Below are 230,686 nucleotides of genomic sequence, written 5' to 3'. Positions count from 1 at the left end.
ACTTCGCCCTGGTGGGCTACGAGGGCTTCGCCGAGCACGTCCGGGAGGTCACCGGCGGCCGCGGCGCCGACGTCGTCTACGACTCGGTGGGCAAGGACACCTTCGACGAGTCGCTCCGGGCGCTGCGCCGGCGCGGGATGCTGGTGCTCTTCGGCGGCTCCTCCGGCCAGGTGCCCCCGCTCGACCCGCAGCGGCTCGCCCAGCACGGCTCCCTGTTCCTCACCCGCCCCACCCTCAACGACTACCTGCTCGACGAGAAGGAGCGGAACTGGCGCGCGGGCGAGCTGTTCGACGCGGTGCTCGACGGGTCGCTGACCCTCCGCGTCGCCGAGACGTTCCCGCTCGACCGGGCACGGCAGGCCCACGAGCTGCTCCAGTCCCGCGCCGCCCAGGGCAAGCTGCTGCTGGTCCCGTGAGCGCCGCACCGATGATGCACCGCTTCCTCGGCGCCGACGGCGCGCGGGACCCCTACACCCCGTTCGTGGGGTGCTGCGCGGCCACCGTGGAGCACTACGACCTGGACCTCGACTACGACGTCGAGGACAACGGCCTCGAGGCGCGCGCCACCCTGTCCTGCCGCGCGCTGCACGACACGGACCGGATCGAGCTGGACCTCACCGAGCTCGCCGTGACCGACGTCAGGTTCGGCACCGGCGGACTCGGCGGTCTGCTCGGCGGCCGCCGCGTCCGCGCCGACCACCGCGGGAGCCGCCTCGTGCTGACCCTGCCGCGCGTCGTCGCCGCCGGGGAGGCGTTCACGCTCACCGTGGCCTACGAGGGGTACCCCGAGTCCCTGGACGGGCCCTGGGGCGAGATCGGCTGGGCCGAGCTCGACGACGGCGTGCTCGTCGCCGGGCAGCCCACCGGTTCGTCCACCTGGTTCCCGTGCGTGGACCACCCCTCCCACAAGGCCACCTACCGGGTCGCCGTGCACGCGGACGCCGACTACGAGGTGGTGGTCCACGGCGAGCTGGAGTCCGTGGTGGAGCGCGACGGCGAGCGCCACTGGGTGTACACGTCCCGGGTGCCGCTGCCGCCCTACCTGGCCACCGTGCAGATCGGCCCGTACGAGCGGCACGAGCTCTCGGGCTCGCGCGTCCCCCAGTACCTGGTGTGCTCCAGGAAGCGGCGCAAGAAGGCGGAGAAGACCTTCGCGGAGCAGGGCCGGATGATCGAGGTGTTCAACGACTGGTTCGGCCCCTACCCCTTCCCGAGCTACACCGTGGTGGTCGTCGACGAGTCGCTGGAGGACCCGTTCGAGTGCTACGCGTGCTCCGTGTTCGGCAAGAACCAGCTGGGCACGGACTGGGAGGAGCAGCGGCTCGTGGCGCACGAGCTGGCCCACCAGTGGTTCGGCAACAGCCTGGTCCTCTCCGCGTGGCAGGACATCTGGCTCAACGAGGGGTTCGCGTCCTACGCGGAGTGGATCTGGTCGGAGGCCTCCGGCGACCGGCCGGCCCGCTGGCACGCGGAGAAGGCGCACCGGACCCTGTCCAAGATGCGCCAGGACCTCGTCATCGGCGATCCCGGGCAGGTGCGGCTCTTCGACGACGTGGTGTACGTCCGGGGCGCCCTCACCGTCCACGCGATCCGGGAGACCGTGGGCGAGGACGCCTTCCGCACGCTGCTGCGCGGCTGGGCCACCGCCAACCGGGACGGGTGGGTGAGCACGGCGGGCTTCCGGGAGCACCTGCGGGGCTTCGTGCCCCGGGACCGGTGGGCGGAGGTCGACGGCCTGCTCGACGCGTGGCTGCTCCGCCGGGAGCTGCCCGCCCTGCCCTGACCCGCACCGGCCCCCGGGCACCGACGGGAACGGGCCCCCGCCGGACGCTGTGCGTCCGGCGGGGGCCCGTTGCGCCGCGCGGGCGGCCGGCCGGTCAGTGCTCCCGGCGGTAGAGCCGGCGGGCGAACCAGACCCCGCCCCCGGCCGCGGCGAGACCGGCGAGCAGCAGCAGGGCCGCCTGGACGCGCTGCCACGCGATGGTGCCCGCGGTGACGCCGTCCCCGAACTCGCCCGCCTCGGCGGTCTCGACCACCTGGAGGGTGCCGTCCTCGACGGCGAGCAGCGCGTCGGCCTCCTGGTGGAAGTCGTCCTCGCCGGAGCCCGTCTGCGTGCCGCGGAAGACGATCTCCTCCCCCGCCTCCGGGACGCGCGGGTCGGCGAGGCCCGAGTCGAAGGGCTGCTCGGTGACCGCCTCGTCCGCGGGCAGCACCCCGCGGTAGATGGGGTTCCAGGTCTTGGTCTGCAGATCGTTGGTGAGGTCCTGGTACTGCCCGGAGATCACCCACGACCGGTCCGCGTAGCCGGCCAGCCTGCGGGAGTCGTCCCAGGCGAGGGCCGCGCTCACCGCGAGGACCAGGCCCAGGAGCAGCCCCAGCAGGCCCACGGCCGTCGGCTTCCAGGCGATCGACCGGCGGGCGCGCCCGTCCTGCACGTCCTGCTCGTCGTCGAAGGCGAAGAACGGCTCCTGGCGGTCGGTGGTCTCCTCGGTCATGCTGCGCTCCTGGAACGGGGTCGGGGAAGGGGGGTCGGTCGCGAACGCCGGGGTCGCGGCCGGGGACCCGGTGCCACAGTACCGAAGTCGACGGCGCACTCCCTGGCGTTCGCGAGTGTTACCGCCCGGGCGGGGCGGGGACGACGGACGGACCGCTCCCCGGAGGGGGCGGGCCGTCCGGGCGGGACCGCTCAGCCGCGGAGCACGGCGCCGTGGCGCTCGGCGGCGACGGCGACGGCCGCCTCGCGGGCGGCGGAGGCCTCGTCCGCGGTCAGCGTGCGGTCCGGGGCCCGGAAGCGCAGCGCGAAGGCGACCGACTTCCGGCCCTCCTCGATGCCGGGTCCCTGGTAGACGTCGAAGACGCGGACGTCCTCGAGGAGCTCCCCGGCGCCCTCCTCGAGCGCGGCCCGCAGCTCGGCGGCCGGCACGGAGGCGTCCACCACGAGCGCGACGTCCTGCGTGGCGGCCGGGTAGCCGGAGATCGGGCGCGCCTGGACGACCCCGGACTCGGCCGCGGTGAGCGAGCTGAGGTTCAGCTCCATCGCCACGGTCCGCTCGGGGAGGTCCTGCGCGGCGACGAGCTGCGGGTGCAGCTCGCCCGCGTAGCCCAGCGGGGTGCCGTCGGCGGTGGCGAGCACCGCGGTGCGGCCCGGGTGGAACGCCTGGTGGGTGCCCTGGCGGACGGTCAGCTCGACCCCCAGCACCTCGGCGGCCAGCCGGGCGGTGTCGAGGGCGTCCTGCCAGTCGAACGCGCGCGGCGCGGTCCACGGCCCCTCGGCCGCGTCCTTGCCGGCGAGGACCGCGGCGAGGTGGCGCGGCTGGGCGGGCAGACCGGCCTCGAGCTCCTCGAGCACCGCCGGGTCCGGGCGCGCCCCCAGCGGCGGGATGCTCGCGCTGCCGAGCTGCTCGCCGGGGCGGAAGACACGCCCGACCTCGTAGAGCGCCAGGTCGCGGAAGCCGCGGGAGGTGTTGCGCCGCAGCACCTCGAGCAGGCCCGGGAGCAGGGACACGCGCAGCATCCCCTGGGCCTCGCTGATCGGGTTGGCCAGCTTCACCGACGGCACGGGCACCCCGGGCTCGGGGGCACCCCACAGCTCGTTGTCCGCCTGCGCGACGAACGGGTAGGCGAGCACCTCGGTCAGCCCGGCGGCCGCGAGCGCGTCGGCCACCCGCTTGCGGGCCTGCTGCTCGGCGGTCAGGCCGCGCCCGGGGGGCGCCACGGGCAGCCGCGAGGGGATCGCGTCGTAGCCCACGAGGCGGGCGATCTCCTCGACCAGGTCCTCCTTCTCGACCAGGTCGGGCCGCCACGACGGGGGCACGACGCGCCAGCCGTCGTCGGTGGCCTCGACCTGCGCGCCGAGCTCGGTGAGGGTCGCGACGACCTGCTCCGCCGTGTACTCCACGCCCGTGCGGCGGCTCGGGTGGTCCCAGGGCAGCTCGATGGGCGCGGGGGCGGTGGTGGCGTCCACGTCGGTGACCCCGGGCCCGGCCGTGCCGCCGGCCAGCTCCACGAGCAGCTCCACGGCGCGCTGGGCGGCCACCGGGGCGATCTGCGGGTCCACGCCGCGCTCGAAGCGCTTGGACGCCTCGGAGGGCAGCCGGTGCCGGCGGGTGGTGCGGGCGATCGAGACCTCGTCGAAGCGGGCCGCCTCCACGAGGACGTCGACGGTGGCGTCCGAGACCTCGGTGGCCGCCCCGCCCATGACCCCGGCCAGGCCGATGGGCCCGGACCCGTCGGTGATGAGCAGGTCCTCGGGGTCCAGGGTGCGCCGCTTGCCGTCCAGGGTGGTCAGGGTCTCGCCCGGCGCCGCCCGGCGGACCCCGATGCCGCCGGTCAGCGTCGCGAGGTCGTAGAAGTGCAGCGGCTGGCCGAGCTCGAGCATCACGTAGTTGGAGACGTCCACCGGCAGGGAGATCGAGCGGATCCCCGCCAGGCGCAGCCGCGCCGACATCCACGGGGGTGTGGGGGCGCTCGCGTCGATGCCGGTCACCGTGCGGGCGACGAAGCGGGTGCACCCGGGGTTGCCGTGGATCGGGGCGTCGTCCTCGACGGCCACGGGGAAGCCGTCCGCGGTGGGGGCGGGCACCCGGGGCGCCACGGTCCCGGCCGGGTCGGTGAAGGGCTCGTGCACGGCGTGGCAGTACTCGCGGGCCACGCCGCGGATCGAGAACGCGTAGCCGCGGTCCGGGGTCACGTTGATCTCGGCGGCCTCGTCGTGGAGGCCGAGCAGCTCGAGGGCGTCCGTGCCGAGCTCCGGGTCCAGGCCGAGGGTCGAGAGCACCAGGATGCCGTCGTGGTCCTCGCCGATGCCGAGCTCCCGGACGGAGGCGATCATCCCGGCGGAGGTGTGGCCGTAGGTCCTGCGCGCCGAGATCCTGAAGTCCCCGGGCAGGACGGCGCCGGGCAGGGTCACGACGACCTTATCCCCGACCTCGAAGTTGTGGGCCCCGCAGATCACGCCCTGCACGCCGGAGGGGTCGATGCCCTCGCCGGTCAGGGTCTGCTCCTGGCCCTCGGGGACCACGCGGACGGTGCACCAGTTGACGGTCTTGCCGTTGGAGTGGGTCTCCGGCTCCTTGGACAGCACCTGGCCGACCACGACCGGGCCCTTCAGGTGGTCCGCGGGACGGTGCACGTCCTCCTCCTCGAGGCCCACCGTCACCAGGGCGGCCAGGACGTCCTCGGCGGTCGCGTCCGCCGGGACGGGGGCGTGCTCGCGCAGCCATGACAAAGGAACTCGCATGTCTTAGATCTCCATCCCGAAGTGCTCGCTGAAGCGGACGTCGCCCTCGACCATGTCGCGCATGTCGGGGACGTTGTTGCGGAACATCAGGGTCCGCTCGATGCCCATGCCGAACGCGAAGCCCGAGTACACCTCGGGGTCGATGCCGGCCGCGCGCAGCACGTTCGGGTGGACCATGCCGCAGCCGCCCCACTCGATCCACTGCGGCCCGCCCTTGGCGTTCGGGTGCCACACGTCCAGCTCGGCGGACGGCTCGGTGAAGGGGAAGTAGTTGGGCCGCAGCCGGATCTTCGCCTCCGGGCCGAACATCTGCCGGGCGAAGTGCTCGAGCGTGCCCTTGAGGTCGGCCATCGACAGCCCCTTGTCCACGGCCAGACCCTCGACCTGGTGGAAGACCGGGGTGTGCGTGGCGTCGAGCTCGTCGGTGCGGTAGGTGCGCCCCGGGACGACGACGTAGACCGGCAGCTCGCGGCTGAGCAGCGTGCGCATCTGCACCGGCGAGGTGTGCGTGCGCAGCACGAGGTGCGCCTCGGGCGGGTCCACGAAGAAGGTGTCCTGCAGCTCCCGGGCGGGGTGGTCCGGCTTGAAGTTGAGGGAGTCGAAGTTGTACCACTCGGACTCGACCTCGGGGCCGTCGGCGACCTCCCAGCCCATGGCCACGAACGTCTCGCCGACGCGCTCCATGAGGTTGGTCAGCGGGTGCCGCCCGCCCAGGCGCCGGCGCCGGCCGGCGGCGGTGACGTCCACGGCCTCCTCGACGAGGATCCGGGCGTCCCGCTCCTCCTCCAGCACCGTGGTGCGGGCGGCGACCGCCTGGTTGACGCGGCCGCGGGCCTGGCCGACCAGCTTGCCGGCCGCGGACTTCTGCGACTTGTCCAGGGAGCCGATCTGCCGGTTGGCCAGCGCCAGCGGGGAGCGGTCCCCCGCGTGGGCGAGCCGGACCTCCTTGAGCTCGTCGAGGTCCTGGGCGTTTCCGACGGCGGCCAGGGCCGCCTCCACGGCCGCGGCGACCGCGGCCTCGTCGGTCGGGTCGACCGCGCCGCTCGGGGCGGTCTCGGGTGGCAGTTCAGACATCAGCTGGCGACTTCTTCGGCTCGGGGACGGGGTCGTCCGCGCACGCCGTCCCACGGTCCGTGGGACATGGAGCACGGGAAAGCCCGGATCGGCACGGATCGCGGGCGTGTTCCAGTCTATGGCACGGGCCGCTGGGTCCGCCCACCGCTTCTCCGGCACGTCGACGACCCGGTGGTACCGGAGCGCGGCGCGGTCCGGCGCGGAGGAGTGCCGGCGCTGCCCCGCTGCTTCCGTGCCCGGGTGATCGCAGGCGTGCCGATCGTCGGCCCGGACGGGGTGCGCCGAGCGGAACTAGGCTGGTGCCATGACACCCGAACCGAGCCGGGCGGCGCGCCTGCGGCAGGTGTGGAACATGGCGAACCTGTCCACCCCGCTGGGGCTGCTGGTCGCCGCGGCCTCCCGGACCAAGGTGGTCCGCGGCCCGGAGGGGCTGATCCTGGGCTTCGGCTACCGGCCCCGGCTGCCCCGGGCCGGGGCGTTCACCGTGGGCAACGTGGTCCTGTTCCGCGCCGGGATCGACGACGTCGCGGCCCGCCCCCGGCTCGTGGCCCACGAGTCCCGCCACGCGACCCAGTGGGCGCAGTGGCTGGGCCTGCCCTTCCTGCCGGCCTACCTCCTGGCCGCGGGGTGGTCGGTGCTGCGCTGCGGGCACCCGGCGCACCGCAACCCCTTCGAGATCGGGGCCGGTCTCGCCGACGGCGGCTACGCCCCGGCCCCCCGCCACCACGGCTGACCGGCGCGCCGCCACCTGACCCGCTCCGGCCGGCACGGACCGGGTCAGCCCCGCAGGTGGTCCAGCAGGGCGTGCACGATCGGCAGGTCGGCCGGGATCCAGGGGAGCTCGAGCGCGGCGGCGGGGTCGGCGAGCGGGAGCCACCGCACGGCCAGGTGGTCCTCCCCCAGCACGGGCCGGGGGTCGCCGCCGGCGGCCACGGCCGTCCAGACCCGCATCGCCGCGGTGTCCTTGAGCGGCCAGCCCTGGGCGTGCGGTCCGCGCACCTCCGCGAGCAGCTGGACGTCCACGCCGAGCTCCTCGGCGCACTCCCGCACCAGGGCCTGCTCGCAGCTCTCGTCCGGCTCCTGTTTGCCGCCGGGGAACTCCCACAGGCCCCGCAGGGCCTCGGGGTAGGCCCGCTGCGCGGCGAGGAAGGCCGTGGGACGGCGGGCGTCGTCGAGGAGGGCGGCGCCGACCACCTGGGTGCGGTACGCGGCGGGCAACGGAGCGGTCACGGGCTCAGTGCCCGTCCCCGGCGCCGGGGCGCCGCTGGGCCCGGGCCGAGGCGTAGAGGCACACGGTGGCGGCGGTGCCGACGTTGAGGGACTCCGCCCGGCCGTGCACCGGCACGGCGACGCGGTGGTCGGCCAGCGCCTTCTCCTCCTCCGACAGTCCCCGGGCCTCGTTGCCGAAGAGCCACACGGTGGGACGCGCCAGGTCGTAGGGGGTGTCGACCCCGTCCGCGCCGGCGGCCCGGGCGGCGGAGGCGTCCTGGAGGCGGTCGAGGTCGACGTCCCCGTGGCCGTCGGCGGCCAGCACGCCGCACCCGGCGGCGCGGGCGGCCCCGAGCAGCGCGGGCAGGTCGGCGCCCACGACGACGGGCAGGTGGAAGAGGGAGCCGGCGGTCGAGCGCACGGTCTTGGGGTTGTAGACGTCCACGCTGCCGGCGGTGAGCACCACCGCGTCCGCGCCGGCGGCGTCCGCCGCGCGCAGCACGGTGCCGGCGTTGCCGGGGTCCTGGACCCGGGCCAGCACGGCCACGAGCCGCGGCCGGGCGGCGAGCACGGCCCCGAGGTCCGCGTCGAGGGGGCGGCACACGACGACGACGCCCTGCGGGGTCACCGCGTCGCTCATCGCGGCGAGGACCTCCCGCGTCACGAGGCGCACGAACACGGAGCGGTCCTCGGCCACGCGCTCGAGGAGCGCGGCGATGTCCGGGTGGCGGCCCAGAGCGTCCTCGGTGACGTAGACGGCGTCCACGCACGGGGACTCCGGATGCCGGGCGAGGGCCTCGCGGGCGTTCTGCGGGCCCTCGGCGAGGAACAGCCCGCGCTTGGAACGCGCGGAGCGCCCGGCCAGTCCCGCGACGTCCCTGACCCGATCGGCTCGGGGGTTGGACATCGGCTGGGCGGCCAGGCGCTCCGTGAGGTTCACTGCTCCGACTGTGCTCAGGCGGCGGCTTCGCGCGGCGCGGAGGTGTCCTCCGGCAGGGCGTTCTTCGCGATCTCGACCAGACCGGCGAACGCCTGCTGGTCGTTCACGGCCAGCTCGGCGAGCATCCGGCGGTCGACCTCCACCTCGGCGGCCTTGAGGCCCTGGATGAAGCGGTTGTAGGTCAGGCCGTTGGCGCGGGCCGCGGCGTTGATGCGCTGGATCCACAGCCGGCGGAAGTCGCCCTTGCGCTTCCGGCGGTCGTTGTAGCTGTAGACGAACGAGTGGGTGACCTGCTCCTTCGCCTTGCGGTACAGGCGCGAGCGCTGGCCGCGGTAGCCGGAGGCCTGCTCGAGGATTTCCCGGCGCTTCTTGTGGGCGTTGACCGCCCGCTTCACACGTGCCACGTGTGTACTCCTTCACTTCGGTCCCGGCCGCGCGGCCGGGAGGTCAAATCTGTGCGGGGCGGGGAGTCGGACTCCCCGGGGGATGCGGTGGGGACTACTTGCCCAGCATCTTCTTGATGACCTTGGCGTCGCCGGGGGCCACGATCTGGTCGGAGGCCAGGCGGCGGGTCAGCCGCGAGGACTTGTGCTCCAGGTAGTGGCGGCGGTTGGCCTGCTGGCGCTTCACCTTGCCGGTACCGGTGAGCTTGAAGCGCTTCTTCGCCCCGCTGTGGGTCTTCATCTTCGGCATGTGGCCGCTCTCCTTGCGTTTCTTCCGGTGGTGGCCACCGGAGGGCACGGCGACGTCCGCCGCACCTCCACGGTGCCCCTGGGCGCAACCGGGACCGGCTGCGCGCCGCGGGGCGCTGTCAGTTCTGCTCCGCTCGCGCGGAAGGTCGTGCGCCGCTCAGGCCTGGGGCCCGGGCTTGGCGCCCGGCTTGGGACCGGGCCGGGGAGCCTTCGGCGCCGCGGCCGGGGCCGTGGGCGCCGGGGCCTTCGGGGCCGGCGGCTTCGGGGCGGCCTTCGGCGCCGGGGCCTCGACGACCTCGGGCGCCTCCGCGACCTCGGGCTCCGGGGCCTCGACGGCCTCGGGCGCCTCCGGCTCGGCGACCTCGGGCTCGGGGGCGGCGGCCTGCGCCGTCTCCGGGACCTCGGGGGCCGGTGCCGGCTCCTGGACCTCGGGCTCCGGGGCCGGCTGCTGCACCGGCTCCTCAGCCTGCCCGGCCCGTTCGCGCAGCTCGGCCGGGAACGCGTCCCCGATCGACTGGGTCACGGGCGCCGCGGAGGACGTGTCGATCTTGTCCTTCGCCTTGCGCTCGTTCTCGGCCTTCGCCTCGTCGCGCTGCTTCTGGCGGCGCGCCTCGGCCTTGGCCTCGGCCTTGTTCTTCAGCGGGCCCACGACCATCACCATGTTGCGGCCGTCGACCCGGGGGCTCGACTCGACCGCGCCGACCTCCGCGACGTCGTTCGCGAAGCGCTCGAGCAGGCGGACGCCCATCTCGGGGCGCTGCTGCTCGCGGCCGCGGAACTGGATCATGGCCTTGACCTTGTCGCCGGCCCCGAGGAACCGCTTGGCGTGGCCGACCTTGGTCTCGTAGTCGTGGGTGTCGATCTTGAGCCGGAACCGGACCTCCTTGAGGACCGTGTTCGTCTGGTTCTTGCGTGACTCCCGGGCCTTGACCGCGGCCTCGTACTTGTACTTGCCGAAGTCCATGAGCTTGGCCACCGGCGGCTTGGCGTTGGGCGCCACCTCGACCAGATCGAGATCCGATTCGCGGGCCAGCCTCAGTGCGTCCTCGACGCGGACGATGCCGACCTGCTCGCCTGCGGGTCCGACGAGACGGACTTCGGGGACTCGGATTCTGTCATTGATACGTGGATCGCTAATGCCGTGCTCCTGATGTTCTGCGTGGTCGCCCGGAGGTTTCCGGGGACCTCATGGTTCGGTCCGGTCCGCAACGACAAAAAGCCCCCGCTGCGGTCGGCAAGCGGAGGCTCATCGGTGCGCCACCCGGGAGTGGCGCGCTGCGTGACGGAGCGGACGCGGGAACTCCCGGCCGTGCCGTCGTGCGGACGATGTCGTCGCGGACCCGGCGGCCGTGATCAGGTCGTCCGAGCGGATCGGGGACCGTGGCCGGCGCGGGTGGGAGTCTCCTCCACTTGCACACTGCCGACCAGTCTAGCCCATGGGCCGCCGGTTCGGGAAACGGCGGGCGTGCGCGCTGTCACTCGTCCTCGGTGCTGTGCAGGGCCCGGCGGGCCGAGAGCAGCTCCGTCTCCGGGCGGGCGGCGACGAAGCGCTCGACGTCGTCGAGGACCTCGACGAGGCGGGCGGCGTCGGCCGCGACCACGGCGGTGCCCACCAGGGCCCGGCGGTGGAGCTCCAGGTGGCCGACCTCGGCCGCGGTCACGGGGAACCTGCGGCGCAGCTCCGCGACGAGGGGCCGCACCACGGAGCGCTTGCCCTTGAGGGAGTGCACGTCCCCCAGGAGCACGTCGAACTCGATCCACCCGATCCACACGGCGTCCCCGCCTCCTCCCGGCCGTCCCCCGGCCTCCCCAGCAGGATAGTGCCGGCGGGGCCGGGACGGTCCGGGCGGCGGACAGCGGTGTGGCAGAGTTGGGACATGACTTCCGAGAACACCTTCCGCTTCGACGACGACGCCGCACGGTCCGGCCAGGAGATCCCGCAGGAGACGGTCAGCGCCGTCGACGAGCAGATGCGCGACATCGCGGAGGTCCCCGCCATCGAGGTCATCACGACCGCGGCCGTGCACCTCATGAGCGCCGCCGCCGTGAAGTGCGGTCTCGCCGCCGGCGAGGACGCGGAGGAGCTCAAGGACCTCGACGAGGCGCGCAAGCTCATCACCGCGCTGGCCGGCTTCGTCACCGCCGCGGCCCCGGAGATCGGCTCGCAGCACGCCGCTCCGCTGCGCGACGGCCTGCGCACCCTGCAGCTCGCGTTCCGGGAGGCCTCGCGCTACCCGGACGCCCCCGGCCAGGGACCCGGCGAGCGGTTCACGGGTCCCGTCACCTGAGGACCGTCACCACGCGTGCCGCGGGCTGATCCGGGTTCCCCGGGTCAGCCCGCCGTCGTGAGACGCAGCTGCATCGAGTCCACGTCCTCCGCGAGGGCCGGCTCGACGCTCAGCCGGGCCTGGAAGCGGGCGACGACGTCGTCCAGCTGCGCCCGGTCGAGCCCGGCGCGCAGGGACAGCACCACGGCCAGCTCGGGGCCCGCCCCACCGCCCCGGACGACCGCCCCGTCCGCAGCGCGCACGGCCACCCCGTCGCCGGGGGCCGTCCCCACGCCGAGCAACCCGGGCAGGTCCTCGGCGCAGCGCCGCACGGCCGCCCCGACCGCCGGGCTGCGGTAGGAGGGCGTCCAGGTCCTGCCCTGGGCCAGCGCCCAGAGGGCCGGGCGGCGCACGACGAACGGGAGCTCCGTGCCCGGGTCGAGCACGAGCAGCTGGGTGCCGTCCTTGACCGCGGCCACGGCCGCCCGGCGGACGTCCGTGGCCACCGGCCGCGCCCGGGCGTGCCAGTGCGCGAGCGCCGCGGTGGACGTGAAGACCGGCAGCACCTGCCGGCCGTCCGCCGCCCGCAGGGACACGAGGGCCATGTCGGCCTCCTTGTCGGCCACCAGACCTGCCTCGGTCACGGTCGAGGCCGAGACCTCGGCCACGACGGGCACGAACACCCGGGTCCCGGCCAACGCGGCGACCACCGCGGACTCGTCCCCCCTCCCCGCGCGCAGGTCCTCGAGGGCCTGCAGCACGGCCGGGGCGGCGGCGCCGTCGTCGTCGGGGAAGCGGTGGGTGTGGCTGGTGCCCTCCCCCAGGTCGCGCCCGGCCCAGGCCTGGCCGCCGGTGTCCTCCGTGCCGCCCGCGCCCGCGAGCTGGGCGGCGATGTGCGCCGGCAGGGGCCGCTCGGTCACCGCGCTCCCGGCCGGCCCGCCACGTCGAGGGCCTCCTCGAGGGTGAAGCGGCCCGCGTAGAGGGCCTTGCCCACGATCGCGCCCTCGACGCCGGAGGGCACCAGGGTGCGCAGGGCGGCGAGGTCCTCGAGGGAGGAGATCCCCCCGGAGGCGACCACGGGCTTGTCGGTGCGGGTCGCAACCTCCTGCAGCAGCTCCAGGTTGGGGCCCTTGAGGGTGCCGTCCTTGGTGACGTCGGTGACCACGTAGCGGGCGCAGCCGTGCTCCTCGAGGCGGTCCAGGACCTCCCAGAGGTCCCCGCCCTCCTCGGTCCAGCCGCGGGCGGCGAGCACGGTGCCCCGCACGTCGAGGCCCACCGCGATGACGTCGCCGTGCTCGGCGATGACCTTCTGCGTCCACTCGGGGTTCTCGAGGGCCGCGGTGCCCAGGTTGATCCGCGCGGGGTCCAGGGACAGCGCCCGCTCCAGCGAGGCGTCGTCGCGGATGCCGCCGGACATCTCGACCTTCAGCTCCAGCTCGGCGGCCACGCGGCGGAGGACGTCGATGTTGTCGCCGCGGCCGAAGGCGGCGTCGAGGTCCACGAGATGGATCCACTCGGCGCCGGCCTCCTGCCACGCGAGGGCGGCCTCGAGCGGGTCGCCGTAGCCGGTCTCGGAGCCGGCCTCGCCCTGGACCAGGCGCACGGCCTGGCCGTCCGCGACGTCGACGGCGGGCAGCAGCTGGAGGCGGGGGGTCTCGCTCAGGGACATGGGTTCTCTTCTCTCGGTGCTCGGGTGCGGGTGTGCGGGCGTTCGGGGTGGGCCCGGGGCTCAGCGGCCCTGGAACCAGGCGTACCAGCCGTAGCCGACGAGGGCCGCCGCGACGGCGGCCAGGAGGACGACCGTCCACAGCGGCTTGCGCTGCTGGTGGAACGAGATGGCGCCGCCGGCGACGAACGCCCCGAGCACCATGACGACGACGGCCGCGCTCACGCGGCGCCGTCCTGGCTCTCCAGGGTCGGCCGGCCGGCCAGGGTGTCCCCGCCGAGGGGGTCGCCGGCCTTGAGGTGGTCGAGGCGTCCCGTGCGCGGCAGGGTGCCGAGCCAGTTGCGCAGCAGCTGGATGCCCGCCTCGGAGGACTTCTCGGGGTGGAACTGCGTGGCGCACAGGGCCCCGTTCTCCACAGCGGCGATGAAGCGCCCGCCGTGGTCGGACCAGGTGACCTGCGGCGGCCGCATCTTCTGGATGCTCTGCGGGAAGTCCCACTCCTGCACCCCGTAGGAGTGCACGAAGTAGAAGCGCTGGTCCTCGATGCCCCGGAACAGGACGCTGCCCTCGGGCGGGTCGACCGTGTTCCAGCCCATGTGCGGGACGACGTCGGCCTTCAGCCGTTCGACGACGCCGGGCCACTCGCCCATGCCCTCGGTCTCCCGGCCGTGCTCCACCCCGGAGTCGAAGAGGACCTGCAGGCCCACGCAGATGCCCAGCACGGGCCGTCCGCCGGCGAGGCGGCGGCCGATCAGGCGCAGCGCGTCCACGGAGCGCAGACCGTCCATGACGGCGGCGAACGCGCCGACGCCGGGGACCACGAGGCCGTCGGCGTCGAGCACCGCCTCGGGGTCGGCGCTGAGCACCACGTCCGCGCCGGCGGCCTCGAGGGCGCGCACGGCCGAGCGCACGTTGCCGGCGCCGTAGTCGAGGACCGTGACGGTGGGCCGGGCGGCGCCGTCGGTCGCGGCGGTGCCGTCCGTCGCGGTGGTGCCGTCGGTGCTCACAGGGCCCCCTTCGTGGACGGGATGCCGCGGACCCGGGGATCGGGCTCCACGGCCTGGCGCAGCGCGCGGGCCAGGGCCTTGAACTGGGCCTCGGCGATGTGGTGCGGGTCCCGGCCGGCCAGCAGCGTGACGTGCAGGCAGATCCCGGCGTGGTGGGCCAGGGACTCGAAGACGTGCTGGACCATGGAGCCGGTGAAGTGCCCGCCGATGAGGTGGTACTGCTGGCCCTCCGGCTCGCCGGTGTGCACCGCGTAGGGCCGGCCGGAGATGTCGACCACGGCGTTGGCCAGGGCCTCGTCCAGCGGGACGGTGGCCTCGCCGAACCGGCGGATCCCGGCCTTCTCGCCCAGCGCCTGGCGCAGGGCGTCCCCGAGGACGATCGCGGTGTCCTCGACGGTGTGGTGGACGTCGATGTGGGTGTCCCCGGTCGCCCGGATCCGCATGTCGATCAGGGAGTGCTTCGACAGCGCGGTGAGCATGTGGTCGTAGAAGGGCACCGAGGTGTCGATGTCGTTCTCGCCGGTGCCGTCGAGGTCGATCTCGACGGACACCGTGGACTCGCTCGTGCGCCGCTCCAGGGCGGCGCGGCGGGGCGCACGGGTGCCGGTGGTGGTCTGGTCGCTCATTCGGTGGGAACTCCTCGCGGGCGCGGCACGGCCGTCGGTGGGCCGCGGATGGTCCGGGCCGGGACGCACGGCGGCGCCCCGGGCCCGGTGGTGGTGGTCTGCCTCCATGCTATCCGGGTCGGGAGGACCCGGCCCCGGGGCCCCTCAGCCGCCGGAGACGATCCGCTCCATGCTGGTCAGGAACGCGGTGGTCTCCTCCTCGGTGCCGGCGGTGACGCGCAGGTGGCCGGGGATCCCGACGTCCCGCACGAGCACCCCGTCCTCGAGCAGCTCCCCCCACACGGCCCGGGAGTCCTCCATGCCGCCGAAGAACACGAAGTTGGAGTCCGACTCGGCCGGCTCCAGCCCGATCCGCTTGAGCTCGTCAACGATCCGGTCGCGCTGGACCTTGATGTCCTCCACGTTGGCCAGCAGCGACTCCGAGTGGCGCAGGGCCGCCAGGGCCGTGGCCTGGGTGACGGCGGAGAGGTGGTACGGCATCCGGACCAGGCGCACGGCGTCGGCGACCTCCGGCGCCGCCGCGAAGTAGCCGAGGCGGGCGCCGGCGAGCGCGAACGCCTTGCTCATGGTGCGGGAGACGATCAGCCGGGGCCGGCCCTCGAGCAGCGTGAGCGCGGTGGGGGTGCCGCCGTGGGAGAACTCCGCGTACGCCTCGTCGACCACCACGACGGTGCGGAACTCCTCCCCCGCCTCGTACACGGCGGTGACCACGTCCGAGCCCAGCGCGGTGCCGGTCGGGTTGTTGGGCGAGCAGAGGAAGACCACGTCGGGGCGGTGCCGGCGCACCTGCTCGGCCGCGGACTCCGCGGACAGGCCGAAGTCCGCCGCCCGCTCCCCGGCGACGAAGCCGGTGTGCGTGCCGGAGGCCAGCAGCGGGTACATCGAGTAGGTGGGGACGAAGCTGAGCAGGGTGCGGCCCGGGCCGCCGAAGGCCTGCAGGATCTGCTGCAGGATCTCGTTGGACCCGTTGGCCGCCCACAGGTTCCCGGGCCCGAGCCCGTGGCCGAGGTACGCGGCGAGCTCCTCGCGCAGGGCGGTGAACTCGCGGTCCGGGTACCGGTTGAGGGTCCAGGCCGCCTCGGTGACCTCCCGGACGATCGCCGCGTGCACGTCCGCCGGGACCGGATGAGTGTTCTCGTTGGTGTTGAGCGCCACGGCGACGTCGAGCTGCGGGGCGCCGTACGGCGTCTTGCCGCGCAGGTCGTCGCGGAGCGGGAGGGCGTTGAGTCGGTCCAGGTTCTGCGTCACCCGGACAGTTTAGTGCTCCGCCCGGGGCGTACAGATCGGGGCGTACAGATCGGGGTGTACAGAGCGGGGCGTGCTGATCGGGCGGGCGGCTCAGGCGGCCGGGACCTCGAGGAGCTGGCCGGCCACGAGCACGGAGCTGTCCAGGTCGTTGAGCTCCACGATCTCGTCCATGACCTCCCGCGGGTCCCGGTCCGGATCGGCCGCCACGGCGAGCTCCCACAGGCTCTGCCCGGGGAACACGGTGGTCTGCTCGGTCCCGGAGCCCGGGACGGGTGCGCTCGTGGCCGTGGCCGTCGAGGGGACGAGGAAGATCACGGCGAGCACCACCAGGGCGGCGGAGCCGGCCAGGACGGGCAGCCCCAGGAACACCAGGCGGCCGCGGCGGGTCAGGGTCAGCGGGGTGCGGGACGCGGAGCGGGCGGGACGGGCCCGCCGGAGCGCACGGCCGAGCCCCCGGGCGGATCCTGCGGACTCGCGGCGGCGGGCGACGACGGCGGTGAGGGTGGCACTGGCACTCATGACATGAACTCCTTGACGTTCCCGCACGGAGCGGGCGATCTCGAACACCGGTCCGGTCGACGACCCTCGCGGGCCTCCATTCGATCGAACATACTTTCGAATACCGATGACCCATGTCTAGCACGTGTCTGCGAATGCTGTCGACAGCGGGTCGTACATATGTTTGAACACACACGGCGTGTCGCCTAGGCTGAGGACAGGTCCGGGCCCCCGGCCGGCGCGCGCTGCGGATCCCCTGCGCCTGCCGACCGGGACCCATCGAACCACCCGGGTCCGACATCGGAACCGGGACCGCGCAGACCGGCTGCGGCACCTGCAGCCGGACGGGAAAGGACGACGCTCCCATGGCCCAGCCCCCCACCCCCGAGGAGCCCCGCGCCCAGGGCGCCCGCCCCGGGGCACGCTCGCGCAGCCGCGGGCTCACCGTGCGCCAGCGCACCATCCTCGAGGCCATCCAGCGCTCCATCGCCGAGCACGGCTATCCGCCGTCCATGCGGGAGATCGGGGACCTCGTGGGCCTGGCCTCGCTCTCCAGCGTCACCCACCAGCTCGCCCAGCTCGAGAAGCTGGGCTATCTGCGCCGCGACCCCAAGCGCCCGCGGGCCATGGAGGTGCTCACTCCCCTGCAGCTGCGCGGGACCGCCGGGGCGGAGTCCGCCGAGCCGTCGCAGGAGGCCCCGGCGCCACCGGCGGGCCGGACCGCTCGTCCCGCCGCCGAGAACGCCGTGGCCGAGCTGTCCACCTCGGCGGACGTGACGATGGTCCCCCTGGTGGGCCACATCGCCGCCGGCGGGCCGATCACGGCCGAGCAGTCCGTGGAGGACGTCCTCGCGCTGCCCCGCCAGCTGGTCGGGCACGGCGAGCTGTTCATGCTGCGCGTCAAGGGCGACTCGATGATCGACGCCGCGATCTGCGACGGCGACTGGGTGGTGGTGCGCCGGCAGAGCGCCGCCGACAACGGGGACGTCGTGGCCGCCCTGCTCGACGACGAGGCGACGGTCAAGACCTTCCGCCAGCGGGACGGCCACACCTGGCTGCTGCCGCAGAACACGCGCTACGAGCCGATCCTCGGCGACCACGCCACCGTGATGGGCAAGGTCGTCTCGGTGCTGCGCAGCCTCTGAGCCGCCGCACGCCCCGGCACCCGGGCCCTCCGCCGCCGGTGGGGGGCCCGTTGCCGTCCGGGCCGGCCGCCGTCCGGACACCCTGCTGTCCGCACCCCGTGCGGGCCCGGCGCGGTCCGTGGAGACCCCGGGCGGCAGCCCGGACGTGCTCAGCCCACGGAGAGCCGCTGCAGGGCGCCGAGCACCACCTGGCGGTCCGTGGTGGTCCACAGCGGCGGCAGGGACCCGCGGAGGAAGCCGCCGTAGCGGGCGGTCGCGATCCGGGAGTCCAGGATCGCCACGACGCCCCGGTCCCCGCCCGCGCGGATGAGCCGCCCGGCCCCCTGGGCGAGCCGCACGGCCGCGTGCGTCGCGGACACGGACATGAACCCGTTGCCGCCGGCCCGTTCCGCGGCGCGGCTGCGGGCGCTCGCCAGCGGGTCGTCCGGGCGCGGGAAGGGGATCCGGTCGATCATCACGAGCCGGCACGAGGCCCCCGGGACGTCGACGCCCTGCCACAGGCTCATCGTGCCGAACAGGCTCGTGGCCGGGTCGTCGGTGAACTCCTGGACGAGTCCCGCGAGCGAGGACTCCCCCTGGCACAGGATCGGCAGGTCGGTGCGCCCGCGCAGCGCCTCGGCCGCCTCCTCCGCCGCCCGGCGGGAGGAGAAGAGCCCGAGGGCCCCGCCCCTGGAGGCCTCCAGCAGGGCCAGCATCTCGTCCAGCTGGGCCTCCGTGAGCCGGCGGCCGGGCTTCTCCAGGTGCTTGGCGAGGTAGAGGATGCCCTGCTTCGGGTAGTCGAACGGGCTGCCGACGTCCACGCCCTCCCAGCGCGGGGCGCCCTCGCCCCGCAGGCCGAGGGCGCCGGCGGCGGAGTCGAAGGACGAGCCGACGGACAGGGTGGCGGAGGTGAGGACCACGGTGCGCCCGTCGAAGAGCCCCTCCCGCAGGGTGCCGGCCACGCTGAGCGGGGCCACGTGCAGGGTCGCCGGGTCGGTGTCCTCCGCGGGCACGTAGCCGCGGCCCGGCTCCCAGCCGCCCTGGCGCGAGATCCACAGCACCTCGCGGTGCTCCTCGGCGGCGAGGATCCGCTCGGCCAGGTCGAGGACGTCGCTCACCCGGGAGCGGGCCATCTGCCGGCCGGCGTCCCCGTCCTTCTCCCCGGGACCGGCCTTGGACTCGGTCATCACGGTGCGGGCGGCGTCCCGGATCTGGGCCACGGCCGCCGCCTGGGCGTCCCCGAGGCCGCGGTGCAGCAGCTCGGCGGGAGCGCCCATCAGGGCGGCCTCGAGGTTGGCGGCCCCGGCGGTGAGCGAGTCGGGGCTCGCGGAGGTGTGCTTGCGCGCGGACGCGGCGGCCGAGCGGACCATCGCCGCGGAGAGCTGTCCGGTGACGGCGCCCGTCACCCGGTCCTGGAGCTCGTGGGCCTCGTCGATGACCACGACGTCGTGCTCGGGCAGCACCGTGATGCCCTCGAACGCGTTGATCGCGAGCAGGGCGTGGTTGGTGATGACGATGTCGGCCTCACCGGCCCGCTGCTTGGCGAGCTCCGCGAAGCAGTCCTCGACCAGGGGACAGCTGCGGCCCAGGCACTCCTTCGCCGTGACCGACACCTGGCGCCAGGCGCGGTCGCTGACCCCGGGGAGCACCTCGTCCCGGTCGCCGGTCCCGGTCTCGCGGGCCCACTCGCGCAGGCGCTGGACCTCCTGGCCGAGCCGCCCGGGGTTCTCGGCGGCCTCGGGCTGCGGCGGGCCGGGGTGCGGGGCGGCGTCGGGCAGCGCGAAGAGCGCGCCGGGCTCGTCGTCGGACGGGTAGCCGCCCTCGATCTTGTGCAGGCACGCGTAGTTGCTGCGGCCCTTGAGCAGGGCCACGTCCACGTCCCGCTCGAGCTCGCCCTCGAGGGCGGCCAGCAGGCGCGGCACGTCCCGGCCGACGATCTGCGACTGCAGCGCGAGCGTCGCGGTGGCCACGACCACCGGCTTGTCCGCGCGCTGGGCGTGCTCCACGAGCGGGGCCAGGTACGCGAGGGACTTGCCGGTGCCGGTCCCCGCCTGGACCAGCAGGTGCCGGCCCCGGTCCAGGGCCTCGGCCACCTTGGCGGTCATCAGCCGCTGCCCGTCCCGGACCTGCCCGCCCATCGCGGTCACGGCGGTGTCCAGCAGGGCCAGGGAGTCCTTGGCCCCGGGCAGGGTCTCCGGGCGCACGCCCGAGACGTCGTGCCCGGACTCGTCCACGAATGCGGCGGCCACGCGCTCAGGCGCTCTCGGCGCCGAAGCCGGGAGCGCGCTCGGGGGCGAACTCCGCGAGCTCGGCCGCGAGGTCCTCGCGGACCTTCACGAGCAGGTGGGTGCCCTCGGGCAGGTGCTCGGTGCGCAGGATCTCCGCGTCCCAGTCGTGCAGCCGGCTGACCACGTCCCCGCGCTGGTAGGGCACGAGCAGGTCCAGCACCGTCTCGGGCCGCGGGATGGACTCGCTGATCCGCTGCCGGAGCTCCTCGATGCCCTCCCCGGTGCGGGCCGAGACCACCACCACGTTGCGCTCGCGCTGCTTGATCCGCTCGACCACGAACGGGTCGGCGGCATCCACCTTGTTCAGGGCGATGATCTCGGGGATGTTCTGCGCGTCGATGTCCGTGAAGACCTGGCGCACCGCGCGAATCTGGCCCTCGGGGTCCGGGTGGGAGGCGTCCACCACGTGCAGGATGAGGTCGGAGTCGGCGACCTCCTCCAGGGTGGAGCGGAACGCCTCGACGAGCTGCGTGGGCAGCGAGCGGACGAAGCCGACCGTGTCCGAGAGCGTGTAGCCGATGCCGTCCGGTGTCTGCGCGCGGCGGACCGTGGGGTCCAGGGTGGCGAACAGGGCGTTCTCCACGAGCACGCCCGCGTCCGTGAGCCGGTTCAGCAGCGAGGACTTGCCCGCGTTGGTGTAGCCGGCGATCGCCACCGAGGGCACGGAGTGGCGGCGGCGGTTGAGCCGCTTGGTCTCGCGGGCCGGCTTCATCGCGGCGATCTCGCGCCGCAGCTTGGCCATGCGGGTGCGGATGCGCCGGCGGTCCAGCTCGATCTTGGTCTCACCGGGGCCGCGGGAGCCGATGCCCTCACCGGCGGCGGCGCGACCGCCGGCCTGGCGGGACAGGGACTCGCCCCAGCCGCGCAGGCGCGGGAGCAGGTACTCGAGCTGGGCGAGCTCGACCTGGGCCTTGCCCTCCTTGGACTTGGCGTGCTGGGCGAAGATGTCGAGGATCAGACCCGTGCGGTCGATGACCTTGACCTTCACGACGTCCTCCAGCCCGCGCCGCTGGGAGGGGGCGAGCTCGGAGTCGACGACGACGGTGTCCGCGCCGGTCGCGGCGACGATGTCCCGCAGCTCCTTGGCCTTGCCCGAGCCCAGGTACGTGGCCGGGTCCGGCTTGAGCCGGCGCTGGACGATGCCGTCCAGCACCTCGGAGCCCGCGGTCTCGGCGAGCGCGGCCAGTTCGCGCAGGGAGTTCTCGGCCTCCGCGAGCGTGCCCTCCGTCCACAGTCCGGCCAGCACCACGCGCTCCAGGCGCAGCTGGCGGTACTCGAGCTCGGTGACGTCCTCGAGCTCGGTGGACAGGCCCGCGACGCGGCGCAGGGCGCGGCGCTCCTCGAGGTCCTGCTGGTCGCCGTCGTGGACGGTGTGCCCGTCCTCGGCGTCGGCCAGCTCCCGGGCCCGGCCGGAGAACCGGCCCGGCGCGGTGGAGTCGTCCTCGGGGGCGGTGTCCTGCCCGGCGGCCTGCTCCCGGGCACGGGCCCGGGACAGCACGCGCTCGACGACGTCCTCCAGGTCCTGCCGGCTCAGGCCGTTCTCGGGCTCCGCGGCGTCGCGGGGCTCGGCAGGGGTTTCACGGGGGTGGGTCATGGTTCCTTTCGGACGGGATGCTGATCAGTACATTCTAGTGGCGGTGCCGGACATCCCGGCGTCGGAGCCGGGCGTCCCGGCGGGGTCCGCGCCGGTTCCCGGTGCGTGCGGGGCGGGCGCTGTCGGTAGCATGGGGCGCTATGGCACCGCCTCCCGACTCCCCCGATCCCGTGGCCGGCCCGGCGACCCCCAACCCGGGGACCGAGCACTACTTCTCCGAGGACCCCTCGGTCCCCGAGGTGCGGCGGTCCGTGGCCGTGCGGCTGCGGGGGCGGGAGGTCTCGCTGCAGACCTCCAACGGGGTGTTCAGTCCGCGGGGTCTCGACAAGGGAACGTCCGTGCTGCTGGAAAATGTTCCCGACCCCGCCGGGGCGGAGCTCCTGGACATCGGTTGCGGGTGGGGCCCGATCGCGCTGAGCCTGGCCGGGGCCGCCCCGGGGGCCCGGGTCACGGCCGTGGACGTCAACGAGCGCTCGCTCGGGCTCACCCGGGACAACGCGGCGGCCCTGGGCCTGACCGGCGTGGAGGCGCTGCTGCCGGAGCAGGTGCCCGCGGAGCGGCGCTTCGACACCATCTGGTCCAATCCGCCCATCCGGATCGGCAAGCAGCAGCTGCACGAGCTGCTGCTCCAGTGGCTGCCGCGGCTGGCCGAGGGCGGCACGGCGTGGCTGGTGGTGCAGAAGAACCTCGGGGCGGACTCGCTGCAGAAGTGGCTCGGCACCGCGCTGGGCGCCGCCTTCCGGGTCTCCCGGCACACGACCGACAAGGGGTTCCGGGTCCTGCTCGTCGAACGGCGGGACTGAGCGACCGGCACCGGGCCGGGTCCCACCCCACGAACCGCAGGCCTCAGGCCTCAGGCCTCAGGCCTCAGACGAAGGTGCCGTCGGCCACCAGCACGGCCGGTCCGGCCAGCACCACGTGCTCGGCGCCGTCGGGCGCGGGGACGAACGTCACGGAGACGATCCCGCCGGGCACCTGCACGAGCCACTGGTCGGGGGCCGTGGCGCCGCCCCAGAAGCGGGTCGCGGCCGCCGCGGCGCACGCGCCCGTCCCGCAGGACTGGGTCTCGCCCACGCCGCGCTCGTGCACGCGCATCCGCACCCGGCCCACGCCGTCGTCGTCGCCGTCGGCGGGGACCACGAACTCGACGTTGGTCCCGTCCACGGGCTCCGGGCGCACGACGGGAGCAGTGTGCAGCCCGAGCTGGTCGAGCTTCTCCCCCTCCGCGAGCGCCACGACGGTGTGCGGGTTGCCCATGCCGATCGACAGCGCGGGGCGGGGCACCTTCAGCCCCTCGGCGGTCACGACGGCGTCCGAGCCGCGGGACCGGGCCGCGTCCCCGTCGAGGAAGGTCCACGGCCCCATGTCCACGGCGTAGCCGGAGTCGGTGCGGGCCACGGTCTTCACCCCGGCGCGGGTGCCGATGCGCAGCACGTCCCCCTCGGGGACCGCGGCGAGACCCCGCTGGAGCAGGTAGTGGACGAAGACCCGCACCCCGTTGCCGCACATCTCGGCGACGGAGCCGTCGTTGTTGCGGTAGTCCATGAACCACTCGGCGTCCGGCGCCGCCTCGAGGACGGCCCGCCCCTCGGGGATCGCCTCGGAGCGCACGGCGCGGATCAGCCCGTCCCCCCCGATGCCGCGGTGGCGGTCGCACACCAGGGTCACCAGCTCGGCGTCCAGGGCCAGCTCCGCGTGCGGGTCGGTCAGCAGCACGAAGTCGTTGCCCGTGCCGTGGCCCTTGGCGAAGGCGCGGCCCCGGAGCTCCCCCCAGGGGCCGGCGTCGGCGCCGGGGGCGGTGTCCGGGGCGGGGCGGGTGTCCTCGTGCTGGGCGGTGGGGCTCTGGGCGGAAGTCACCCGGCCATGATACGCGGACCCGGCCGCCGGTCCGCGGCCGGGTCCGCGGTTCAGCCCCCGGCCGCGACCCGTTCGACGACGTCCGCGGCGCGCTCCGCGAGGCCGGGCGCGGACGGGTCCAGCCAGTGCACCCGGGGGTCCGCACGGAACCAGGTCCGCTGGCGGCGGGCGAAGCGGCGGGTGGCCACCACGGTGGCCTCGACCGCCTCCGCCACGGTGGCGCGGCCGTCCACCACGTCCAGGAACTGGCCGTAGCCCAGGGCACGGGAGGCCGTGCGCCCCTCGCGCAGCCCGCGGGCCGCCAGGGCGCGCACCTCGGTCTCCAGGCCGGCCTCGACCATGGCCCCGACCCGGCGGGCGAGCCGGTCGTGCAGCGCGGCACGCTCGAGGTCCAGGCCGATCTGCACCGTGGGCTCCACGTGCTCGCGGCGGGGCATGAAGGACGTGAACGGGCGGCCGGTGAGCTCCCACACCTCCAGGGCGCGCACCAGCCGCCGCTCGTCCTGCAGCCGGGCGGCGGACGCCGGATCCACCTGGCGCAGCCGCTCCCGCAGGGCGCCGGGGCCCCGCGCCGCGAGCTCGTCCTCGATCCGGGCCCGCACCGCGGGGTCGGTGCCGGGCAGCTCGAGCACGTCCAGGGCCGCGCGCACGTAGAGTCCCGAGCCGCCCACCAGGACGGGGACCCGGCCGCGGACGCGGATTTCTGCGAATCGGGTCCGGGCGGCGCGCTGGAAGTCCGCGACCGAGGCCTCCTCGGTGACGTCGAGGACGTCGAGGAGGTGGTGGGGCACACCGCGCCGCTCCTCCGCGGTCGCCTTGGCGGTGCCGATGTCCATCCCGCGGTAGAACTGCATGGAGTCGGCGTTGACGACCTCCCCGCCCAGCCGCAGGGCGAGCTCGACGCCCAGGGCGGTCTTGCCGGTGCCCGTGGGCCCGACGACGGCGACGACCGGCAGCTCCGAGCGGGTCACCGGACGGGGAGGCCCGGCATGCCCAGGCTCACGGGCCCGGGGCCGGCGGCGCCCGGGGCGGCGGGGACCCCGCAGGACTCGGCCTGGCGGCGGTCCCAGGCGTCCCCGGCCCGCGAGCGCCGCAGCGCGTAGTCCTGCGGGGACCGGGGGTCGGCGACGAGGTGGTAGGCGGCGGCGCCGGTGACGACGACCGTCACGAAGTCGCCGGGCCGCGGGACCTCGGCGCCCTCCGGGACGGAGAAGTGGACGAGCCGCTGGTCCCGCGCGCGGCCCGAGAGCCGGTGGGTCTGCTCGGACTTCTTGCCGGCCTCCGCGGTGACGAGCAGCTCGACCTGCCGGCCGACCACCGCCCGGTTCTCCTCCGCGGCGATCCGGTCCTGCAGCGCCACGAGCCGCTCGAAGCGCTCCTGCACCACGGCCTTCGGCACCTGGTCCGCCATCTCCCCCGCGGGGGTGCCGGGCCGGACGGAGTACTGGAACGTGTACGCCGAGGAGAAGCGGGAGGCCGCCACGACGTCGAGGGTGGCCTGGAAGTCCTCCTCGGTCTCCCCCGGGAAGCCCACGATGATGTCCGTGGTGATCGCGGCCTCGGGGATGCGCTCGCGGACCGTGTCCAGGATCCCGAGGAACCGCTTCGAGCGGTAGGAGCGGCGCATCTCCTTGAGGATCCGGTCGGAGCCGGACTGCAGGGGCATGTGCAGCTGCGGCATGACGTTGGGGGTCTCCGCCATGGCGTCGATGACGTCGTCGGTGAAGGCGGCCGGGTGCGGGCTGGTGAAGCGCACGCGCTCCAGGCCCTCGATCTGCCCGCACGCCCGCAGCAGCTTGGCGAACGCCCCGCGGTCCCCGAACTCCACGCCGTAGGAGTTCACGTTCTGCCCCAGGAGCGTGACTTCGACCGCCCCGTCGTCCACGAGGGCCTGCACCTCGGCGAGGACCTCCCCGGGCCGCCGGTCCTTCTCCTTGCCGCGCAGGGACGGGACGATGCAGAACGTGCAGGTGTTGTTGCAGCCCACGGAGATCGAGACCCACCCCGAGTAGGCGCTGTCCCGCTTGGTGGGCAGCGTCGAGGGGAACACCTCGAGGGCGTCGAGGATCTCCAGCTGCGCCTCGGCGTTGTGCCGCGAGCGCTCCAGCAGGGCGGGCAGCGAGCCGATGTTGTGGGTGCCGAAGACGACGTCCACCCACGGCGCCCGCTCGAGGATGGTGTCCTGGTCCTTCTGCGCGAGGCAGCCGCCGACGGCGATCTGCAGGTCCTTGTTGCGCTTCTTGGCGGGCACGAGCTGGCCGAGGTTGCCGTAGAGCTTGTTGTCGGCGTTCTCGCGCACGGCGCACGTGTTGAACACCACGAGGTCCGGCTCGCCGCCGGCGGCGGGGACGTAGCCGGCGGCCTCGAGCAGACCCGTGATCCGCTCGGAGTCGTGGACGTTCATCTGGCACCCGAACGTGCGCACCTCGTAGGAGCGCGGGGCGGGCGCGCCGGAGGACGCGGTCGGGTCCGGGGAAAGGGCTGCGGGGGTCGACATCACCGGACAATTGTACGGGGCGGTCCCGGTCACGGGGTCTCCGGGTGTTCCTCACCCATCTCGTCGTCCTGGACCGCGGCACCGGAGCGCGCCTCGAGCTCCTCCTTCACCACGGCGAAGGCCAGCCCGGGCGGGTAGCCCTTGCGCCCGAGCATCCCGACCAGCCGCCGCACGGCCCTGTCCCGCTCGGCGCGGTCGGTGAGCTCGGCCCCGGCGGGGAGCTTGCGGCGCACCAGCTCGGCGGCGTCCGCCCGCTCGTCCTCGTCGGTGCGCTGCTCGAGCGCCGACTCGGCGATCTCCCCCGTGACGCCGCGGGTGGCCAGCTCCCGCCGGATCGCGGACCGGGAGAGCTTGCGGGAGCCGGCCCGGGAGCGGACGTAGAGCTCCGCGAACTGGGCGTCGTCGACGAGGTCGACCTCCTCGAACCGGTCCAGCACCTCCCGGGCAACGTCCTCGGGGACGTTGCGGTCGGCGAGCTTGTCCTCGAGCTGCTTGCGGCTCTTCGCCGAGGCGGTGAGCTGGCGCAGGACGATCGCCCGGGCCACCTCCCGGGCGTCCGGCTCGGGGTCCTGGGCCGGGGACGACGACGCCGCCGGGCCCTCCGGCCCGCGGTGGCGGGCGGAGGACCGGCGGCGCCGGCGGTCGTACGGGCTCTCGGTCACGGACCCGCTCAGAAGGCCGGGCCGGCGACCTCGGTGGGCAGCCCGGTCACGGGCTGCTCCTCCGCGGTCTCCTCGGCGGTCTCCGGCTCCTCGACGACCCCGAGCTTCACCAGGATCCGGCGCTCGATCTCCTCGGCCAGCTCCGGGTTGTCCTTGAGGAACCGGCGCGAGTTCTCCTTGCCCTGCCCCAGCTGGTCGCCCTCGTAGGTGAACCACGCCCCGGACTTCTTGACGATGCCGTGCTCCACGCCCATGTCGATGAGCCCGCCCTCGGTGGAGATGCCCTCCCCGTAGAGGATGTCGAACTCGGCCTGCTTGAAGGGCGGCGCCATCTTGTTCTTGACAATCTTGGCGCGGGTCCGGTTGCCCACCGGGTTGGCCCCGTCCTTGAGGGTCTCGATGCGGCGCACGTCCACGCGGACCGAGGCGTAGAACTTCAGCGCCTTGCCACCGGTGGTGGTCTCGGGGCTGCCGAAGAACACCCCGATCTTCTCGCGCAGCTGGTTGATGAAGATCGCGGTGGTGTTCGAGTGGGAGAGCCGGCCGGTGATCTTGCGCAGCGCCTGGCTCATCAGGCGGGCCTGCAGACCCACGTGGCTGTCGCCCATCTCGCCCTCGATCTCGGCCTTGGGCACCAGGGCCGCCACCGAGTCGATGACGATGATGTCGATGGATCCGGAGCCGACGAGCATGTCCATGATCTCCAGGGCCTGCTCACCGGTGTCCGGCTGCGAGACCAGCAGGCTGTCGGTGTCCACGCCGAGCTTCTCGGCGTAGGAGGGGTCGAGGGCGTGCTCCGCGTCGATGAAGGCGGCGATCCCGCCGGCCTTCTGGACGTTGGCGACCGCGTGCAGGGCCACGGTCGTCTTGCCGGAGGACTCCGGGCCGTAGATCTCCACGACGCGCCCGCGCGGGAACCCGCCGATGCCCAGCGCGACGTCCATCGCGATGGACCCGGTGGGGATGGTCTCGATCTTGGTCGCCGGACGGTCGCCCAGGCGCATGACCGAGCCCTTGCCGTAGTTCTTGTCGATCTGCGCGAGAACGGTCTCGAGAGCCTTCTCGCGGTCGCTGCCGAACTGCTGGTCGGCGCTCTGCTTGTTGCTGCCCTTGGCTGCCATGGTCCACCTCGTGTTCGGGGGGTTCCGCCGGTGCGGCCGGAACCGTTGCTGCTGGTCTTTTCGTGTTCCACGGTATCGCCGTGGTCGGACACCGTAAGGCTTCGCGCGGGGCCTGGGGAGGAGCGGGAACCACTGTCCCGGGACGGACCGGGCTGTGCAGTCCGCGACCCGCTGCTTCGAATATACCTTCGAAGCAGTCGCGGGTCCACGGGCGCGCCGGGAGCCCGGCGGGTGTCAGTCCCGGGGCGGGCGGTCCACGCCCCACCAGCGGGACTCGGGGACGTCCTGGGCCCGGCAGAGGGCGAACCACACGGTCCGCGGGTCGACGCCGGCCTCGATGGCCTCGGCGGCCGTGCGGTGCTCGAGCTCCCCGAGCACCAGGTCCCGGGCCAGGACCCTGCTGTAGCCCGCGCCGAACTCGTCGGCCATGAGCTGCCAGAAGCTGCTCAGCCTCATCCGCGTCCTCCTTCGTCGTGCTGCCGGCCGGGGGTCGTGCCCGTCCATCCTGCCATCCGGGCGGCGGGGCCGGCACAGGCCGGAGGGCCCGGCGGTCCTGGGACCGACGAGCCCTCCGGGACGTCGTGGGCGGGCGGCGGGCCGCCCGGGCGGATCAGCGGGCGCCGGCCGCGGCGGCCTCGCCGCCGTTGACCCGGCCGAACTCCCGCGAGTACTGCTCGGTGAGGTCGCTGGGCACGGTGTCCGGGACCAGGAGGCCCTCGGCGTAGGCCAGCCGGTCCGCGACCTCGCGCAGCATCTGGGACATCGGGATGTCGAGCGCGGCGCAGATCGACGCGAGCAGCTCGGAGGAGGCCTCCTTCTGTCCGCGCTCCACCTCGCTGAGGTAGCCGAGGGAGACGCGGGCGCTGTGCGAGACCTCTCGGAGGGTGCGTCCCTGGCGCTGGCGGACGCTGCGCAGGACCTCACCGATCTCCTGGCGGAGTACACCCATCTTCATGTCCTTCGTCTCGGTGCTGTCGTCCTCGTCGAGGCCCACGTCCTTCCAACGGACGACGCCATTGACGGACACGGGTTGCTTGGTCATGTGAATCGCTCGTCTCCTCGTGTGTGCGGCAGCTTCACCGCCTGCTGCGGGCGGTGCCTCGGCGCCGGCCGGTCGACATCTTGACTTCGATCGGCTCAACTCGAGCCTGCGATCATTGCTAACCCCGCTGACGGTTCCATTCTTCCCCGCAGGAGGCGGTTTTTCACTGTGAGTTGGCTGGGAGCACCAGGGCCGCCGTGAGCCGCTCGAGGGCGGCGCGCACGGCGGCCGCCCGGATCTCCGCCCGGCCCCCCGCCGCGGCCAGCTCGTGGACGGTGGACCCGCCCGGTCCCGCGACGCCCAGGTAGACCGTGCCCACCGGCTTGCCGTCGTGCGGCTCGGGGCCGGCGGCGCCCGTGGTGGAGACGGCCCAGTCCGTGCCGAGGCGGCGGCGGGCGCCCTCCGCCATGGCGACCGCGACCTCGGGGTCGACGGAGCCCCGCTCGGCGAGCAGCCGGGCCGGCACGCCGAGGACCTCGGTCTTGACCCGGTTGGAGTAGGAGACGACCGCGCCCTCGAAGCAGGCCGAGGCCCCGGGGACGTCGACGACGGCGGCGGCCAGCGCTCCCCCGGTGAGGGACTCCGCGGTCGCGACCGTCAGCGCCCGGCGGACGGCCTCCTCGACGAGCGCCCGGGCGGCCGGCTGCGGCTCCGTCACGCCGCGTTCCGCCCGGCCAGCGCCCGGCGGCGCAGCTGGACCGCCTTGACCACGTAGTCCACGCCGGTCACGACCGTGACCACGAGGGCCGCCCCCATCGCGATCCAGCCCAGCCACGGCCACCACGCGCCCACCAGGGGCACCAGCGGGAGCAGCAGGAGCAGGAGCGCCACGGTCTGCAGGACGGTCTTGAGCTTGCCGCCCTTCGAGGCGGCCATGACGCCGTAGCGGATGACGACGAAGCGCAGGAGCGTGATCCCCCACTCGCGGACGAGGATCACCACGGTCACCCACCACCACAGCTCGCCGAGCATCGAGAGCACCACGAACGCGGCGCCGGTCAGCAGCTTGTCGGCGATGGGGTCGGCGATCTTGCCGAAGCTGGTGATCAGCCCGCGGGCCCGGGCGATGTCGCCGTCGAGCTTGTCCGTGTACATGGCGACCGCGAAGACCGCCAGGGCGGCCCACCGCATGCCCAGGGAGTCCTCCCCCTGGGTGCCTCCCACCCACAGGAACCACACGAAGAAGGGCACCAGCACGATGCGCAGGGCGGTCAGCGCGTTCGGCAGGTTGAGGTTGGACGCCGGGTCCGCGGGGCTCATCTGGTGCTCGCTTCCTGGTGGGTGGGACGGGGTCGGCTCAGCGGCCGGTCAGCTGCCAGGCGTCCTCGGACTCCTCGGGGTCCTCGGCGCCGTCGCCGTGGTCGGTCGCGGTCCGGGCCAGCGAGGCCTCGACCGGGTCCTCGCCGTAGTCGACCGACCCGCCGGCGCCGGCCTGCGGCGCGGGCGGCTCCTCGCCCCGGAGCACGGCGAGGGTCGCGGCGAGGTCGTCGGGCTTGACGAGCACGTCCCGCGCCTTGGACCCCTCGGAGGGCCCGACGACGCCGCGGGACTCCAGCAGGTCCATGAGCCGGCCGGCCTTGGCGAAGCCGACGCGCAGCTTGCGCTGGAGCATGGAGGTGGACCCGAACTGCGTGGTCACCACGAGCTCGGTGGCCTGCAGGAGGACGTCGAGGTCGTCCCCGATGTCCTCGTCGATGGTCTTCTTGGGGGCCTCCTGCACCACGTCCTGGCGGTAGTGCGCCTTCATCTGGCCCTTGACGTGGTCGACGACCTCGTGGATCTCCGACTCGGTGACCCACGCGCCCTGCACGCGCATCGGCTTGGAGGCGCCCATGGGCAGGAACAGGGCGTCGCCCTGGCCGATGAGCTTCTCGGCGCCCGGCTGGTCCAGGACCACGCGGGAGTCGGTGACCGAGGACGTCGCGAACGCCATCCGGGAGGGCACGTTGGCCTTGATCAGACCGGTGACCACGTCCACGGAGGGCCGCTGGGTGGCGAGCACCAGGTGGATGCCGGCGGCACGGGCGAGCTGGGTGATCCGCACGATCGCGTCCTCGACGTCGCGCGGGGCGACCATCATCAGGTCCGCGAGCTCGTCGACGATCACGAGGAGGTACGGGTACGGCCGGATCACGCGCTTCGAGCCGGGCTCGGGCTGGACCTTGCCGTTGCGCACGGCCTTGTTGAAGTCGTCGACGTGCTTGTACCCGTAGTGCGAGAGGTCGTCGTAGCGGGCGTCCATCTCCCGCACGACCCACTGCAGCGCCTCGGCGGCCTTCTTGGGGTTCGTGATGATGGGGGTGATCAGGTGGGGCACGCCCTCGTAGGCGGTCAGCTCGACCCGCTTCGGGTCGACCATGACCATCCGCACCTCGTCCGGGGTGGCGCGCATCAGGAGCGAGACGATCATCGAGTTCACGAAGCTCGACTTGCCCGCGCCGGTGGCGCCGGCGACGAGCAGGTGCGGCATCTTCGCGAGGTTGGCCACCACGTAGCCGCCCTCGACGTCCTTGCCCACGCCCATGACCATGGGGTGCTCCGTCTTGCGGGCGTTGTGCGAGCGCAGGACGTCGCCCAGGGACACGGTCTCGCGGTCGGTGTTCGGGATCTCGATGCCGATCGCGGACCGGCCGGGGATCGGCGAGAGGATGCGCACGTCCGCGGAGGCCACGGCGTAGGCGATGTTCTTGGACAGCGCCGTGACGCGCTCGACCTTGGTGCCGGAGCCCAGCTCGATCTCGTACCGGGTGACGGTGGGCCCGCGGGAGAAGCCGGTGACCACGGCGTCCACGCTGAACTGCTCCAGCACGCTCGTCAGGGAGGCGACCACGGCGTCGTTGGCCTCGGAGCGCTCCTTGGGCGGCGGTCCCTGCACGAGCGCGCCGGCCGCGGGCAGGGAGTAGGCGATGTCGCCCTCGAGCTTGAGCTGCTCCGCGCGGGCGGGGATGGGCGACTCGGGGGTGTGGGTGCGGGCGGTGACGGACGTGGAGCCGGTGGGCTCGGCGGCCACGTCCTCCAGCGCCGGGGAGCCGGAGCCCGCGGCGGTGTCCGCGGCCGGCTCGAGGCCCTGCTCCCGGCGCAGCCGGCGGGCGGCGAGCTGCTCCTGGGTGGGCCGCTTCTGCCCCGGCCGGGGGACGTCGCCCCCCTGCTCCGCGGCGGCGGCCGGCTCGGCGGATCCCGCCGCCCCCGCCGTTCCTGCCGTTCCCGCCGCGGCGGCCCGCTGCCGGGCGGCGCGCGCGGAGTCGACGTCGAAGACGCGGGTGGGCGCCTGGCCGTCGGCGGCCTCCTCGGCGACGACGGCGCGCTCGAAGGCCTCGTCCCCGCGGTAGCCGTCGAGGGCGCGGCGCTCGGCCTCGGCCGCCTTGCGCTCGCGGCGCTTCTCGCGGCGGGTCTTGGCCGCCTCGGCGCGCGCGGCGTGCTCGTCCAGGTAGGAGCGGTCGTGCCGGGCGGCGGACACGTCGGTCGCGGAGACGGGCCCGTCCTGGCCCATGAGCCGCCAGTAGCCCTGCCGCAGTCGCGGCAGGATGAGGTTGACGGGCGTCGCGGTGACCACGAGCACGGACAGGAACAGGGCCGCGACGAAGATCGCGCCGGCGCCGACCGGGGTGATGAGGGCGCTCAGCGGGTCGGCGGCGAGGAATCCCACGTAGCCGCCGGCGCTCCGGAGCGCCTCCTGGCCCTGGCTCGGGGACGGCTGCCCCAGGAGCACGTGCGCGAGGCCGGAGCCGGCGACGACGGCGGCGCCCAGCCCGATCGCGATGCGGTTGTTGGCCGAGGTGTCCTCGGGGTGGCGGAAGCGGCGCAGGGCGAAGCCCACGAGGGGCAGCGGCAGCACCAGGGCCGTCCAGCCGAAGGTCCCCGCGAGGACCTCGTGCACCGCCACGGCGGGGACCGCCAGCCACGGCGCGGACGCGCCGGGCAGGTTCCACCACTCGACGGCCGCGGCGAGCAGGCCCAGCAGCAGCAGGAAGAGGGCGCCGCCGTCGCGCAGCGACTCCGCGGGCACGTCCGTGCGCAGGGTGCCCATGCGGCGCACGGCGCCGCCGACCACGTGGGCGAGGGCCGTCCAGACGCCTCCGACGGCGCGGGCGCACCAGGCCAGGGCGGCGCCCGTGCCGTGCAGCACCCGCGGGGAGCTCGCGGCGGGCGCCGCGGAGCCCCGTCCGGCGGTCGACGGACGGCGGGTGGAGGTGGACCGGCTGGATCCCGACGACCGCGCAGAAGACGTGCTGTTCTTGCCACGCGACGTCGAGGCGCCCTTGCGGGCGGGGGAAGTACGAGTCGCCATGCTCCCAGGGTAGACCACGGCCTCCCCCCGTCAGCGGTGCCGCACGGGGGGAGGGACCGGGGGCTCAGGCCTCGATGACGACCGGGACGATCATGGGCTTGCGGCGCAGCCGGCGGCTGACCCAGGAGCCGATGGTGCGGCGCACCACCTGCTGGAGCTGCTGGGTGGTGTGGTTCTTGCCCGAGTGGTTGATGGCGTCCTCGAGCGCGGCGGTGATCCTCGGCTTGATCTCGTCGAACACCCTGTCGTCCTCGGCCACGCCGCGGGCGTGCACGTCCGGGCCGGTGACGACCTTGCCGGTGTCCCGGTTGACCACGGTGATGACGGAGATGAAGCCCTCCTCGGCCAGCACGAGCCGGTCCTTGAGGTCGGCGTCGGTGATCGTGCCCACGGAGGAGCCGTCCACGTAGACGTAGCCGCACTCGACCTGGCCGGTGATCCGCGCCTCGCCGTCGGCCATGTCCACCACGGTGCCGCCCTCGGCCAGGAGCACGTGGTCGGTGGGCACGCCGGTCTCCTCGGCGAGCTTGCCGTTGGCGATGAGGTGGCGGACCTCGCCGTGCACCGGCATGACGTAGCCGGGCTCCACGATGTTGTAGCAGTACAGCAGCTCGCCCGCGGCGGCGTGCCCGGAGACGTGCACCCTGGCGGTGCCCTTGTGGACCACGGTGGCGCCCAGCCGCATGAGCCCGTTGATGATCCGGAAGACCGAGTTCTCGTTGCCGGGGATGAGGGAGGACGCGAGGATCACGGTGTCGCCCTCGGTGAGCTGGACCTTGTGGTCGCCGTTGGCCATCCGGGACAGCGCGGCCATCGGCTCCCCCTGCGACCCGGTGCACATGATGACCAGCTCCGAGTCCGCGTGCTCGTCGATCCGCTTCTGGTCGATCAGGGTGTTCGGCGGGACCTCCAGGTAGCCCAGCTTCTCGGCGATGGTCATGTTGCGCACCATGGACCGGCCCATGAACGCGACCTTGCGCCCGTGCTCGGCGGCGGCGTCCAGCACCTGCTGCACGCGGTGGACGTGCGACGAGAAGGACGCCACGACCACGCGCTTCGGGGCGCGCCCGATCACGTCCGCGAGGACGGGGCCGATGTGCTTCTCCGTGGGGGTGAACCCGGGGACCTCGGCGTTGGTGGAGTCGGTGAGGAACAGGTCCACGCCCTCCTCCCCCAGCCGGGCGAAGTGGCGCAGGTCGGTGATCCGGCCGTCGAGCGGCAGCTGGTCCATCTTGAAGTCGCCCGTGTGCAGGACGGTGCCGGCCTTCGTGCGCAGGAACACCGCGAGGGCGTCCGGGATCGAGTGGTTGACGGCCACGAACTCGCACTCGAACTCGCCGAGCCGCTCGACCTGCCCCTCCCGCACCGCCATGGTGTAGGGCTTGATCCGGTGCTCCTGGAGCTTCGCCTCGATGAGCGCGAGCGTCAGCCGGGAGCCGATCACGGGGATGTCGGGGCGGCGCTTCAGCAGGTACGGGACGGCGCCGATGTGGTCCTCGTGGCCGTGGGTCAGCACCACGGCCACGACGTCGTCGAGCCGGTCGACGATGTGGTTGAGGTCCGGGAGGATGAGGTCCACGCCCGGCTGGGTCTCCTCAGGGAAGAGCACGCCGCAGTCGACCACGAGCAGCTGCCCGTTGATCTCGAACACCGTCATGTTCCGTCCGACCTCGCCCAGCCCGCCCAGCGGGACGACGCGCAGGACGTCCTTGCCGAGGGCGGGGGGAGCCGCCAGGTCGGTGTGCCACTGGGTCATGGGACCCCTTTCGTCAGTCGATGGTCTCGAGGAGGGTGTCGGCGACGACCGAGCCCCGCAGGTCCGCGCGGATCAGGGCGGCCTCGGCCTCCGTGGGCGGGACGTGCGGGAGCCGCACGGTGTTGTGCGGCAGCCGGCCCTGCCACATGAGGATCGTCTTCGCCGCGACGGCGCCGGGGGCGCGGGTCATCGTGGCGCGGACGACGGGCTCGAGCTCGGCGTTGATCCGCCGGGCCGTGGCGAGGTCCTGGGCACGGACCGCGTCGACGAGCTCGCGGTACCGGGCGGTGGCCACGTGGGTGGTGACGCCGATGAGCCCGGCGGCGCCGATGGCCATCCAGGGCAGGGTCAGGCCGTCGTCGCCCGAGTAGTAGAGCAGGTCGGTCTCGGCCAGCACCCGGGTCGCGGCGACCAGGTCCGCCTTGGCGTCCTTGACGGCCACGATGTTGGGGTGCCCGGCCAGGGAGATGAGGGTCTCGGTCGCGATCGGGATGCCGGCGCGGCCGGGGATGTCGTAGAGCATGATCGGCAGGTCCACGGAGTCCGCGAGGCTGCGGAAGTGGGCCTCGACACCGGCCTGGGAGGGCTTGTTGTAGTAGGGGGTGACGATGAGCAGCCCGTCCATGCCGAGCTTCTCGGCCGCGCGGGAGAGGTAGCGGGAGTGCTCGGTGTCGTTGGAGCCGGTGCCCGCGAGCAGCGGCACGCGGGAGCCGACGGCCTCCTTGACCGCGCGGAACACGGAGAGGTTCTCCTCGTCGGTCATGGTGGAGTACTCCCCCGTGGTGCCGCACACCACGAGGCCGTCGCAGCCGTCGTCGACGAGCTGGACGGCCATGGCCGCGGTGGCGTCCAGGTCCACGGACCCGTCCGCGGCGAAGACGGTGATCATCGCGGTGAGCAGCGTCCCGAACAGGGGCTCGGACCGGGTCGCGGGGAGGTCGGCGGAGGAGGGCGAGGCGTTGGCAGTCATGGGTGCCAGGTTACCGCCTCCGCGGCGGGGGCACCGGCGGGCGGGCGGCGGGGGCTCGCCACCACGGTCAGGCCCGGCCCTCGCCCGGGGGGTCGGGCTCCATGTTGCGGGGGGTGCGCCCGCGGGAGAGGGCCACGGCGTCGCGCATCGCGGAGCGGGCGCGGGTCCGGTCCCCGGCGGCCGCGTAGGCCAGGGAGAGCCGGTACCAGTTGCGCCAGTCGCCCGGGTCCGCCTCGGTCTGCGCCCGGACGGCCCCGAAGCGCTCGTCGGCGGCCTCGCGCACGATGCGCCCGCCGGGGGTGCGCGGGAGGTCGTCGGGCGACAGCCCGCCCTCCTCGTGCAGCGTCCGGCCGAGCTGCTCGGTCCGGACCCCGAACAGGATCTCGCGCACGAGCGCCCACACGCCCACGGCCGGGAGCACCAGCATGGCGACGCCGAAGGCCTTGGCGATCCAGCCGTCCGTGCCCAGCAGCAGCACCGCGCGGTGCAGGCTCAGGCCCAGGTAGACGACGAGCAGCGTCACCATGGCCGCGGCGAGCAGCTTCGCCTTGCTCGTGGACTCCAGGAGCGTGAAGACGCCCGCGAAGACGAGCACGGCGAGGATCCACAGCTTCGAGCCGCCGGGGACGGGCAGCAGCCACAGGGTCAGCAGGGCCGCCGCGAGCAGGCCCCAGATCCAGGCCCGGATGGAGTCCATCGGCGCTACAGCCCCAGGTCGAGGTAGCCCTCGAGCCCGTGCGTGAGCCCGCGGTGGGAGCTCACCTCCCGGACGCCGAGCACCACGCCGGTCATGAAGGAGATTCGGTCGAAGGAGTCGTGCCGGATGGTGAGCTGCTCGCCGACGCCGCCCAGCAGCGTCTCCTGGTGGGCGACGAGCCCGCGCAGGCGCACGGAGTGCACCCGGACGTCCTCCACGAGCGCGCCGCGGGCCCCGCCCGGGTCCTGCTCCGTGGCGTCCGGCGACGGCGCGACCCCCGCGGCCCGCCGTGCCTGCCCGACGAGGGCGGCGGTGCGGGCTGCGGTGCCCGAGGGGGCGTCCACCTTGTCCGGGTGGTGCAGCTCGACGATCTCGACGGACTCGAAGAACCGGGCGGCCTGCGAGGAGAAGCGCATGGCCAGCACCGCGCCGACCGAGAAGTTGGGGGCGACGAGCACGCCCACCCCGGGGTGCTCGGCCAGCAGCGCCTCGAGCCGGTCCAGCCGCTCGGCGTCCCAGCCGGTGGTGCCCACGACGCAGTGCATGCCGTGCTGCACGGCGAAGCGGACGTTGGCCTCCGTGGCGGAGGGGACCGTGAGGTCGACCACGACCTCCGCGCCGGCGGCGACCAGGGCCTGGAGGGAGTCCTCCCGGCCGAGCTCGGCGACGAGCTGGAGGCCCTCGGTGCGGCGCACCGCCTGCACGGCCTCGCTGCCCATCCGCCCGCGCGCGCCGAGCACGGCGACGCGCAGCTCGGCGGGGGCGGACGGCGGGGCGTCGGTGGTCACGGGGGCGGTGCGCTCGGTCATGGCTCCAACTCTAGGTCACGGGACGGGTGGCGCCGCCGCCGGCTCCCGGCGGCGGCGTGCGGTCAGCGGCGGGTGGGCGCCACGATGGTGGTCACGACCGGGCCCTCGGCGAGCCATCCCGCGAGCTCCCGGACCTGCTCCGGGGTCACGGAGCGGACCCGGTCCAGGGACTCGTCGATGTCGAGGAACTCCCCGGACTTCAGCTCCGCGGAGCCCAGCCGGGACATCCGGGACCCGGTGTCCTCGAGGGCGAGCACGGTGCCCCCGCCCAGCTGGCCCACGACCTTGCGCAGCTCGTCCGCCCCGATGCCGTCCCGGGCGAGCGTCTCCAGCTCGCCGGCCATGAGCGCCAGGACCTCGTCGGTGCGCGCGGGCAGGCACCCGGCGTACATCCCGAAGTAGCCGGCGTCCGAGTAGGCGCCCGAGAAGGAGAACGTGCTGTAGGCCAGGCCGCGCTTCTCGCGGATCTCCTGGAACAGGCGGGAGGACATCCCGCCGCCCAGGGCCGCGTTGAGCACGGTCATCGCGAAGCGGCGGTCGTCCCCGGCCACGAGCCCGGGCCGGCCGACGACCACGTTGGTCTGCTCCACGGGCCGCTCCAGGAAGTGCTCGCCCCAGTCCGGCTCCAGGGGCGCGGGGGTGCGCTCGCGCCGCGGGAGGGGGGCCGCCGGGGCGGCCGGGTCCCAGCCCGCGCGCTCGAGGGCCTCGGCGACGAGGGCGACGACGACGTCGTGCTCGAGGCCGCCGGCGGCCGTGACCACGAGGCCCTCGGGCCGGTAGTGGCGGCGGTAGTGCTCGACCACCGCGTCGCGGGGCACCGCGAGGATCTCCTCGGGGGTCCCGCCGATGGGCCGGCCGAGGGGGTGGGCCCCCAGCACCCGCTGGGTGAACTCCTCGAAGGCGACGTCCTCGGGGTCGTCCTTGTCCATCGCGAGCTCCTCGAGGATGACCCCCCGCTCCCGCTCGAGCTCGTCCGGGTCCAGGGCGGCCGACGTCACCATGTCGGTGATGACGTCGATCGACATCGGCAGGTCCTCGGCCAGGACCCGCGCGTAGTAGCACGTGTGCTCCTTGGCCGTGGCGGCGTTGGACTCCCCGCCCACCTCGTCGAACGCCTCCGCGATCTGCAGCGCCGAGCGCCGCTCGGTGCCCTTGAACAGCAGGTGCTCGAGGAAGTGCGTGGAGCCCAGGCGGCCGGGCTGCTCGTCACGGGAGCCCACGCCGACCCAGAAGCCGACCGTCACGGCCCGCTGGGCGGGCATCCGCTCGGTGACCACCCGGGTGCCGCACGGCAGGACCGTGCGACGGACCACGTTGCCGCCGGCGCCCTCGTGGAGGGTGTGGCTGAACCCCGCGGCGGCCGTGGTCAGGGCCGCGGCCGCGGCGGAGGGGGAACTGCGGGGAACCGCCGAGAGGCGGGCGTCCGGGCCGGGGGTGCTCCCCGGGCCGCGGTCGCCCGCCTCCAGCGGCAGATCGACTGCCGTCATCCAGCTGTGCTGCTTTCTGTGCTCGTGCGGTGCTGTGCGCGGGACGGGCCCGGCTCAGGCCTCGGTGGCGTCGTCGTCCTCGGTGGGTACGTTGGGCTCCTCGGCGACCACGGGGGCCAGGGACAGCTTGCCGCGGTCGTCGACCTTCGTGATCTCCACCTGGACCTTCTGGCCCACGCCGAGGACGTCCTCGACGTCGGTGACGCGCTTGCCCTCGTTGAGCTTGCGCAGCTCCGAGATGTGCAGCAGGCCGTCCTTGCCCGGGGTGAGGGAGACGAAGGCGCCGAAGGTCGTGGTCTTGACCACGGTGCCCAGGTAGCGCTCGCCGACCTCCGGGACCTGCGGGTTGGCGATCGCGTTGATCGCCGCGCGGGCCGCCTCGGCCGAGGGGCCGTCGGTGGCGCCGATGTAGACGGTGCCGTCGTCCTCGATCGAGATGTCGGTGCCGGTGTCCTCCTGGATCTGGTTGATCATCTTGCCCTTGGGGCCGATGACCTCGCCGATCTTGGAGACGGGGACGGTCACGGAGATCACGCGCGGGGCGAACTCGCTCATCTCGTCCGGCTGGTCGATGGCCGCGTTCAGCACGCCGAGGATGTGCAGCCGGGCCTCGCGGGCCTGGGTCAGCGCGGCGTCCAGCACCGAGGAGGGGATCCCGTCGAGCTTGGTGTCGAGCTGGATCGCGGTCACGAACTCGGAGGTGCCCGCCACCTTGAAGTCCATGTCGCCCAGCGCGTCCTCGGCGCCCAGGATGTCGGTCAGCGCGGCGTAGCGGGTCTCCCCGTCCACCTCGTCCGAGACCAGGCCCATGGCGATGCCGGCCACCGGCGCGCGCAGGGGCACGCCGGCGTTGAGCAGCGACAGGGTGGAGGCGCAGACGGAGCCCATCGACGTGGAGCCGTTGGAGCCCAGCGCCTCGGAGACCTGCCGGATCGCGTAGGGGAACTCCTCGCGGGAGGGCAGCACCGGGGTGATGGCCCGCTCGGCCAGTGCCCCGTGGCCGATCTCGCGGCGCTTCGGGGAGCCCACGCGGCCGGTCTCGCCGGTGGAGTACGGCGGGAAGTTGTAGTGGTGCACGTAGCGCTTGTGCTTGACGGGGGACAGCGAGTCGATCTGCTGCTCCATCTTGAGCATGTTCAGCGTGGTCACGCCCATGATCTGGGTCTCGCCGCGCTCGAAGATCGCGGAGCCGTGCACGCGGGGCAGGACCTCGACCTCGGCGGTGAGCTGGCGGATGTCCGTCAGGCCGCGGCCGTCGATGCGGACCTGCTCGGTGAGGATGCGCTGGCGCACGGTCTGCTTGGTCAGCGCCTGGTAGGCGCCGTTGACCTCGTCCGTGCGGTCGGCGAAGGGCCCGTCCTCGCCGGCGAGCTCGGCCAGGGTCGCCTGGTGCAGCGCGTCGGTCGCGGTCTCGCGCTCCTGCTTGTCGGCGATCGAGTACACCTCGGCGAGCCGGGTGCCGACGGAGGCCGCGACGGCCTCCTTGACGTCGTCGCCGAAGCCGCCGAAGCGGGGCAGGTCCATGTCGGGCTTGCCGGCGCGGGCCTTGAGGTCGGCCTGGGCGTCGCACAGGGCCTTGATGGCGGGCTTGGCGGCCTCGAGGCCCTGGGCCACGAGCTCCTCGGTGGGGGCCACGGCGCCGTTGTTCTTGATCAGGTTCCAGGAGTTGTCGGTGGCCTCGGCCTCGACCATCATGATCGCGACGTCCTCGGAGCCGTCCTTGCCGGTCACGACGCGGCCGGCCACGGCCATGTCGAACACGGCGTTCTCGAGCTGCGAGTGCTTCGGGAAGGCCACCCACTGGTGCTGGCCGTTCTCGCCGGCCATGAGCGCCACGCGCACGCCGCCCACGGGACCCTGGAAGGGCATCCCGGACAGGGTCGTGGCCATGGACGCGGCGTTGATCGCGACGGTGTTGTAGATCTCGTCCGGGTTCATGGACAGGATCGTGACGACGACCTGCACCTCGTTGCGGATGCCCTTGCCGAAGGCGGGGCGCAGCGGGCGGTCGATGAGCCGGCAGGTGAGGATCGCGTCCGTGGAGGGGCGGCCCTCGCGGCGGAAGAACGAGCCCGGGATGCGCCCGGCCGCGTACATCCGCTCCTCGACGTCGACCGTCAGGGGGAAGAAGTCGAAGCCCTGGCGGGGGGACTTGCCCACCGTGGTGGCGGCGAGCATGGTGGTGTCCTCGTCGATGGAGACGAGGGTGGAGCCGGCGGCCTGCTTGGCGAGGCGGCCGGTCTCGAAGCGCACGACGCGCTTTCCGTAGGAGCCGTTGTCGATGACGGCTTCGGCGTACTGGATCTCGGGACCCTCCAAGGGTCACCTCCGTTTCGTGTCGGCGGGACCGTCCGCGCGTCACCCGGTCTTCGATCGAGATCCACGGAAGGTCCGGGGCCGCGGGGGCCGTCCGGTGTCCGGAGATCACTACCGAGGACCGCGAATGATCGGCGCGGTGGCCCCGTCTGGTGTTCGATGGTGCTGTCTCTGGTGGTGCGGGGTCCGCCCGGCTGCTGTGCCGTGCGGACCCGGTGCTCGGCGGCGTCCTCCCGTTGCCGGGCGGACGCCGCCGGGTGCCGACTAGCGGCGCAGGCCGAGCCGCTCGATAAGCGTGCGGTAGCGCGTGATGTCGGTGTCGCGCAGGTAGGTCAGCATGCGGCGACGGCGACCGACCAGGGCCATCAGGCCGCGGCGGGTGTGGTGGTCGTGCTTGTGCTGCTTCAGGTGCTCCGTCAGATCGGCGATCCGGCGGGTCAGGACCGCGATCTGCACCTCGGGCGAACCGGTGTCGCCCTCGTGGGTGGCGAAGTCCTTGATGATCTCCTGCTTGATGGCGGCGTCGAGTGCCACGTGTAACTCCGTTCGAGTCAGTACCGTGCGGCCCGGACGACGGGCTCGTCGCCGGGTCCCGGGACTCCCCCGGGGGTCCGACAACCACGGACTGCAGTCGGACCGCCGTCCAGTCTAGCGGACCCGGGCGCGCCGCCCCACCCCCGGGCGGCGCGGCGCGCTGCGCTGGGCCTCCCCCGGCCGGTGGGCCAAGATGGGAGGGACACGACGGCGGGGTCCCGGCGCACGGCCCGTCCGGGCCGGCCAGGACCGGGCCGGCAGCACGTGGACGAGCAGGACGAGACGAGCAGGAGCAGCGCGTGAGCAAGGACGAGAAGGACGGGCGGGGCCCGGCGGTCGCCGACCGCACGCACACGATGCGGGACGGCCGGCGCATTCCCGCGATCGGGCTGGGCACCTACCCGATGGACGACGCCGGGGCCGAGGCCGACGTCGCCGAGGCCCTCATGCTGGGCTACCGGATGGTCGACACCGCGGTGAACTACGGCAACGAGACGGGCGTGGGGCGCGCGATCGCGGCGGCCGGCGTGCCGCGCGACGAGCTGTTCCTCACCACCAAGCTGCCGGGCCGGGACCACGGCACGGACTCCGTGCGCCGCTCGCTCGAGGGCTCCCTGCGGCGGCTGGGCACCGACCACGTGGACCTGTACCTCATCCACTGGCCGAACCCGTCGGTCGGCCGGTACGTCGAGACGTGGCGGACGATGCTGGAGCTGCGGCAGGAGGGGCTCGTCCGCTCGGTGGGGGTGTCCAATTTCACGCCCGCCCACATCCGGCGCCTGGTCGAGGAGACCGGCGAGACGCCGGCCGTCAACCAGGTGGAGCTGCACCCGCAGTACCAGCAGGAGCGGCTGCGGGAGTTCCACGCGGAGCACCGCATCATCACCCAGGCCTGGTCCCCGCTGGGCCGCAAGACCGATCTGCTCCAGCACGAGTGGATCGCGCGGATCGCCCGGCGCACCGGCCGCACCCCGGCCCAGGTCGTCCTCCGCTGGCACCTGCAGTCGCACACCGTGCCGATCCCGAAGAGCTCCGACCCCCGGCGCATGGCCGAGAACCTCGACGTCTTCGACTGGGAGCTGGACGAGGAGCAGATGCACCGGCTGCAGATGCTGCACACGGGGATCAGCGGGTCGGGGTTCGACCCGAACGAGCACGAGGAGATGTAGGGGCCCGGCCGGCCGCCGGGGCTCAGGCCTCGGCGGCCAGGATGCCGCGGGTGCGCTCGACGTCGTCGTCCATCTGGGCCACGAGCTTGTCGACGCCCTCGTAGGCGACCATCCCGCGCAACCGGGCGACGAACTCCACGACCACCTCCTGGCCGTAGAGGTCGAAGTCCTCGACCCGCTCCTCGGGGCGGTCGATGACGTGCGCCTCGACCTGCCGGGGCACGTTCTCGAACGTCGGGTTGGACCCCACGGAGATCGCAGTGGGCCAGCGGGTGCCGTGGGCGTCGAGCAGCCACCCGGCGTACACCCCGTCCGCGGGGACGAACCCGGCCGCGTCCGGGGACAGGTTGGCCGTGGGATAGCCGAGCTCCCGCCCGCGGGCGGCCCCGTGCACCACCTCCCCGCGCATCCGGTGGTGGCGCCCGAGCAGCCGGGCGGCCGCGCGCACGTCCCCCGCCTGCAGGCAGGCGCGGATCCACGTGGAGGAGCAGCGCCGCTCCCCCGCCGCGGTCACGGCCGGGGCGTGCTCCGGGTGCTGCTCGTGCAGGGGGTCGAGCAGGTCGTCGACCACGCGGACCTCGAACCCGTGGCGCTGCCCCAGTTCCCGGAGCGTGTCGATGTTGCCCGTGTTGTCCTTGCCCAGGCGGGTGTCCTCGCCCACCACGAGGCAGCGCGCGCCGAGCGGGCCCACCAGGGTGCCCAGCACGAACTGCTCGGTGGACTGGGCCGCGAACTCCAGGCTGTACTCCAGCACGAGGGCGGCGTCCGCGCCGGTTCGCTCGAGGGCGTCCAGCTTGTCCTCGGTGCCCATGATCAGTCCCGGGTGGCTGCCGGGGCGGTGCACCTGCGCGGGGTGCGGGTCGAACGTCACGACCACCGAGGCCCAGCCCAGCTCGCGGGCGGAGTCGACGAGCTGGGACAGCACCCGCTGGTGGCCCCGGTGGACACCGTCGAAATTGCCGATGGTGACGACCGACGGGCCGAAGCCCGGGGGGACGTCAGAGAGATCTCGCCAGCGGAACACGCTTCTCCTCGCAGGAACGGAACAGGCAGGTCAGGGTCGGGGCGGCACGGGCCGGTGCGGGCCGCCGGGCTCCTCCGCGGGGGCGGCGGCCGGGGACGGCGGACCGTCCCACGGGGCCTGCGGGGAGCGGGGGTCCTCCGCGCCGAGGGTCAGGATCCAGGCGTCCACCGAGGCGCCGCGCTGCTCCATGAACCCGTCGATCCGCACCGGGGAGCGGAAGCCGAGCCTCCAGGCGAGCTTGCGGCTGGCCCAGTTGGGGACCTTCGCCATCCAGTAAGCATAGGTGAGGCCCAGGCGCCCGAAGGCGTGCTCGAGCAGCAGCCGGCAGGCGGCCTCGGCGGCGCCGGTGCCGCGGGCGTGGGGGCCGAAGTTGAGCCCGATGTCCGCCGTGGTCCCGCGCAGGGCGTTGAGCCCCACGGTCCCGTGCAGCCGGTCGGTCCGGGCGTCGGCGACCGCCCAGTTGTACTCGCGGCCGGCGCGCCAGGCGGCGGGGACGAACTCCTCGACGTACCAGCGCGCATCAGCCTCCGTGTAGCCCAGGGGCACGGTGGTGAACTCCGCGGCCGCGGGGTCCGCGCAGTTGCGGGCCAGATGCGGGACGTCGCGCTCCTCGAGCCGGCGCAGCACCACGGTGCCGTCGGTGAGGACGGGGACGTCGTAGTCCTCGGCGCCGTCGGGGCGTACGGGCATCGGCGGGGGTCCTTTCGGGAGGCGTGCGGCACGGGGCGCTCCGGCCCGCGACCGAGCCTACCCGGTGCGTGCCGGTGCGCCGCGCGGGAGGGACGGGCGCTCAGGCGGGTGCCCGCCCGCCCCGGGGCCGGGACCGGCGGAGCCAGGCGAGGCCGACCACCGGCAGCACGAGCGGGACGTAGCCGTAGTCCTGCCCGAAGTGGGACCACACGCTCGCCTCGGGGAACAGTTCCGGGACGAGCACCGAGAGCAGGCCCACGCCGAGCACGCCCAGCAGCTCCACGGCCACGGCGGCCGTGGCCAGCCGGTGCCAGCGGGGGCCGGGCCGGGCGAGGGCCACGGTGGCCACCACGTAGACGGCCGCGGCGAACGCGGAGAGCAGGTACGGCAGCGGCGCGGCCTGGAAGTCCGTCGCGATCTGGTAGAGCGAGCGGACACCGGCGGAGAGGGAGAAGACCGCGTAGACCACGACGACCAGCCGGCCGAAGCCCGAGGACTTGCGGTCGCCGCGCGCCGGGGCGGCGCGGGGCCCGAAGCGCCGCTGCAGCCGGGTGGGGCCGTCCTGCGGGCGGTCGTGCGTCATCGGGGCCTCTCCTGCGGGGTCGTGATGGGCCGGGAACCGGTCCGGGGTCCGGGGCTCACTGGTAGTACCAGATGTAGTTCATGCGGTAGACCATGATGGCCACCACGGGCCCCGCGGCCGCGAGCACCCAGTTGGACCAGCTCGAGCGCTCCACGAGGGACCACACGAAGGTTCCGGCCGGGATGAGCAGGGCGGTCAGCAGGTAGCCCCAGTACTCGAGGGCCGATCCGGTGGGCCCGGGCCCCCGCACGTGCATGACGACCGTGCCCACGGCGTAGACGAGCAGGAACGCCTCGAGCAGCAGCACGGAGCCCTGGGTCCAGTCGTCGGGCCGCCGCCCGCGTGCGGCCTGCACGGCGCACACCAGGAAGGAGAGGGCGCCCAGCAGGACCGCGGCCCAGAACCAGCCGTCGTAGCCCCACAGCATCAGCGCTCCTCCCGGGGGGTCCCGGGCGGCACGGGGAACCGCTCCCCGGGCAGGAAGACGAGCACGGGCTTGGCGGTGCGCTCGCCGCGGTGGCCGCGGTCGGACAGCAGGGCCACGAGACGCCCGTCGGGGGCGAAGCCGGCGGTCACGGCGTCCTGGTCCGGCGGGGTCCCGCCGTGGCCAGGGCCGCTGTCGGCGGCGCTGGGACCGATCCGGCGGCCGTGGGCGACGTCCTGGGCCTCGGCCGCGGTCAGCCGGCGGACGGGGAACAGACCGGCGGCGGCCTCCTCCAGGCTCGTCACGGGCAGCGGGCGGCCGGCGGCCACCTCCGCGGCGAGCTCCTCCAGGGTGGACGCGTCCTCGAGGGTCCACGCGCCCACCCGGGTGCGGCGCAGCGCGGTCAGGTGACCGCCCACCCCGAGGTCGGCGCCGAGGTCCCGGGCCAGCGCCCGGACGTAGGTGCCCGAGCTGCAGGTCACGGTGACGTCGACGTCGAGGACCTCCCGTCCGGCGTCGTCGGCGGTGCGCACGAGCCGGTGCACGGCGAACTCGGAGACGGTGACGGGGCGCGCGGCGAGCTCCACGTCCTGCCCGGCGCGGACCTGGGCGTAGGCGCGGCGGCCCTCGACCTTGATCGCGCTGACCTTCGCGGGGACCTGCTGGATGTCCCCGGTGAGCCGGGCGACGCCGGCCGCCACCGCGTCCTCGTCCACCGCCGCCACGGCCCCGGGGGCGGCGACGTCGACGACCTCCCCCTCGGCGTCGTCGGTCACGGTGGTCAGGCCGAGCCGGATCGTCGCGGCGTACGTCTTGTCCCGGCCCACCACCCAGGTCAGGAGGCGGGTGGCCCGGTCGACGCCGAGCACCAGCACGCCCGTGGCCATGGGGTCCAGGGTGCCGGCGTGGCCCACCTTGCGGGTGCCCGCGAGGCGGCGGGCGCGGGCGACGACGTCGTGGCTGGTCCAGCCGGCGGGCTTGTCCACGACCACGAGCCCGGACGGCGTCGGCAGGGACGGGTCCGGACTCGGGACGTCAGGCTTCGTGCGGGTCACTTCCCCGGTGCCCCCGCCTGCTCAGCGGTCCCGGGAGGACTCGTCGTCCTCCTCGGCCGGCTTCCGGTAGGGGTCCTCGCCGGCGGCCCAGCTGGCCCCGGCGGCCTGGGCGGCAACCTCGGCGTCCTTCTCCTTGGCCGCGCGCAGCACCTCCTCGAGGTGGGAGGCGTTGACCGGGATCTCGTCCGGGACGAAGGTCAGGGTGGGCGTCAGGCGGGCCGTGATGTTCCGTCCCACCTCGCTCCGCAGGACGCCCTTGGCGGACTCGAGGGCCGCCCGGGTGTTCTGCTGCTCCTCCGCGGTGCCGAACACCGTGTAGTACAGGGTGGCGTGCTGGAGGTCGTTGGTGACGCGGGCGTCCGTGATGGTCACGAAGCCCAGCCGGGGGTCCTTGACCCGGCGCTCGAGCGCCTGGGCCACGACGACCTTGATCCGGTCGGCGAGTCGGGCGGCGCGTGCTGCGTCAGCCATGGTGGATGCTCCTCGGGTCGGGGCGGTGCGGTGCTCGGCGCGGTGCTGGCGACGAGGCGGGGAACGGTGCTGGAACGGGGGCGGCGGCACGGGCGGGCGCTGGGCCCGCCCGTGCCGCCGCGGGTGTCCCGCGCGCGGGGCGCGGGACTCGGGACGGGTCAGGCGCGCGGCTTCTCGCGCATCTCCCACGTCTCGATGAGGTCGCCCTCGTGGATGTCGTTGAAGGAGCCGAGCCCGATACCGCACTCGTAGCCCTCGCGGACCTCGGTCGCGTCGTCCTTGAACCGGCGCAGCGAGTCGATGGTGAGGTTGTCCGCCACGACGCTGCCGTCCCGGACGAGCCGGGCCTTGGAGTTGCGTCGGATGGTGCCCTTGGTGATGTAGGCACCGGCGATGTTGCCCCACTTGGAGGAGCGGTACACCTCGCGGATCTCGGCGGTGCCGAGCTCCACCTCCTCGTACTCCGGCTTGAGCATGCCCTTGAGCGCGCTCTCGACCTCGTCGATGGCGTTGTAGATCACCGAGTAGAACTTCATCTCGACGCCCTCGCGGTCGGCCAGCTCCGTCACGCGCTCGGCGGGACGGACGTTGAAGCCGATGATGATCGCGTTGTCCACGGTCGCCAGGTTGACGTCGTTCTGGGTGATCGCGCCGACGCCGCGGTGGATGACCCGCAGCTGGACCTCCTCGCCCACGTCGATCTTGAGCAGCGAGTCCTCGAGCGCCTCCACGGCACCGGACACGTCGCCCTTGATGATGAGGTTGAGCGTGTCGATCTTGCCGGCGGCCACGGCCTCGTCGAAGGACTCGAGCGTGATCCGCTTGCGGCGCTTGGCGAGCAGGGCGTTGCGGTCCGCCGCCTGGCGCTTCTCGGCGATCTGGCGTGCGGTGCGCTCCTCCGGGGTGGAGAGGAACGTGTCGCCCGCCCGGGGCACCGAGTCGAGGCCCAGCACCTGCACGGGACGCGAGGGACCCGCCTCCTCGACGGACTGCCCGTTCTCGTCGAACATGGCGCGCACCCGGCCGTACGCGGCACCGGCGACGATCGCGTCGCCGACGTGCAGCGTGCCGGACTGGACGAGCACGGTCGAGACCGCACCGCGGCCCTTGTCCAGGTTCGCCTCGATGGCCACGCCGCGGGCGTCCTTGTTCGGGTTCGCCGAGAGCTCGAGCGCGCCGTCCGCGGTCAGCACGATCGCGTCCAGCAGGTCGTCGATGTTGAGGTTCTGGCGCGCGGAGACGTCGACGAACATGGTGTCGCCGCCGTACTCCTCGGGGACCAGGCCGTACTCGGTGAGCTGGCCGCGGATCTTCTCCGGGTTCGCGTCGGGCTTGTCGATCTTGTTCACCGCGACCACGATCGGCACGCCGGCGGCCTGGGCGTGGTTGAGCGCCTCGACCGTCTGCGGCATGACGCCGTCGTCCGCGGCGACCACGAGCACGGCGATGTCCGTCACCTGGGCACCACGGGCACGCATGGCGGTGAACGCCTCGTGGCCCGGGGTGTCGATGAACGTGATCTGCCGCTCCTGGCCGTCGACCTCGGTGTCGATCTGGTAGGCGCCGATGTGCTGGGTGATGCCACCGGCCTCCCCCTCGATCACCTTCGTGTTGCGGATCGCGTCGAGCAGGCGGGTCTTGCCGTGGTCGACGTGGCCCATGACGGTGACGACCGGCGGGCGCGCCTCCAGGACGTCCTCGCCCTCGGCCGCGGCCTCGGCCTCCAGGTCGATGTCGAAGGACTCGAAGAGCTCGCGCTCCTCGTCCTCCGGGGAGACGACCTGGATCCGGTACCCGAGCTCCGCGCCCAGCAGCTGGAAGGTCTCCTCGTCGAGGGACTGCGTCTGCGTGGCCATCTCGCCGAGGTGGATGAGCACCGTGACGAGGGAGGCCGGGTTCGCGTTGATCTTCTCGGCGAAGTCCGTGAGGGACGCGCCGCGCCGCAGGCGGACGACCGTGGTGCCGTCGCCGTGGGGCACGGAGACGCCGCCGACGGACGGGGCCTTCATCTGCTCGAGCTCCTGGCGCTTCGCCCGCTTCGACTTGCGCTGCTTGCCGCGGGCACCGCCGCGCCCGAAGGCGCCCTGGGTGCCGCCGCGGCCGCCGCGGCCGGGGCCGCCGCCGGGACGGGAGAACCCGCCCCCGCCGCCGCCGGGACCGCCGCGGCGGGGACCTGCGCCGCCGCCGGCCGGCCGGGAGCCGATCGGGGCCACGCCGGTGGTGTGCCCGGGCATCATGTTCGGGCTGGGGCGTGCGCCGCCGGGGCGGGGACCGCCCTGGGGACGCGGGCCGCCCTGGCCCTGCGGACGGGGACCGCCCTGACCCTGGCCCTGCGGGCGGGGACCGCCCTGGCCCTGGCCCTGGGGACGCGGTCCGCCCTGGCGCTCGGGACGGCCCGAGCGCATGCCCTGCTGGGCGGCGAACGGGTTGTTGCCCGGACGCGGACCCGCCGGGCGGGGAGCACCGGGGCGCGGCGCGGCCGAGCCCGGACGGGGCGCGGTGCCACCGGGACGCGGCGCGGCCGAGCCCGGACGGGGCGCTCCGCTGCGGCCCATGCCCTGCTGGCTGGCGAACGGGTTGTTGCCCGGGCGCGGGCCCGGGGCGGGGGTCCTGGCGCCCGGGGCCGCCGGGCGCTGCGGCGCGGACCGCTCCGGGGTCGAGGACGGCTCGGCGGAGCGCTGCTCGGGCGCCTTCTCGGCCGGCCGCTGCTCGGCGGCCTTCTCGGGCGCGCGCTCCGGCGCCTTCTCGGCGGGCTTGGCGGCCGCCGGGCCCGGGGCGGGCGCGGAGGTGCCGGGCCGGGACGAGGCGCCGGGCTTGGACGCGGGCTTGCCGGCGGGCGCCGGGGCCGCCGGGGCGGACTTCTCCGCCCGGCCGGCGAGGGCGGAGCGCAGCTTCTTGGCGACGGGCGGCTCGACGGTCGAGGACGCGCCTCGGACGAACTCACCCAGGGTCTGAAGCGTGGAAATCGCTTCCTTGGACGTTATTCCGAGCTCTTTCGCGAGCTCGTGAACGCGGGGCTTGGCCACTTCTCTCCTGTCTCGGTCCGCACCGAAACAGGCACGAACCACTTATTTTCCGTTGAGGCTCCCGGAGCATCGGCCGTCGAGGACGGCGCGGGGTCGCGGGAGGCCGTTGGCAGAGCACAACGAAGCACTCATCGCTGGGCACTCATCGGTTTTCCATCGGTTCTCTGACTCGCTTTCCAGTTCTTCACCCGCGTACGGACGTGGTCACCGGTCCGGTCGGACCGCGCGGGCTGCCGTCCGGGGACGGCTGTGGTCGGCACTCGTGCGTCCGGTCGCCGGGGCTGCCCCCGTGGACAGCAGGGCGTCCAGTGCGGGGGCGACCGCCTCCGTGTCCACGACCGCCCGGAACGCGCGCCGGAAGGCGCGCCGGCGCAGGGCCGAGTCCAGGCACTCGTGGGAGGGGTGGAGCCAGGCTCCGCGACCGCCGAGGCGGCCGTCCCGGTCGACCACGGCCCGGAGGCCGCTGTCGGTCGGTTCGGTCACCACACGTACGAGCTGGTCAGGGTGTTCGGTGGTCCGGCATCCGATGCACGTGCGACGGGAGTCTGCACTCACTCGCTCGGTACTCCTCGTCTCGCGCCGGGACGTCGGGACGTCCCGTGCGGGCCGGGAGCGGGCGCCGGACAGGGACCACCAACGATCTGACCGCTGTCCAGTCTATCCCGGGGACCGCCCTGGGCCGAAACCGGGGGCGCGCGGGATCCCGGGACCGCCCCGGGGCGGGGGCGCCGGTCCCGCCGCGGCGCGGCTCAGCGGCGCTCGGCGGCCTTCGACTCGGGCACGATGTCGATCTTCCAGCCCGTGAGCTTGGCGGCCAGGCGGGCGTTCTGGCCCTCCTTGCCGATGGCCAGGGACAGCTGGGTGTCGGGGACCACGGCGCGGGACGAGCGGGCCCGCTCGTCGAGCACGCTCACCCGGGTCACCTTGGCCGGGGACAGGGCGTTGGCGATGCAGCGGGCGGGGTCGTCCGACCAGTCGACGATGTCGATCTTCTCGTCGTGCAGCTCGTTCATCACGGCGCGCACGCGGGAGCCCATCTCCCCGATGCAGGCGCCCTTGGCGTTGATCCCGGACTGGGTGGCGCGCACGGCGATCTTGGTGCGGTGGCCGGCCTCGCGGGCGATCGCCATGATCTCCACGGAGCCGTCGGCGATCTCCGGCACCTCCATCTCGAACAGGCGGCGCACCAGGTCCGGGTGGGACCGGGACAGCGTGATGGACGGGCCCTTCATGCCGCGCTTGACCTCCACGACGAAGGCGCGGATGCGCGCGCCGTGCGGGTACTTCTCGCCGGGGGCCTGCTCGTGCGGGGGCAGCACGCCCTCCACGGTGCCGAGGTCGACCTGGACCATGTGGGGGTTGTGCCCCTGCTGGATCTGCCCGGAGACGATCTCTCCCTCCCGGCCCTTGAAGTGGCCCAGGACGGCGTCGTCCTCGACGTCGCGCAGCCGCTGGAGGATGACCTGGCGGGCCGTGGAGGCGGCGATCCGCCCGAAGCCGGCCGGGGTGTCGTCGAACTCCCCGACCGTCTCGCCGTCCTCGTCCAGCTCGGGGGCCCAGATGGTGACGTGGCCGGTCCGGCGCTCGATCTCGGCGCGCGCTCCCGGCAGCGCGCCGGCGGTCTTGTGGTACGCCAGCAGGAGGGCCTGCTCGATGGTGGGGATGAGCAGGTCCACGGGGATGTCGCGCTCACGCTCCAGCAGTCGGAGGGTGCTCATATCGATGTCCATGTCCGGCCTTCCTCACCTGACGGCCCCGGGGACGGCGCAGCGCACCGTCGGGGATGACGGGGCGCCGCCACGGGTCGTGCTCGCGCACTCGTCGTCGCACTCGGTTGTCGTCGCACTGCGGACCGCGGCGCCGGTGGGCGCCGCGGCGTCAACGGCACATCTTACACTCGTGCCGAGTGTGGCCGGGTCCGTCAGTCCGTGAACTCGACCTCCACCCTGGCCCGGCGCACGGCCTCGAAGGCCCAGCGCTCCGGGTCGAGCAGCCGGGCCGGCATCCCCTTCTTCACCTGGTGGCTGCGCTGCAGGACCACGCCGTCCTGGCCGACCTCGAGCAGGCGGGCCGTGAACTTCTCGCCCTCCACCGGGGTGACCCGCACCAGCCGGCCGATCGAGCGGCGCCAGTGCCGCGGGGCCGCGAGCTCCCTCGTGGCCCCCGGGGAGGACACCTCCAGCTCGTAGGTCGAGCCCGGCACGGGGTCCGTGCGGTCGAGGAGCTCGGACACGGCCCGGGAGACCGCGGCGATCCGGTCGATGTCCACGCTGTCGGTGCTGTCCTCCGGCAGGTCCACGAGCACCTGCAGCACGAGCCCGGTGCCGGCGGGCTTCAGGGCGACGTGCTCAAGGACGAGCCCCGACTCCTCCACCGCGGGGCCGATCAGCTCGGCCAGCCGCTGGTCGTCGGGTCCGGGGGTGCTCTGCTCGCTCACGGGGTCTCCTCGTGCTGTCGGGACGTCGGGGTCGGTCCTGGAGATCCTATGATGAACGCGGCCCTCCGCCGTCCCCCGCCGCGTCCCCCAGGAGCCCCCGGTGACCGATCCCCGCACGCCCGTCCCCCGGGTGCTCCCGCTGGTGCTGGGGGTCCTGCTCGCCACCGGGGCGGCCGGGGCGTGGTGGCTGGACTCCGCCCGGCCGGTGCCCCCGGACGAGGTCGCGCGCGCCGAGGCGTGGCGGGGAACCGAGGCGCTGCTCGCGGCGCCCGCCCCGGCGCCCGCCGCCGCGTGGGCGGACGTGCGCGCCGACCTGGCCCGGCAGCTCGAGGCCCTCGGTCCCGCGCCCGACGACCGCACGAGCGCCGCCGCCCGGGCCGGGCGTCCCTCCCCCGCCGGCGGCACCGGCGGCGTCAGCCCCGGGGACGCCGCGGAACCGGGCGCCACGGCGTCCGCCGTGCTGCGGACGACGGCGACGGCCCTCGCCGGGGACGCCCTGGCCGCCGAGGACCCCGCCCTGGCGCGGGTGCTCGCCGCGGCGGCGGTCTCGCGGGCCACGGCGGCCCGGCAGCTCGCGGTCCCGCAGGGCCCGGCGCCGCAGGTCCCGGCTCCGGCCGGCGCCGACCTGTGCGACGCCGCCGGGGACCCGGCCCCCGGCGGGACGACCGCTCCCGGGGCCGTCCTGTGGTCGGCGCTGGACCGCGCCGGCTACGCCTTCGAGGCGCTGGCCGCCCGCACCGGGACGGCCGCGGACGCCGCCGCCCCTGACGTTGCCGCCCCGGCCGGTGCCGTCCCCGCCGAGCTGGCGGCCCGGGCGCGGGCGGACGTCGAGGAGCTCCTGGGGTCCCCGTCCGCCCGGCGGGTGCTCGCGGCGGACCCGGGGCTGCCGGCGGGCGCCTACGTCCTGCCCGAGGACGTGCGGGAGCACCCCGGCCGGGTCGCGGACACGGCGGCGCGGGACGTGCAGGATGCCGCCGCGCACGTGCTGGCCCGCGGGGACGCCGGCGACCGGTGCTGGGCGCTCGTGGCGCTCGAGCGCGCGACCGGGCTGCGCGCCGCGCTCACGGGGGAGGTCGACGCCCTGCCCGGCGTGGTCCGGGACGACCCGCCGCGGTGACCTCCCGCCCGGTGGGGCGGCTCAGGCTCCCCGCAGCACGTCGACGCACAGCTTGAGGATGAGCAGCGCGACCACGGTGAGGAACACCACCCGGATGAAGCGGCTGCCGCGGGCCACCGCGGTGCGCGCCCCGAGGTAGCCGCCCAGCATGTTGGACAGCCCCAGGACGAGACCCAGGCCCCACAGCACCGACCCGTGGCCGAAGAAGAACACGAGCGCGCCCACGTTGGTCGCGAGATTGACGATCTTCGCCTTGGCGCTGGCGGCCAGGAAGCTGTAGCCCAGCAGCGTGATCATGGCGATGACCAGGAACGAGCCGGTGCCCGGGCCCATCACGCCGTCGTAGAAGCCGATGACGGTGCCGATCACCATCGCGGTGCCGTAGTGCCGCGCCCCGCTGTGGCGCAGCTCGGTGAGCTGCCCCACCGTGGGCCGGGCCACGGTGAACAGGAGCACCGCCACCAGCGCGGCGAGGATGATCGGGCGGAACACCGCCTCGGGCAGGGACGCGGCCAGCGCCGCCCCGCCGAAGCTGCCGACCAGCGCGACGCCCGCCATGGGCAGGGCGGTGCGCAGGTCCGGGGACGTGCGCCGGTAGAAGGTCAGCGCGCTCGTCGCGGTGCCGAACACGGAGCCCATCTTGTTGGTGGCCAGGGCCTGGACGGGGCTGATCCCCGGGACCATCAGCACCACGGGCAGCTGCAGCAGGCCACCGCCGCCGACCACGGCGTCGACGAAGCCCGCGGCGAGTCCGGCCGCCACCAGCAGGGCGACGACGCCGGGGTCCATCTGCTCCAGGCCCGAGGCCCCGAGCCAGGCGCCGAGCCCCTGCACGGGATCAGCCGCGCACGGCGGCGGCGACCACGGCGGCGACGCCGTCCCGGGGCACGTCCTCGCTGCTGCCGCTCGCGCGGTCCTTGAGCTCGAGGACGCCGTCCTTGAGGCCGCGGCCGACCACCAGCACGGTGGGCACGCCGAGCAGCTCGGCGTCGCCGAACTTCACGCCCGGGGAGACCTTGGGCCGGTCGTCGAAGAGGACCTCGAGCCCCTCCGCCTCGAGCTCGGCCACGACCTTCTCGGCCTCCTCCAGCACCTCGGGGCCCTTGCCGGTGGCGACCACGTGGACGTCCGCAGGGGCGACCTGGCGCGGCCAGAGCAGCCCCTTGTCGTCGTGGTAGGCCTCGGCGAGGGCGGCCACCGCCCGGGTGACCCCGATCCCGTAGGAGCCCATGGTCACGGTGACGAGCTTGCCGTTGCGGTCGAGCACCTTCAGCCCCAGCGCCTCCGCGTACTTGCGGCCCAGCTGGAAGATGTGGCCCATCTCGATGCCGCGGGCCGCCTCGAGCGGGCCGGAGCCGTCCGGCGCGGGATCGCCGGCCCGGACCTCGGCGCACTCCAGGACGCCGTCCCAGGCGAAGTCGCGCCCGGCCGTGAGGTCGTAGACGTGCTGGCCGGCCACGTTCGCCCCGGTCACCCACCGGGTGCCGCGGACCACGCGCGGGTCCACGAAGAAGGGGATGCCGGTCGAGGACTTCTCGCCGAGCACGGCCTGGTCCGGGGACAGCCCCGGCCCGATGTAGCCCTTGACCAGCAGCGGGCAGGCGCGCAGGTCCTCGTCGCCGGCCTGCTCCACCAGCACCTCGCCGGAGACGTCCAGGGCGGCGCCGATGCCGGCCTCGATGCGCTTGAGGTCCACGGCGCGGTCGCCGGGCAGGCCGACCGCCACGAGCCGCCTGGCGCCGTCGGGCAGGACGACGGCGAGCACCACGTTCTTGAGGGTGTCGCCGGCGGTCCAGGGTCCCTCGGCGCGCGGGTGCAGCTCGTTCGAGCGCTGCACGAGCGTGTCGATCGTGGGGCTGTCCGGGGTCTCGAGCACCCGTGCCTCGGGGGCCCCGGCGGGATCGGTCTCCGCGGGCACCACGGTGGTCACCGCCTCGACGTTGGCCGCGTAGCCGCCGGGCGAGCGCACGAACGTGTCCTCGCCGATGACCGTGGGGTGCAGGAACTCCTCGGAGCGGGAGCCGCCCATGGCCCCGGACTGGGCCGAGACGGCGACCACGGGCAGGCCGAGGCGCTCGAAGATCCGGACGTAGGCCTCGCGGTGCCTGGCGTAGGACTCGTCGAGACCGGCGTCGTCGACGTCGAAGGAGTAGGAGTCCTTCATGACGAACTCGCGCCCGCGCAGGAGACCGGCGCGGGGGCGGGCCTCGTCCCGGTACTTCGCCTGGATCTGGTAGAGGGTGACGGGGAGGTCCTTGTAGGAGGAGTACAGGTCCTTGACGAGCAGCGTGAACATCTCCTCGTGCGTGGGCGCGAGCAGGTAGTCGGCGTCCTTGCGGTCCTTCAGGCGGAAGAGGTTCTCCCCGTACTCCGTCCAGCGGTTCGTGACCTCGTAGGGCTCGCGCGGCAGCAGCGCCGGGAAGTGCACCTCCTGGGCGCCGATCGCATCCATCTCCTCGCGCACCACCTGCTCGACCTTCCCGAGCACCCGCAGGCCCATCGGCAGCCAGGTGTAGATGCCCGGGGCGGCCCGGCGGATGTAGCCGGCGCGGACGAGCAGCTTGTGGCTGTCCACCTCGGCGTCGACCGGGTCTTCGCGGAGGGTTCGCAGGAACAGGGAGGAGAGTCGCAGCGCCACGAGGGCTCCGTTTCTCCCGGGGAGCGCGGCACAGTGCGGCCGGGCCCGGGCGTCGAGAGGGTGGGCGGCGCCGACGGCGCCGCTGATTCCGGTCAAATCTACACCCCCCGCCCGGCCCGGCCGCACCGGGATCGGCGGCCCCGGGCGCTCAGAGCAGGACGGTGGCGAAGGTCCCGACCCGCTCGAAGCCGACCCGCCGGTAGGTGGCGAGGGCCCGGACGTTGTAGTCGTTGACGTAGAGGCTGACCACCGGGGTGCGCCGGCGGGCGAGGCGCACGGCCGCCGCCATGCAGGGCGCCGCCAGCCCCCGGCCGCGGTGCGCCGGGTCCACCCACACGCCCTGCACCTGCGCCACGCCGCGGGCCACCGAGCCGAGGTCGGCCTTGAACACCACGCGGCCCCCGTCGTCGGTCAGCACGAGGCAGCGCCCCGCCTCGACGAGCGCGGAGACCCGGTCCCGGTACCCGCGGTCGCCGCCCGTGTACGGGGAGTACCCGACCTCCTCCTCGAACATGGCGGCGCTCGCCGGGAGCACGGCGGGCAGGTCCTCGGGGCGTGCCACGCGCACGCCGGGGTGCGGGGCGGGCGCCGGGTCCCGGTCGATGGCCAGCAGGGGCTGGACGGGGCGCAGGTCGAAGGGCCGGGGCCACGAGCGCTCCACCCGGGACCACAGCCCGAGGACCAGTTCGGCGGGCCCGAACAGCGAGGCGTGCCGGGACCCGCCCCGCCGCAGGTGCCCGCTGACGAGGTCCAGGCCCGGGGCGTCCAGGGACACGGGCACCACGTTCGTGCCCACCCAGCACGCGCCGGTCAGCTCACCGTCCGGCCCGGCGGTGCCGACCACGGGCGGGATCCGCGAGCCTCTGCTCCCGCGGTACGACTCGACGTGGGCGGCCACGAAGGCGTGGGCGACGGGGTCCGCCTCGAGCAGCCGGTCCAGCTGGGCCGGATCGACCTCCCCCGCCGGCACCAGCCGCGGCGCCGTCCTCCGCTGCGTCCTCACCCGCCCGTCACCGGCCCGTCAGCTGACGCTCACGACGGGGCTGCCCGCCGTGGTCTCCCCGTTCTCGTCCGTCTCCATCTCGGCGGCGATGCGGTTGGCCTCCTCGATCAGCGTCTCCACGATGAGGTCCTCGGGGACGGTCTTCACGACCTCGCCCTTGACGAAGATCTGGCCCTTGCCGTTGCCGGAGGCCACGCCGAGGTCGGCCTCGCGGGCCTCGCCGGGGCCGTTGACGACGCAGCCCATCACGGCCACCCGCAGCGGGACGGTGAGCCCCTCGAGGCCCGCCGTCACCTCGTCCGCGAGCGTGTAGACGTCGACCTGCGCGCGGCCGCAGGAGGGGCAGGAGACGATCTCGAGCTTGCGCGGGCGCAGGCCCAGGGACTGCAGGATCTGGTTGCCGACCTTGACCTCCTCGACCGGCGGCGCCGAGAGGGAGACGCGGATGGTGTCCCCGATGCCCTGGGAGAGCAGGGCGCCGAAGGCCGTGGCGGACTTGATGGTGCCCTGGAAGGCGGGGCCCGCCTCGGTCACGCCGAGGTGCAGGGGCCAGTCGCCGCGCTCGGCGAGCAGCTGGTAGGCCCGGACCATGGTGACGGGGTCGTTGTGCTTGACGGAGATCTTGAAGTCGTGGAAGTCGTGCTCCTCGAACAGGGACGCCTCCCACACGGCGGACTCGACGAGCGCCTCGGGCGTGGCCTTGCCGTACCTGTCCATGATCCGCTGGTCGAGGGAGCCGGCGTTCACGCCGATCCGGATGGACACCCCGGCGGCCTTGGCCTCGCGGGCGATCTGGCCGACCTGGTCGTCGAACTTGCGGATGTTGCCCGGGTTGACGCGCACGGCCGCGCACCCGGCCTCGATGGCCGCGTAGACGTACTTCGGCTGGAAGTGGATGTCGGCGATCACCGGGATCGGGGACTTCATGGCGATGATCGGCAGGGCGTCGGCGTCGTCCTGGGACGGGCACGCCACCCGGACGATGTCGCACCCGGTGGCGTTGAGCTCCGCGATCTGCTGCAGGGTGGCGTTGATGTCCGTGGTGGGGGTGGTCGTCATGGACTGCACGCTCACCGGCGAGTCGGAGCCGACGCCCACGGACCCGACCCGGATCTGCCGGGTCTTCCGGCGCGGGGAGAGGACGGGCTGGGGCGCGGCGGGCATGCCGAGGCTGACCGGGGTCAAGGAGTTCCTCCGAGGAATCGAGGGCAGGAGCTGGAGCGGTGGCGCCGGGGCCCGCTGGCCGGGCCCGTCACCGGTTCCCATTGTGCCCCATGCTCCGGGGCGGCCCCCGGTGCCGGGGTGCGATTCCTCCCACGCCGAACGCCCGCCGGCCCCGGGGGCGCGCCGGCCGGCCCGGGCTCAGAACAGCCGGACCGGTTTGACGATGTCCGCGTAGATCAGCAGCACGGACATCCCGATCATCAGCACGGCCACCGCGTAGGTCACCGGCAGCAGCCGGGCGGGGTCGAAGGGGCCAGGGTCGCGGCGGCCGAGCAGCCGGGCGCTCCCCCGGCGCAGCGCCTCCCACAGCGCCCCGGCGACGTGCCCGCCGTCGAGCGGCAGCAGCGGCAGCAGGTTGAAGACGAACAGGGCCAGGTTGACGGAGCCGACCAGGCCCACGAGGGAGGCGGCCTTGTCCCGCAGCGCGATCTCCTCGTGCGCGGCGATCTCCCCCGAGATCCGGCCGACCCCCACCACGGAGATCGGCCCGTCCGGGTCCCGGGGCGCGTCGGAGAACGCCGCCTCCCCCACCTCGTAGATCCGCTGGGGCAGGTGCAGGACCACCCCGGCGATCTGCTGCAGCCCGTCCAGCACCGCCCCGGGCACCGCGGTCAGCGGCTGCCGGACGGGCTCGCTCGTGGGGCTGATGCCGATGAAACCGACCTCCTCGTAGCGGGGGGCGCCGTCCTCGCCGGTCACGGCGGCGCCGGAGTCGTCCAGCACGGGCCGCGAGGAGAGGATGGGGGTCAGCGCCGCGGACACGGTCCGGCCGTCCCGCTCGACCACCACCGGGATCCGTTCGCCGGCCCGGTCCCGGATCCGGGCGGTGAGCTCGTCCCAGGAGCCGACCGGGGCGCCGTCGACGGCCGTGACGACGTCCCCGGGGCGCAGCCCGGCGGCGTTCGCGGGGGCCTGGGGATCCTCCGGCCGGCACTCGGTCTGCCCGGCGGCCTGGCGCTCCGCGGCCACCACGCACTCGGACACCCACGCGACCGTCGTGGTGGGCGTCGCCGTCCCGAAGCCGGAGAGCAGGACGGCCAGGCACAGGGTCCCGAGCAGGAGGTTCATCACGGGGCCGCCGAGCATGATCACGATCCGCTTCCACACGGGCAGCCGGTAGAACACGCGGTCCTCGTCCCCGGGGAGGAGCTGGTCCGCGGCGCCGCCGCGGGCCTCGGCCGCCATCTGCTGGAACACGCCGGTGCTCGAGGCGCGGGCCGTCGAGCCCACGCGCGCCGGCGGGTACATCCCCACCATGGAGATGTAGCCGCCCAGCGGGACCGCCTTGAGCCCGTACTCCGTCTCGCCGCGCCGGCGGGAGAGCACGGTGCGCCCGAAGCCGACCATGTACTGCGTGACGCGCACGCCGAAGAGCTTGGCCGGCACGAGGTGGCCGATCTCGTGGAGGGCGATGGAGACCGCGATGGCGGCGGCGGCCAGCAGCACGCCCACGAGGAACAGCACGACACCCATCCGTCGGACCTCCCGGGATCGTCGAGGGACCCCGGCGGGCGCCGGGGACGTCGGGGCCGTGCGCTCGGCACGGCGAGGACCAGTCTGCACCACGATCCTGGACGTCGGGCACCGGGCGCACCAGGGCACGACGACGGCCGGTGCCCTCCCGGGAGGGAGGCGCACCGGCCGTCGGTGGGCTGCGGGGCGGGGCGCCTCAACGGCGCAGGATCCGGCGGGCCAGCCGGTTGCCCACCACCTGCACGAGCTGGACCAGGACCACGATGACGGCGACCGCCGCCCACGTGACCTCGTCGTTGAACCGCTGGTAGCCCAGGCGCAGGGCGAAGTCGCCCAGGCCGCCGGCGCCGATGGCCCCGGCCATCGCCGACATGTCCGTGATGCCGATGACCAGGAACGTGTAGCCGAGCACCAGCGGGCCCAGCGCCTCGGGCAGGATCACCGTGGTGATGATCCGGCCGCGGGAGACGCCCATGGAGCGGGCCGCCTCCACGACCCCGGGGTCCACGCTCATGAGGTTCTGCTCGACGATGCGCGCCACCGCGAACATGGCCCCGATGGTCATCGCGAAGATCGCGGCGTTGGGTCCCAGCCGGGTCCCGACGACGCCCTGGGTCACCGGTCCCAGCGCGGCCAGCAGGATGATGAACGGGATCGGCCGGACGAAGTTCACCACGAGGTTGAGGCCCTCGTGCACCGCCCGGTTCTCCAGGATGTTGCCCCGGCGGGTGACATAGAGGCCGACGCCCACGAGCAGACCGAGCAGGCCGGCGAGCAGCAGCGTGACGGCCACCATGTAGAGGGTCTCCCCGAGCGCGGACAGCAGCTCGGGTCCCAGGACGGACCAGTCGTTCACGCGGCCACCTCTCTCAGGGTCGTGATGCGGGACATCTCGTCGACCACGGCCTGCACGGCCGCGTCCGCACCGGTCAGCTCGAAGGTCAGGGACCCGAACGACTGCTCCTGGAGCACGCTGATCCCGCCGTAGGCGATGGTGAAGCGGACCCCGCGGGCGGCGCCGTCCGAGAGCACCCCGCCGATGTCCACGCCGTCGCCGACGTCCACGATCACCAGGCGCCCCCGGTGGGCGCGGCGCAGCCGCTCGACCTCACGGGCGTCGGGCACCGAGTGCAGGACGGAGGAGACGAAGCGGCGGGCGGTCTCGGTGCGGGGCCGGGCGAAGATGTCCACGGTGGAGCCGTGCTCCACGACCTTCCCGTCCTGCATCACGGCCACGCGGTCGGCGATCGCGCGGACCACGTCCATCTCGTGGGTGATGATCACGATCGTGATCCCGAGCTCCCGGTTGACCCGCTGCAGCACCTGCAGCACCTCCTGCGTGGTCTCCGGGTCGAGGGCGCTCGTCGACTCGTCGGCCAGGAGCAGCTTCGGGCTGGTCGCCAGCGCGCGGGCGATGCCCACGCGCTGCTTCTGCCCCCCGGAGAGCTGCTCCGGGTAGTTGCCGGCGCGGGCGGCGAGGCCCACGAACTCGAGCAGCTCGGCCACCCGCGCCCGGCGCTTCTCCTTCGGCCAGCCGGCCCGCTTGAGCGGGTACTCGACGTTGCCGGCGACGGTGCGGGAGGTGAAGAGGTTGAACTGCTGGAAGATCATCCCGATCTCCTGCCGCACGGGCGCCAGCTCGGTCTCGCGCCGGCCGGCCACCTCGAAGCCCTCCACGGTCAGGGAGCCCGAGGACACGGGCTCGAGCCCGTTGATCAGGCGCACGAGGGTGGACTTGCCCGCCCCGGAGTAGCCGATCACGCCGAAGATCTCGCCGCGGCGGACGTCGAGGGTGACGTCGTCGACCGCGAGCACCTCGCGCGCCGCCCGCCCCGAGCCGGTGCGGAAGGTCTTGGAGACGTTGCGGAAGGAGACGAGCACCTCGTCCGGGCGCCCGGGTGCGGGCGGCCCGGCGGGGACCGCCGCGCTCACTGCTCCTGGTCCTTCAGCTCCTGCTGGTAGCGCGCGGTCAGCTCCTGGAGCTCCTCCGGCTCCAGCTGCAGCGGCACGGCGGTGTCCTTGGTCTCCTCCATCTCGGCGTCGAGCACGGCCTGCTCGTGGTAAAGGTCCGCGACCTGCCGGAGGGTCTCGTCGTCGGCGAGCTCCTCCGTGGTGGTGAAGAGGTTGACGTAGGCGCGGGAGCCCTCGGACTCGGGGTCGTCCTGGGCGAGCGCGGACTGCGGGTCGATGTCGGCCCGCGAGAGGAAGTCGTTGTTGATGACCGAGCCGGCCACCGAGTCGAGCGAGAGCACCGTCTGCTCCGCGGAGACCGGCGTGACCCGCACCGTGGAGGCCTCGGTGTCGACGTCGAGCTCGGTGGGGATGAGGGTGTCGCTGCTCAGCTCCACGAGACCTGCGGCCTCGAGCACGAGCAGGGCCCGGGAGAGGTTCACGGCGTCGTTGGGCACCGCGATCTCGTCGCCCTCCTGGAACTGCTCCACGGAGTCGTACTGGTTGGAGTACAGGCCCAGCGGGTAGATCGAGGTCGAGCCGATCGGGGTGATGGAGCCGCCGGCCGCGTTGTTGTAGTCGGCGAGGAACGGGACGTGCTGGAACCAGGTCATCTCCACGTCACCGGACTCGGTGGCGGGGTTCGGCTGGTTGTAGTCGGAGAAGTCGACGTACTCGACGGTGATGCCCTGCTCCTCGGCCACCCGCTGGAGGGCGTCGTGGGTCGGGTCGGTGCCCACCACGCCGATGGTGACCTTGTCGTCGGCCAGCACGCCCTCGCCGGAGGACTCCCCGGCGGAGCCGCCGCAGGCGGTGAGGGCGAGGCCGAGGGTCGTGGCCAGGGCGAGGAAGGGGAGGCGCTGCGATCGCATGTGGTGCCTTTCCGTGGGTCCGGGGTGTCGGAGGTCTCCACCGGGGCCAACGGGTCCGGCGGCCACGGTCGAGGGCGCGCCGGAGGGCGCGTGCGCGGTCGGACCGTACTTGCCGCCGGCCGTCGTCGGCCGGTGCCGGATGGTTCACCTGGGGCACCCCACTACGGGAGAGGGTTGCCGCCCAGCAAGCCAGGGCTGCACGCTGGGACTCGTCATCCGCCCTACAGACTAGCACGTGCGGCGGGGCCGGGCCCGGCCCGGTCAGCGGGCGAGGACCTCGCGGGCCCGCCCGCGGGCCCAGCGCTCGGCCGCCAGCACGGCCTCGAGCTCCAGCGGGCCGACGTCGTCGTGCTCGCCCAGCACCGCCTCGACCGTGTCGACGACGGCGGGGAACCGGATCCGGCCGTCGTGGAAGGCGTGCACCGCCTCCTCGTTGGCCGCGTTGAACACGGCGGGGAAGGTCCCGCCCCGCTCCCCCGCCGCCTTGATGAGCTCGACGGCGGGGAACGCGACCGGGTCGAGGGGCTCGAAGGTCCACTCCGCGGCGCGCGTCCAGTCGCACGGCAGGGCGGCCCCGGGCACCCGGTGCGGCCAGGCCAGGCCGAGGGCGATGGGCAGGCGCATGTCCGGGGGCGAGGCCTGGGCGAGGGTGGAGCCGTCCACGAACTGGACCATGGAGTGCACGACCGACTGGGGGTGGACCACCACGTCGATGCGCTCGAGGGGCACGTCGAAGAGGAGGTGGGCCTCGAGCACCTCGAGCGCCTTGTTCACCATGGTGGCGGAGTTGGTCGTCACCATCAGGCCCATGTCCCACGTCGGGTGGCGCAGCGCGTCCTGGGGCGTGACCTCCTCGAGCTCCGCCCGGGTCCGGCCGCGGAACGGGCCGCCGGAGGCCGTCAGCACGAGCCGGTCCACCTCCCCGGCGGTGCCGCCGCGCAGCGCCTGCGCCAGCGCGGAGTGCTCGGAGTCCACGGGGATGAGGGCGTCCGGGTGCCCGGTGGCCGCTGCGGCGGCCTTGACGAGGGCGCCGCCGGCGATCAGGGACTCCTTGTTCGCCAGGGCGAGCCGGTGCCCGGCCCGCAGCGCGGCCAGCGTGGGCACGAGCCCGATGGAGCCGGTGATCCCGTTGAGCACGAGGTCGGCGTCGGGGTGGGCGGCGGCCGCGGACGCGGCGTCGGGTCCGTGCACGACGTCCGGGCGGTACCCCCCGGCCCCGGCGGACGCGGCCCGGTCCGCGATCAGGGCGGCCAGCCGGGCGGCGTCCTGGCCGGTGCCGCTGGTCGCCACGAGCGCGGCACGGGTCTCGACGGCCTGCTCGGCCAGCAGTTCGAGGTGGCGTGCTCCCGCGGCGAGGGCGACCACGGCGAACGGGTCCGTCCCCTCGAGTCCGCGGGCGGCCCGCACGACGTCGAGCGCCTGGGTGCCGATCGAGCCCGTCGAGCCGAGGACGCTGATCCGGCGGGGGCCGGCGGCGGCCAGGGCGCTCAGCTCGGGCGTCGGGCGGGTGCGGGGCGAGGAGGCGGGGGGCGTCATGGCCCCAGTATCCCCCAGCGGGTCCCCCAGTGCCGTGGCCCCGGGGTGGCCGCGGCGGGGGCGGAACGGACCGAGGCCCCGTCCACCGGGAAGGGTGGACGGGGCCTCGGCGACCGACGGGGTGGGTCAGCGCGTGGCGCGGCCCTTGCGGCCGGTGACGGCCCCGTAGATGAAGAGCACGATGAGGGCTCCCACGACGGCGGTGATGATGGTGCCGATATCGAACGCGGACTCCAGGTCCCCGATGCCGATCAGCGAGCCGAGGAAGCCTCCGACGAGGGCTCCGACGATGCCGAGGACGATGGTGATGATGATGCCACCGCCCTGGCTGCCCGGCATGATGAGCTTGGCGAGGGCGCCGGCGATGAGGCCGAGGATGATCCAGCTGATGATTCCCATGATGGCTCCTTATCCGTCCCGGGAGGGACTTTTATTGTACGCAACCGGCGAGTATCCCAGGAATACCCTGAGGTTGCTTCTGCGCTTCACCCTAGCCGACGGTCAGCCTCCTGTCCGTTTCCGTTAGCCAATCGACGCCCTCCCCCGGACGCGGACCGGCCCGCCGGAAGCCGTGGCTTCGGGCGGGCCGGTGGATCGTCCCAAGTGGGAGCGGGAAAGCCGTCAGTGGGCGACGGGCTTCTCGGCGCCGATGCCTGTGAGGGAGCGCACCTCCATCTCGGACTGCTTGACCGGGTCCTCGAGACGGCGCTCCGTCATGGAACCGATGAAGCCGAGCAGGAAGGAGGCCGGGATCGAGACGATGCCCGGGTTCTGCAGCGGGAACCACGCGAAGTCGGCCGTCGGGATCATCGACGTCTCGGAGCCGGACATGACCGGGGAGAAGATGATGAGGCCCACCGAGATGATCAGACCGCCGTACATGGACCAGACCGCGCCCCGGGTGGTGAAGCGCCGCCAGTACAGGGAGTACAGGATGGTCGGCAGGTTCGCGGAGGCCGCGACCGCGAAGGCGAGCGCCACGAGGAACGCGACGTTCTGGCCCTGGGCGCCGATGCCGCCCGCGATGGAGACGAGGCCGATGACCACCACCGTGGTCTTCGCGACCTTCAGCTCCTTGCGGGGATCGGAGTTCCCCTTCTTGATCACGCTGGTGTAGATGTCGTGGGCGAACGAGGCCGAGGCGGTGATGGCCAGGCCGGCGACGACCGCGAGGATGGTGGCGAACGCCACCGCCGCGATGATGCCCATCAGCAGGGATCCGCCGAGCTCGAAGGCCAGCAGCGGGGCCGCGGAGTTCACGCCGCCGGGAGCCGCCTGGATCCGCTCGGCGCCGATGAGGGCCGCCGCGCCGAAGCCCAGGATGAGGGTGAAGAGGTAGAACAGGCCGATCAGGGCGATCGCCCAGACCACCGAGGTGCGTGCCTCCTTGGCCGTGGGCACCGTGTAGAAGCGCATCAGCACGTGCGGCAGGCCCGCCGCGCCGAAGACGAGGGCCAGGCCCAGGGAGATGAAGTCCAGCTTGCTGGTCTCGGAGGCGCCGTAGCGCAGGCCCGGCTCGAGGATGGCCGGGTTGCCGGAGACGGCGACCGCGTCACCGAGCAGCGAGGAGAAGTTGAAGCCGTAGAGCGCCAGGATCCAGACGGTCATGACCGCCACGCCGGAGACCAGGAGCACCGCCTTAATGATCTGCACGTAGGTGGTGCCCTTCATCCCGCCCACCAGGACGTAAACGATCATGAGCACGCCCACGACCACGATCACGAGCGACTGCCCGGTGCGCGAGCTGATGCCCAGCAGCAGCGACACCAGCGCGCCGGCGCCCGCCATCTGGGCCAGCAGGTAGAACGCGGACACCGCGAGGGTCGAGATCGACGCCGCGACGCGCACGGGGCGCTGGCGCAGGCGGAAGGACAGGACGTCCGCCATCGTGAACTTGCCGGTGTTGCGCAGCAGCTCGGCGATCAGCAGCAGCGCCACGAGCCAGGCCACGAGGAAGCCGATGGAGTACAGGAACCCGTCGTAGCCCTGGAGAGCGATCGCGCCCACGATGCCGAGGAAGGACGCCGCCGAGAGGTAGTCGCCCGCGATGGCCAGGCCGTTCTGGGTGCCGCTGAAGCCGCGGCCGCCGGCGTAGTAGTCGGCCGCCGTGGACGTGGACTTCGACGCCCGGAGCACGACCACCATCGTGACGACGACGAACGCGCCGAAGATGGAGATGTTGATCCAGGGCGTGCCGACCGTCTCGGTGGCGGCGGCCGTCATGGGCGCGAGCGCGGTGTGCAGCTGGTGCATCGGTCAGTTCTCCTGTCCGTGGACGCCGCCGGTGGTGCCGAGGCTGGGCTCGAGACGCTCCCGGATGGCCGTGGCCTTCGGGTCCAGCTTGCGGTTGGCGAAGGACACGTAGGCCCCCGTGATGGCAAAGGTCGTGACGAACTGGAGCAGGCCCAGGACGACGCCGAGGTTGACGTTGCCGATGACCTGGATGGCGAACAGCTGCGGCGCGTACATGGCGAGCACCACGTACAGCAGGTACCAGACCAGGAAGGCGACGGCGAGCGGGAAGACGAAGCCGCGGTGGGTCTTCCGCAGCTCCTGGAACTCTGGCGACCGCTGGGCCGCGGGGAAGTCGACGTCGGCGACGAGGTCGTCGGCGTCGATGGGTGGCTGGGTGGACATGGGCTACCTCCTCATGTGATGTGGCCCACACTAGGCCGTTGTATGCACAGGAGCAAGGCGTGACACCCAAAAGTTGCTTTTCGGGGGTCATGATGAACACGGAACGGCGTTTCTGGACGAGGTCCGGTCCAGCATGTATACACAGAGGCTTCGGGGAGCCTGTTTCAGCGAGAGGCCAGGAGAAGTTGGACGGCGCGGTCCAGGAAGGCGTCCACCTGCTGCTCCTCGTAGCTGCGCTCCCCCTGCGCGGGCGGGAACACGGCCCGGCGCAGCTCGGCCGGCGCGAGGTCCGCGGCGCCCTCCAGCCGGGCGCCCAGGCGCTCGCAGAGGACGTCCACGTGGGCCGCGGAGTAGCCCTGGGCCCGCGGCCGGGAGGGGCGCCGGAAGCGCTGCGTGCGCGGCCGGTCGAGACGGTTCCGGAGCAGCCGGGTCAGGGCGTCGACGTGCTCCTGCCAGGCCTCGGGGCCCCGGTCGCGCAGGCACTGCTCGCGCTCGGCCGCGGCCAGCGCGTCCTCGGCCGCGTCCAGCAGCCCGTCGACGGCCTCCGGCCGGTAACCGCCCCGCGCGTCGGCGAAGACGGCGGCGCGCACCTGAGTGCTCAGCACGGCCCCGGACCGGTGCGCCGGTCCGGGGCCGGGCGGCGCGTCCTGCAGGGCCGCGTGCACGCCGGCCAGGAGCTCGTCCACCTGGACGACGTCGTAGCCGCGCTCGGCCTCGGTGCACCGCGGGATGCGGGCGGTGGCCGGCCGGGCTCCGGGGCGGTCGGGAGGCATGGGCTGAGGGTCCTGGACGCCGGGCTCAGGCGCTCGCGGCGAAGAGCTCGAAGAGCAGGTACCCGGCGGGGACGGCGAAGAGGATGGAGTCGATCCGGTCCATCACGCCCCCGTGGCCGGGCAGGAGGGTGCCCATGTCCTTGATCCCCAGCTCGCGCTTGACCATGGACTCGGAGAAGTCGCCGAGGGTGGCGGCGAGCACGAGCACCGCGGCGAGCACGGCGCCCTCCCACCAGGCGTGGTCGAGCAGCAGCACGGCGCACAGGACGCCGATCAGCACCGAGCCGCCCAGCGACCCGGCGAAGCCCTCCCAGGACTTCTTGGGGCTGATCCGCGGCGCCATGGGGTGGCGGCCCCAGACCACGCCCACGGCGTAGCCGCACGTGTCCGAGCCGACGGCCAGCAGGATGACCGTGAGCACCTTCAGGGGGCCCGCCTCGGTGTGGTAGAGCAGCAGGGCGATGCTCAGCAGGAAGCCCACCCAGACCAGGGCGAACACGGAGCCCATGATGGACAGGATCATGCCGTCCCGGCCCCCCAGGGCCCGCCAGACGATCACGAGCGTCAGCCCCACGATCACGGCCATCATCAGCGCCTCGCCGCCACCGGCGAACGCGGCGACCGGCATCAGCACGCCCGCGGTCACCGCCGGGACGCGCGGGATGACGATGCCTCGGTAGCGCAGGGACCGGCCGACCTCCCAGACGCCGATCCCCGCCGCCGTCCCGGCGAAGAGCGCCAGGACGAGGGGCTGGACGAACAGCCCGACGAGCAGGGTCCCGATGAGCACCACGGCGACGCCCACGGCGGCCGGCAGGTTCCGGCCGGCGCGGGAGGGGGCGGTGTGCCGGCGCCCCGGCGTGCCGGGGGTCGTCGCGGCGCCGGCCCGGACGGGCGCCGGCCGGGCACGCGGGGAGAAGGCCCCCCCGGCGGTTCCCGGGGAAGCCTTCGTCTCCTGGTGCGGTCGCGGCTGGTCCGGCATCAGACCTGCAGCAGCTCCGCTTCCTTGTTCTTGAGCATCTCATCGATCTGGTCGATGTGCTTCTTGGTCGCGGCGTCGAGGTCCTTCTCGGCGCGCTTGCCCTCGTCCTCGCCGATGTCGCCGTCCTTGACGGCCTTCTCGATCTGGTCCTTGGCGTGCCGGCGGATGTTGCGCACGGAGACGCGCGCCTCCTCGGCCTTGTGCCCGACGACCTTGACGTACTCCTTGCGCCGCTCCTGCGTCAGCTCCGGCATGACCACGCGGATGACGTTGCCGTCGTTGGCGGGGTTCGCCCCGATGTCCGAGTTGCGCAGCGCCTTCTCGATGTCGTTGAGGGCGGAGCGGTCGTACGGCGTGATGAGCAGCGTGCGGGCCTCGGGGTTCTGGAAGGAGGCGAGCTGCTGGAGCGGGGTGGGAGTGCCGTAGTACTCGACCAGCAGGCTCGAGAAGAGGGAGGGGTTGGCCCGGCCGGTGCGGATCGCGGCGAAGTCCTCCTTGGCGCCCTCCACGGCTTTGCCCATCTTGGTCTTCGCTTCGGACATGGTCTCTGAGATCACGTAGGGGCTCCTTCGTCGTGTCGCACGGAGTCCTCCGCGCGGGGTCGGTTCGGCCGGTCGCCGCGCGGGAACCACGCCGCCCGGCCGTGCTCGCCCCAGTCTAACCGGGGGCCGCCCGGCGCCGGCTCACGCGGTGACGAGGGTGCCGATCTGCTCCCCGAGGATGGCGCGGGTGACGTTGCCCTCGCCCTCCATGCCGAACACGCGCATCGTCACGTCGTTGTCGCGGCACAGGCTGAAGGCCGTCTGGTCCATGACGCGGATGTCGCGGGCGAGGGCCTCGCCGTAGGTGAGGGTGGACAGCCGCTGGGCGTCCGGGTTCGTGCGGGGGTCCGCGGTGTAGACGCCGTCCACCCCGTTCTTCGCCATGAGGACCTCGTCCGCGTGGACCTCCAGGGCCCGCTGGGCCGCGACGGTGTCGGTGGAGAAGTAGGGCAGCCCGGCGCCGGCGCCGAAGATCACGACGCGGTCCTTCTCCATGTGCCGGATGGCCCGGCGCGGGATGTAGACCTCGGCTACCTGCTCCATCTTGATCGCGGACTGCACCCGGGTGTCGACCCCGCACTGCTCGAGGAAGTCCTGCAGGGCCAGGCAGTTCATGACGGTGCCGAGCATCCCCATGTAGTCCGCACGGGAGCGGTCCATGCCGGCCTGGGAGAGCTCCGCGCCGCGGAAGAAGTTGCCGCCGCCCACCACGATGGCGGTCTCGACCTGGCCCACGGTGGCCGCGATCTGCTCGGCGATGTCGCGGACCACGCGCGTGTCCACCCCGATGGAGCCGCCGCCGAAGACCTCGCCCGAGAGCTTCAGCAGCACCCGGCGGCGGGCGGGGGCGACCCGGGGGTCCCTGCTCAGGCGCAGGGCCTCGTCCTTGATCTCGGAGGCAGAAGTGGTGGGCATGGTTCCTCCCGGCGACGACGGAGCTGCGTGGACCGGCTCGGCCCCGCGAGGGTGCAGCTGGCGCGGGGGGCGGGCCTCCCTCAGCATACAGAACGCGTCCGCCCCCGGGGGCCGGCCTCCGGGGCCTCGAGGGCGTCGTCGCAGGCGGGACCGGGAACGACGACGGAGGCGTCCCTGCCGTGCAGGAACGCCTCCGTCGCGAGCGGGCGCCGGGCGCCCGGGAGAGGACCGGTCAGGCGCCGACGCGGAAGCGGGCGAAGGCCGTGGCGGTCGCACCGGCCTCCTCGAGCACCTTGCCGACGGTCTTCTTGGAGTCCTTGGCGAAGTCCTGGTCCAGCAGGACGACGTCCTTGAAGTAACCCTTGAGGCGGCCGTTGATGATGTTCGGCAGGATCTTCTCCGGCTTGCCCTCGGCGCGGGCCGTCTCCTCGGCGACGCGCTTCTCCGACTCGACGGTCTCGGCGGGCACGTCCTCCTGGGAGAGGAACGTCGGGGACATCGCGGCGATGTGCACGGCGACGTCGTGGGCGACCTGCCCGGCGTCGGCACCGGCCACGGCCAGCAGCACGCCGACCTGCGCCGGGAGGTCCTTGGAGGTCTTGTGCAGGTAGACGGCCACGTTGTTGCCCTCGACGCGGGCGATGCGCCGGACGACGACCTTCTCGCCGAGCAGGGCACCGGTCTCGGTGACGAGCTCGGAGACGGCCTTGCCGTCGACCTGGGCGTCCATGAGGGACTCGAGCGTGGTGGCGTCGGCGGCCACGGCGGCGTCGAGCACCTTGTTGCCGAACTCGACGAACGGGGCGGACTTCGCCACGAAGTCGGTCTCGGAGTTGACCTCGACCATGTACCCGACGGTGCCCTCGACGCGCGCGGCGACGAGGCCCTCGGCCGTGGCCCGGCCCTCGCGCTTGGTGACGCCCTTGAGGCCCTTGACGCGGATGATCTCCTGCGCCTTCTGGAGGTCGCCGTCGGCCTCGTCGAGCGCCTTCTTGACGTCCAGCATGCCGGCGCCGGTGCGCTCACGCAGGGCCTTGATCTCGGTGGCGGTGTAGTTCGCCATGGAAACTCCTCACTCGGTCGGTGGTGCCGGCCGGGGCGGGCACGGGCCCGCCCCGGCCGGCCTCGGGCGGGGACGGTGCCCCGCCGGGGGAAACGGACGGTGGACGGAGACTACTCGGCGGCGGTCTCGGTCTCGGCCGGGGCCTCGGCGGGAGCCTCGGTCTCGGCCGGGGCTTCGGTCGCGGCGGCGGTCTCGGTCTCGGCCGGGGCAGCGGTCTCGGCCGGGGCCTCGGTCGCGGCGGTCTGCTCGGCGGCGTGCTGCTCGAGCAGCTCGCGCTCCCACTCGGCCATCGGCTCGGCGGCCTGGTCGGCGCCGCCGGACTTCTTGTTGTGGCGCTCCATGAGCCCCTCGGCCACGGCGTCGGCGATCACGCGGGTCAGGAGGTTGACGGAGCGGATGGCGTCGTCGTTGCCCGGGATCGGGAAGGCGACCTCGTCGGGGTCACAGTTGGTGTCGAGGATCGCGACGACCGGGATGCCCAGCTTCTGGGCCTCGTCCACCGCGAGGTGCTCCTTCTTGGTGTCCACGATCCAGATCAGGGAGGGGGCCTTGGTCAGGTTGCGGATGCCGCCGAGGGTGCGCTCCAGCTTCTCCTTCTCGCGGCGCAGGAGCAGGAGCTCCTTCTTCGTGTACTGCGAGCCCGCGACGTCGTCGAAGTCGATCTCCTCGAGCTCCTTCATGCGCTCGATGCGCTTGGAGACCGTGGCGAAGTTCGTGAGCATGCCGCCGAGCCAGCGGTGGTTCACGTAGGGCATGCCCACGCGGGTGGCCTGCTCGGCGATGGCCTCCTGGGCCTGCTTCTTGGTGCCGACGAAGAGGATGGTGCCGCCGTGGGCCACGGTGGTCTTGACGGCCTCGTAGGCGCGGTCGATGAAGGACAGCGACTGCTGGAGGTCGATGATGTAGATGCCGTTGCGCTCGGTGAAGATGAAGCGCTTCATCTTCGGGTTCCACCGGCGGGTCTGGTGGCCGAAGTGCACGCCGCTGTCGAGGAGCTGGCGCATGGTAACGACGGACATGTCGTCTCCTGGTCTCTCGTGCGGGAGGGCGTGCGACGACGCCCGGCCCGCGGGTTCGGTTCTCGGCTGCGTCCGGCGGACGAGCCCCTGGTGCAGCGGTGGGCGGACCCTGCGGGTCCGTCTCCCGGCCGCCGTGCCGCACCCCGCCGGGACGGGGAACGCGGACCGGGGCGGCCGGACCGGGACGGGAGGTCCCGGCGGCGCTGCGCGCGAAGTCAGCTGCTCGCCACCGCGCCGTCGGCTCCGGCGTCGGGGCCGGGTCCGGGTGGGCGCGAGGGCGCGCCACGAGGGGCGCCTCAGAGCACACTGCGGGATCGAGTGTACTACAAGGGCCTCGTCCGCCCTGCACCCGGCCGGGGGCTGCCGGAGGGGCCCCGGGACCGTCCACAGCACGGGGCCGGGCGGCCCTCCGCCCGGCCCCGGTGGCGGACAGTCGGGACATGCCCACCGGACCCTCCCCGCTCCTCCGTCTCCTGCACCGGCCCCGTGCCCGGACCGGGCCGGCCGGCGTGGTGGGGCTCGCGATCGTGCTCGTGCTGGGGGTGCTGCTCCCCTCCCCCGGTTCGGCGGCCCAGGGGTGGGCGTGGCCCCTGTCGCCGCGGCCGGCCGTGGTGGGCGAGTGGGTCCCGCCCGCCCAGCGGTGGGCGCGGGGCCACCGGGGCGTGGACCTGGACGCGGGCCCGGGCGCCGCCGTGCGCGCCCCGGCCGCGGGAACGGTGGCCTTCGTGGGGTTCGTGGTGGACCGCCCGGTGCTCACGCTCGACCACGGCGGGGGTCTGCGCTCGAGCTTCGAGCCCGTCGAGTCGTCCCTGGTCCCCGGGGACCGGGTGCACCGCGGCGAGGTCGTGGGCGTGCTGCGCGGCCGGGACCACTGCGGGCCGGGCACCTGTCTGCACTGGGGCGTGCGCCGGGACGGCGACTACGTCAACCCGCTGCAGTTCGTCGGCGCGCTCGAGCCGTCGGTGCTGCTCCCCGTGCCCGAGCGGCTGCGCGCGGCCGCTCAGCCCTCGTCGTCCTGAGCGTCGTCGACGCCCTCCTCGACCTCCTGCTGGACCTGGTCGGCGCCCTCCTCGACCTGGCCGGCGCCCTCCTCGACCTCCTGCTGGACCTGGTCGGCGCCCTCCTCGACCTGACCGGCGCCCTCCTCGACCTCCTGCTGGACCTGGTCGGCACCCTCCTCGACCTCCTGCTGGACCTGGTCAGCGCCCTCCTCTACGTCCTCGGTGGAAGTGTCGCAGCCGGTCAGTGCGGCGAGCGCCAGGGCGGCGACGGACAGGAGGCTCCACGGCGTGCGTCGGCTCATCTCGGCGTCCTCTCGGTGGGTGGTGCGCGGATCAGACCACCAGTGCACCACATCCGCAGGGGACGCGCACCCGGTGGACGGGACGTGCGGACGGAAGCACCCCTCCCACCGGGGGACGCGCGGTGGAAGGGGTGTCGGGTAGGGCCGGTGGGGCTTGAACCCACGACCGAAGGATTATGAGTCCTCTGCTCTGACCAGCTGAGCTACGGCCCCGCGCCGGGACGGGCCCGGCGGCGCAGCACCACGTTACCGCACGAGCGAGGCCAGCCTGGTCCGGATCCGTCGCGGCCCCGCGGCGCGGGCGCGCGCCGGCTCCTGGTGCTCGCGCGCTCCCGGAGCAGGAGTGCGCACGGACTCCGGGTGCTCGCCGCGGTAGAGCCGCAGGAACGTCTCCAGGGTCCGCGGGAAGCTGTGCTGCGCGACCTTGCGGCGGCTCTCCCGGCCCATCCGGGCGCGCTCCTCGCGCGGGGCGCCCAGGACGAGGGCGAGCTTGCGCGCCAGGTCCTGGGCGTCGCCGGGGGCGAAGAGCCAGCCGTTGACGCCGTCCTCGGCCAGGTGCGGCAGGGCCCGTGCGTCGGCCAGGACCACGGGCCGGGACGCCGCCATCGCCTCCAGGGTGACCAGCGACTGGAGCTCGGCCGTGCCCGGCTGACAGAACACGTCGGCCCGCAGGTAGGCCGCGCGCAGGCCCTCGTCCGGGACGTAGCCCAGGAAACGGACCCGGTGGGCGACCCCCAGGGCCCGCGCCAGCTTCTCGAGCGCGGGCCGCTGCTCGCCGTCGCCCACGATCTCCAGGTGGGCGTCGAGCTCGGCGGGCAGCACGGAGATCGCCTCGATGAGCACGTCCACGTTCTTCTCCACCGCGAGCCGGCCGGTGAACAGGACGGTCGGGTGCGCGGCCGGCTGCCGCCGCTCGCCGTCGTGGGCCTCGTAGTCGGCGATCCGGATCCCGTTGGACACGGCGAGCACCGTGTCGGGGAAGCCGTTGCGGCGCATGGCCTCCACCGCGAGCGGGGTCGGTGCGGTCACCACGTCGCAGGCGCCGAACACCCGCACCATGTCCCGCCACGACACCGCGCGGTAGCGGTTCAGCACCCATGCCGGGAACGGCAGGAACGGCTCAAGGTTCTCGGGGACGAAGTGGTTGGTGGCCACGGTGCGGATGCCCCGCCGCCGGGCCTCCCGCACCAGCATCCGGCCGAGGATGTAGTGGCACTGGACGTGCACGACGTCGGGTCGCACCTCGTCCAGCACGCGGCGGATCTCCCCGGCCACCTGCCACGGGAAGCACAGGCGGAAGTACGGGTGGGTGAAGGCCCGGTGGGAGCGGAGCCGGTGCTCGACCACGCCGTCGTCCTCGGCCCGGTACGACGGCCCGGGGTCCGGCCGTGCGCACAGGACGTGCACCCGGTGGCCCTGCTCGTGCAGGCCCCGGGCCAGACGGTGCCCGAACTGCGCGGCCCCGTTGACGTCCGGGGGGTAGGTCTCGGCGCCCAGGAGGACGGTCAGGGGGCGTGCGGCGGAGGCGGTGTGGGCGCTCAAGCGTGTCTTCCCGGTCGGTCGTGTGCGGGGCGGTCGGATGCCGTGGGGCGGTCGGATGCTGCGGGGCGCCGTGCGGCGGAGCCCGAGGGGGGCTGCGCCCGGTCCTGCCGTGCGCGTTCGGCCCGGCGCTCGAGCACCTCCGGGTGGTGCTGCGAGAGCACGGCGACCCCGACTATAGCAACGCCGCCTGCCGCGGCCATCAGCATCCCGACCGGGACGGAGAAGCCCGGCACCGCCTCGCCCAGCACCAGCAGCCCCAGGAGCACGCCCACCATGGGGTCGATCACGGTCAGCCCCGCGATCACGAGGTCCGGCGGACCCGACGCGAAGGCCGTCTGCACGAACCACCCGCCCAGCACGGCGGCGACGACGGCGGTGCCCGCGGCCAGCCAGTTGACGTCGTCCAGGGGCGTCCCGGCGCTGCCCTGGATGCGGATCAGAGTCAGCCGCACGAGCACCGCCACGAATCCGTAGAGGATGCCGGCGCCCACCACGTAGAACGTCCCGCCCAGGCTGCGGCCGAACATCGCCGCGGAGACCCCCAGGACGCAGATCAGCACCACGAGCATGACCACCACGGTGTGCTCGGCCCACCGCGAGATGCCCCGGGCGGGGTCGGTCGCCGCCACGGCGCACGTCACGAAGACCGCCCCGCCCGCGGTGCACAGTCCGATCGCCGTCCAGGTGCGCCGGTTGATCCGCAGCCGGCGGTGCCGTGCGTGCAGCAATGTGGTGATCACCAGGGCCACCACGCCGATCGGCTGGACCACCGTCACGGTGGCGAGTCCCAGGGCGGTGACGTTGAGGCCGGTGCCGAGGCCCAGCAGGGTGAGACCCAGCAGCCAGCGGGGACGGCGCAGCAGGACCGCGATGCTGCGCAGGCGCAGCCGTCCCTTCGCGACGTCCGCCACGGCACTGCCCTGCTGCTGCGTCCCGACGGCCAGGCACACGGCCGAGAGCAGCGCCAGGGCGACCGCCAACCACTGGCTCATGGCATCCACCGATCTGTCGTCACGCCCGGGAGTCTATCGAGCCGGCCCGCCCGTCCGGCCCGGGGCGCGTGGACACCCGGTGAACGCACGGGGAAGGCCCGGAAGCCTGTGGCTTCCGGGCCCTCGACCGGTGCGCTCGTCCACGGGGAACCCATGGACGGCGACGTCACCGGAACAGCTTGCGGAGGAAGACGACGAACGCGCTCCCCGCCACGGCCAGCACCGTGAGCGGCTGCCACCGCTCGCCGAGGCCGGACCCGGCGGACGAGCCAGAGGTCGAGCGGGACTTCGCGCCGCCCTGGGCGAGGAGGCCCTTCACGTCCTTCGGGGTGGTCTTCACGGTGCGGCTGGTGCGGTCCACGAAGCCCTTGGTGGTGGACTGGATGGTCTCGGCACGGCCCTGCACGTCGTCGCGCAGCGTCTTGAGGTGCTCGCGGCGCAGCTTGAGCCGGTGCCGCAGCTGCTCCTCGGTGGGCGCCGGGGGCTTCTGCTGGGCCGGGTCCTGCGCGGCCTCCCGCTTCTCCTGCTCCTTGCGCTCGCGGGCAAGCTGCTCCTCGCGCTGGACGCGGCTCTCGGTGTAGGCGGAGCCCTCCTTGACCACGCCGAGGTCGTACTTGACCCCGAAGAGCGCCTTGCGCGGCACGAGCGGAAGGGCCTTCTTGATGGTGGACACCCCGATGAGCGCCGCGACGGCCAGGATGATCAGGAACAGCACGGCGAGCAGCAGGGCGGCCAGCCAGGCCGGCATGATCTGCGACAGACCCGCGATCGCCGCGCCGACCAGGGCGATCGTGGCGAGCAGCAGGAACACGAGGCCGACGACGACGAAGGCCGCGCCCTTGCCCAGCGTCTTCGCCTTCTCCGTGAGCTCGAGCTTGGCGAGCTGCGCCTCGTCCTTGAGCTGCTTGGGCAGCAGCCTGGCGAAGACCTTGACGACATCGAGGATCGACGCCGATCCGGGATCGGAGTGCTCCGACCCCGCTCCCGACGCTCCGCCCGTGCTGGGGCCTACCGAATGACTCATGCCCGCCTCCGTTGATGATGAGAAAAGTACGTGGACTGAGCACCAAGCTACCATCGGGGACGCCGCCGGCGGGCGCGCACGGGGTCGCGGCTCAGCCTGCCGGGACGTGCGGGAGGGCCCGTCCGGTTCCCCGGACGGGCCCTCCCGTCGGTGCGTCGGAGTCGGGTCCGGTGCTACTTCCTCCCGTCCCGGCCCTTGCCCTTGTCGCCCTTGTCCTTGTCCCAGTGCCGGTCCTCGTCCTGCTCGAAGTACACCCTCACGTACTTCTTCTGGCAGACCTTGTCCGACTTGCCGGTGCGGTCGACCTGGCGGGCGTCCCTGTAGTACTCGCGCCAGTCGCCCCCGTGGCACTTCTCCTTGGCGATGGACGCGGCCTTCTCGAGGCTCTTGTCCTCGTAGCGCTTCGTCTTCCAGTCGCCGCGGTGCTTGTACTTGACGACGACGTCGACCTCGCCGTTCTTGCGCTCGTCCTTCTTGCTGTGCCCCTTGTCGTCGCCCTTGCGATCGTCCTTGCCGTCAGCGAGCGCCGGACCTGCTCCCCCGATCAGCAGTCCCGCCACGGCGACACTCGCTACCAGCTTTTCCAGAGTTTTCACTGTGTTCCCCCTTGGTGAATAAGGTGAGATCAGCTTAATTCGCTTCTGACAAGGCACTCAATAGCAAACGGTGACGTTCCGGACGCGGTACGGTCACGGATCGGAACTACTGTCCGGTTCGCCCGGCGGTCGGCTCCCACCGGTGCCGGGCTCCTCGACGCCCCGGGGGCCGGAGGACGCGACGAGGGACCGGCGCCGCGCGCCCTTCGTGACGGCGCCGAGCGCCCGCTCCAGCGGCCCCTGCCCCATGGTCCGCTGCCACGTCACGGCGAACAGGACCGCCGACACGAGCTGGACGGCGAGCCACAGGTGGGGCCGGTCCTCGTGGACCTCGAACGACAGGACGACCAGGTGCGCGGTGTACAGGGTCAGGGTCATCGAGCCCATCGCCGACAGCGGCAGCAGCCAGGCGCCGACCACGCGGGAGATCAGCAGGAAGGCGCCCAGGACGGCCATGCCCGTGCCGAGGCTGACCGCGATGGCCAGGGGGGTGTTGGTGTGCGGCGCGTCGACGGCGAGCGACCACCAGGTGTCGGTGGGCAGCCAGTCCTCGCCCCAGATCAGGATTTCGTCCAGTTGCCTCGCGTCCCCCGACGAGGAGGCCAGCAGCCGTTCGTAGCCGCCGAGGCCGTGGAGCAGGACGTACGAGGCCGCCTGCGCGCAGACCGACAGACCCAGGCCGACCGCCAGGAGGCGCAGCTGGGTCGCCCTCCTCCGCAGATCGAGCCGGCCGAGCCCCATGCCGGTCAGCAGGTAGGTCAGGTAGGCGAGCGCCGGGTAGGTGCCGGTCAGCAGCAGCTGGGCCGCCGTCGCCCCCGGCTCCGTCAGCAGCTCCCCGAACGCGGGGTTGTCGGCGACGGGCTCGGGCAGTACGTCGCGCAGCGACTGCATGAGCACCGGAGCCACGAGCAGGAAGACCGCCGCCGAGCCGAACAGCGGCTTCGGGCCCGCGCGCAGGAAGGGCACGGCCAGGAGGAAGAACACGCCGTAGTAGATGAGGATGTTGTCCGCCGGCAGGTCGTCGGCCAGCAGGGATCCGATGGCCAGTCCCAGCACCGCGATCAGCACCGCCCGCACCACGAGCGCCACACGGTCCGCGCCCAGCTCCCGGCCACCGTGCGGGCGGGGTCCACCGGTGGACAGGGCGAGTCCCACGCCCGCCAGCAGCGCGAACAGCGCCGCCGAGTCCCCGGAGAAGAGGATCTGCGACCAGGTCGGCTCGCCGGTCTCGTCGTCGGAGGACGGCAGGACGTGAACGGACATGAGACCGATGAGCGCCAGACCGCGGGCCGCGTCGACTCCGGTCAGACGCCTCGACGGCTTCCCCGCGGCGCCCCGCTCCCGGGACGGGGCGGGTCCGCCTGCCCTGGCCGACCAGCGCATGGTGCCCCCTGAGATGCCGAGCCTCGTCCGGAAGCCCGCCGAGGATGCGGTCCGGTGCGTCCAGGATCTCGGCTCGTCCGGGACCGCCCTGGACTCATGATGCGCCCCGGACTTCCGTGCCCGCTAGGAGGAACATAAGGATTCCATAAGACCTGCGCGCGCCTCGGGCCGGGGCGGGCAGTCCGCTCCCCGCCGCTTCCGCCCTGTCGGGCAAAGAGCGGGCATTACTTTTGCCACTGGATGCGGGTCAATGGAAGGGAGCTTGATCCGAGCTCCCGCCGGAAGGACGACCACCATGACCGCCATCCCCCGGGCCCATCCCGCCGAGTCCCTCGTCCGGGCCGGCGTCGTCGGCGCGCTCGCCGCCCGCGGCGTCACCGTCACCTCCGTCGAGATGCTGTTCGACGGCCAGGAGTGGGCCGTGACCGTGTCCCACCACCCGCCCGACATGTCGGAGAGCGACGTGCGGGTGGCGGTCTGGACCGCCGTCCTCAACTACACGGCCGTCTTCGACGTGCCGGCCCCTGCGGAGGGGGTCCGGATCAGCGTCACCGGCTGACGCGCGACGCGCCGGGGCGTCACGGCCATGAGGTTGGCCGCGTCGTGGGTGCGACACCGTCGAGGTGCCCCTGAACGCCACGGACGAGCAGGTCCGGGCCGCAGCCCGCGAGCTCGCCGCCGAGTACGCGCACTGGAGGCATTGGGTAGCACTCCTAGGCGGTCACCGACCGGCCGGGAGTGATACCGGCGGCGAATGCGCTGGAGAAACCATAGGGCTGTCTCAGCATCACCACAGGGCCAGTCCGTACAAATGAATCATGACCCGGGGCTACCGTATCCGGGTCAGACCCCGAGGAGACCCCCGTGGAGCACGAGCCCCCTGTCGAGCACGACGCGGACGCAGAGGTCGCCGCCGCCCTGGAATCCCGCCATCCGGCACTGCAGTTCCGCCGTGACGAGGACGGGGCGCTGCACCGCTTCAGTGACATCCCGCTCACGGCCACCGGCGTGCTGTCCGGTCGCCCCTTCGTCTTCACCTACCGGGGCGACCTCGCCCGCTTCCGTGTGTGGCCCACCGGCACCCAGACCCCGAGCGTCCATGACCACCGGCCCTCCGGGTTCCCGAAGCTGGAGTCCTCCCGCGGCAAGATCGTCGGCGACCCGCTGTCCAGCTCCCTGACGGCCGACCAGCTCATCGAGGTGCTCGGCGAGATGATCAAGATGGCTCTCACCCATCTGAAGCCGGGCCCCGACTCCCTCCTCCCGGTCACGATCACCATGCCGGGTAGGCTGCTGGAGCCCGAGCAGGTCACCGCGCTGCTGGCGCCGTTCACCGGCCGGGACCTGCCGCCGCAGGAGGCGTTGCTGGACTGCGCAGATCTGAGCAGCTTCTCCCTGGAGGCCCTGGGCCTGCTGGCGGAGCGCACTGCCGACCTGTTCAACATCATCACCCTGGTCGGGGCCAGTACCGAGCTCGCCGAAGCGTTCACCGACGATGCGCAAACAGAGGCGATACGCCACATGAAGCACGCCCTGATGGCTCGGCGCCGGGCCGAGCGCGAAAGGCGCGAGGGGCGCGGCTGAGACGGGCTGTCAGCACACATGGTCTCCTGACCCGCGCGCGGCCGCCCGACACCAGAGGACTCCCTGATGATCCTCACTCGCCCCCAAGGAGGCGGCCACCGCCCTGGAGGACCGATTCCTTCGCCCTGCTCCTGAAGCACCGGGGCGATCAGTTCCCACAGGCGGTCATCGACCATCCACGACTGCGTCCTCGTCGTCGTGCAGGCACTGTGAACCACTCACACACGAGTGAGCAACGACGGACCGGGTCCTGAGACCAGGTCCCGGTGTCCCCAGGATGCAGCCGTCGTCGGGGACGACGGAGGCCCCCACCGGCGTTTCCGCCGGTGAGGACCTCCTGTGCTGCTCCCCCGACTGGACTCGAACCAGTAACCCTTCGATTAACAGTCGAATGCTCTGCCAATTGAGCTACGGGGGACCGTGCACGCGGACGTGCAACGAGCCATCACTTTACCGTTCCCGCCGAGCTTCGACAAATCCGGTTCCGCCCGGTGGCGTCAGTCCTGGCGGAGGCCGCGCCGCTGCATCTCCAGCTCCAGCAGCTCCCGCTGGAGCTCCTGGTAGCGCTCGCGCTGCCCGGTGGGATCCGTGCGCTGGAGCTCCGCCAGCCGGTCCGACTTCCGCCGGTTGATCTGCAGCTCGAAGAGGCGGTTGAGGATGTCCGCGGTGTAGCGCTCCAGCTGCTGCTGCGTGGTGGCCGGCAGCGGGGTCACGGCGAGCTCGGCGAGGTAGCCGTGCAGCGGCTCGGGCAGGTGTCCGCGCACCCCGTCCACCCAGGCCTGCCCGCTCGGCACGGCGGAGCCGTCGCCGAGCAGCTCGGCGCGCGCGGCGAGCACGGCGTCGTGCACGGCCCCGTGCACGGGGTAGCGGAAGTCGCTGAGCCCGAACTCCTCCCAGTGCCGCGCGAGCATCAGGTCCGGGCACTGGATGACGGTCTCGAGGGCCTCGCGCTCCATCCGGGCCACGGGCTCGCGCGGGTCGGGCAGCTCGACCGGGGCCGGCCCGGACGCCTCCGGCTCCGCCGGCCGGTGCGGCGCGGGGGCCTCCTCCCGCTGGGCGCGGCCCGCGGCGTCGACGGCCCGCTGGACCTCCGCCGGCTCGAGCCCGAGCCAGCCCGCGAGCTGCCGCGCGTAGGCGGGGCGCAGGGAGCGGTCGCGGATCCGCGCCACGATGGGCGCACAGGCGCGCATCGCCCGGATGCGACCCTCGATGGTGTCCAGGTCAAAGTTCTTCAGCGTCGCCCGGATCGCGAACTCGAACAGGGGGCGGCGGTTCTCCACGAGCTCGGCCACGGCGGCGTCCCCGCGGGCGAGCCGGAGGTCGCAGGGGTCCATGCCGTGGGGCTCGACCGCCACGTAGGTCTGCGCCACGAACTTCTGGTCCTCCTCGAACGCGCGCAGGGCGGCCTTCTGCCCGGCGGCGTCGCCGTCGAAGGTGAAGACGACCTCTCCCCCGCCGCCGTCGTCGGAGAGGAACCGCCGGACGATCTTGATGTGCTCGGCCCCGAAGGCGGTGCCGCACGTGGCCACCGCCGTGGTCACGCCCGCGAGGTGGCAGGCCATGACGTCGGTGTAGCCCTCGACGACGACGAGGCGCCGCTGCCTGGCGATCTCCCGCTTCGCGAGGTCGATGCCGTAGAGCACCTGGGACTTCTTGTACAGGGCGGTCTCGGGGGTGTTGAGGTACTTCGGGCCCTGGTCGTCGTCGTGGAGCTTGCGGGCGCCGAAGCCGATGACCTCGCCGGCGACCGCGCGGATGGGCCAGACGAGCCGGCCGCGGAACCGGTCGTAGAGCCCGCGGTTGCCCTCGGAGAACATCCCGGTGAGCTTGAGCTCCTGGTCCGTGAAGCCGCGCTCCCGCAGGTGCTTGAGGAGGTGGTCCCAGCCGCGGGGCGCGTAGCCCACGCCGTAGCGCCGGGCCGCCTCGCCGTCGAAGCCCCGCTCGCCCAGGAACTGCTGGGCGGGGGCGGCCTGGCGGGTGTAGAGGTTGCGCTGGAAGAACTCCGCGGCGACCTTGTGCGCGTCCAGCAGGCGCTGGCGACGACCGACCTCCTCCTTGTTCGGCCCGGAGCCCTGCTCGTAGTGCAGCTCGTAGCCCACCCGGGCCGCGAGCTTCTCCACGGTCTCGGAGAAGGTGGTGTGGTCCATCGTCATGAGGAAGGAGATGACGTCCCCGGACTCGTCGCAGCCGAAGCAGTGGTAGGTGCCCATCTGCGGCCGCACGTGGAAGGACGGGGTGCGCTCGTCGTGGAACGGGCAGAGCCCCTTCCAGGAGCCGATGCCGGCGCTCTTGAGGGTGACGTAGCCGTCGACGATCTCCTTGATGTCGGTGCGCGCCCGCACCTCGTCGATGTCCTCGCGTCTGATCAGTCCTGCCACACCGCCAGTCTAGGCGCGCGGCCGGACGGCGGAGGGCCGCCCCGGGCCGCGCGGTGGATCGCCGTGCGGCCCGGGGCGGCCCGTGGAGCGGGATCCGTCAGCGGCTCAGCGGGAGCGTTCCCGCAGGTCCTGCCGGGTCCGGGTGCCGGTCAGGGCGAGGCCGCCCAGGGCGCCCACCGCGGCGAAGGCGAAGAAGCCCCACGGGTAGGCCAGGCCCGCCGTCAGCAGGGTGCCCCCGATGATCGGGCCCGAGATCGCCCCGAGCCGGCCGACCCCGGCGGACATGCCCAGCGCCGTGGCGCGCACGCGCGGCGGGTGGTTGGCGGCGGTGAACGCGTAGACGAGCACCTGGGAGGAGAACACGAAGCAGCCGGTGACGAAGACCATGGCGTAGATCCCGAGCAGCGGCAGCTTGATCGCCAGGGCCGCGAGCAGCGCGGCCGAGCCGAGGAACCAGATGATGCCCGCTGCGCGCGGGGTGATCCGGTCGGCCACCCGGCCGGCGACCGCCAGCCCCGCGATGGCGCCCACGTTGAGGATCAGCAGGAAGCCGAGGGAGTTGCCGAGGTCGTAGTCGGCCGCCCGCATGATCTGCGGCAGCCAGGTGTTGAGCCCGTAGACGAGCAGCAGGCCCATGAAGGAGGCGACCCAGATGGCGATCGAGTTCCGGCGCCAGCCGGTGGAGAGCAGCATGGTGGCGCCGACCTTCTCGGCCTGCTCCTCGGCGGTGTGGTGCTCGAGGTGCACGCCGTAGTGCTCGGCCACGGCGCGGGCCTCGGCCATCCGCCCCTTGGACGCGAGGAACGAGGGGGACTCGGGGAGGAACACGAGCATGAGAGGCACGAGGACGAGCGCCGGCAGGGAGCCCAGGACGAACATCTCCTGCCAGCCGAACTGGACGACGACGACGATGGCGAGCGCCGCGGTGAGCACCGCGCCCACGTGGTAGCCGGTCATCACCAGGGTCGTGGCGTTGGAGCCCCGGCCGAGGCGGGCGAACTCGGTGACCATCGCGATGGCGGTGGGCAGGCAGCCGCCGAGGCCCAGGCCGGCGAGGAAGCGCAGGAGGCCGAAGACGAACACGCTCGGGGAGAACGCCGCGGCGAAGGTCAGCAGGGAGAACATGACCACGGCGCCGATGAGCATCTTGCGGCGGCCGAGCCGGTCGGTGAGGTAGCCCATGGTCAGCGCGCCGATCATCATGCCCACGAGGCCGACGGTGGCCACGGCGGTGCCCTGCGCGGTGGTCATCCCGAGCTCGTTGTTCTCGAGCATGGACGGCAGCACCGCGCCCAGGACCACGGCGTCGAAGCCGTCCAGCAGCACCGCGATCCAGCACAGCGGCGCCACCCACGCCCGGGAGCGGAGGACGGGCCGGGCGCCCGGGGAGGAGGGGGACGCGGCCTGCGGGGCGGGTCCGGTGGAGTTTTCCATGACGATCAGACCTTTGTGAGGAGGAGCACAAACGCGCCGAGTCTAGGGAGCGGCGCCGCGTGCGACCCAGCGCACAGTCATTGAACGGGATCGGCCGCCGCTCCGGTGGGACGGCTCACCAGAGCGGCTTGTCCCCCACCCGCCAGTGGGTGCCGCGGATCCGGTCGTGCAGGGACACGGCGGACAGGTCGGTGAGGGACGCGATCTGGTCCACCACGAGGCGCAGGCGGGCGGCCTCCGTGCCCGGCCCGTCGCCGAGGTCGTGCCAGTCGGCGGTGAAGGCGGGCGAGAGGAAACGGCCGTCGGAGTCCATCAGCGCCCCCACCAGGATCGAGAGCACCTCCTGCTGGTTGTCGTAGATCGGCTGGGCGTCGCGCACCGTGATGACGTAGGTCGTGGCGATGCCCTTGAGCACGCCGATCTCCTCCGTGGTCCCCTCCGGCACCACGAGCTGGGCGTCGTAGCGGGTCAGCGGGTCCTCGCCGTAGATGTCCCGGGTGGCGCCGACCGCGGACATCGCGAAGCGGCCGATGAGCTGGCTCGTCATGTTCTTCAGCCGGGCGAGGTCCTTGCGGGACCCGTCCATCTCCCGGACCCACAGGGACGAGTCCTCGAGGCGGGTCAGGGCGGCGTCGAGGGACTCCGGCGCGGCCTCGGGCAGGTACCAGCGCCGGGTGAGCTCGAGCACCCGGTCCCGCTGGGTGGTGTCGGCGAGCCAGCCCAACTGCACGAGCCCGGAGGCGATCGCGTCCTCGACGTCGTGCACGGAGTAGGAGATGTCGTCCGAGAGATCCATGACCTGGGCCTCGAGGCACTTGGTGCGCGCCGGGGCGCCGTCGCGCAACCACGCGAACACCGGCAGGTCGTCCGTGTAGACCCCGAACTTCGGGGACCTGGTCCCGTCCGGGCGCAGCGGCGCCTCGTGGGCCTCCCAGGGGTACTTGCACACGGCGTCCAGCACGGCGCGGGTGAGGTTCAGGCCGGCGGGCCGCCCGTCGTCGTCGAGCACCTTGGGCTCGAGCCGGGTCAGCAGGCGCAGGGTCTGCGCGTTGCCCTCGAAGCCGCCGATGTGCTGGGTCAGCCGGTGCAGGGCCGCCTCCCCGTTGTGCCCGAACGGCGGGTGCCCGAGGTCGTGGGAGAGGCAGGCGGCGTCGACGACGTCGGGGTCGCAGCCGAGCATCCGGCCCAGCTCCCGGCCGATCTGGGCGACCTCGAGGGAGTGGGTCAGGCGGTTGCGCACGAAGTCGTCGGTGTCCGGGGAGACGACCTGGGTCTTGGCCGCCAGCCGCCGCAGCCCCGAGGAGTGCAGGATCCGGGCGCGGTCCCGCTCGAAGTCGGAGCGGTACTTGTTGTGGTGGTCCTCCGCCACCCAGCGCGCGACGTCGCGGGCCTCGTAGCCCGGGGCGGGCGCGCCGGTGCGGTCGATCTCGATGGACGTGTGGGGCATGCCCGGTCCTTTCCGTGTGGTGGGGACGGCTCAGCCGCCGGAGACGTCGAGCTCCGCCGCGACCAGCCCCAGCCGCTCGGCGTCCCCCAGCTCGCGGGAGCCCAGCCAGCCGTCCGGCAGGTGCGGCTTCTTCGGGGAGCCGGCGCGGCCGCGCGGGCCCTCGACCGCCTCGCCCGGGTAGCCGAGGGACAGGTCGAGCTCGTCCAGCAGCTCGCGCAGGGTCGCGAGATCCGGCACCTGGGCCATCCTGGCGCGCAGCTCACCGCCCACCGGGTAGCCCTTGAAGTACCACGCGACGTGCTTGCGGATGTCGCGCAGCCCCTTGGCCTCGTCGCCGAACATCTCCACGAGCAGCTCGGCGTGGCGGTAGATCGTGCGGGCGACCTGGTCCACCCCGGGGCGGAAGCGGTCGGGGCGGCCCTCGAAGGCGGCCTGCAGGTCCCCGAAGAGCCAGGGCCGGCCCTGGCAGCCGCGGCCGACGACCACGCCGTCCACGCCGGTCTGCTCGACCATGCGCACGGCGTCCTCGGCGCTCCAGATGTCCCCGTTGCCGAGCACGGGCACGTCCGGCAGGGCCTCGCGCAGCTGCGCGATGGCGTCCCAGTCCGCGGTCCCCGAGTAGTGCTGCTCGAGGGTGCGCCCGTGCAGGGCCACGGCCGCGACGCCGCTGTCGCGGGCGATCCGGCCGGCTTCGAGGAAGGTGAGGTGGCCGTCGTCGATGCCCTTGCGCATCTTGACCGTCACGGGGACGTTCCCGCGGGAGGCCTCCTGGACGGCGGTGCGCACGATCGCGGTGAACAGGTCGGTCTTCCAGGGCAGGGCGGAGCCGCCGCCGCGCTTGGTGACCTTGGGGACGGGGCAGCCGAAGTTCAGGTCGATGTGGTCGGCCCGGTCCTCCTCGACGACCATCCGCACGGCCTGCCCGACGTGGACGGCGTCCACGCCGTAGATCTGGATGGAGCGGGGCGTCTCGTCCGGGTCGTGGTCGATGATCCGCATCGACTCGGGCCGGCGTTCCACGAGGGCGCGGGCCGTGACCATCTCGGTGACGTACAGGCCGCCGCCGTACTCGCGGCACAGCCGGCGGAACGCCTTGTTGGTGACCCCGGCCATCGGCGCCAGCACCACGGGGACGTCGATCGTGAGCGCGCCCAGGTGCAGCGGCGGCAGGTCGAGCCGGGCGGGGTGGTTCTCGGTACGGGTGTCCATCACCGGGGAATTCTCTCACGGACGGCAGCGGCGCAGGGCCCCGGGGTGCTCCCCGGGGCCCTGCGCCGGCCGGCGCGGGTCAGATCCAGCGCGGGTTCGCCACGTCGGCGCCGGCCTCGAGGCGGGCCCCGCCGCGCCCGGAGGCCCACTGCGCGACCGCGGCCAGGTCCCCGCGCACCAGGATCCCCGCGTCCTGGCCGGCGCCGGCCCCGAGCTCACCGAGCTCCGGGGCGTCACAGACCTGGATCCGCAGCCCGGGGTCCTTGTCCTGTCCCGCCCAGTTGCCGGTCACGTCCTTCAGCAGCCGGGTCAGGACCTCGGCCGGGACGTCCGAGAAGCGGGCCCCGTTGTCGAGGTCGACCGCGTGGATCCAGACCTCGCGGTTGCGCATCCAGACGGTCTCCGTGGCCGGCACGGTCCTGCCCTGGGCGGTCCGCACCTCGTGGCTCCACGCCGCCTCCGGGGTGTCCCGCCACTCGACGTTCAGGGACACCGAGGCGTGGTCGTTGAGGTGGCGCAGCGCCCGGGCCGGCAGGGTCGCCCCGTAGGCGATCTCCTGGTTGCGGGCCTGAGGGGAGGAGTACATCGGGGTCTCCACCCCGGTGTTGGCCCACTGCACGAGCCGGGTCAGGGCGCGGGCGTTGTAGCCGACGTGGGCGATGACGTGCCGGCGGGACCAGCCGGGCAGCAGCGAGGGTCCGTCGAGCTCGTCGTCCGTGAGCTCGTTGACCTTGCGGGACCAGAACGCCGTGCCGCGGCGCACCAGCAGCAGCTGGGCCTTGAGGTCCTCGTCGGTGGTGAGGTCCTGACGGGCGACCATGGCTGACTCCTCTCGTGCCCGCGCTCAGGCGGGGTCGACGATCTTGTTGGTGAGCACGCCCAGACCGTCGATCTCGACCTCCACCACGTCGCCGGACTTCAGGAAGACCTGCGGGTTGCGGGCCCGGCCCACCCCGCCGGGGGTGCCGGTGAGGATGATGTCCCCGGGGTTCAGCGGCAGCATCGTGGAGAAGTAGGCCACGAGGTGCTCCGGGGTGAACAGCAGGTCCCCGATCGAGTGCTCCTGCATGGTCTCGCCGTTGACCCGGGTGTGCAGGACGGCCTGCTTCGGGTCGAACTCGTCGGCGGTGACCATGACGGGGCCCACCGGGGTGGACTTCGCCCAGATCTTGCCCTGCAGCCACTCCTTGGTGCGGAACTGCCACTCGCGCATGGAGATGTCGTTGGCGGCGGCGTACCCGGCGATGTACTGACCGGCGTCGGCCTCGTCCACCTTGTACGCGCGCTTGCCGACGACGACGACGAGCTCGCCCTCCCAGTCCAGCTGGGGGTCCTCGGCGACGGCCTCGATGTCGTCGTTCGGGCCGGTGAGGGTCTCGGTGAACTTGGCGAAGATCGTGGGGTAGGACGGCAGGTCGCGGCCCATCTCCTGGATGTGGCTCTTGTAGTTGAGCCCCACGCACAGGACCTTGCCGGGGTCGGCGACGATCGTCTCGAGCTCGGCGCCGGCGGCCGGGTGCGTCGGCCCGGAGGCGTCGGCGGCGATCTGCTGCCAGTTCTCCTCCGCGAGCAGGGCGCCGAGGTCGGGGCAGCCCTCGATCTCGGTGAACACCTCGCCGTCGAGGCGGGCGGCCGTGGTGGTCCCGTTGGTGCGCAGGGTTGCAAGCTTCATCGGTCAGTGTCTCCTGGGTCGGGATGTGGGGGTCGGTGTGCGGCGGCGCCCGGCGGGGCGCCACGGACGTGGTCCGGCGCGCGGGGCGGTCCGCTCCGCGCGCCGGAGGTGCGGTGCTACTTCTCCTCGCCCTCCACGAAGGTGCGGTTGAAGTTCAGCTTCTCGACGATCGGCTGGTCGCCGAACTTGAACAGGTCGAACCCGGTCTCGGCCTGGATCTGCCAGGCCGTCCAGGACGGGACGACCACCAGGTCGCCCTTCTCCACGACCCGGACCTCGCCGTCGAGCACGAACCGGCCGCGGCCCTCGAAGACCTGGTAGACGCTGGAGCCGACCTCCCGCGTCGTGCGGGTCTCGGTGCCGGGGCGGAAGCGGTGGAACTCGGCCCGGATGGTGGGCATGACGTCCCCGCCGGTGGTGGGGTTCACGAAGCGCACGGCGGCGTGGCCCTGCTCCACGGTGGCGGGGTAGCCCTCGTCCTCGATCGCCAGCTGCTCGGTGAGCGCCCGGTCGGTGTGCTCCCACCGGTAGGCCCCGATCGGGGAGGACACGGTGTTGCCCAGACCCGACAGGGGCCGCAGGCCCGGGTGGCACCACAGCCGCTCGCCGCGGGAGAACTCCGGGGTGGACTCGTCGGTCACCCGGTCGATGCCGAACTCGAAGAACGCGGTGTCGGTGTAGTGCACGAACGGGATGTCGAGGCCGTCGATCCACGCCATGGGCGCATCGAGCTCGTTGTGGTGGCCGTGGAAGTTCCAGCCCGGGGTGAGCAGGAAGTCCCCGCGGGACATCCGCACCGGGTCGCCGTTGACCACGGTCCACACGCCCTCGCCCTCGACCACGAAGCGGAAGGCGTTCTGGGAGTGCCGGTGCTCGGGCGCCACCTCGTGGCCGCCGAGGTACTGGATGGCGCACCACAGGGTGGGGGTGGCGTACGGGCGCCCGCCCAGACCGGGGTTCGCCAGCGCGATGGCCCTGCGCTCCCCGCCGCGGCCCACGGGCACCAGGTCCCCGGCCCGCTCGGCCAGCGGCAGCAGGTTCTTCCACTCCCACACGAACGGGACGGCCGCCGAGGCCGGGGCCTCCGGCATGAGGTTGCCGATCTCCGTCCACAGCGGGACCATGTGGCCCGACTCGAAGTCCTGGTAGAGGGCGTCGAGCTGGGCCTGCTCCTGAGGCGTGGGGGCCGGGACCGTCATCTGGTTGTCGTGACTCATGGTGAGCTCCTCGGTGCTCGCGGGTCGCGGGGCGGACCACCCTGCGCTGTGATGTGAGTTACTGGCCACGCTAGAGCAGGCACCGGCGGGACCGGCAATGAATTCTGCTGGATGGAAACTTCCTCCGGTGCTCCACGACCGCTTCACCGGGGCCGGCCGGACTCGATCTCCGCGGCGATCTCGCCCTCGATCTCCCGGCACACCTCCCGCAGCGCCCGGATCACCGCCCGGTCCTCGATCACGCCGGCCCGCTGCACGGGCACGGACACCGACAGGGCGGCCAGGGGGCGCCCCTCGGGATCGCGCACGGCGCAGGCCACGGCGGAGACGCCGCGCTCGGCCTCCTCGCGGTTGAAGGCCAGTCCCACGGAGCGGATCATCGCCAGGGACCGGACGAAGGAGCCGAAGGCGGCCTCGTCCAGGTACTCCCCCACGGTCCGGGCCGAGCCCGTGCGGAACAGCCGCGCGAGGTCCTCCTCGGAGAGGTAGGACAGGAGGAGCTTGCCCGCGGAGGTGGCGGCCGCCGGGAGGACGGCGCCGCGCCGGTCGCCGACCTTGAGCAGCCCCGCCCCCTCCACGGAGCTGAGGAAGCGGACCGTGGTGCCGACCCTGACCATGAGGTTCGTGGTCTCGTGGGTCCGTTCGCTGAGCAGCTCCAGGTAGGGCTGCACGAGAGCGCGCAGCCGGCTGTGCGAGCCGGACTCGGGGACCGAGACGCCGAGCCCCGGCCCCGCGAGGTAGCGGCGGGAGTCGTCCTGGACGGCGAAGCCGCGGTAGACGAGCATCGACAGGAGGCGGTGCGCGGTGGAGGGGGCGACGCCCAGCTCCTGCGCCACGTCCTTGAGCCGCACCCCGCCGGAGTCGCGCAGCATCTGGAGCAGGCGCAGGACGTTGTCCACGGACTGCAGGGAGTAGGCCGGCTTCCGCTCCAGGTCCTGGTTCTGCACGGGCCCAGTCTAGGCGCCCGCCGCACCCCGATGGAGATCCACGACACACCGTTTGTTCCATCCAGCAGAATAAGTTTCGGGGCGTGTCGGTCACGGGCACATCCTGGTGTGACGCGCCGCACGCCGGTGGCGCCCCTCACCTGTGAAACGGAGTCCCGATGTCCGCAACGGCTCTTGCCGCCGCCGCCCCGCCCGCCCCGGTGGGCCGGCGCGCCCGATGGATCGCCGTGCTGGTCTGCTGGCTGCTCATCGTCTTCGACGGCTACGACCTCATCGTCTTCGGCACGGTCAAGCCCTCCCTCATGGAGGAGTGGGGGATGTCCCAGGCGACCGCCGGCACGGTGGGCTCCTCGGCGTTCCTCGGCATGATGATCGGGGCGGTCTTCGCCGGGCGGCTCTCCGACGGGCTGGGCCGGAAGAAGACGGTCGTCTGGTGCACGGTGGTGTTCTCCCTGGCGACCGTGGCGTGCGCCGTGGCCCCCGACGAGTGGGTCTTCGCGCTGCTGCGCCTCGTGGCGGGGCTCGGCCTGGGCGGTCTCGTGCCCTCGGCCAACGCCCTCGCCGCGGACTTCATCCCGCCCCGGTGGCGCTCGGCCATGGCCACGCTCATGATGTCCGGCGTGCCGATCGGCGGCTCGCTCGCCGCCCTGACCGGCATCCCCGTGATCCCGGCGGACTGGCTCGGCTGGGAGGGCTGGCGGTGGATGTTCGTCTTCCCCGTCCTGGCCCTCGTCGTGCTCGTGCCCGTGGCCCTGAAGGTGATCCCCGCCGACCCCGGCCCGGAGCAGCGGGCCGCCGCGGCCGCCGCGCAGATGCACGGGCCCGGCTTCGGGTCCCTGCGCCGCCCGCCCCACCTGACCATGAGCATCCTGTTCGCCGCCGCCACCCTCGCGACCCTCTTCGCCTGGTACGGGCTGGGCACCGAGCTGCCGAACCTCATGCGGCTGCAGGGCGCGCAGATCGGCGGGGCCCTGACGTTCGCGCTCGTCCTCAATCTCGGCGCGGTGCTGGGCTCCGTGCTCACGGCCTGGGCCGGGGACCGGTTCGGTCCGGTGCTCACCGGCGCCGTCGCCTCGGGCGCCGCCGCGGCCGGGCTGCTCGTGATCATGGTCGTCGGCGACGAGCCGGTCTGGCTGATCTACCTGATGCTCGTGCTCGCCGGTGTCGGCACGCACGGCACGCAGTCCCTGATCATCGGCGCCATCACCCTGTACTACCCGGACAGCCTCCGCGGCACCGCGCTCGGCTGGGCCCTGGGCGTGGGGCGCATCGGCGCCGTCCTCGCCCCGCAGACGGCGGGGCTCGTGCTCGGCGCCTACGCCGACCCCGCCGACGGCGTCCACCCCGTGTTCCTCCTCTTCGCGGGTGCGGCGGCCGTCGCCACGGTCCTGCAGTTCGCCCTCCTGCCCGTCATCACCAAGGCCCGCCAGGCGCCCCGGGTCGTACGGACCCAGCCGGTCGCCTGACACCGTCCAGCACAGCTCGAAAGGAATCACCACCATGGCACAGCACACCAAGGTCCTCGTCATCGGAGGCGGCATCGGCGGCTTCGGCAACGCCCTCGCCCTGCGCCGGCTCGGCGCGGAGGTCGAGCTCGTGGAGCAGGCCCCCGAGTTCGGGGAGGTCGGCGCCGGCCTGCAGATGTCACCCAACGCCACCCGCCTGCTGCGCGAGTGGGGGGTGCTCGACCGGGCCGTCGAGACCGGCGTGGCCCCCCGGTACATCGTCTTCCGCGACGCCCTCACGGGCGAGGAGCTGCTGCGGGAGGACGTCACCGGCGAGTACTACGAACGCTACGGCGCCCCCTACATCGTGGCCCACCGCTCGGACCTGCACCGCCTGCTCATGGAGGAGTGCGCCGAGCTCGGCGTGAACCTGCACAACAACGTCCGGGTCGCGAAGACCGAGAACGTGGAGGTCGACGGGCGCGCCGTGGCCCGGGCGACCGCGGACGACGGCCGGGTCTTCGAGGCGGACGCGATCGTCGCCGCGGACGGGATCAGGTCCGTGGTCCGCGCGCAGCTCTCCGACGACCAGCCCGTCGGCTCCGAGTACGTGGCCTACCGCGGCGCGCTGCCGATCTCGCAGATCACCCACGCCGGGGACATGGAGGCCGTGGTCGTGTGGATGGGCCCCGAGTGCCACCTCGTGCAGTACCCGCTGCGCCAGGGAGAGCTGTTCAACACCGTGGCCGTCTACCGCTCGCCGTCCTTCGCCGCCGGTCAGCTCGTCTACGAGGGCGACGCCGAGCTGCGCGAGGCCTACCGGGACTGCGTGCCGGAGGTCCGGGCGGCGCTCGACAACCTCAGCCACGTGCAGCGCTGGCCCATGTTCGACCGCGTGCCGATCGAGAACTGGGTGGACGGCAACATCGCCCTGGCCGGCGACGCCGCGCACCCGATGCTGCAGTACCTCGCCCAGGGCGCCTGCCAGGCCCTCGAGGACGCCGCCGCCCTGGAGGCCATCGCCGCGCGGTCCGTGTTCGCGGACCCGGAGCACCACGACGCCTCCCGGTGGAACGCCGTGTTCCGGGAGTACAACGCCGTCCGCCAGCCGCGCACCGCGCGGATCCAGACGACGGCGCGGGTGTGGGGCGAGTCCTGGCACCTCACCGGCCCGGTCGAGCGGACCGTGCGCAACATGCTGTGGAAGTCCGCGGACCGGCACGGCATCTGGGACTACACCGACTGGCTCTACGGGGAGCAGGACTACACCGGCGCCGAGGCCGGCGACCGGGCCGAGGTCCGGCGCGTCGACGCGAGCACGGCCGGCTGAGCCCGTCCCCGCGCCGGCCGGACCCGGCGCCGGCACGCGGGAGGCCCCGGCACCTCGAGGTGCCGGGGCCTCCCGCGGGCCGGTGCTCGGCCCGTGCGCTCAGTCCCCGGCCTCCGCGAGGACGACGGAGGTCTCCACGACCGTGGCGGCGCCGGCCGCCAGGAGGTTGTCGACGACGGCGGTCAGCGGCTCCATCGACCCGTCCACCTGGAACTGCACGGGGTGGTGGTGGGCCAGCAGCGCGAGCAGCTGCTCGAGCGCGGGACCTGCCGCGGCGTCCCCCGGCGTCCAGCCGAGCACGACGTGGGCGGGCTCGTCCGGCGCGTTCTCCGGGACGGGGGCGCCGGGGGCGGCGTCGAGCTCGACGGGCCGGTAGCTCACGGCGAACGCGGAGATCCTGCCCCGCTCCCCCGGGCCCACGCCGTTGCGCAGCACGAGCGCCCCGAAGGCGTGCGCGGCGTCGGAGAGGAACAGCTGGTTGACCCGTCCCACGGACAGGTCCGCCGGCTCGTCCCAGGCGTGCACGGCCCGGTAGAACGCCCACAGCGCCCGGGTCAGCTCGACCGAGCCGGTGGCCAGGTCCTCGACGGCCTGCGCCGGTGTCCCGTCGGGGTGCTCCCGCAGCGGCTGGAGGGGCAGGGCCCCGGCCGCCACCCGGACCACGCGCGAGTCCTGGACGGGGTCCAGGCCGGCGGCCCGGGCGAAGCGCTCGCCGGCCGAGCCGGGCGCCGCCTTCGTGCGCAGGGCCTGCACGCCCGAGGGCGAGCCCGCCGCCTCGGTGCGCAGCCGCTCCAGCAGGGCGCGCCCGAGCCCTTCGCCGCGGCGGTCGGGGGCGACCTCCACGTAGGCCCACAGCCTCGAGGGGTGCAGCGCCGACTCGTAGACCGTGCCGGCGGCGACCGGCACGCCGGAGTCCTCCGCCACGACCGTGCGGGACCACGGGGCGTCGTCGTCGGGGCGCAGCGTCGCCCGGAAGGCGGCGGCCTGGGGCGTCTCCGGGGCGGGCCACACCTCGAGCAGCCGCAGGTCGTCCCCGTCCCGCCAGGGCCGCAGCCCGGGGCCGGTCAGCGCGCCGCTCATCAGCGGACGAGCTTCCCGGCGAGGTAGGACTTCACCTGGTCGAGGGCCACGCGCTCCTGGGTCATCGCGTCCCGCTCGCGGATGGTCACGGCCTGGTCCTCGAGGGTGTCGAAGTCCACCGTGATGCAGAACGGGGTGCCGATCTCGTCCTGGCGGCGGTAGCGGCGCCCGATCGCCCCCGAGTCGTCGAAGTCGATGTTCCAGTTCCGGCGCAGCTCGGCGGCCAGGTCCTTGGCCTTCGGCGAGAGGTCCTCGTTGCGGGACAGCGGCAGCACCGCGGCCTTGACCGGGGCCAGGCGCGGGTCCAGCTTGAGGACCGTGCGCTTGTCCACCCCGCCCTTCGAGTTGGGAGCCTCGTCCTCGGTGTACGCGTCCACGAGGAAGGCCATCATCGACCGGGTCAGGCCGAAGGACGGCTCGATCACGTAGGGGACGTAGCGCTCGTTGGTCTGCTGGTCGAAGTAGCTGAGGTCCGTGTTGGAGTGCTCGTTGTGCACGCCCAGGTCGTAGTCGGTCCGGTTGGCCACGCCCATGAGCTCGCCCCACGGGTTGCCCTGGAAGCCGAACCGGTACTCGATGTCGATGGTGCCGGCGGAGTAGTGCGCCCGGTCGTCCTCGGGGACGTCGTAGCGGCGCATGTGGTCCGGGTCGATGCCGAGGTCCGTGAACCAGTTCCAGCACGCCTCGACCCACTCGTCGAAGAAGTGCCCGGCCTCGGACGGGTGGGTGAAGTACTCGATCTCCATCTGCTCGAACTCGCGCGTGCGGAAGATGAAGTTGCCGGGGGTGATCTCGTTGCGGAACGCCTTGCCGATCTGCCCGATGCCGAACGGCGGCTTCTTCCGGGCGGCGGTGACCACGTTGTTGAAGTTCACGAAGATGCCCTGGGCGGTCTCGGGCCGCAGGTAGTGCAGGCCCTCCTGGTTGTCGACCGGGCCGAGGAACGTCTTGAGCAGCCCGGAGAACTGCTGCGGGTCGGTCCACTGGCCCTTGGTCCCGCAGTTGGGGCAGGGGATCTCGGCCATGCCGTTCTCGGGGGCGCGGCCCTTCTTCTCCTCGAAGGCCTCGACCAGGTGGTCCTGGCGGGCGCGCTTGTGGCAGGAGGTGCACTCCACGAGCGGGTCCGTGAAGGTCGCCACGTGACCCGAGGCCTCCCACACGGCCTTCGGGAGGATGATCGAGGAGTCGAGGCCCACCATGTCCTCGCGCCCGCGCACGAAGGTCTGCCACCACTCGTGCTTGATGTTCTCCTTGAGCTCCGCGCCGAGGGGCCCGTAGTCCCAGGCGGAGCGGGAACCGCCGTAGATCTCACCCGCCTGGAACACGAAACCGCGGCGCTTGGCCAGCGAGATGACGTTGTCCAGCGTGGACTTGGGGGCCATGTGGGATTCCTCCAGGGTCTCGCCCGACCGCCGGCTGCGGACGCGCGTGGTGGGTGGTGTGGCCCGGCGGTGCGCCGGGCGGGGACCGGCCGTCGTCGGCCGTCACGAACGAGGACGCCGCGGGCGACGTCCTCGTCCCAGGGTAGCCAATTCCCGCCGTGCCCGCCGACCGGACGGGACCTGGGACAATGGGGGCATGACGACTCCCCAGCAGCCCGGCGGCCCCGACGAACTGCCCATCCGCGACGACATGATCCGGCTGGGCCAGGCGCTCAAGCTGGCGAACCTCGCCGAGGACGGGGCGCACGCCCGGGGCCTGGTGGAGGACGGTCAGGTCTCGGTCAACGGCGAGGTCGAGACGCGGCGCGGCCGGCAGCTGCACCCGGGGGACGTCGTCTCCGCCGGGGGCGCCTCGGTGCGGATCACCGCGGGCGGCTGACCGGGCGGTCCGGGTCCCCCAGCACCACCTGGGTGAGGTACTCGCGCACGTGCCCCACCTCCTGCGGGCTGATCCCGTGGCCGACCCCGGTGTAGTGCACCTTCATGACGTCGGCGTGCTCCAGCGCCCACTCGGCGGTGGAGTCGACGAGCTCCTGCGGGATGACCGGGTCCTGCGGGTCACGGCCCCAGAACATCCGCAGCGGCCGCTCCCGCAGCTGCTCGTCGGCGAACAGGGGGTGCTCGCCGGGGACCACGAAGCCGGAGAGCCCCACCACGGCGGCGATCTCGCCCGGCATGTGCCGGGCGAGGGACGTGGCCATGGCCATGCCCTGCGAGAACCCCAGCAGCGTGGTGCTGGGGTGGTCCGCGGCCAGCTCCCGCAGCCACGCCGCGACGGGCTCCACGGCCTCGGCCACCCGGTCGAGGGAGAAGCTGAGGTCCGCGGCGAGCGGGAACCACTGGTAGCCGGACCCGGCGGGCTGGGGAGCGCGCACGGACGCCACGCTGAACTCGCCCGGCAGGGCCGGGACGAGACCCATGAGGTCCTGCTCGTGCGAGCCGTAGCCGTGCAGGAGCACGAGCAGCGGGGTGCCGGGGCGGGCGTCGGCGTCCCTGCTCCACACGGCGAAGGGGGTGGCGGTCCCGGTCGGGACGGTGGCGTCGGTCATGGCACCAGTGTGCCACCCGGTCCCGGGGCCCGCGGCGCGGGCGCGTGGACGCCCGCCGGGCCCGGTGGTAGACCGGGAGGCATGACCGAGACGACGCCGGGGCCCCCGGACACCGCACCTCCCGTCCACCCGTGGCGCCGCATGGTGGCGATCGGCGACTCGTTCACGGAGGGCATCGGGGACCCGGACCCCGGCTCCCCCGGCGGGCACCGCGGCTGGGCGGACCGGGTCGCCGAGGAGCTGGACCGTCTCGCCCCCGGCCTGTCCTACGCCAACCTCGCGATCCGCGGCCGGCTCTTCCGCCAGATCGTCGACGAGCAGGTGGCACCGGCCCTGGAGCTGACCCCGGACCTCGTGACGGTCTGCGCGGGCGGCAACGACATGCTGCGCCCCGGCGGGGACCCGGACGCGATCGCCGAGGAGATGGACGACGTCGTGGGCCGGCTCGCGGCGAACGGGGCGACGGTCGTGCTGGTCGGCGGCCCGGACATCGGCGCCACGCCCGTGCTGCGCGGGATCCGGGGCCGGATCGCGGTCTACAACGAGAACGTGCGCGTGGTCGCGTCCCGGCACGACGCCGTGCTGGTGGACCTGTGGGGGCTGCGGGAGCTCGCGGACCCGGCGATGTGGGACCCCGACCGGCTGCACTTCTCGCCCCTGGGCCACCACCGGATCGCGGTCGAGGCCCTGGACACCCTGGGCCTCGCGCACGGCCTCGTGCCCGAGGTGGTGCCCGACCGCCCGCCCTCGTCCTGGCGGCAGGCCCGCGGCGAGGACCTCGTCTGGGCCCACCGCTATCTGCGCCCGTGGGTGGCCCGCCGGATCCGGCGCACCAGCTCCGGGGCGCAGGTCCGGCCGAAGCGGCCGCACTTCGGCACCCCCACCGTGCCCGGGGGCGGCGTCGCGCCCGGCGAGGGACCCGGGGCGGGCCCCGGCGACGACCGGGGTGCCGCGGACGGCTGAGCGAGCGGGAACGGCTGAGGACCCCCGTCCCGGCTCAGCGCTCGGGCAGCACGGTCTCCACGAGCAGCTTGCCGAGCTGGGGAGCCTCGATGAGGAAGCCGTCGTGGCCCGAGGGCGAGGTCAGGGTGTGCCGCCGGACGTCCCCGGGCAGCGCGGCGGCCAGGACGTCGGACTCGCGGGGCAGGTAGAGCCGGTCGGAGTCCACCGCCGCCACGAGCCACTCGCACGAGGTCACGGACAGCGCCTCCTCGAGCGTGCCGCGGCCCCGGGCGACGTCGTGGGACATGAGCGTCTCGTTGACGGCGAGGTAGCTGTTGGCGTCGAAGCGGCCCGCCAGCTTGGACGCCTGGTGGTCGAGGTAGCTCTCCACCTGGTAGCGCCCCCGCCCGCCGGCGTGCGTGTCGATGACCTGCTCCTCGGCCTGCGGCGAGCGCCCGAACCGGTGGTGCAGCTCGTCGGCCGAGCGGTAGGTGATGTGGGCGATCCGCCGGGCCAGTCCCAGGCCCGTGACGGGCAGCGGGCCGTCGTAGTAGTCCCCGCCGCGGAAGTGCGGGTCCTGGCGGATCGCGAGGTTCTGCGCCTGGCCCCACGCGAGCTGCTCGGCGCTGGACTGGGCGCACGCGGCGACCACCGCGCACGCCCGGACGCGGTCCGGGTAGGTCACGGCCCACTCCAGGGCGCGGGCCCCGCCCATGGAGCCGCCGATGACCAGGCGCCAGGCGTCGATGCCGAGGGCGTCGGCCAGCGCCGCCTCGGCGTGCACGGAGTCCCGGACGGTGATGAGCGGGAAGCGGGAGCCCCAGGGGCGGCCCTCGGGGTCCACGCTCGGCGGCGCGGGGGTCGCCGGGCCCGTGGACCCGTAGCAGCCGCCCACGATGTTGGTGCAGACCACGAACCACCGGTCCGTGTCGATGGCGGCGCCGGGGCCGATCAGGCCCTCCCACCAGCCGCCGCTCTCGGCGGCGCGCCGCTCGGCCTCGGGGGCGCCGGGGCGGGCCCGGCCGGCCGCCACGTGGGTGTCCCCGGTGAGGGCGTGCTCGACGAGCACCGCGTTGGAGGCGTCCGGGGCGAGCGTCCCCCACGTCTCGTAGGCGATCCGGACGTCGGGCAGCCGGAAGCCCGACTCGAGCTCGAGCTCGCCGATCCCGGCGACCCGCGGCACGCCGTCCTCGCGGACGGCGGTCCCGGCGCCGGAGCCCCTCACGACCGTCACGGTCACTCCTGTCCTCCCTGCGCGGCCGCGGCCGCGGCGAAGCCCTGCTCCAGGTCCGCCAGGATGTCGTCGATGTGCTCCAGGCCCACGGACAGGCGCACGAAGCCGGGCTCCACGCCGGCGGCCAGCTGCTCCTCGGGCAGGAGCTGGCTGTGCGTGGTGGACGCGGGGTGGATCACGAGGGAGCGCACGTCGCCGATGTTGGCGACGTTCGAGTGCAGGGTCAGGGCGTCCACGAAGGCGGCCCCGGCCTCCCGGCCGCCGTCGAGGACGAAGCCCAGGATCGACCCGGCGCCCCGGGGCGCGTACTTCTGCGCCCGCTCGTGCCACGGGGAGGACTCCAGCCCGGCCCAGGACACCGAGCGCACGTCCTCGCGGGCCTCGAGCCAGCGGGCCACCGTCCCGGCGTTGGCCACGTGCCGCTCCATCCGCAGGGACAGCGTCTCGATGCCCTGCTCGATGAGGAACGCGTTGAACGGGGAGATCGCCGAGCCGAGGTCGCGCAGCAGCTGCACCCTGGCCTTGAGGATGTAGGACAGGTTGACGCCGAAGGGCCCCTCCGCGCCCAGGGCCTCGGCGTAGACGAGGCCGCCGTAGGACTCGTCCGGCTGGTTGAAGCCGGGGAAGCGGTCCGGGTAGCGGCCGTAGTCGAAGGCCCCGGAGTCCACGATCACGCCGCCGATGGCCGTGCCGTGCCCGCCGAGGAACTTGGTGGCCGAGTGCACCACGACGTCCGCGCCCCAGCGCAGGGGCTGGACGAGGTAGGGGGTCGCCACGGTGTTGTCCACGATGAGCGGGACCTCGTGGTCGTGGGCGATCCCGGAGACCGTCTCGATGTCGAGGACGTCGTTGCGCGGGTTCGGGATCGTCTCGGCGAAGAAGGCCTTCGTGTTCGGCCGGACCGCCTGCCGCCACGCCTCGGGGTCGTCGGGGTCGGAGACGAAGGTGGTCTCGATGCCGAGCTTGGGCAGCGTGAACTTGAAGAGGTTGTAGGTCCCGCCGTACAGGCTGGGGCTGGCCACGAGGTGGTCTCCCGCGCCGGCGACGTTGAGCACGGCGAACGTCGTCGCCGACTGCCCCGCGCTGAGCATGAGGGCGCCCACGCCGCCCTCCAGGGCGGCGATCCGGTTCTCCACGACCTCCGTGGTCGGGTTGCCGATCCGCGTGTAGATCGGGCCGAGCTCGGCGAGCGCGAAGCGGTCGGCGGCGGCCTGGGCGTCGGGGAAGACGAAGGACGTGGTCTGGTGGATCGGCAGGGCGCGCGAGCCGGTGACCGGGTCGGGGCTCTGCCCCGCGTGGATCTGCCGGGTCTCGAAGGCCCAGCCCCCGGGGTTCTCGGGGGTGGGGCGCTCGGCCGCGGCCACGTCGGTGCGGGCGGCGGAGGCGTCGGTGCTGGAGGCGGGGAGATCGGACATGCCGTGGGACTCCTTGTGGATCTCAGGGGTCCCGTCCCGGCCGAGGCGGTGCGGCCGGGAACGGCCGGGCGCCGGGGACCCGCGCTTGCTCGCTCGCCGGTCGCGAGGAGCCTGGTCTTCACCCAGGGCACCCCACCGCGGTGGAGGGTTGCCGGCCAGCTAGCTGGGGCTTGGACGCTGGCGCTCATGACCTGGACAGCATTCTCCGGATCAGGCCCGCACGGCGTCAAGCCGGGGCCGGGCGTGACGCCCCGCCCGGGGGTGTCGCCCGCACGGTGCCCGGCGCGTCGCGGACCGATTTGGAGACGAAACTCACAGGGTGCCACGATGTGCCCATGAGAGTCGACCACGTGTCCTACGCCTGCCGCCCGGAGGGCCTGGAGACCACCACCGAGCGCATCGCCGACCAGCTCGGGATCGAACCGGTCAAGGGCGGGGTGCACCCCCGTTTCGGCACCCGCAACATGATCCTGCCGCTCACGAACCACCAGTACGTGGAGGTCGTCGAGGTCCTCCAGCACCCGGCGGCGGAGAAGGCCCCCTTCGGGCAGGCCGTGCGGGCCCGGTCCGCCGCCGGCGGCGGCTGGCTGGGCTGGGTCGTGGAGGTCGAGGACCTCGCCCCCTTCGAGCAGCGCCTGGGGCGCCGCTCCGTGCCCGGCCACCGGGTGTTCCCGGACGGCCGGTGCCTGGAGTGGCACCAGATCGGCGTCAAGGGCCTGATCGCCGATCCGCAGCTGCCGTTCATGATCCACTTCGACTCCGCCCCGGAGATGCACCCGTCCCAGGCGCGGATCACGGACGTCGGGCTCGCGGGGATGACCATCGCCGGTGCCCCGGAACGGGTCGCCGAGTGGCTGGGCGCCCCCGTCGAGACCGCGCTCGAGGACCTCGAGGTCGACTGGCGCTATCCGGACGGCACCCCCGGGGTGCTCTCCGTCTCGTTCAGCACCCCGGACGGCGCCGTCACCATCTGAGGCCGGCCTGGTCCGCGACCGGGCCCGCAGTGCCCGGCGGCTGGGCCGCGCCCCGCGGGGCGGGTCTCAGCCCAGCAGCCGGGCTGCCCCGAGGAAGCCGACGGCGTCCAGCAGGAAGTGCGCGACGACGAGGGGCATCACCCGGCCGGTGCGCCGGTAGAGCTCCGCGAAGACGAGGCCCATCACCACGTTGCCGAGGAAGGGCCCGATCCCCTGGTAGAGGTGGTAGCTGCCGCGGAACAGGGCCGTGACCACCAGCACCACGGGCCAGCTCCACCCGATGCGGGTCAGCCGGTCGGTCAGGAACGCGACCACCACGACCTCCTCGACCAGGGCGTGGCGCACGGCCGAGAGTAGCAGCACGGGCACCGTCCACCAGTGCGGGGCGAGCCCGGACGTGGTCACCTCCGCGGTGACGCCCAGGGCCCGGCCGGCGCCGTAGAGCGCCAGCGTGCCCAGGCCCATGAGCAGGAAGAGCACGGTGCCGAGGCCCAGGTCCGGGAGGGGCATCCGGGCGTCGAGGCCGATCCGCCGGCGGACGGTGCCCAGCGCTCCGGCGGAGCCGGCTAGCAGGTAGAGCGCGAGCAGCACCGGCACCAGGTCCAGGGCGATCCCGGTGAGCTGGCGCAGCAGGTCGATGAGGGGCTGCGGGCTCAGCGGCGGGTTCATCGTGGCCTGCGCCTCGGACAGCGGTCCGCGCGCCAGGTGCTCGGCGAGGGACAGCGCGGCCCAGAGGGCCGAGGCGCCCAGGGACACCCCGAGCACGAGGAGCACTTGCAGCCACAGGTCGGCGCGGGTGGAGCCGAAGGCGGGCGGTCGCGGGGCGAGGTGGGCGGGGGTGCTCATGCGGCCATTCTGGCACCGGCCCGCCGGCCGCCCTGCGCAGCCCGCGCCGGGCGCCCCCGGGCCCGCCCGGACCGCCCCTCCCCAGCCGGGGCGTCTTCCCTAGGATGGGGACCATGACTGTCCTTCCCCCGCAGATCCGCCAGCAGCCCGTCGAGCGCGCCTTCCACGGCCACGTGTTCTCCGACCCGTACGAGTGGATGCGGGACAAGGACTCCCCCGAGGTGCTGGCCCACCTCACCGCGGAGAACGAGTACGCGGAGTCCGCCACCGTCCACCTCACGGGTCTGCGGGAGACGATCTTCGGGGAGATCAAGGACCGCACCCAGGAGACCGACCTGTCCGTGCCCAGCCGGCGCGGCGCCTGGTGGTACTTCGCCCGCACCGTGGAGGGCGGCGCGCACCAGGTGTTCTGCCGGGTCCCGGCCGTGACCACCGGCGACGTGCTGGCGGACTGGACCCCGCCTGTCGTCGAGCCCGGCACCCCCATGGCCGGGGAGCAGGTGCTCCTCGACGCCAACGCGGAGGCCGCGAAGCACGAGTTCTACTCCCTGGGCAGCTTCGACGTCTCCGAGGACGGGGAGCTGCTGGCCTGGGCCGAGGACGTCACCGGCGACGAGCGCTTCACCCTGCGGGTCCGGGACCTCACCACGGGGGCGCTGCTCGCCGACGAGATCCCCGGGACGTTCTACGGGTCCTTCCTCACCCCGGACGCGCGCGCCGTGTACTACACGGTGGTGGACGAGTCCTGGCGCCCCCACCAGCTGCGCCGGCACGAGCTGGGCACCCCGGTGGCCGAGGACGTCGTCGTCCACGAGGAGGCCGACCCCGGCCTGTGGCTCGGGGCGGGCCTGTCCGCGGACCGGCGCTGGATCGTGGTGGAGGCCATGTGCTCCGAGTTCTCGGAGCAGCTCATCCAGCCGGTCGCGGACCCGGCGGCGCCGCTGCGGGTGGTGCTGCCCCGCACCGACCGGGTGCTCTACGAGGCGGAGCCCCTGCTGCTGGACGGGCGGGAGCAGATCCTGCTGACCCACGACCACGAGGCCCCGAACTCCCGGATCTCCCTCATGGACCCGGCCGACCTCGGCCGTCCGGTCGCGGAGGTGGCCCTGCGCGACGTCGTGCCGGCCTCGGACACCGTCCGCGTCAACGGCTGCGCCGTGACGGCCACGCACCTGGTGGTCTCCGTCCGGGCGGACACCACGCTGCGGGTCCGGCTGCTCCCGCTCGCCGGGCTGGGCACTGACGCCCAGGCCGCCCCCGTGGAACCGGCCTTCGCCGAGGAGCTCTACACCGCGAGCGTCTCCGCCGCGGAGCACGACGCCCCCGTGGTGCGCCTGTCCTACACGTCCTTCACGACGCCCCCGCGCGTCTACGACCTCTTCGTGGCGGGCGCCACCGGGGGCGACGGCGCACTGCCCGCCGAGCCGCTGCTGCGGCGCGAGGCCACGGTGCTCGGCGGCTACGACCCCGCCGACTACGCGGTGGAGCGGGACTGGGCCACCGCGGCCGACGGGACCCGCATCCCCGTCTCCCTGGTCCGCCGCGCCGACCTCGACCCCTCCGTGCCGGCACCGGTGCTGCAGTACGCCTACGGCTCCTACGAGCACAGCACCGACCCCGCGTTCTCGGTCTCCCGGCTGTCCCTGCTGGACCGCGGCGTGGTCTGGGCCGTGGCCCACGTGCGCGGCGGCGGGGAGCTGGGGCGGACCTGGTACGAGCACGGCAAGAAGCTGCACAAGACGAACACGTTCACCGACTACGTGGCGGTCACCGAGCACCTCGCCGCCCGGCCGGACGTCGACGAGCGGCGGATCTTGGTGATGGGGGGCTCCGCCGGCGGCCTGCTGGTGGGCGCGGTGCTCAACCTCGCCCCGGAGCGGTACTGCGGCGCGCTGGCGGCGGTGCCGTTCGTGGACCCGCTGACCTCCATCCTCGACCCGTCCCTGCCGCTCACGGCCCTGGAGTGGGAGGAGTGGGGCAACCCCATCGAGGACGCGCACGTCTACGGGTACATGCGCGACTACTCCCCCTACGAGAACGTCCGGCCGCTGCCCTACCCCCCGGTCCTCGCGGTCACGAGCCTCAACGACACCCGGGTGCTCTACGTGGAGCCCGCCAAGTGGGTCGCCGCGCTGCGGGAGGCCTCGACCTCCGGCGAGCCGGTGCTGCTGCGCTGCGAGATGGCCGGGGGCCACGGCGGCGCCTCGGGGCGGTACTCGCAGTGGAAGGACACGGCCTGGGAGTACGCCTGGGTGCTGGACCGGATGGGCCTCGCCGGCGCCTGACCCGGGCCGGCGGGTCCCGCGCGCGGTCTGCCCCGCCGGCCCCCGCGGCCGAGCGGCACGGCGGTCGACGGCACGGCGCCCGCCGCGCCGGCCCCCGGGGGCTCAGCGCCGGAAGCGGCCCGGGTCCAGGGCGGCGGCCGTCTCCCGGGAGCACCACGGACCCACGGCCCCGTCGAGCAGCAGGTCCGCGGCGGCGCGGGCCATGGCCGTGCTCGTCTGGAACCCGTAGCCGCCCTGGCCGGCCAGCCACAGGAGCCCCGGGACGTCAGCGTCGGCGCCGCACACGGGCACGCCGTCCGGGGCCTCGGTGCGCAGACCGGTCCAGGCCCGCTCGATCCCCGTGGCGCCGAGGGAGGTCACGGTGTTGAGCCGCCCCAGGAGGTCCTCGACGTCCTCGAGCACCGGCTGCGCGTCGCAGGGCTCGCTCGGCACGGCCTCGGACGGGGAGACGAGCGCGCCGTCCCCGGCCCGCCGGTAGTACCAGCCGGAGTCCGCGGCGACGACCATGGGGTGGTCCGGGGCCAGCGGCTTCGCGAGCCGCACGAGGGCCGCGGTGCGCCGCAGCGGGCGCAGGCCCAGCGGGGCCGCGCCGAACAGGCCCGCCACCTCGTCCGCCCAGGCGCCCGCGGCGACGACGACCTGCCGGGCCCGGATCCGGTCCCCGCCGGCCGTGACCCGCCAGCCGGCGCCGTCGGGGTCCGCCGCGGTCACCGGGGCGCCGGTGAGCAGCCGGGCGCCCGCCGCCGCGGCCCGGTCGCGGTGCCAGGCCACGAGCGCGGCGGCGTCGGTGCGCACGGAGGTGCTGTCGAGGCGCCCGGCCTCGACCGCGTCCGCCGGGGAGCAGGCCAGCTCGGGGCACAGCTCCACGAGCTCCGCGCGGGACAGCGGTTGCGTCCCCGGGGCGGCCTCGGCGTGCAGCCGGGCCTCGGTCCCGACGAGGACCATGCGGCTGGGCCAGGCCAGGGGCCGCGGCGGGGCCGGGTGCGGGTCGAGCAGCCGGGCCACGGTCGCCCCGGTCAGCTCCCGGACGGGGGCCGGGCCGTAGCTGGGGATCAGCTGCTCGGCCGAGCGCCCGGAGGTGTGGTGGGCCAGGACGGGCTCGGTCTCCGCGAGCACGATCCCGGCGCCGCTCCCCCGCCGCTCGGCCAGTTCCGAGGCCAGGGACAGTCCGGCGATGCCGCCGCCGATGATGAGCACGTCGCACGCAGGGTCCATGCGCCCATGCTCGCACGCCGCGCAGCGACGGGTCGCGTCCGGACCCCGCCGCGCGGCGAGGGGTCGCGTCCTGCCGGAATCCTTTGCGGATTCCCACAGGAGGCGACCCCTCGGTGTTCCGCGCACGCAGTCCTGCGCGGGCGCGGGCGGCGGTCAGCCCTGCACGCCGAGCTTCTCCAGGATCAGCTCCCGCACCCGGCCCGCGTCGGCCTGGCCGCGGGTGGCCTTCATGACGGGGCCGATGAGGGCGCCGACGGCCTGGACCTTGCCGGCCTGCACCTTCGCCACGACGTCGGGCATCTGCGCCATGGCGTCGTCGATCGCCGCGGTCAGCACGGAGTCGTCGGAGACCACGGCCAGGCCGCGCCGCTCCACGACCTCCGCGGGCGAGCCCTCGCCCTCCAGGACGTGGGCGAGGACCTTCTTGGCGAGCTTGTCGTTGATCTTCCCGGCGTCGATGAGCCCGTTGAGCTCGACGACGTGCTGCGGGGTGACGCCGAGCTCGGCGATCTCCACCTCCCGCTGGTTGGCCAGGCGGGCGATCTCGCCCATCCACCACTTGCGGGCCGCGGCCGGGGCGGCGCCGGCGGACACGGTCTGCTCGATCTCGTCGAGGACCCCCGCGTTGACGACGTCCCGGAACTCCTCGTCGGAGAAGCCCCAGTCGGTCTTGAGCCGCTTCCGGCGCTCGGCCGGGGGCTCGGGCAGCTCGGCCCGCAGCCGCTCGATCCACTCGTGGTCGGTGACGACCGGCACGAGGTCGGGCTCCGGGAAGTAGCGGTAGTCGTCGGCGTCCGACTTGGGGCGCCCGCTCGTGGTGGAGCGGGTGTCCTCGTGCCAGTGCCGGGTCTCCTGCACGATCGTGCCGCCGGAGTCGAGGACCGCCGCGTGGCGCTGGATCTCGAAGCGCACGGCACGCTCCACGGCACGCAGCGAGTTCACGTTCTTCGTCTCGGAGCGGGTGCCGAACGTGGCGCTGCCCTTGGGCATGAGGGACACGTTGGCGTCGCAGCGGACGTTGCCGCGCTCCATCTTCGCGTCCGAGATCCCGAGGTTCTTCACGATCTCCCGGATCAGGGCCACGTACACGCGGGCCAGCTCGGGCGCGCGGGTGCCGGCGCCCACGATGGGCTTCGTCACGATCTCGATGAGCGGGACGCCGGCGCGGTTGTAGTCGACCAGGGAGAAGTCCGCGCCCTGGATGCGCCCGGCGGCGCCGCCCATGTGCGTGAGCTTCCCGGCGTCCTCCTCCATGTGGGCGCGCTCGATCTCGACCGTGAACACGGTCCCGTCCTCCAGCTCCACGTCGACGGAGCCGTTCTCGGCGATCGGCTCGTCGTACTGGGAGGTCTGGAAGTTCTTGGGGGTGTCCGGGTAGAAGTAGTTCTTCCGGGCGAAGTGGGAGACCGGGCGGATCTCGCAGCCCAGGGCGAGCCCGAGCTTGATCGCGGACTCCACGGCCACCCGGTTCACCACGGGGAGCACCCCGGGCAGGCCGAGCGAGACAGGGGTGACGTTGGTGTTCGGCTCGTCCCCGAAGACGTTGGGGGCGGCGTCGAACATCTTGGTCCGGGTGTTGAGCTCCACGTGGACCTCGAAGCCCAGCACGGGGTCGTACTTCTCCATGGCCTCGTCGAAGGACAGGACCTCTTCGGTGCTCCGGTTCATCAGCGGGCTCCTCCCCGGACGGGTGCGGACAGATCGGACGCGGCGGGGCCGCCGCCCAGGTCCCGGACCAGGGCGGCGGTGTCCGGCAGCCGCTGCCAGAGCGGTCCGCCCCAGCGCTGCTCGAGCAGGGCCTCCAGGCCGGCGCCGGCGCGGTAGAGCCGGGCGTCCTGGCGTGCGGGGGCCATGAACTGGATGCCCACGGGCAGCCCGTCCTCGGGGGCGAGGCCGCCGGGGACGGAGATCGCGGGGACCCCGGCCAGGTTGGTGGGGATGGTGGCGATGTCGTTGAGGTACATCTGCATGGGGTCGGCGGACTCGTCCACGGCGCCCCGCTCGAACGCGGTGGTCGGGGACGTCGGGGAGACCAGCACGTCCACCTGCTCGAACGCGGCCGCGAAGTCGCGCTGCACGAGGGTGCGGACCTTCTGCGCCGAGCCGTAGTAGGCGTCGTAGTAGCCCGCGGACAGCGCGTAGGTGCCCAGGATGATGCGGCGCTTGACCTCGGCCCCGAAGCCGGCGGCGCGGGTGGAGCCCATCACGCGCTCGATGGTCAGGGGCCCGTCCTCGGGCAGCACGCGGTGGCCGAAGCGCACGCCGTCGTACTTGGCGAGGTTCGAGGAGACCTCGGAGGACATGATGAGGTAGTAGGCCCCCAGGGCGTACTTGAAGTTCGGGGTGGAGACCTCCACGACCTCGGCGCCCGCGGAGCGCAGCAGCTCCACGGCCTCCTCGAAGCGCTGCTGGACGCCGGGCTGGAAGCCCTCGCCCGTGAGCTCCTTGACCACGCCCACGCGCAGGCCCGCCAGCCCGCCCTCGGCGGCGCCGGCCCGGGCCTGGGCGGCGAGGTCGCCGACCGGGTCGGGCAGGGACGTGGAGTCCTGCGGGTCGTGCCCGCCGATCACCTCGTGCAGCAGCGCGGCGTCGAGCACCGTGCGCGCCACGGGGCCCACCTGGTCCAGCGAGGAGGCCATGGCGATCACGCCGTAGCGCGAGACCCCGCCGTAGGTCGGCTTGACGCCCACCGAACCGGTCAGGGCCGCGGGCTGGCGGATGGACCCGCCGGTGTCCGTGCCCAGGGCCAGCGGCGCCTGGAACGCGGTCACGGCGGCGGCGGACCCGCCGCCGGACCCGCCGGGGATGCGGGACAGGTCCCACGGGTTGGCGGTGTCGCCGAAGGCGGAGTGCTCGTTGGAGGAGCCCATCGCGAACTCGTCGAGGTTCGTCTTGCCCAGCAGCGGCATCCGGGCGGCGCGCAGCCGCCGGGTCACGGTGGCGTCGTAGGGGCTCATCCAGCCCTCGAGCATGCGGGACGCCGCGGTGGTGGGCTGCCCCTTGGTGACGATGAGGTCCTTGACCGCGATCGGCACGCCGGCGAGCTCGGGCAGCTCCTCACCGCGGGCGCGGGCGGCGTCCACCTCGGCGGCCACGGACAGGGCTTCCTCGGTGTTGACGTGCAGGAAGGCGTTGAGCCCGGTCCGGCCGCGGCTGCGGTCGGCGGGGTCGACGGGCTCGCCGTCGGTCTCCCGGATGCGGTCCAGGTGGGCCTGGACGGCGTCGACGGAGGTGATCTCGCCGGCGGCGAGCCGGCGGGCGAGCTCGGCGGCGGAGAGACCGACGGGTCCCTGGGGCGTTCCGGTGCTGCTCATGCGGCTACTCCTCGTCCAGGATCGCGGGCACCTTGAACTTGCCCTCGGCGGCGTCCGGTGCGTTGAGCAGCGACTCCTCGGCGGTGAGGGTCTCGCCCACGACGTCCTCGCGGAAGACGTTCTGCAGCGGGATGGGGTGGCTCGTGGCCGGGACGTCCGGGCCGGCGGCCTCGCTGACGGACGCGACGGAGTCGACGACGAGGTCGAGCTCCTTCGCCATGGACCGCAGCTCCTCCTCGGTCATCTCGATGTGCGCGAGCTTCGCCAGGTGGGCGACCTGCTCGCGGGTGATCGCAGACATGCGCACTCCTGCTCGTGATCGGGGGTGGTTTCCGGTCCAGTCTAGCCGCGCGGCACTCCCCTCCTTCCCGGCCGGAGGGGGCCCCGCAGGGGCATACCCTGGAGGGACGCACCGACCACCGCACAGGAGCACCCGGACATGGCCAAGAGCACCCCCGCCCGCACGAAGAAGGACCGAGGCGCCAAGAGCGGGCGCCCCGGCGCCCGCTCCGGGAAGGCCGCGCGCGCGACCTCCGCGACGGACGCCGCCAACGCGTGGCGCCAGCGGGTCAGCAAGGACGCCGCCGCGACGATCGACACGGTCATGGCCCACGTCCAGGCCGTGGCCGAGCAGCAGCTGGGGCAGCACGGGGCGTTTCCCCCCTTCCTCGTCACCGCGCGCAAGGACGGCGAGTACGAGCTCGACAGCCTGCCGGCCGAGGACGCGGAGGAGCTGAGCCCCGAGGCCGCCCTGGACGCCCTGCGGGCGCGGGCGGTGGAGCTGCGGGACGACCTCCTCTGCGCCGCGGTCGCCTTCCCCGTAACCCTGCCGGACCGCTCCGGGCAGACGGCCGTGGCCGTGGAGACCCAGCACCGGGAGGGCGAATCCCTGACGGTGATCCAGCCGTACCGGGTCAAGGGCGCGGAGCGCTCCGTGAGCTTCGGCGACGCCGGGGCCGAGCCCGCCGAGCCGTGGCTGTGGAGCCGGCCCGAGCGCACGCCGTGAGCTGAGCGCACGGTCGGCGCCGTGCCGGTGCCCGCCGAGCATGCGAGAGGGCCCCTCCGATCGGAGGGGCCCTCTCGCATGCTCTCGCGCGGCGCGGCCGCGCGGTGCCTGTCCGGTGGGGATCAGGCGGGGATGTTCAGCACCTGGCCGGGGAAGATCAGGTTCGGGTCGGCGATGGTGCCCTCGTTCGCGGCGTACAGGTCCTCCCAGTTCTCGATGCCGAGCTTGTCGGCGATGGAACCGAGGGTGTCGCCGGCGACCACGGTGTAGGTCTCGGCGGAGACCGAGGCCGGGGCCACGGCGGCGGCGGGAGCCACGTACTCGACGACCGGGGCCTGGACGGCGGCCGGGGCCTCGACGGGAGCGGCCACGGGGCCGGGCTCGGGGGCGGCGACCGGGGCGGGGGCCGGAGCCTCGATCGGGGCCGGGGCCTCGACGGACTGCGGGGTCACGGACGCGGAGCCCATCGGGTTGGCGGAGGGAGCGGCGGAGCCGGACAGGCCCAGCTTCGCGGAGCAGGCGGGCCACGCGCCCCAGCCCTGGCCGTCGAGAACGTTCTCGGCCACGGCGATCTGCTGCTCACGGGAGGCGTCCTGCGGGGCGCCCTGGCCACCGAAGGCGGCCCAGGTGGAGGGGGTGAACTGCAGGCCGCCGGAGAAGCCGTTGCCGGTGGAGGTGCCCCAGTTGCCACCGGACTCGCACTCGGCGAGGGCGTCCCAGGTGGAGGCCGGAGCGGCGTTGGCCGGGAGGGCCATGGCGCCCACGGCGGTCCCGCCGAGGATCAGAGCGGCGGCACCGCGACGGACGTTGCGACGAACAGCGAAAGCGTTGGTCATGATGCTCCCTGGGCCACCTGCGCTCGTTTCCGTCCCCGGATGTCTTCGCGCCGTCGTCTACCCGTCAAGGTGTTGGTGGGTAAGTGCTTACAGGTGTCTGCCCTTCAGACGACGTGCGGTGTTACGGCAGCACCCAGCATGGTGTGGTGGCGCGCCGGGAGTCGGACTCCAGGCACACCGGATCCCCGGAGGAATCCTCGGGGAAGCTGATTATCACGATAGCGTAACGATTTTTGTTGCGCTACCCCTTTCGGCCCGTCGTGAGGTATCACACGTTCGCGGTCTGCAGGGGTGCCGGCCCGTGAAGGACGCCGGCGCAGGAGTTCGCACTCCGGGAAGCGGAGGGCATGCCCTCGGGAAGAACGCTTCGAAGGTCACGCTATGGCAACGTTTTGGTCTCGGTCAAGTGACGAGAGCCATCTCACACGTTCAGCGGGCCGGGCCCCGGCCCGCACTCAGCCCGGAATGCCGCGCTCGCGTGCGGTGAGCCAGGCCGCGAGGCGGTCGGCGGCCGGCACTTCGCCCGCCGCCGGGGAGGGCAGCTCCGGCCGGGTCACGAGGGCGCCGGCCTCCTCGGCGATGAGCGCGCCGGCGGCCCAGTCGTGCTCGTGCAGACCCTGCTCGCCGTACCCGTCGAGCGCGCCGTCCGCGACCAGGCACAGGTCCAGGGCCGCCGAGCCCAGGCGCCGCATGTCCGTGTACTGCCGCATGGTGGCGGCGAAGGCGGGGAACTGGCGCTCGCGCCGGTCGGCGTCGAAGGAGAAGCCGGTGCCGTAGAGCCGGCCCGCCCGGTCCGGCACGGGACCCTCGAGCCGGCGGGACGCGCCGTCCTCCTCCACCCACGCGCCGGCCCCGCGCACGGCGAAGTAGGTGCGGCGCAGGGCGGGGGCGTTGACGGCGCCCACGAGCCAGTTGCCCTGTGCGTCGGCGGCGGCCACGGACGTGCAGTAGTAGACGATGCCGCGGATGAAGTTGGTGGTGCCGTCGAGCGGGTCCACCGACCAGCGGATCCCGGAGGGGTGCTCCGGGCGGTGCGTGCCCGACTCCTCGCCGGTGACGGTGTCGTGCGGGCGGCGGTCCAGGATGGTGCGCCGCACGGCCTGCTCGGCGGCGACGTCGAAGCGGGTGACCCAGTCCCCCTCCCCCGACTTGCCGGTGACGCCCAGCCGGCCGGCGTCGCGGCCCCGCAGGACCTCCGCCCCGGACTCGGCGGCCGCCAGGGCCAGCTCCAGCAGCTCCTCCAGGTGGGCGCCGGTCGGGCCGAGGCCCTCCAGCGCGTCGTCGTGGCGTCCCATGCTCAGGCCCCGTCCTCGTCGTCGGTACCGTTCTCCGTGCCGTTCTCCGTGCCGGCCGCGGCGTCCTCGGAGGTGCTCCCGGCCGCGCCGGCGAGCGCGTCCGGCCCCTCGGCGAGGAGCCGCTCGAACCCGGCCTCGTCGAGCACGGTCACCCCCAGCTGCTCGGCCTTGTCCAGCTTGGTGCCGGCGTTCTCGCCCGCCACCAGGAAGTGCGTCTTCTTCGACACGGAGCCGGAGGCCTTGCCGCCGCGCACCAGCACCGCCTCCTTCGCGGAGTCGCGGCTGAAGCGCTCGAGGGTGCCGGTGATCACCACGGTGGTGCCCTCGAGGGTCCGCGGCACGGACTCGTCCACCTCGTCCTCCATGCGCACGCCCGCGGCCGCCCAGCGCTCCACGATCTCCCGGCGCCACGGCTCGGCGAACCACTCGGTGAGGGCCGCGGCGATCACGGGCCCCACGCCGTCGGCCTGGGCCAGGGTCTCCTCGTCGGCGTCGCGGATGGCCGGCAGCGAGCCGAAGGCCGTGGCCAGGGAGCGGGCCGCGGTCGGGCCGACGTGCCGGACGGACAGGGCCACGAGCACGCGCCACAGCGGCTGCGCCTTGGCCTTCTCGAGCTCCTCGAACAGCTTGCGGGTGGTGGCGGTGGGCTCGGAGGGCTTCTTGGCCGTGCCCTTCGTCCAGAAGTAGGGCACGAGCTCGGTCTCGCCCGTGGGCGTGCCGCGCGACTTCTTCTCCCGCCGGATCCGCACCTCGCGCAGGTCCTCGGGGGTGAGGTCGAACAGGTGTGCCTCGCTGGTCAGCGGCGGGGTCTCCGGCTCGTCGGGCCGGGTCAGGGCGAGGGCGGCCTCGTAGCCGAGGGCCTCGATGTCGAACGCGCCGCGGCCGGCGGCGTGGAAGACCCGCTCCCGCAGCTGGGACGGGCAGCTGCGGGCGTTGGGACAGCGGATGTCGACGTCGCCCTCCTTGGCCGGGCGCAGCTCCGTGCCGCAGGACGGGCAGTGGGTGGGCATCACGAACTCGCGCTCCGTGCCGTCCCGCAGCGCCACCACGGGCCCCACGATCTCGGGGATCACGTCGCCCGCCTTGCGCAGCACCACGGTGTCCCCGATGAGCACGCCCTTGGCCCGCACCACGTCCTGGTTGTGCAGGGTGGCCATCTCCACGGTGGACCCGGCGACCCGCACCGGCTCCATGAGCCCGAACGGGGTGACCCGCCCGGTGCGGCCCACGTTGACCAGGATGTCCTTGAGCCGGGTGTGCACCTCCTCGGGCGGGTACTTGTAGGCCACGGACCAGCGGGGCACCCGGGAGGTGTGCCCGAGCCGGAACTGGGTGCGGCGGTCGTCGACCTTGACCACGATGCCGTCGATCTCGTGGATGAGGTCGTGGCGGCGGCGGCCGTACTCCTCGATGAACGCGAGGACGTCCTCCGTGGACGGCAGCACGCGGTAGTACGGGCTGACGGGCAGGCCCCACCGCTCGAGCAGCTCGTAGACCTGGGACTGGGTGTCGGCGCGCAGGCCCGTGGCGGCGCCCACCCCGTGCACGTACATGGACAGCCGGCGCCGGGCCGTGACCGCCGGGTCCTTCTGCCGCAGCGAGCCCGCCGCGGCGTTGCGGGGGTTGGCGAAGGGCGCCCGGCCCTCGGCCACGATGGCGTCGTTGAGGGCGCGGAAGTCGCGGGAGGAGATGAACACCTCGCCGCGGATCTCGACCTCCTCGGGCACGTCCTCCCCCGTGAGCACGGTGGGGATGGTGGCGATGGTGCGCACGTTGTGCGTGACGTCCTCGCCCGTGGTGCCGTCCCCCCGGGTCGCGGCCCGCACGAGCTCGCCGTTGCGGTAGAGCAGGTTCACGGCCAGCCCGTCGATCTTCAGCTCGGTGAGCCACGCGGACTCCGGGGCGTCCGGCAGCGCCTCGATGGAGGCGGAGGCCTTCGCCAGCCAGGCCGTGAGCTCGTCGATCGAGAAGACGTCCTCGAGGGAGTACATCCGTGCGAGGTGCGTCACGGGCGTGAACGCCGCGGAGACCTCGCCGCCGACCTCCTGGGTGGGCGAGTCGTTGGCCACCAGCTCGGGGTGCAGCGCCTCGACCTCCTCGAGCCGCCGGTAGAGCTCGTCGTACTCCGCGTCCGAGATGGTGGGCGCGTCCTCGACGTAGTAGGCGGTCCGTGCCGCGCGCACCCGGTCCACGAGCTCCGCGTACTGCTCCTTGAGGTCCTCGCTGGGCGGGGCGGGGTTGAGGTCCTGGCCGGTGGCGTCGACGGGTCGTGCGTCTGTCCTCTGCTGTGGGCTCACCCGACCATTGTGGCCCACGCGCCGGACGCCACCGTCGACCGGGCCCGCGGCGGCGGGTCAGCCGTCCAGCCGCGCCACCGTCCCCGTGAAGTGCGGGCGCCTGCGCCGCGGGTCCCATCCGGCGAAGCGCGAGCCCCGCCAGCCGGGCCACCGGCCGTCGTCGGTGATCGCGACCGCGACCGTGCCCGGGAGCAGGACCGGGGCCGCGAACTCGACCGTCCAGCGGAAGGGCGTCCCGGGCGGCACCCCCACCTCGGCGAGGGCGCGCGAGGCGGAGTACATGCCGTGGGCGATGGCGCCCTTCATGCCGAGCGCCCGGGCGCTCGGGCCGGAGAGGTGGATGGGGTTCCAGTCCCCGCTCACCGCGGCGTAGTCCCGCCCCGTGCCGGCCGCCAGGCGCCAGTGCCCGGTCGGCGCCGGCGGCACGAACTCCGCGCGCGGGGCGTCGTCGGCCGCCCCGGGCACGCGCACGTCCCGGGCGAGGTAGGTGGAGCGGCCCGTCCAGACGGTCTCGCCGTCCCGGCGCGCGAGGCGGGCGACGACGTCCACCTGCGCGCCGGAGCGGTGCGGGCGCAGCCGCTCGGCGGTGGCGGTGACCGTGAGGTGCTCCCCCACCGCCGCGGCCCGGAGGTGCTCGACCTCGTTGGCCAGGTGCACCATGCCGAGGACCGGCAGCGGGAAGTCCGGGCGGGTGAGCACGCTCATGGCCACGGGGAACGCCAGGGCGTGCAGGTGCCCGGAGAAGGCCTCGGTGCCGCCGGGGCCCTCGCGCAGCGGCGCCCCGACCGCGCGGCAGAACGCCTCGTGCCCGGCGGGGTCGACGACCACGTCCTCGACGACGTGCGCCACCGTCGGCAGCTCGAGCGGGGCGTCGCCGGTGCCGCGGCGCGCCCCGGCCGGCCGGCCGGGCAGCCGGCCGGACAGCCGGCCCGGCACCCGGTCGGCGAGGGCGCGCGGCAGCAGGTCCCCGGCCGCCCCCGCCGCCGCACGGGCGTAGAGCCCGCCCAGCGAGGGGACGCCGGGCAGGACCACGGTCTCGTGCCGGTCGGCGGCCATGCTCACGCCCCCACCAGGTTCTGGCCGCACACGCGCAGCGTCTGCCCGTTGACGCCGCCGGCGGCGTCCGAGGCGAGGAACAGCACGGCCTGGGCCACGTCCTCCGGCAGCCCGCCCTGCTGCAGGGAGTTCAGCCGGCGCGCGACCTGGCGGCGGGCCGCCGGGATCCGGGCGGTCATCTCCGTCTCGATGAACCCGGGGGCCACGGCGTTGATGCTGCCGCCGCGCCGGGCCAGCAGGGGCGCGGTGGCGGCGACCATCCCGATCACCCCGGCCTTCGAGGCGGCGTAGTTGGTCTGGCCGCGGTTGCCCGCCACACCGCTCGTGGAGGCCAGGCAGACGATCCGCGGCGCCTCGCCGAGGCCCTCCCCCGCCAGGAGCTGGTCGTTCATCCGCAGCTGCGACTCGAGGTTCACGGCCAGCACCGAGGCCCAGCGGGACTCGTCCATGTTGGCCAGCAGCTTGTCCCGGGTGATCCCGGCGTTGTGCACCACCACGTCCAGGTGCCCGAAGCGCTCCCGGGCGAGCCCGAGGATCCGCTCGCCGGCGTACTCGTCCGTGACGTCGAGCTGGAGGGCCACGGCGTGGATCTCGTTGGCGAGGGCGGCCAGGGGCTCGCCCGCGGCGGGGACGTCCACGACGACGACGCGCGCGCCGGCGCCGGTGAGCGTGCGGGCGATCTGTGCGCCGATGCCGCGGGCGGCGCCGGTGACAGCGGCGACCCTGCCCCGCAGGGGGGCCTCCCAGTCCGCGGGCAGGGCCCCGGCGTCGTCCCCGACCGTCACGAACTGCCCGGAGACGAAGGCGCTGCGCCCGGAGAGCAGGAACCGCAGGGCGCCCAGCACGCTGGGGGCCTCGGGGGCGACGCCCTCGGCGAGCAGGACGCCATTGGCGGTGGCCCCGCCGCGCATCTCCTGGGCGGTGGAGCGCAGCAGGCCGACGACGGCCTGGCGGGCCGCGGCGACGGCCGGGTCGAGCGGCTCCGCCGCCGCGGGCGTGGCCGAGGCCGCGCCCGTGCCGATGCCCGGGGCGGGCCGGGACACGGTGACCACCCGGCCGCCGGGGGCGAGCGAGCGGAGCGCCCCGCCCAGGCCGAGCGCGGGCTCGGCCAGCTCGGCGGGCCGGGCGAGCTCGGTCAGGGCCAGCACGACCGCGCCGAAGCGGTGGACGTCGTCGGGGTGGCGGCGCACGTCGAGGTCCCAGCCGAGCAGGGCCGCGGCGATCCGGTCGGCCTCCTCCCCCCGCCCCAGCACGAGGACGGGTCCGGGCACGAGCGGGTCCCCGGCGCGGTGGCGGCGCAGCCGGGCGGGGGCGGGCAGGCCGAGCTGCCGGGCGAGCCGGCCGCCGGGGCCGGAGCTGACGAGGTCGAGATAGGTGTCTGCCATGGGGTCGGGGTCCTTGCTGTGGGGGTCGGCGGGGTGTCGGGGGCGCGGGCTCAGCGGGCCTCGAGGACCGCGGTGACGCCCAGGCCGCCGGCGGCGCACACCGAGATGAGCCCGCGGGCGGGGCGGCCGGTCTCGTCGGCGCGCTCGCGCAGGAGCTTGGCGAGGGTGCCGACGATGCGCCCGCCGGTCGCGGCGAACGGGTGCCCGGCCGCGAGCGAGGAGCCCGTGACGTTGAGCCGGCTGCGGTCCACGGTGCCGAAGGCGCCGTCCAGGCCCAGCCGCTCGCGGCCGAACTGCTCGTCCTCCCACGCGGCGAGGGTCGCGAGCACGGTTGCGGCGAACGCCTCGTGGATCTCGACGAAGTCGAAGTCCTCGAGCGCCAGGCCCTGGCGGGCCAGCAGGCGGGGCACGGCGTAGGCGCCGGCCATCAGCAGGCCCTCGTCGCCGTGCACGAAGTCGACGGCGGCCGCCTCGACGTCCACGACGTCGGCGAGCACGGGCAGGGAGCGCTCCGCGGCCCAGTCCTCGGAGGCGAGCAGTACGGTGGAGGCGCCGTCGGTGAGGGGCGTGGAGTTGCCCGCCGTCATGGTGGCCCCGGCGTCGAGGGACTTCCCGAAGACCGGCTTGAGCCCGGCGAGCTTCTCGACCGTGCTGTCCGGGCGGAGGTTGTTGTCCCGGGACAGGCCGCGGAAGGAGGTGACGAGGTCGTCGAAGAACCCGCGCTCGTAGGCGGCCGCCAGGTTGCGGTGGCTCGCGGCGGCGAGCTCGTCCTGGGCCTCGCGGGAGATCCCCCAGCGGGCGGTGGTGAGGGCCTGGTGCTCTCCCATGGACAGCCCCGTGCGCGGCTCCCCCGTGCCGGGGGCCACCGGTTTGAGGTCGGCCGGGCGCAGGCCCGCGAGGGCCTTGAGCTTCTGCGGGGTGCTCTTGGCCCGGTTGAGCTCGAGCAGGCTCCGGCGCAGCCGCTCGCTCACCACGACGGGCGCGTCCGAGGCGGAGTCGACGCCGCCGGCGACGGCCGAGTCGATCTGGCCGAGCCGGATCTTGTTGACCAGCGTGGAGACGGCCTCCATGCCGGTGGCGCAGGCCTGCTGCACGTCGAAGGCCGGGGTGCGGGGGTCCAGGACCGAGCCGAGCACGGACTCGCGCGTGAGGTTGAAGTCCTTGGGGTGCTTGAGCACGGCGCCGGCGGCGACCTCGCCGATCCGCTCCCCGGCGAGGCCGTAGCGGGCGGCCAGCCCGTCCAGGGCGGCGGTGAGCATGTCCTGGTTGCCGGCGTTGGCGTAGGCGCCGTGCGCCCGGGCGAAGGGGATGCGGTTGGCGCCGATCACGACCGCACGGCGGGCCACGCCGGTGCGTCCGGCGCCGCTGGGGGTCGTGTGCTCGGCGGTGGGCTCGACGGTCTGCTCGGGGGTGGACTCGCTCACAGGTAACTCCTCGGTGGTGTTGTGATGATGATCACGTCACGAAAGACAATACCTGATACTCTGGGTATCGTGAAACAGGTCGACGCCACTGACTCCGCCGCCCCGGGCGGCACGCCCGCCACGGACGGACGCTCCTCCCGCTGGGCCCGGCACCGCGCGCAGCGCCGGATCGAGCTCATCCGCACGGCGCGCAGCGCCGTGGACGAGCTCGGCGCGCAGGCGTCCATGGAGGAGATCGCCACCGCGTGCCAGACCTCCAAGTCCGTCTACTACCGGTACTTCGGGGACAAGGCGGGACTGCAGCGGGCGGTCGGCGAGTACACCGTGACGCGGATGCGCGACCGGCTCGAGGAGGCGGCCCGCGCGGCCGGCTCCTTCGAGGACTCGGTCGAGGCGATGGTCGCGGAGTACCTGCTCAGCATCGAGCGCTCGGCGTCGGTGTACCGCTTCGTCGTGGCCCTCTCCCCCGACCCCGGGCGCTCGCGGCACGACCGGCACCGGGCCGAGCGGGCCCGCGGCGAGCGCTCCGGCAAGGAGGACGCCCCGGCCGGGGACGGCGGCGAGCGCTGGCTGATCCAGGAGTTCGCCGAGTCCGTCAGCGGGCTGCTCGCGGAGGCCCACGTGCACCACACCCCCGCCGAGCGCCGGCTCGAGGAGCCGGTGCTCAGCTACTGGGCCGCGTCCACGATCGGCATGGTCCGCGGCGCCGGCGAGGCCTGGATGAACACCCCCGAGGGCACGCGGCGACCGTCCCGCGAGCGGATGACGGAGCTGATCGTGGGCTGGGCCGTCGACGGCCTGCGCCCGCCCGGCGCACCCGTGCCGGAGCCCCCCTCGACCTGACCACCGCCCGGGCCGGCACGGACCCCGGCCGGCCCCACCACCCCGTGACCGCACCGGCCACCGCCGGTCACCCACGACAGGAGCGAACATGACCACCACCATCGACCGACCGACCACCGCCGCAGCCGGCTCCGCCGCCGGGCCCGCCACCGCGGACGGCGCCGGGCTCCCGGGGCCCGCCGTGGACGTCGCCGCCCTCGGCGAGGTGCTGCTCGGGCGCTGGGCCGAGGTCCGGCGCGAGACCCGCCGGATGCTGCTCGACGAGCGGCTGCACCAGCAGCCGGGCCTCACCCACCACGAGCACCGCGAGCGGGTCCTGGGCCAGCTGCACCTGCTGGTGGAGCACGGGGCGATGAGCCGCGGGCTGCCGGAGGAGTACGGCGGGCACAACGACCCGGGCGGCAACGTCTCGGGCTTCGAGGAGCTGCTGCTCGGGGACCCCTCGATGCAGATCAAGGCCGGGGTGCAGTGGGGCCTGTTCGGCTCCGCGGTGCTCAACCTCGGCACCGAGGAGCACCACCGGCGCTGGCTCGCGGACATCCGGGACCTGAAGATCCCGGGCGTGTTCGCGATGACCGAGATCGGCCACGGCTCCGACGTCGCCTCGATCGGCACCACCGCCACGTACGACCCCGCCACGGAGGAGTTCGAGATCCACACCCCCTTCACGGCGGCGTGGAAGGACTACCTCGGCAACGCCGCCGTGCACGGGCGCGCCGCCGTGGTCTTCGCCCAGCTGGTGACGCTCGGCGTGAACCACGGCGTGCACGCGTTCTGGGTGGACCTGCGGGACGCGGACGGGAACTTCCTGCCCGGCGTGGGCGGCGAGGACGACGGCCACAAGGGCGGGCTCAACGGGATCGACAACGGGCGGCTGCACTTCACCCGGGTGCGGGTCCCGCGCACGCACCTGCTGGACAAGTACGGGGCCGTGGCTCCGGACGGCACCTACAGCTCGCCCATCGCGAGCCCGGGCCGCCGGTTCTTCACGATGATCGGCACCCTGGTGCAGGGCCGGGTCTCCCTCGACGGCGCGGCCGTCCTGGCGAACAAGGCCGCGCTGAGCATCGCGATCCGCTACGGCAGCGAGCGCCGGCAGTTCAACGCGTCCTCCGACGTCCAGGAGGAGGTGCTGCTGGACTACCAGCAGCACCAGCGGCGGCTGCTGCCGCGGCTGGCGGAGACCTACGCCATGCACTTCGCCCACCAGGAGCTGCTGCACAAGTACGACGACGTCTTCTCCGGCCGCGAGGACACCGACGAGAACCGGCAGGACCTCGAGACGCTCGCCGCGGCCCTGAAGGCGCTGTCCACCTGGAGCGCCCTCGACACCGTCCAGGAGTGCCGCGAGGCCTGCGGCGGGGCGGGGTTCCTGACCAAGAACCGGCTCACCTCCCTGCGCCACGACCTGGACGTCTACGCGACGTTCGAGGGCGACAACACGGTGCTGCTGCAGCTCGTGGCCAAGCGGCTGCTCTCCGACTGGGCGGACGAGTTCAAGCACGTCGACGTGGGCGTGATGGCCCGCTACGTGGCCGGCCGGGCCACCGAGGCCACCTACCACCGGTCGGGGCTGCGCAAGCTCGGCCAGGCCTTCCGGGACACCGGGGACGTGCGCCGCTCGGTCAACGCCCTGCGCGAGGAGTCGGCGCAGCGCGCGCTGCTCACGGACCGGGTGCAGACCATGGTGGCCGAGATCGCGGAGAACCTGCGGCCCAGCGCCAAGCTCCCCCGCGCGGAGGCCGCGGCGCTGTTCAACGAGAACCAGCACAAGATCATCGCCGCGGCGCGCGCCCACGCGGAGCTGCTGCAGTGGGAGGCCTTCACCCGCGGCCTGGAGCAGGTCGAGGACCCGGGCACCCGCACCGTGCTCACCTGGCTGCGCGACGTCTTCGGGCTGCGGCTCATCGAGAAGAACCTCGCGTGGTACCTCTCCTACGGCCGGCTGTCCATGCGGCGCGGGCGCAGCCTCGACGAGTACATCGACCGGCTGCTCGCCCGCCTGCGCCCGCACGCTCTCGACCTCGTGGCCGCGTTCGAGCTCGAGCCGGAGCACCTGCGGGCCGAGATCGCCACGGGGATCGAGGCCCGGCGCCAGGAGGAGGCGGCCGAGCACTACCGGCGGCTGCGCGCCTCGGGCAGCGCCCCGGTCAAGGAGCGCGCCCCCCGCCGGGAGACCGCCACCCCCGCCGCCGGGGCACCGGGGGAGAAGGCCCCGGAGGAGGCGAAGCGGGAGCGCCGCGCCGAGAAGCAGGCCGAACGGCGCACGGAGCGCCGGGCGGAGCGCAAGCACGAGCGCCGGCTCGAGCTGAAGCCGTTGAAGAAGGCGGCGCAGCGGGCCGCGGCGTCCGCGCAGCGGGCGGCCGAGCCGGGCCGCAGGTCCGCGGAGGGCCGGGAGCCGGCGGAGGGCCGTGAGCCCGCCTCCGGCACCGCGCCGGCCGAGGGCGCTGCCGTGACTCAGGACGCCTGACCCGCCGGGCCCGCCGTCGCACGCCGTCACCCGTCGGCGGTCCCGGCGGTGACGACGCCGCCCCGGAGGCCCCGGGGCGGCGTCGTCGTCCGGTCCCGCGGCGCGGGCGAGGACCGGGGAGGGCTGCGCCGTCGGCGGCCGGGACCCCGGCGGCTCAGCGGGGGACGGCGCCGGCGAGGAGGCCGTCGATCTGGCCCATGGCCTCCCGCATGCCCTCCTCCATGCCCATCGCGGACATCTGCTCCAGCTGGTCCGCGCTCTCGAAGGTCGAGACCGTGGTCATCCGCGTCCCGCCGTCGACGGCCTCGAACGTCACGACGCCGTGGGTGGCCCCCAACGCGGGGTCGGGCTCGCCGTCCTCGCTCGCGAAGCCGTCGTCGAACTCCAGCCGGTGCGGGGCGTCCACGGCGGTGACCGTCCACCAGCCCCGGGCCTTCTCCCCGTCGGGGCCGGTCATGTAGTAGCGGCACCGCCCTCCCTCGGCGAGCTCGTGCTCCTCGAAGGTGGCGGGCCACTCGGGCGGGCCCCACCAGCGCTCGAGCTGGCGCGGGTCGGCCCAGACCTCCCAGACCCGCTCGACGTCCGCGGCGAACTCCGCGACGAACGTCAGGGTCAGTGCCTCGGTGTCCTTGTGCACGTCGATGACCGGCATGTCATGCTCCCTTCCTCCTGGGCCCCGGGTCCCCCGGGGGCGTCTCCTCGGCGAGGAGGTCCTCGATGGCGCGGGCCCGTCCGCGCCAGATCTGCTCGTAGTCCGCCAGCAGCGCCGCCGCCCGGCGCAGCGTGGCCACCCCGGCGTGCACCACCTGCTCCCGGCCGCGCCGCTCCTTGGTGACCAACGAGGCCCGCTCGAGCACCGCCACGTGCTTCTGCACGGCGGCGAAGCTCATCCGGTAGTGCGCGGCCAGCGCGGAGACCGACTGCTCCTGCCGCAGCACCCGCACCACGATGTCCCGTCGCGTCGAGTCCGCGAGGGCCTGGAAGATGCGGTCGACCTCGTCGTCCGTCAGCTCATTTCGTACAACCATTTGGTTGTATGTTAGGGCGCCCGGTGCTCCGGCGCAAGAGGTCCGGGCCCCGGGACCCGGGTGTGACCTCCGGGGCCGCGCAGCGCTCAGTAGAGACCCGCCGCGCCGGTCAGGTGGCGGTGCAGACCGTGGGCCACGATCGTGTTGCCCAGCGCGTTCAGGTGCCGGCGGTCCGCGGCGACCACCGAGCGCGGGGGCAGCCCCAGGCCCAGCCACCGGCGGTCCGCGGGCGAGGCCCCGATCCGGTGGGCCCGCAGCGCCGCCAGGGACCAGAGACCGGGATCGCGCAGATCGGCCATGGTGTCGTAGAACCGGTCGCCGTACTCGGCCCGGAGGGCCGCGTTCACCGCGCGCACCTCCTCCCACCCCGCGGTGCCGGGACGGTCGGCCGCGGTGTGCCAGTGGCCCATCACCACGGACGTGCCCGGCTCGACCCCCCACGCGGCACGGGTGTCGGAGAGCACCTGCTCCGGGTCCTCGATGTTGTTCTTGCCCGTCCACAGCAGGTGGACGTGGCCCCGGTGCTCCTCCTCCAGCGCCGTGCGCCAGCGGGCCTCCGACGCGGGCGCCACCTCGAGCTCGGCCCCCGGGACCGCCCGGCGCAGCACCACGTCCCCCTCGTCCCGCCCCACGGCCTGGATCGTGCACGGCAGACCGGAGACGGTGCCCGGGATCGCGAGGTGGACGCTGGGCACCCTGCCGTCCACCGTGGGCACGACCAGCGACCCGTGGGCCGGGATCCGCCCCACCCCGTAGCCGGAGCCCAGCCGGGGCAGGTAGGGGTGGGCGCTGCTGCGCATCGCCAGGGTCTGCCACGACCGGTCGCCGCTGACCGCGCGCGAGGTCCCGGGCACCTCCAGCAGCTGCGAGAGCAGGTCGTCGATGCGCACCGCAGGGAAGCCCCGCGGGCGGTCCCGGTGGAGGGCGCTGGCCGCCGAGGAGGAGCCCCACAGCACGAACGGCCGCCGGCCGGCGGGGAGCTCTGTCAGGGCGCCCCCGAAGGCGCCGGAGGCGGCGAGCACCAGGCCGGAGAGGACGAACGAGCGGCGCGAGAGAACCATGTTCTCAAAGGTAAACAGGCCTGCTGGGAGCGGTGCCGTTGTGACGGATCATGATGCCCCCCACTTCGGGGGACGCGGCGTGCGCGGCTCAGAAGCCGGGGGCGTACTCCCCCGGCCGCACGGCGTCGGCCACGATCACGGTGACGTTGTCCCGCCCGCCGGTGCGCAGCGCGGCCTGCAGCAGGACGTCGGCCGCCTCCTTCGGGTGGGGCACCGAGGCGAGCACCCGGGCCATGTGGGCGGGGCTCAGCTCGTTGGTCAGCCCGTCCGAGCACAGCATCAGCCGGTCCCCGTGCCGGGCCGGGAGCACCCACACGTCCGGCTCCCACACCTGGCCGGTGCCCAGGGCGCGGGTGATCACGTTGCGGCGCGGGTGCACGAGCGCCTGGGAGGCGGTGAGCTGCCCGATCGACACGAGGTACTGCACCTCGGAGTGGTCCACGGTCAGCTGCTCGATCCGCGGCCCACCCTCACCCTCGCCGGCCCGCCCCCCGGGCTGGGGCGAGACCAGCCGGTAGGTCCGGGAGTCGCCGGTGTTGAACACGACCCACAGCATGCGCCCGTCGATGCGCAGCAGCCACACGCCGGTGACGGTGGTGCCCGCCCGGCCCTCGACCGCGTGCTGGATGTGCTGGTCCGCCTGCCACAGCACGGAGCGGACCCGGCGGACGGCCTCGATCGCGTCCTCGGGGATCTCCGGGTCCAGCCGCAGCTCGCGCTCCACGACGGCGCGGAACCGGGCGATGTCCTGGGGCGGCTCCGGCTCGAGGACCTCGAAGGAGCGGAAGTCCTCCAGCTGGAACAGGGGGGATGCCCCGAGGGTGCGCACGCACAGGGCGCTGGCCACCTCACCGGCCTCGTGCCCGCCCATCCCGTCCGCCACGGCGCACATCGCGGCCGTGACCACCAGGGCGTCCTCGTTGGACTCCCGGCGCAGGCCCCGGTCCGTGGACGCGCCCGCGCGGATGACGAGGGGTGCGCTCATTCGAAGTCGACCTCCAGCCCGGCACCGGCGCCCTGGGAGAGCGCGACGGGCTGGACGTCGCCGAAGCCCCGCACGTTGCGGGTGGGCTGCGGCAGGAGGATGAAGCGGTCGTCGCCGGAGAGCACCGCGGCGGTCGAGGCGTCCACGAGCACGGAGCCCGGCTCGGTCAGCGACACGAGCCGGGAGGCGAGGTTCACCGTGGGCCCGTAGATGTCCCCGAGCCGCGGCAGCACGCGCCCCCAGACGAAGGCCACGCGCGCCTGCGGCAGCTCGGGGTCGTCGCGGATGGCGCGGGCCAGGGCCAGGGAGATCTGGGCCCCGCCCTCGGGGGTCTCGGCGAGGAACATGACCTCGTCCCCGATGGTCTTGATGAGCCGGCCGCCGCCCACGGCGATCACCTCGGCGCAGCGGTTCTCGAAGCGCTGCACGAGGTTCGCCAGGGTCCGTTCGTTCATCTGCCGGGACAGCGAGGTGTAGGAGACCAGGTCCGCGAAGCCCACCCCGCGAGCGAGCGGGAGGACGGCGGACGCCCCGTCGTCGGACGTGGGGCCGGTGGCGGTCGAGCCGTCCGGGCGCTCCACGCGCATCGCGAGCCGCTGCACGGCGGCGTTCATCTGCCGCCGCCACGAGTAGACGAGGAGGTTCTCGATCGCGTCGATGAGGTCGGGCAGCAGGTGCAGCAGCTGCCGCCGGGCGGCGGCGTCGGTCATGCCCCGGTGGACGACCATGTCCTCGACGAGCGCCTCGACCTGCCACACGACCATGCGGTCGGTCATCTGCCCGATCGAGCGCACCAGGGACAGCGCCGCCTCCTCGGTGACCTTCTCCTCGAGGACCATGGTGGACAGCACCCGGAGGGCCTCGGAGTCCTGCTCGGTGAACCAGAGGTCGTCGTCGGTGAGGTTCGGGAAGCCCAGGGCCCGCCACACCTTCCGCGCGGACAGGAGGGACAGCCCGCCCCGGCGCGCGGCCTCCCGGCGGCGCAGGTCGCGCTCGGAGCCCAGGAGGGTCTGCTCGAGAGCCTGCACGGCGGCCTTGGACTCGTCCGAGCGGTACAGGTTGGCCTGGACGGGGTTGTGCAGGTTCAGGTTCAGCTGTGCCGTCTGGGGGCCGAGCTCCGGCTCGCCCTGGTTCTCCGGGTCCTCACTCGCCACACGTCACTCCTGTTCCTGGTGGACGGCCCGCCGGCTCCACGGTCGGCGCGGGGCGCCGGACGGACCCGGGCGTGGTGCCACGACCGCGTCGCGGTCCACTCTAGTGGGACGGAGCCACGGCGCACCCCCACCGGGACCGGGATCCCCCGCCCGGCCGGCGCCGCCGCCCGCCGACCACTCGTCCTCGGCGGCCCGGCGGATCAGCCCGGCCAGGCGCTGTGCCTCCGGGGCGTACTCCAGGCGCAGGCCGCCGAAGGGCCCGAAGTCCGCCACGACGCGCCCGTCGTGCCGGCCCAGGGCCGGACCGCGCCGGCGCTCCACCGAGACCCGGCGCAGCTGCTGCAGGGGCAGCGACACGGTCCTGCGGGCCCCGCCGGGGCGCAGCAGCACGAGGTGGCGGGTGGTGAGCACGTAGCGGGTGCGCCACCACCGCACCAGCGGGCGCAGGCAGCTGCGGAGCACCACCCAGCCGGCCGCGACGAGCAGGGTGAGCTCCACCCCGGCGTGCACCGTGGTCCACGGCTCCGCCACGGGGCGCCAGCGCAGCTCGAGGGCCCGCTGGGCGAAGGAGAGCGTGAACACCGTGAGCAGCAGCACCAGGAAGGGCCGGGTCAGCCGGGCGCCGTGAGCCCGTGTGGACACGAGCACGCGCTCCCCGGGCTGCAGGGCGGGACGGGCGGGCACGCTCAGGCCGTCCCGGGGGCGTCCGGGGCCGGGCGCAGGTGCACCACGTCGCCCGCCGTCACCTCGCGCTCGGCGCCGCCGTCCTCGCGCACCAGGAGGCCCCCGTGCTCGCCGAGGCCCGTCGCGGTGCCCGTGACGGGGGCGGCCCCGCCGGGCAGCTCGGCGCGCACCGGGCGTCCGATGGTCTCCATCCGCTCGGTGATCCGGGCGCGCAGCGGCCCGTCCGGGCGCACGGCGGCCTCCGGGTCCGCGCAGAACTGCCGGTAGACGGGGACGAACGCGCCCAGCACGGCCTGCAGGACGGCGGCGCGCTCGATCTCGCGGCCGGTGGCGCGCCGGACGGACGTGGCCGTGTCCACGGGCAGCTCCTGCTGGGCGACGTTGATGCCCGTGCCCAGGACCACCGCCGGCGGGTGCTGCGCGTCCAGCACGAGGCCTGCGAGCAGCCCGGCCGCCTTGCGTCCGTCCACCAGGACGTCGTTGGGCCACTTGATCCGCGCGCCGGCCGCCGCGAGCCCGTCCAGGGCGTCGACGACGGCCGCGGCCATCAGCAGGGTCAGCCACGGGAAGTGCTGGGTGGGCAGCGGGCGGCCGCGCGCGTCGGCCGGGCGCAGCAGGAGGCTGAAGGTCAGCGCGGTGCCGGGCTCGGTGGTCCACACCCGGTCCAGCCGGCCGCGCCCGGCGCTCTGGTGGCCGGTGAGCACGAGGGACAGGTCGGTCCACGGCCGGTCCGGGCGGGGCCCGCGCGCCTGTCGGGTGACGGCGGCCGTCAGGTGCTCGTTCGTGGAGCCGACCTCGTCGAGGACGTCGATCCGCCCCAGGCCGAGGTCCGCCAGGGCCGCGAGCAGGGCGGGCTCGCGCAGGTCGGCGGCGCAGGGGTCGGGCACGGTGCTCCTCGGGTCAGTCGTCACGGGTCAGTCGTCACGGGTCGGTCGTCACGGGCGGGTCCGCACGGGCCGGGGCGGTCGGTGCTGTCCGGCCGGGCGCCGTCCGCGTAGTGTTCGGACCACATCCACAGTAGTAGCCCCGTTCCCCGGGAACCGGCTGGACGGTCCCGTCCGGCCGGGCGGGGCCGCGGCACGACCCCCGGGAGAGCCACCGTGAGCGCAGCCGAGAACCGCACGACCTTCGCCGTCACCTACGTCTACGGCGGGCCCGCCGACGTCCTGGCCGCGCGCCGGCCGGAGCACCGCCAGTACCTCGGCGGGCTCGTGGAGCAGGGGCACCTGCTCGCGTCCGGTCCCTTCGACGACGACGGCGCGCCCGGCGCGCTGCTGGTCTTCGCCGCCGAGGACGCTGGGGCGGTCGAGCGGCTCACCGACGAGGACCCGCTGGTGCGCCACGGGGTGGTCACCGAGCGGACCGTCCGCCCCTGGAAGGTGGTCCTCGGCAGCGTCGGCTGAGCACCGTCCCGTGTCCCCCGGACCCGGGCACGGATTTTGTAGGAGTTCGACAACGGAGGCCCCCGCGGCCGCGGACTAGAGTGAGCAGGTCCCCTGACCACCCCGGACCGGACCGATCGGCCCGCCGGGCCGGCCGCGTACCAGACCACGAGGTGCCTGTGACCCACGACCTGACGACCACCGCCGGCAAGATCGCCGACTTCCACGACCGCAGGGCCCGCTCCGAGGTGCCCGCGGGGCAGGCGGCGGTCGAGAAGCAGCACGCCCGCGGGAAGAACACCGCCCGCGAGCGCGTGGAGATGCTCCTGGACGAGGACTCGTTCGTGGAGTTCGACGCCCTCGCGACCCACCGCTCGACCGCCTTCGGGATGGCGTCGAAGAAGCTGCCCGGCGACGGCGTGGTCAGCGGCTACGGCACGGTGGACGGGCGCCTGGTGGCGGTCTACTCCCAGGACTTCGCGGTCTTCGGCGGGTCGCTGTCCCAGGTCAACGGGGAGAAGATCGTCAAGGTCCAGAAGTTCGCCCTGCGCAACGGCTGCCCGGTCATCGGGATCAACGACGGCGGCGGGGCACGGATCCAGGAGGGCGTGGCCTCCCTGGCCATGTTCGCGGACATCTTCAACATGAACGTCCGCTCCTCCGGGGTGGTCCCGCAGATCTCGCTGATCATGGGCCCGTGCGCGGGCGGGGCGGCCTACTCCCCCGCCCTGACCGACTACATCGTGATGGTCGACAAGACCTCGCACATGTTCATCACCGGACCGGACGTCATCAAGACGGTCACGGGCGAGACGGTGGACATGGAGACGCTGGGCGGGGCGCGCCAGCACAACGCGACGACCGGCACGGCCACGTACCTCGCCGAGGACGAGCAGGACGCGCTGGACTTCGTGCACGAGCTGCTCGAGTTCCTGCCGGCGAACAACCTGCAGGAGGCGCCCCTGGTGGACCACGACCAGGAGGACGAGGTCACCGACCAGGACCTCGCCCTGGACGTGCTGGTCCCCGACTCCGCGAACCAGCCCTACGACATGCGCGCGGTGGTCGAGGCGATCGTCGACGACGGGCACTTCCTGGAGATGCAGGCCCTCTACGCCCCCAACGTGATGATCGGCTACGCCCGGGTCGAGGGGCACACCGTGGGCGTCGTGGCGAACCAGCCCATGCAGTTCGCCGGCACCCTGGACATCGCGGCCTCCGAGAAGGCGGCCCGGTTCGTGCGCCACTGCGACGCGTTCAACGTCCCGATCCTCACCCTCGTGGACGTGCCCGGGTTCCTGCCCGGCACCGATCAGGAGTTCAACGGCATCATCCGGCGCGGCGCCAAGCTGCTCTACGCCTACGCCGAGGCGACCGTCCCGCTGGTCACCCTGATCACCCGCAAGGCCTATGGCGGGGCCTACATCGTGATGGGCTCCAAGAAGCTCGGCGCGGACGTCAACCTGGCCTGGCCCACCGCGCAGATCGGTGTGATGGGCGCCCAGGGCGCCGTGGAGATCCTCTACCGCCGGGACCTCAAGGCCGCCGCGGACAACGACGAGGACGTCGAGGCGCTGCGCGCCGAGCTGGTGCGCAAGTACGAGGAGAGCCTGCTCAACCCCTACCAGGCCGCCGAGCTGGGCTACGTGGACGCGGTGATCTCCCCGTCCGAGACCCGGGTGCAGGTGCTCAAGGCCCTGCGGGCCCTGCGCGACAAGCGGGCGTCGATGCCCACCAAGAAGCACGGGAACATCCCGCTGTGACCCCCCGTGAGCCCGCCGAGGGCACCCCGTCCCTGCGCTTCACGGCCGGCAGCCCCACGCCGGAGGAGGTCGCCGCCGTCACGGCCGTCCTGCTCGCGCGCCGGCACGCGGGCGAGGAGGACGCGAAGGGCTCCCCGGGGCGCCGGGACCAGTTCCGCCGGATGCGGCTGGGCCTGAAGCTGCGCCCGGGCCGCGGCGCGTGGCGGCGGACCCGGCCGGAGGAGTGACCGGGCCGGAGGAGTGACCCGCACGCCGTGACCCGGGTGGCGCCCGGTCACGGCTCCCGGGGGATCCGCCGGGAGACGACGAGCGCCACCGCGATGCCCGCCAGGGCGAGCACCGCCGTCACCGCCCACGTCAGGTCCCAGGAGCCGGTCGCCTGCGCGACCGAGGCGACCGCGGGCGGGCCGGCGAACTGGCCCAGGGCGTTGAACTGCTGGCCCAGGCCCAGCGTGGTGGCCACCGTGGTGGGGGTGGGCGCGACGCGCATGAGGCTGGCGATCGCCGTGGTCGGCACCACTCCCCCCACCGCGGAGAACACCAGGACCGCGCCGTACCGGGCGCCGAAGCGCACGTCCTCGTCCAGCAGCGGGGCGATCCCGAACGCGACCACGGCGGCCAGGCCCAGCACGGCGAAGCCCGTGCACCACAGCACCACGGGGCGCACCCCGCGCTGCAGGGCCCGGCCCGCGCCCAGGTTGCCCACCACGTTGACCCCCGCGGCGAGCGCGCTGAGCCCCGCGGCGGCGCCCGCCGCGATCCCGGCCTCGGCGTACATGGAGGGCAGGAACTGCACCACCCCGTTCCACTGGGCGGTGTAGAGCCCGAAGACCGCGGCCACGAGCCACGGCCCCGGTGCGCGCAGGGTCAGCCCGAGGCGCTGCCGCACCCCGTGCACCACCGTGTGGGCCGGGTCCGGCGGGAGCACGGCGAGCACCAGCACGCCCAGGAGCGCGGAGCCGGCCGCGGCGGCCGCCCACCAGTTGCGCCAGCCGAGGGCCTCGCTGAGCAGCCCGCCGAGGAGCAGGGAGAGGGCCGCGGCGACCGGGATGTGGCAACCCCACAGTCCCACCAGCAGGGACACCCGGGCCGGGGCCACGGTGCGCCGGATCAGGGCCGGGGCGCAGATCGACACGAGCATGAACCCCACGCCCTCCAGCACCCGGGAGCCCAGCAGCGGGCCGTACCCCGTGGAGAGCAGGCCCGTCACGGAGCCGGCGGTGAGCAGGCCCAGCCCGAGCACCAATCCCCGGCGCAGGCCGATCCGGTCCCCGGACAGACCCACCACCACGCCCAGCAGCATGCCGGCCACCTGCACGGTGGAGAGCAGGAACCCGCCCTGCACCAGGCTCAGGCCGAGCTCGGCGGAGAGCACGGGCAGCGCCGGGGCCAGCTTCCACACGTGCAGGGCGCCCACCACCCCCGCGACCACCACGAGCAGGGCGGGCCCGGTCCCGGCGGTCCCCGAGGGCCCGGCCGGAACGGTCGCGGGGGGCGCGGAGTTCGCGCGCGGCGCAGGAGCGGACATGCTCCGCAGTCTAGGGAGCGCCCGGCGCTACTGTGACGTGCATGACCGATCAACGGCCCGACCCCCTGACCGGCGCCGGCCCCGCGCCCCTCGGCGCGGGGCGGCGCGAGCCCACGGACGTGGACGCCGTGGCCGAGCGCTGGTTCGCGCGCGCCATGGAGCTGGACCCGGCCCAGGCCACCGTGCACGGCTTCCCCGGGCACGAGGCCGAGTACCGCGACTTCGGGCCCGAGGGCCTGGAGGCCCACGCCGACGCCGCCCGCCGGACGCTGGCGGAGCTCGAGCTCGCGGCCCCGGTCGACGACGTCGACCGGATCACCGGCCACGCCCTGCGCGAGCGCCTGGGCCTGGACCTGCTCCTGCACGAGGAGGGGCTGCGGGGCTGGGAGGTCAACAACATCTCCTCCCCGGTGCAGGAGATCCGGGAGGTCTTCGACGACCTGCCCCGGAGCACCGCCGAGGACTGGGCGCACCTCGCCGGCCGGCTGCGCGCCGTGCCCGCCGCCGTGGACTCCTACGTCCTGGGCCTGCGGCACGCCCGCTCCCTCGGCCGCTCGGCCTCCGCGGCGCAGCTGCGCAACGCCGCCCGGCAGTGCACCGGCTACGCGGCGCGCCACGGCTTCTTCGACCGGCTGGCGCGCAGCCCCCGCGTCCCCGAGGCGCTGCGGCAGCAGGTCGGGGAGGCGGCCGAGGCGGCGCGGCACGCCTACCGGGGCCTCGCCGCCGTGCTGGGCAGGGAGCTCGCCGCGGACGCGCCCCGCACGGACGCGGTGGGACCGGACGTGTACACGCTGCGCCTGCAGGAGTTCCTGGGCGCCGTCCTGGACCCGGCCACGGTCTACGCGTGGGGCGTGGAGCAGCTGCGCACGATCGTGGCGGAGCAGGAGCAGCTCGCCCGCCGGATCGCCCCAGGCGCCACGGTCGCCGAGGCCATGGCGGCCCTGGACGCCGACCCGGCGCGGCAGCTGCACGGCACCGACGCGCTGCAGGCGTGGATGCAGGACCTCTCCGACGCCGCCGTGGACGCCCTCGCGGACACGCACTTCGAGCTCACCGGTCCCATGCGCCGGCTCGAGTGCCGCATCGCCCCGACCCACGACGGCGGGATCTGGTACTCGATGCCCAGCGCCGACTTCTCCCGCCCCGGGCGCATGTGGTGGTCCGTGCCCGAGGGCACCCGGACCTTCACCACGTGGGAGGAGACCACGACCGTCTACCACGAGGGCGTTCCCGGCCACCACCTGCAGTTCTCCACCGCGCTCGCCAACTCGGGCGAGCTCAACCGGTGGCGGCGGATGGGCGTGTGGGTCTCGGGCCACGGGGAGGGCTGGGCGCTGTACGCCGAGCGGCTCATGGACGAGCTGGGCCACCTGCAGGACCCCGGGGACCGGATGGGGATGCTGGACGCCCAGCGGCTGCGGGCGGCGCGGGTGGTGTTCGACGTCGGCTTCCACTGCGGCTACCGGATCCCCGCGGAGCTCGGGGACGCCCTCGGCGGGGCCCGCCCCGGCGAGGTCTGGACGCCCGAGGACGGCTGGCAGTTCCTGCGCTCGAACATCGTGATGGCGGACCCGATGCTGCGCTTCGAGTGGATGCGCTACATGGGCTGGCCCGGGCAGGCGCCGTCCTACAAGGTGGGCCAGCAGCTGTGGGAGCAGGCGCGGGAGGCGGCCCGCGCCGCGGCGGGCCCGGAGTTCCTGCTCAAGGACTTCCACACCCGCGCGCTGCGGGTCGGCTCGGTGGGCCTGGACACCCTGCGGTACGCGCTCGCCCTGTGACCTCCGTCATTCCCGCGTCACATTTCGTCACCGTCATTCGGTGTTGTATATTTCCGCGCCCTATCGTGGCCACATGATTTCCGCAGAAAGCACTCGACGGCTGCCCCGGTGGATGACCTCCTTCGGCCCGCAGATCGTGCTCGCCCTCCTCCTGGGCGTGGTCCTGGGCACCGTGGCCGACGCCCTGGGCGGCGACCCCGACACGGACCCCAACTGGCTGATGACCGCCCTGGACACCATCGGCACCAGCTACGTCAGCCTGCTCAAGGCCGCCGTGGTCCCGCTCATCGTGACCGCGGTGATCTCCTCGATCGCCAACCTGCGGGAGGTCTCCAACGCCGCCCGGCTCGCGTGGAAGACGCTGCTGTGGTTCGGGATCACCGCCCTGATCGCCGTGACGGTCGGCCTGGTGCTCGGCCTGGTCGTCCAGCCCGGCGCCGGCAGCGGCGCGGCCGCGCCCGCCGAGGCGTACACCGGGACGCAGGGCTCGTGGCTGGGCTTCCTCACCGGCCTGGTCCCCGCCAACTTCCTGGGCCTGCAGGTCTCCTCCTCCGTGGTGGACCCGGAGACCGTCCAGACCTCCCTCGGCTTCAACGTGCTGCAGGTGCTCGTGGTCTCGGCCGCCGTCGGCATCGCGGCGCTCAAGGTGGGCACCCCCGCCGAGCCCTTCCTGGCCGTGGTCCGGGCCGCGCTCGCCGTGGTGCAGAAGGTGGTCTGGTGGATCATCCGCCTCGCCCCGCTGGGCACCCTCGGGCTCATCGGCCGGGCCGTGTTCGAGTACGGCTGGACCTCGATGGGCGGGCTCCTGGCGTTCGTCGCCACCGTCTACGCCGGCCTGCTGGTCGTGGCGTTCGTGGTCTACCCGGCCCTGGTCAAGGCGCACGGGCTCTCCGTCCGGCAGTACTTCTCCGGCGTGTGGCCGGCCGTGCAGCTGGGCTTCGTCTCCCGCTCCTCGGTCGGCACCATGCCCCTGACGCAGCGCGTCACCGAGCGCAGCCTCGGCGTGCCCCGCGCCTACGCGTCCTTCGCCGTGCCGCTCGGGGCCACCACCAAGATGGACGGCTGCGCCGCGGTCTACCCCGCGATCGCCGCCCTGTTCGTCGCGCAGTTCTACGGGATCGAGCTGGACGTCACGCACTACGTGCTCATCGCGCTCGTGTCCGTGCTGGGCTCCGCGGCGACCGCCGGCACCACGGGCGCCACCGTGATGCTCACCCTGACGCTGTCCACGCTGGGCCTGCCGCTCGACGGCGTGGGCCTCCTGCTGGCCGTGGACCCGATCATCGACATGGGCCGCACCGCGCTCAACGTGGCGGGCCAGGCCCTGGTGCCCACGATCGTCGCCCACCGCGAGGGGCTGCTGGACCGGGAGCTCTACGACGCCCCGCGCTCCGGCGACCCCTTCACACCCGAGGACGCCGCCCCCGAGGGCGCCACCCCCGAGGCCACCGCGGCGACCGGGGCCCGCTGAGCCCCGGCGCCGCCGTCCCCACCGCGAGGGGCGGGGAACTGCGAGAATGCTCGACGCATTCCGGCAGTTCCCCGCCCCTCGCTGTTCCTGGACGCGTCACGGGCTACCCTGGGACGGGCATGAGAGCTGGATCACAGCACGGGACAGGAGGCGGCGCGTGGGCGCACCGGCGGACGGACCGACGACGACGGACCCGCTGCTGCGACTGTCCTGGGCCCGGTCGCTGGACCACCTCTCGGCGCCCGAGCGCTGCACCCCGCGGGTCGTGCTGGACGGCCCCGACGTCCGGGAGGCCCGCTCCCCGCTGCGCCTGCTGATGCCCGTGCTCGACGAGCTGCTCACCCCGCTGGCCGAGGACACCGGCCTGGTCGTGGCCGTCACGGACCCCGGCGGCGTGATCCTGCAGGTCCGGGGCAGCGCCGCGACCCGGCGGCGGGCCGAATCCATGGGCTTCGTCGAGGGCGCCGACTGGTCCGAGCCGGCCGTGGGCACCAACGCCCCGGGCACCGCCCTGGTCCTGCGCCGGCCCGTGACCGTGCACCGCGAGCAGCACTTCTACCCCGAGGCCCGGCCCTGGACCTGCACGGCCGCCCCGCTGCTGCACCCCGTCACGGGGGCGCTGCTGGGGGCGGTGGACCTGACGGGCGGGGACGCCGCCGCGGCCCCCGCCACCCGGGCACTGGTCGGCGCGGCGGTGCGCGCCGCCCGGGCCGAGCTCGCCCTCGCCCTGCGCTCCGCCCGCCGCTCCGAGACCGCCGCGGCGCCGGCCGCCGCCCCCGCCCACGGCGCGTTCCTGCGCGTGCTCGGCGACGCCCCGCCGGCGCTGGTGCTGGACGGTCAGGCCCTGGAGCTCACCGAGCGCCACGCCGAGATCCTCCTGGCCCTCTCACGCGCCGGCAACGGCCTGTGCACCGCGGAGCTGTCGGAGCAGCTGTGGGCCGGCCGGGCGCAGGAGACCACGGTGCGCGCCGAGGTCCTGCGGCTGCGCCGGCTGCTCGAGTCCCGGGGCGGGCCGGCGATCGCCTCCCGCCCCTACCGGCTCGAGACCCCGCTGCCCTCGGACGCGGGCCGGGTGCTCGAGCTGCTCGCCCGGGGCTCGCACCGGCGGGCGCTGCGCGAGTACACCGGGGCGCTGCTGCCCCACTCCGAGGCGCCGTCCCTCGTGGCCCTGCGCCACCGCCTCACCGGGCTCCTGCGAGAGGCCGTGCTCACCGACGGCTCGGCCGAGGCCGTGCGCGAGTACCTCACCCTGCCGGAGGCCGCCGACGACGCCGAGGCGTGGGCGCTGCTGCTGCGCCTCCTGCCGGCCCGCTCCCCCGCCCGCGCCGAGGCCGTGCTCGAGCTGGAGCGGCTGCGCATCTGACCGGCCCCGGCGCCCGCCGCACCGTGCGTGCAACGTGCGTGCAACGTGGCCCCCCGTAGCGTGATCCGCATCACACGATGGTGCGGACGAGGCGGTCCGCACCCGTGCCACACGCACCGTCACGCACCAGGAGCAGGTCACCATGAGCGTTGAAACCCAGTCCCTCACCACCGTCTACGCGCAGCCCGGCACCGAGGGCTCGAAGGTCACCTTCAAGCCCCGCTACGAGCACTGGATCGGCGGACAGTGGGTCCCGCCCGTGCAGGGCAGGTACTTCGAGAACATCTCCCCGGTCAACGGCAAGCCCTTCACGGAGGTGGCCCGCGGCACCGCCGAGGACATCGACGCCGCGCTCGACGCCGCGTGGGCCGCCGCCCCGGCCTGGGGCAAGACCCCGGTCGCGGAGCGGGCGCTGGTGCTGCACCGGGTCGCCGACCGGATGGAGCAGAACCTCGAGATGCTCGCCGTGGCCGAGACCTGGGACAACGGCAAGCCCGTGCGCGAGACCATCAACGCGGACATCGCCCTGGCCATCGACCACTTCCGCTACTTCGCCGGGGCGATCCGCGCCCAGGAGGGCACCCTCTCCCAGCTCGACGACAACACCACGTCCTACCACTTCCACGAGCCCCTCGGGGTGGTCGGGCAGATCATCCCCTGGAACTTCCCGATCCTCATGGGCGTGTGGAAGCTCGCCCCGGCCCTGGCCGCGGGCAACGCCGTGGTGCTCAAGCCGGCCGAGCAGACCCCGGCCTCGATCATGGTGCTCATGGAGCTGCTCGCGGACATCCTGCCCCCGGGCGTGGTCAACGTGGTCAACGGCTTCGGCGTGGAGGCCGGCAAGCCGCTGGCCTCGAGCCCGCGGATCCGCAAGATCGCCTTCACCGGGGAGACCACCACCGGCCGGCTCATCATGCAGTACGCGTCCCAGAACATCATCCCGGTGACCCTCGAGCTGGGCGGGAAGTCCCCGAACATCTTCTTCGAGGACGTCGCCGCGGCCCAGGACTCCTTCTACGACAAGGCGCTGGAGGGCTTCGCGTTCTTCGCCCTCAACCAGGGCGAGGTCTGCACCTGCCCCTCGCGGGCCCTGATCCAGGGCTCGATCTACGACCGGCTGCTGGCGGACGGCGTCGAGCGGGTCAAGGGAATGGTCCAGGGCAACCCGCTGGACCTCGACACCCAGGTCGGGGCGCAGGCCTCCAACGACCAGCTGCAGAAGATCCTCTCCTACATCGACATCGGCCGGCAGGAGGGCGCGAAGGTCCTCGTGGGCGGCGAGCGCAACGTCCTGGACGGGGACCTCGCCGAGGGCTTCTACGTCTCCCCCACGGTGTTCGAGGGCGAGAACTCGATGCGCATCTTCCAGGAGGAGATCTTCGGGCCCGTCCTGTCGGTCACCCGCTTCGCCGACTACGCCGACGCCATGGCCACCGCCAACGACACCCTCTACGGCCTCGGCGCCGGGGTCTGGGCCCGCAACGGAAACCTGGCCTACCGCGCCGGCCGCGACATCCAGGCCGGGCGCGTGTGGGTGAACCAGTACCACAACTACCCCGCCCACTCCGCGTTCGGCGGCTACAAGTCCTCGGGCATCGGCCGCGAGAACCACCTCATGATGCTGGACCACTACCAGCAGACCAAGAACCTGCTGGTCTCCTACTCCGAGGATGCCCAGGGCTTCTTCTAAACCACCCTCACCCGTCCCGACCGTCCGTCCCGTTCCAGGAGGAGCACCATGAACGCCCAGCAAGCCCCGACCGTCCAGGAGTCCGCGGCCACCGCGGTCCCCGGCACCATGACCGCCGCCGTCGTCACCGCCTTCGGGCAGCCCCTGGAGGTCAAGGACCTCCCGGTCCCCGAACCCGGCCCCGGCCAGGTCCTCGTCAAGCTGATCTCGACCGGTGTGTGCCACACCGACCTGCACGCCGCCCACGGCGACTGGCCGGTCCAGCCCACCCCGCCCTTCGTCCCGGGCCACGAGGGCGTGGGCACGGTCGTGGCCCTCGGCCCGGGCGTCACGGAGGTGCAGGAGGGCGACCTCGTGGGCAACGCCTGGCTGGCCTCGGCGTGCGGGCACTGCCGCAACTGCCGCACCGGCTGGGAGACGCTGTGCGAGGAGCAGGTCAACGGCGGCTACAGCATCGACGGGTCCTTCGGCCAGTACATGCTGGTCGACGCCCGCTTCGCCGCGCAGATCCCCGCGGGCGCCGACCCGTACGAGGTGGCGCCGGTGCTGTGCGCCGGGGTCACCGTCTACAAGGGCCTGAAGATGACCGAGGCGCGGCCTGGGGAGTGGGTGGTGATCTCCGGCATCGGCGGCCTGGGGCACCTGGCCGTGCAGTACGCGGTGGCCATGGGCCTGCGGGTCGCGGCGGTCGACGTCGCCGACGACAAGCTGGCCCTCGCCCGCAAGCACGGCGCGGAGATCACCGTCAACGCGTTCGCGGAGGACCCGGCCGAGGCCGTGCTCGCGCAGATCCCGGGCGGTGCGGACGCCGTGCTGGTGACCGCCGTGCACCCGGCCGCGTTCGGCCAGGCGATCGGCATGGTCCGCCGCGGCGGGACGATCGTGTTCAACGGCCTGCCGCCCGGGGACTTCCCGGCGCCGATCTTCGACATCGTGCTCAAGGGCCTGACCATCCGCGGCTCCATCGTGGGCACGCGCCAGGACATGGTCGAGGCCCTCGACTTCTACGCTCGCGGTCTGATCCACCCGACCTACAGCACCCGTCCGCTCGAGGACGTCAACGCGATCCTCGACGAGATGGAGAAGGGCAAGATCGAGGGCCGCGTGGTCGTCGAGTACTGATCCGGGCGGACGCGAGGTGTCGCGTCCCGTCCCGGGCGATCGTGAGGGGTCGCGTCCTGTCGGTGGGAGAACGTCTCATCAGCAGGACGCGGCCCCTCGCGCGTGGGCGAGGGGCGCAGCGCGGCCCTCGCGCGCACGGCCTGCGTATCCTGGGACGGTGACTCCCCGCCTCGTCCTCGCCTCCCGCTCCCCCGCCCGCACCAAGCTGCTGGCCGACGCCGGGATCGGCCACGACCGGCTCGTCTCCGACGTGGACGAGGACGCCGTGGTCCGGGAGCGCGGGGTGACCGGCGCCGAGGAGACCGCGATGGTCCTGGCCCGGGCCAAGGCGGAGGCCGTGGCGGCGCTGCCCGAGGCCGCCGGCGCCCTCGTGGTGGGCTGCGACTCGGTCTTCGAGCTCGACGGCGAGGTGCACGGCAAGCCCTTGGACGCCGCGACGGCGACCGCCCGGATCCGGGCCATGCGCGGGCGCTCGGGGGTGCTCCACACGGGCCACTGGCTCGTGGACACGCGGAGCCCGGCGGACGGCGGGAGCGGCTGGAGCGGCGGCGCGCCCGCCAGCGCCGAGGTGTTCTTCGCGCAGATGTCCGACGACGAGGTCGCGGCCTACGTGGCCACCGGCGAGCCCCTGGAGGTGGCCGGGTCCTTCACCATCGACTCGCTCGGCGCGGCGTTCGTGGAGCGGGTGGAGGGCGACGTGCACGCCGTCGTCGGCCTGAGCCTCAGCACCCTGCGCACGCTGCTCGGCCGGGCGGGCGTCGGCGTGCCCGAGCTGTGGACCGCCGGCCGCTGAGAACCGCTCCCCGCCGGAACCGGTCTGCGCTTTGTAGGACTCCTACAGAAACGGCGTCGCATTTCCGGTCCGCCGCCGGGTGGTTGGGCGATTGCTCACGACGGGGAATACAGTGCATCGGAGGATTCGACAAGGAGTGAGACGTGACCGGTAAGAACCCCGCGGACGGCGCCATCCGCCCCATCACCAAGGTGCTCGTGGCCAACCGCGGCGAGATCGCGGTGCGCGTGATCCGCGCCGCCCGCGACGAGGGCATCGCCTCCGTGGCCGTGTACGCCGACCCGGACCGGGACGCCCTGCACGCCCGCACGGCGGACGAGGCCTACGGGCTCGGCGGGTCCACCGCCGCGGACTCGTACCTGGTGATCGACAAGATCCTCGAGGTCGCCGCCCGCTCGGGCGCCGACGCCGTGCACCCCGGCTACGGCTTCCTGTCCGAGAACGCCGAGTTCGCCCTCGCCGTGCTCGAGGCCGGCCTGACCTGGATCGGGCCCCCGCCCGCGGCCATCGCCAAGCTCGGCGACAAGGTGGCCGCCCGCCACATCGCGGAGAAGGTCGGCGCCCCGCAGGTCCCCGGCACCACCGACCCGGTCGGCTCCGCGGAGGAGGTCCTCGCGTTCGCCGACGAGCACGGGCTGCCCCTGGCCATCAAGGCCGCGTTCGGCGGCGGCGGCCGCGGCATCAAGGTGGTCCGCAACCGCGACGACATCCCGGAGCTCTACGAGTCCGCCGTGCGCGAGGCCACCGCGGCGTTCGGCCGCGGCGACTGCTTCGTGGAGCGCTTCCTGGACGCCCCGCGGCACGTCGAGACCCAGTGCCTGGCCGACGCCCACGGCAACGTGGTGGTCGTCTCCACCCGCGACTGCTCCCTGCAGCGGCGCAACCAGAAGCTCGTGGAGGAGGCGCCGGCGCCGTTCCTGTCCGAGGAGCAGAACCGCCTGCTCTACGCCTCCTCGAAGGCGATCCTGCGCGAGGCCGGCTACCAGGGCGCGGGCACGTGCGAGTTCCTGGTGGGCCAGGACGGCACGATCACGTTCCTGGAGGTCAACACCCGCCTGCAGGTGGAGCACCCGGTGTCCGAGGAGGTCACGGGCATCGACCTGGTGCGCGAGCAGTTCCGGCTGGCCCGCGGCGAGGCCCTCGGCTACGACGACCCGGAGGTCCGCGGCCACTCGATCGAGTTCCGCATCAACGGCGAGGACCCGGGGCGGCACTTCATGCCCTCCCCCGGCACCATCGCCGCCCTCGACCTGCCCGGCGGACCCGGCGTGCGCGTGGACTCCGGCGTGCAGGCCGGCGAGACCGTGGGCGGGAACTTCGACTCCATGCTCGCCAAGCTGATCGTCACCGGGGCCACCCGGCAGCAGGCGCTCGAGCGCTCCCGCCGGGCGCTGGCCGAGCTGCGCATCGAGGGCATGCCCACCGTGGTGCCCTTCCACCGCGCCGTCGTCGCCGATCCGGCGTTCGCCCCCGCGGACGGCGCCCCGTTCACCGTGCACACGCGGTGGATCGAGACGGAGTTCGACAACACCATCCCGCCCTTCGAGGGCGTCCCGCAGGCCGGGCCCGAGGCCGAGGAGCGTCAGTCGATCGTCGTCGAGGTCTCCGGCAAGCGTCTCGAGGTGGTCCTGCCCGCCCTGCCCGGCGCGGCCAAGCCCAACGGGACCGCGGCCAAGCCGCGCAAGGCCCGCTCCGCCCGCGGCGGCGGCACCGCCGCGGCGAGCGGGGACAGCCTGAGCTCCCCGATGCAGGGGACCATCGTGAAGATCGCGGTGGACAACGGGGACGAGGTGGCCGAGGGCGACCTCGTGCTGGTGCTGGAGGCCATGAAGATGGAGCAGCCGCTGACCGCCCACAAGTCGGGCACGGTCTCGGGGCTCTCCGTGAGCCCCGGGGACACCGTCTCCGCCGGCGCCGTCCTGGCCACCATCTCCTGACCCGGGCGGCCCGGCCCCGATGAGCACCCGACCGACCGGCGCCCCCGGGCGCTGCCTCGTGGACCTCTCCGCGCAGGACCGGCTGCGCAGCGGCGCCCCCGCCCGGACGCCCCGGCTGCGGGTGCTCTGCTGCCCGCCCTCGGGCGCGGCCGCCGGCTACTGGCGGTTCCTGGTCCGCGAGGACGTGCACGTCCTCGGCGTCCAGTACCCCGGCCGGGAGAGCCGCTTCCGGGAGCCGGCCGCGCCCTCGGTCGCCGCCCTCGCCGCGGAGGCAGCCGAGGCCGTCGCCGGGGCGCCGTGGGCGGCCTCGGACGTCCCGCTCGTGGTCCTGGGGCACAGCATGGGCGCCTCCGTCGCGGCCGAGCTCGCCTCGCTCCTCGAGCACCGGGAGGGGATCCGGGTGTCGCTGCTCGCGCTGTCCGCGAAGACCGCCCCGGGCGCCGTGGACGCGGCGGACGACGGGGACGAGGACCTGCGGGCCGGGCTCGACCCGCAGGACCCGGGCGCGGACCAGGCGCTCGCCCGGTGGCTGCGGCGGCTGGGCGGCACCCCCGAGGCCGTGCTGGCGGACCCCGAGCTGCTGGCCCTGCAGCTGCCCGCCCTGCGCGCGGACCTGCGGGCCTCGATGGCCCACGACCGGCTCCCCGCCCCGGTCACGGCACCCGTGCTGCTGCTGCGCGGCAGCGAGGACCACACCGTGGACGCCGCCGGCATGGACGCCTGGCGTCCCGTCAGCACCGGGACCGTGCAGCGGCGCGAGTACCCCGGCGGCCACCACCCGCTCGCCGAGAACCGGCACCGCCTGCTCGAGGACCTCGAGGCGTGCGCCGCTCCCGGCCGCTCCCGGTGAGCCCGTCGTCGTGACGACGCTCCCGCCGAGCGTGCCCGGCACGGTCGAGCTGCCGGTGCCGGGCGCCCCCGCGGACGTGCGGGTGGTGCTCGCCCGCGTGGCCGCGCTGGCCGGCTGGGCGGAGTCGGTCCGGGACTGCCTGGACGAGGACGAGCGGAACCGGGCCGCGGCGTTCCGCCACGAGAGCGACCGGCTGCGGTTCGTCGTCGCCCACTGCGTGCTGCGCCACGAGCTCGCCGCCCGCACCGGGGCGGCCCCGGCCTCGCTGCGCCTGGGACCGCCCGTCCCCGCCGCGGGGCCCCGGCCCAAGCCGCGGCTCGAGGACCACGCCCTGCGCTTCTCCCTCTCGCACAGCGGCGACCAGGTGCTCGTGGCCACCGCCGGGCGCGAGGTGGGGGTGGACGTCGAGCTGCTCCAGGACCCGGTCGCCGCCGAGCAGGTGGTCCCCCTGCTCCACCCCGCCGAGATCATCGCCCTGCGGGCCCTGCCCGCCGCGGACCGGCCGGCCGCCGTGACCACGGTGTGGGCGCGCAAGGAGTCCCTGCTCAAGGCCATGGGCTCGGGGCTGTTCCGCGAACCCTCCGTGGACGAGGTCGGGGCGGGCCCCGTCCCGGGACGGCCCGTGGCCGGGTGGCGGATCCTGGACCTGGCGCTCCCGCCGGGCCCCGGCCCGGACCGTGCGGAGTCGCGAGCGGCGCTGACCGTCCGCGTCCCGTGACCGTCACCGCGTACAACCGCCGGTGGACAGGCTTTCTCCATCCGGGGGCGGACTACAGCGTCGGACCCGTCGGTCATCCTTGAAGCATGTCGGGCCCCTCCAGGGAACAGGGTCCGGCGAGAGCGGCGAAGAACTCACTCGCCCTGTGCCGTGCTTCCTCCGGATCCCGGAGCGGAGCACCTTCCGGACCCAGCACTCCCGCCCGTCAGGATCATCCGTCACGTGCAGTTGTCAGCACCCGGGTTCCCGCGCTGACCAGGAGAGCCGGTTCCGCGATCGGCCGGGCCCCCGCCGGGGCCGTGTCCGAATCGTGTCCGTCATCTTCGCAAATGTTGGTCGAGGCCCCCTGACCTGGACCTACGTTGGTGACGTCGAACCATACACAGAGCTCAACCGGCGTTCGGGGGAATGCGCCAGGAGCCAGCACCAGTCGCGGAGCGGATCTCGCTTCTCCACCGGATGGGACAGACCCATGAGAAGAACCACCTGAGCAGTCACGACCGCCGCTTTCGCGGCTGGCACCACTGTCCTGCGGCTCCTGCCGCGAGTGGGGGACTCACAGCCGTCGATCGCTCCGGGCTCGCAGCGCAGCGTTGCACCGTTCCGTCGAGGCGGCGCCCCGCAGGACGGAGCCCTCGTCGATCGGCATGCCGAGAAGAGGGTCCTTGCGGTGCCCGTCAGCCGAGCTACGAGCCGACCCGAATGCGAAACGCCGTCCCCGCGCCCTCCTCACGGACCGAGCGCACGGCGAGAGAACGAGGAAGACCATGTCCATCATCAAGGCTCCGCACCTGTTCAACGAGGAGAGTCTGTTCATCGACCTGGAGGGCGCGCTGGGCCGCCGCCTCTACCTGAAGATCGAGGGGTTCAACTTCGCCGGTTCGATCAAGCTCAAGCCCGCCAGGGAGATGGTCGAGCGGGCCGAGCGGGAAGGGAGGGTCGGCCCCGGCTCCGTGCTCGTGGAGTCCTCCTCCGGCAACCTCGGCGTCGCGCTCAGCATGATCGCCGCCAGCAAGGGGTACAGCTTCGTGTGCGTGATCGACCCGCGCTGCAACCCCGCGACCCGGCAGCTCATGGAGTCGCTCGGGGCGCACGTCGACCTGGTCACCGAGCCCGATCCCGTCGACGGCTTCCTCGGCGCCCGCCTCAACCACGTCCGGGAGCTGTGCGCTTTCGACCAGCGGTACGTCTGGCTCAACCAGTACACCAGCCCCGGCAACTGGGGGGCGCACTACCGCTGGACCGCCCCCGAGATCGACGCCCAGTTCCCCGAGCTCGACGTGCTGTTCGTGGGGGCCGGAACCACGGGCACGCTGATGGGCTGCGCGCGGTACTTCAAGGAGCACCGGCCCGACGTCCGGATCGTCGCGGTGGACGCCGTCGGCTCGGTCTCGTTCGGTCGCCCGCCGGCCACCCGTCTGATCCCCGGGCTCGGCATGAGCGTGCGGCCGCCCCAGCTCGACGAGTCCCTGATCGACGACGTGGTGATGGTCGAGGAGCTGGACACGGTGCGCACCTGCCACCGCCTGGCCGGGCGAGGGTTCCTGCTCGGCGGCTCCACCGGGACCGTGGTCCACGGCGCCATGACGTGGCTCGCGGCCCACCACGCCGAGGACGTCACCGCGGTGGCCATCTCCCCGGACCTGGGCCGCCCGTACCTGGACACCATCTACCAGCCGGACTGGGTCCTCGACCACTTCGGGGCCGAGGCGCTCGCCGGCTCCGACTCGACAGCCGCTCTGAGCCGTCCGCACCACCAGGTGTCATGGCGTCGGCAGGCGGCAACCACACCGGTGACCGGTTCCGCGGCCACCTCCTCCCCGAGGAGTCTCTCGCAGTGAAGAAGCTCGCCGACGCCCTCCCGGCGTCTCCCCTCCCCCCGATCTCGGTCCCCACCAGGCGCGAGCCTCCGTCCGCACCGGCCCTCGAGAGGACCGGTGCGGGCCTGCCGCTCGAGCGCCGGCTGGCCGCTCTCCTCGCCTCGGTGGTGCAGCAGGACGACATCCCCGTGGACGCCGACTTCTTCGCCGACCTGGGCGCGGACTCCCTGGTGATGGCGCGCTTCTGCGCCCGGGTGCGCAAGCAGTCCGACCTGCCGGCGGTGTCCATGAAGGACATCTACCAGCATCCGACGATCACGGCGCTGGCCGGGGCCCTGGCTCCGCCGGAGCCGGTGCCGGCGGCCGTGCGAGACCGGCTGGTCGAGGTGCTGACCGGGGTGCTGGGCGTGGACCGGGTGCCGGTGGACGCCGACTTCTTCGCCGACCTGGGCGCGGACTCCCTGGTCATGGCGCGGTTCTGCGCCCGGGTGCGCAAGCAGCCGGACCTGCCGGCGGTGTCCATGAAGGACGTCTACAGCCATCCGAACATCGCCGCCCTCGCCGCGGTGCTGCAGGGCCCCGTGGAACAGGACCAGCCGCAGGAGCCTGATCCCGTCGTGGCCTCCGTGCAGACGACACCGCCGCCCATGGACGCGCGGACGTGGGAGTACCTCGCCTGTGGCACCCTGCAGGTGCTCGTCTATCTCGGCTACTGCCTGCTCGCCGGCGCGGTCGCGGTCTTGGGGTACCTGTGGGTGTTCCCGGCCGCAGGGCCGGGCAACCACCACTGGGTGGGCCATGGGATGGGCTTCGGGGAGCTCTACCTGCGGTCGGTCGCCCTCGGCGCGGCGACGTTCCTGCTGCTGTGCATCCTGCCGGTCGCGGCGAAGTGGATCCTTCTCGGGCGCTTCCGGTCCGGGGAGATCCGGATCTGGAGCCTGGCCTACTTCCGGTTCTGGACGGTCAAGACCGTCATGCGCACCTGCCCCCTCGCCCTGATGACCGGTTCCCCGCTGACCCCTCTCTATCTGCGGGCCATGGGCGCCAAGGTCGGGCGCAACGTGACGATCCTGACCACTCACCTGCCGGTGTGCACCGACTTGATCACGATCGGGGACGGGACCGTGATCCGCAAGGACGTGTACGCCAACGGCTACCGAGCCCACGGCGGAGTCATCCAGACCGGCGCCGTGACACTGGGCCGGGACGTGATCGTCGGCGAGGGCAGCGTCCTGGACATCGGCACGACGATGGGGGACGGTTCCCAGCTGGGCCACCGGTCCACGCTGTACACCGGCCAGGCCGTGCCCGAGGGCAAGCACTGGCACGGCTCGCCGGGCAGGCCCACCGAGACGGACTTCGCCACGGTGGCCCCGGCACCCTACCGCCCGGGACGGCGCGCCGTGTATGCCGCGGCACAGCTGGTGGCCACGCTCGCACTTGGCCGCGTCATGGTGGGGCTGACCCTGATCCTGGCTGTCCTGGCGTTCCCCCGCGTGGCCGCGCTCCTGGAATCGCATCCGCACGCGTTCACCAACTGGGTCTTCTACGCCGACGCCGTCGCCTTCGCCGGCGTGGGCGTCCTCGGCGGAACGATCGTGATGCTGGTCGTCACGACGACCGTTCCACGGGTGCTCCAGCTCTTGCTGAAGCCGGACACGGTGTACCCGCTGTTCGGACTGCAGCACGCGGCCGAGCGGGGCGTGGAGAGGCTGACCAACAGGCCCATGCTCGGGACCCTCTTCGGCGACAGCTCCTACGTCGTGAACTACGTCCGTGCCATCGGGTACCAGCAGCCTCAGCTGCAGCAGACGGGCTCGAACCTGGGCACGCTGTTCAAGCACGACAACCCGTACCTGTCGACGATCGGCACCGGCACGATGATCGCCGACGGGGTGTCGTTCATGAACACCGACTACTCGGCGACGTCCTTCAAGATCAGTCCGGTCGCGATCGGCGCGCACAACTTCCTCGGGAACTTCGTGCTCTACCCGGCCGGGGCCAGGACCGGGGAGAACTGTCTGCTCGCGACCAAGGTGATGGTCCCCGTCGACGGCCCGGTGCGCCACGACGTAGGGCTGCTCGGGTCGCCGGCGTTCGAGATCCCCCGTTCGGTCCTGCGGGACGCCCCGCTCGAGGAGTACGCCGACCCGGCCCGCTTCCAGCGGTCCCTCTCGGCCAAGAACAATCACAACCTGCGCACGATGGCTCTCTTCCTGATGGTGCGGTGGCTCAACGCGTCGCTGGCCATGCTGGCCGTGTTCGCCGCCCTCGAGCTGTCCGACCGGTTCGGTGTCCTGGCCCTCTCCGCGTCGTTCGTCGTGATGCTCGTGGTCGGGCTGTTGGTCCCCATCGTGATCGAGAACGTCATGACGCGGTTCCGGGGACTTCAACCCCAGCTCTGCTCCATCTACCACCCGTACTTCTGGTGGCACGAGCGGTACTGGAAGCTGCAGATCGTCAACCTCCGCATGAACATGCTCAACGGGACGGCCTTCAAGCCGTTCATCTGGCGACGGCTCGGAGTGCGGATGGGGAGCCGGGTCTTCGACGACGGCTGCTCGATCCCCGAGCGGAGCCTCGTGTCGATCGGCTCGCGCTGCACGCTGAACGCCGGCACCAACATCCAGTGCCACTCCCAGGAGGACGGCATGTTCAAGTCCGACCAGGACGTCATCGGCGACGACGTCACGATCGGCGTCGCCGCCCTCGTCCACTACGGCGTGACCGTCGAGGACGGCGTCGTCGTCGCCACCGACTCCTTCGTGATGAAGGGAACCACCCTCTCTCGGGGGTCCCTGTGGGCCGGCAACCCGGCCGAGGAAGCCCGTGCCGCCATCACGTCCCCCGTCGCTCCCGAAAGGCCCTTGTCATGACCACCACCCGTGCGCTCACCTGCCGGGCCGTCGCCGACCACCCGCCGGCCCCGGCCGACGACCGTCCCGCCGTCCCGGGGGCCGCCCCCACACGGATCCCCCGGTGGACGCACGACCGCCGGTCGTACCAGGCGCAGGTCGAGGCAACCGTGCCCGAGGACCTGAGCACCGCCGTGCGGTCCCTGGCCCGGGACTGGGAGGTGGCACCGGACACGATCTGGTTGGCCGCCCACGCAAGGGTGCTCCAGGCACTGTCCGGCGAGCAGGAGGTCACCACCGGCTGCAGGGACGCGGCGGGCACCCGGCCGTACACCCTCGACCTGGACCGGCCGTCCTGGCGGGTCCTGGTCCGCGAGGCGCACGACCGGCTGGTCCGGGCCCGCGCCGGGCAGACCGGGCACTCCGACCAGGGAGAAGCCCCGCGCCGAGCGGCCCCTGCGGGATACGAGGTGGTGTTCGACACCCGCCAGGACGCCGGTTCCGAACTGCCGGAGGGCGTCGTGCTCGGTGTCTCCCCCAGGCAGGCGGCCGGGGACGAGGTGCTCCACCTGCGGTACCGGCAGGACGTCCTCGACGCCGGTGCCGCCCTTCGGATCGCCGGCTACCACCTGACCGCGCTCCGCCACCTGGTCACCCGCCCCGAGACGGAGCCCGCGGACGCCGACCTGGTCGCTGCGGAGGAGCGGCGCCTCCAGCTCGAGCAGCTGGCCGGGCCCGTGCGGCCCCGGCCCCGGCTGCGCTTCCACGAGATCTTCGAGGAGCGGGTCCGGCTGCATCCTGAGCGCCTCGCCGCCGTCCAGGACCCTCGGCGGTGGACCTACACGGAGCTCAACGCGCGCGCCAACCGGATCGCCCGCGCCCTGCTCGCACGCGGACTCCGGGCGGAGGAGGTCGTGGCGGTCGTCGCCGAGCGGAACCTGGAGTGGATGGCCGCCGTCGTCGGCATCCTCAAGGCGGGAGGCGCCTATCTGCCGATCGAACCGCACTTCCCGCCCGACCGGATCGAGAAGACGCTCACCCGGGCCGGGTGCCGGACGGTGCTGACCGAGGACGGCAGCACCGCCTCGCTGGACGGAGCGCTGGCCGGGATGCCGGCCGTGACGAAGCTCCACCTCGAGGTTGTCGAGGCCGAGGGACACGCCGACCACGACCTCGGCCTGGAGGTGCGCCCGGACCAGCTCGCCTACATCTACTTCACCTCGGGCTCCACGGGTGAGCCGAAGGGCGCGATGTGCGAGCACGACGGGATGCTGAACCACCTGTACGCCAAGATCGAGGACCTGGGGATCGGACCCGGCGACGTCGTGGCCCAGAGCGCCCCCCAGTGCTTCGACATCTCCCTGTGGCAGCTGATCTCGGCCCTGCTCGTCGGCGGCCGCACCCTCATCGTCGGGCAGGACCGGATCCTCGACGTCGAGCGGTTCGTGGACACGGTGGAACAGGGCGAGGTCGCGGTCTTCCAGGTCGTCCCCTCGTACCTGGACGCGGTGGTGGCCTACCTGGAGGGCAGACCCCGCGACCTGCCCTCCCTACGCAGCGTCTCGGCGACCGGGGAGGCCCTGAAGCAGGAGCTGGTCCGCCGCTGGTTCGACGTGCTGCCCGACGTCAAGCTCGTCAACGCCTACGGGCTGACGGAGACCTCGGACGACACGAACCACGAGGTGATGAGCGCCGCGCCGGCGGGCGATCACGTGCCGCTGGGCCGGCCGGTCCCGAACGTGCGGATCCACCTCCTCGACGAGCGGCAGCGGCTCGTGCCGCTCGGAGCACCGGGCGAGATCGCCTTCTCCGGGGTGTGCGTGGGCCGCGGGTACGTCAACGACCCGGAGCGGACGGCACAGGCGTACTCCGCCGATCCCCATGTGGACGGCGCGCGGCTCTACCGGGCGGGTGACTTCGGTCGCTGGTCGCCGGACGGCAGGCTGGAGTACCTGGGCCGGCGGGACAACCAGGTCAAGATCTCCGGGTTCCGGATCGAGATCGGCGACATCGAGAACGCCCTCCTGCGGGTTCCCGGAGTCCGCGACGGGGCGGTCGTCGTGGCGGAGCGACCGGACCGGGGCAAGCACCTGGTCGCCTTCTACCATGCCCTCGAGCCACTGGACTCCGGCACGATGCGCGAGCAACTGGCGCAGTCGCTGCCCGGGTACATGGTCCCGCAGGTGTTCCAGTGGCAGCCGGCCCTCCCGCTGACAGCCAACGGCAAGATCGACCGCAAGCGCCTCACCGCGCTGGCGGCGGACGCCGAGCCCGAGGGCCGCTCGCTCGAGCTTCCGCGCACCCCCACCGAACAGTGGCTGACGGCGGCGTGGTCGCGCGTGCTCGCCGTGCCGGAGGACGGGATCGACCGCCGTGACCACTTCTTCGAGCGCGGCGGCACGTCGCTCACCGCCGTCCGCCTCGCCATCGCCCTGGACCGGAAGGTCTCGCTCAAGGACCTCCTCAGCCACCCGGTCCTCACCGACCTCGCCACGGAGCTGGACTCCAGGTCCGCCGCGGCCGGCTCACCCGCCCAACCGTGATCCCACCGGAAGGAACCACCATGTCCGCCACCTCCGCACCTCCGGAGCTCGACGTCGACGCGCGCCCGGGTGCGCCGGCCACCGCCCTGGTCTCTCCCCCGGGCAACCCGGTGTCCTGGGCCCAGCAGCACCGTGACGCACTGCGGGCGACCGTCGTCCGGCACGGGGCCGTCCTCGTGCGCGGCCTCGGGCTGTCCCACCCCGACCAGGTCGCCGCCGTCTTCCGGGCCGTCAGCCCGGAGCTGATGACCGACCGGGAGGCCTTCGCCGCCCGCAGTTCCTATGCGCCCGGCGTGTACTCCTCGGCCACCTGGCCGGCGAACCAGCCCATGTGCATGCACCACGAGCTGAGCTACACGCTCCACGCCCCCGGGCTGCTGCTCCTCGCCTGCCTCACCGCCCCGGCCGCCGGCGGCGTGACCGGTGTCGCGGACTCCCAGGCGGTGCTGCGCGCCCTTCCTGCGGACCTGGTCACGCGGTTCGAGCGCGACGGCTGGATGCTGATCCGCAACTACAACGACGAGATCGGCGCCTCCGTCGCGGACGCCTTCGGCACGGACGACCGCGCCGCGGTCGAACGCTACTGCGCGGAGAACCGGATCGAGCTCGAGTGGCAGCCCGACGGCGGCCTGCGCACGCGTCAGCGCCGCGCCGCGATCGTCCGTCACCCCGTCACCGGGGAGCGCTGCTGGTTCAACCAGGTCGCCTTCCTCAGCGAGTGGACGATCGACCCGGAGGTCCGCGAGTACCTCATGGACATGTACGAGGAGGACGGCCTCCCGTTCACGACGGCGTTCGGCAACGGCGACCCCATCGGCGAGGACGTCGTGGCCATGCTGAACGAGATCTACGAGTCGCACACGCTGCGCGAGCCGTGGCGCGCCGGCGACCTGATGCTCGTCGACAACGTCCGGACGGCGCACAGCCGCGAACCGTACGAGGGCGAGCGGGAGATCCTCGTCGCCATGAGCGACCCGGTGTCGCTCCAGGGCACGGCCTCGAAGGAGGAGGGACGATGACACTGACCAGCGGACCCGGCACGGACCACAGGCAGGACGCCCCCGGACGGCAGCCGACCATCCCGTCCTTCGCGGTCGTCTCCGGCGCGGAGGTCGACCAGGTGCTGCAGGGGCACCGGGCCGAGATCGTCGCGCTGGTGGAGGACACCTACCGGCTGCACGGCGCCGGACAGACGGTGAACCCGCCGTCGTACTTCCTGCGGTTCCCGGACCGCCCGACCGGACGGATCATCGCGCTGCCCGCCTCCCTGGGGGGACCCCGTGCCGTGGACGGCCTGAAGTGGATCTCCAGCTTCCCCACCAACGTGGAGTTCGGCATCCCGAGGGCCTCCGCCGTGCTGATCCTCAACGATCCGGACACCGGCTACCCTTTCGCCTGCCTGGAGAGCTCCATCATCAGCGCCTCCCGGACCGCCGCCTCCGCGGCCCTGGCCGCGGACTGGCTCAGCCGGGAGCGGGGGCGCCCCACGCGGGTGGGCTTCTTCGGCGTCGGGCTCATCGCCCGCTTCGTCCACGCGTTCCTGGCGGACACCGGGTGGGGCTTCGACGAGGTGGGGGTGTTCGACCTGCTGCCGGGCAGCTGCGAGGGCTTCCGCGGCTACCTCGAGCGCTCCGCGCCCGAGAGCACGGTCACCGTCCACGAGGACGCCGAGTCGTTGATCCGCTCGAGCGACCTGGTCGTGTTCGCGACCACGGCGGGAGAGCCGCACGTCACCGACCCGTCGTGGTTCGAGCACCACCCGCTCGTGCTCCACATCTCGCTGCGTGACCTCGGGCCCGAGGTCATCCTCGCCGCCACGAACATCGTCGACGACGTGGAGCACTGCCTCAAGGCCCAGACGTCCGTGCACCTGACCGAGCAGCTCACCGGCTCGCGGGACTTCCTCGCCGGCACGCTGTACGACGTCATGACCGGCACCGTGGAGGTGCCGGCGGACCGGACCGTGGTCTTCTCGCCGTTCGGCCTGGGCGTTCTCGACCTCGCGGTGGGCAAGCACGTCTACGACACGGTCGCCGGCACCGGCGGTCTGCACACCATCGACTCCTTCTTCCACGAGGTGCGTCGGTACGGGTGACGGCCGCCTCCCGGGTGTCGACCGGCCGGTCCGCCGGACCGGTCGACACCCGGGAGGGGCGTCGTCGTCGAGCGCGTCCCCGACCTCGTCGTCGTTCCAGGATGTGAGACGGGCCACCCGCTATACGGACAGCCGGGCGTACTATCGGGATCTTGTCCCCACCCACTGCTACGACCGAGGTTTCCCCATGTCCTCTCCGGTGACCGGGCAGGACGCCGCCGGCGCGTCCTCCCCCTCGCTCCCCCTGTCCGACCGCGTGCCCCGCAGCCGGGTGATCCTGGCCTCCCTCGTGGGCACCACGATCGAGTTCTACGACTTCTACGTCTACGCCACCGCGGCCGTGGCCGTGTTCCCCGCCCTGTTCTTCACGGGCGAGGACGAGACGGCCAAGCTGCTCGCCTCCATGGCGACCTTCGCCGCGGCCTTCGTGGCCCGCCCGATCGGCTCCGTGATCTTCGGGCACTTCGGCGACCGGATCGGCCGCAAGGCCACCCTGATCGGCGCCCTGCTGACCATGGGCGTCGCCACGTTCCTCATCGGCCTGCTGCCCACCTACTACTCGATCGGCATCTGGGCCCCGCTCATCCTGACGATCCTGCGCTTCTGCCAGGGCCTGGGCCTGGGCGGCGAGTGGTCCGGCGCGGCCCTGCTGGCCACCGAGTACGCCGAGGAGGGCAAGCGGGCGCGCGCCGCCATGTGGCCGCAGCTCGGCGCCCCGTTCGGCTTCATCCTGGCCAACGGCTTCTTCCTGGTGCTGACCGTGGTGATGGGCTTCGTCTCGGTCGCCGAGCAGGGCACCGACCACCCGTTCCTCACCTGGGGCTGGCGCGTGCCGTTCCTGGCGTCGGTGGTGATGGTCGTCGTCGGCCTGTACGTGCGGTTCAAGCTCGAGGAGACCCCGGTCTTCCAGAAGGCGCTGGACCAGGGCCAGAAGGTCCAGACCCCGCTCGTCGAGGCGTTCCGGGGCTCGTGGCTGCAGATGGTCCAGGGCACCTTCATCATGCTCGCCACCTACATGCTCTTCTACCTGATGACCGCGTGGATCCTCTCCTACGGCATCGGCAGCCCCGCCAACGGCGGCCTCGGCATCCCCTACCGGGACTTCCTGGTGCTGCAGCTGCTCGCCGTGCTGCTGTTCGCCGCCATGGTGCCCGTCTCCGGGTGGGTCGCGGACCGCTTCGGCCGGCGCAGCTCGCAGCTGGTCATCACCTCGGTGATCCTGCTCTTCGGGCTGAGCTTCGGCCTGCTCATGGACCCGGCCGCGGTCGGCACCGGTGCGGACGTCAGCACGGGCCGCGTGCTGTTCTTCCTCGTGGTCGGCATGACCCTGATGGGCCTGACCTTCGGCTCGATGTCGGCGATCCTGCCCGAGCTGTTCCCCACGAACGTGCGCTACACCGGCTCCGGCGTCGCGTACAACACGGCGTCGATCCTCGGTGCCGCCATCACCCCGTACGTGGCCGTCACCCTCAACGCGAGCTACGGCGTGGGCTCCGTCGGCCTCTACCTGGCCTTCGGCGCCGTGCTGACCCTCGTGGCCCTCTGGTTCTCCCCGGAGACCAAGGACGTCGACATGGAGAACGTCGTCACCCGCCGCTGAGCCGCTCCCGCCGGCACCGCACGCGCAACGGCCGCATCCCCCGCAGCGGGGGATGCGGCCGTTGTGCGTGCCGGCGGGGATCAGATGTGCACGTGCAGGCGCCGGGCCGCCTCCGAGATCGACCCGGTGAGGGACGGGTAGATCGTGAAGGTGTCGGCGAGGTCGTCGACGTGCAGCTTGTGGGTGACGGCCAGGGCGATCGGGAAGATCAGCTCGGACGCGCGGGGACCCACCACCACTCCCCCGATCACCGTGCCGGAGCCCTTGCGGGAGAAGATCTTCACGAACCCGTCCTCGACCGCCATCATCTTGGCGCGCGGGTTGGTGGAGAGCTTCAGCATGATGGTGTCGGCCTGGTAGGTGCCGTCCTCGATGGACTTCTCGCTCACGCCCACGGACGCGATCTCCGGCGACGTGAAGATGTTGGAGGCCACCAGGTGGGTGCGCAGCGGCTTGACGGCGTCGCCCATGAGGTGCGCCACGGCGATCCGGCCCTGCATCGCGGCCACCGAGGCGAGCGGGAGCACGCCCGTGCAGTCGCCCACGGCGTAGACGCCCGGCACGGTGGTGCGGGAGACGCCGTCCACCTTGATGTGCCCGGACTCGGCGCGGGCCACCCCGACCTCCTCGAGCCCGAGGTCGTCGGTGGCCGGGATCGCGCCGACCGCGACGAGGCAGTGCGAGCCGGCGATCTTGCGCCCGTCGGAGAGCGTGACGACCACCCCGTTCTCGCTGCGCTCCACCGAGTCGGCGCGGGAGCGGCTGAGCACGTTCATGCCGCGGCGCTCGAAGACGCTCTCGAGCACGGCCGCGGCGTCCTCGTCCTCGCCGGGCAGCACCTGGTCACGGGAGGAGACGAGCGTGACCTCGGCCCCGAGGCCCCGGTAGGCCGAGGCGAACTCCGCGCCGGTCACGCCGGAGCCCACCACGATCATGTGCTCGGGGACCTCGGTGAGGTGGTAGACCTGCTTCCAGTTGAAGATCCGCTCCCCGTCCGGCTTCGCGGACGGCAGCTCCCGGGGGTAGGCCCCGACGGCGAGCAGCACGGCCTGCGCGTCGAGGGTGTACTCCAGCCCGTCGTCGGTGGTGACCTGCACGCAGGTGGGGCTGAGCAGCCGGCCGGTGCCCGCGATCACGCGCACCCCCACCCGCTCGAGCCCGCGCTTGATGTCCCGGGACTGGGACGCCGCGAGGCGCAGGAGACGGGTGTTGACCTTCTCCAGGTCCACGGCGAGGTCGTTGATCTCGTCCCCGTCCTTGCTGCCCCCACGCACGTGCACCCCCAGGTCCGCGGCCTCGGCGAAGCGGGTCATCGCGTCGGCGGAGGCGATGAGCGTCTTGGACGGAACCACGTCCGTCAGCACCGCGGAGCCGCCCAGGCCCTGGCGCTCCACGATGGTCACATCCGCCCCGAGGCTGGCGGCGACCAGGGCGGCCTCGTAGCCGCCCGGACCGCCCCCGATGATGACGAGCTTCTGGATGGAGAATTCGCTGTGTGCAGTCACCCGGCCATTCTTGCAGGTGCCGCTCCGGCGGCGGAACCGGCCCGGCCGCACCGGACGGCTCGGGACCATGCGGTAGCTTGGGGCGGGTGGACACAGAGCACAGCGCTGACCGGGCCGACCCCTTCGAGCTCGCCCAGGAGGCCGCGGACGCCCTCCGCCGGGCCACCGGGGTCGACACGCACGAGATCGCCCTGACCCTCGGCTCCGGCTGGGGCCAGGCCGCCGATTTGATCGGCGAGACCGTCGCCGAGATCCCGGCCGCGGAGATCCCCGGCTTCACTCCGCCCGCCCTCGAGGGCCACGTGGGCACGCTGCGCTCCGTGCGCACCGCCGCGGGCCGGCACGCGCTGGTGATCGGCGCCCGCACCCACTACTACGAGGGCCGAGGCGTGCGCCCTGTGGTCCACGGCGTGCGCACCGCGGCCGCCGCCGGGGCGCACACCATGATCCTCACCAACGGCTGCGGCGGGCTGAACCCGTCCTGGGGCCCCGGCACCCCGGTGCTCATCAGCGACCACCTCAACCTCACGGGCCGGTCCCCGCTCGAGGGTGCCACGTTCGTGGACCTCACCGACCTGTACTCCCCGCGGCTGCGCGAGCTGGCCCGTGGGGTGGACCCCACTCTCGACGAGGGGGTCTACGCGCAGTTCCCCGGCCCGCACTACGAGACGCCGGCGGAGGTGCGGATGGCCGGGGTGCTCGGCGCCGACCTCGTCGGGATGTCCACCGCTCTGGAGGCCATCGCCGCCCGGCACGCCGGCATGGAGGTCTTCGGGATCTCCCTCGTGACCAACCAGGCCGCCGGGATCTCCGCGACCCCGCTCTCCCACGAGGAGGTCCTCGAGGCCGGCCGCGCCGCGGGCGCCCGGATCTCCGGACTGCTCGCCCGCATCGTCGCCCAGCTCTGACCGGCCCCGGGCCGGGACGGGTTCCCGGCCCGGCACCCCGACGCACCGGACGCCCCAGGAGGCCGCGCCATGACCACCGACCCCCGCACCGACCCGCAGCTCCTCGACGCCGCGCGCGCGTGGGGCGCCGCCGACCCGGACCCCGCCACCCGCGCCGAGCTCGAGGCCCTCGTCGAGGCGGCCGCCGCCGGTGACGCCGCCGCACGGGCGGAACTGGCCGACCGCTTCTCGGGCACCCTCCAGTTCGGCACCGCCGGGCTGCGGGCGGCCCTGGGCGCCGGGCCGATGCGGATGAACCGGGTGGTGGTGCTGCGCGCCGCGGCGGGGCTGGCCGCCCACGTCCTGGCCGTGCAGACCCCGGCGGACGGCGCGGCGGGCTCCGCCCGGCGCCCCCGTGCGGTGGTCGGCTACGACGCCCGGCACGGCTCCGAGGTCTTCGCCCGGGACACCGCCGCGGTGTTCACAGCCGCCGGCATCGAGACGCTGCTGCTGCCCGCGCCGCTGCCCACCCCCGTCCTGGCGTGGGCGGTGCGGGCCCTCGAGGCGGAGGTGGGCGTCATGGTCACCGCCAGCCACAACCCGCCGGCGGACAACGGCTACAAGGTCTACCTCGGCGGCCGGACCGTGGAGCCGGCGGCCCGCGGCTGCCAGATCGTGGCCCCGCACGACCGGATGATCGCCGAGCGGATCGCGGCCGTCGGCCCCGTCGAGGACATCCCCCGGGCGCAGGACGGGTGGACCGTCCTGCCCGCGAGCGTCGAGCAGGACTACCTCGACGCCGTGCTCCCCGCCGTGGTCCCCGCGTCCGCGGACGGGGAACGTCCCCTGCGGGTGGTCCTCACCCCGCTGCACGGGGTGGGCGGGCGCACGACGACGGAGGCCCTGCGGCGGGCCGGTCTCGCCGACGTGCACGTGGTCCCGGAGCAGGCGGAGCCGGACCCGGACTTCCCCACGGTCGCGTTCCCCAATCCCGAGGAGCCCGGCGCCCTGGACCTGGCCCTGGCCACCGCCCGCGCCGTGGGCGCGGACCTCGTCCTGGCCAACGACCCCGACGCGGACCGGGTGGCCGTGGCCGTCCCGGTGCCAGGGAACGGGACCCGCGCCGGGGGCACGGCGCAGGACTGGCGGATGCTGCGTGGCGACGAAGTGGGCGTGCTGCTCGGCCACGCCGCGGCGGCCCGGTGCGCGGGCCGCGAAGGCGCCGTGTTCGCGAACTCCATAGTCTCCTCCCGCCTGCTGGGGCGGATCGCCGCCGCGGCGGGGATCGCGCACCAGGAGACGCTGACCGGCTTCAAGTGGATCGCCCGCGTCCCGGGGCTCGCGTTCGGCTACGAGGAGGCGCTGGGCTACTGCGTGGCGCCGGAGGTGGTCCGGGACAAGGACGGGATCAGTGCGGCCGTGGCGGTGGCGGTGCTCGCCGACGAGCTGCGCGCGCAGGGCCGGACCCTGCTGGACGTGCTGGACGACCTCGCCCTGGCCCACGGGCTGTACGCGACCGACCAGCTGAGCATCCGGGTGGCGGACCTGAGCCGCATCCCGGTCATGGCGGCCGCCCTGCGGGACGCCCCGCCCGCGGCGCTGGGCGGCTCCGCGGTGGTCGAGGTCGCGGACCTCGCCGCCCCGGGGACAGGGCTGCCGCCCACCGAGGGCCTGCGCCTGCTCACCGCGGACGGCACCCGGGTGATCGTGCGCCCCTCCGGGACGGAGCCGAAGCTCAAGTGCTACCTCGAGGTGGTCGCCCCGGTGGCCGGCCGAGCCGCGCTGCCCGCAGCCCGGGACGAGGCGCAGGAGCGGCTCGGGCGGATCCGCGCCGAGCTCGAGGCCGCGCTGGGTCTCTGACGGTGCACGGGCTCAGGCGGCCGGCGGCCGCGCCCGGTCTTCGCCCCGGGCGAGGACCCGGCGCGAGACGGCCTTGGTCGACCGGGTGACCACCTTCTCCAGCGGGCCCTGGCCCAGGTATCGCTGCCAGAGGACGGCCACGAGCGCGAAGGCGACGATCTGTCCCCAGAACCACAGGCTGGGGGCGTCCCAGAACAGCTCCAGCCACATGACCAGCAGGTGGGCTACGTAGAGGGTGAAGGTCATGGCTCCCATGGCCGTCAGGGGCGTGAGCACTCTCCCCACCGCGCGCGGGAGCAGCAGGAAGACACCCAGCGTGAACACCGCGAGGCCCAGGCTCAGGAGCAGCGAGAACGGAGTGTTCGAGTGCGCGCCGGGCACGAGCAGCCACCACAGCGTGGTGGTCGGCAGCTCCGGGTCGGCCCCGAAGACCAGGATCTCGTCGATCTCCTCTTCGCTCATCCACGGCGTGGCCCCGGCGATGGCGTCGTAGCCGCCCAGACGCAGCGCGAGGTCGGAGGCGGCCCAGGTGACGGCGGCGAGCGCCGCCCCCACCGCGGCGAGGCCGGCCTGCACGCGGCGGTGCGCCAGGTTCATCCGGCCCAGGGCGATGCCGGCGCACACGAACGTCATCCACGGCAGGGCCGGATAGGAGCCCGTGAGGAACAGGTGGGCGGCGACGCCCCCGGGGTCCTGCGCGAGGTCCAGCAGACTGGGGTTGTCGTAGACGTGGGCCGGGAGGAAGCCCAGGGACCACTGCATGACGAAGGGCGAGATCAGCGCGAACAGACCGGCGCTCAGGAGCAGGTACCGGATCCTCAGGCCGAGGAAGGGGATGGCCAGCAGGAAGAACACCCCGTAGTAGATGAGGATGTTGTCCCACGGCAGCACCAGGAACCCCAGCAGGAAGCCGACCAGGGCGATGATCGCGGCACGGCAGACCTGCGCCCACCGGGAGGCGGTCCGCCTGCGCCCGGTGTGCGGGGTGCGCCCGCCCGTGGTGAAGGCCAGGCTCACCCCGGCCAGGGTCGCGAACAGGGCGGACGAGTGACCCGCGAACAGGGTCCAGGTCAGGGTCGGGTCCCCGGTGTCCTCGTGGAAGAGGGGAAGCGTGTGCACGGCGACCATGCCGAAGAGGGCGAACCCGCGGGCGGCGTCGACGCCGGTGAGCCGGCGGGTCGTCCGGGGGGCCCCGGCGGCGTTGCGCCCGGGTCCTTCCGTCGGGACACCGTTGGCGGTGGCCGTCCCGGCCGGCGGCGTGCGTTCTGCGGACATGCGGTTCCCCCACGGATCGATCGGTTCGGGCACCCGTGCCGGTCCCGGCCCCGTCCGCGCCCCCCGGCACGGCGCCCGGCGCGCGCCCGCCTGTCGTGGACGACGGGCTCGCGGCGCACTGGTGCACGTCTGAGCTTACTAGAGCAAACGCGGAGCGGGTCCCCGGCCCGAGAAAAACCCAGGACCCAGGGCGACGGGGCACGTCAGGACTGCTCCTGGGAGTCCTCCTCGGCCGCGTTCAGCGCGCGCTGGAGGATGCGGGCGTACGGCAGCCCGAAGTGGTCCACGCCGTCCCGGTAACGGATGCGGGCGCGCTCGAAGCCCTGCTCCTCGTACCAGTGGTGCCCGTCCCACGCCGCGGACAGGGCGTCGAACTCTGCCTGCGGGTCGGTCCCGTCGTCCTCCGTGCCCACGTCCCAGCGCAGGCGCAGCTCCTGCAGCTGCTCGGAGGTGGGCTCCGCGGAGGGCCGGTCCGGGGCCTGTCCGCCGCCCATCATGATCGCGCCGCCGCCCGGGACGAGGTCCACGTGGTCCGCCAGCAGCTCCTGGCTGATGAACTGGGCCCCGCCGGAGTACCCGGTCAGCCAGGTGCGGGAGCGGTCGATGTCGTAGTCGGGCTCGAGCCGCTCCTCGACGAGCGAGAGGAACCACTGCGCGTTGAGGTCCCGCTCCTCCCACCAGGTGATCTCCCCCGCACGATCGGGGGTCCGCGGGACCACCAGCAGCATGTTGTGCTCTCGTGCGACCTCCGCGAGGCAGGAGGCGGTGTACTGGGGGCTCTCGTACTCGAAGGCGCCGTCCCCGTGGAAGTGGTACACGACGCCCACCGGCCGGTCCCAGTCCAGGTCCTCGGCGAAGACGTGGTAGGAGCTGGTGATCCCGTCGTGCTCGTGCTCGAGCTGGAAGCGGTCCTCCCGCTCCTCCCCCGGGCCGAACACGCGCGCGTCCAGCACGGCCCCGTCCGTGGGCCCGCCGGGGCCGCGGGCCGTGACCCGGACGCCGTCGAGGCCGTAGCGGGCGCACGAGACCGTCTCGGGGGCCTCGGCCTCCGGGGTCTCCTCGTCCCGGCCGACCAGGAGGGCCACGGTCGTGACGAGCAGGAGCACCAGCGCCAGGGCGCCGGCCCCGAGCAGGCGCAGCCGCCGCCGGGCGCCCCGGGACGTCGCGCCGCGGTGGCGGTGCCGGTGCGGCAGCCAGGACCAGGGCCACCGGGGACCGCTCCGAGGGTGTTGTCGTGTCACCCGGTCATTTTACGAAGGAGTACCTGGGAGAACCCCGACGACGTGCCGTCAGCGGGGCAGCCCGACGAGCACCCGCCCGTCGCGCACCTCGGCCGGGTGCACCGGCAGGGCGGGGCCGTCCCCGGTGAGGCACCGCCCGGTCGCGAGGTCGTAGACCTCCTTGTGCAGCGGCGAGGCGACCGTGACGGCCGAGCCGCGGGAGCCGAGGATGCCGCGCGCCATGACGCAGGCCCCGGTGCGGGGATCGCGGTGGTCGGCCGCGAGCACCGTGGTGGCGTCCACCCGGTACAGCGCCACCTGGCGGCCCGCCACCCGGGCGGCCTCGCCCCACAGGGGCTCGAGGTCCGTCAGGGCGCACACGTCGTGCCACTCGGTGCCGGCGGAAGGGCTCGCCGCGTCCACCGTGGTCGTGGTCGTAGTCGCGGTCGTGGTCGGGGTGAGGGTCGTCATGAGGGGCCTCCTGCGGCTCGGCGGAACGTCGTGCTCGACGTTAGGCGGGGTGGATGACGGGCGCGCTCCGGAGCCGTTTCGCCCCGGTCAAAGCCCGCTCACACGGAGCCGGGGCCCCGGTGAGGGAAGCGAAAAGCGACCGGAACGGCGGGGCAACGGCGGGGCAATCCCGTCTCCCTAGAGTCGGAGCAACGCCCCAGCCGCCCGCCAGCTCCCGGAGGTCCCCGTGCCGCGCTCCCCCTTCTCCCCGCAGTCCCCCCAGCACGTCGTCGTGGTCGGCGGCGGCCCCGCCGCCCACCGCTTCGCGGAGGCGGTGCTGTCCGCGGAGGACCACCACGTGCGCCTCACCGTGTTCGCCGACGAGCCGTGGGTCCCCTACGACCGCGTCCAGCTGTCCAAGGCGCTGACGGGCCCCGCGGGCGCGGTCGACCTCACGCTGGGCGGGGGCACGGTGTGGCAGGACCCGCGGGTGGACCTGCGCCAGGGCGTGAAGGCCCGGGAGATCGACCCCGCGGCCCGCACGGTCGCCGCGGCGGACGGGACCGTGACCGGCTACGACGAGCTCGTCCTGGCCACCGGCTCCGACGCCGCGCGCCTGGACGTCCCCGGCGCCCACCACGCCTTCGTCTACCGCACCCTCGACGACGTCGCGGCCATCCGCGCCGAGGTCGAGCGGCTGCGCGCCCGCTACGGGCGCACCCCGCGCGGCGTGGTCATCGGCGGCGGTCTGCTGGGCCTCGAGGCCGCGGGCGGGCTCCAGGAGCTCGGCGCGGAGGCCACGGTGGTGCACTCCCGCAAGTGGCTGATGAACGCGCAGCTCGACGAGGGCGCCGGCCGCTCCCTCAACGCCCTCATCACCGCGCGCGGCGTGCGCCTGCACCTGGGCGAGCGCCCCTCCGGCGTGGGGCTGCGCCAGTCCGACGGCGAGGTGTGCGCCGTCGAGTTCCGGGACTCCGCCGACCTCGAGGCGGACCTGGTCATCGTGGCCACCGGCATCCGGGCCCGGGACCGGCTGGCCTTCAACGCGGGCGTCGCGACGGCTCCGCGCGGCGGCGTGGTCATCGACGAGGCCTGCCGCACCTCCGCGGAGCACGTGTGGGCGATCGGCGAGGTCGCCTCCTGGAACGGGGAGTGCCTGGGGCTCGTGGCCCCCGCGAACACCATGGCGGAGATCGTCGCCGACCGGCTGGCCGGCGGGCGCTCCACGTTCGACGGCTTCGACACCGCGACCAAGCTCAAGCTCTCCGGCGTGGACGTGGCGTCCTTCGGCGACGCCTACGGCGAGACCGAGGACTGCCTCGAGGTCGTCTACGCGGACCCCGCCCGCGGGATGTACCAGAAGGTCGTGGTCACCCAGGACGCGCGGACCCTGCTGGGCGGGGTGTTCGTGGGGGACGCCGAGCCGTACAACGCCCTGCGCCCGCTGCTGGGCCGGGAGCTGCCCGGCGAGCCCGGCGCCTACCTCTCCGCCTCCGGTGTGGACGCCCCCGCCGGGGACCTGCCCGACGACGCCGTCATCTGCTCCTGCAACAACGTCACCACCGGGGCCGTGCGGAAGCAGATCTCCTGCGGCGTGCACGAGATCGGCGAGCTCAAGAAGTGCTCCCGGGCCGGCACGCAGTGCGGGTCCTGCGTCCCGATGCTCAAGAAGACCCTGGACCTGGAGCTGGCGAAGGCCGGCGTGGAGGTCTCCAGGGCGCTGTGCGAGCACTTCGAGCTCTCCCGCGCCGAGCTCTTCGAGGCCGTGCGCGCCCTGGACCTGTCCTCCTGGGACGAGGTGGTGGCCCGCTTCGGCACGGGCCTGGGCTGCGACATCTGCAAGCCCGTGGTCGCCTCCGTGCTCGCCTCCCAGCGGGACGAGTACGTGCTCGACTCCGGCCGGGGCGCCCTGCAGGACACCAACGACCGGGCCCTGGCCAACATGCAGAAGGACGGCACGTACTCCGTGGTCCCGCGCGTGCCGGCCGGGGAGATCACCCCGGAGAAGCTCATCGTGCTCGGCGAGGTGGCCCGGAAGTACGGGCTCTACACCAAGATCACCGGGGCCCTGCGCGTGGACATGTTCGGGGCCCGGCTCGAGCAGCTGCCGGAGATCTGGCGGGAGCTCGTGGACGCCGGCTTCGAGTCCGGGCAGGCCTACGGCAAGGCGCTGCGCAACGTGAAGTCCTGCGTGGGCTCCACGTGGTGCCGCTACGGGGTGCAGGACTCCGTGGGCATGGCCGTGCGGCTGGAGCTGCGCTACCGGGGGCTGCGCTCCCCCCACAAGTTCAAGATGGGCGTCTCGGGCTGCGCCCGCGAGTGCGCCGAGGCCCGCGGCAAGGACGTGGGCATCATCTCCACGACCGACGGCTGGAACCTCTACACCGGCGGCAACGGCGGCGCGAACCCCGCCCACGCCCAGCTGCTGGCCCAGGGCCTGGACGACGAGACCCTGGTCCGGTACATCGACCGGTACCTCATGTACTACATCCGCACCGCGGACCGGATGCAGCGCACGGCCCGGTGGCAGGAGGAGCTCGACGGCGGGATCGACCACGCGCGCGCCGTCGTCGTCGAGGACTCCCTGGGCATCGGCGAGGAGCTCGAGGCCGCGATGGCCCGGCACGTGGACCGCTACGAGGACGAGTGGGCCGCCACGCTGAAGGACCCCGAGCGGCTGCGCCGCTTCCGCTCCTTCGTCAACGACGCCGCCCCGGACGACTCCCAGGACTACGTGCTCGAGCGCGGTCAGCGCCGCCCCGCGACCGACGCCGAGCGCGCCGCCGCCGAGGCCGGCGACGGCCCCGTGCTGCTGACCGGTCCGCGGATCCCGGTGCGCGAGGGCGCCGCGGCCCCCGGGATCTGACGCGGCCCCGGACCGCCGACGGGATGCGCCCGGCTCGAGCTCCCGGCCGGGACCGGACCGGAGGGGCCCGCGGTGCCGGGGGTCACGTCCGGTGGAGTCGGCGGTGCCGGTGGAGCACGGTGCGGCGGCCGGCGTCCCCGCCGGCGTCGAGGACCCGCTCCAACGGTCCCCGGCCCCGCGCCCGGTGCCAGCCGACGGCGAGCAGGACCACCGCCCCCAGGTGGGCGACGGACCAGAGAACGGGGAGGTCGTACCGGACCTCGACCGCCAGCGCCACCAGGTGGGCGGTGTACACGCTCAGGCCCGTCGCCCCCACGGCCGACAGCCGCAGCAGCCACGCCCCGGCCCTGCGGGAGACCAGCAGACAGCCCCCCAGCACCAGCAGTGCCACGCCCAGGCCGGCGGCGATCGCCCACACGCCGTCGACGGGCCACGAATCCGGGCCCCGCACCAGCACCTCGGCCAGCTCGTCCGTGCCCGTCCCGCCGGTCGCCGGCACCCGGCCGTGGCCGCCGAAGCCGTACGGTCCGAAGGGGTCGGCGGTCCGGGCGAGGACGACCAACCCCGCCCCCGCCGCCAGGAGACGGACCTGGATCCCCGGGTCGCGCAGGTTCATCCGCCCCACCCCCAGCCCGGCCAGCAGACAGCTCAGGTACGGCAGGGCCGGGTAGGTGCCGGTCACCAGCATCCGGGAGACCGTCCCGCCCGGCTCCGCCGGCACGTCGGCGAACGCGGGGTGGGCGGAGGCGGGTGTCGGGAGGACGTCCGTCACGCCCTGCACCAGCAGCGGGCCCACGATCCAGAGGACCGCCGCGCAGACGAACAGCGCCGTCGCGGACAGGCGCAGGAACGGGATGGCCAGCACGAGGAGCACCCCGCAGCAGATCAGGAGGTTGTCGGCCGGGGCGTCCTCGGGCATCAGCGCCCCGATTCCCAGGCCCACCACGGCGAGCAGCACCGCCCGCACGGCCAGCCCCACCCGGTCGGCGGCCAGCCATCTGCCCCGGTGCGGGAACCGTCCCCCGGATCCGAGCGCCAGGCCCGCCCCGGCCAGCAGGATGAACAGTGCCGCCGAGGTCTGCGAGAGGAGGAGGTGCGGCCAGGCCGGTGCCGGGGTCACGGCGTGGTGGCCGGGCAGGATCTGTACCGCCATCAGCCCGATCAGCGCCAGCCCGCGGGCCGCGTCGAGGCCCGCCCACCACGCCGGGGACCTGCGGGCTCCGCCCGTGGCATCGGCCGGGGCGAAACGCTCCGTTCCGGACGTCCACCTCATGACTTCCCCGTCCTCGCGGGCCCGCCCCGGCACTGCCAGGGCCCGAGCCGCATCCGAGGTCCCAGTGCTCCGGGACCTTTCCGGATCCAGGATCTCTGCCGCACGTGGCGCTCCCGTTGCGCGGACCTCACGATTCCGTGAAGTCTGCGGGCCCCACCGTGCACGCCAGCGGGTCGTCCGGCACGCCGCGGTTCCCCGCACCGCGTCCGGGGGGGGCAGGTGGTGCGGAATCGGAAACCTGGGGTAACACCGTGGTCACACGACCGACCTACGCTCGGGGCATGACCGCCGCACCCCCCGCCCCCGCACCCGGTGACCACGGCGCGCCCGGCGCGCTCGGGGAACTGACCGGGTTCCGCGTCGGCGTGACGGCCCACCGCCGCGCCACGGACTTCATCGCCGCCCTGGAGCGCCGCGGCGCCCAGGTGGTGCACGCGCCCGCCCTGATGATCTCCCCCGTGGCCGAGGACACCCGGGTGGTCGAGGACACCCGCACGCTGCTCGCCCACCGGCCCGGGATCATCGTGGTGACCACCGCCTACGGGCTGCGCCGGTGGTTCGAGGCCGCCGACGCCGCGGGTCTCGGGGAGGACCTGCGGGACGCCTTCCGGGCCGCCCGGGTGCTCACCCGCGGGGCGAAGGCCCGGGGCCAGGTGCTCTCCCTGGAGCTCGAGGACGCGGAGGTCTCCGAGGACGAGCGGACCTCGTCGGTGGTCGACCGGCTCCTGGCCGACGGCGTGGCCGGCGCCCGCGTGGCGGTCCAGCTGCACGGGCTCACGGACCAGATCCAGCTGGAGCGGCTCGTGGCCGCCGGGGCGCAGGTGGACACGGTCTCCCCCTACCGGTGGCTCTCCGCCGACGACGGCGAGCGCCTGCCCGGCCTGATCCGCGACGTGTGCGAGCGCCGCCTGGACGTGCTGACCTTCACCGCCGCTCCGGCCGTGGACTCCTTGTTCAGCACCGCCCAGGAGATGGGCCGCTGCGAGGACCTCGTGGACGCCCTGCGCACGGACGTCACGGCCGCCGCGGTGGGACCCGTGTGCGCCGGGCCCCTGCTGGAGGTCGGGGTGGAGCCGCTCGTCCCGGAGCGCTACCGGCTGGGGGCCCTGGTCCGGGCGGTGTGCACCCACGCGGTCGAGGAGCGCACCCTGGCGGTGCCCACCCGGCACGGGACGCTGCGGCTGATGAGCACCGGCGCCGCCCTGGAGGGCGTGTTCGTCCCGCTCTCCGACGCCCAGGTCACGGTGCTGCGGGCGCTCGCGGCGCACCCCGGGGCGGTGGTCTCCCGGGGGCAGCTGCTGTCCGCGGTGCCGGGCCTGGAGACCGAGCACGCCCTGGAGATGGTGATCTCCCGGCTGCGCCGGATCCTGCCCGCTCCCCTGGTCGCCACCGTGATCAAGCGCGGCTACCGGCTGGACCCCTGAGCCACGGCCCGGCGGACCGGCCGGACCACCGCGTTCATCGCCCGCTCCAGCGGGCCCCGCCCGAAGGCCCGCTCCCAGGCGAGGGCGAACAGCACGGAGAGCACCAGGCTCGCGATCAGCCAGAGCAGGGGCGCGGTGTGGAAGAGCTCGAAGGACAGGAACACGAGGTGCGCCGTGTACAGGGTGAGGCTCATCGCGCCCACGGCCGTCACGGGCAGCAGCCAGGAGCTGTGCCGGCGGGCCATGAGCAGGCAGGTCCCGACGACGGCCAGGCTCACCCCGAGGCTCCACGCCACGGAGAACGGGGTGTTGACGTCCGGGGTGGTGAGCACGAGCCACCACGGCGAGGTCGTCGGCAGCGTGTCCTCGGGGCCGTAGGTCAGCAGGCTCTCGAGCTGCGCCACGGTGAGGTCCGGGTCGCTGAACAGCAGCCTGGTGTAGACGTCCCCGGCGTAGAGCAGCTGCCGCGAGACCAGCTTCGCGGTCACCGCGAGGACCGTGCCCACCACGACCAGCCGGACCTGGACGTCGCGGCGGCGCAGGTTGAGCCGGCCGATGGCCAGGCCCGCCAGCAGATAGGCCAGGTACGGCAGGGCGGGGTAGGTCCCCGTCAGGAGCAGCTGGCCCAGCACCGCGAGCGGTTCGGTGACCAGGGTGACGAAGGTCGGGTTGTAGGAGGAGAAGCCCGGCAGCGCGTCCCCGGCGAGGTGGAGCAGCAGCGGGCCGGCCACCAGGGCGGCGCCCGCGCCGAGGAACAAGGCCCGCGGCCCGAGCCCCAGGAAGGGCAGGGCGAGCAGGAAGTACGCGGCGAAGTAGATCAGGATGTTGTACGCCGGGGGCTCCGGCGGCATGAGGTGGCCGATGACCAGCCCCAGGATCAGCAGCAGCAGCGCGCGCACCGCGATGCCGGCCCGGGCGGCCGTCATCGCGCGGCCGCGGAGCGGGCGGCGCCCGCCGGAGGTGAGCGCCAGCCCCGTGCCGGCCAGCAGGGCGAACAGGGCCGGGGAGTCGCCGGGGAACAGGATCCACGTCACCGTGGGCCGGCCCGTGGCGGCGTAGGACACGGGCAGGATGTGCACGCACATGATGGCCACGAGCGCCAGCCCGCGAGCGGCGTCGAGGCCTGGGAGGCGCCTCGAGGACCGCAGTGCGGCGCCGCGGGACGCGGCCGCCGCGGGCCGGTGCTCGGTGGGGCGCTCCCTCATGGATGGTCGTCCTGTTCGTCGGTGCAGGCCCGCGCGGGCGGGCGGCGGGCGCGACCATCTTCGCACCCCGGGGCACCCCGACCAATCGTGACGGGCCGGTGACCCTGTCCACCCTTGTGCGAAAGCACACGCCAGTGCGGTGGCCTCCGGCGGCACGGGGACCCCTCACGCCGCGGCGACGTGCTCCTCGACGAGCCGGCGCACCGTGTCCGCGCAGCCCCCGCAGCCGGTCGAGGCGCGGGTGGCGCAGCTGACCTCCTCGAGGGTGGCGGCGCCCTGCCCCACGGCGTCGGTGATCCGGCCCATCGTGACGCCGGCGCAGTGGCAGACCGTGGACTCGGGCGTCAGCCGGGTCTCCTGCTGCGCCCCGGCGTCCGGACCGTCGAGGCGCAGCAGGACGCCGGGGTCCTCGGGCACGGGCTCGCCGCGGTCGTGGAGGAGCCCGATCTCGGCGGCGGCGCGGGGCAGGCCGAGCACGATGTAGCCCTCGAGCGTGCGGTCGGGGCGCAGCACGAGCTGGGCGTAGGTCCCGGCCGAACCGTCCGCCCACTGCACCACGGTCCCGCCGTCCGGGCGGGGCTCCCAGGGCAGGCCCCCGACCGTCCCGGCGCAGGCGAGCTCCACCTGGTGGGCCTTGAGCCGCACCGCGCCGGCGGGACCGGTGGTGAGGGGGGCGAGCACGGCCGTCCCGCCCTCGGCCACGGCGTCCAGCTCGGCGCGGATCCGGGCGGCCAGCCACTCGGCCTGCCGCCAGCCGGGACCGATCAGGCCGGACGGGCCCATGCCGTCCCGGCCGGGGCAGACCCGGCAGGACGGGTCCTTGCACAGCACCTCGGCGCAGTCCCCCACCGCGAAGACCCGCCGCTCCACGTCGGCCTCGAGCTCGTGGTTGACCACGATCCCGCGGGCCGTGCGCAGCCCGGCGCCCTCGGCGAGCTCCGTGCGCGCCGTGACGCCGATCGACAGCAGCAGCAGCTCGCCCGGCAGGGTCCGGCCGTCCTCGAGCACGAGCCCCCGGAAGGCCCGGTCCTCGTCGAGGGAGACCTCGCGCGCCTGCGCGCCGGAGACCACCTCCACGCCGGCGTCGGCGAGCGCGCGGCCCAGCAGCGCGCCGCCGGGGGCGTCGAGGGAGCGGGTCAGCACCCACGCCGCGTGGTGGACCACGGTGACCGGGCACCCGGCCTCGCGCGCCGCGAGCGCGGCCTCGAGCCCGAGCACGCCGCCGCCCAGGACCACCACGCGGCCCCGCCGTTCGACGACGGCGCGCACGGCCCGGGCGTCGCGCAGGTCGCGCAGCGCCGTGACCCCGGCGGGCAGGTGCTCGTAGGCGCCGGGGTCCGGGTTGATCCCGCGCAGCACGGGGAGGTTCGGGCGGGCCCCGGTGGCCAGGACCAGGCGGTCGTAGCCGAGCTCCCGGGTCTCCCCCGTCGGGCCGTCGGTGAGCCGCAGGACCCGGCGGGAGCGGTCGATCCGGGTGACCTGCGTGCCGAGCAGCACGTCGATCCCGGAGCGGGCCAGGAGCTCGGGGTCGGCCAGGGCCATCGTGGCGCGCTCGGTGCGGCCCATGGCTTGCTCGCCGACGAGCACCCGGTTGTAGGCCGGGTCGGTCTCCCCGCCGATCACGGTGAGTCGGATCGTGCCCGCGGCGGCGAGGTCGGCCACGTCGTCGACGAAGCGGGCGGCCACGGGGCCGAAGCCGATGACGACGACGTGCTCGCCGGGCCGCATCGGAGTGCCGTGGGCACGGGCGGGGCGGTGCACGGTCATCGGGTCGTCTCCTCGGCGTCGATCGCCCGGACGGTCACGGAGCCGGCCTTGAACTCGGGCATGGCCGAGAACGGGTCCACGGCCGTCGAGGAGACGAGCCGGTTGGCGGTCTGGGTCCCGGCGTAGTGGAAGGGCAGGAACACCGTGTCCGGGCGGATGTCGGTGCTCAGTTCGGCGCGGGCCACGGCCCGGCCGCGGGCGCTGGTCAGCTCCACCGCGGCGCCGTCGCGGATCCCGTGGGCGGCGGCGGTCGCGGGGTGGATCTGCAGCCGCGCCGCGGGGCGGGCTCCGTGCAGCGAGGGCACGCGGCGGGTCTGGTTGCCGGACTGGTAGTGCTCCAGCCAGCGGCCGGTGGTCAGGGTGAGGGTCCCCGCGGTGTGCAGGGGCTCCCGCCGGTGCCCGGGCGAGCTCGGGTCCACGGTCCGGCCGGCGGCGCGCGGGCGGACCGGGACGAGCACGGCCCGTCCGTCCGGGTGGCCGAAGCGGTCGAGGAAGACCCGCGGCGTGCCCGCGGACGCCCCGGCGGGGTGCGGCCACCAGCAGGCCTCGCCCGCGTCCAGGGCGGCCCAGCCGATCCCCGAGTAGTCGGCCTTCCCCCCGGCGGAGGCCCGGCGGAGCTCCTCGAAGACCTCCTCCGGGTCGGGGCTGAACGTGCCCGGGGCCTCGAGCCGGCGGGCGAGCTCGGCCATGATCCACAGCTCGTCCCTCGCCCCGGGCGGCGGGTCGAGCGCGCGGCGGCGGCGCAGCACCCGGCCCTCGAGGTTCGTCATGGTGCCCTCCTCCTCGGCCCACTGCAGCACCGGCAGGACGAGGTCGGCGAACTCGGCGGTCTCGGAGAAGAAGAAGTCGCAGACCACCAGGAAGTCCAGGGCCTGCAGCCCGCGGACCACGGCGTCGGTGTCCGGGGCGCCGATCACCACGTTGGAGCCGTTGACCCACAGGCAGCGGACGCCGTGGTCGGTGCCGAGGCTGGTCAGCATCTCCGCGGCCGGGATCCCGGCGCCGGGCAGCTCGGCGGGGTCCACGCCCCACACCCCGGCCACGTGCGCACGGGCGGCGGGGTCCGTGATGCTGCGGTAGCCGGGCAGCTGGTCGGCCTTCTGCCCGTGCTCCCGGCCGCCCTGCCCGTTGCCCTGCCCGGTCAGGGTGCCCCAGCCGGAGCCCTCGCGCCCGGGCAGCCCGAGGAGCAGGGCCAGGTTGATCGCGGCGGTCGCGGTGTCGGTGCCGTCGACGTGCTGCTCCACGCCGCGCCCGGTCAGGACGTAGGTCCCCTTCCGCGCCCGGGCCAGCAGGCGGGCGGCCCGGCGGATCCGCTCCGCCGGGACGCCGGTGACCTGCTCGACCCGCTCGGGCCACCACGCGTTGACGCTCGTCGTGAAGGCCTCCGAGCCGGTGGTGCGCCGCTCGAGGTAGTCCCGGTCGGCGAGGCCCTCGTGCAGGACCACGTGGGCCAGCCCCAGCAGCAGCACGAGGTCGGAGCCGGGGGTGGGCTGCAGGTGCAGTCCGCCGTCGTCGTCGGTCATCCGGGCCGTGGCGGAACGGCGGGGGTCGACGACGACGAGGCCCCCGTGCTGCCGGGCGTGCTGCAGGTGCTGGACGAACGGGGGCATAGTCTCGGCGGGGTTCGTGCCCAGCAGCAGGACGGTGTGGGCGTCGTCGAGGTCCGTCACGGGGAACGGCAGGCCGCGGTCCAGGCCGATGGACCGGTTGGCGGCAGCCGCGGCGGAGGACATGCAGAACCGGCCGTTGTAGTCGATCCGCGAGGTCCGCAGGGCCACCCGCGCGAACTTCCCCAGCTGGTAGGCCTTCTCGTTGGTCAGCGACCCGCCGCCGAAGATTCCCACCCCGTCCCGGCCGTGCCGCTCCTGGGCGGCCCGGAACTCCGCGGCCATCCGGTCCAGGGCCGCGGCCCAGGACACCTCCTGGAAGACGCCGTCCGCCCCGCGCAGAAGGGGCGCGGTGAGCCGTGCCGGGTCGGCGAGCAGCTCCGCCGACGTCCAGCCCTTCCGGCACATCCCGCCCCGGTTGGTGGGGAACTGCCGGGCGGCGACCTCCGGGTAGCCCTGCGCCGCGGCGGCTGCCGAACCGGTGTCCAGGGTCATGGCGCACTGGAGGGCGCAGTACGGGCAGTGGGTGGCCGTGGTGCTCATGCGGGCGGTTCCTCCTGGGGTCGGCGGGACGGGGCGGGGCTGCGGGCTCAGATGTGGCTGTCGCCCATCTCGGTGCCCTTGCGCAGGTAGCAGCACCAGGTGACCGCGAGCGCCACCACGTAGAAGGCCACGAAGCCGTAGAACGCCGCGCTGTAGGCCCCGGTGGTGCTGTTCGAGAGGTTGAGCGCCTGCGGGATCAGAAAGCCGCCGTACGCGCCGACCGCCCCGATCAGCCCGAGGGCGGCCGAGGCCTTGCGCTCGGTGGAGACCGCCGCGTCCTGCTGCTGCCGCAGTCCCAGCACCCGGTAGATCGAGGGGATCATCCGGTAGGTGGAGCCGTTGCCCATGCCCGCCGCGGTGAACAGCAGCAGGAACAGGCCCAGGAACAGCCAGAAGTTCGCCAGCGGCAGGGTGAGCACCACGGCCAGCGCGAGCAGCGCCATCACCGCGAACACCGCGACCGTCATCGGGGCGCCGCCGAAGCGGTCCGCGAGCCGGCCGCCGTAGGGGCGGGAGACCGAGCCGACCAGGGGTCCGAGGAACGCCAGGGACAGTGCCGCGGCGCCCACGCTGAAGGACGAGAACTCCGGGAAGGTATCCGCGATCAGCTTGGGGAACACGCTGGAGAAGCCGATGAAGGAGCCGAAGGTGCCCACGTAGAGGAAGGACATGATCCAGAAGTGCGGCTCCCGGACCGTGGCCAGGGACCCCGCGACGTCCCCTTTGGCGTGGGAGAGGTTGTGCATGTGCTTCCGGGCGCCCCACGCCGCGAGCAGGATGAACGGCACCCAGATCCACCCGGCGAGCGGGAGGTCCAGGGCCCCGGCCGCGAGGACGGTGACCGCGATCGGGACGAGCAGCTGGGCCACGGCCGTGCCGAGGTTGCCGCCGGCGGCGTTGAGCCCCAGCGCCCACCCCTTCTCCCGCACGGGATAGAAGAAGGTGATGTTGGCCATCGAGGAGGCGAAGTTGCCGCCGCCGAAGCCGGCCGTGGCCGCCAGGAGCAGCATGACCGCGAACGGCGTCTCCGGGTTGCCGACCGCCAGGGCCAGGCCCACCGTGGGGACCAGCAGCAGCAGGGCCGAGACGATGGTCCAGTTCCGGCCGCCGAACCGGCCCACCATGAACGTGTAGGGGATGCGCAGCGTGGCGCCCACCAGGGACGGGATGGAGATCAGCCAGAAGATCTGGGAGTCGCTGAAGGCGAAGCCCGCCGCCGGCAGGTAGATCACCGTGATGGCCCACAGCTGCCAGACGGCGAAGCCGAGGAACTCCGCGAAGATCGACCACTTCAGGTTGGTGCGCGCGATCGGGCGGCCGGTGGACTCCCAGAAGTCGGGGTCCTCGGGGCGGTAGCCGTCCAGCCAGCGGCCGGGCCGCTCCCGGAGGGCGAGCGGCGGGGGCGCCGGGGTGCCGGTTGCCGTGGTGGCCGGGTCGGGATGCAGTTCTGAGCTCACGGGGGACCTCCTGGGCGAGCGGGGCGGAGCACGGCGGCGGCGGCGTGCGGTGCTCCCACGCTACGAACCCCGTGTTTCGGTCCCCGACGGCGGGAGTAACGCCTCGATGCACTTCCACTCACAGCGCCGGGACGCCCGTGTGAGGTCCCCGGGCGCCCTCATGCGCCCCGTGCCACGCCGAGTCCCCAGCCCCCGGCCCTCTCACGCACCGAGTCCCCCATGTGTGCGCGTTTCCCCAGGATCGAACTGGGGATCTGCGCACGCATGGGGGACTCGACGGTCACGGCTGGGCCGCGGGGCCGGCGCCGCGAGGGGGCCGGGGTCACAGGTCAGCGGGCGGCGACGCTCCCGGCGATGCGCTTCGAGGTGCGGGCCACCAGCTTCTCGAGCGGGCCCTGGCCCACGGCGCGCTGCCACGCGACGGCCAGGAGGCCGAACACGGCCACCTGCATCCAGAACCAGAACCCGGGGTGCAGGTCGTAGACCCCGGTGCCGAGGAACAGCAGGTGCAGGGTGTAGAGCGTGAACGTCATGGATCCGGCGGCCGCCAGCGGCGTGAGCGCCTTGCCGATCAGCCGGGCCAGGAGCAGGAACGCCCCGAGCGCGAATGCGGCCATGCCGAGGCTCAGGAGCAGCGCCACGGGCGTGTTGCTGTGCGGGGCGGGCACCATCAGCCACCACAGGGTGGTGGTCGGCAGGGACGGGTCCGGGCCGAAGACGAGGATCTCGTCGATCTGCTGCTCGGTCAGCCACGGGGTGGCCTCCCAGATCCGGTCGTAGACGCCGAGGGCCAGCAGCGCCCCCATGGACACCGTCCAGGAGAGCAGGGCCAGTGCCGCGCCGGCGCCCACGAGCCACAGCTGCACCCGCCGGCTGGTGAGGTTCATCCGGCCCAGGGCGATCCCCGCGCACAGGTAGGCCATGTACGGCAGCGCCGGGTAGGTGCCGGTCAGCAGCAGCTGGGAGAGCACGGTGACCGGGTCGGTGACCAGGTTCCACAGGGTGGGGTTGCCGTACACGTGGGCGGGCAGGACGTCCACGGCCCACTGCATGAGGAACGGGGCCAGCACGGTGAAGGCCGCCGCGCTGATCAGCAGGTGCCGGATGCGCAGGCCCAGGAACGGGATGGCGAGCAGGAAGAACATCCCGTAGTAGATGAGGATGTTGTCCACGGGCAGGGCCACGAAGCCCACGAGGAACCCGACGAGGGCGATCACCGCGGCGCGGCCCACCAGTCCCGCCCGGTCCCCAGCAAGGCGCCGGCCCGTGTGCGGGGTGCGCCCGCCGGAGAGGAACGCGAGGCTCACCCCGGCGAGGGTCGCGAAGAGGGCGGCCGAGTGCCCGGCGAACAGGGACCAGGCAAGGGAGGCGCGTTCGTTCTCCGCGTCCCAGACGGGCAGGGTGTGCACGGCGACCATCCCGAGCAGGGCGAAGCCCCGGGCGGCGTCCACGCCGACCAGCCGCCGCCGGGTGCGCCGCCCGGAGGCGCCGGGGACGTTGAGCACCGCGGTGCCCCCGCCGCGCGTGGCGGCCGCGTGCTCAGCGCTCACGGGTGGCACCTCCGGCGGGAAGGGCCTCGGCGTGCAGCGGGCGGATCGGGTTGCCGCCCCAGGTGCTGCCGGCGGGGACGGTCTCCTGGGCCATGACCAGGGAGCCGGGGCCCACCGTGGCGCCCGCCTCCACGGTGCTGCCGGGCAGGACGAAGCTGTTGGGCCCCAGGGTGGAGCCCGCCTCCATCGACACCGGCTGCAGCCGCATGATGCGGTCGTGGAACAGGTGGGTCTGGAGCACGGTCCCGCGGTTGACGGACGCGCCGCGGCCCAGGTGGACGAGGTCGAACTCGGGCAGCCACCAGGTCTCGCACCACACGCCGCGCTCGATCTTCGCGCCCATGAGCCGGGCCCAGGCGTTGAACACCGGGGAGCCGACGGCCAGCCGGATCAGGCCGGGCACGGCCAGGGACTCCGCGAAGGTGTCGGCGAGCTCGTTGCGCCACACGAAGGAGCTGAACAGCGGGCGCTCGCCCTCGCGGAAGCGGCCCATGAGGGCCCACTTGACCAGCACGGGGATGAGGGCGGCCAGCACGCCGGCGGCGAGCACCACGGGCGTGGCCCACAGCAGCGCGGAGACGATGCCGTCGAGGCCTCCCCCGGCCCGCATGTACACGGTGGTGAGCACGAAGACGATCGCGAGGTCGATCCACGCGGTGACCATGAAGGGCACGGCGCGCAGGGACTCGACGAGCGTGCGGGCCACGACCAGGCGCCGGCGGGGCCGGTAGGTGACGGCCTCGTCCGCGGTGTCGGTGACGCGGCTGATCGGCTCGGGGAGCCGGCCCAGCCAGGAGGTGCCGCGCTCGGCGTCGGCCGGGGCGGAGGAGAGCACGGCGACCAGGGAGTCCTTAGGCACGTCCCGGTCCGGGCCCACGATCGCGGAGTTGCCCACGAAGGAGCGTTCCCCCACGGTCGAGGGGCCCACGTGGATCCAGCCGAAGCCGGTCCGGGCGGAGCTGACCATCGAGTGGTCGGCCATGAAGGAGCCGGACTCGAAGGTGGTGAGGTGCGGCAGGGTCTCCACGGTGGAGATCTCCACCTGGCTGCCCACCCGGGCGCCCAGCAGCCGCAGGAAGAACGGCGTGGCGATGGAGGCGTAGACCGGGTAGGTGGAGACGAGGCTCTTCTGCAGCAGCACGCCCGTGAGCCACACGGCCCAGCCCACGGTGCCGTCGGCGGGGTGGTGGCCGGGACGGATCAGCAGGGCGAGCGCGCGCACGACCAGCACGAGCAGGGCGAGGTAGACGAGGACCGTGAGCACCGCGAAGACGGGCACCCACAGGGCCATGACGGGGAAGACGAGCTCGTAGAGCTCGAGCCCGCGCACCTGGGTGAAGACGATCAGCGCGCCGGGGACCACGGCCAGCACGGGCAGGATGCCGACCGTGCCGAGGCCCAGGGCGTACAGCAGCCCGGTGAGGAACCGGTTGCTGCGGCCGGGGGCCCACTCGAGCCAGGACTCCCCGGCGGGGCCGAGGTCCACGAGCGGGGAGCCGCCCTGCAGGCGGCCGGCGGGGACGGTGCCGGTGACGTGGGAGCCGGGGTCGACCTCCGCGCCGGCCTCGACCACCGCGCCCGGGCTCAGGAGCGTGCGGGTGCCGACCCGGGCGTTCTCGCCCACGGTCACGCCGCCGAGGTGGAAGACATCGCCCTCGAGCCAGTAGCCGGAGAGGTCGACCTCGTGCTCGATCGCGGCGCCGTCGCCGATGCGGGCCATGCCGCTGACGGGGGGCATCGTGTCGAGGTGGGCGTGGCGGCCCACCCGGTTGCCGAGCAGGCGGAAGAACAGCACCATCACGGGGGCGCCCATGAGGGGCTCGAACTTGTTGAAGATCAGCACCCGCTCGGCCATCCAGACCCGCAGGTGGGTCCAGGAGCCGCGGGCGTGCGCGCCGGGGCGCAGCCGGAAGGTCAGCAGCCGGATGAACAGCGCGGTGAGCACCAGCCGGCCGGGCAGCGCGAAGAGCACGAGCCAGCCGAGAACCAGGGGCAACAGCGGCGGGTTCGGGACCCAGCCCGCGCCCAGCACGTTGAAGAGCAGCCACACGACGATCGAGGCGCCCAGGACGTAGCGCAGCCCCGAGACGGCGTAGAGGGCCGTGAGGAAGGGGATCTGCACGAGGCCGTTCCAGCGGGGAACGTCCGCCACCCGGCGCTCGCGCGCGGCGTCCTGGGCGACGACGTCGACGGGCGCCAGCGTGGTCAGGTACTCGTGCATCCCGGCGAGCGTGGGGTGCCGGTAGATCTCGGCGATCGCGGCGTCCGGGTAGGTGCGGCGGATCTCGGAGACGAGCTTGGCCACCGCCACGGACGTGCCGCCGAGGACGAAGAAGTCGCTGTCCTCGTCGATGGGCAGGGGGCCGAGCTGGTCCGCCCACAGGGCGGCGAGCCACTCGAGCTCGGCGTCGATCTGCGAGGCCTCCGCGGCGGCGCCGGCGGAGGGCAGCGGCCAGGGCAGGGCCTTGCGGTCCACCTTGCCGGAGGTCTTCAGGGGCAGCTCGTCCATCAGGGTCAGCGCGGGCACCATCTGGCCCGGCAGCCGGTCGGCGAGCAGGCGGCGGGCGTCGGCGAGGTCCACCGAGCCCGGGGCCTCGGCCACGAGGTAGCCCACGAGGACCTGGTTGCCGGCCGGGGTGGTGTGCACGGCGGCGGCGCCGGCCTGCACGCCGGGCAGCCGCGACATCTGCTCGTCGATCTCGCCCATCTCCACGCGCCGGCCGGAGATCTTGACCTGGTCGTCGGCGCGGCCCACGAAGACGATGCCCTCGGGGTCGGCGCGCACGAGGTCCCCGGAGCGGTAGGCCCGCTCCCAGCCCAGGGTGTCCATGGGCGCGAACTTCTCGGCGTCCTTGGCGGGGTCCAGGTAGCGGCCCAGGCCCACGCCGCCGATGATCAGCTCGCCCTCCTCGCCCCAGCGGACGGGGTTGCCGGAGGTGTCGACGATCGCCAGCTCCCACCCGGGCAGCGGCAGGCCGATGCGCACCGGCGGCTCGCCGGTGAGCACGGCGCCGGTCGCGATGACCGTGGCCTCGGTGGGGCCGTAGGTGTTCCAGACCTCGCGGCCGGGGTGCACCAGGCGGGCGGCGAGCTCGTTGGGGCACGCCTCCCCGCCGAAGATGAGCAGGCGGATGCGGCTCAGCGCCTCGGCCGGCCACATCGAAGCGAGCGTCGGCACCGTGGAGACGGCGGTGATGTCCCGCTCGACGAGCCACGGGCCGAGGTCGGTGCCCGAGCGCACCACGGCGCGAGGGGCGGGGACCAGGGCGGCGCCGGAGCGCCAGGCCAGCCACATCTCCTCGCACGAGGCGTCGAAGGCCACGGAGAGCCCCGCCATCACGCGGTCGCCCGGGCCCAGGGGGCGCCTGGGCAGGTAGAGCTCGGCCTCGGCGTCCACGAGGGCGGCGGCCGAGAGGTGGCTGATCGCCACGCCCTTGGGCTTGCCGGTGGAGCCGGAGGTGAAGATGATCCAGGCGTCGTCGCCCGTGCCGGGCTGCTGGCAGTCCGCGCCCGCGCGGACGCCGGTGCGGGGCCGGAGGGACAGGTCCGCGCCGTAGACGGCGCACACCGAGGCCTCCTCCCAGACCGTGTTCGCCCGCTCGTCCGGGTCGTCGAAGTCGACCGGGACGTAGGCGGCGCCGGCGAAGATCGTGCCGAGGACGGCCACGTAGAGGTCCACGGTCCCGGAGGGGACGCGGATGCCCACGCGGTCCCCGCGGCCGATGTCGAGGTCCCACAGGCGCTGGGCCTGGGCCTCGACGCGCTCGAGGAACTCGGCGTAGGACAGCACCGTGGTGCCGTCGTCGAGGGCCACCGCGTCCGGGTGGCGCGAGACGGTGTCCATGACGATGTCCACGAGCGTGCGCGGAGCCGGTGCGGACGCCACGGGGAAGATCGCGCGCCCGGGGACCTGCGGCATGGGCTGCGTGTGCAGCGCGCGGTCGAGGACCTCGCTCTCCCCCGTCGGGTCCTGCTCCGGGTAGCGGTCCTCGAGCAGGTGCCGGCCGCCTCCCAGGCGGGTCGAGCCGCTGCGCGTGGTTGGGCGCACTGTCATTGAATCCCCCATCGACTTCTGCGCCGCTGCGGATCTGCACAGCGGCCGGTGCCGACAGGAAGGACGAGCCCAGGGACCGGACGGACCGGACGGAAGGCACTCCGGGAGCACGCGCGCGGATCAGCGCGGTGCCGAGAGCAAGTGTTCGGCCGTGATGCCCCCGCATCGGCCTTCCCCCTGAGCCGGCTCCCCTGCCAGCTTCTGTACTGCACCGTACGGCCGGTTATGTGCGTTTGCAAGCTGAAACGGGAATTCGGGGCCGGTTCCAGCCCCGCGCCTCCCCTGCCGTTCCGCGCCGTTCCGCGGATCGGGCGCTGACCAGGGACGACGACGAGAGATCAGTCACGTCCGCCGGCCGCGGCCCCCCTCGAAGGTTCCGCCGAGGATTCAGGCGAAGGGTCGGGCGAGAGCTCCGCCGAGCGCTCTCCCGGGGACTCGGCGGCGGTCATCGCGGCGTCGAGCACCCGGGCCTCGGGCAGCTCGAAGTGGTCCACGCCCTCGCGGTAGCGCACGCTGGTCCGCGCATAGCCGGCGTCCTCGTACCAGGCGTGCCCGGCGGCCGCCGCGGAGAGCGCGTCGAACGGGGCGTAGGGGTCGGTGCCGTCGTCCTCGAGGCCCACGTCCCAGTGCAGGACCAGCTGCTCGAGCTGCTCCTGAGTCGGCTCTGAGGTCCCGGTGGACGGCGCCCCGCCGCCGCCGGAGAGCACCGCGCCGCCGCCCTGCAGGAAGTCCGCACGGTCGGCCAGCAGCTCGTAGCTGATGAACTCGGCGCCCCCGGAGTAGCCGTGCAGCCACGTGCGGGAGCGGTCGAGGTCGTACTCGGCGAAGATCCGCTGCTCGGCCAGGGCCAGGAACCACTCGGCGTTGCCGTCGAGGTCCTCCCACCAGGTGGGCTCGCCCTGCCGGTCCGGGGTGCGGGGGGCCACGAGCACCGCGTTGTGCGAGCGCGCCACCTCCGCGAGGCAGGAGACCTTGTGCTCCGGGTGCTCGTACTCGTAGGCCCCGTCCCCGTGCAGGCGGAAGACCACCCCCACGGGCTCGCTCCAGTCGATGCCGTCGGCGAAGACGTGGTAGCTGCTCGTCGTGTCGTCGTGCTCGAAGGTCACGTCGAGCCGGTCCGAGGTCCCCTCCGCCCAGCGCAGTCCGCCGGAGAGGACCGGGCCGGTGCTGAGCGGGCGGGCTCCGCCGCGCGGGGCGGTGCTCACGTCCTCGAGGCCGTAGGGGGCGCAGGAGACCTGCTCGTCCGGCCCCGGGGCCGTCGTCCACGCCCACCGGGCGGCGAGCGTCACGGCGACCAGGGCCAGGAGGGCGCCGGTGAGAATGGCCACATCCACGATCCGGCGGGATCCGCGGCGCGGCGCGGCCTGGCCCGGATCCGGATGCGTTTTCACCCGTCCATCCTAGGGGCATGCACCGGCGGCGGCCTCCCGCCGAATTTCGGTTTCGCAATCGTTCCCCCATAATCGGCCAGGACCGTTCGGGGGGACGGCGCCCCTCACTTCCTCCTTCCGTGGTCCGTCCACCGCAGCAGAGGAGAAGATTCCGCGTGACCATCACCGCACGCTCGCAGGCCGAGCAGAGCGCTCCTGAGATCCAGGAGCAGCCGCCGGCCCAGGACAGGCTGCGCCGCAGCCTCAAGCCCCGTCACCTGACCATGATCGCGATGGGCGGCGCCATCGGCACCGGCCTGTTCGTGGCCTCGGGCAACACCATCGCCACCGCCGGGCCGGGAGGGGCGCTCCTGGCCTACGTGGTCATCGGCTTCATGGTCTTCCTGCTGATGCAGAGCCTCGGCGAGATGGCCACCTACCTGCCGGTCTCGGGCGCCTTCGAGGAGTACTCGACCCGCTTCGTGAGCCCGTCCTTCGGCTTCGCCATCGGCTGGAACTACTGGTACAACTGGGCGATCACCGTGGCCGCCGAGCTCGTGGCCGCCGCGCTGATCATGCGCTACTGGTTCCCCGACTCGCCCTCCTGGATCTGGTCCGGGGCCTTCCTGGCGATCCTGTTCGCCCTCAATGCGCTCAGCGCCCGGGCCTACGGCGAGAGCGAGTTCTGGTTCTCCCTCGTCAAGGTCGTCACGATCGTGCTCTTCCTGGGGCTCGGCATCCTGATGATCGTCGGCATCCTGGGCGGGGAGTCGCCCGGCTTCGAGAACTGGACCACCGGGGAGGCGCCCTTCGTGGGCGGCGGCCTCGGCATCCTGGCGATCTTCATGGTGGCCGGCTTCTCCTTCCAGGGCACCGAGCTCGTCGGTGTGGCCGCCGGCGAGGCGGAGAACCCCGAGAAGAACGTGCCCAAGGCCATCCGCACCGTGTTCGTGCGCATCCTGCTCTTCTACGTGGGCGCCATCACCGTGATCGGCTTCCTCATCCCCTACACCAGCCCCCAGCTGCTGGGCAGCGGCGTCGAGGACATCTCCATCTCCCCGTTCACCCTGGTCTTCCAGAACGCGGGCGTGCTGGCGGCGGCCTCGGTCATGAACGCGGTGATCCTCACCGCCATCCTCTCGGCCGGCAACTCCGGGCTCTACGCCTCCACCCGCATGCTGTGGGCGCTCGCCGACAGCGGCAAGGCCCCGCGCTTCCTGGCCAAGGTGAACCGCCGCGGCGTGCCCATGAACGCGCTCGTCGCCACCACCCTGGTGGGCGGGGCGTCCTTCCTCACCACCTTCATCGGGGACGGTGACGCGTACGTGTGGCTGGTCAGCGCCTCGGGGCTGGCCGGGTTCATTGTGTGGATGGGCATCGCGTGGAGCCACTACCGGTTCCGCAGGGCGTACACCGTCCAGGGCCACGACCTCGCCGACCTCCCCTACCGGGCACGGTTCTTCCCGCTGGGCCCCCTGGTGGCGCTCGTGCTGTGCGCCGTGGTGATCCTCGGGCAGAACTACCAGGCGTTCATCGGCGACATGGACCTCATGGCCGCCCTGACCGCCTACATCGGCCTGCCGTTGTTCCTGGCCCTGTGGTTGGGCCACAAGTTGGTCACCGGCTCGACGATGGTCCGCTACGAGGACGCCGACCTCACCCGCCCCCGCGACTGACCCCCGCCCTGCCCCACTCGCCCCGCCGAGCCCCCACACTCCGGGCGCCATTTCCGCCGAGTCCCCAGTGCTGTGGCAGTTCCCCAAACTCAATCTGGGGATCTGCGACGGGACTGGGGACTCGGCGCATTCGGGAGGGCGAGCCAAGGGCTCAGGGCACTGAGCGGTAGCGAGCAACGACCACGTCCACCAGTTCGGCGGGGACCTCTCCCTCCGGCACGGCCAGGGGGTCGGTGTCCACGTCCGCACCGGCCTTCCGGGAGAGGTCGAGGAAGTAGCCGGGGGCCAGGAGGTAGTTGGCGACGACGACGCGCCCCCCGTCCGCCAGGCCGGCCCGGGCGCCGGCCACCGCCTCGGCCACGCGCGGGCGGGCGGCGGCCAGGTAGGACACGGTCACGGGCCGCCCCAGCTCCTCGGCCAGCAGCTCCGCGACCGTGGCGCAGTCCGCCACCGCGCGGCGGTCCGAGGACCCGGCGGTGGCCAGCACCACGGCGTCGTGCTCCGCCAGCGGGGCCCCGGCGGCCGCGCAGGCCTCGTGCACCCGCCGGGCGAGCAGCCGGGCGAGCGCCCGGTCCGGGCCCAGGGCGGCCGAGACCCGGTGGAGGTCGTCGGCGGCGACCGCCTCGGCCACGTCCACGTAGACGTGGTAGCCGGCGGAGAGCAGCAGCGGCACCACCACGGCGGGGCGCCCGGCGTACTGCTCGGTGCGCTCGGTCAGGTCGGGGGTCTGCACGTCCACCCAGGTGGGCACCACCTCGACGTCCGGCAGCTCGGCGGCCACGGCGTCCACGAGGCGCTGCACGGCAGTGCGCCCGGACGGGGAGCTGGTGCCGTGGGCGCAGGCGAGCAGGACGGGGGCGTCGGAGGTCGTCATGAATCCCAGCCTACGAAACACGGCCCGCAGCGGTCGCCGGCGTCACGCGACGTCACGGGGGCAACCGTGCTGTAACACGCGTGCCGCATCCTGGTAGTGGCGGCCGGCCCGCCACGACCCCCGCTCTCCCCCTGGAGGACCGCATGCTGTTGACCGCCGACCTCACCGGAGTCCCGGTGCTCGTCCTCGGCGCCCCGGACGACGCCCGCCGCGCCCGGCGCCGCTACGAGGCGGCCGGTGCCGCCGTGCGCTCCGTGGCCGAGCCCGCGCTGCTCGGCGTGGCCGACCTCGCGGGCGTCGCGCTCGCCGTGGTCGTGGGCCCGGCGGCGCAGCGCTGGCGCGAGGCCTTGGCCGCGGCCGGCGCCCGCGTGCCCGTGGTGCAGGAGCCCGCGGCCCGCACCGGCGGCCGGGTGACCCTGGTCGGCGGCGGCCCCGGCGCGGACGACCTGCTCACCGTGCGCGCCGTGGCGGCCCTGCAGGACGCCGACGTGGTGTTCGTCGACCGGCTCGCCCCCGCGGGCGCGGTGGCCGCCGCGGCCCCCGGCGCCGAGATCATCCCGGTCGGCAAGACCCCCGGCCACCACCCCGTCCCGCAGTCGCAGATCCAGGACCTCATGGTGGAGCACGCCCTGGCCGGCCGCTCGGTGGTGCGGCTCAAGGGCGGGGACCCCTACGTCTTCGGCCGCGGCGCCGAGGAGCTCGCCGCGTGCGCCGCCCACGGCATCCCCGTGGACGTGGTCCCGGGGATCACCAGCGCGGTCTCGGTGCCGGGCGCGGCCGGGATCCCCGTGACCTTTCGCGAGGTCTCCCGGATGTTCACGGTCGCCTCCGGGCACGTGCCGTTCTCCGAGGCGGAGCTCGCCCACTTCGCCGGCCTCGGCGCCGGCGGGGGCACCCTCGTGGTGCTCATGGGCGTGGCCACCCTCCCCCACCTCGTGGCCGGCCTCGTCCGGAACGGCGCCGATCCGAAGACCCCGCTGGCGGTGGTGGAGCGTGGGTTCACCGACCGGCAGCGCTCCACGATCAGCACGCTCGCCACCGCGGTCGCGGACACCGCGGCGGCGGGCTGCGGCTCGCCCGCCGTCGTCGTCGTCGGACCCGTGGTCCGCCTGGCGACCGCCGAGCGGGACGCGTTCCTCGCGGAGGTCACCGCCCATGGCTGCTGAGGACCTGCCGCTGGCCGGCCGGGTGGTGGGCGTGACCGCGCACCGCCGCTCCGAGGACCAGATCGCGGCCCTGGAGCGCCGCGGCGCCCGCGTGCTGCACGCCCCCGCCCTGCGCGTGGAGCCGGTCGGCGAGGACGCCGGGCTCGCGGCCGCCTCCCGGGCGATGTTCGAGGCCCGCCCGGACCTCGTGCTGCTGACCACCGGCTACGGCCTGCGCCGCTGGCACGACGCCGCCGTGGCCCAGGGCTTCGACGCCGACCTGCTGCTGTGCCTGCGCGAGGCCGCCGTCTACGTGCGCGGGCCCAAGGGCCGGGGCGCGGTGCGCGGCCTGGGCCTGGAGGACGCCGGGATGTCCGCGGACGAGACCACCGCCGGGCTCGTGGACCTCGTCCTGGCCGAGCACGGCGGGGACCTCACCGGGCGCACGATCGGCCTGCAGCTGCACGGGATCGCCGACGTGGTCCAGCGCCGCCGGCTCACCGACGCCGGCGCCCATGTGCTCACCGTGACGCCCTACCGGTGGGCCTCCGCCGACGACGCCGGGCAGGTGCCCGTGCTCGTGCGGGAGGCCGCGGCGGGGCGGGTGGACGCCGTGACGTTCACCGCCGCCCCGGCCGTGGACGCGCTGTTCAGCACGGCCGAGGAGCTGGGCCTGCACGAGGAGCTGCTGGCGGCGTTCCGCGGCGGGATGCTCGCCGCGACCGTGGGGCCCGTGACGGCCGCGCCGCTGCTGGAGCTCGGGATCGAGCCGCTCGTGCCGGAGCGCTTCCGGATGGGCGCGATGCTCAAGCAGCTCACCGACGCCCTGTCCGGCGCGCAGCCCGACGACGACGGGCGGTAGCCGCTCCGACCGCGGGCGCGATGGGCGATCGTCTCGAGGCGGAGCTGGTTCGAAGGCGGAAGCGTGCGGCGGCGGGAGCACGCGGCGGGGTGGACGTGCCCAGCGGCGACCGGTCGTCGGCCCGGTGGGCGCGGGACGATTGCGGGGGCGCGCCAGGACGGGGGTCAGGGGAACCGGGGGTATCCCGACGCACCCCTGCGACCGCTCGGCAACCGCCAAGGCCGCAGGTCAGACGGACATTCGTTCGTCGTGCATCGAATGTAGCAGATCACACCGGATTAGCGAACACTTTCCTGATGTAATGGTGACGGAACGGTCACAGCCCGACCGTCGCCAGGTTCTACGGACATCCAGTGCCATTCCGGTCCGGCCACCGGCGGCCGACTCACCGCCCATGCCGCGCCGACACCTTTGGCACCTTTTCGGAGTGCAACAAGCCGTCATCTGCCAATGAACCCTCTGATGTCGATCACCTGGCTTCGTCGCATCCCTTCAGGGGCGTGTCCCCCAAGTGGTCCACAGATAGAGGCCGATCAGCCATCACAGCGGGGCTAATAGAAGCGTTTTCAACCTCTCCTGGAAATTGTTTGCAATTGTAACCCTTGCAGAGCAAGCATCGCGCCCGCGGTCGCTTTGCGGAGGTATCGGGATTCTGAAAGGCTAATTCTGGTCGGTCGCCTTGGGGAAGGAGATCGACCGGCGCGTCGGGGGGACGGGCCAGCCTTTATCAGGGGGAGCTTTCCATGTCGATTTTTATTGTCATGCCTACGAGTACTATTTCCGTCGCGGAATCCGCACAGTCGTTCCTGCAGAGCGGAAGTCGTGTCTTACTCATGATCGCCATGGCGCTGTTCCTGGCCTATCTGCTGTTCATGCTGAGTGCGGTGACGATTTCCGGCGCCATCACCAAGGTGAATGCGTTGCGTCGTCCCCTCACCACCGAGCCCAGGGCTACTGTGACGTCCCTTCCGCTGCCTCTCGATGACGGCTGGGGAAACCGACTGGTTCCGGGCCCCGATGAGCGCGCCATGAGCGCCTGAGCTTTCCGACATGATCATGCTCTTCGGAGAGCGGATCGACTTGATCCTGGCTCTCGCCGTCCTGTTGGTCTCACTCAGCGTGCTGTACGGCATGACGCTTCTCGTACTTTCCCGTTTTGAACCCCGGCACGCGCGGGCACGCCGACGTCAGGTGTCGAACATGCGGGACGACAAGACCGTCGTGTTCGTCGTTCCGTGCCTGAACGAGGATCGCGTTCTCGGGGCCAGCCTCGACCGTCTCGCGAGTCTCGAGCATCCGCGTGTGCACATTCTGGTGATCGACGACGGCTCCGACGACGACACAGCCGCCATTGTCCAAGCACATCCTGACCCGCGGGTACACCTCTTCCAGCGAACCTTGCCCGAGGCACGCCAAGGCAAGGGGGAGGCCTTGAACGCCGCGATCCAACATCTGCGGACCAGCGATCTGATCGCCGGCACACCGCACTCGGACGTGGTCGTCTGCGTCATGGACGCAGACGGGCGACTAGATTCCCATGCTCTTCGTGACGTGATGCCGCTCTTCTTGGACGACCGGCTCGGTGCGGCCCAGATCGGCGTCCGTATCAACAACCGGCACCAAAGCCTGTTGGCTCGTATGCAGGATCTGGAGTTCGTGCTCTACACACACGTCTTCCAGCGTGGGCGACGTCATCTCAAGAGCGTCGGACTCGGTGGCAACGGTCAATTCGTCCGACTCTCCGCCCTCAACGGGCTGGGAGAGTCACCGTGGTCGCGCAGCCTCACGGAAGACCTCGACCTGGGTGTGCGGCTCCTCATCGATGGATGGGAGACGGAGTTCTGTTCGACGTCGTCGGTGCACCAGCAAGGACTCGTGGACATCAAACGATGGGTGAAGCAGCGGACGCGCTGGTTCCAGGGACACCTGCAGTCCTGGGGCCTGGTCCCCTGGGTGCTCCGCGACCTCACCGGCACACGGCGGGCCGACCTGGTGTACCACCTGACCAGTCCGTTTCTCCTGCTGATCACGTCATTCCTCAGTGTGGCCTTCGCCCTGTGGGCATTCGACGTCATCCTCGGGATCGTGGTGGGCGACGCCGTCGTCTCACGGTGGTGGATCTCGGCCTATCTCGTCGCATTCGGGCCGGCCCTCCTGTTCGGTCTCGTGTACTGGTCCCAAGAACGGCACCACGGCCTGCGAGCGCCGACTGCCGTGCTCCTGATGCACGCGTACGTGCTCTACGCGACGCTGTGGTATCTCGCAGGATGGAAGGCGGCCTACAGAGCGGCGCGTGGGCACAACGGTTGGTCGAAGACTGAACGTATCGTCGAGAACAAAGCCCAGGTCGACTCGTCGGCGAAGGAGCTCACCACCGAGGTGCGCGCATGAGGAAACCCGTACGAATCGTTCTAGCACTCGGGATACTTGCTCTGGTCGCCGTGGCGGGGGTCAACAACATGTGGCGTATACAACCGTGGTCCGACGGCGAGACCCATGGCCAGTGGGCCGCTCTCTACACCGGCTACGGACGTGTTGTGGGCTCGGACAAGCAGGTGGTCCTGGAACCGAACGCCGCTGCATCACCTGACATCACCCATGGATCGTTGGTGCACACCACGCGGGCCTATGAGGACGCTGATTTCGCCATCACGATGAAGACGGAGGAACAACTCCGGCAGGGCGACCCGAATGTGTGGGAAGTGGGCTGGGTCCTCTGGAACTTCAAGGACAACGACCACTTCTATGCCGTCGCGCTCAAGCCCAACGGGTGGGAGATCTCGAAACAGGACCCGGCCTATCCCGGGAGTCAGCGATTCCTCGCAACCGGTGACGACCGGACCTTCCCTGTCGGTCAGGCGTACCGGGTCGAGGTCGAGCAGGACTGGCCGCGCATGACGGTACGCGTCGACGGCCGAGAGCTGACCACCATCGTCGATGACGAGCGGCCGTATCGCGGCGGCGCCATCGGCCTGTACACCGAGGACGCCCGCGTCCGATTCCAGGACCTGGAAGTCAACGACAGGTCGAACGCGTGATGTCCGCCGCGCCGGCGCGGACCACACTGACTAATCAGGAGCAACCATGTCCACCAAGCCCATCACCATCATGGCGATCTATGGCACTCGCCCAGAGGGCATCAAGATGGCCCCTCTCGTCCTCGCGCTCCGCGACGATCCGCGCTTTGAAGTACGGGTGGTCGTCACGGGACAGCACCGCGAGATGCTCGACCAGGTGAACCAGAACTTCGGCATCGTCCCCGATAGCGACCTCGACATCCACGCGCCTGGACAGAGCCTGATGCAGATCAGCAACCGCACGCTGGAAGGCCTGACGGAAGTTCTGAAAAAGGACCGCCCCGATGCCGTCCTTGTACAAGGAGACACTTCGACGACGTTCGTAGGTGCTTTGGCCGCCTTCTACGCGGAGATCCCCGTGGTGCACACCGAGGCAGGACTGCGGACGGGCAACAAGTACTCCCCGTTCCCCGAAGAGATCAACCGGCGGCTGACCGGTCAGATCGCCAGTTTGCACCTGGCACCGACGGCGGCAAGCCGGGACAACCTTTTGAAGGAGAACATTGATCCGTCGACCATCGTGGTCACCGGGAACTCCGTCATCGATGCTCTGCTCATCACCGTGGCTTCACAGCCACGCATTGAGGACCCCGAGCTGGCGCAGCGCCTCGCGGAGGGGCGACCCGTGGTCCTCGTGACCGCACACCGGCGAGAGTCCTGGGGTGAGCCTTTGGAGGCCGTCGGCAGAGCGATCGCAGCGCTCGCTCGGCAGCACCCCGATCACGACTTCGTCTTCCCCGCCCACCGTAATCCTCTGGTTCGCGACGCCATCCGGCCGGCCATTCAAGATCTGAAGAACGTCCTGATGACAGAGCCTCTTCCTTACGCACAGTTCTGTGCCCTGCTCGAACGGGCATCCATCATCCTCACCGACAGCGGAGGCGTCCAGGAGGAGGGCCCGTCCCTCGGCAAGCCGGTTCTCGTCATGAGGGAGACCACTGAGCGTCCGGAAGCCGTTGTTGCCGGGGCCGTCAAGCTCGTGGGCACCGACGAAGAGGTGATCGTGCGAGAGGTCTCGACACTCATCACGGATCAGGACGAGTACAGCCGCATGGCCAGGGCTCTCAATCCCTATGGTGACGGACGCGCTGCGGAGCGCACCGTGCGCGCCCTGGCTCGACACTTTGGGTTCGACGATCTCGTAGAGGAGTTCACCTACGAACCCCAGTTCGCTGCGTCAACCACCAGCTGATCCATATCAGATACTGCACGCCGAGCTCCCCGGGCCGTTCCACTGGGGTCCCGGGGAGCCTCGCTGAGGAGATTTCATGAGCAAGCCCTTCCAGCTGACGAGACGCGGGCGAGTCGAGTGGTTCGTCGGTCTGGCCGCCCTGCTGGCCGTGTCCGTCGGAACTGTCTTCGGTCTCACCGACGACACCCTGGTTGAGGGGGAAGGCTCTCCTCTGGCGCAGCAGTATGCAGCCGAGGCGAAAGAGGGCCCAGATGCTCGTGCTGGGGAAGCGGTATTCGATCGTCGATTCGGGCAGACCGGAAAGATGTCCACCTTGGTCCTCTACGACAACACCGGTGAGACGTCCGACGACGCTGAAATGTATGCCGTGGCAACGGCCAATCTGGCGACGCACTTCGGTGAAGCAGAGATCCAGCCGGTGGCTGACTATGCGGCGAACACGATGGAGTCATTCGACGCCGTCATCTACATCGGGACCGACTTCGCGGCCTCCCCTCCTCGAGGTTTCCTCGACGATGTCCGTGAAGGCGGGATACCGGTGATGTGGGTCGACCAGAACATCGACGACCTCGCAGGGTGGGAGGCCGGCAGTTCGGCCGCGTTCGTCGATCAGTACGGTTGGGACCCGCACAAGTCCCTCACGGTGGAGAGCGGTCTGGTGAGGACAGTCGTGTACAAGGACCGTGAGGTGTCCCGCACAGCCGAGGGCGTTGCGGAACTCGCGGCCCCGGTCATCGAGGTTGACGAGGCCGTGGAGGTTCTCGCGACCTCCCAGTGCCGGAACGACGACGGAGCGACGCAGTGCAGTCCGGAGCAGCGTGTGCCGTCCAGTGAAGCCCCGTGGGCGATTCGCTCCGGAAACCTCACCTATGTCGCGGAGATTCCTCTGGACTACATCGACGTGAACGATGTCTACCTCATCTACTCCGACTTGTTCTACGACCTTCTGGCCCCGGAGACGCCTGAAGTGAAGCAGGCCGCAGTGCGGCTCGAGGATGTCGGCCCGGAGGCGGACCCGCAGGACCTCCGTGCCGTGGCCGATTATCTGCACGGGGCCGGCGTGCCTTTCCAGGTTGCAGTGATGCCGATCCACGTCGCACGAACGCCGGATGGAGACGACTGGTACGGGCTGAGCCTGCTGGATCGTCCTGAGGTGGTGGACGCCCTCAAATACATGCAGGAGCGGGGAGGGACGTTGATTCAGCACGGAACGACCCATCAGTTCGGGGCGGCCGACAACCCTTACAGCGGGCGCACCGGCGAGGACTACGAGTTCTATCGATACGGCTGCAGCACGACGGCACAAGAACCGTATGAATTCGGCAAGTGCAAGAACGACTCCTACATCCGCCAGATCGGACCCGTGGCCGAGGACAGCGTGGAGCAGCATGTCGCCCGGATTGAGCAGGGTCGTCAGGTCATGAAGGATGCTGGTCTGGGTGAACCGGTGATCTTCGAAACTCCGCACTACGCCGCCTCAGTCAACGCATACGCCGCCATATCCGAGGTCTACGATGCCCGCTACGAGCAGTCGGACTACTTCGCGGGCATACTGTCGCAGAAGCCCAGCGAGCCCGGGAAGGCCTACAGCCAGCATTTCCCTTACACCGTCCATGACATCTACGGGGCCAAGGTCTACCCCGAGAACTTGGGGAACATCACCGAGACCGAGCAGAACAACCACGCCGTCCGTGATCCGAAGTTCCTCGTCTCCCGTGCCGAAGCGAACCTGGTGGTGCGCGAGTCAACGGCCAGCTTCTTCTTCCACCCCTATCTCGATCTGGAGTACTTGAAGAAGACGGTGCAGGGCCTCAATGACCTCGGATTCGAGTTCGTGCAGGTGTCCGAACTCAAGTGAGCCAGCTCAAGGCGTCGTTGGATCGCCGGTAGGCTGGGCGCGACCCGCCCGCCCTGTCGAAAGGCCGCCCGTGACCACCCCCCAGCTCGCCTTCTACGTCGACCACACGCTGCTCAAGCCGGAGGCGTCCCGCGAGCAGATTGCCACCCTGTGCGCGGAGGCGAGGCAGTACGGCTTCGCCTCGGTGTGCACCAACCCGCTGTGGACGCCGTTCGTGCGGGAGCAGCTCGCGGGCAGCGACGTGCTGACCTGCGCCGTGGTCGGCTTCCCGCTGGGCGCGTCCGCAACGGAGGTCAAGGCCTTCGAGACCGCGACGGCCGTGGCCGCCGGGGCCGACGAGATCGACATGGTCATCGACATCGCCGCCGCCCGCGCCGGCGAGCGCGAACGGGTCGAGGCCGATGTGCGCGCGGTCGCCGAGGCCGCCCACCAGGGCGGGGCCCGGCTCAAGGTGATCATCGAGACGTGCCTGCTGACCGACGAGCAGAAGGTCCTCGCCTGCGAGGCCGCCGTGGCCGCCGGCGCGGACTACGTGAAGACCTCCACGGGCTTCTCGACCGCCGGGGCCACCGTGGCGGACGTCCGGCTGATGCGCGCCACCGTGGGCCCGGACATCGGGGTCAAGGCCTCCGGGGGGATTCGCACCCGCGAGGATGCCCTGGCGATGATCGAGGCCGGCGCCTCCCGGATCGGCGCCAGCAGCGGTCCCGCCCTCCTCGGCTGAGTCCGCCGCGCCCTCCGCCGGGCACCGCCGCGGCCCGCGCCCGAGCGACTAGACTGGCCCCGAACGCCCCGCGGCCGCCGTGGCCGGCCGCTCCCACCGTCAGAAGGATTGGATCCATGGCCAACCGAGCCCAGTCGTCCACCAGCACCGCGGCGGACGCGACGCCCAGCGGCCGCAGCGGCGGCGCCACCGTCCGCTCCCACTCGGGCCAGGGACGCACGGTCAACAACCTGATCTTCCTCGTCCTGTGCATGGCGATCATGATCGGCAGCTTCATCGCCTTCGCCAGCTACCCGAACAGCCCGCTGATCTGGTTCATCGGCCTGGGCCTCTACGCCCTGGCGCTGCTGATCCCCGTGAGCCTCCTCCAGAACAGCACCGCGAAGAAGGCCGAGGGCGGGCGCACCATCCTCATGCACGTCCCGCCGAGCACGGAGGTCGCCGGCGAGCCGACCACCGCGGCGGCCTTCCCGGACCCGCCCCGCAACATCGGCACCCGGGACGCCGAGGTCCGCGCCGAGCACAAGAACGACGCCCTGGGCAAGGCGACCCAGTAGCCCGCCCCGCACGACGACGCACGGCCCCCTCCCGCACCCGCAGGAGGGGGCCGTTGGCATTGCGGACGAGGCGGTCGCGCGGAGCATCTGGGCGTCGGTCGGTGCGACTAGACTGGCCGGGAATGCTTCGCGGCCGCCCGTGACCGGCCGCCTCCCACCGCCAGAAGGGTTAGATCCATGGCCAACAGAGCCCAGTCCTCCACCAGCGCCTCGGCGGACGCGTCGACCGGCCGCAGCGGCGGCGCCACCGTGCGCTCGCACTCCGGCCAAGGACGCACGGTCAACAACCTCGTGTTCCTCGCGCTGTGCATGGCCATCATGATCGGCAGCTTCATCGCTTTCGCCAGCTACCCCAACAGCCCGCTGATCTGGATCCTCGGCCTGGGTCTCTACGCCCTGGCCCTGCTCATCCCGGTGGGCATCCTGCAGAACAGCACCGCTAAGAAGGCCTTCGGCGGCCGCACGGTCCTCATGGACGTCCCCTCCTCGACCGAGGTCCCCGCCATGGGCCAGGGCCGCACCGCCGCCGCGTTCGACGACGGCCCCCGCGACGCCCGCGAGCGCGACGCCAGGACCGCGGCCGTCCACCACGGCGACAAGTACGGCAAGAACGTCGAGTAGGGCCGCGCCGGGTCCGACGACGACCTGACGACCGCTCGCACCGCAAAGGTCCCCTCCCACTGCGGGAGGGGACCTTTTCCGTGCCCGGTGGACCGGACGGCGGCCGCCGCGCCGACGGATCAGGCCGTGGCCGGCTCCTTCGCGAAGACCGCCTCGACCACGCCGCGGGCCCAGGCGAGCACCGCGCCGTCCACGAGGTCCTTGCCGCCGATCCGCTCGGTCTTGGGCTTGGGGATGAGCACCTGGAAGGTGTCGGTGCCGGGCACCGCCTTGACCTGCGCGCCCGGGTAGAGGCGGGTGAGCCGCATCTGCCGGGACTCGGGGAGGTCGGCCGGGGCGAAGCGGACCATGTTGCCCTGCGCCGCGACGTCGGTGAGACCGGCGGCGCGGGCGGTCACCCGGAAGCGGGCGACCTCGAGCAGGTTCTGCACGGGCTCGGGCACCTCGCCGTAGCGGTCCACGAGCTCGTCGGCGACCTCCTGGATCGCCTCCTCCGTGGCGGCATTGGCGAGGTTGCGGTAGGCCTCCAGGCGCAGCCGCTCCCCCGGGACGTAGTCGTGCGGCAGGTAGGCGTTGACCGGCAGCTCGATCTTCATCTCGGTGGGCCGCTCGTCCTCCTCGCCGCGGTACTCGGCGACGGCCTCGCCCACGAGGCGCAGGTACATGTCGAAGCCCACCCCGGCGATGTGCCCGGACTGCTCCCCGCCCAGCAGGTTGCCGGCGCCGCGGATCTCGAGGTCCTTGACGGCCAGCTGCATGCCGGCGCCGAGCTCGTTGTGGGCGGCGACGGCCTTGAGCCGCTCCAGCGCCGTCTCGGAGAGCGGCTTCTCGGCCTGGTAGAGGAAGTAGGCGTAGGCCCGTTCCCGGCCGCGGCCCACGCGCCCGCGCAGCTGGTGGAGCTGCGAGAGACCGTAGCGGTCCGCGCCGTCGACGATCAGGGTGTTGGCGTTGGCGATGTCCAGGCCGGTCTCCACGATGGTGGTGCACACCAGGACGTCGAATTTCTTCTCCCAGAAGTCCACGATGATCTGCTCCAGCCGGGACTCGGACATCTGCCCGTGCGCCACGGCGATCCGCGCCTCGGGCACGAGCTCGGCGAGCTCCTTGGCCTTGCGCTCGATCGAGGAGACCCGGTTGTGGATGTAGAACACCTGGCCCTCGCGCATGAGCTCGCGCCGGACGGCGGCGGAGACCTGCTTGTCGGTGTAGCCGCCCACGTAGGTGAGCACGGGGTGGCGCTCCTCCGGCGGGGTGGCCAGGGTGGAGGTCTCGCGGATGCCGGTCAGCGACATCTCCAGGGTGCGCGGGATGGGGGTCGCGGACATCGCCAGGACGTCCACGTTGGTCCGCATCGCCTTGAGCTTCTCCTTGTGCTCCACGCCGAAGCGCTGCTCCTCGTCGATGACCACGAGGCCGAGGTCCTTGAACTGGACCTCCTTGGACAGCAGCCGGTGGGTGCCGATCACCACGTCCACGGACCCGTCCTTGAGCCCGGCGAGCGTCTCCTTGGTCTCCTTGGCGGTCTGGAACCGGGAGAGCGCGGCCAGGCGCACCGGGAAGCCGGAGAAGCGCTCGGTGAACGTCTCGGCGTGCTGCTGGGCCAGCAGCGTGGTGGGCACGAGCACGGCGACCTGCTTGCCGTCCTGCACGGCCTTGAACGCCGCGCGCACCGCCACCTCGGTCTTGCCGTAGCCCACGTCCCCGGAGATCAGCCGGTCCATGGGGACCTCCCGCTCCATGTCCGCCTTGACCTCGTCGATGGTGGTCAGCTGGTCCGGGGTCTCGATGTAGGGGAACGCCTCCTCGAGCTCGCGCTGCCACGGGGTGTCCTCCGCGAAGGCGTGCCCGCGGGAGGCCATCCGCGCCGAGTACAGGCGGATCAGCTCGTTGGCGATGTCCCGGACGGCCTTCTTGGCGGCGCGCTTGGTCTTGTTCCAGTCGGTCCCGCCCATCTTGGACAGGGTGGGGGTCTCGCCGCCCACGTAGTTGGTGACCTGGTCGAGCTGGTCGGTGGGCACGAACAGGCGGTCCCGCGGGCCGTTGCGCTTGGAGGGGGCGTACTCGAGCACCAGGTACTCGCGCACGGGCTTGGGCTGGCCGGGCTTGATCATCGCCCCGGCGATGGGCCGCTGGATGAGCTCCACGAACTGGCCGATGCCGTGCTGTTCGTGCACCACGAAGTCGCCCTGGCTCAGCGCCAGGGGGTCCACGGCGTTGCGCTTGCGCCGCACCGGGAGCTTGCGCATGTCCTTGGTGGTGTAGGGGCTGGCCTTGCCCAGCAGGTCCGCCTCGGTGAGCAGCACGATCCGCGGCCCGTCCAGGGCGAAGCCCTTGCCGGCCACGGCGGTGGTGAGCTCCACGATCCCGGGCTGCGGCTGCTCGGCGAGGGTGTCGCGGCGGGCGGCGGGGATCCCGGCCTCGTGCAGCAACTCCGCGATCCGGGCCAGCGGACCGGGACCTTCCGTGACGGCGACGACGCGCCAGCCGTCCGCCACCCGCCCCTGCAGGAACTCGAGCATCGCCTCGACGTCCCCGTGGAAGCCCAGCGGGTCCCGGGCGGCCACGGTGAGGGTGTCGGCGTCCGAGTCGATGAGAGCGATGTCCTCCGCGGCGGTGTCCGCGTCCACGTCCTGGCCGGCCACCGCGTTGACGTTGAGCGCGGTGACGGCCCACCAGCCGAGGCCTGCTCCCAGCGCGGTGGCCCGGGCCTCGGCGAGGGTCTGGAAGGACCCGGAGGTCAGAGTGCGGCCCTCGCCGTCGTCGTTCCGGACGACGTGCTCGGCGGAGGTGATGTCGATGGGAGCGGACTGCCCGTCCGAGGCGGAGTCCCACGCGGCGAGGAGGAACTCCTCGTTGGTGGCCACGAGGTCGTGGGCGCGGGTGCGGACCTTCTCCGGCTCCATGACCACCACGAGCGAGCCGGGCGGGAGCAGGGACAGCATGGGCACCAGGCCGTCCACCAGCAGCGGCGCGAGGGACTCCATGCCCTCCACGTAGATGCCGCCGGCGATCCGCTCGAGCATGGACTCCGCGCCGGGCAGGGAGTTCTTGAGCTTCGCAGCCCGGGACATCACGGACGGGGTGATGAGCACCTCGCGGCACGGCGGGGCCACGAGCCGCTCCGGGTGGTCCCCGGTGGTCAAGGTGCGCTGGTCGGCCACGGCGAACCAGCGCAGCTCGTCCACCTCGTCCCCGAAGAACTCGATCCGCACCGGGTGGTCCTCGACCGGCGAGAACACGTCGATGATCCCGCCGCGCACGGCAAACTCCCCCCGCCGGGTGACCATGTCCACCCGGGCGTACGCGGCCTCGGCGAGGGAGGTCACGGCGGCGTCGAAGTCGAGCTCCTCGCCCCGGGCGAAGCGCACCGGCGCCATGTCCCCCAGGCCTTCGACGACGGGCTGCAGCACGGAGCGAACCGGGGCCGTGACCACTCGCAGCGGGCGCTCGGCATCCTTGCCGGCCAGCCGGCGCAGCACGTCCAGGCGGCGGCCCACAGTGTCCGAGCGCGGCGAGAGCCGCTCGTGCGGCAGGGTCTCCCAGGCCGGGAACTCCGCGACCTCCTCGGCCGGCAGGTACGCGCCCAGGGCGGCGGCGAGGTCCTCGGACTCGCGGCCGGTCGCGGTGACGGCCAGCAGCACCGGGGCGCGGGAGCCGGCCGGGGCGGGTGCGTCGTCGAGGGCGCCGCGCAGCTGGGCCGTGAGCACCGCGCGCATCCCGTCCGGGGCGCTGATCACGGTCTCGGCGCTGCGCTCCCCCGGCGGCAGGCCGGCCTGGGTGCGGAGATTGGCGAAGGAACGCTCCGCCCCGAGGGCGGCGAGCAGTCCGGACAAGGTCATGGGTGAGCAGTCTCCTGGGACGCTGAGTGGGGTGCTGGTGGAGCACAGAGGCTGTCGGAGCCAACGTTCGCGGGTCCCAGCTTACTCCCGGGCCCCGACAGGGCCTCGTCCGGACCCCACCGTCCCGCCCACAGCCCTGGCCGCGGGCACCCGCCTACCATGGGAGCACGCAACCGCCCCTGCCGATCCGCCGCTACCGAGGAGTCCTCCATGGCCGTCACCGCCTCCACCACCGTCCCCGCTCCCCTCGACCAGGTCGTGGTGACCTTCACCGACGAGGAGTTCATCCGGCACGTGACCCACCGCGCCGGGGCCACCCTGGACTCGGTGGAGGTCGCCGGGGACGTCGAGGCGCAGTTCGCCGTGACCACGGTGCGGACCATGGCCGCGGACCGGCTGCCGGAGATGGCCCGGAAGTTCGTGGGCTCCTCGGTGCAGCTCACCCAGGTGGACACCTACCACACCCCGGAAGCCGACGGGATCCGGATCGTGCGCACCGAGATCTCCGTGGGCGCCCTGCCGGTCTCCGGGTCCGCCACCCAGACCCTCACCCCGCAGGGCGGCTCCACCGAGGTGCACGTGCACTGCGTGGTGAAGGCCAACATCCCGTTCGTCGGCAAGATGGTCGCCGAGGCCGCCGAGCCGTTCATCGGCAAGGCCCTGTCCCTGCAGTCCCAGGAGGCCGAGGCCTGGCTCGCGAAGCGCTGAGTCCAGCCGGTGGGTCGGCTGCCCGAAAAGCAGCCACATACTTGTCGTATTCGCGGACTTGGCACCGTAGCTCGTCAGGCGAGACGTGACTTGTGACGCATTGAGCAGGAGGCTCCTGTGCCTGTCCCCCCATCGAGACCGCCTCACCCCTGTGGGATGACGGTACGGCTCACCCGGCTGAAGATAATGCTCGGGGTTGTGATCCTGGTGTGCTCCGGATGCACCATCGATCTGGGAAACAGCAGTCCTGCCCCAGAGAGCGATGTGCGCACAGGGTTCGTGCGAGCAGAAGGCCGGGGCTTGGTAGTCGATGGACAGCCCACGCGTCTCAAGGCCGTCAACTTCACCAACGAGTACGAACTGGACATCGTGCCCAACGAGCTGCTGACATCCGGCCACCATTCCGAACGTGACTACGAGCGCGTGAAGGACCTGGGGTTCGACAGCATCCGTTTCGCGTTCAAGGGTGACTGGTACATGGAGGACCCGGATTCGTTCTGGGCGTGGCTGGACCAGAACGTGGAGTGGGCACGGCAGCACGGTGTCCGGCTGATCCTCGACCTCCACATTCCCATCGGCGGCTATTGGCTGGGGTCCAGCACCGGCGCCGCCGACTTCGACATGTGGACCGACGACGAACTCCGACAGCAGAACATCGATCTTTGGGCGAGCATCGCGAAGCGCTACCGCGAGGAGCCTGCCGTCGCGGCCTACGACCTGCTGAATGAGCCGGTGACGATTGATTCGAGCGGCGAGCAGTGGCGGAGTCTCGCACAGGACATCGCTGATGCGATCCGGTCGGTGGACCAGAACCACCTTCTGGTGGTCGGCGCCGTTTACGGTATGGACGGCGCGTTCGACCCGGAGGGAGCGAAACGTCATCTGCTCGTGGACGATGACAACGTCATGTACGACTTCCACTTCTACGACCCCTACCGGTACACGCACCAGTTCGCGTCGTGGGTGCCGACGCTCCGGGACGGCGGCCGCTATCCCGATCCCGATCACCTGGTCCCGACCACTCCGCCACGGGTGCTGAAGGGCAACCGCATCGGCACGCCACCCCTGCCGACGGGGACGACCAGCTGGACGGAGTTCGACAGCGGCAAGGTCACCCTCGACGAACGCGCCGCCACCACAGCTTCTCCTCAGATCGTGGTGGAGGGCGGAATGAGCGGGACCGTTCACATCGACAGCATCAGAGTCACGGAGTACGACCCCTCCGGGGTCGAAATCCGCGAGGTCCTCCAAGACCAACTGACCGAGGACAGCACCACCACGTGGTTCCCCTGGACGGGCCAAGACGGTGGAGCATCGTCCGTGACGCACACGAGGGAGTCCTCGGGGCATCAGGACGACGCCAGCCTGTCGATCAGTGGAACGGTGACGTCCGGAGCTGGTTGGAGCAGCAGCGAGAATCTGTTCACGGTGTCGCCCGGCAATCAATATCGCATTCAGGGATACATGCGCGGTGACGAGGTGACCGGGCTCCAGGGCAGAAGTCCCCGGGTGGGACTCCAGTTGGAGCTCTACGGTGAACAACCCGACGCGCCGGGAGACGGCTTCATGGCGCGCGACATCGAGTATCTCGACCAGATCATGGCGGAGAATCTCCGGTTCGGCGCCGAGCACGAGGTTCCGATGTCGGTGCTCGAGTTCGGTGCGGTCCGGCATGTCTTCGAGATCGACGGCAAAGGCGGCGATCAGTGGGCCAGCGACGTGCTGACCCTGCTGCGGAAGTACGACCTCAGCTTCGCCTATTGGGAGTACCACGGCCCGGAAATGGGCATCTACCTGGACCTGGACGGCGAAGAAGGTGAACCGAACGACGCACTACAGGAGACCCTGCGGCGCGAACTGCTCGCGGACGATGACTGATGCCCACCAAACAGCGCCTCGGACGAACACGGACGCACGAACCGAAGCAAAGGTCCGTGGCAGCAGGCACCTCCTGTCCCGTCCTTGATCTCGGCACGACCGCGGAACGCGTCCGGCGCAACGTGGACGCGCGCTACTGAGAGGCCGCGCTTCAGTGCACCGTCCGGACGAGCAGGAGCGTCATGGTCAGCAGCTTCACCGTGATCCGCACCAGTGCCGCGACCTCGCCCCAGGGGCCGTCGAACAGGCCGGGGCGGACGGCGCCCACCAGGACGTAGCCCGAGGCGACGAGCACGAAGGGCACCACGGTGGTCAGCAGCGACCAGGACTCGGTGCGCGCACGGGCTCCGCTCCGGCGGTGCAGGGAGATCAGTCCACCCACCAGCACGAGTCCGGACGCCGCCCAGAACAGCAGTCCGCCGAGCTCCTGGGCGGTGGTCGCGCCCAGCGAGGGCATCAGCCGGTCCAGGGCGAGGCGGGCGCCCACCCGCTCGTGGATCCGGCAGAGGTCGTCGGCAATCAGCAGGAGGAAGACGCCGCCCCACGCGGCGAGCACCCGGTGCGTCGCATCGCGCAGGCCCAGGTGTAGGAGGAGGACAGCCGCGGCGCCGAGCTGGAGAAGCCCGAAGGACTCCATCAGTGAGCCGTCGATCCCGCCGTTCCACAGGGCGCCCGTGCGGAAGAGGCGGAACCAGCTGCCGTCCGGGTCCAGGACGGATCCGCTGCGGTGGAGGACGTGCGCAGTCAGCAGCAGCGCGTCGACCACCATGACCGCACCGACGATGCGCACGGGCCGGGGCACTGCGGTCTCACGCGCCCACAGCACCCGGGCGGGAATCACCGCGCGTGGAACTTCTGCTGCGCCTCGAGCAGTCCGTTCTCGACGAGGTGCTCCACCGCGTCGGCGGCGTCGTCGAGCAGGAAGGGCAATTCCTTGCCCTCGGTGGAGGAGAAGGGCTTGAGCACGTAGGAGGCGGCGTCCATCCGGCCCGGCGGGCGACCCACGCCCACCCGCACGCGGTAGTAGTCCTTGGTGGACAGGGCCTTGGACATGTCCCGCAGGCCGTTGTGCCCGCCCTCTCCCCCGCCGATCTTGAGCTTCAGGGCGGCGAAGGGGATGTCGATCTCGTCGTGCACCGCGATCACCCGCTCGGCGGGGATGTCGTAGAACTTGGCAAGGCCGGCCACGGGCCCGCCGGAGGTGTTCATGTAGGTCAGGGGCTTGGCCAGCACCACCCGCGGTCCGCCCGGGCGCAGCCGGGACTCGAGGACCTGGGCGCGGGTCTTGTGCACCTTGAAGGTCCCGCCGAGCCGGGAGGCCAGCTCGTCGAGGACCATCTGTCCCACGTTGTGCCGGGTCCGGGCGTACTCGGGACCGGGGTTGCCCAGCCCCACGACCAGCCATGCGTCGGACATCGGTGCCTCCATCGAAGTGGTGAACAGTGCGGTCATGCGAAGTGCGGGGCGGCTCGCAAGCCGCCCCGCACTTCGAGGATCACGTGGATCAGATGAGCGGTGAGGCTCAGGCCTCGTTCTCGGGGACGACGTCGCCCTCGGGGGCCTCGGTCTCGCCCTCGGTCTCGGCCTCGCCGAGGTCGACGGCCTGGGGCTCGGAGACGTTGATGACCAGCAGCTCCGGGTCGGAGACCATGGCCACGCCCTCGGGCAGGCGGACGTCGGCGGCGTAGACGTGGTCGCCCACGCCGTGGCCGTCGAGGTTGATGGTGACGGAGTCCGGCACGTTCAGGGCGTCGGCCTCGACGGTGAGGGTGTTCTCCTCGACGTTGTGCACGGCGGTCGGGTCGACCTCGCCGATGACGTGGACGGGGATCTCGACCTCGACCTTCTCGCCGCGGCGCACGGCGAGCAGGTCGATGTGCAGGATCTCCGGGCGGGTGGCGTGGCGCTGGATGTCCTTGACCATGACCAGCTGGGTGGCGCCCTCGACGTCGAGCTCGAGCACGGCGTTGGAGTGGCGCACGGCGAGCATGGTCTCGTGGCCGGGGATGATCACGTGCTGCGGCTCGGCGCCGTGGCCGTAGACGACCGCGGGGATCTGGTCGTTGTTGCGGATGCGGCGGGCGTAGCCCTTGCCGAAGTCGCTGCGCGTGGTCGCGGGGATGCGGATGGTGTCAGCCATGGGAACTCCTCGAAGTCGGGTCTGTCGTCTGAATGGCCAGGCGATACCGGCCGCAGACCCTCCCCCGTCGTCTGGACTCCGGGCGACGCGCCTCGCGGGCGCCGCACCGGTGGGGGCGGGAACGTTCAACCAGCCGTCGTCGATCACGGGACCCGCAGGGGTCCCCTCGCCTTGGCAACCGCATAAGGCTAGCACGCGCCACGGAACCCGACGGCCCTGGACGGGTCTCCCGGGCCCCCGCGATGGGTCGGCTCAGGCGACGGCACCCCGCCGGACGGCCTTGGTCACCAGGAGGTAGGCGAGGATCCACGGCTCGACGACGTACCGGTGGCCCAGCCGCTTCGGCAGCGTCACCAGCCGGTACGCCCACTCCAGCCCGATCGGGCCGAGCCAGCGCGGTGGCGGCTTCTGGATGCCGGCGTACTCGTCGATCCCGCCGCCGACGGCCGCGTAGATCGCCGTGGGCAGCTCCTCCCAGCGCCGGCTCAGGAACTCCTCCTGCAGCGGCATGCCCAGGCCCACGATGACGAAGTCCGGCCGGAACTCCTGGAGGGACCGGACGACGTGGTCCTCGAGCACGGGGTTCCAGCCCTCCCCCGGCCAGCCCTCGATCCGCCCGGCGGACGCGTCCCGCCGGAGCAGGTCCACCGTGCGGGCGTTGCCGGCGGCGGTCGCGCCGACGACGGCGACGCGCCGCACCGGGGTGCGACCCATCAGGCCGGGCAGCCAGTCCAGGGTGCCGAGGCGGTGCCGCTTGGCACTGAGGTCGCGCCCGGAGCGCCACTTGGCCAGCTTCAGGACGGGGAAGCCGTCCGTCAGCACCACGTCGGCCTTCTCGTAGAAGGCGCGGAACGTCGGGTTGACCTCCCACGTGTAGAGACTGTGCAGATTGTGGGCGAGGACGGCGGCCTTGCGGCGCTCCTGCCACGTGGCCGAGATCCATCGGTGCAGCTCCTCGGCGTCCATCGGCGTCACCCGGACACCGCTGACCGGGATCTCGATCGGGTCCGTGCTCCGGTCACGGGACTGGTGCTTCAACATGCGAACTCCCCCTGTGCTGCGCCTCTGCGGCGCCTCGCTCCCCCGCCGGGACCCGGGAACCGGGCCGGCCTCTCGACCAGGGAGCGCCGTCCGTGGTGCGGCGAAATCCCCCCGGATCCCGCCGGCGGACCGGCACCCCTGCAGCGCACGTCTCGCGACCCCCAGCCCTGGGGACCGGCGAACATGCGCTTGCATTCACGCTAGCAAAGAGAGTGGAGCATCCACCCCTCAGGACTGTCCCCTGTTAAGCACCTGTTTACATCGATGTGCACTTGTAAAGTCATCGATGGGGGCCGGAACCACGCCGGGGGGCGTAGGAGGAGTGTTCCGGCCCCCGCACACTCGGGGGGAGTGACCAACGTGCTCAAGAAGAACATGTCCGTGCGACCTGCCGCCTGGCGGGAGACTCACATCAACAGCCTGCGTCGCCTGGACGCGCTGGCCCTGGCGGCCACGCTCGTGCTGACGCAGCTGATGCGCTTCGGCCTCGACCAGGAAGCCCTGGAGCTCGGCCGGCTCACCGTGCCCTACTGGCTGGTGGGCACCGTGCTCGGCGCCGCCTGGTGGGGCTGGCTGGAACTGCGGGGCGCCCGCGACGTGCGCCTGATCGGCTACGCCGTGGAGGAGAACCGGCAGGTGGTCTCCGCCACCCTGGTGCTCTTCGGCGCCCTGGCGATCCTGTCCTACGTGCTGAACGTGCCGATGGCCCGCAGCTACGTGGTGATCGCCCTGCCGCTGGGCACGCTCCTGCTGCTCGCGGGCCGCGGCCTGGTGCGGCGAGGGCTGACCCGCCGCCGGCTGGCCGGCGAGGCGATGTCCCGGACCCTGGTGGTCGGGCGCGTGCCGGGGGTCGTGGAGATGCTCAAGTCCCTGCAGCAGAACCCGGCCGCGGGCTTCGACCCGGTGGCGGTCTACGCGCCGTCGTCGTCCCGGGTCCTGCCGCACCACCTGGCCCGGGTGCCGATGCCCCAGAACATGCTGCCGGCCGGTGAGGCGCCCAGTGTGGAGGGGATCGTGGCCGCGTGCCGCGCCCACCGGATCGAGACCCTGGTGATGGCCGCGTCCGCGCCGCTGAGCTCTGAGGAGGTCCGGCACCTGTCCTGGTACCTGGCCGACGAGCGCATCCGCCTGGTCCTGGACACCGGGCTCACCGACATCGCCGGGCCGCGCATCCACACCCAGCAGATGGCCGGCCTGCCCCTGATCCACGTCTCGACCCCGCGGCTGAGCCGTTCCCGGCGGATGCTCAAGCGCTCGGTCGACATCATCGGCGCGCTCACCGCGCTGGTGGCCCTGTCACCCGTGATGCTCGTGCTCGCGATGATTGTCAAGGCCCACGACGGCGGGCCCGTGCTCTTCGCCCAGGAGCGCACCGGCCTCGACGGGACGAGCTTCCGGATGCTGAAGTTCCGCTCCATGTACACCGACGCCGAGGAGCGCAAGGCCGAGCTCATGGCCGCCAACGACGCCAAGGGCGGGGTGCTGTTCTTCATGGCCGACGACCCCCGGGTCACCACCCCGGGCCGGTGGATGCGCAAGTACAGCCTCGACGAGCTGCCGCAGTTCCTCAACGTCCTCAAGGGCGAGATGTCCCTGGTGGGCCCGCGCCCGCCGCTGCCCTCGGAGGTCGCCCAGTACGAGGAGCACGTCCACCGCCGGCTGCGGGTCAAGCCCGGCATCACCGGCCTGTGGCAGGTCTCGGGCCGGGACGACCTGGACTGGGAGCAGGCCGTGCGCCTGGACCTCTACTACGTGGAGAACTGGTCCCCGGTCCAGGACTTCGTGATCATGCTGCGCACCGTCAAGGCCGTGGTCGCCAAGGAAGGCGCGCACTGACGCGCCTTCCTCCGCCGGGCCGTCTCATCGGCCGGCTCGTCCGGTCGGCACCGCGCGACCACGCCGGGAGAGCAGGTGCTGCAGTCCGTACATCACCGCGACCAGCGCGAGGAGCCCAGGCAGATAGGTGTCGTCCGCCCACGGGGCCTGCACCCCGGTGATCGTCGCCCCGGAGCTCATCACCGCCGCGCCGGCCAGCAGGCCGGCCACGGCGGGCAGGACCACCGTGCGCAGCGCGATGCGCCAGCCGCGCCGCACGCCGGTGGCCACGCTGAAGACGGCGTAGAGCACCGCGAAAAGTCCCAGCACCGCGGGTGCCGTCGGCACGCCGAGGCCCTCGAGCACGAACAGCGCGAGCACCAGTCCCACCGGCACGGCGAGCACCGCCCACCACGGCGGCCCGCCGAAGAAGGCGCGAGAACCGGTGACGGGACGGGACATGGAAACACCTCGGGGAGTTCGACGACGGAGAAGCGGCTACTTCACCGTAGCCACACCGGAGGCCCCGGCCCCACCGACGAAAGTCTGAGTTCGGGCATCGTCGGCGACCGGGACCCCCTCGCGCGCTGAGGTCATCGGCAGCGTCAGAGTGAACACGGTGCCCTCACCCAGGGTGCTGTGGCACGTCAGGGTTCCGCGGTGCTGCTCGATGATGGCTTTGCTCAGGGCGAGCCCGATGCCCAGGCCCGGAGTGGTGCTCATCCGGGCGCTGGGGCCGCGGTAGAACTTCTCGAACACCCGGCGGACGTCCTCCGAGGACATGCCGTAGCCGTGGTCGATGACCTGCACCTGGGCGGAGTCGCCCGACTGGGTGCCCAGCACGAACACCGTGCTGTTCGCGGGCGAGTACTTGATGGCGTTGGAGATGAGGTTGTCCAGGACCTGGCGCATGCGCACGGGGTCGCAGTCGACCACCAGGGTGTCCGGCGCCCAGGCCTTCACGGTGATCCCGGCCCGATCGGCGTGGGGCTGGGCCGCCTCGGCGGACTGCTCGAGCAGCGCCACGAGATCCGCGGGGACGACGTGCAGATCGGCGGCGTCCCGGTGGGAGTTCAGGAAGTCGTCGACCAGGCTCAGCAGCTGGTCGGCGTTGCGCTCGATCACCTCCAGACCGGTCTGCGCAGAGCCGGGCAGCCGGTCGTCCATGGCCAGCAGCTCGGTGTAGCCGCGGATGGACGTCAACGGGGTGCGCAGCTCGTGGGAGATGCCGGCCACGAGCTCGTCCTTGGCCTGCAAGGCGTCCACGAGTTCGGTGACGTCGCTGAAGGAAAGCACGGCCCCCTCCGCCCGCCCGTGCTCGTCGCGCATGACGCGGGCGGTCGGCCGGGCCATGGAAAAAAAGGGGGCGCCTGCCCCGTCGTACAGCACCGGGATCGCCGAGGACGACGACGTGCGCACCAGGCGCTGCTGGGCGTGGGCGTGCAGGTGCCCGTTGTTGGTGAGCAGGGGACGGCCGGTCTCCGGCAGGGCTCGTCCGACGGCGGGGGCGCCACCCCGAGAGTGGGTGAAAATTGCGAATGCTAGCGCGTCCGGCCCGCCGCTGAACCGCTCAGGCGGCCGGGATCAGGGCCGCGTCGGCCGCACCGGGAGTCCCGAGTTCGAGCAGCGCTGCTCGAGCCACTTCGTAGTCGGCCACCACGGACACGAGGTCCACGCCGTGGAAATCCGTGATCCGTCCGTGGCTGATGTTCGCTTCGTGCTCGGTGTCCAGCAGGCAGGCCGGGACCAGCTCGACCGGCACCCGGTAGTCCGCCCACACGTAGGTGTGCCCGGGGACGCGTCGGCCCTCGGTCATGGACTCGAGCACGGCCTCGAGACCCGGGTCGTGGCCGGAGGGCAGCTGGTAGGAGAACAGGCGGGCCCACTCCACCGCCCCGGTGGGAGCGGAGGCGGTGAGGATGCTGAGGGTCACGGTCATCGTGGGGTTCCTTCCGGGACGCTGCGCGGACCGGCGGAAGCACCTGTCCTCCCCCAGCCTCCGTGAGCTGGGTAACAGGGGCGTGTCCCGGACCTGCCAGCTTCCCGTGCCTTCCACGCCCTGCGGCGGAATGTCGCCCCGGCGGGCCATTGACTACCGTGAGAGGTGGACGCCAGGAAAAGAGGTGTACGGATGACCGATTATCCGCAGTTGCAGACCACCGTGCTGGACACGACGGACGTCCGGGGGCTGGCGGAGTTCTATCGGCAGCTGCTGGGTCTGCAGTACCGGCCCGGGGACGAGCCGCCGGCGGACGGTTCCGCGAACGACCACGACTGGCTGGTCCTCACGAACGCGGACGGTGCACGGCAGCTGGCGTTCCAGGCCGTCCCCGCCCTGCCCCGGGTGACGTGGCCCGACGCCTCGGGCGTCGCGCAGCAGCTGCACCTGGACCTGACCGTCCAGGACTCGGAAGCGCTTGAGCTCCAGCGGGAACGGGCCCTCGAGCTGGGCGCCGAGCAGCTGCTCGATCGCGCCGACGACCCGGACGAACCGCTGTACGTGTTCGCCGATCCCGCCGGGCACCCGTTCTGCATCTTCGTCGCGTAGGCGCGGACAGAACTCCACCGCAGAGCCGGGCCGGGCCGCTGCCGCTCTGACTGGCAGGCTGTGCCGTCAGAGGCCGGGACGAGGAGCGTTCCTGGCGAGAGTGATCGCGGCGGCGGCCGCGTGGACCTCGTCGCGGTCCACGAACGGCACCCGGCTCCCTCGCGGGCCGATCTCCATCCACTGCTCGTGCCCCCTGCCGTTGAGCACCACCGTGCCGTCCGGTCCGGCCGTCTCGAGGGCGAAGCGGATGGCCTCCCGCCGGGTCGGCAGCTCGACGACCTCGGGCACGGGCAGACCGGCGGACCGCCGCGCCTCCACCGCACAGCGAACGCCCCGCATCACCGTGGCGCGGATGGCGGCCGGGTCCTCCGTCCGGGGGTTGTCGTCCGTCACCAGGACCACGTCGGCGCCGGACTCCACGGCCGCGACTCCGGCGGGTTCGCGCTTCGTGGGGTCGCGGTCCCCGCCGGAGCTTGCGGTGACCACGAGCCGCCCGCGAGTGCGCGCCCGCAGTGCGGCCGCCGAGGACGCGAGCGCGTCCGGGGTGTGGGCGAAGTCGACGACGACGGTCGGCCACCCCGGCCCGAGCTCCACGTGTTCCATCCGGCCGGGAACGCTCACCGGCCCGTCGAGAGCAGCAGTCACCTCGGAGGGCGATACCCCGAGCTCGAGCAGCATCAGTGCGGCCACCGCGGTGTCGGTCCGGTTGTGCTCACCGGGCAGCGGCGTCCGCAGCGCGAGACTGCCGGCCGGGCCTTGGAGGAGGAACGCGTCCTCGCCCCGCTCCCCCGCGATGTGCCACTGCGCGTCCAACCCGGGATCGTTGGCCAGGCTCACCACGGGCACCCCGCGGCGGCCGGCCAGGTCGCGGAGACGGCGCCCGGCGTCGTCGTCGACCACCACCACCGCCCGGGACGTGAACTCGGGGCTGAAGAGACGTGCCTTGGCGGCGAAGTAGGACGCCATGTCCCCGTGGTAGTCGAGGTGCTCGTGGGTGAGGTTGGTGAAGGCGACCACGCTGTAGCGGATGCCGTCCACCCGGTGCTGGTCCAGGGCGTGGCTGCTGACCTCCATGACGCAGGCGTCCTTGCCCGCGTCCCGCATCTGCGCCAGCAGCTCCTGCAGGAGCGGGGCGGCGGGAGTGGTGACCGTGCTGGGCCGGCGCCGGTCGCCCACCACGGTCTCCGGGGAGCTCAGCAGCCCGGGCCGGCGGCCCAGGCGGGCCAGGGCCGCCTCGAGGAGATAGGCAGTGGTGGTCTTCCCGTTGGTGCCCGTGATCCCCAGCATGGTCAGGTCCGCGGCCGGGTGGCCCCGCAACCGGGCCGCCACCGGGCCCAGCGCGGCGCGCGGATCGTCGACGACGACCACCGGCACCTCCGGCGACTGCCCCAGGAGCTGTACCCCACGGCGGTCGGTGAGCACCGCGACCGCACCGGCCTCGATCGCCGCCGCGGCGTGCCGGACGCCGTGCCCGCGACCGCCCTGCCGCGCCACGAAGAGGTCGCCCGGGCCTGCCTCGCGGTGGTCCTCCACCACCCGGCGCACCACCGGGTCGTCGAGCACGTCACCTGTGGCGAGCGTCCCCCCGATGTCCTGCACCAGATCGGCGAGGAGCACTGCTCCGGACGGCGACGGCCCGCCCCGCGCGCGCTCAGGAGAATTCACCGTTCGAGCGTATCCGCGCCCGGGAAGTAATCAGTACACGTATGAATTCACGCAGTCTTGCCCCGGCCAGCAGAGCGGCCCGTGTGGCCCCCGACACACTCCGGACACACCGCCTGGACAATGGTCTATCCCGAACCACTCTCCGCATAGGAACAAGAGGCTGACAATAGACTTTTGTCCGGTCCGATGGGGACCATGTGGGGACAAGAAACGCCCCCCACTAGGACCGTTGCCCCGATACGCTCGGAGGACCCGAAGATCCGTACCCCTCGACGGACAAGAGAGAATCCGATGCGCACCTCCCCCCTTGCCACTGACGTCCAGCACTACCTCGAGTCCTGCTCCCCCGCTGGACTCACCCTCCTGGAGCTCGACATCGTCGAGGACGTGGCCGAGCTCACGCTGGCCTTCACCCCCGAGGCCCTCGACCGCGTGCTGCGCACCCAGTTGCGCACCGCCGGCACCCCGAGCGACTGGGACTGCCCGAAGGCGTCCATGGAGGTCGGTACCCCCACCTGGGCCTACGCCCTGGACCTGGCGTACCTCTTCAACGAGCACTACTTCGGCCACGTGGTCCTCGAGCGGCACGAGGCCGCCCTGGGCGAGATCCTTGCCACCCACGGCCACGAGGGCACGCCCGTGGTGATCCGCCCGGCCTACGCCCCCAGCTGCCTGGCCCTGAACCTCCGCCGCCTCAAGGCCGAGCACCTCCGCACCGCCGACCACACCGCACCGGAGGCCCGCGCCGCCTGAGCGGCCGGCTCCACAATGCCTTGGTCCCCCGAGTGGGGGACAGAAAATGGCACCGTCACCGTCGGGGCGACTTCCCCGCCCGACGACGTGATCCCGGTCACCACTAGGCACGACGCCGTCCCGCGAGTTCTCGGCACAGGCAAGTGCAGACGCAAACTCCTTCGTCATAGAGCCGGTTTCATCGATTTGCGCCACTAAACTGGCGACAAGTGCAACGCAGCGCGCGGTCCACCGTCTCTCCCACGGGCTGGGAGGAGATACCCCAGGTGGCCGCGTGCTTTTTCGGGGAGGGAGCACCACCATGCTCAAGGTCAACGAGATCAGCCGAGCGGACGACCACCGGCGTCCGCAGCTCAACAGCACACGAACCACCGCTCGCGACGCCGCGTCCCGCTCCGGATGGCGTTCCGCCTACCTCACCCGCACGCGCTGGGCCGATGCACTGGCCCTGCTCGTCACCCTCATTGGCGCCCACCTGCTCCGCTTCCAGCTGGAGAACGCCGGCCTCGACCTCGGCCCCTTGTCGGTTCCCTACTGGATCGTGGGCATCGCCCTGGCCCTGACCTGGTGGATGCACCTGGGCGCCCGCGGCGCCCGCGACGTCCGCCTCATCGGCCACGGCCTCGAGGAGACCCGGCAGGTGGTGCACTCAAGCCTCATCCTCTTCGGCGCCATCGCGATCATCTCCTTCGGCTTCGACCTCCCCACAGCGCGAAGCTACGTTTTGCTGGCCCTCCCCCTCGGGCTGGGCTTCCTGATTCTCGGCCGTTTTCTCGTGCGGGACCGGCTGGTCAAGGCCCGCTACAAGGGTGAGGCGCTGTCCAGGACCATGGTGGTGGGCCGGCTGGCCGGAACGTGCGACCTCATCAAGTCCCTGCGCCAGCACCCGACCTCCGGGCTCGACGCGGCCGCCATCTACGTCCCCGAAACCCGCAAGCCGATCCCCGCGGAGCTGCAGCGCATGAGCCTCCCGCCCAACGCGCTCGCCCCGGGTGCACGCCCCACCGTGGAGGGCATTGTCGACGCGTGCCACGAGCGCGACATCGAGACCGTCGTCCTGTCCTCCAACGTCCCCCTGGGCACCACGGAGATCCGCCACCTCAGCTGGCAGCTCGCCGACGCCCACATCCGACTGGTCATGGACACCGGCCTCACCGACATCGCCGGCCCCCGCATCCACATGCAGCAGGTGGCCGGTCTTCCCCTCATTCACGTGGCCACCCCCAAGCTGAGCCGTAGCCGGGCCATGACCAAGCGCCTCATGGACATCCTCGGCTCCGGCGCCGCCTTGCTCATCCTCTCCCCCGTCCTGCTCACCCTGACTCTGATCGTCAAAGCCCACGACAAGGGCCCCGCCTTTTTCGCCCAGGAGCGCATCGGCCAGGACTGCTCGCGGTTCAAGATGTTGAAGTTCCGCAGCATGCGCACCGACGCTGAGCAGGTCCTTCAGCGCCTCAAGAAGCAGAACGAAGGCGCCGGCCTACTGTTCAAGATGAAGGATGACCCCCGCGTCACCGCCCCCGGCAAGTGGATGCGCCGCTACAGCCTCGACGAGCTCCCCCAGTTCCTCAACGTACTCAAGGGCGAAATGTCCTTGGTGGGCCCCCGCCCCCCGCTCCCCGCGGAGGTGGAGCAGTACGAGGACTACGTTCACCGTCGACTGCGCGTGAAGCCCGGCATCACCGGCCTGTGGCAAGTTTCGGGCAGGTCGAACCTCGATTGGGAGCAGTCCGTGCGCTTGGATCTCTACTACGTGGAGAACTGGTCCCCGGTGCAGGACGTGTTGATCTTGGGACGAACGCTTAAAGCCGTGATGGTGAAGGAAGGTGCGTATTGAGCACACGCTCGAGCAATGCGGCACGGCGAGCATGCATTGGGAGCTGAGCCTGGATACGTTGACCGTCAAATCTCCAATACGTACCGGGTCATCGACGAGTCGTACCGCTCAATGAGCAGACATATCGATACAGTGCACCATATGGCGATCCTCAAACGTGCATTGCGACTCTTCGAGTCCGGCGGAGAACGTCCTTTTCGACCGTCCGTGATTAGAACCGCGACGTTCTCCCTTCGCACCACAGCGAGGAATGCGCTCGTTGGCAGACGTTTCCGCATCCTCAATTACGGCAACTTGCGCGTTGCCCGAAACGCTCGTCTCCGCTTCGGAACAGGCTTCTACGGATTTCTGGACGGATCCGAGGCCGCCCTCATCCGGAATCGCGGTACCTTGATCCTTGAAGGGGACGTCTCCGTAGGTGGCGGCGCGCGGTGGGACATCGGCCCAGAGTCGATCGTTAGCATCGGCGACGGAACATACTTCTCCCCCAATGTCCTCCTCGTCTCAAGTAAGGGCATATCGGTAGGGGCCAAGTGCGCGATCGGGTGGGAAGTTCAGCTGCTCGACACGGATTTTCATGCCCACGGGCTTGCACGAAGGCACGTGGAGCTCCCTCCAGCCACGAGCTTTCGGTCGTCAGTCGAGATTGGCGACAGAGTTTGGATCGGCAGCGGTGTCAAAGTCTACAAAGGCGTGCGAATCGCCGAAGGTTGCATCGTCGCCGGGGGGTCGGTCGTGACCCGATCCGTCCTCGAGCCGGGTTCCTTGGTAGCCGGAAACCCGGCACGAGTCATTAAAACCGGGGTGACCTGGCAATAAGCCGTTTCCCTATTATTCCATCTGCCCCTACCCCCTAAAGGTCGATAATTTTCATGTACCTGCGCCTCCCGCCGCACGAAATCAGCAAGGGTCGAAAGACGACCCCTGTCACCGCTTCCCCCGCAGTAGTGCGCATGGGCCCAGGTGCTTAGGAAAACATGGCTTATCTCTACGCCACTTTGGGCGTCCTCGCTCTCGGCCTGACACTGAGTAGCCTGCGGGTGCACTGGAGAGCGAAGGCTGTGGACTCCACATTTCTGTATTTTGTGGCGCTTACTATTCTTCCGTCGTTGGCCGGGCTGATCGCCCAACTCACCGGAGGACGCCAAGTCACCGTAGGTTTCGGAGGCGCAACGACGGTGTCCATGTCGGGTGCAGCCCTTGCGGCGGCCAGTGTCACCCCTGCTCTAGTCCTGGCGAGCGCCGTTACTTATCTAGCCGCACGAGTGCGGCGCGAGGTCCGCATAAATACGGCCGCCGCGTTATTGGGGGTTATACTCGTGGCCGGGATTTTCGGTCACGCACACACTACGCAAGGGCTCCCTGCGGGACCCTCCGTTCTTACGTACGTCGCCGCGGCACCGCTTCTCCTTGCGCCGCGTAATCTGTCTGGACTTTTCGGGTCCGCCCACGCGCTCGGAGTCCTGATGGGCCTTAGCGGTATTGCCGCAATCCTTGCACCGGACGCAGTGATGGTCGAATGTGATCTTCGGAAGTGCGGCCCTTTAGGCCACCTTTTTTCGGGCGCATCGTACAATTTCAATTCGTTCGGCATGCTCGCCGCCCTGGCCGTCCCTGTGCTCTATCTCGGACTAAGCAGGTTTGGGCTACCGGTCGCCTTTATTGCCGCCATATTGGGGTTGTCGAGCGGATCCCGGACCTCACAACTGGCGATCATCTTGACTTTCGCACTCATTTTAGTGCACTCATACACGACCCACGCGCACAGGCGGCTCGTGCTGCCGATCTTCGTCGTCGGAGTCGCCGGGCCTGCAGCGCTGAGCGTTGTATTGCCGTTCAGCGGCCTCGACCCGGTGACGTTCACCGGGAGAAGCGGCTTATGGGACCTGGCCCTCATGCGCATCGCGGACTACCCATTGCTGGGACTAGGCCCGGACAGCTGGCCGGCGTTGCAAGCGACGGGAGACATTGCTCGGGCCTCCGCGTACTCGCCGCACAACCAACTGCTGGACGTGTTGTTCGTCGGAGGGGCTATTGGTTTGCTGGCCTTCGCTGTTTTCGTCGCTCATGTTGTCCATTCGAACAGGGCACATCTCACCACCATTCTCCTGCTGTTCGCACCGGCGGCGACCCTGTCCATCACGGAACGCCCGTGGAGCACTGGCCGACTGGATTGGGTCAGCTGGTCGCTCTTCCTTACCGCCTCCGTCTGGTTGAACGCTCGAGCCACATCCACCGCCAAGGCGCCGAGGACTCCGCTAGGCTCTGTCCTTCAGGCGACACATCCTCAAAGGAAATGCGCCACGAGTGACGGACTGATGCGCTTGAGGAACGAGGTTTCGCCCGTACAGACCCACTCTCCCGGTGCGGGAGGCTGGCCTGGAGTCGTTGCCGTCCCCGACGAAATACGACGTGCTTCTGGAGGCTACCCGGCACGATCGTCGCGGCCTGAGCGGTAGTAGGGCCTGCTTCCCACATCGGGAGCGTCGGCGTGAGGGATACGGGGCAGCACAGAAAGCAAGAACCTGTCAGACGCCAACAGTCCCGCCTTAACTAGAGGAACCAGAACTCCGGGGATCCTCGGGGCGTATCGTTGCGACACCAAGGCCGACTCGTCCCCCGCACCCTTGGTCGACGAGATGCTCGTGGCGTGGACCCTGAACGAGGCCACTTCTCGATTCACGTAGACGACCTTGCCGACCCTTGAGAGCTTAATGAACAGGTCTTGATCCATGGAGTTGCGCAGTCCGATGTCTAGACCGCCGACATTTTCGAAGGCGTCCCGTCGCATGAGCGAACCCGGCTGGCTCATGAAGTTCTTACCGAACACCGCATAGCGTGCCGCCCACGCCCCGGACCGAATGACCCACTTCGAGTCTCCATTCGCGTCGATATAGCGCACTCGTCCCAGGACCAGAGAGGCCCGGGGCTCGTTCTCCAGGACACCTACAGTCAATGCCAAGGAGCCCGGAGCGAGCACGTCGTCGTCGCCGAGCCACCCGAGATAACGGACAGCGGCAGGAAGGTCCTCGAATCCTTGGTTGAGCGCCTCGGACAGCGATTGGCCACGCTCAGAGACGATGCGTGCGCCATATTGCTTGGCCAGCCCGTCCAGGGATGCACTAGCGGGAGCCACGAGAACGAGATCCACGTCGACCTGCTGCCTCGCTACGGAATCGAGCGTCAATTCCAGCCACTCCAGATTCCGCCCCAGCGTGGGCACCACAAATCTGATGAGAGCGTCACTAACCATTATCCAAACCCACCCTTATTTCTAGGACGTCCAAATTAAGCTCGTACTCCGCCTCGTACAGATCGCGGTGTCGGTATCTCCGATGCTACAGCCCTGCATCCCAAACTATCTGTATCCGAGCCCGAACGCTGAGCATCAACCGTCAATCCCTCGGTGAAAATCCGCCACGGTCCCCTGCGACACAGAGTGCGTGCGCTCTGAAGTCATACACCCCGCCGACTTGCACTAGACACCACTTGCTTTTTTCAGACTAGTCACCACGACATGCTTCGCCGGGGCCTCAAGCCCGTTAGACTGATCGAAAATCTTGATCTCGGATCTGCAACCATGCACCGGGACACACCGTAAAACGCGGATCCTTATCCGTATGACAATTGCAGAAAGGACGAGCGCGTGTCCGAAAACACCGTTGCCGTGTGGAAGAATTCTTGGTTGCCGCACTCCGAAACTTTTATCGTCGGACAGACGTCGTCACTAAAAAACTGGAAAGTGACCACGCTTGGATTTCACAATCTTGAGAACGGCCTGATGCACGCCGATTGCGCTCCGTTCCCAAACACGCCATCCGGTAAGGCGCTTCGCCGCGCATTCCGGACCAAGGCCAGGCGCAACACGTATATGCGCCATCTTGAGTCAGCAGACGCCGCCTTGATGCACGCACATTTCGGATCGGGCGGCATCTATTCCCTTCCGCTCTCCGAATCCCACGGAATACCCCATGTCACCACGTTCCACGGATCCGACACGCATCAATTCGGAAGCAATATACCCGGCGCCGAGTCCTGGTATCGACGATCCCTTACATCACTGTTCGGTCGGGGCGACCGCTTCATCGCCGTTTCGCGGTATTTGGCGGACCGTCTCATGGCAGCGGGGGCCCCGGCAGAGAAGATCGACGTGATCTACACCGGCACACCGGTGTTGCCGGCTGCGGTCTCTTCCACCAGAGACGGCATAGCGTTCGTGGGACGGCTCATCGAAATTAAGGGCGCGGAGCATCTCTTGCGGGCCGTGGCGGCCATGAAGCATCCTCGCGCCCGGTCCATCCCTATCAGTATTGCCGGGGATGGCCCGTTGCGGCCGGAGCTCACAAGATTGGCCTCCAAACTCGGGCTCGACTGCACTTTCCTTGGCCACCTACCAAAGGGCGACATTCCAGGATTCCTCGCACGGCACTCGATTTTTTGTGCGCCCTCCATTCCGAGCGCTCGGGGCACACGCGAAGGGTTTGGCATGGTTTTCCTCGAAGCCTCTCTCCAAGAGCTTCCGGTAGTGGCATACGCGTCCGGAGGCGTCAGTGAAGCCGTCTCGCACGGACTGACAGGCCTTCTCGCCTCGGAGGGCGACATCGAGCAGCTGAGCTCGTACCTGGAACGCCTTGTGCTGGATCCAGAGGCGGCACGGGCCATGGGAACAGCGGGAAGGGCCCGAGTGATCAGCGAATTCTCCTTGGAGCTCCAGACGGGTGCACTCGAGTCGCTCTATTCCGATTTGACCAGGTGAAGTCGCAACGGAGGCGAACTAACCACCAACCGTTGAACTTGAGGACGACTCACGCGCCCGTGCCCTCTGGTCGTGCACATATCCGGAGAGGAATCGGACGGTCTGGGTGATGAGCTCCGCCAGCGGCTGTGTGGCCATCAACAGCGCTGCACCCATTGTCGTCGTCAGGTCAAGATGGGAAATCGACACCGCTCCCCACACCAGGATCAACGGTATGTAGATCCACGAGTGCTGCAACCAACCCCGGGCTTGATTCAGCACGCCGAACGCACGGGAGAACTGCGCAATGGCCAGCCCGATCAGGACAAACACGAGCGGGCGACCGAGTCCGCCGTACTGATCTCCGAGAATGGCGAGCAACACGTCGTTAAATAGGGCCCCCAGGGTGATGATGGCTGTACAGAGTACGGCGTAGGTGCCCAGGATGGGCACCAACCCCTTGGTGAGAAGTTCCGGCCCCGACGGCATTCTGGCGATGTACGGTGTGGCCAGGTCAAGAAGGAGTCCGTTAACAACCACGAAAACGGCACCGAAACGGGCCATGGCCTGGATTTCGGCAATACTCGATGTGGCACCGTAAATGGTCAGGAAAACGAGGACTGCCTGTTCGGAGAGGATAAGAGCGACGTTCATGGGCATCACTCGACGGGCAGTGGAGTGGAACGTCTTCTTGTAGAGGGGGACGTCTGCGGGTTGAGCCGGGAGAGCACGGCGGACGTCACGACTGATAATGCGATTCGCTCCGAACATGACGACCAGTCCGATCGCCAGTACAGTCTCCATGCCACCGAGGTCGGCGAGCATTACGACTATAATCAGCGCAACTCGCGCGACCGCGGCCACGAGGTTAACCGTACGGATATAGCGGAACGCGTAGTCGAGGCGGAGGACGGTGTAGACCGTCCCTGAATGCAGGGCAAACCACATGGAGACGCCGGTCAGCAGCATGGCGGCGCTGGTCCGCCACCAGTCGAAATCGTTTGCCAGCAGGACGGCTCCCACCCCGGCCGTTCCGACGATGATGATCGGCAGACCGATGATAAGCCGATATCTGAGCACTGACGAGTAGAGTGTCGAAAATGCGTCGCGGTCCGCACGGATTTGACCGCCGATGGACATCAGGCTCGAGTTCAGTCCTCCCTCCGCGATACCGGCGACCGCTGACAGCAGAGCAATACAAATCGCATATCCGGCGTACTCGGACTTTTCCATGGAGCGAACGATCAAGATACCCGACAAAAAAGCGAATCCCTGCGTTAACAGTTGCACCGAGCCGTGCCGGGCCAAAAGGTCAGCGATTTCTCGCGCCCGATGGGGCCCCGGCGCGCGCCGGGTCATGGCGGGTCGAGACGTCTTCACGAGAGTCCTGGGGACCTAGTCCGCGACGACATCGGGGCCGCTTGCACGAGCATGGACTCAAGTGCGGTTATCCATCGGTAGCCGACTGCTGGCCAAGCGAAGTTAGCCTGCGCGCACTCGAGCGCGCACTCAGCGTACTTTCTACGATCCCCACTTAGGATCTCTTGGACTGCGCGGGCCACGTCGGCCCCCGAGGGCCGCGTCAACACCCGGCCTGACGACGTCGTCATAAAGCGGGCGGCCGCGACGGCAGTGGTCGTGACCGCAGGCACCCCGTGGGCAAGCGATTCGGCCAAGCCGATACCGAAGTTCTCGTCGTCGCTCGGTAGCAGGAACACGTCAGCCCTCCGATACGTAGCGGTTTTGCCGGCACCCGTGACCTCTCCGACGAACTCGACGTGGTCCGTAACACCCAGGCGGTCGGCGACTTCCCGCATGCTATCGACGAGCTCACGCGGCCCCTCCCCAGCCACGGTGAGCCGCGCATTGACGCCCCGTTTCACCAACTCGGCAACAGCGTCGATCGAGATGTCGATCCGCTTTTTAGGTGCTATACGTGATAGAGACAGCAATTCCACCGGTTCATTCCAGGCAAGCGGAGGGGCTAATGACGCGGGCAACGTGGTCCCGACACCACCGACCTGCACGTTCGCACCTGGGAATTTCTCTTGCAATTCGATGCGCTCGATCGGAGAGCCCGTGACGAAGCCGAGCGATCTCCTCACTGTTCGTGCTCCTACGAGACTGTCGAAGACGGCCTTTTTTTCTCGCGAAAACTGCTGCTGTCGTTTCGTGAGGGCTCCGTGCGGCGTGATGACGTATGGGATGTTCATGCTCTGCAGCATCAACGTCACAGGGAGCAGCCAGGGCAAGAAGTAACCGTGGATAACGGCCACGTCCACACTGTGTAGTGACTGACTCAGTCGCTTCATGCCGATCTGCCGATTTTCCGGGATGCTTCGCGCCGCCAGCCACCGAGGTCCCGGAACAGGCAGTGGCCCGCTTTCCCCGGAATAGCTCTCCACTACTGACTTCTCCAGCCCGCCCCGCACGCTGTACAAATCGGCCTGGACACCGGGTAGCTGGTTGAGTGTGATGTTGAGTTCAAAAGCGTTTCGGGCGGGGCCTCCGTCCGCAACGGCCAGTGTATTGACGAACTGCGCGATCCTCATCGCTGCCAGCCTTTGAGCTCACGGACCTTCAGGTCGATCTGCCAGTAGTACATGCTGAGCGCGAGAGCATAGTCGAAGCCAGCCCGGCCGTCCGCAAAGCCCCGGCGCAAGATGTAGGAGTAGAGGAAAAAGGCGGCTGGCTTGAACGGCACCCGCTCGAAGACTTGACCCTGGATGCTTCGCGCCTGACGTGTCCGCAGCCGAGTCGCGGGCCGAATGCGCAGATGCGCCTCCCAGTCCGAGTATTTGTTGTGACGGTCGAACCACGTGCGGATGGGGTCGTGGTCTTCGTGCCGGAGGCGCCCCTGCAACTTTCTTGTTATGCCATCGGGCGTTGTGGGCTTGGGCTGGTAATGGCCCTCAACTTCCCCGATCCCGGGTGCGTCGAGATCGCCGACCTCAGGGAAATGGACTCTAGTGCGATGCACCAGGGCGCGTTTCACAACAGTGTGCCCGTGCCGCAGGACCTTGCCCGCAAAGACATAGTCCAGCGGTATGTCGAAGGCAGCTTCGGGACGATCGCTGCCAAGGAACAAGACTCGAATCTCCTCGACGAGGTCCGAGGTTGGTGTCTCATCCGCGTCGATGTAGAGCACCCAGTCATGCCGGGCTGGAACGTTCTCGAGCATCCACTGCTTCTTCTTGGGGTACCGACCATTCCATGTAAATTCGACTACAGTTGCGCCATGATCCCGTGCGATGTCCACGGTACGGTCCTCGCTGTGGGAGTCCACGACCACCACTTCGGCGAAGTCCTGCAGTTGTTTCAAGCATCGGGCGAGGCCGGCTTCTTCATTTTTAGTTAGAACCATGGCGGTGACGGGTATACGGAACATGACTACCGCCCCGCTTCAAGTCGCACCGGCGAACTATCGAAGCGCCGCCCCTTGGACTCCACCGCAGGAGGACCGATGATGACGTTGGGGTCGACGTTTTGGTTGACCAGCGTTAGGGGCTGCACCATCGCCGAACGTCCCACCGTCACACCCCCCGTTACCACGCAGCGCGAAGTGACCCAAGCGCCGTCGTCAATGGTGACCGGACGGGTGATGAGACCCATATCCTTCCGGTGGGCATGGCTACCGGTGGTGATCAGAGTTTCCTGCGACACGACCGCGTCGTGACCAATGGTGACCTGGTCCTGATTGTGGATCCATACGCCCTCGCCGATCCAGGAGCGGTCGCCGATTTCCAAGTTCCAGGGGAACTTGATGCGAGTCCGGGGGCGGATGATGACGCCGTCACCGATCTTGGCGCCGAAAGCTCGGAGGGCCTTGGTTCTGAGGCCGGAACTGATTTGCCACGGGTTGGTGACGAGGACCAGTTCCGTGGCCGACCACAGGTAAATCATCCATTTCGGGCGGTTCCAGGCCTCGCCTTCGCCTGGCGCCTGGGAGAGGTCGATGACAGGAACGTCGGAATCGGCAGGGCTGCGTCCAGCGCCGGTGGCCATGAATACCTCTGCTTGTGGGGGGCGGGGAGGTCATGTGAGCTGAACCACGGGCCGACGTGGGGCGTCGTCCCAGAGCTGAATGCGCTCACATGTATCGTCTGATTTATACCCCATCCCCTCCGGTGCGCCGCTGATTCGCCTCGGCGTTGCTCCCAGTGTGACGAAAGCCTCCTATGCCCCCTCGTTTGACGATTATCGGCATCAACTACGCTCCCGAGTCCAGCGGCATCGCTCCGTACGCAGCAGCCCTCGCCAAAGGCATGACAACCCTCGGATGGCAGGTCAAGGTCATCACGGGCTATCCGAGCTACCCCCAGTGGCGGGTGTACGACGGCTACGACGGCCGCAAACTCGAAGAGGATCACGAAGGCGTCCACGTCCTGCGACTGCGCCACTATGTCCCCCCCGAGCCCCGACTGATGAACCGGATGCTGATGGAGCTGCACTTCGGTCTCCGGTCGGCGCTGGCTGATTGGGGAAAGCCCGATGTGGTCCTGTTCGTCTCGCCCGGGCTGTTCTCCTCCGCAGTGGGCGCCCTGCGGGCCAAGCTCTCGCGCTCTCGTGCCGGTACGGCGATCTGGGTGCAGGACCTCTATTCCCGCGGGCTCGAGGAGGTGCACACCTCGGCCGCTGGACTGGCCCCGCTGATGCAACGAGCTGAGAGTTCGATCCTGCGTGCCATGGATCGGACGATCGTCATCCACGACCGGTTCCGCCGGCACGCCGTCGATGAGCTCGGTGTCCCCTCGGACCGCGCCTTGATCCACCGAAATTGGTCTCACATCGCCCCGCAGAACCACATCGACGTAGCCGCCGTCCGCGCCCGCCGGGGCTGGACGGAGGACGATGTCGTCGTGCTCCACGCCGGCAACATGGGCGTGAAGCAGTACCTCGAGAACGTGGTGGAGGCCGCCCGGCTGGCGGACCAGACCTGGTCCCGCGTCCGCTTCGTCCTGCTGGGCGCCGGCAACCAGTTGGACCGGCTGAAGGAACTGGCCGCAGGAATCGAGCGACTGCAGTTCGTTGACCCCCTGCCCGACGACGAGTACACGGCGACGCTGGCCGCTGCGGACGTGCTCCTTGTGAACGAGAAGCCGGCTCTCCGGGAGATGTGCGTGCCCAGCAAGCTGACGTCCTATTTCGTCACCGGGCGACCTGTCCTGGCTGCGGTGGACGACGAGAGTTCCTCCGCCGGCGAGGTGGAGTCCTCGGGGGCCGGTCGGGTCATTCCGTCGGGAGATCCCGCCGGACTGCTCCGCGCGGCCGAGGAACTCGGCACCGACCGCGTGGCCGCGGCGGCTCTCGGCGGCAACGGCCCGGCGTACGCCGCGGAACACCTCTCCGCGGACGCCGCGATGCGTCGATGGGACGATGTGCTCCGATCTTTGACGCAACATGTCCGGCGCTGATCACGGGCTTCGCCCATTCATTCACTAGCATAAAGCTGTCCCCTCAACGGCCCACGGCTTATCCCCCCGAAGGACGATCATGCACGCCACCCCCAAGAAGGCCTTTATCACGGGCATCACCGGTCAGGACGGCTCCTACCTGGCGGAGCTGTTGCTCGCCAAGGGCTACGAGGTCCACGGCCTGATCCGTCGCGCCTCGACCTTCAACACCCACCGCATCGACCACCTCTACTCCGACCCGCACGAATCGGACGCCAAGCTGTTCCTGCACTACGGGGATCTCTCGGACGGGTCCCGTCTGGTGACGCTGATGGCGCAGATTCGCCCCGACGAGGTCTACAACCTCGCCGCCCAGTCCCACGTGAAGGTCTCCTTCGAGGAGCCCGAGCACACCGGGGACACCACCGGCCTGGGCACCGTGCGTCTGCTCGAGGCGATGCGCCTGGCCAACGTGGACGCCCGCTACTACCAGGCCTCTACCTCTGAGCTCTACGGCGCCACCCCGCCCCCGCAGCACGAGGACACCCCCTTCTACCCGCGTTCCCCGTATGGGGCGGCGAAGATCTACTCCTACTGGATCACCAGGAACTACCGCGAGGCCTACGACATGTACGCGGTCAACGGGATCCTCTTCAACCACGAGTCCCCCCGCCGCGGGGAGACCTTCGTGACCCGCAAGATCACCCGGGCCGTGGCCGCGATCAAGGCCGGGCAGCAGGAGAAGCTCTACATGGGCAACCTGCAGGCCATCCGCGACTGGGGCTACGCCGCCGAGTACGTCGAGGGCATGTGGCGGATGCTCCAGGCCGACGAGCCCGAGGACTTCGTCCTGGCCACCGGCCACCCGTGCACGGTGCGGGAGTTCCTGGAGATCTCCTTCGACCACGCCGGGTTGGACTGGCGCGAGCACGTCGAGTTCGACGAGCGCTACCTGCGCCCCACGGAGGTCGACGCCCTCATCGGGGATCCCGCCAAGGCCAAGGACAAGCTCGGCTGGGAAGCCACCGTCAAGGCCCCCGAACTCGCCCGCCTCATGGTCGACGCCGACATCGCCCTGCTCGAGAACGACGCCTGGATCGACACCGTCGACCTCGCCTCCTGGGCCAAGTGACGGAGGGCCCCACCATGACGGCAGACACCACCGAGAAGACCGCCAACGCGACCGCTTCGTTCACCCCCGGCCCGCTGGATCGCACCGCCCCGTTCTACGTCGCCGGGCACCGCGGCCTGGTCGGCTCCGCCATCTGGCGCCGGCTCCAGGCCGAGGGGTTCACCGACCTCATCGGCCGCACCTCGGCCGAGCTGGATCTGAAGGACCGCGACGCCGTCTTCGCGTTCTTCGCCGAGACCAAGCCCCGATACGTGGTGCTGGCCGCGGCGAAGGTCGGCGGGATCCTCGCCAACAACACCTACCCCGTGGACTTCCTCTCGGAGAACCTGCGGATCCAGGTCAACGTCCTCGACGCCGCCCTGGAACACGGGGTGGAACGGGTCCTGTTCCTCGGGTCCTCCTGCATCTACCCGAAGCTGGCCCCGCAGCCGCTGAAGGAGGAGTACCTGCTCACCGGGCACCTGGAGCCCACCAACGACGCCTACGCGATCGCCAAGATCGCCGGGATCCTCCAGATCCAGGCCGTGCGCCGCCAGTACGGGCTGCCCTGGATCTCTGCGATGCCCACCAACCTCTACGGACCCGGGGACAACTTCTCCCCCACCGGCTCCCACGTCCTCCCGGCGATGATCCGCCGCTACGAAGAAGCCCGCATCAGTGGTGCGGAGTCGGTGACCAACTGGGGCACCGGGTCCCCGTTGCGCGAGTTCCTGCACGTCGACGACATGGCAGAGGCCTGCCTGCACCTGCTCGAGCACTACGACGGGACCGAGCACGTCAACGTGGGCACCGGCACCGACGTCACCATCAAGGAACTCGCCGGACTCGTCGCCGAGGCCGTGGGCTACGAAGGCCGCATCGAGTGGGACACGTCGAAGCCCGACGGCACCCCCCGCAAGCTCATGGACGTCACCAAGCTCGCCGACGCCGGCTGGACCGCCCGCATCCCCTTGCGCGAGGGGCTCCGGTCCACCGTCGACTGGTTCCGCGAACACCAGGACGGCATCCGCGAGTGACTTCTACCCATCCCCCCACCCCCGAGCCGATCCCGAGGAGAACCATGGAGCACCTTGACGCAGAGCGGGAAGCCCCCGCTCTCGATGCACGGGATCTCCTCCGGCTCGTGCGCACGCACTGGCGGGCCATCACGCTGATCACGCTGCTGTGCACTCTGCTGGCTCTGGGCTGGACGCTGATCCAGCCGAAGATCTACTCGGCCACCGCGTCCGGCCTGGTCGTCGCCACCGGCGAGCAGGACCTGGCCAGCGCCCTGGCTGGCAACAACCTGGCGCAGTCCAAGGCGGTGTCCTACGAGTCCCTGGCCACGTCCCGGCCGGTCGCCGAGTCGGTGATCGACGAGCTCGATCTGGACGCCACGCCGGAAGAGGTGCTGCCCCGCATCACCACGGACGTCCCCGTGGACACCCCGGAGCTGCGCATCACCGCCGACGCCGAGGACCCGACGGAGGCGGCCGACCTGGCCAACGCCTGGGTCGTGGCACTGGCCGGTCAGGTGCAGGAGCTCGAGAGCCAGGGCGACGAGGACGCGATCAACCGCGTGGCCGTCCAGCCGCTGAGCAACGCCTCCCTGCCGTTGGCGCCGTCCTCGCCGAACCTGAAGCTCAACCTGGCCCTCGGCTTCGTGGGCGGTCTCGGACTGGGTCTGCTCTACGCCTTCGCCCGGTACAAGATGGACCGCCGCATCAAGTCGGTCGAGGAGATCCGCGACGGCTTCGGCGTCTCGGTCCTGGGTGTCATCCCCACCGACGACCGGCTGTCCGACCACCGCGCGATCGTCGAGACCGGCATCTCCGCCGGCCGAGGCCACCACGAGTTCGCCGAGGCGCTGCGCGAGCTGCGCACCAACCTCAGCTTCGTCTCGGTGGACAACCCGCCGAAGCTGATCGTGGTCACCTCGTCGTTGCCGGGTGAGGGCAAGTCCTCGATCACGGCGAACCTGGCGGTGGCCATCGCCTCGACGGGGCGCAACGTCGTCGTCGTGGACGGCGACCTCCGCCGCCCGGTGATGACCGATCTCTTCGGCCTCGTGGCCGGCGTGGGCGTCACCGACGTGCTGACCGGACAGGTCCAGGTGGAGGAGGTCCTCCAGACCTACGACACGTTCCCAAACCTGCAGGTGCTCGGCGCCGGGAAGACCGCGCCGAACCCCACGGAGCTGCTGTCCTCGAAGGCCATGCACAACATGCTCGAGACCCTCGCCGAGGACGCCCTGGTCCTGGTGGACGCTCCCCCGCTGCTGCCGGTCACCGACGCCGCGCTGCTTACGGCCTCCGCCGACGGCGCGCTCATCGTGGCCACCGCGCAACGGACCACCACGGACGAGCTGGGCAAGGCCCTGGAGAACCTGCACCAGGTCCGCGGCAACGTCCTCGGCGTGGTGCTCAACCGGGTGCCCACCACCGGCGCGGACGCTGGATACTATGGATATTACGGTAAGTCTTACTACGCGAACTCGGACGAGAAGGCGGCGCCGAAGACCGGCGCCCAGCCGGTCGTCCCCGCACCGGTCGGCAAGCACCAGCCGTGGGGCACCGAGCTGCGACCTGAGCCGGCCGCGGCCCAGCCTCCTGTCACGCCGCGGGCGCAGCAGGAGCCCACGGCTCCTGCGGCCGAGGACGCGGCGCCCGCGCCGACGAGCGCCGATCAGCCGGATGTCCCGGGCTCTGCCGAGCACGAGACCTTCGGGCTCGAGGCCTGGGGCCGGTCCGGTTCCTCCACCGGGTCCACGTCGACGGGGCACTGACCCCGGCCGAACGCCGGCTCGTACGCCGAAGGGGCGCCTCCTGCGGGAGGCGCCCCTTCGGCGTTGTGCGGACTGCGCCGCGCCTACTGCCCGGCCGCCTCCGGGTCGTTCAGGTGGGCGATCTGGATCAAGTTGCCGCAGGTGTCATCGAGCACCGCGGTGGTGACCGGGCCCATCACGGTCGGCTCCTGCACGAAGCGCACGCCCAGCCCGGTGAGCCGCTCGTACTCGGCTTGCACGTCCTCCACCCCGAAGCTGTTGAACGGGATGCCGTCGGCCACCAGGGCGTCCTTGAACGGGTGGACGGCCGGGTGCTCGGAGGGCTCCAGCAGCAGCTGAACCCCGTCCGGGGCCTGCGGCGAGACGACGGTCAGCCACCTGTAGGGGCCGGTCGGCACGTCGACCTTGAGCTGGAAGCCGAGCTTGTCGGTGTAGAACTCCAGGGCCTTCTGCTGGTCGTCCACGAAGACGGAGGCGTAGGTGATGATCACGGCGTGTCCTTCGGCGGGGGCGGCAGGGAGTCCATCCACTGCCGCGCGTCGGTGAGCGGGGAGGTGTCCAGGTGGTGCACCGTGGTGCGCCCCTGAACGGTGGAGGTCACCAGGCCGGCCTCGCGCAGCACGGCCAGGTGCTTGGTCACGGCCTGCCGGGTCATGGCCAGGCCGTGGTCGTTGATGAGCCGCACGGTGAGCTCGAAGAGGCTCTGGTCATTCCGCGCGGCGAGCTCCTCGAGGAGGATCCTCCGCGCGGGATGGGCCAGGGCCTGGAACACGATGTCCACGCCACCAGATTAGGCAACCTCTTGGTTGCCGGTCAAGAAGTTGCGTGCTCTCCGACCTGACATCCACGGCGTCGTCTGCTCACAGCAGAGCGGCGGCGCTCTCGGCCCGGGGCGGATCTACCATGAGCCCATGAGCAGCGTGGTCCGCCCCACACCCGTTTCGTCGCCGGCTTACCTCCCGTCACCCGCGCCGCAGGAGCGTGCCGCCCCGCGAGCGCCCGTGGACCCGCTGTGGCGGTCCGTGCTGGGGATGTTCCTGCGCCGCCACCGCCTGGCGCAGGGGCTGACGCTGGCGCAGGTGGCCCGCGTCTCCGGGGTCTCCACGCAGTACCTCTCCGAGATCGAGCGCGGGGTGAAGGACCCCTCGTCGGAGATCATCGCCGCGGTGGTCGGCGCCCTGGGACTGAATCTCGTTGATCTCACCGAGGGGACCACCGGGGTGCTGCTCGACAGCGCCCCGGCCGCCCGTGCCGTCCGGGGCGGTCCGGTCTGCCTGGCCGGGCCGGTGGCCCTGGCCGTCTGAGCGCTCACCCCGGTCCCCCCGGTCTCACCGGGCCCGGGCCTCCCGCGGGGTCACGACCCGGTCGGCCACCCCGTAGGCCACCGCTTCCTCAGCGGTGAGCACGAGGTCCCGGTCGGTGTCCTCCCGGATCTGTTGAGCGCTGCGCCCGGTGTGCCGGGCGAGCACCTGCTCCAGCTGCTCCCGGGTGCGGGCGATCTCCTCGGCCTCGAGGATGAGGTCCGGGATGGTGCCCTGGCCCTGCGCGGCCGGCTGGTGCAGCACCACCCGGGCGTGGGGCAGCACCGAGCGGCGCCCCGGGGCGCCGGCGGCCAGCAGCACCGCCGCGGCCGAGGCCGCCTGGCCCACACAGGTGGTCTCCACGGGCGCGCCCACGTGCTGTATGGCGTCGTAGACCGCGAGCATCGCCGTGGTGGAACCGCCCGGGGAGTTGATGTAGAAGCCGATCGGCTGATCGGACCCGTAGGAGTCCAGGTAGAGCAGCTGGGCGATCAGGACGTTGGCGACCCCGTCGTCGATCTCGGTGCCGAGGTAGACGATCCGCTCCACCAGCAGCCGGCTGAAGACGTCCATGCTGCGCTCGCCGTTCGGCGTGCGTTCGACGACGTAGGGCACGGCGTAGCCGCTCATGACCCCACCCTCGCGGCGGCCGTGGTGGCGGAGCGGGGCCGCACGTCGTCGAGCCCGGCGATGACCCGGTCCACGAAGCCGTAGGCGAGGGCCTCCTCGGCGGCGAACCAGCGGTCCCGCTGGGAGTCGGCCACGATCCGCTCGAGCGGCTGACCGGTGTGCTCGGCGATGAGCCCGAGCACGGTGTCCCGGGTGTGGCGCAGGTCCTCGGCCTGGATGGCGATGTCCACGGCCGTGCCGCCGATCCCGGCCGAGCCCTGGTGCAGCAGGATCCGGGCGTGCGGCAGGGCGCTGCGCTTGCCCGGGGTGCCCGCCGAGAGCAGGAACTGCCCGGCGCTGCAGGCCAGGCCCATGGCCAGGGTGGACACGTCGTTGGGGATGATCCGCATGACGTCCATGATCGCGAGCATGGCCGGGACGGAGCCGCCCGGGGAGTTGATCCAGAGGCTGATGTCCCGCCTGGGGTCCTGGGCGGAGAGCAGCAGCAGCTGCGTGCACAGCCGGTTGCCGGTGGCCTGGTCCAGCTCGGCGCCCAGCACGATGATGCGCTGCTCCAGCAGCCGGGAGGCGAGCTCGTCGTCGATCGGGGTCCTGGGTGGTGCGGTGGTGGTGTTCATGGGTCCAGCGTGGACCCGGGCTCCCTCGAGCGGAACCCGTTTCTGCTGTGCGCGGCTCTGCCCTGAGCGGCTCTGCTGCCGGCGGCGCTGAATCCGCGAGCGGCCGGCTGGACGGACGTAAGCTCGGAGGCGGTCGGATCGAACCGGGCCACGTCGTCGGGAATCCCGGCGCAGGCGCCCCCAGGGATGGAGACACGATGAGCACACCCCCGAGCCAGGACCCGCACTCCCCCGCGCCGCACGTGGCTGACAGCCACGACCTGATCCGCGTCCAGGGTGCGCGCGAGAACAACCTCCGGGACATCAGCGTGGAGCTCCCCAAGCGCCGGCTCACCGTGTTCACCGGGATCTCCGGCTCCGGCAAGAGCTCGCTGGTGTTCGGCACGATCGCCGCGGAGTCGCAGCGGCTGATCAACGAGACCTACAGCACCTTCGTACAGGGCTTCATGCCCACCCAGGCACGGCCCGACGTCGACGTCCTCGACGGCCTCACCACCGCGATCATCGTGGACCAGGAGCGGATGGGCGCCAACGTCCGCTCCACCGTGGGCACCGCCACCGACGCCGACGCGATGCTGCGGATCCTCTTCAGCCGGCTCGGCAAGCCCCACATCGGCACGGCCAAGGCGTTCTCCTTCAACGTCGCCTCGATCAGCGGCGCCGGTGCGGTGACCATGGAGCGCGGCGGGAAGACCGTCAAGGAGCGGCGCAGCTTCTCCATCACCGGCGGCATGTGCCCGCGCTGCGAGGGCATGGGTCAGGTCAACGACTTCGACCTGACCCAGCTCTACGACGCCTCCAAGTCCCTCAACGAGGGCGCGCTGACGATCCCCGGCTACAGCGCGGACGGCTGGTACGGCCGGATCTACGGCGGCTCCGGGTTCCTGGACCCGGACAAGCCGATCCGCGACTACACCGAGACCGAGCTGCACGACCTGCTCCACCGGGAGCCGACCAAGATCAAGGTCGACAACATCAACCTGACCTACGAGGGGCTGATCCCCCGGATGCAGAAGTCCTTCCTGTCCAAGGACGTGGCCGCGCTCCAGCCGCACATCCGGGCCTTCGTGGAGCGGGCCGTGACGTTCACCGCGTGCCCCGAGTGCGGCGGCACCCGGCTCAGCGCGGCCGCCCGCTCCTCCACAATCCGCGGGATCAGCATCGCCGACGCCTGCGCGATGCAGATCAGCGACCTCGCCGCGTGGGTGCGCGCCCTGGACGAGCCGTCCGTGGCGCCGCTGCTCACCGCACTCGGCGAGACCCTCGACTCGTTCGTGGAGATCGGGCTCGGCTACCTCTCGCTCAGCCGGTCCTCGGGCACGCTCTCCGGCGGCGAGTCCCAGCGCACCAAGATGATCCGCCACCTCGGCTCCTCGCTCACCGACGTCACCTACGTCTTCGACGAGCCGACCATCGGGCTGCACCCCCACGACATCCAGCGGATGAACCAGCTCCTGCTGCGGCTGCGGGACAAGGGCAACACCGTGCTGGTCGTGGAGCACAAGCCGGAGACCATCGCGATCGCCGATCACGTGGTCGACCTCGGCCCCGGCGCCGGCACGGCCGGCGGCACCGTCTGCTACGAGGGCACCGTGGCGGGGCTGCGCGCCGGCGACACCCTCACCGGGCGGCACCTGGACGACCGCGCCGCCCTGAAGACCACCGTGCGCACCGCCACCGGGGCCCTGGAGGTGCGCGGCGCCGACACCCACAACCTGCGGTCCGTCGACGTCGACATCCCGCTCGGCGTGCTCACGGTGCTGACCGGGGTGGCCGGCTCCGGCAAGAGCTCGCTGATCACCGGGTCGGTGCTCGGCCGGGAGGACGTGGTCTCGATCGACCAGGGCGCCATCCGCGGCTCCCGCCGCAGCAACCCGGCCACGTACACCGGCCTGCTGGACCCGATCCGCAAGGCGTTCGCCAAGGCCAACGGGGTGAAGCCGGCGCTGTTCAGCGCGAACTCGGAGGGCGCCTGCCCGGCCTGCAACGGCGCCGGCGTCATCTACACCGACCTGGTGATGATGGCCGGGGTGGCCACCACGTGCGAGGAGTGCGAGGGCAGGCGGTTCCAGGCCGCGGTGCTCGAGTACACCCTGGGCGGGCGCAACATTGCCGACGTGCTCGCCATGCCGGTCGAGGAGGCCGAGGAGTTCTTCGGCGCCGGCGACGCGCGTACCCCGGCCGCCCACGCCATCCTGCACCGGCTGGCGGATGTGGGACTGGGCTATCTCAGCCTCGGCCAGCCGCTCACCACGCTCTCCGGCGGCGAGCGCCAGCGGCTCAAGCTGGCCACCCACCTGGGCAAGAAGGGCGGCGTCTACGTCCTCGACGAGCCGACCACGGGTCTGCACCTCGCCGACGTGCAGCAGCTGCTCGGTCTGCTCGACCGGCTGGTGGACTCCGGCAAGTCGGTGATCGTGATCGAGCACCACCAGGCGGTCATGGCCCACGCGGACCGGATCATCGACCTCGGCCCCGGCGCCGGCCACGACGGCGGCCGGATCGTCTTCGAGGGCACCCCCGCCGAGCTCGTCGCCGCCCGCTCGACGCTGACAGGCGAGCACCTCGCGGCCTATGTGAGCGCCTGAGCGGGACGCACTACCGTGGGCACGGCCGCCGGCTGTGCCCACGGCAGGAGTTCGATGCGCAAGGCGAGCCCCGGTCTTGCATGCACCGCCCGAACGGTGGAACAGCTATACGACCGCGCCCGCGGGGACAAGGTGCTGCGC

Annotated in this window: 200 protein-coding genes, 2 tRNA genes and 2 riboswitches (1 of these 204 cut by a window edge); of the genes, 68 read left to right on the top strand and 134 right to left on the bottom strand. The window is 72.5% G+C overall.

The genetic code is table 11. The annotated features are described in order from the left end of the window. A protein-coding gene (locus E7Z53_RS15840; protein ID WP_035929620.1) for a quinone oxidoreductase family protein crosses the window boundary here: on the top strand, positions 1-416 show its 3' portion. Its footprint begins 553 nt before the window's first position; only the last 416 of its 969 coding nucleotides appear in the window; the start codon falls outside the window, past its left edge; it ends in the stop codon at positions 414-416. Beyond that, positions 413-1,783 carry a M1 family metallopeptidase gene (locus E7Z53_RS15835; RefSeq protein ID WP_126350054.1) on the top strand — a complete coding sequence of 457 codons (1,371 nt, stop codon included), beginning with the start codon at positions 413-415 and terminating at the stop codon, positions 1,781-1,783. The genes E7Z53_RS15840 and E7Z53_RS15835 overlap by 4 nt, the downstream gene beginning before the upstream one ends. Before the next feature lie 94 nt (positions 1,784-1,877). Here E7Z53_RS15835 and E7Z53_RS15830 read toward each other — a convergent pair whose 3' ends face one another. From E7Z53_RS15830 to pheS, 3 genes are all read right to left on the bottom strand, one after another. Beyond that, on the bottom strand, positions 1,878-2,495 hold the full coding sequence (locus E7Z53_RS15830; protein WP_095651767.1) for a hypothetical protein: 618 nt from the start codon (positions 2,493-2,495) through the stop codon (positions 1,878-1,880). 191 nt (positions 2,496-2,686) lie between these two features. Then, positions 2,687-5,239, bottom strand: a complete 2,553-nt coding sequence (gene pheT / locus E7Z53_RS15825; protein ID WP_176338170.1) for a phenylalanine--tRNA ligase subunit beta — start codon at positions 5,237-5,239, stop codon at positions 2,687-2,689. Between the two features lie 3 nt (positions 5,240-5,242). After that, positions 5,243-6,313 (bottom strand): phenylalanine--tRNA ligase subunit alpha, encoded by a 1,071-nt coding sequence (gene pheS / locus E7Z53_RS15820; RefSeq protein ID WP_035929629.1) that lies wholly within the window; start codon positions 6,311-6,313, stop codon positions 5,243-5,245. Between the two features lie 304 nt (positions 6,314-6,617). Between pheS and E7Z53_RS15815 the strand changes: the two genes are divergently transcribed. Then, positions 6,618-7,046: a DUF4157 domain-containing protein gene (locus tag E7Z53_RS15815; RefSeq protein ID WP_176338169.1), complete on the top strand. Its 429-nt coding sequence runs from the start codon at positions 6,618-6,620 to the stop codon at positions 7,044-7,046. 44 nt (positions 7,047-7,090) lie between these two features. Here the strand turns inward: E7Z53_RS15815 and E7Z53_RS15810 are convergent, their stop codons facing one another. From E7Z53_RS15810 to E7Z53_RS15785, 6 genes are all read right to left on the bottom strand, one after another. Beyond that, a complete protein-coding gene (locus tag E7Z53_RS15810; RefSeq protein ID WP_369598001.1) occupies positions 7,091-7,543 on the bottom strand; it encodes a (deoxy)nucleoside triphosphate pyrophosphohydrolase in 453 nt (150 codons plus the stop codon). A 4-nt stretch (positions 7,544-7,547) separates the two neighbouring features. Continuing rightward, positions 7,548-8,462 carry a TrmH family RNA methyltransferase gene (locus tag E7Z53_RS15805; RefSeq protein WP_017832889.1) on the bottom strand — a complete coding sequence of 305 codons (915 nt, stop codon included), beginning with the start codon at positions 8,460-8,462 and terminating at the stop codon, positions 7,548-7,550. A 14-nt stretch (positions 8,463-8,476) separates the two neighbouring features. Next, a complete protein-coding gene (gene rplT / locus E7Z53_RS15800) occupies positions 8,477-8,866 on the bottom strand; it encodes a 50S ribosomal protein L20 (RefSeq protein WP_031282709.1) in 390 nt (129 codons plus the stop codon). A 94-nt stretch (positions 8,867-8,960) separates the two neighbouring features. Continuing rightward, positions 8,961-9,155 carry a 50S ribosomal protein L35 gene (gene rpmI, locus E7Z53_RS15795; protein WP_017832891.1) on the bottom strand — a complete coding sequence of 65 codons (195 nt, stop codon included), beginning with the start codon at positions 9,153-9,155 and terminating at the stop codon, positions 8,961-8,963. Between the two features lie 156 nt (positions 9,156-9,311). After that, positions 9,312-10,265, bottom strand: a complete 954-nt coding sequence (gene infC / locus E7Z53_RS15790) for a translation initiation factor IF-3 (RefSeq protein ID WP_241975713.1) — start codon at positions 10,263-10,265, stop codon at positions 9,312-9,314. Between the two features lie 364 nt (positions 10,266-10,629). Then, positions 10,630-10,926, bottom strand: coding sequence for a DUF503 domain-containing protein (locus E7Z53_RS15785; protein ID WP_017832893.1), 297 nt, complete (start codon positions 10,924-10,926; stop codon positions 10,630-10,632). A 105-nt stretch (positions 10,927-11,031) separates the two neighbouring features. Between E7Z53_RS15785 and E7Z53_RS15780 the strand changes: the two genes are divergently transcribed. After that, positions 11,032-11,442 (top strand): DUF1844 domain-containing protein, encoded by a 411-nt coding sequence (locus E7Z53_RS15780; RefSeq protein WP_017832894.1) that lies wholly within the window; start codon positions 11,032-11,034, stop codon positions 11,440-11,442. Positions 11,443-11,486: 44 nt separating this feature from the next. Here the strand turns inward: E7Z53_RS15780 and E7Z53_RS15775 are convergent, their stop codons facing one another. The 7 genes from E7Z53_RS15775 to E7Z53_RS15745 all read right to left on the bottom strand — a co-directional run bounded on the left by E7Z53_RS15775 (position 11,487) and on the right by E7Z53_RS15745 (position 16,487). Then, positions 11,487-12,341, bottom strand: a complete 855-nt coding sequence (locus tag E7Z53_RS15775) for an SseB family protein (RefSeq protein ID WP_109222405.1) — start codon at positions 12,339-12,341, stop codon at positions 11,487-11,489. Further along, complete coding sequence (gene priA, locus E7Z53_RS15770) at positions 12,338-13,090, bottom strand: bifunctional 1-(5-phosphoribosyl)-5-((5-phosphoribosylamino)methylideneamino)imidazole-4-carboxamide isomerase/phosphoribosylanthranilate isomerase PriA (RefSeq protein WP_017832896.1); 753 nt, start codon at positions 13,088-13,090, stop codon at positions 12,338-12,340. The genes E7Z53_RS15775 and priA overlap by 4 nt, the downstream gene beginning before the upstream one ends. Positions 13,091-13,150: 60 nt before the next feature. Further along, the gene (locus E7Z53_RS15765) at positions 13,151-13,312 is read right to left on the bottom strand and encodes a hypothetical protein (protein WP_017832897.1); all 162 of its coding nucleotides are present in this window, start codon (positions 13,310-13,312) and stop codon (positions 13,151-13,153) included. Beyond that, on the bottom strand, positions 13,309-14,094 hold the full coding sequence (gene hisH, locus E7Z53_RS15760; RefSeq protein WP_176338168.1) for an imidazole glycerol phosphate synthase subunit HisH: 786 nt from the start codon (positions 14,092-14,094) through the stop codon (positions 13,309-13,311). The genes E7Z53_RS15765 and hisH overlap by 4 nt, the downstream gene beginning before the upstream one ends. Beyond that, positions 14,091-14,720, bottom strand: a complete 630-nt coding sequence (gene hisB / locus E7Z53_RS15755; RefSeq protein ID WP_017832899.1) for an imidazoleglycerol-phosphate dehydratase HisB — start codon at positions 14,718-14,720, stop codon at positions 14,091-14,093. The genes hisH and hisB overlap by 4 nt, the downstream gene beginning before the upstream one ends. A gap of 144 nt (positions 14,721-14,864) precedes the next feature. Further along, entirely contained in the window at positions 14,865-15,968 is a 1,104-nt protein-coding gene (locus tag E7Z53_RS15750; RefSeq protein WP_176338167.1) for a histidinol-phosphate transaminase, read from the bottom strand. Between the two features lie 90 nt (positions 15,969-16,058). Beyond that, on the bottom strand, positions 16,059-16,487 hold the full coding sequence (locus tag E7Z53_RS15745; protein WP_095651565.1) for a hypothetical protein: 429 nt from the start codon (positions 16,485-16,487) through the stop codon (positions 16,059-16,061). A gap of 425 nt (positions 16,488-16,912) precedes the next feature. Between E7Z53_RS15745 and lexA the strand changes: the two genes are divergently transcribed. Then, positions 16,913-17,611, top strand: coding sequence for a transcriptional repressor LexA (gene lexA / locus E7Z53_RS15740; protein WP_440941488.1), 699 nt, complete (start codon positions 16,913-16,915; stop codon positions 17,609-17,611). A 149-nt stretch (positions 17,612-17,760) separates the two neighbouring features. Here lexA and E7Z53_RS15735 read toward each other — a convergent pair whose 3' ends face one another. Together E7Z53_RS15735 and hflX are read right to left on the bottom strand one after the other, a co-directional pair. Then, complete coding sequence (locus E7Z53_RS15735) at positions 17,761-19,839, bottom strand: ATP-dependent DNA helicase (protein WP_017832903.1); 2,079 nt, start codon at positions 19,837-19,839, stop codon at positions 17,761-17,763. Between the two features lie 4 nt (positions 19,840-19,843). After that, positions 19,844-21,472 (bottom strand): GTPase HflX, encoded by a 1,629-nt coding sequence (hflX, locus tag E7Z53_RS15730; protein ID WP_017832904.1) that lies wholly within the window; start codon positions 21,470-21,472, stop codon positions 19,844-19,846. Between the two features lie 140 nt (positions 21,473-21,612). On the opposite strand from hflX, the gene E7Z53_RS15725 reads away from it, so the two are divergent. Next, positions 21,613-22,275 carry a class I SAM-dependent methyltransferase gene (locus E7Z53_RS15725; RefSeq protein ID WP_017832905.1) on the top strand — a complete coding sequence of 221 codons (663 nt, stop codon included), beginning with the start codon at positions 21,613-21,615 and terminating at the stop codon, positions 22,273-22,275. A gap of 64 nt (positions 22,276-22,339) precedes the next feature. On the opposite strand, the gene dapF is transcribed toward E7Z53_RS15725, so the two are convergent. From dapF to rpsO, 17 genes are all read right to left on the bottom strand, one after another. After that, positions 22,340-23,329 (bottom strand): diaminopimelate epimerase, encoded by a 990-nt coding sequence (dapF, locus tag E7Z53_RS15720; protein ID WP_017832906.1) that lies wholly within the window; start codon positions 23,327-23,329, stop codon positions 22,340-22,342. A gap of 50 nt (positions 23,330-23,379) precedes the next feature. Further along, a complete protein-coding gene (miaA, locus tag E7Z53_RS15715; RefSeq protein ID WP_017832907.1) occupies positions 23,380-24,300 on the bottom strand; it encodes a tRNA (adenosine(37)-N6)-dimethylallyltransferase MiaA in 921 nt (306 codons plus the stop codon). Further along, positions 24,297-25,826, bottom strand: a complete 1,530-nt coding sequence (gene miaB / locus E7Z53_RS15710) for a tRNA (N6-isopentenyl adenosine(37)-C2)-methylthiotransferase MiaB (protein ID WP_115162546.1) — start codon at positions 25,824-25,826, stop codon at positions 24,297-24,299. Before miaB ends, miaA begins: the two co-directional genes overlap by 4 nt. A gap of 29 nt (positions 25,827-25,855) precedes the next feature. Beyond that, positions 25,856-26,488 (bottom strand): regulatory protein RecX, encoded by a 633-nt coding sequence (locus E7Z53_RS15705; RefSeq protein ID WP_176338165.1) that lies wholly within the window; start codon positions 26,486-26,488, stop codon positions 25,856-25,858. An 8-nt stretch (positions 26,489-26,496) separates the two neighbouring features. Beyond that, positions 26,497-27,609, bottom strand: a complete 1,113-nt coding sequence (recA, locus tag E7Z53_RS15700) for a recombinase RecA (RefSeq protein ID WP_017832910.1) — start codon at positions 27,607-27,609, stop codon at positions 26,497-26,499. A gap of 234 nt (positions 27,610-27,843) precedes the next feature. Further along, positions 27,844-28,065 (bottom strand): DUF3046 domain-containing protein, encoded by a 222-nt coding sequence (locus E7Z53_RS15695; RefSeq protein ID WP_017832911.1) that lies wholly within the window; start codon positions 28,063-28,065, stop codon positions 27,844-27,846. Between the two features lie 154 nt (positions 28,066-28,219). Beyond that, positions 28,220-28,651 (bottom strand): helix-turn-helix domain-containing protein, encoded by a 432-nt coding sequence (locus tag E7Z53_RS15690; protein ID WP_017832912.1) that lies wholly within the window; start codon positions 28,649-28,651, stop codon positions 28,220-28,222. 163 nt (positions 28,652-28,814) lie between these two features. Next, a complete protein-coding gene (locus E7Z53_RS15685) occupies positions 28,815-29,309 on the bottom strand; it encodes a CinA family protein (RefSeq protein ID WP_115162545.1) in 495 nt (164 codons plus the stop codon). Beyond that, entirely contained in the window at positions 29,306-29,911 is a 606-nt protein-coding gene (gene pgsA / locus E7Z53_RS15680; RefSeq protein WP_017832914.1) for a CDP-diacylglycerol--glycerol-3-phosphate 3-phosphatidyltransferase, read from the bottom strand. The genes E7Z53_RS15685 and pgsA overlap by 4 nt, the downstream gene beginning before the upstream one ends. Positions 29,912-29,948: 37 nt before the next feature. Further along, positions 29,949-32,939 (bottom strand): FtsK/SpoIIIE family DNA translocase, encoded by a 2,991-nt coding sequence (locus tag E7Z53_RS15675; protein ID WP_176338164.1) that lies wholly within the window; start codon positions 32,937-32,939, stop codon positions 29,949-29,951. Between the two features lie 64 nt (positions 32,940-33,003). Continuing rightward, complete coding sequence (locus E7Z53_RS15670) at positions 33,004-34,695, bottom strand: ribonuclease J (protein WP_176338163.1); 1,692 nt, start codon at positions 34,693-34,695, stop codon at positions 33,004-33,006. 13 nt (positions 34,696-34,708) lie between these two features. After that, on the bottom strand, positions 34,709-35,665 hold the full coding sequence (gene dapA / locus E7Z53_RS15665) for a 4-hydroxy-tetrahydrodipicolinate synthase (RefSeq protein WP_109222394.1): 957 nt from the start codon (positions 35,663-35,665) through the stop codon (positions 34,709-34,711). A 67-nt stretch (positions 35,666-35,732) separates the two neighbouring features. Beyond that, on the bottom strand, positions 35,733-36,362 hold the full coding sequence (locus E7Z53_RS15660) for a hypothetical protein (RefSeq protein WP_176338162.1): 630 nt from the start codon (positions 36,360-36,362) through the stop codon (positions 35,733-35,735). Between the two features lie 5 nt (positions 36,363-36,367). Continuing rightward, positions 36,368-37,171, bottom strand: a complete 804-nt coding sequence (gene dapB, locus E7Z53_RS15655; RefSeq protein WP_176338161.1) for a 4-hydroxy-tetrahydrodipicolinate reductase — start codon at positions 37,169-37,171, stop codon at positions 36,368-36,370. Between the two features lie 62 nt (positions 37,172-37,233). Then, positions 37,234-38,658: a M16 family metallopeptidase gene (locus E7Z53_RS15650; protein ID WP_017832921.1), complete on the bottom strand. Its 1,425-nt coding sequence runs from the start codon at positions 38,656-38,658 to the stop codon at positions 37,234-37,236. 54 nt (positions 38,659-38,712) lie between these two features. Then, positions 38,713-40,977 carry a polyribonucleotide nucleotidyltransferase gene (locus E7Z53_RS15645; RefSeq protein ID WP_115162541.1) on the bottom strand — a complete coding sequence of 755 codons (2,265 nt, stop codon included), beginning with the start codon at positions 40,975-40,977 and terminating at the stop codon, positions 38,713-38,715. Positions 40,978-41,238: 261 nt separating this feature from the next. After that, on the bottom strand, positions 41,239-41,508 hold the full coding sequence (rpsO, locus tag E7Z53_RS15640; protein ID WP_017832923.1) for a 30S ribosomal protein S15: 270 nt from the start codon (positions 41,506-41,508) through the stop codon (positions 41,239-41,241). A 299-nt stretch (positions 41,509-41,807) separates the two neighbouring features. Here rpsO and E7Z53_RS15635 point away from each other — a divergent pair, with 299 nt between their 5' ends. After that, complete coding sequence (locus tag E7Z53_RS15635) at positions 41,808-42,677, top strand: aldo/keto reductase (protein WP_176338160.1); 870 nt, start codon at positions 41,808-41,810, stop codon at positions 42,675-42,677. Between the two features lie 22 nt (positions 42,678-42,699). Here E7Z53_RS15635 and E7Z53_RS15630 read toward each other — a convergent pair whose 3' ends face one another. The 10 genes from E7Z53_RS15630 to rimP all read right to left on the bottom strand — a co-directional run bounded on the left by E7Z53_RS15630 (position 42,700) and on the right by rimP (position 52,387). Next, a complete protein-coding gene (locus E7Z53_RS15630) occupies positions 42,700-43,701 on the bottom strand; it encodes a bifunctional riboflavin kinase/FAD synthetase (RefSeq protein ID WP_017832925.1) in 1,002 nt (333 codons plus the stop codon). Positions 43,702-43,731: 30 nt separating this feature from the next. Beyond that, positions 43,732-44,391, bottom strand: coding sequence for a GNAT family N-acetyltransferase (locus E7Z53_RS15625; protein WP_176338159.1), 660 nt, complete (start codon positions 44,389-44,391; stop codon positions 43,732-43,734). Positions 44,392-44,491: 100 nt separating this feature from the next. Further along, positions 44,492-44,974 carry a hypothetical protein gene (locus tag E7Z53_RS15620; RefSeq protein ID WP_081994572.1) on the bottom strand — a complete coding sequence of 161 codons (483 nt, stop codon included), beginning with the start codon at positions 44,972-44,974 and terminating at the stop codon, positions 44,492-44,494. Between the two features lie 55 nt (positions 44,975-45,029). After that, the gene (locus E7Z53_RS15615) at positions 45,030-45,401 is read right to left on the bottom strand and encodes a hypothetical protein (RefSeq protein ID WP_017832928.1); all 372 of its coding nucleotides are present in this window, start codon (positions 45,399-45,401) and stop codon (positions 45,030-45,032) included. Further along, complete coding sequence (gene truB, locus E7Z53_RS15610) at positions 45,401-46,453, bottom strand: tRNA pseudouridine(55) synthase TruB (RefSeq protein ID WP_176338158.1); 1,053 nt, start codon at positions 46,451-46,453, stop codon at positions 45,401-45,403. The genes E7Z53_RS15615 and truB overlap by 1 nt, the downstream gene beginning before the upstream one ends. A 21-nt stretch (positions 46,454-46,474) precedes the next feature. After that, entirely contained in the window at positions 46,475-46,924 is a 450-nt protein-coding gene (gene rbfA / locus E7Z53_RS15605) for a 30S ribosome-binding factor RbfA (RefSeq protein ID WP_017832930.1), read from the bottom strand. A 158-nt stretch (positions 46,925-47,082) separates the two neighbouring features. Beyond that, entirely contained in the window at positions 47,083-49,950 is a 2,868-nt protein-coding gene (gene infB / locus E7Z53_RS15600; RefSeq protein WP_031282722.1) for a translation initiation factor IF-2, read from the bottom strand. A gap of 204 nt (positions 49,951-50,154) precedes the next feature. Then, entirely contained in the window at positions 50,155-50,505 is a 351-nt protein-coding gene (locus tag E7Z53_RS15595; protein WP_081615740.1) for a YlxR family protein, read from the bottom strand. A gap of 194 nt (positions 50,506-50,699) precedes the next feature. Further along, positions 50,700-51,680, bottom strand: a complete 981-nt coding sequence (gene nusA, locus E7Z53_RS15590; RefSeq protein WP_176338157.1) for a transcription termination factor NusA — start codon at positions 51,678-51,680, stop codon at positions 50,700-50,702. A gap of 191 nt (positions 51,681-51,871) precedes the next feature. Continuing rightward, entirely contained in the window at positions 51,872-52,387 is a 516-nt protein-coding gene (gene rimP, locus E7Z53_RS15585) for a ribosome maturation factor RimP (protein WP_017832934.1), read from the bottom strand. 100 nt (positions 52,388-52,487) lie between these two features. Here rimP and E7Z53_RS15580 point away from each other — a divergent pair, with 100 nt between their 5' ends. Next, a complete protein-coding gene (locus E7Z53_RS15580) occupies positions 52,488-53,504 on the top strand; it encodes a hypothetical protein (protein WP_031282727.1) in 1,017 nt (338 codons plus the stop codon). A gap of 21 nt (positions 53,505-53,525) precedes the next feature. On the opposite strand, the gene E7Z53_RS15575 is transcribed toward E7Z53_RS15580, so the two are convergent. The 18 genes from E7Z53_RS15575 to rpsB form a co-directional block, all read right to left on the bottom strand. Then, the gene (locus tag E7Z53_RS15575) at positions 53,526-54,293 is read right to left on the bottom strand and encodes a TSUP family transporter (RefSeq protein ID WP_176338187.1); all 768 of its coding nucleotides are present in this window, start codon (positions 54,291-54,293) and stop codon (positions 53,526-53,528) included. A 49-nt stretch (positions 54,294-54,342) separates the two neighbouring features. After that, positions 54,343-56,142 (bottom strand): proline--tRNA ligase, encoded by a 1,800-nt coding sequence (locus tag E7Z53_RS15570; protein WP_017832936.1) that lies wholly within the window; start codon positions 56,140-56,142, stop codon positions 54,343-54,345. Positions 56,143-56,290: 148 nt separating this feature from the next. Then, positions 56,291-57,145: a GNAT family N-acetyltransferase gene (locus tag E7Z53_RS15565; protein ID WP_369598000.1), complete on the bottom strand. Its 855-nt coding sequence runs from the start codon at positions 57,143-57,145 to the stop codon at positions 56,291-56,293. An 18-nt stretch (positions 57,146-57,163) separates the two neighbouring features. Further along, entirely contained in the window at positions 57,164-58,330 is a 1,167-nt protein-coding gene (ispG, locus tag E7Z53_RS15560; protein ID WP_017832938.1) for a flavodoxin-dependent (E)-4-hydroxy-3-methylbut-2-enyl-diphosphate synthase, read from the bottom strand. A gap of 177 nt (positions 58,331-58,507) precedes the next feature. Further along, positions 58,508-59,842 (bottom strand): M50 family metallopeptidase, encoded by a 1,335-nt coding sequence (locus tag E7Z53_RS15555; protein WP_176338156.1) that lies wholly within the window; start codon positions 59,840-59,842, stop codon positions 58,508-58,510. A gap of 196 nt (positions 59,843-60,038) precedes the next feature. After that, positions 60,039-60,638: a methionine ABC transporter permease gene (locus E7Z53_RS15550; RefSeq protein ID WP_081615817.1), complete on the bottom strand. Its 600-nt coding sequence runs from the start codon at positions 60,636-60,638 to the stop codon at positions 60,039-60,041. 56 nt (positions 60,639-60,694) lie between these two features. Further along, positions 60,695-61,774 (bottom strand): methionine ABC transporter ATP-binding protein, encoded by a 1,080-nt coding sequence (locus E7Z53_RS15545; protein ID WP_017834140.1) that lies wholly within the window; start codon positions 61,772-61,774, stop codon positions 60,695-60,697. Next, entirely contained in the window at positions 61,771-62,664 is an 894-nt protein-coding gene (locus E7Z53_RS15540; protein WP_035929727.1) for a MetQ/NlpA family ABC transporter substrate-binding protein, read from the bottom strand. The genes E7Z53_RS15545 and E7Z53_RS15540 overlap by 4 nt, the downstream gene beginning before the upstream one ends. 100 nt (positions 62,665-62,764) lie before the next feature. After that, positions 62,765-62,881, bottom strand: a riboswitch (SAM riboswitch). Positions 62,882-62,925: 44 nt separating this feature from the next. Then, positions 62,926-64,200 (bottom strand): 1-deoxy-D-xylulose-5-phosphate reductoisomerase, encoded by a 1,275-nt coding sequence (gene dxr, locus E7Z53_RS15535; RefSeq protein ID WP_255219613.1) that lies wholly within the window; start codon positions 64,198-64,200, stop codon positions 62,926-62,928. A gap of 126 nt (positions 64,201-64,326) precedes the next feature. After that, on the bottom strand, positions 64,327-64,599 hold the full coding sequence (locus tag E7Z53_RS15530; RefSeq protein WP_176338155.1) for a GlsB/YeaQ/YmgE family stress response membrane protein: 273 nt from the start codon (positions 64,597-64,599) through the stop codon (positions 64,327-64,329). Between the two features lie 222 nt (positions 64,600-64,821). Beyond that, positions 64,822-66,453, bottom strand: coding sequence for a solute symporter family protein (locus tag E7Z53_RS15525; protein ID WP_176338154.1), 1,632 nt, complete (start codon positions 66,451-66,453; stop codon positions 64,822-64,824). Positions 66,454-66,456: 3 nt separating this feature from the next. Continuing rightward, the gene (locus E7Z53_RS15520; RefSeq protein WP_035926328.1) at positions 66,457-66,837 is read right to left on the bottom strand and encodes a DUF485 domain-containing protein; all 381 of its coding nucleotides are present in this window, start codon (positions 66,835-66,837) and stop codon (positions 66,457-66,459) included. 164 nt (positions 66,838-67,001) lie between these two features. Continuing rightward, entirely contained in the window at positions 67,002-67,610 is a 609-nt protein-coding gene (locus E7Z53_RS15515) for a DivIVA domain-containing protein (protein WP_095651366.1), read from the bottom strand. Between the two features lie 25 nt (positions 67,611-67,635). Next, the gene (locus tag E7Z53_RS15510) at positions 67,636-68,592 is read right to left on the bottom strand and encodes a phosphatidate cytidylyltransferase (RefSeq protein ID WP_017834133.1); all 957 of its coding nucleotides are present in this window, start codon (positions 68,590-68,592) and stop codon (positions 67,636-67,638) included. Then, positions 68,592-69,149 carry a ribosome recycling factor gene (gene frr, locus E7Z53_RS15505; RefSeq protein ID WP_017834132.1) on the bottom strand — a complete coding sequence of 186 codons (558 nt, stop codon included), beginning with the start codon at positions 69,147-69,149 and terminating at the stop codon, positions 68,592-68,594. The genes E7Z53_RS15510 and frr overlap by 1 nt, the downstream gene beginning before the upstream one ends. A gap of 126 nt (positions 69,150-69,275) precedes the next feature. Next, positions 69,276-70,049 (bottom strand): UMP kinase, encoded by a 774-nt coding sequence (pyrH, locus tag E7Z53_RS15500; RefSeq protein ID WP_017834131.1) that lies wholly within the window; start codon positions 70,047-70,049, stop codon positions 69,276-69,278. 232 nt (positions 70,050-70,281) lie between these two features. Continuing rightward, positions 70,282-71,112, bottom strand: a complete 831-nt coding sequence (tsf, locus tag E7Z53_RS15495) for a translation elongation factor Ts (protein ID WP_176338153.1) — start codon at positions 71,110-71,112, stop codon at positions 70,282-70,284. A gap of 110 nt (positions 71,113-71,222) precedes the next feature. Further along, positions 71,223-72,131 (bottom strand): 30S ribosomal protein S2, encoded by a 909-nt coding sequence (gene rpsB / locus E7Z53_RS15490; RefSeq protein ID WP_109222382.1) that lies wholly within the window; start codon positions 72,129-72,131, stop codon positions 71,223-71,225. Between the two features lie 440 nt (positions 72,132-72,571). Between rpsB and E7Z53_RS15485 the strand changes: the two genes are divergently transcribed. Then, positions 72,572-73,150, top strand: a complete 579-nt coding sequence (locus E7Z53_RS15485; RefSeq protein WP_136341354.1) for a M23 family metallopeptidase — start codon at positions 72,572-72,574, stop codon at positions 73,148-73,150. Here the strand turns inward: E7Z53_RS15485 and E7Z53_RS15480 are convergent. From E7Z53_RS15480 to E7Z53_RS15450, 7 genes are all read right to left on the bottom strand, one after another. Further along, positions 73,132-73,434, bottom strand: a complete 303-nt coding sequence (locus tag E7Z53_RS15480) for a hypothetical protein (RefSeq protein WP_176338152.1) — start codon at positions 73,432-73,434, stop codon at positions 73,132-73,134. The two genes, E7Z53_RS15485 and E7Z53_RS15480, sit on opposite strands and share 19 nt — an antisense overlap. Positions 73,435-73,573: 139 nt before the next feature. Beyond that, a tRNA-Ile gene (locus E7Z53_RS15475) sits at positions 73,574-73,647 on the bottom strand. Positions 73,648-73,680: 33 nt separating this feature from the next. Beyond that, on the bottom strand, positions 73,681-74,976 hold the full coding sequence (locus E7Z53_RS15470) for a glycosyltransferase (protein WP_035926343.1): 1,296 nt from the start codon (positions 74,974-74,976) through the stop codon (positions 73,681-73,683). Continuing rightward, on the bottom strand, positions 74,973-75,968 hold the full coding sequence (locus E7Z53_RS15465) for a DMT family transporter (protein WP_035926345.1): 996 nt from the start codon (positions 75,966-75,968) through the stop codon (positions 74,973-74,975). Before E7Z53_RS15465 ends, E7Z53_RS15470 begins: the two co-directional genes overlap by 4 nt. Positions 75,969-76,134: 166 nt before the next feature. Then, positions 76,135-76,992, bottom strand: a complete 858-nt coding sequence (locus E7Z53_RS15460) for a phage holin family protein (RefSeq protein ID WP_017834120.1) — start codon at positions 76,990-76,992, stop codon at positions 76,135-76,137. Positions 76,993-77,165: 173 nt separating this feature from the next. Next, a complete protein-coding gene (locus E7Z53_RS15455; RefSeq protein ID WP_147284783.1) occupies positions 77,166-77,588 on the bottom strand; it encodes a hypothetical protein in 423 nt (140 codons plus the stop codon). 93 nt (positions 77,589-77,681) lie between these two features. After that, complete coding sequence (locus tag E7Z53_RS15450; RefSeq protein ID WP_176338151.1) at positions 77,682-78,971, bottom strand: heparan-alpha-glucosaminide N-acetyltransferase domain-containing protein; 1,290 nt, start codon at positions 78,969-78,971, stop codon at positions 77,682-77,684. 295 nt (positions 78,972-79,266) lie between these two features. Here E7Z53_RS15450 and E7Z53_RS15445 point away from each other — a divergent pair, with 295 nt between their 5' ends. Then, entirely contained in the window at positions 79,267-79,530 is a 264-nt protein-coding gene (locus E7Z53_RS15445; protein WP_115162527.1) for a hypothetical protein, read from the top strand. Between the two features lie 305 nt (positions 79,531-79,835). Then, the gene (locus E7Z53_RS15440) at positions 79,836-80,555 is read left to right on the top strand and encodes a hypothetical protein (RefSeq protein WP_176338150.1); all 720 of its coding nucleotides are present in this window, start codon (positions 79,836-79,838) and stop codon (positions 80,553-80,555) included. A 345-nt stretch (positions 80,556-80,900) separates the two neighbouring features. On the opposite strand, the gene E7Z53_RS15435 is transcribed toward E7Z53_RS15440, so the two are convergent. From E7Z53_RS15435 to E7Z53_RS15395, 9 genes are all read right to left on the bottom strand, one after another. Then, positions 80,901-80,973: transfer RNA gene (locus E7Z53_RS15435), tRNA-Asn, on the bottom strand. A 79-nt stretch (positions 80,974-81,052) separates the two neighbouring features. Beyond that, positions 81,053-82,933 carry a DNA primase gene (gene dnaG, locus E7Z53_RS15430; RefSeq protein WP_095651361.1) on the bottom strand — a complete coding sequence of 627 codons (1,881 nt, stop codon included), beginning with the start codon at positions 82,931-82,933 and terminating at the stop codon, positions 81,053-81,055. Between the two features lie 105 nt (positions 82,934-83,038). Further along, on the bottom strand, positions 83,039-84,367 hold the full coding sequence (locus E7Z53_RS15425; RefSeq protein WP_197723074.1) for an MFS transporter: 1,329 nt from the start codon (positions 84,365-84,367) through the stop codon (positions 83,039-83,041). Positions 84,368-84,482: 115 nt separating this feature from the next. Further along, positions 84,483-85,814 carry a deoxyguanosinetriphosphate triphosphohydrolase gene (locus E7Z53_RS15420; RefSeq protein ID WP_017834111.1) on the bottom strand — a complete coding sequence of 444 codons (1,332 nt, stop codon included), beginning with the start codon at positions 85,812-85,814 and terminating at the stop codon, positions 84,483-84,485. Between the two features lie 30 nt (positions 85,815-85,844). Then, a complete protein-coding gene (dusB, locus tag E7Z53_RS15415) occupies positions 85,845-87,023 on the bottom strand; it encodes a tRNA dihydrouridine synthase DusB (RefSeq protein ID WP_017834110.1) in 1,179 nt (392 codons plus the stop codon). Between the two features lie 79 nt (positions 87,024-87,102). Continuing rightward, positions 87,103-87,843: a maleylpyruvate isomerase family mycothiol-dependent enzyme gene (locus tag E7Z53_RS15410; protein WP_176338149.1), complete on the bottom strand. Its 741-nt coding sequence runs from the start codon at positions 87,841-87,843 to the stop codon at positions 87,103-87,105. A gap of 24 nt (positions 87,844-87,867) precedes the next feature. Further along, positions 87,868-88,695, bottom strand: a complete 828-nt coding sequence (locus tag E7Z53_RS15405; RefSeq protein WP_095651359.1) for a fumarylacetoacetate hydrolase family protein — start codon at positions 88,693-88,695, stop codon at positions 87,868-87,870. A 116-nt stretch (positions 88,696-88,811) separates the two neighbouring features. Further along, complete coding sequence (locus tag E7Z53_RS15400; RefSeq protein WP_095651358.1) at positions 88,812-89,912, bottom strand: cupin domain-containing protein; 1,101 nt, start codon at positions 89,910-89,912, stop codon at positions 88,812-88,814. 143 nt (positions 89,913-90,055) lie between these two features. Further along, positions 90,056-90,859: an IclR family transcriptional regulator gene (locus tag E7Z53_RS15395; protein ID WP_031283171.1), complete on the bottom strand. Its 804-nt coding sequence runs from the start codon at positions 90,857-90,859 to the stop codon at positions 90,056-90,058. A gap of 158 nt (positions 90,860-91,017) precedes the next feature. On the opposite strand from E7Z53_RS15395, the gene E7Z53_RS15390 reads away from it, so the two are divergent. Both E7Z53_RS15390 and E7Z53_RS15385 read left to right on the top strand, forming a co-directional pair. Continuing rightward, a complete protein-coding gene (locus E7Z53_RS15390; RefSeq protein WP_255219611.1) occupies positions 91,018-92,325 on the top strand; it encodes an MFS transporter in 1,308 nt (435 codons plus the stop codon). A 34-nt stretch (positions 92,326-92,359) separates the two neighbouring features. Further along, positions 92,360-93,634 (top strand): FAD-dependent monooxygenase, encoded by a 1,275-nt coding sequence (locus E7Z53_RS15385; RefSeq protein ID WP_109268696.1) that lies wholly within the window; start codon positions 92,360-92,362, stop codon positions 93,632-93,634. A gap of 99 nt (positions 93,635-93,733) precedes the next feature. On the opposite strand, the gene E7Z53_RS15380 is transcribed toward E7Z53_RS15385, so the two are convergent. Together E7Z53_RS15380 and E7Z53_RS15375 are read right to left on the bottom strand one after the other, a co-directional pair. Continuing rightward, on the bottom strand, positions 93,734-94,714 hold the full coding sequence (locus E7Z53_RS15380) for a GNAT family N-acetyltransferase (RefSeq protein ID WP_176338148.1): 981 nt from the start codon (positions 94,712-94,714) through the stop codon (positions 93,734-93,736). Beyond that, entirely contained in the window at positions 94,714-96,096 is a 1,383-nt protein-coding gene (locus tag E7Z53_RS15375; protein WP_017833819.1) for a glycine--tRNA ligase, read from the bottom strand. Before E7Z53_RS15375 ends, E7Z53_RS15380 begins: the two co-directional genes overlap by 1 nt. Before the next feature lie 196 nt (positions 96,097-96,292). Here E7Z53_RS15375 and E7Z53_RS15370 point away from each other — a divergent pair, with 196 nt between their 5' ends. Then, positions 96,293-96,535, top strand: a complete 243-nt coding sequence (locus tag E7Z53_RS15370; RefSeq protein ID WP_035926391.1) for an RNA-binding S4 domain-containing protein — start codon at positions 96,293-96,295, stop codon at positions 96,533-96,535. Here E7Z53_RS15370 and E7Z53_RS15365 read toward each other — a convergent pair. Next, positions 96,519-97,205, bottom strand: coding sequence for an alpha/beta hydrolase (locus E7Z53_RS15365; RefSeq protein ID WP_176338147.1), 687 nt, complete (start codon positions 97,203-97,205; stop codon positions 96,519-96,521). The genes E7Z53_RS15370 and E7Z53_RS15365 overlap by 17 nt on opposite strands. Before the next feature lie 81 nt (positions 97,206-97,286). Here E7Z53_RS15365 and E7Z53_RS15360 point away from each other — a divergent pair, with 81 nt between their 5' ends. Continuing rightward, the gene (locus E7Z53_RS15360; protein WP_109243393.1) at positions 97,287-98,168 is read left to right on the top strand and encodes an SGNH/GDSL hydrolase family protein; all 882 of its coding nucleotides are present in this window, start codon (positions 97,287-97,289) and stop codon (positions 98,166-98,168) included. Positions 98,169-98,202: 34 nt separating this feature from the next. On the opposite strand, the gene metX is transcribed toward E7Z53_RS15360, so the two are convergent. Continuing rightward, positions 98,203-99,387, bottom strand: coding sequence for a homoserine O-acetyltransferase MetX (gene metX / locus E7Z53_RS15355; RefSeq protein ID WP_176338146.1), 1,185 nt, complete (start codon positions 99,385-99,387; stop codon positions 98,203-98,205). Next, positions 99,384-100,796 (bottom strand): bifunctional o-acetylhomoserine/o-acetylserine sulfhydrylase, encoded by a 1,413-nt coding sequence (locus E7Z53_RS15350; protein WP_217905856.1) that lies wholly within the window; start codon positions 100,794-100,796, stop codon positions 99,384-99,386. Before E7Z53_RS15350 ends, metX begins: the two co-directional genes overlap by 4 nt. Before the next feature lie 76 nt (positions 100,797-100,872). Further along, positions 100,873-100,988, bottom strand: a riboswitch (SAM riboswitch). 143 nt (positions 100,989-101,131) lie between these two features. Between E7Z53_RS15350 and E7Z53_RS15345 the strand changes: the two genes are divergently transcribed. After that, positions 101,132-101,770, top strand: coding sequence for a VOC family protein (locus tag E7Z53_RS15345; RefSeq protein WP_035926403.1), 639 nt, complete (start codon positions 101,132-101,134; stop codon positions 101,768-101,770). 66 nt (positions 101,771-101,836) lie between these two features. On the opposite strand, the gene E7Z53_RS15340 is transcribed toward E7Z53_RS15345, so the two are convergent. Beyond that, positions 101,837-102,616, bottom strand: coding sequence for a CPBP family intramembrane glutamic endopeptidase (locus E7Z53_RS15340; protein ID WP_052132890.1), 780 nt, complete (start codon positions 102,614-102,616; stop codon positions 101,837-101,839). Between the two features lie 113 nt (positions 102,617-102,729). On the opposite strand from E7Z53_RS15340, the gene E7Z53_RS15335 reads away from it, so the two are divergent. Continuing rightward, entirely contained in the window at positions 102,730-104,901 is a 2,172-nt protein-coding gene (locus E7Z53_RS15335; protein WP_176338145.1) for a S9 family peptidase, read from the top strand. Between the two features lie 102 nt (positions 104,902-105,003). Here E7Z53_RS15335 and E7Z53_RS15330 read toward each other — a convergent pair whose 3' ends face one another. From E7Z53_RS15330 to gatC, 4 genes are all read right to left on the bottom strand, one after another. After that, entirely contained in the window at positions 105,004-106,116 is a 1,113-nt protein-coding gene (locus tag E7Z53_RS15330; RefSeq protein WP_031283182.1) for an NAD(P)/FAD-dependent oxidoreductase, read from the bottom strand. Positions 106,117-106,269: 153 nt separating this feature from the next. Beyond that, on the bottom strand, positions 106,270-107,784 hold the full coding sequence (gatB, locus tag E7Z53_RS15325; RefSeq protein ID WP_017833829.1) for an Asp-tRNA(Asn)/Glu-tRNA(Gln) amidotransferase subunit GatB: 1,515 nt from the start codon (positions 107,782-107,784) through the stop codon (positions 106,270-106,272). Further along, entirely contained in the window at positions 107,784-109,430 is a 1,647-nt protein-coding gene (gene gatA / locus E7Z53_RS15320) for an Asp-tRNA(Asn)/Glu-tRNA(Gln) amidotransferase subunit GatA (RefSeq protein WP_176338144.1), read from the bottom strand. The genes gatB and gatA overlap by 1 nt, the downstream gene beginning before the upstream one ends. Before the next feature lie 4 nt (positions 109,431-109,434). Further along, entirely contained in the window at positions 109,435-109,731 is a 297-nt protein-coding gene (gatC, locus tag E7Z53_RS15315; protein WP_017833831.1) for an Asp-tRNA(Asn)/Glu-tRNA(Gln) amidotransferase subunit GatC, read from the bottom strand. A gap of 138 nt (positions 109,732-109,869) precedes the next feature. On the opposite strand from gatC, the gene E7Z53_RS15310 reads away from it, so the two are divergent. Next, positions 109,870-110,436 carry a hypothetical protein gene (locus E7Z53_RS15310; protein ID WP_017833832.1) on the top strand — a complete coding sequence of 189 codons (567 nt, stop codon included), beginning with the start codon at positions 109,870-109,872 and terminating at the stop codon, positions 110,434-110,436. Positions 110,437-110,558: 122 nt separating this feature from the next. Here E7Z53_RS15310 and E7Z53_RS15305 read toward each other — a convergent pair whose 3' ends face one another. The 6 genes from E7Z53_RS15305 to E7Z53_RS15280 all read right to left on the bottom strand — a co-directional run bounded on the left by E7Z53_RS15305 (position 110,559) and on the right by E7Z53_RS15280 (position 118,729). Further along, a complete protein-coding gene (locus tag E7Z53_RS15305; protein WP_035926415.1) occupies positions 110,559-111,272 on the bottom strand; it encodes a transglycosylase family protein in 714 nt (237 codons plus the stop codon). 455 nt (positions 111,273-111,727) lie between these two features. After that, complete coding sequence (locus E7Z53_RS15300; RefSeq protein WP_176338143.1) at positions 111,728-112,567, bottom strand: inositol monophosphatase family protein; 840 nt, start codon at positions 112,565-112,567, stop codon at positions 111,728-111,730. Between the two features lie 2 nt (positions 112,568-112,569). Continuing rightward, a complete protein-coding gene (ligA, locus tag E7Z53_RS15295; RefSeq protein ID WP_176338142.1) occupies positions 112,570-114,864 on the bottom strand; it encodes an NAD-dependent DNA ligase LigA in 2,295 nt (764 codons plus the stop codon). Positions 114,865-114,921: 57 nt separating this feature from the next. Continuing rightward, on the bottom strand, positions 114,922-115,920 hold the full coding sequence (locus E7Z53_RS15290) for a MaoC/PaaZ C-terminal domain-containing protein (RefSeq protein WP_176338182.1): 999 nt from the start codon (positions 115,918-115,920) through the stop codon (positions 114,922-114,924). A gap of 2 nt (positions 115,921-115,922) precedes the next feature. Continuing rightward, positions 115,923-117,305: a 3-oxoacyl-ACP reductase gene (locus E7Z53_RS15285; RefSeq protein WP_176338141.1), complete on the bottom strand. Its 1,383-nt coding sequence runs from the start codon at positions 117,303-117,305 to the stop codon at positions 115,923-115,925. A 50-nt stretch (positions 117,306-117,355) separates the two neighbouring features. Then, positions 117,356-118,729 carry an acetyl-CoA C-acetyltransferase gene (locus E7Z53_RS15280; RefSeq protein WP_017833838.1) on the bottom strand — a complete coding sequence of 458 codons (1,374 nt, stop codon included), beginning with the start codon at positions 118,727-118,729 and terminating at the stop codon, positions 117,356-117,358. 69 nt (positions 118,730-118,798) lie between these two features. Between E7Z53_RS15280 and E7Z53_RS15275 the strand changes: the two genes are divergently transcribed. After that, on the top strand, positions 118,799-119,572 hold the full coding sequence (locus E7Z53_RS15275; RefSeq protein WP_017833839.1) for a TetR/AcrR family transcriptional regulator: 774 nt from the start codon (positions 118,799-118,801) through the stop codon (positions 119,570-119,572). 88 nt (positions 119,573-119,660) lie between these two features. Further along, on the top strand, positions 119,661-122,042 hold the full coding sequence (locus E7Z53_RS15270; RefSeq protein WP_126350034.1) for an acyl-CoA dehydrogenase family protein: 2,382 nt from the start codon (positions 119,661-119,663) through the stop codon (positions 122,040-122,042). Positions 122,043-122,196: 154 nt separating this feature from the next. On the opposite strand, the gene E7Z53_RS15265 is transcribed toward E7Z53_RS15270, so the two are convergent. The 7 genes from E7Z53_RS15265 to E7Z53_RS15235 form a co-directional block, all read right to left on the bottom strand. Further along, complete coding sequence (locus E7Z53_RS15265; protein WP_035926429.1) at positions 122,197-122,694, bottom strand: SRPBCC family protein; 498 nt, start codon at positions 122,692-122,694, stop codon at positions 122,197-122,199. A 1-nt stretch (position 122,695) separates the two neighbouring features. Then, positions 122,696-123,070: an ArsR/SmtB family transcription factor gene (locus tag E7Z53_RS15260; protein WP_031283191.1), complete on the bottom strand. Its 375-nt coding sequence runs from the start codon at positions 123,068-123,070 to the stop codon at positions 122,696-122,698. Positions 123,071-123,156: 86 nt separating this feature from the next. Beyond that, positions 123,157-124,131 carry a hypothetical protein gene (locus E7Z53_RS15255; RefSeq protein ID WP_176338140.1) on the bottom strand — a complete coding sequence of 325 codons (975 nt, stop codon included), beginning with the start codon at positions 124,129-124,131 and terminating at the stop codon, positions 123,157-123,159. An 88-nt stretch (positions 124,132-124,219) separates the two neighbouring features. After that, complete coding sequence (locus E7Z53_RS15250) at positions 124,220-125,116, bottom strand: PP2C family protein-serine/threonine phosphatase (RefSeq protein ID WP_176338139.1); 897 nt, start codon at positions 125,114-125,116, stop codon at positions 124,220-124,222. Next, complete coding sequence (locus tag E7Z53_RS15245; protein WP_035926440.1) at positions 125,113-126,270, bottom strand: adenylate/guanylate cyclase domain-containing protein; 1,158 nt, start codon at positions 126,268-126,270, stop codon at positions 125,113-125,115. The genes E7Z53_RS15250 and E7Z53_RS15245 overlap by 4 nt, the downstream gene beginning before the upstream one ends. Positions 126,271-126,273: 3 nt before the next feature. Next, positions 126,274-126,954: a hypothetical protein gene (locus E7Z53_RS15240; RefSeq protein WP_109222362.1), complete on the bottom strand. Its 681-nt coding sequence runs from the start codon at positions 126,952-126,954 to the stop codon at positions 126,274-126,276. A gap of 2 nt (positions 126,955-126,956) precedes the next feature. After that, positions 126,957-127,841, bottom strand: coding sequence for a biotin--[acetyl-CoA-carboxylase] ligase (locus E7Z53_RS15235; RefSeq protein WP_176338138.1), 885 nt, complete (start codon positions 127,839-127,841; stop codon positions 126,957-126,959). Between the two features lie 213 nt (positions 127,842-128,054). Between E7Z53_RS15235 and E7Z53_RS15230 the strand changes: the two genes are divergently transcribed. The 3 genes from E7Z53_RS15230 to E7Z53_RS15220 all read left to right on the top strand — a co-directional run bounded on the left by E7Z53_RS15230 (position 128,055) and on the right by E7Z53_RS15220 (position 130,326). Further along, positions 128,055-128,357 (top strand): YciI family protein, encoded by a 303-nt coding sequence (locus E7Z53_RS15230; RefSeq protein ID WP_035926444.1) that lies wholly within the window; start codon positions 128,055-128,057, stop codon positions 128,355-128,357. A gap of 158 nt (positions 128,358-128,515) precedes the next feature. Continuing rightward, positions 128,516-130,099 (top strand): acyl-CoA carboxylase subunit beta, encoded by a 1,584-nt coding sequence (locus E7Z53_RS15225; RefSeq protein ID WP_017833849.1) that lies wholly within the window; start codon positions 128,516-128,518, stop codon positions 130,097-130,099. Then, the gene (locus tag E7Z53_RS15220) at positions 130,096-130,326 is read left to right on the top strand and encodes an acyl-CoA carboxylase subunit epsilon (RefSeq protein ID WP_035926447.1); all 231 of its coding nucleotides are present in this window, start codon (positions 130,096-130,098) and stop codon (positions 130,324-130,326) included. Before E7Z53_RS15225 ends, E7Z53_RS15220 begins: the two co-directional genes overlap by 4 nt. A 47-nt stretch (positions 130,327-130,373) precedes the next feature. Here E7Z53_RS15220 and E7Z53_RS15215 read toward each other — a convergent pair whose 3' ends face one another. Further along, positions 130,374-131,627 (bottom strand): MFS transporter, encoded by a 1,254-nt coding sequence (locus tag E7Z53_RS15215; protein ID WP_176338137.1) that lies wholly within the window; start codon positions 131,625-131,627, stop codon positions 130,374-130,376. 41 nt (positions 131,628-131,668) lie between these two features. On the opposite strand from E7Z53_RS15215, the gene E7Z53_RS15210 reads away from it, so the two are divergent. The 15 genes from E7Z53_RS15210 to E7Z53_RS15140 all read left to right on the top strand — a co-directional run bounded on the left by E7Z53_RS15210 (position 131,669) and on the right by E7Z53_RS15140 (position 154,262). Further along, on the top strand, positions 131,669-133,405 hold the full coding sequence (locus tag E7Z53_RS15210) for a DUF885 domain-containing protein (RefSeq protein ID WP_176338136.1): 1,737 nt from the start codon (positions 131,669-131,671) through the stop codon (positions 133,403-133,405). Between the two features lie 73 nt (positions 133,406-133,478). After that, positions 133,479-134,876: a dicarboxylate/amino acid:cation symporter gene (locus E7Z53_RS15205; protein ID WP_176338135.1), complete on the top strand. Its 1,398-nt coding sequence runs from the start codon at positions 133,479-133,481 to the stop codon at positions 134,874-134,876. 157 nt (positions 134,877-135,033) lie between these two features. Beyond that, on the top strand, positions 135,034-136,239 hold the full coding sequence (locus E7Z53_RS15200; RefSeq protein WP_052132895.1) for a GAF domain-containing protein: 1,206 nt from the start codon (positions 135,034-135,036) through the stop codon (positions 136,237-136,239). 142 nt (positions 136,240-136,381) lie between these two features. Next, positions 136,382-137,929 carry an acetaldehyde dehydrogenase ExaC gene (exaC, locus tag E7Z53_RS15195; protein WP_035926457.1) on the top strand — a complete coding sequence of 516 codons (1,548 nt, stop codon included), beginning with the start codon at positions 136,382-136,384 and terminating at the stop codon, positions 137,927-137,929. A gap of 48 nt (positions 137,930-137,977) precedes the next feature. Continuing rightward, positions 137,978-139,051 carry an alcohol dehydrogenase AdhP gene (adhP, locus tag E7Z53_RS15190; RefSeq protein ID WP_017834229.1) on the top strand — a complete coding sequence of 358 codons (1,074 nt, stop codon included), beginning with the start codon at positions 137,978-137,980 and terminating at the stop codon, positions 139,049-139,051. Positions 139,052-139,208: 157 nt separating this feature from the next. Next, complete coding sequence (locus E7Z53_RS15185; protein ID WP_035926461.1) at positions 139,209-139,844, top strand: Maf family protein; 636 nt, start codon at positions 139,209-139,211, stop codon at positions 139,842-139,844. A 143-nt stretch (positions 139,845-139,987) separates the two neighbouring features. Beyond that, positions 139,988-141,781, top strand: a complete 1,794-nt coding sequence (locus E7Z53_RS15180) for an acetyl/propionyl/methylcrotonyl-CoA carboxylase subunit alpha (RefSeq protein ID WP_176338134.1) — start codon at positions 139,988-139,990, stop codon at positions 141,779-141,781. Between the two features lie 19 nt (positions 141,782-141,800). After that, positions 141,801-142,631 (top strand): thioesterase II family protein, encoded by an 831-nt coding sequence (locus E7Z53_RS15175; RefSeq protein WP_176338133.1) that lies wholly within the window; start codon positions 141,801-141,803, stop codon positions 142,629-142,631. A 10-nt stretch (positions 142,632-142,641) separates the two neighbouring features. Further along, entirely contained in the window at positions 142,642-143,349 is a 708-nt protein-coding gene (locus E7Z53_RS20860; protein ID WP_146202103.1) for a 4'-phosphopantetheinyl transferase family protein, read from the top strand. A 767-nt stretch (positions 143,350-144,116) separates the two neighbouring features. Beyond that, positions 144,117-145,190 (top strand): 2,3-diaminopropionate biosynthesis protein SbnA, encoded by a 1,074-nt coding sequence (gene sbnA, locus E7Z53_RS15165; protein WP_176338132.1) that lies wholly within the window; start codon positions 144,117-144,119, stop codon positions 145,188-145,190. Next, positions 145,187-148,045 carry a Pls/PosA family non-ribosomal peptide synthetase gene (locus E7Z53_RS15160; RefSeq protein WP_369597999.1) on the top strand — a complete coding sequence of 953 codons (2,859 nt, stop codon included), beginning with the start codon at positions 145,187-145,189 and terminating at the stop codon, positions 148,043-148,045. The genes sbnA and E7Z53_RS15160 overlap by 4 nt, the downstream gene beginning before the upstream one ends. Beyond that, positions 148,042-150,567: a non-ribosomal peptide synthetase gene (locus E7Z53_RS15155; protein WP_176338130.1), complete on the top strand. Its 2,526-nt coding sequence runs from the start codon at positions 148,042-148,044 to the stop codon at positions 150,565-150,567. Before E7Z53_RS15160 ends, E7Z53_RS15155 begins: the two co-directional genes overlap by 4 nt. A gap of 20 nt (positions 150,568-150,587) precedes the next feature. Further along, complete coding sequence (locus tag E7Z53_RS15150) at positions 150,588-151,586, top strand: TauD/TfdA family dioxygenase (protein ID WP_176338129.1); 999 nt, start codon at positions 150,588-150,590, stop codon at positions 151,584-151,586. Beyond that, entirely contained in the window at positions 151,583-152,662 is a 1,080-nt protein-coding gene (gene sbnB, locus E7Z53_RS15145; protein ID WP_052132900.1) for a 2,3-diaminopropionate biosynthesis protein SbnB, read from the top strand. The genes E7Z53_RS15150 and sbnB overlap by 4 nt, the downstream gene beginning before the upstream one ends. Before the next feature lie 187 nt (positions 152,663-152,849). Next, positions 152,850-154,262 carry an MFS transporter gene (locus E7Z53_RS15140; protein WP_176338128.1) on the top strand — a complete coding sequence of 471 codons (1,413 nt, stop codon included), beginning with the start codon at positions 152,850-152,852 and terminating at the stop codon, positions 154,260-154,262. 80 nt (positions 154,263-154,342) lie between these two features. Here E7Z53_RS15140 and E7Z53_RS15135 read toward each other — a convergent pair whose 3' ends face one another. Further along, a complete protein-coding gene (locus E7Z53_RS15135; protein ID WP_176338127.1) occupies positions 154,343-155,767 on the bottom strand; it encodes an NAD(P)H-quinone dehydrogenase in 1,425 nt (474 codons plus the stop codon). 86 nt (positions 155,768-155,853) lie between these two features. Between E7Z53_RS15135 and E7Z53_RS15130 the strand changes: the two genes are divergently transcribed. Continuing rightward, complete coding sequence (locus E7Z53_RS15130; protein WP_176338126.1) at positions 155,854-156,675, top strand: purine-nucleoside phosphorylase; 822 nt, start codon at positions 155,854-155,856, stop codon at positions 156,673-156,675. Positions 156,676-156,744: 69 nt separating this feature from the next. After that, complete coding sequence (locus E7Z53_RS15125) at positions 156,745-158,514, top strand: phospho-sugar mutase (protein WP_176338125.1); 1,770 nt, start codon at positions 156,745-156,747, stop codon at positions 158,512-158,514. Positions 158,515-158,526: 12 nt separating this feature from the next. Here the strand turns inward: E7Z53_RS15125 and E7Z53_RS15120 are convergent, their stop codons facing one another. The 3 genes from E7Z53_RS15120 to nirD all read right to left on the bottom strand — a co-directional run bounded on the left by E7Z53_RS15120 (position 158,527) and on the right by nirD (position 161,480). Next, entirely contained in the window at positions 158,527-159,789 is a 1,263-nt protein-coding gene (locus E7Z53_RS15120) for a heparan-alpha-glucosaminide N-acetyltransferase domain-containing protein (protein WP_176338124.1), read from the bottom strand. Positions 159,790-159,992: 203 nt separating this feature from the next. Then, on the bottom strand, positions 159,993-161,030 hold the full coding sequence (locus tag E7Z53_RS15115; RefSeq protein ID WP_176338123.1) for a hypothetical protein: 1,038 nt from the start codon (positions 161,028-161,030) through the stop codon (positions 159,993-159,995). A 48-nt stretch (positions 161,031-161,078) separates the two neighbouring features. After that, the gene (gene nirD, locus E7Z53_RS15110) at positions 161,079-161,480 is read right to left on the bottom strand and encodes a nitrite reductase small subunit NirD (protein WP_176338122.1); all 402 of its coding nucleotides are present in this window, start codon (positions 161,478-161,480) and stop codon (positions 161,079-161,081) included. 226 nt (positions 161,481-161,706) lie between these two features. Here nirD and nirB point away from each other — a divergent pair, with 226 nt between their 5' ends. Next, the gene (nirB, locus tag E7Z53_RS15105; RefSeq protein ID WP_176338121.1) at positions 161,707-164,325 is read left to right on the top strand and encodes a nitrite reductase large subunit NirB; all 2,619 of its coding nucleotides are present in this window, start codon (positions 161,707-161,709) and stop codon (positions 164,323-164,325) included. Positions 164,326-164,407: 82 nt separating this feature from the next. On the opposite strand, the gene E7Z53_RS15100 is transcribed toward nirB, so the two are convergent. After that, positions 164,408-165,598: a heparan-alpha-glucosaminide N-acetyltransferase domain-containing protein gene (locus E7Z53_RS15100; RefSeq protein ID WP_176338120.1), complete on the bottom strand. Its 1,191-nt coding sequence runs from the start codon at positions 165,596-165,598 to the stop codon at positions 164,408-164,410. Between the two features lie 281 nt (positions 165,599-165,879). Between E7Z53_RS15100 and E7Z53_RS15095 the strand changes: the two genes are divergently transcribed. After that, positions 165,880-167,022 carry a uroporphyrinogen-III synthase gene (locus E7Z53_RS15095; protein ID WP_176338119.1) on the top strand — a complete coding sequence of 381 codons (1,143 nt, stop codon included), beginning with the start codon at positions 165,880-165,882 and terminating at the stop codon, positions 167,020-167,022. On the opposite strand, the gene E7Z53_RS15090 is transcribed toward E7Z53_RS15095, so the two are convergent. From E7Z53_RS15090 to E7Z53_RS15060, 7 genes are all read right to left on the bottom strand, one after another. Continuing rightward, positions 167,004-168,227 (bottom strand): heparan-alpha-glucosaminide N-acetyltransferase domain-containing protein, encoded by a 1,224-nt coding sequence (locus E7Z53_RS15090; protein WP_176338118.1) that lies wholly within the window; start codon positions 168,225-168,227, stop codon positions 167,004-167,006. The genes E7Z53_RS15095 and E7Z53_RS15090 overlap by 19 nt on opposite strands. Before the next feature lie 165 nt (positions 168,228-168,392). Further along, a complete protein-coding gene (locus E7Z53_RS15085; protein WP_255219609.1) occupies positions 168,393-169,994 on the bottom strand; it encodes an FAD-dependent oxidoreductase in 1,602 nt (533 codons plus the stop codon). Continuing rightward, positions 169,991-172,144, bottom strand: coding sequence for a molybdopterin oxidoreductase family protein (locus tag E7Z53_RS15080; protein WP_176338117.1), 2,154 nt, complete (start codon positions 172,142-172,144; stop codon positions 169,991-169,993). The genes E7Z53_RS15085 and E7Z53_RS15080 overlap by 4 nt, the downstream gene beginning before the upstream one ends. 47 nt (positions 172,145-172,191) lie before the next feature. Further along, positions 172,192-173,601, bottom strand: coding sequence for an MFS transporter (locus E7Z53_RS15075; protein ID WP_176338116.1), 1,410 nt, complete (start codon positions 173,599-173,601; stop codon positions 172,192-172,194). Between the two features lie 329 nt (positions 173,602-173,930). Further along, entirely contained in the window at positions 173,931-175,151 is a 1,221-nt protein-coding gene (locus E7Z53_RS15070; RefSeq protein WP_176338115.1) for a heparan-alpha-glucosaminide N-acetyltransferase domain-containing protein, read from the bottom strand. Continuing rightward, complete coding sequence (locus E7Z53_RS15065; RefSeq protein ID WP_176338180.1) at positions 175,141-179,070, bottom strand: Pls/PosA family non-ribosomal peptide synthetase; 3,930 nt, start codon at positions 179,068-179,070, stop codon at positions 175,141-175,143. Before E7Z53_RS15065 ends, E7Z53_RS15070 begins: the two co-directional genes overlap by 11 nt. 473 nt (positions 179,071-179,543) lie before the next feature. After that, positions 179,544-180,596, bottom strand: a complete 1,053-nt coding sequence (locus tag E7Z53_RS15060) for a hypothetical protein (protein ID WP_369597998.1) — start codon at positions 180,594-180,596, stop codon at positions 179,544-179,546. Between the two features lie 155 nt (positions 180,597-180,751). On the opposite strand from E7Z53_RS15060, the gene E7Z53_RS15055 reads away from it, so the two are divergent. Further along, positions 180,752-182,251 (top strand): amino acid permease, encoded by a 1,500-nt coding sequence (locus E7Z53_RS15055; protein ID WP_440941487.1) that lies wholly within the window; start codon positions 180,752-180,754, stop codon positions 182,249-182,251. A gap of 151 nt (positions 182,252-182,402) precedes the next feature. On the opposite strand, the gene E7Z53_RS15050 is transcribed toward E7Z53_RS15055, so the two are convergent. Next, complete coding sequence (locus E7Z53_RS15050) at positions 182,403-183,125, bottom strand: sirohydrochlorin chelatase (protein ID WP_176338114.1); 723 nt, start codon at positions 183,123-183,125, stop codon at positions 182,403-182,405. Positions 183,126-183,268: 143 nt separating this feature from the next. Between E7Z53_RS15050 and cobA the strand changes: the two genes are divergently transcribed. The 10 genes from cobA (at position 183,269) to E7Z53_RS15000 (ending at position 193,161) form a co-directional block, all read left to right on the top strand. Then, positions 183,269-184,291, top strand: a complete 1,023-nt coding sequence (gene cobA / locus E7Z53_RS15045) for a uroporphyrinogen-III C-methyltransferase (RefSeq protein ID WP_176338113.1) — start codon at positions 183,269-183,271, stop codon at positions 184,289-184,291. Then, on the top strand, positions 184,281-185,132 hold the full coding sequence (locus E7Z53_RS15040) for a uroporphyrinogen-III synthase (RefSeq protein WP_176338112.1): 852 nt from the start codon (positions 184,281-184,283) through the stop codon (positions 185,130-185,132). Before cobA ends, E7Z53_RS15040 begins: the two co-directional genes overlap by 11 nt. Positions 185,133-185,875: 743 nt before the next feature. Next, positions 185,876-186,172, top strand: a complete 297-nt coding sequence (locus tag E7Z53_RS15035) for a hypothetical protein (protein ID WP_176338111.1) — start codon at positions 185,876-185,878, stop codon at positions 186,170-186,172. A gap of 10 nt (positions 186,173-186,182) precedes the next feature. Continuing rightward, complete coding sequence (locus E7Z53_RS15030; RefSeq protein WP_217905854.1) at positions 186,183-187,523, top strand: glycosyltransferase; 1,341 nt, start codon at positions 186,183-186,185, stop codon at positions 187,521-187,523. Next, positions 187,520-188,170 carry a family 16 glycoside hydrolase gene (locus tag E7Z53_RS15025; protein ID WP_176338110.1) on the top strand — a complete coding sequence of 217 codons (651 nt, stop codon included), beginning with the start codon at positions 187,520-187,522 and terminating at the stop codon, positions 188,168-188,170. Before E7Z53_RS15030 ends, E7Z53_RS15025 begins: the two co-directional genes overlap by 4 nt. Before the next feature lie 46 nt (positions 188,171-188,216). Then, a complete protein-coding gene (gene wecB, locus E7Z53_RS15020; protein ID WP_217905853.1) occupies positions 188,217-189,401 on the top strand; it encodes a non-hydrolyzing UDP-N-acetylglucosamine 2-epimerase in 1,185 nt (394 codons plus the stop codon). A gap of 76 nt (positions 189,402-189,477) precedes the next feature. Continuing rightward, a complete protein-coding gene (locus tag E7Z53_RS15015; RefSeq protein ID WP_176338109.1) occupies positions 189,478-191,259 on the top strand; it encodes a DUF2334 domain-containing protein in 1,782 nt (593 codons plus the stop codon). Between the two features lie 70 nt (positions 191,260-191,329). Further along, entirely contained in the window at positions 191,330-191,983 is a 654-nt protein-coding gene (gene deoC, locus E7Z53_RS15010) for a deoxyribose-phosphate aldolase (RefSeq protein ID WP_176338108.1), read from the top strand. A gap of 116 nt (positions 191,984-192,099) precedes the next feature. Then, positions 192,100-192,540 (top strand): hypothetical protein, encoded by a 441-nt coding sequence (locus tag E7Z53_RS15005; RefSeq protein WP_095651447.1) that lies wholly within the window; start codon positions 192,100-192,102, stop codon positions 192,538-192,540. Between the two features lie 177 nt (positions 192,541-192,717). Continuing rightward, positions 192,718-193,161: a hypothetical protein gene (locus E7Z53_RS15000; RefSeq protein ID WP_176338107.1), complete on the top strand. Its 444-nt coding sequence runs from the start codon at positions 192,718-192,720 to the stop codon at positions 193,159-193,161. Between the two features lie 119 nt (positions 193,162-193,280). Here E7Z53_RS15000 and mfd read toward each other — a convergent pair whose 3' ends face one another. After that, positions 193,281-197,000: a transcription-repair coupling factor gene (mfd, locus tag E7Z53_RS14995; RefSeq protein WP_176338106.1), complete on the bottom strand. Its 3,720-nt coding sequence runs from the start codon at positions 196,998-197,000 to the stop codon at positions 193,281-193,283. A gap of 210 nt (positions 197,001-197,210) precedes the next feature. Here mfd and E7Z53_RS14990 point away from each other — a divergent pair, with 210 nt between their 5' ends. After that, on the top strand, positions 197,211-197,708 hold the full coding sequence (locus E7Z53_RS14990) for a DUF2505 domain-containing protein (protein ID WP_176338105.1): 498 nt from the start codon (positions 197,211-197,213) through the stop codon (positions 197,706-197,708). A gap of 156 nt (positions 197,709-197,864) precedes the next feature. Next, on the top strand, positions 197,865-199,586 hold the full coding sequence (locus tag E7Z53_RS14985; protein ID WP_176338104.1) for a glycoside hydrolase family 5 protein: 1,722 nt from the start codon (positions 197,865-197,867) through the stop codon (positions 199,584-199,586). Positions 199,587-199,737: 151 nt separating this feature from the next. On the opposite strand, the gene E7Z53_RS14980 is transcribed toward E7Z53_RS14985, so the two are convergent. From E7Z53_RS14980 to E7Z53_RS14965, 4 genes are all read right to left on the bottom strand, one after another. After that, the gene (locus E7Z53_RS14980) at positions 199,738-200,427 is read right to left on the bottom strand and encodes a hypothetical protein (RefSeq protein ID WP_176338103.1); all 690 of its coding nucleotides are present in this window, start codon (positions 200,425-200,427) and stop codon (positions 199,738-199,740) included. Beyond that, entirely contained in the window at positions 200,424-201,002 is a 579-nt protein-coding gene (gene pth, locus E7Z53_RS14975) for an aminoacyl-tRNA hydrolase (RefSeq protein WP_176338102.1), read from the bottom strand. Before pth ends, E7Z53_RS14980 begins: the two co-directional genes overlap by 4 nt. A 106-nt stretch (positions 201,003-201,108) precedes the next feature. Then, the gene (locus E7Z53_RS14970; RefSeq protein WP_176338101.1) at positions 201,109-201,726 is read right to left on the bottom strand and encodes a 50S ribosomal protein L25/general stress protein Ctc; all 618 of its coding nucleotides are present in this window, start codon (positions 201,724-201,726) and stop codon (positions 201,109-201,111) included. A 252-nt stretch (positions 201,727-201,978) separates the two neighbouring features. Beyond that, entirely contained in the window at positions 201,979-202,767 is a 789-nt protein-coding gene (locus E7Z53_RS14965; RefSeq protein ID WP_176338100.1) for a WecB/TagA/CpsF family glycosyltransferase, read from the bottom strand. 351 nt (positions 202,768-203,118) lie between these two features. On the opposite strand from E7Z53_RS14965, the gene E7Z53_RS14960 reads away from it, so the two are divergent. Further along, positions 203,119-204,603 (top strand): sugar transferase, encoded by a 1,485-nt coding sequence (locus E7Z53_RS14960; protein WP_176338099.1) that lies wholly within the window; start codon positions 203,119-203,121, stop codon positions 204,601-204,603. A 24-nt stretch (positions 204,604-204,627) separates the two neighbouring features. Here the strand turns inward: E7Z53_RS14960 and E7Z53_RS14955 are convergent, their stop codons facing one another. From E7Z53_RS14955 to E7Z53_RS14945, 3 genes are all read right to left on the bottom strand, one after another. Then, positions 204,628-205,044, bottom strand: coding sequence for a hypothetical protein (locus E7Z53_RS14955; RefSeq protein ID WP_176338098.1), 417 nt, complete (start codon positions 205,042-205,044; stop codon positions 204,628-204,630). Positions 205,045-205,080: 36 nt separating this feature from the next. Then, complete coding sequence (locus E7Z53_RS14950) at positions 205,081-206,001, bottom strand: sensor histidine kinase (protein WP_176338097.1); 921 nt, start codon at positions 205,999-206,001, stop codon at positions 205,081-205,083. 151 nt (positions 206,002-206,152) lie between these two features. Then, entirely contained in the window at positions 206,153-206,521 is a 369-nt protein-coding gene (locus E7Z53_RS14945; protein WP_176338096.1) for a hypothetical protein, read from the bottom strand. A 192-nt stretch (positions 206,522-206,713) separates the two neighbouring features. On the opposite strand from E7Z53_RS14945, the gene E7Z53_RS14940 reads away from it, so the two are divergent. Beyond that, a complete protein-coding gene (locus tag E7Z53_RS14940; RefSeq protein ID WP_176338095.1) occupies positions 206,714-207,130 on the top strand; it encodes a VOC family protein in 417 nt (138 codons plus the stop codon). A 66-nt stretch (positions 207,131-207,196) separates the two neighbouring features. Here E7Z53_RS14940 and E7Z53_RS14935 read toward each other — a convergent pair whose 3' ends face one another. After that, entirely contained in the window at positions 207,197-208,795 is a 1,599-nt protein-coding gene (locus tag E7Z53_RS14935; protein WP_176338094.1) for a Mur ligase family protein, read from the bottom strand. A 291-nt stretch (positions 208,796-209,086) separates the two neighbouring features. On the opposite strand from E7Z53_RS14935, the gene E7Z53_RS14930 reads away from it, so the two are divergent. The 4 genes from E7Z53_RS14930 (at position 209,087) to E7Z53_RS20855 (ending at position 213,844) form a co-directional block, all read left to right on the top strand. Then, positions 209,087-209,548 carry a hypothetical protein gene (locus tag E7Z53_RS14930; protein ID WP_176338093.1) on the top strand — a complete coding sequence of 154 codons (462 nt, stop codon included), beginning with the start codon at positions 209,087-209,089 and terminating at the stop codon, positions 209,546-209,548. Positions 209,549-209,849: 301 nt separating this feature from the next. Then, entirely contained in the window at positions 209,850-211,385 is a 1,536-nt protein-coding gene (locus tag E7Z53_RS14925) for a sugar transferase (RefSeq protein ID WP_176338092.1), read from the top strand. Positions 211,386-211,526: 141 nt separating this feature from the next. Continuing rightward, positions 211,527-212,204, top strand: coding sequence for an acyltransferase (locus E7Z53_RS14920; RefSeq protein ID WP_176338091.1), 678 nt, complete (start codon positions 211,527-211,529; stop codon positions 212,202-212,204). 158 nt (positions 212,205-212,362) lie between these two features. After that, the gene (locus E7Z53_RS20855) at positions 212,363-213,844 is read left to right on the top strand and encodes an O-antigen ligase family protein (protein ID WP_369597997.1); all 1,482 of its coding nucleotides are present in this window, start codon (positions 212,363-212,365) and stop codon (positions 213,842-213,844) included. On the opposite strand, the gene E7Z53_RS14910 is transcribed toward E7Z53_RS20855, so the two are convergent. Then, on the bottom strand, positions 213,811-214,611 hold the full coding sequence (locus E7Z53_RS14910; protein ID WP_176338089.1) for a glycosyltransferase: 801 nt from the start codon (positions 214,609-214,611) through the stop codon (positions 213,811-213,813). The two genes, E7Z53_RS20855 and E7Z53_RS14910, sit on opposite strands and share 34 nt — an antisense overlap. 420 nt (positions 214,612-215,031) lie before the next feature. Here E7Z53_RS14910 and E7Z53_RS14905 point away from each other — a divergent pair, with 420 nt between their 5' ends. Continuing rightward, positions 215,032-216,141, top strand: a complete 1,110-nt coding sequence (locus E7Z53_RS14905) for a glycosyltransferase (RefSeq protein ID WP_176338088.1) — start codon at positions 215,032-215,034, stop codon at positions 216,139-216,141. 18 nt (positions 216,142-216,159) lie between these two features. Here E7Z53_RS14905 and E7Z53_RS14900 read toward each other — a convergent pair whose 3' ends face one another. From E7Z53_RS14900 to E7Z53_RS14885, 4 genes are all read right to left on the bottom strand, one after another. Next, on the bottom strand, positions 216,160-217,353 hold the full coding sequence (locus E7Z53_RS14900; protein ID WP_176338087.1) for a hypothetical protein: 1,194 nt from the start codon (positions 217,351-217,353) through the stop codon (positions 216,160-216,162). Between the two features lie 143 nt (positions 217,354-217,496). After that, entirely contained in the window at positions 217,497-218,672 is a 1,176-nt protein-coding gene (locus tag E7Z53_RS14895) for a glycosyltransferase (RefSeq protein ID WP_176338086.1), read from the bottom strand. Beyond that, positions 218,669-219,508 carry a glycosyltransferase family 2 protein gene (locus tag E7Z53_RS14890; protein WP_176338085.1) on the bottom strand — a complete coding sequence of 280 codons (840 nt, stop codon included), beginning with the start codon at positions 219,506-219,508 and terminating at the stop codon, positions 218,669-218,671. Before E7Z53_RS14890 ends, E7Z53_RS14895 begins: the two co-directional genes overlap by 4 nt. 2 nt (positions 219,509-219,510) lie before the next feature. Beyond that, positions 219,511-220,125 (bottom strand): acetyltransferase, encoded by a 615-nt coding sequence (locus E7Z53_RS14885; protein WP_255219607.1) that lies wholly within the window; start codon positions 220,123-220,125, stop codon positions 219,511-219,513. Positions 220,126-220,310: 185 nt separating this feature from the next. On the opposite strand from E7Z53_RS14885, the gene E7Z53_RS14880 reads away from it, so the two are divergent. The 4 genes from E7Z53_RS14880 to E7Z53_RS14865 all read left to right on the top strand — a co-directional run bounded on the left by E7Z53_RS14880 (position 220,311) and on the right by E7Z53_RS14865 (position 225,409). Further along, positions 220,311-221,534, top strand: a complete 1,224-nt coding sequence (locus E7Z53_RS14880; RefSeq protein WP_176338084.1) for a glycosyltransferase — start codon at positions 220,311-220,313, stop codon at positions 221,532-221,534. Between the two features lie 79 nt (positions 221,535-221,613). Beyond that, positions 221,614-222,645 carry a GDP-mannose 4,6-dehydratase gene (gmd, locus tag E7Z53_RS14875; protein WP_176338083.1) on the top strand — a complete coding sequence of 344 codons (1,032 nt, stop codon included), beginning with the start codon at positions 221,614-221,616 and terminating at the stop codon, positions 222,643-222,645. A 14-nt stretch (positions 222,646-222,659) separates the two neighbouring features. Next, positions 222,660-223,661, top strand: a complete 1,002-nt coding sequence (locus E7Z53_RS14870; RefSeq protein ID WP_255219606.1) for a GDP-L-fucose synthase family protein — start codon at positions 222,660-222,662, stop codon at positions 223,659-223,661. A gap of 44 nt (positions 223,662-223,705) precedes the next feature. Beyond that, positions 223,706-225,409, top strand: coding sequence for a polysaccharide biosynthesis tyrosine autokinase (locus tag E7Z53_RS14865; protein WP_176338082.1), 1,704 nt, complete (start codon positions 223,706-223,708; stop codon positions 225,407-225,409). Positions 225,410-225,492: 83 nt separating this feature from the next. Here the strand turns inward: E7Z53_RS14865 and E7Z53_RS14860 are convergent, their stop codons facing one another. Both E7Z53_RS14860 and E7Z53_RS14855 read right to left on the bottom strand, forming a co-directional pair. Further along, entirely contained in the window at positions 225,493-225,900 is a 408-nt protein-coding gene (locus tag E7Z53_RS14860; protein ID WP_176338081.1) for a VOC family protein, read from the bottom strand. Next, positions 225,897-226,190, bottom strand: coding sequence for an ArsR/SmtB family transcription factor (locus E7Z53_RS14855; protein ID WP_035926607.1), 294 nt, complete (start codon positions 226,188-226,190; stop codon positions 225,897-225,899). The genes E7Z53_RS14860 and E7Z53_RS14855 overlap by 4 nt, the downstream gene beginning before the upstream one ends. Before the next feature lie 130 nt (positions 226,191-226,320). Between E7Z53_RS14855 and E7Z53_RS14850 the strand changes: the two genes are divergently transcribed. Beyond that, positions 226,321-226,713 (top strand): helix-turn-helix domain-containing protein, encoded by a 393-nt coding sequence (locus tag E7Z53_RS14850; protein ID WP_255219605.1) that lies wholly within the window; start codon positions 226,321-226,323, stop codon positions 226,711-226,713. A gap of 24 nt (positions 226,714-226,737) precedes the next feature. Here E7Z53_RS14850 and E7Z53_RS14845 read toward each other — a convergent pair whose 3' ends face one another. Together E7Z53_RS14845 and E7Z53_RS14840 are read right to left on the bottom strand one after the other, a co-directional pair. Continuing rightward, positions 226,738-227,340: a ClpP family protease gene (locus E7Z53_RS14845; RefSeq protein WP_176338080.1), complete on the bottom strand. Its 603-nt coding sequence runs from the start codon at positions 227,338-227,340 to the stop codon at positions 226,738-226,740. Further along, positions 227,337-227,957: a ClpP family protease gene (locus E7Z53_RS14840; protein WP_176338079.1), complete on the bottom strand. Its 621-nt coding sequence runs from the start codon at positions 227,955-227,957 to the stop codon at positions 227,337-227,339. Before E7Z53_RS14840 ends, E7Z53_RS14845 begins: the two co-directional genes overlap by 4 nt. Before the next feature lie 197 nt (positions 227,958-228,154). On the opposite strand from E7Z53_RS14840, the gene E7Z53_RS14835 reads away from it, so the two are divergent. After that, on the top strand, positions 228,155-230,545 hold the full coding sequence (locus E7Z53_RS14835; protein WP_176338078.1) for an ATP-binding cassette domain-containing protein: 2,391 nt from the start codon (positions 228,155-228,157) through the stop codon (positions 230,543-230,545). Positions 230,546-230,686 lie beyond the last annotated feature (141 nt).

The organism is Kocuria salina (genome assembly GCF_013368965.1).
GTDB classification, from domain to species: Bacteria; Actinomycetota; Actinomycetes; order Actinomycetales; family Micrococcaceae; genus Kocuria; species Kocuria rosea.
This window is presented reverse-complemented; position numbering and strand designations above follow the sequence as displayed.

Bases quoted from the DNA above. Each gene is read 5' to 3' on its own strand.
- E7Z53_RS15830 (WP_095651767.1), bottom strand. From the start codon at position 2,495: ATGACCGAGGAGACCACCGACCGCCAGGAGCCGTTCTTCGCCTTCGAC.
- pheT (WP_176338170.1), bottom strand. From the start codon at position 5,239: ATGCGAGTTCCTTTGTCATGGCTGCGCGAGCACGCCCCCGTCCCGGCG.
- pheS (WP_035929629.1), bottom strand. From the start codon at position 6,313: ATGTCTGAACTGCCACCCGAGACCGCCCCGAGCGGCGCGGTCGACCCG.
- E7Z53_RS15815 (WP_176338169.1), top strand. From the start codon at position 6,618: ATGACACCCGAACCGAGCCGGGCGGCGCGCCTGCGGCAGGTGTGGAAC.
- rpmI (WP_017832891.1), bottom strand. From the start codon at position 9,155: ATGCCGAAGATGAAGACCCACAGCGGGGCGAAGAAGCGCTTCAAGCTC.
- E7Z53_RS15780 (WP_017832894.1), top strand. From the start codon at position 11,032: ATGACTTCCGAGAACACCTTCCGCTTCGACGACGACGCCGCACGGTCC.
- priA (WP_017832896.1), bottom strand. From the start codon at position 13,090: ATGTCCCTGAGCGAGACCCCCCGCCTCCAGCTGCTGCCCGCCGTCGAC.
- hisB (WP_017832899.1), bottom strand. From the start codon at position 14,720: ATGAGCGACCAGACCACCACCGGCACCCGTGCGCCCCGCCGCGCCGCC.
- E7Z53_RS15745 (WP_095651565.1), bottom strand. From the start codon at position 16,487: ATGAGTGCCAGTGCCACCCTCACCGCCGTCGTCGCCCGCCGCCGCGAG.
- hflX (WP_017832904.1), bottom strand. From the start codon at position 21,472: ATGACCCACCCCCGTGAAACCCCTGCCGAGCCCCGCGACGCCGCGGAG.
- E7Z53_RS15725 (WP_017832905.1), top strand. From the start codon at position 21,613: ATGGCACCGCCTCCCGACTCCCCCGATCCCGTGGCCGGCCCGGCGACC.
- miaB (WP_115162546.1), bottom strand. From the start codon at position 25,826: ATGTCGACCCCCGCAGCCCTTTCCCCGGACCCGACCGCGTCCTCCGGC.
- recA (WP_017832910.1), bottom strand. From the start codon at position 27,609: ATGGCAGCCAAGGGCAGCAACAAGCAGAGCGCCGACCAGCAGTTCGGC.
- E7Z53_RS15695 (WP_017832911.1), bottom strand. From the start codon at position 28,065: ATGAGGCTGAGCAGCTTCTGGCAGCTCATGGCCGACGAGTTCGGCGCG.
- E7Z53_RS15690 (WP_017832912.1), bottom strand. From the start codon at position 28,651: ATGACCAAGCAACCCGTGTCCGTCAATGGCGTCGTCCGTTGGAAGGAC.
- pgsA (WP_017832914.1), bottom strand. From the start codon at position 29,911: ATGAGCCCCGCGGACCCGGCGTCCAACCTCAACCTGCCGAACGCGCTG.
- E7Z53_RS15675 (WP_176338164.1), bottom strand. From the start codon at position 32,939: ATGGCGACTCGTACTTCCCCCGCCCGCAAGGGCGCCTCGACGTCGCGT.
- E7Z53_RS15670 (WP_176338163.1), bottom strand. From the start codon at position 34,695: ATGACCCAGTGGCACACCGACCTGGCGGCTCCCCCCGCCCTCGGCAAG.
- dapA (WP_109222394.1), bottom strand. From the start codon at position 35,665: ATGACTGCCAACGCCTCGCCCTCCTCCGCCGACCTCCCCGCGACCCGG.
- E7Z53_RS15660 (WP_176338162.1), bottom strand. From the start codon at position 36,362: ATGGACTCCATCCGGGCCTGGATCTGGGGCCTGCTCGCGGCGGCCCTG.
- dapB (WP_176338161.1), bottom strand. From the start codon at position 37,171: ATGACCGAGCGCACCGCCCCCGTGACCACCGACGCCCCGCCGTCCGCC.
- E7Z53_RS15650 (WP_017832921.1), bottom strand. From the start codon at position 38,658: ATGACGGCAGTCGATCTGCCGCTGGAGGCGGGCGACCGCGGCCCGGGG.
- E7Z53_RS15625 (WP_176338159.1), bottom strand. From the start codon at position 44,391: ATGCCCGTACGCCCCGACGGCGCCGAGGACTACGACGTCCCCGTCCTC.
- E7Z53_RS15620 (WP_081994572.1), bottom strand. From the start codon at position 44,974: ATGACGCACGACCGCCCGCAGGACGGCCCCACCCGGCTGCAGCGGCGC.
- E7Z53_RS15615 (WP_017832928.1), bottom strand. From the start codon at position 45,401: ATGCTGTGGGGCTACGACGGCTGGTTCTGGGCCGCGGTCCTGCTGGGC.
- rbfA (WP_017832930.1), bottom strand. From the start codon at position 46,924: ATGGCTGACGCAGCACGCGCCGCCCGACTCGCCGACCGGATCAAGGTC.
- nusA (WP_176338157.1), bottom strand. From the start codon at position 51,680: ATGGACATCGATATGAGCACCCTCCGACTGCTGGAGCGTGAGCGCGAC.
- E7Z53_RS15575 (WP_176338187.1), bottom strand. From the start codon at position 54,293: ATGGACCCCGGCGTCGTCGCCCTGCTGGTGGCGGCCGGACTCGCCGCG.
- E7Z53_RS15555 (WP_176338156.1), bottom strand. From the start codon at position 59,842: ATGGGTGTCGTGCTGTTCCTCGTGGGCGTGCTGCTGGCCGCCGCCGCC.
- E7Z53_RS15550 (WP_081615817.1), bottom strand. From the start codon at position 60,638: ATGGTGGCCGTCACGCTGCTGCTCGCCGGCCTGCTCGGTCTGCTCGTG.
- E7Z53_RS15540 (WP_035929727.1), bottom strand. From the start codon at position 62,664: ATGCGATCGCAGCGCCTCCCCTTCCTCGCCCTGGCCACGACCCTCGGC.
- dxr (WP_255219613.1), bottom strand. From the start codon at position 64,200: ATGACGCCCCCCGCCTCCTCGCCCCGCACCCGCCCGACGCCCGAGCTG.
- E7Z53_RS15530 (WP_176338155.1), bottom strand. From the start codon at position 64,599: ATGGGAATCATCAGCTGGATCATCCTCGGCCTCATCGCCGGCGCCCTC.
- E7Z53_RS15525 (WP_176338154.1), bottom strand. From the start codon at position 66,453: ATGCACCAGCTGCACACCGCGCTCGCGCCCATGACGGCCGCCGCCACC.
- E7Z53_RS15520 (WP_035926328.1), bottom strand. From the start codon at position 66,837: ATGTCCACCCAGCCACCCATCGACGCCGACGACCTCGTCGCCGACGTC.
- E7Z53_RS15515 (WP_095651366.1), bottom strand. From the start codon at position 67,610: ATGCCTCCCGACCGCCCCGGAGCCCGGCCGGCCACCGCCCGCATCCCG.
- E7Z53_RS15510 (WP_017834133.1), bottom strand. From the start codon at position 68,592: ATGCCGGACCAGCCGCGACCGCACCAGGAGACGAAGGCTTCCCCGGGA.
- pyrH (WP_017834131.1), bottom strand. From the start codon at position 70,049: ATGCCCACCACTTCTGCCTCCGAGATCAAGGACGAGGCCCTGCGCCTG.
- tsf (WP_176338153.1), bottom strand. From the start codon at position 71,112: ATGGCGAACTACACCGCCACCGAGATCAAGGCCCTGCGTGAGCGCACC.
- rpsB (WP_109222382.1), bottom strand. From the start codon at position 72,131: ATGTCCGTCGTTACCATGCGCCAGCTCCTCGACAGCGGCGTGCACTTC.
- E7Z53_RS15485 (WP_136341354.1), top strand. From the start codon at position 72,572: ATGCCCACCGGACCCTCCCCGCTCCTCCGTCTCCTGCACCGGCCCCGT.
- E7Z53_RS15480 (WP_176338152.1), bottom strand. From the start codon at position 73,434: ATGAGCCGACGCACGCCGTGGAGCCTCCTGTCCGTCGCCGCCCTGGCG.
- E7Z53_RS15465 (WP_035926345.1), bottom strand. From the start codon at position 75,968: ATGAGCCAGTGGTTGGCGGTCGCCCTGGCGCTGCTCTCGGCCGTGTGC.
- E7Z53_RS15460 (WP_017834120.1), bottom strand. From the start codon at position 76,992: ATGAGTCATTCGGTAGGCCCCAGCACGGGCGGAGCGTCGGGAGCGGGG.
- E7Z53_RS15450 (WP_176338151.1), bottom strand. From the start codon at position 78,971: ATGCGCTGGTCGGCCAGGGCAGGCGGACCCGCCCCGTCCCGGGAGCGG.
- E7Z53_RS15445 (WP_115162527.1), top strand. From the start codon at position 79,267: ATGACCGCCATCCCCCGGGCCCATCCCGCCGAGTCCCTCGTCCGGGCC.
- E7Z53_RS15425 (WP_197723074.1), bottom strand. From the start codon at position 84,367: ATGGAAAACTCCACCGGACCCGCCCCGCAGGCCGCGTCCCCCTCCTCC.
- E7Z53_RS15420 (WP_017834111.1), bottom strand. From the start codon at position 85,814: ATGCCCCACACGTCCATCGAGATCGACCGCACCGGCGCGCCCGCCCCG.
- dusB (WP_017834110.1), bottom strand. From the start codon at position 87,023: ATGGACACCCGTACCGAGAACCACCCCGCCCGGCTCGACCTGCCGCCG.
- E7Z53_RS15410 (WP_176338149.1), bottom strand. From the start codon at position 87,843: ATGGTCGCCCGTCAGGACCTCACCACCGACGAGGACCTCAAGGCCCAG.
- E7Z53_RS15405 (WP_095651359.1), bottom strand. From the start codon at position 88,695: ATGAAGCTTGCAACCCTGCGCACCAACGGGACCACCACGGCCGCCCGC.
- E7Z53_RS15400 (WP_095651358.1), bottom strand. From the start codon at position 89,912: ATGAGTCACGACAACCAGATGACGGTCCCGGCCCCCACGCCTCAGGAG.
- E7Z53_RS15390 (WP_255219611.1), top strand. From the start codon at position 91,018: ATGTCCGCAACGGCTCTTGCCGCCGCCGCCCCGCCCGCCCCGGTGGGC.
- E7Z53_RS15385 (WP_109268696.1), top strand. From the start codon at position 92,360: ATGGCACAGCACACCAAGGTCCTCGTCATCGGAGGCGGCATCGGCGGC.
- E7Z53_RS15380 (WP_176338148.1), bottom strand. From the start codon at position 94,714: ATGAGCGGCGCGCTGACCGGCCCCGGGCTGCGGCCCTGGCGGGACGGG.
- E7Z53_RS15375 (WP_017833819.1), bottom strand. From the start codon at position 96,096: ATGGCCCCCAAGTCCACGCTGGACAACGTCATCTCGCTGGCCAAGCGC.
- E7Z53_RS15370 (WP_035926391.1), top strand. From the start codon at position 96,293: ATGACGACTCCCCAGCAGCCCGGCGGCCCCGACGAACTGCCCATCCGC.
- E7Z53_RS15365 (WP_176338147.1), bottom strand. From the start codon at position 97,205: ATGACCGACGCCACCGTCCCGACCGGGACCGCCACCCCCTTCGCCGTG.
- E7Z53_RS15360 (WP_109243393.1), top strand. From the start codon at position 97,287: ATGACCGAGACGACGCCGGGGCCCCCGGACACCGCACCTCCCGTCCAC.
- E7Z53_RS15350 (WP_217905856.1), bottom strand. From the start codon at position 100,796: ATGTCCGATCTCCCCGCCTCCAGCACCGACGCCTCCGCCGCCCGCACC.
- E7Z53_RS15345 (WP_035926403.1), top strand. From the start codon at position 101,132: ATGAGAGTCGACCACGTGTCCTACGCCTGCCGCCCGGAGGGCCTGGAG.
- E7Z53_RS15340 (WP_052132890.1), bottom strand. From the start codon at position 102,616: ATGAGCACCCCCGCCCACCTCGCCCCGCGACCGCCCGCCTTCGGCTCC.
- E7Z53_RS15335 (WP_176338145.1), top strand. From the start codon at position 102,730: ATGACTGTCCTTCCCCCGCAGATCCGCCAGCAGCCCGTCGAGCGCGCC.
- E7Z53_RS15330 (WP_031283182.1), bottom strand. From the start codon at position 106,116: ATGGACCCTGCGTGCGACGTGCTCATCATCGGCGGCGGCATCGCCGGA.
- gatB (WP_017833829.1), bottom strand. From the start codon at position 107,784: ATGAACCGGAGCACCGAAGAGGTCCTGTCCTTCGACGAGGCCATGGAG.
- gatA (WP_176338144.1), bottom strand. From the start codon at position 109,430: ATGAGCAGCACCGGAACGCCCCAGGGACCCGTCGGTCTCTCCGCCGCC.
- gatC (WP_017833831.1), bottom strand. From the start codon at position 109,731: ATGTCTGCGATCACCCGCGAGCAGGTCGCCCACCTGGCGAAGCTCGCG.
- E7Z53_RS15310 (WP_017833832.1), top strand. From the start codon at position 109,870: ATGGCCAAGAGCACCCCCGCCCGCACGAAGAAGGACCGAGGCGCCAAG.
- E7Z53_RS15305 (WP_035926415.1), bottom strand. From the start codon at position 111,272: ATGACCAACGCTTTCGCTGTTCGTCGCAACGTCCGTCGCGGTGCCGCC.
- E7Z53_RS15300 (WP_176338143.1), bottom strand. From the start codon at position 112,567: ATGGGACGCCACGACGACGCGCTGGAGGGCCTCGGCCCGACCGGCGCC.
- E7Z53_RS15290 (WP_176338182.1), bottom strand. From the start codon at position 115,920: ATGGCCGCCGACCGGCACGAGACCGTGGTCCTGCCCGGCGTCCCCTCG.
- E7Z53_RS15285 (WP_176338141.1), bottom strand. From the start codon at position 117,305: ATGGCAGACACCTATCTCGACCTCGTCAGCTCCGGCCCCGGCGGCCGG.
- E7Z53_RS15270 (WP_126350034.1), top strand. From the start codon at position 119,661: ATGACCACCACCATCGACCGACCGACCACCGCCGCAGCCGGCTCCGCC.
- E7Z53_RS15265 (WP_035926429.1), bottom strand. From the start codon at position 122,694: ATGCCGGTCATCGACGTGCACAAGGACACCGAGGCACTGACCCTGACG.
- E7Z53_RS15260 (WP_031283191.1), bottom strand. From the start codon at position 123,070: ATGGTTGTACGAAATGAGCTGACGGACGACGAGGTCGACCGCATCTTC.
- E7Z53_RS15255 (WP_176338140.1), bottom strand. From the start codon at position 124,131: ATGGTTCTCTCGCGCCGCTCGTTCGTCCTCTCCGGCCTGGTGCTCGCC.
- E7Z53_RS15250 (WP_176338139.1), bottom strand. From the start codon at position 125,116: ATGAGCGCACCCCTCGTCATCCGCGCGGGCGCGTCCACGGACCGGGGC.
- E7Z53_RS15215 (WP_176338137.1), bottom strand. From the start codon at position 131,627: ATGTCCGCTCCTGCGCCGCGCGCGAACTCCGCGCCCCCCGCGACCGTT.
- E7Z53_RS15210 (WP_176338136.1), top strand. From the start codon at position 131,669: ATGACCGATCAACGGCCCGACCCCCTGACCGGCGCCGGCCCCGCGCCC.
- E7Z53_RS15205 (WP_176338135.1), top strand. From the start codon at position 133,479: ATGATTTCCGCAGAAAGCACTCGACGGCTGCCCCGGTGGATGACCTCC.
- exaC (WP_035926457.1), top strand. From the start codon at position 136,382: ATGAGCGTTGAAACCCAGTCCCTCACCACCGTCTACGCGCAGCCCGGC.
- adhP (WP_017834229.1), top strand. From the start codon at position 137,978: ATGAACGCCCAGCAAGCCCCGACCGTCCAGGAGTCCGCGGCCACCGCG.
- E7Z53_RS15175 (WP_176338133.1), top strand. From the start codon at position 141,801: ATGAGCACCCGACCGACCGGCGCCCCCGGGCGCTGCCTCGTGGACCTC.
- sbnA (WP_176338132.1), top strand. From the start codon at position 144,117: ATGTCCATCATCAAGGCTCCGCACCTGTTCAACGAGGAGAGTCTGTTC.
- E7Z53_RS15155 (WP_176338130.1), top strand. From the start codon at position 148,042: ATGACCACCACCCGTGCGCTCACCTGCCGGGCCGTCGCCGACCACCCG.
- E7Z53_RS15150 (WP_176338129.1), top strand. From the start codon at position 150,588: ATGTCCGCCACCTCCGCACCTCCGGAGCTCGACGTCGACGCGCGCCCG.
- sbnB (WP_052132900.1), top strand. From the start codon at position 151,583: ATGACACTGACCAGCGGACCCGGCACGGACCACAGGCAGGACGCCCCC.
- E7Z53_RS15140 (WP_176338128.1), top strand. From the start codon at position 152,850: ATGTCCTCTCCGGTGACCGGGCAGGACGCCGCCGGCGCGTCCTCCCCC.
- E7Z53_RS15125 (WP_176338125.1), top strand. From the start codon at position 156,745: ATGACCACCGACCCCCGCACCGACCCGCAGCTCCTCGACGCCGCGCGC.
- E7Z53_RS15120 (WP_176338124.1), bottom strand. From the start codon at position 159,789: ATGTCCGCAGAACGCACGCCGCCGGCCGGGACGGCCACCGCCAACGGT.
- nirD (WP_176338122.1), bottom strand. From the start codon at position 161,480: ATGACGACCCTCACCCCGACCACGACCGCGACTACGACCACGACCACG.
- E7Z53_RS15100 (WP_176338120.1), bottom strand. From the start codon at position 165,598: ATGAGGTGGACGTCCGGAACGGAGCGTTTCGCCCCGGCCGATGCCACG.
- E7Z53_RS15095 (WP_176338119.1), top strand. From the start codon at position 165,880: ATGACCGCCGCACCCCCCGCCCCCGCACCCGGTGACCACGGCGCGCCC.
- E7Z53_RS15090 (WP_176338118.1), bottom strand. From the start codon at position 168,227: ATGAGGGAGCGCCCCACCGAGCACCGGCCCGCGGCGGCCGCGTCCCGC.
- E7Z53_RS15085 (WP_255219609.1), bottom strand. From the start codon at position 169,994: ATGACCGTGCACCGCCCCGCCCGTGCCCACGGCACTCCGATGCGGCCC.
- E7Z53_RS15080 (WP_176338117.1), bottom strand. From the start codon at position 172,144: ATGAGCACCACGGCCACCCACTGCCCGTACTGCGCCCTCCAGTGCGCC.
- E7Z53_RS15065 (WP_176338180.1), bottom strand. From the start codon at position 179,070: ATGCCGCAGGTCCCCGGGCGCGCGATCTTCCCCGTGGCGTCCGCACCG.
- E7Z53_RS15050 (WP_176338114.1), bottom strand. From the start codon at position 183,125: ATGACGACCTCCGACGCCCCCGTCCTGCTCGCCTGCGCCCACGGCACC.
- cobA (WP_176338113.1), top strand. From the start codon at position 183,269: ATGCTGTTGACCGCCGACCTCACCGGAGTCCCGGTGCTCGTCCTCGGC.
- E7Z53_RS15040 (WP_176338112.1), top strand. From the start codon at position 184,281: ATGGCTGCTGAGGACCTGCCGCTGGCCGGCCGGGTGGTGGGCGTGACC.
- E7Z53_RS15035 (WP_176338111.1), top strand. From the start codon at position 185,876: ATGTCGATTTTTATTGTCATGCCTACGAGTACTATTTCCGTCGCGGAA.
- E7Z53_RS15030 (WP_217905854.1), top strand. From the start codon at position 186,183: ATGATCATGCTCTTCGGAGAGCGGATCGACTTGATCCTGGCTCTCGCC.
- E7Z53_RS15025 (WP_176338110.1), top strand. From the start codon at position 187,520: ATGAGGAAACCCGTACGAATCGTTCTAGCACTCGGGATACTTGCTCTG.
- wecB (WP_217905853.1), top strand. From the start codon at position 188,217: ATGTCCACCAAGCCCATCACCATCATGGCGATCTATGGCACTCGCCCA.
- E7Z53_RS15015 (WP_176338109.1), top strand. From the start codon at position 189,478: ATGAGCAAGCCCTTCCAGCTGACGAGACGCGGGCGAGTCGAGTGGTTC.
- E7Z53_RS15005 (WP_095651447.1), top strand. From the start codon at position 192,100: ATGGCCAACCGAGCCCAGTCGTCCACCAGCACCGCGGCGGACGCGACG.
- E7Z53_RS15000 (WP_176338107.1), top strand. From the start codon at position 192,718: ATGGCCAACAGAGCCCAGTCCTCCACCAGCGCCTCGGCGGACGCGTCG.
- mfd (WP_176338106.1), bottom strand. From the start codon at position 197,000: ATGACCTTGTCCGGACTGCTCGCCGCCCTCGGGGCGGAGCGTTCCTTC.
- E7Z53_RS14990 (WP_176338105.1), top strand. From the start codon at position 197,211: ATGGCCGTCACCGCCTCCACCACCGTCCCCGCTCCCCTCGACCAGGTC.
- E7Z53_RS14985 (WP_176338104.1), top strand. From the start codon at position 197,865: ATGACGGTACGGCTCACCCGGCTGAAGATAATGCTCGGGGTTGTGATC.
- pth (WP_176338102.1), bottom strand. From the start codon at position 201,002: ATGTCCGACGCATGGCTGGTCGTGGGGCTGGGCAACCCCGGTCCCGAG.
- E7Z53_RS14970 (WP_176338101.1), bottom strand. From the start codon at position 201,726: ATGGCTGACACCATCCGCATCCCCGCGACCACGCGCAGCGACTTCGGC.
- E7Z53_RS14965 (WP_176338100.1), bottom strand. From the start codon at position 202,767: ATGTTGAAGCACCAGTCCCGTGACCGGAGCACGGACCCGATCGAGATC.
- E7Z53_RS14955 (WP_176338098.1), bottom strand. From the start codon at position 205,044: ATGTCCCGTCCCGTCACCGGTTCTCGCGCCTTCTTCGGCGGGCCGCCG.
- E7Z53_RS14945 (WP_176338096.1), bottom strand. From the start codon at position 206,521: ATGACCGTGACCCTCAGCATCCTCACCGCCTCCGCTCCCACCGGGGCG.
- E7Z53_RS14940 (WP_176338095.1), top strand. From the start codon at position 206,714: ATGACCGATTATCCGCAGTTGCAGACCACCGTGCTGGACACGACGGAC.
- E7Z53_RS14930 (WP_176338093.1), top strand. From the start codon at position 209,087: ATGCGCACCTCCCCCCTTGCCACTGACGTCCAGCACTACCTCGAGTCC.
- E7Z53_RS14925 (WP_176338092.1), top strand. From the start codon at position 209,850: ATGCTCAAGGTCAACGAGATCAGCCGAGCGGACGACCACCGGCGTCCG.
- E7Z53_RS14920 (WP_176338091.1), top strand. From the start codon at position 211,527: ATGGCGATCCTCAAACGTGCATTGCGACTCTTCGAGTCCGGCGGAGAA.
- E7Z53_RS20855 (WP_369597997.1), top strand. From the start codon at position 212,363: ATGGCTTATCTCTACGCCACTTTGGGCGTCCTCGCTCTCGGCCTGACA.
- E7Z53_RS14900 (WP_176338087.1), bottom strand. From the start codon at position 217,353: ATGGAAAAGTCCGAGTACGCCGGATATGCGATTTGTATTGCTCTGCTG.
- E7Z53_RS14895 (WP_176338086.1), bottom strand. From the start codon at position 218,672: ATGAGGATCGCGCAGTTCGTCAATACACTGGCCGTTGCGGACGGAGGC.
- E7Z53_RS14890 (WP_176338085.1), bottom strand. From the start codon at position 219,508: ATGTTCCGTATACCCGTCACCGCCATGGTTCTAACTAAAAATGAAGAA.
- E7Z53_RS14885 (WP_255219607.1), bottom strand. From the start codon at position 220,125: ATGGCCACCGGCGCTGGACGCAGCCCTGCCGATTCCGACGTTCCTGTC.
- gmd (WP_176338083.1), top strand. From the start codon at position 221,614: ATGCACGCCACCCCCAAGAAGGCCTTTATCACGGGCATCACCGGTCAG.
- E7Z53_RS14870 (WP_255219606.1), top strand. From the start codon at position 222,660: ATGACGGCAGACACCACCGAGAAGACCGCCAACGCGACCGCTTCGTTC.
- E7Z53_RS14865 (WP_176338082.1), top strand. From the start codon at position 223,706: ATGGAGCACCTTGACGCAGAGCGGGAAGCCCCCGCTCTCGATGCACGG.
- E7Z53_RS14850 (WP_255219605.1), top strand. From the start codon at position 226,321: ATGAGCAGCGTGGTCCGCCCCACACCCGTTTCGTCGCCGGCTTACCTC.
- E7Z53_RS14845 (WP_176338080.1), bottom strand. From the start codon at position 227,340: ATGAGCGGCTACGCCGTGCCCTACGTCGTCGAACGCACGCCGAACGGC.
- E7Z53_RS14840 (WP_176338079.1), bottom strand. From the start codon at position 227,957: ATGAACACCACCACCGCACCACCCAGGACCCCGATCGACGACGAGCTC.
- E7Z53_RS14835 (WP_176338078.1), top strand. From the start codon at position 228,155: ATGAGCACACCCCCGAGCCAGGACCCGCACTCCCCCGCGCCGCACGTG.